The sequence below is a fragment of the Leptotrichia hongkongensis genome (assembly GCF_041538065.1).
Taxonomy (GTDB): Bacteria; Fusobacteriota; Fusobacteriia; order Fusobacteriales; family Leptotrichiaceae; genus Leptotrichia; species Leptotrichia hongkongensis.
Genome location: NZ_JBGORW010000001.1, coordinates 1 through 230,686 on the forward strand (window position 1 = coordinate 1; position 230,686 = coordinate 230,686).

212 protein-coding genes, 1 tRNA gene, 1 pseudogene, 1 CRISPR repeat array and 4 riboswitches (1 of these 219 cut by a window edge) are annotated in these 230,686 nt (G+C 29.7%); of the genes and pseudogenes, 174 read left to right on the forward strand and 40 right to left on the reverse strand.

What is annotated here, in order from left to right:
- Positions 1-249: 249 nt before the first annotated feature.
- The 8 genes from carA (at position 250) to ACEG17_RS00040 (ending at position 13,717) form a co-directional block, all read left to right on the forward strand.
- Complete coding sequence (gene carA, locus ACEG17_RS00005; RefSeq protein WP_372582062.1) at positions 250-1,332, forward strand: glutamine-hydrolyzing carbamoyl-phosphate synthase small subunit; 1,083 nt, start codon at positions 250-252, stop codon at positions 1,330-1,332.
- Positions 1,333-1,463: 131 nt separating this feature from the next.
- The gene (gene carB / locus ACEG17_RS00010) at positions 1,464-4,649 is read left to right on the forward strand and encodes a carbamoyl-phosphate synthase large subunit (protein ID WP_372582063.1); all 3,186 of its coding nucleotides are present in this window, start codon (positions 1,464-1,466) and stop codon (positions 4,647-4,649) included.
- Positions 4,650-4,789: 140 nt separating this feature from the next.
- Positions 4,790-5,779, forward strand: coding sequence for a YiiG family protein (locus tag ACEG17_RS00015; protein ID WP_372582064.1), 990 nt, complete (start codon positions 4,790-4,792; stop codon positions 5,777-5,779).
- Between the two features lie 794 nt (positions 5,780-6,573).
- Positions 6,574-7,194, forward strand: coding sequence for an EndoU domain-containing protein (locus ACEG17_RS00020; protein ID WP_372582065.1), 621 nt, complete (start codon positions 6,574-6,576; stop codon positions 7,192-7,194).
- A gap of 80 nt (positions 7,195-7,274) precedes the next feature.
- Positions 7,275-9,200, forward strand: coding sequence for a site-specific DNA-methyltransferase (locus ACEG17_RS00025; RefSeq protein WP_372582066.1), 1,926 nt, complete (start codon positions 7,275-7,277; stop codon positions 9,198-9,200).
- A gap of 9 nt (positions 9,201-9,209) precedes the next feature.
- Entirely contained in the window at positions 9,210-12,179 is a 2,970-nt protein-coding gene (locus ACEG17_RS00030; protein ID WP_372582067.1) for a restriction endonuclease, read from the forward strand.
- Between the two features lie 18 nt (positions 12,180-12,197).
- Entirely contained in the window at positions 12,198-12,635 is a 438-nt protein-coding gene (locus tag ACEG17_RS00035) for a hypothetical protein (RefSeq protein WP_372582068.1), read from the forward strand.
- Between the two features lie 176 nt (positions 12,636-12,811).
- The gene (locus tag ACEG17_RS00040) at positions 12,812-13,717 is read left to right on the forward strand and encodes a magnesium transporter CorA family protein (protein WP_299572271.1); all 906 of its coding nucleotides are present in this window, start codon (positions 12,812-12,814) and stop codon (positions 13,715-13,717) included.
- Positions 13,718-13,987: 270 nt separating this feature from the next.
- On the opposite strand, the gene fabV is transcribed toward ACEG17_RS00040, so the two are convergent.
- Positions 13,988-15,181 carry an enoyl-ACP reductase FabV gene (gene fabV, locus ACEG17_RS00045; RefSeq protein WP_299571319.1) on the reverse strand — a complete coding sequence of 398 codons (1,194 nt, stop codon included), beginning with the start codon at positions 15,179-15,181 and terminating at the stop codon, positions 13,988-13,990.
- A gap of 175 nt (positions 15,182-15,356) precedes the next feature.
- Positions 15,357-16,100, reverse strand: coding sequence for an SDR family oxidoreductase (locus ACEG17_RS00050; protein ID WP_372582069.1), 744 nt, complete (start codon positions 16,098-16,100; stop codon positions 15,357-15,359).
- A 331-nt stretch (positions 16,101-16,431) separates the two neighbouring features.
- Between ACEG17_RS00050 and ACEG17_RS00055 the strand changes: the two genes are divergently transcribed.
- The 6 genes from ACEG17_RS00055 (at position 16,432) to ACEG17_RS00080 (ending at position 21,562) form a co-directional block, all read left to right on the forward strand.
- Positions 16,432-17,139 (forward strand): GntR family transcriptional regulator, encoded by a 708-nt coding sequence (locus ACEG17_RS00055; RefSeq protein ID WP_372582070.1) that lies wholly within the window; start codon positions 16,432-16,434, stop codon positions 17,137-17,139.
- Positions 17,140-17,351: 212 nt separating this feature from the next.
- Entirely contained in the window at positions 17,352-18,596 is a 1,245-nt protein-coding gene (locus ACEG17_RS00060; RefSeq protein ID WP_372582071.1) for a pectate lyase family protein, read from the forward strand.
- Between the two features lie 149 nt (positions 18,597-18,745).
- Complete coding sequence (gene deoC, locus ACEG17_RS00065; RefSeq protein WP_372582295.1) at positions 18,746-19,411, forward strand: deoxyribose-phosphate aldolase; 666 nt, start codon at positions 18,746-18,748, stop codon at positions 19,409-19,411.
- Between the two features lie 228 nt (positions 19,412-19,639).
- Entirely contained in the window at positions 19,640-19,930 is a 291-nt protein-coding gene (locus ACEG17_RS00070; RefSeq protein ID WP_372582072.1) for an SH3 domain-containing protein, read from the forward strand.
- A gap of 104 nt (positions 19,931-20,034) precedes the next feature.
- Complete coding sequence (locus ACEG17_RS00075) at positions 20,035-20,784, forward strand: DKNYY domain-containing protein (RefSeq protein ID WP_372582073.1); 750 nt, start codon at positions 20,035-20,037, stop codon at positions 20,782-20,784.
- Between the two features lie 55 nt (positions 20,785-20,839).
- Positions 20,840-21,562 carry an endonuclease/exonuclease/phosphatase family protein gene (locus ACEG17_RS00080; protein ID WP_372582074.1) on the forward strand — a complete coding sequence of 241 codons (723 nt, stop codon included), beginning with the start codon at positions 20,840-20,842 and terminating at the stop codon, positions 21,560-21,562.
- A 311-nt stretch (positions 21,563-21,873) separates the two neighbouring features.
- On the opposite strand, the gene ACEG17_RS00085 is transcribed toward ACEG17_RS00080, so the two are convergent.
- Positions 21,874-22,674, reverse strand: a complete 801-nt coding sequence (locus ACEG17_RS00085) for an amidohydrolase family protein (protein WP_372582075.1) — start codon at positions 22,672-22,674, stop codon at positions 21,874-21,876.
- 132 nt (positions 22,675-22,806) lie between these two features.
- On the opposite strand from ACEG17_RS00085, the gene ACEG17_RS00090 reads away from it, so the two are divergent.
- The 9 genes from ACEG17_RS00090 to ACEG17_RS00130 all read left to right on the forward strand — a co-directional run bounded on the left by ACEG17_RS00090 (position 22,807) and on the right by ACEG17_RS00130 (position 28,634).
- Positions 22,807-23,151, forward strand: coding sequence for a winged helix-turn-helix transcriptional regulator (locus tag ACEG17_RS00090; RefSeq protein ID WP_372582076.1), 345 nt, complete (start codon positions 22,807-22,809; stop codon positions 23,149-23,151).
- A 25-nt stretch (positions 23,152-23,176) separates the two neighbouring features.
- Positions 23,177-23,314, forward strand: a complete 138-nt coding sequence (locus tag ACEG17_RS00095; protein WP_372582077.1) for a hypothetical protein — start codon at positions 23,177-23,179, stop codon at positions 23,312-23,314.
- A gap of 7 nt (positions 23,315-23,321) precedes the next feature.
- Positions 23,322-24,323 carry a Fic family protein gene (locus tag ACEG17_RS00100; RefSeq protein ID WP_372582078.1) on the forward strand — a complete coding sequence of 334 codons (1,002 nt, stop codon included), beginning with the start codon at positions 23,322-23,324 and terminating at the stop codon, positions 24,321-24,323.
- A gap of 85 nt (positions 24,324-24,408) precedes the next feature.
- The gene (locus ACEG17_RS00105; protein ID WP_372582079.1) at positions 24,409-25,095 is read left to right on the forward strand and encodes a hypothetical protein; all 687 of its coding nucleotides are present in this window, start codon (positions 24,409-24,411) and stop codon (positions 25,093-25,095) included.
- 62 nt (positions 25,096-25,157) lie between these two features.
- Positions 25,158-26,339, forward strand: a complete 1,182-nt coding sequence (locus ACEG17_RS00110; protein ID WP_299574719.1) for a phosphopentomutase — start codon at positions 25,158-25,160, stop codon at positions 26,337-26,339.
- A gap of 55 nt (positions 26,340-26,394) precedes the next feature.
- The gene (locus tag ACEG17_RS00115) at positions 26,395-26,898 is read left to right on the forward strand and encodes a hypothetical protein (protein ID WP_372582080.1); all 504 of its coding nucleotides are present in this window, start codon (positions 26,395-26,397) and stop codon (positions 26,896-26,898) included.
- Positions 26,886-27,287: a hypothetical protein gene (locus ACEG17_RS00120; RefSeq protein ID WP_372582081.1), complete on the forward strand. Its 402-nt coding sequence runs from the start codon at positions 26,886-26,888 to the stop codon at positions 27,285-27,287. The genes ACEG17_RS00115 and ACEG17_RS00120 overlap by 13 nt, the downstream gene beginning before the upstream one ends.
- 24 nt (positions 27,288-27,311) lie before the next feature.
- Positions 27,312-27,962, forward strand: a complete 651-nt coding sequence (locus tag ACEG17_RS00125) for an NUDIX hydrolase N-terminal domain-containing protein (protein ID WP_372582082.1) — start codon at positions 27,312-27,314, stop codon at positions 27,960-27,962.
- Between the two features lie 186 nt (positions 27,963-28,148).
- Positions 28,149-28,634 carry a GNAT family N-acetyltransferase gene (locus tag ACEG17_RS00130; RefSeq protein ID WP_372582083.1) on the forward strand — a complete coding sequence of 162 codons (486 nt, stop codon included), beginning with the start codon at positions 28,149-28,151 and terminating at the stop codon, positions 28,632-28,634.
- Between the two features lie 404 nt (positions 28,635-29,038).
- On the opposite strand, the gene hpf is transcribed toward ACEG17_RS00130, so the two are convergent.
- Positions 29,039-29,359 (reverse strand): ribosome hibernation-promoting factor, HPF/YfiA family, encoded by a 321-nt coding sequence (gene hpf / locus ACEG17_RS00135; RefSeq protein WP_147005245.1) that lies wholly within the window; start codon positions 29,357-29,359, stop codon positions 29,039-29,041.
- A gap of 158 nt (positions 29,360-29,517) precedes the next feature.
- Here hpf and ACEG17_RS00140 point away from each other — a divergent pair, with 158 nt between their 5' ends.
- The 13 genes from ACEG17_RS00140 to ACEG17_RS00200 all read left to right on the forward strand — a co-directional run bounded on the left by ACEG17_RS00140 (position 29,518) and on the right by ACEG17_RS00200 (position 42,819).
- Complete coding sequence (locus ACEG17_RS00140; RefSeq protein WP_372582084.1) at positions 29,518-30,210, forward strand: DNA-3-methyladenine glycosylase; 693 nt, start codon at positions 29,518-29,520, stop codon at positions 30,208-30,210.
- 697 nt (positions 30,211-30,907) lie between these two features.
- A complete protein-coding gene (locus tag ACEG17_RS00145) occupies positions 30,908-34,714 on the forward strand; it encodes a phosphoribosylformylglycinamidine synthase (protein ID WP_372582085.1) in 3,807 nt (1,268 codons plus the stop codon).
- 59 nt (positions 34,715-34,773) lie between these two features.
- A complete protein-coding gene (locus ACEG17_RS00150; RefSeq protein ID WP_372582086.1) occupies positions 34,774-35,847 on the forward strand; it encodes a YiiG family protein in 1,074 nt (357 codons plus the stop codon).
- Between the two features lie 23 nt (positions 35,848-35,870).
- Positions 35,871-36,350: a 5-(carboxyamino)imidazole ribonucleotide mutase gene (purE, locus tag ACEG17_RS00155; protein ID WP_372582087.1), complete on the forward strand. Its 480-nt coding sequence runs from the start codon at positions 35,871-35,873 to the stop codon at positions 36,348-36,350.
- 120 nt (positions 36,351-36,470) lie between these two features.
- Entirely contained in the window at positions 36,471-37,187 is a 717-nt protein-coding gene (gene purC, locus ACEG17_RS00160) for a phosphoribosylaminoimidazolesuccinocarboxamide synthase (protein WP_372582088.1), read from the forward strand.
- Positions 37,188-37,323: 136 nt separating this feature from the next.
- Positions 37,324-38,775: an amidophosphoribosyltransferase gene (gene purF / locus ACEG17_RS00165; RefSeq protein WP_372582089.1), complete on the forward strand. Its 1,452-nt coding sequence runs from the start codon at positions 37,324-37,326 to the stop codon at positions 38,773-38,775.
- A 9-nt stretch (positions 38,776-38,784) separates the two neighbouring features.
- Entirely contained in the window at positions 38,785-39,072 is a 288-nt protein-coding gene (locus tag ACEG17_RS00170; RefSeq protein WP_372582090.1) for a YciI family protein, read from the forward strand.
- 21 nt (positions 39,073-39,093) lie between these two features.
- Positions 39,094-40,092 carry a phosphoribosylformylglycinamidine cyclo-ligase gene (gene purM / locus ACEG17_RS00175; protein WP_372582091.1) on the forward strand — a complete coding sequence of 333 codons (999 nt, stop codon included), beginning with the start codon at positions 39,094-39,096 and terminating at the stop codon, positions 40,090-40,092.
- Positions 40,080-40,703, forward strand: a complete 624-nt coding sequence (gene purN / locus ACEG17_RS00180; protein ID WP_299573122.1) for a phosphoribosylglycinamide formyltransferase — start codon at positions 40,080-40,082, stop codon at positions 40,701-40,703. The genes purM and purN overlap by 13 nt, the downstream gene beginning before the upstream one ends.
- Positions 40,704-40,730: 27 nt before the next feature.
- Positions 40,731-40,883, forward strand: coding sequence for a hypothetical protein (locus ACEG17_RS00185; protein ID WP_372582092.1), 153 nt, complete (start codon positions 40,731-40,733; stop codon positions 40,881-40,883).
- A gap of 149 nt (positions 40,884-41,032) precedes the next feature.
- Positions 41,033-41,581, forward strand: a complete 549-nt coding sequence (locus ACEG17_RS00190) for a hypothetical protein (protein WP_372582093.1) — start codon at positions 41,033-41,035, stop codon at positions 41,579-41,581.
- Between the two features lie 65 nt (positions 41,582-41,646).
- A complete protein-coding gene (locus ACEG17_RS00195; protein WP_372582094.1) occupies positions 41,647-42,192 on the forward strand; it encodes a tetratricopeptide repeat protein in 546 nt (181 codons plus the stop codon).
- Positions 42,193-42,216: 24 nt separating this feature from the next.
- The gene (locus ACEG17_RS00200; RefSeq protein ID WP_372582095.1) at positions 42,217-42,819 is read left to right on the forward strand and encodes a hypothetical protein; all 603 of its coding nucleotides are present in this window, start codon (positions 42,217-42,219) and stop codon (positions 42,817-42,819) included.
- A gap of 84 nt (positions 42,820-42,903) precedes the next feature.
- Here the strand turns inward: ACEG17_RS00200 and malQ are convergent, their stop codons facing one another.
- A complete protein-coding gene (malQ, locus tag ACEG17_RS00205) occupies positions 42,904-44,400 on the reverse strand; it encodes a 4-alpha-glucanotransferase (protein ID WP_372582296.1) in 1,497 nt (498 codons plus the stop codon).
- A gap of 325 nt (positions 44,401-44,725) precedes the next feature.
- Between malQ and ACEG17_RS00210 the strand changes: the two genes are divergently transcribed.
- The 7 genes from ACEG17_RS00210 (at position 44,726) to ACEG17_RS00240 (ending at position 52,604) form a co-directional block, all read left to right on the forward strand.
- The gene (locus ACEG17_RS00210) at positions 44,726-46,378 is read left to right on the forward strand and encodes an Hsp70 family protein (protein ID WP_372582096.1); all 1,653 of its coding nucleotides are present in this window, start codon (positions 44,726-44,728) and stop codon (positions 46,376-46,378) included.
- A gap of 62 nt (positions 46,379-46,440) precedes the next feature.
- Positions 46,441-47,601, forward strand: a complete 1,161-nt coding sequence (locus ACEG17_RS00215) for a hypothetical protein (protein ID WP_372582097.1) — start codon at positions 46,441-46,443, stop codon at positions 47,599-47,601.
- Positions 47,505-48,161: a hypothetical protein gene (locus ACEG17_RS00220; protein ID WP_372582098.1), complete on the forward strand. Its 657-nt coding sequence runs from the start codon at positions 47,505-47,507 to the stop codon at positions 48,159-48,161. Before ACEG17_RS00215 ends, ACEG17_RS00220 begins: the two co-directional genes overlap by 97 nt.
- A 109-nt stretch (positions 48,162-48,270) precedes the next feature.
- Entirely contained in the window at positions 48,271-48,858 is a 588-nt protein-coding gene (locus tag ACEG17_RS00225; RefSeq protein WP_021743185.1) for a restriction endonuclease subunit S, read from the forward strand.
- Positions 48,848-49,978 carry an N-6 DNA methylase gene (locus ACEG17_RS00230; protein WP_372582099.1) on the forward strand — a complete coding sequence of 377 codons (1,131 nt, stop codon included), beginning with the start codon at positions 48,848-48,850 and terminating at the stop codon, positions 49,976-49,978. Before ACEG17_RS00225 ends, ACEG17_RS00230 begins: the two co-directional genes overlap by 11 nt.
- Before the next feature lie 36 nt (positions 49,979-50,014).
- On the forward strand, positions 50,015-50,806 hold the full coding sequence (locus ACEG17_RS00235; RefSeq protein WP_372582100.1) for an endonuclease/exonuclease/phosphatase family protein: 792 nt from the start codon (positions 50,015-50,017) through the stop codon (positions 50,804-50,806).
- Between the two features lie 220 nt (positions 50,807-51,026).
- Complete coding sequence (locus tag ACEG17_RS00240) at positions 51,027-52,604, forward strand: alpha-glucoside-specific PTS transporter subunit IIBC (protein WP_372582101.1); 1,578 nt, start codon at positions 51,027-51,029, stop codon at positions 52,602-52,604.
- A 274-nt stretch (positions 52,605-52,878) separates the two neighbouring features.
- On the opposite strand, the gene ACEG17_RS00245 is transcribed toward ACEG17_RS00240, so the two are convergent.
- Positions 52,879-53,586: a GntR family transcriptional regulator gene (locus ACEG17_RS00245; RefSeq protein ID WP_372582102.1), complete on the reverse strand. Its 708-nt coding sequence runs from the start codon at positions 53,584-53,586 to the stop codon at positions 52,879-52,881.
- A gap of 396 nt (positions 53,587-53,982) precedes the next feature.
- Here ACEG17_RS00245 and pagL point away from each other — a divergent pair, with 396 nt between their 5' ends.
- Positions 53,983-55,305, forward strand: coding sequence for a 6-phospho-alpha-glucosidase PagL (pagL, locus tag ACEG17_RS00250; protein WP_372582103.1), 1,323 nt, complete (start codon positions 53,983-53,985; stop codon positions 55,303-55,305).
- A 112-nt stretch (positions 55,306-55,417) separates the two neighbouring features.
- Positions 55,418-57,166 carry a glycoside hydrolase family 13 protein gene (locus ACEG17_RS00255; protein WP_372582104.1) on the forward strand — a complete coding sequence of 583 codons (1,749 nt, stop codon included), beginning with the start codon at positions 55,418-55,420 and terminating at the stop codon, positions 57,164-57,166.
- Between the two features lie 220 nt (positions 57,167-57,386).
- On the opposite strand, the gene ACEG17_RS00260 is transcribed toward ACEG17_RS00255, so the two are convergent.
- The gene (locus ACEG17_RS00260; protein ID WP_372582105.1) at positions 57,387-58,577 is read right to left on the reverse strand and encodes a replication initiation protein; all 1,191 of its coding nucleotides are present in this window, start codon (positions 58,575-58,577) and stop codon (positions 57,387-57,389) included.
- A 279-nt stretch (positions 58,578-58,856) separates the two neighbouring features.
- Between ACEG17_RS00260 and ACEG17_RS00265 the strand changes: the two genes are divergently transcribed.
- The 8 genes from ACEG17_RS00265 to ACEG17_RS00300 all read left to right on the forward strand — a co-directional run bounded on the left by ACEG17_RS00265 (position 58,857) and on the right by ACEG17_RS00300 (position 66,676).
- On the forward strand, positions 58,857-59,753 hold the full coding sequence (locus ACEG17_RS00265; protein ID WP_369712304.1) for a DUF7916 family protein: 897 nt from the start codon (positions 58,857-58,859) through the stop codon (positions 59,751-59,753).
- A gap of 44 nt (positions 59,754-59,797) precedes the next feature.
- Positions 59,798-60,133 (forward strand): PTS sugar transporter subunit IIB, encoded by a 336-nt coding sequence (locus tag ACEG17_RS00270; RefSeq protein WP_299574965.1) that lies wholly within the window; start codon positions 59,798-59,800, stop codon positions 60,131-60,133.
- Positions 60,126-61,475: a PTS sugar transporter subunit IIC gene (locus ACEG17_RS00275; protein WP_299574967.1), complete on the forward strand. Its 1,350-nt coding sequence runs from the start codon at positions 60,126-60,128 to the stop codon at positions 61,473-61,475. Before ACEG17_RS00270 ends, ACEG17_RS00275 begins: the two co-directional genes overlap by 8 nt.
- Positions 61,476-61,739: 264 nt before the next feature.
- A complete protein-coding gene (locus ACEG17_RS00280) occupies positions 61,740-62,261 on the forward strand; it encodes a GrdB-related putative oxidoreductase (protein WP_147005268.1) in 522 nt (173 codons plus the stop codon).
- Positions 62,262-62,393: 132 nt separating this feature from the next.
- Positions 62,394-63,383, forward strand: a complete 990-nt coding sequence (locus ACEG17_RS00285) for a hypothetical protein (RefSeq protein WP_372582106.1) — start codon at positions 62,394-62,396, stop codon at positions 63,381-63,383.
- A 5-nt stretch (positions 63,384-63,388) separates the two neighbouring features.
- On the forward strand, positions 63,389-64,468 hold the full coding sequence (locus tag ACEG17_RS00290; protein WP_372582107.1) for a M42 family metallopeptidase: 1,080 nt from the start codon (positions 63,389-63,391) through the stop codon (positions 64,466-64,468).
- A 27-nt stretch (positions 64,469-64,495) separates the two neighbouring features.
- Positions 64,496-65,461: a glycosylasparaginase gene (locus ACEG17_RS00295; RefSeq protein WP_372582108.1), complete on the forward strand. Its 966-nt coding sequence runs from the start codon at positions 64,496-64,498 to the stop codon at positions 65,459-65,461.
- A gap of 12 nt (positions 65,462-65,473) precedes the next feature.
- On the forward strand, positions 65,474-66,676 hold the full coding sequence (locus ACEG17_RS00300) for a Sapep family Mn(2+)-dependent dipeptidase (RefSeq protein WP_372582109.1): 1,203 nt from the start codon (positions 65,474-65,476) through the stop codon (positions 66,674-66,676).
- Positions 66,677-66,897: 221 nt separating this feature from the next.
- Here the strand turns inward: ACEG17_RS00300 and ACEG17_RS00305 are convergent, their stop codons facing one another.
- The 5 genes from ACEG17_RS00305 to ACEG17_RS00325 all read right to left on the reverse strand — a co-directional run bounded on the left by ACEG17_RS00305 (position 66,898) and on the right by ACEG17_RS00325 (position 70,524).
- Positions 66,898-68,145, reverse strand: a complete 1,248-nt coding sequence (locus tag ACEG17_RS00305) for a dicarboxylate/amino acid:cation symporter (RefSeq protein WP_372582110.1) — start codon at positions 68,143-68,145, stop codon at positions 66,898-66,900.
- A 393-nt stretch (positions 68,146-68,538) separates the two neighbouring features.
- Positions 68,539-68,805, reverse strand: coding sequence for a type II toxin-antitoxin system RelE family toxin (locus tag ACEG17_RS00310; RefSeq protein WP_372582111.1), 267 nt, complete (start codon positions 68,803-68,805; stop codon positions 68,539-68,541).
- Positions 68,795-69,031, reverse strand: coding sequence for a DUF6290 family protein (locus ACEG17_RS00315; RefSeq protein ID WP_372582112.1), 237 nt, complete (start codon positions 69,029-69,031; stop codon positions 68,795-68,797). The genes ACEG17_RS00310 and ACEG17_RS00315 overlap by 11 nt, the downstream gene beginning before the upstream one ends.
- 97 nt (positions 69,032-69,128) lie before the next feature.
- Positions 69,129-69,962 carry a VOC family protein gene (locus tag ACEG17_RS00320; protein ID WP_372582113.1) on the reverse strand — a complete coding sequence of 278 codons (834 nt, stop codon included), beginning with the start codon at positions 69,960-69,962 and terminating at the stop codon, positions 69,129-69,131.
- Between the two features lie 64 nt (positions 69,963-70,026).
- On the reverse strand, positions 70,027-70,524 hold the full coding sequence (locus ACEG17_RS00325; RefSeq protein ID WP_372582114.1) for a methylated-DNA--[protein]-cysteine S-methyltransferase: 498 nt from the start codon (positions 70,522-70,524) through the stop codon (positions 70,027-70,029).
- 299 nt (positions 70,525-70,823) lie between these two features.
- Between ACEG17_RS00325 and ACEG17_RS00330 the strand changes: the two genes are divergently transcribed.
- From ACEG17_RS00330 to purD, 16 genes are all read left to right on the forward strand, one after another.
- Positions 70,824-71,627 carry a hypothetical protein gene (locus ACEG17_RS00330; protein WP_372582115.1) on the forward strand — a complete coding sequence of 268 codons (804 nt, stop codon included), beginning with the start codon at positions 70,824-70,826 and terminating at the stop codon, positions 71,625-71,627.
- Positions 71,628-71,847: 220 nt separating this feature from the next.
- A complete protein-coding gene (locus ACEG17_RS00335) occupies positions 71,848-72,792 on the forward strand; it encodes an Abi family protein (protein ID WP_372582116.1) in 945 nt (314 codons plus the stop codon).
- A gap of 64 nt (positions 72,793-72,856) precedes the next feature.
- Positions 72,857-74,080 (forward strand): replication-associated recombination protein A, encoded by a 1,224-nt coding sequence (locus tag ACEG17_RS00340; RefSeq protein ID WP_372582117.1) that lies wholly within the window; start codon positions 72,857-72,859, stop codon positions 74,078-74,080.
- Between the two features lie 206 nt (positions 74,081-74,286).
- On the forward strand, positions 74,287-75,807 hold the full coding sequence (gene purH, locus ACEG17_RS00345; RefSeq protein WP_372582118.1) for a bifunctional phosphoribosylaminoimidazolecarboxamide formyltransferase/IMP cyclohydrolase: 1,521 nt from the start codon (positions 74,287-74,289) through the stop codon (positions 75,805-75,807).
- A 130-nt stretch (positions 75,808-75,937) separates the two neighbouring features.
- Positions 75,938-76,445: a CRISPR direct-repeat array (repeat unit 36 nt; unit sequence GATATAGACTACCCCAATATCGAAGGGGACTAAAAC).
- Between the two features lie 121 nt (positions 76,446-76,566).
- The gene (locus ACEG17_RS00350) at positions 76,567-76,752 is read left to right on the forward strand and encodes an excalibur calcium-binding domain-containing protein (RefSeq protein ID WP_315289083.1); all 186 of its coding nucleotides are present in this window, start codon (positions 76,567-76,569) and stop codon (positions 76,750-76,752) included.
- Positions 76,753-76,990: 238 nt separating this feature from the next.
- Positions 76,991-77,067: transfer RNA gene (locus ACEG17_RS00355), tRNA-Lys, on the forward strand.
- A gap of 301 nt (positions 77,068-77,368) precedes the next feature.
- The gene (locus tag ACEG17_RS00360; RefSeq protein WP_372582119.1) at positions 77,369-78,901 is read left to right on the forward strand and encodes a DKNYY domain-containing protein; all 1,533 of its coding nucleotides are present in this window, start codon (positions 77,369-77,371) and stop codon (positions 78,899-78,901) included.
- Positions 78,902-79,053: 152 nt separating this feature from the next.
- The gene (locus tag ACEG17_RS00365; RefSeq protein WP_372582120.1) at positions 79,054-80,427 is read left to right on the forward strand and encodes a cation:dicarboxylate symporter family transporter; all 1,374 of its coding nucleotides are present in this window, start codon (positions 79,054-79,056) and stop codon (positions 80,425-80,427) included.
- A 237-nt stretch (positions 80,428-80,664) separates the two neighbouring features.
- Complete coding sequence (locus ACEG17_RS00370; RefSeq protein WP_372582121.1) at positions 80,665-80,904, forward strand: type II toxin-antitoxin system Phd/YefM family antitoxin; 240 nt, start codon at positions 80,665-80,667, stop codon at positions 80,902-80,904.
- Positions 80,898-81,173: a Txe/YoeB family addiction module toxin gene (locus ACEG17_RS00375; protein ID WP_372582122.1), complete on the forward strand. Its 276-nt coding sequence runs from the start codon at positions 80,898-80,900 to the stop codon at positions 81,171-81,173. The genes ACEG17_RS00370 and ACEG17_RS00375 overlap by 7 nt, the downstream gene beginning before the upstream one ends.
- A gap of 111 nt (positions 81,174-81,284) precedes the next feature.
- Positions 81,285-82,439, forward strand: a complete 1,155-nt coding sequence (locus ACEG17_RS00380; protein ID WP_372582123.1) for a tetratricopeptide repeat protein — start codon at positions 81,285-81,287, stop codon at positions 82,437-82,439.
- 23 nt (positions 82,440-82,462) lie between these two features.
- Positions 82,463-83,572 (forward strand): tetratricopeptide repeat protein, encoded by a 1,110-nt coding sequence (locus ACEG17_RS00385; protein WP_372582124.1) that lies wholly within the window; start codon positions 82,463-82,465, stop codon positions 83,570-83,572.
- A gap of 8 nt (positions 83,573-83,580) precedes the next feature.
- A complete protein-coding gene (locus ACEG17_RS00390; RefSeq protein WP_372582125.1) occupies positions 83,581-84,699 on the forward strand; it encodes a tetratricopeptide repeat protein in 1,119 nt (372 codons plus the stop codon).
- 253 nt (positions 84,700-84,952) lie between these two features.
- On the forward strand, positions 84,953-86,209 hold the full coding sequence (locus tag ACEG17_RS00395) for a GntP family permease (RefSeq protein ID WP_372582126.1): 1,257 nt from the start codon (positions 84,953-84,955) through the stop codon (positions 86,207-86,209).
- A gap of 14 nt (positions 86,210-86,223) precedes the next feature.
- A complete protein-coding gene (locus ACEG17_RS00400) occupies positions 86,224-87,360 on the forward strand; it encodes a glycerate kinase (protein WP_372582127.1) in 1,137 nt (378 codons plus the stop codon).
- A 190-nt stretch (positions 87,361-87,550) separates the two neighbouring features.
- A complete protein-coding gene (purD, locus tag ACEG17_RS00405; RefSeq protein ID WP_372582128.1) occupies positions 87,551-88,816 on the forward strand; it encodes a phosphoribosylamine--glycine ligase in 1,266 nt (421 codons plus the stop codon).
- 61 nt (positions 88,817-88,877) lie between these two features.
- Here the strand turns inward: purD and ACEG17_RS00410 are convergent, their stop codons facing one another.
- Entirely contained in the window at positions 88,878-89,372 is a 495-nt protein-coding gene (locus ACEG17_RS00410; RefSeq protein ID WP_372582129.1) for a hypothetical protein, read from the reverse strand.
- 568 nt (positions 89,373-89,940) lie between these two features.
- On the opposite strand from ACEG17_RS00410, the gene ACEG17_RS00415 reads away from it, so the two are divergent.
- The 20 genes from ACEG17_RS00415 (at position 89,941) to ACEG17_RS00510 (ending at position 111,176) form a co-directional block, all read left to right on the forward strand.
- Positions 89,941-91,011 carry a hypothetical protein gene (locus ACEG17_RS00415; RefSeq protein WP_372582130.1) on the forward strand — a complete coding sequence of 357 codons (1,071 nt, stop codon included), beginning with the start codon at positions 89,941-89,943 and terminating at the stop codon, positions 91,009-91,011.
- A gap of 179 nt (positions 91,012-91,190) precedes the next feature.
- Positions 91,191-92,141: an endolytic transglycosylase MltG gene (gene mltG / locus ACEG17_RS00420; protein ID WP_372582131.1), complete on the forward strand. Its 951-nt coding sequence runs from the start codon at positions 91,191-91,193 to the stop codon at positions 92,139-92,141.
- A 30-nt stretch (positions 92,142-92,171) separates the two neighbouring features.
- Entirely contained in the window at positions 92,172-93,671 is a 1,500-nt protein-coding gene (gene tilS, locus ACEG17_RS00425) for a tRNA lysidine(34) synthetase TilS (protein ID WP_372582132.1), read from the forward strand.
- Positions 93,655-95,958: an ATP-dependent zinc metalloprotease FtsH gene (gene ftsH, locus ACEG17_RS00430; protein WP_372582133.1), complete on the forward strand. Its 2,304-nt coding sequence runs from the start codon at positions 93,655-93,657 to the stop codon at positions 95,956-95,958. The genes tilS and ftsH overlap by 17 nt, the downstream gene beginning before the upstream one ends.
- A 271-nt stretch (positions 95,959-96,229) precedes the next feature.
- Positions 96,230-96,358 (forward strand): hypothetical protein, encoded by a 129-nt coding sequence (locus tag ACEG17_RS00435; protein WP_372582134.1) that lies wholly within the window; start codon positions 96,230-96,232, stop codon positions 96,356-96,358.
- A 177-nt stretch (positions 96,359-96,535) separates the two neighbouring features.
- Entirely contained in the window at positions 96,536-96,952 is a 417-nt protein-coding gene (locus ACEG17_RS00440) for a lysozyme inhibitor LprI family protein (protein WP_372582135.1), read from the forward strand.
- A 609-nt stretch (positions 96,953-97,561) separates the two neighbouring features.
- On the forward strand, positions 97,562-98,212 hold the full coding sequence (locus tag ACEG17_RS00445; protein WP_372582136.1) for an ankyrin repeat domain-containing protein: 651 nt from the start codon (positions 97,562-97,564) through the stop codon (positions 98,210-98,212).
- A gap of 89 nt (positions 98,213-98,301) precedes the next feature.
- Positions 98,302-100,005: a phosphoenolpyruvate--protein phosphotransferase gene (ptsP, locus tag ACEG17_RS00450; RefSeq protein ID WP_147005303.1), complete on the forward strand. Its 1,704-nt coding sequence runs from the start codon at positions 98,302-98,304 to the stop codon at positions 100,003-100,005.
- 134 nt (positions 100,006-100,139) lie between these two features.
- Positions 100,140-100,700 carry a DJ-1 family glyoxalase III gene (locus ACEG17_RS00455; protein ID WP_147005304.1) on the forward strand — a complete coding sequence of 187 codons (561 nt, stop codon included), beginning with the start codon at positions 100,140-100,142 and terminating at the stop codon, positions 100,698-100,700.
- 235 nt (positions 100,701-100,935) lie between these two features.
- On the forward strand, positions 100,936-101,859 hold the full coding sequence (gene rsmH / locus ACEG17_RS00460) for a 16S rRNA (cytosine(1402)-N(4))-methyltransferase RsmH (RefSeq protein ID WP_147005305.1): 924 nt from the start codon (positions 100,936-100,938) through the stop codon (positions 101,857-101,859).
- 8 nt (positions 101,860-101,867) lie between these two features.
- Positions 101,868-102,287: a cell division protein FtsL gene (locus ACEG17_RS00465; RefSeq protein WP_147005306.1), complete on the forward strand. Its 420-nt coding sequence runs from the start codon at positions 101,868-101,870 to the stop codon at positions 102,285-102,287.
- A gap of 213 nt (positions 102,288-102,500) precedes the next feature.
- Positions 102,501-102,812, forward strand: coding sequence for a hypothetical protein (locus tag ACEG17_RS00470; RefSeq protein ID WP_372582137.1), 312 nt, complete (start codon positions 102,501-102,503; stop codon positions 102,810-102,812).
- Positions 102,812-104,785, forward strand: coding sequence for a V-type ATP synthase subunit I (locus ACEG17_RS00475; protein ID WP_372582138.1), 1,974 nt, complete (start codon positions 102,812-102,814; stop codon positions 104,783-104,785). Before ACEG17_RS00470 ends, ACEG17_RS00475 begins: the two co-directional genes overlap by 1 nt.
- Before the next feature lie 103 nt (positions 104,786-104,888).
- Positions 104,889-105,362 carry a V-type ATP synthase subunit K gene (locus tag ACEG17_RS00480; protein ID WP_021743251.1) on the forward strand — a complete coding sequence of 158 codons (474 nt, stop codon included), beginning with the start codon at positions 104,889-104,891 and terminating at the stop codon, positions 105,360-105,362.
- A 64-nt stretch (positions 105,363-105,426) separates the two neighbouring features.
- On the forward strand, positions 105,427-105,978 hold the full coding sequence (locus tag ACEG17_RS00485) for a V-type ATP synthase subunit E (protein WP_372582139.1): 552 nt from the start codon (positions 105,427-105,429) through the stop codon (positions 105,976-105,978).
- A gap of 94 nt (positions 105,979-106,072) precedes the next feature.
- Positions 106,073-107,071: a V-type ATP synthase subunit C gene (locus ACEG17_RS00490; protein WP_369712256.1), complete on the forward strand. Its 999-nt coding sequence runs from the start codon at positions 106,073-106,075 to the stop codon at positions 107,069-107,071.
- Complete coding sequence (locus ACEG17_RS00495; protein WP_147005310.1) at positions 107,064-107,372, forward strand: V-type ATP synthase subunit F; 309 nt, start codon at positions 107,064-107,066, stop codon at positions 107,370-107,372. The genes ACEG17_RS00490 and ACEG17_RS00495 overlap by 8 nt, the downstream gene beginning before the upstream one ends.
- A 17-nt stretch (positions 107,373-107,389) precedes the next feature.
- A complete protein-coding gene (locus ACEG17_RS00500; protein ID WP_372582140.1) occupies positions 107,390-109,162 on the forward strand; it encodes a V-type ATP synthase subunit A in 1,773 nt (590 codons plus the stop codon).
- Positions 109,155-110,534 carry a V-type ATP synthase subunit B gene (locus ACEG17_RS00505; RefSeq protein WP_021769345.1) on the forward strand — a complete coding sequence of 460 codons (1,380 nt, stop codon included), beginning with the start codon at positions 109,155-109,157 and terminating at the stop codon, positions 110,532-110,534. The genes ACEG17_RS00500 and ACEG17_RS00505 overlap by 8 nt, the downstream gene beginning before the upstream one ends.
- 3 nt (positions 110,535-110,537) lie before the next feature.
- Positions 110,538-111,176 carry a V-type ATP synthase subunit D gene (locus tag ACEG17_RS00510; protein WP_315287529.1) on the forward strand — a complete coding sequence of 213 codons (639 nt, stop codon included), beginning with the start codon at positions 110,538-110,540 and terminating at the stop codon, positions 111,174-111,176.
- A gap of 196 nt (positions 111,177-111,372) precedes the next feature.
- On the opposite strand, the gene thrC is transcribed toward ACEG17_RS00510, so the two are convergent.
- The gene (gene thrC, locus ACEG17_RS00515) at positions 111,373-112,866 is read right to left on the reverse strand and encodes a threonine synthase (RefSeq protein WP_372582141.1); all 1,494 of its coding nucleotides are present in this window, start codon (positions 112,864-112,866) and stop codon (positions 111,373-111,375) included.
- 181 nt (positions 112,867-113,047) lie between these two features.
- On the opposite strand from thrC, the gene ACEG17_RS00520 reads away from it, so the two are divergent.
- From ACEG17_RS00520 to ACEG17_RS00545, 6 genes are all read left to right on the forward strand, one after another.
- On the forward strand, positions 113,048-113,515 hold the full coding sequence (locus ACEG17_RS00520; protein WP_372582142.1) for a hypothetical protein: 468 nt from the start codon (positions 113,048-113,050) through the stop codon (positions 113,513-113,515).
- 240 nt (positions 113,516-113,755) lie between these two features.
- The gene (locus tag ACEG17_RS00525; RefSeq protein WP_299571982.1) at positions 113,756-114,406 is read left to right on the forward strand and encodes a DUF1003 domain-containing protein; all 651 of its coding nucleotides are present in this window, start codon (positions 113,756-113,758) and stop codon (positions 114,404-114,406) included.
- 38 nt (positions 114,407-114,444) lie between these two features.
- Positions 114,445-114,795 (forward strand): cupin domain-containing protein, encoded by a 351-nt coding sequence (locus ACEG17_RS00530; RefSeq protein ID WP_372582143.1) that lies wholly within the window; start codon positions 114,445-114,447, stop codon positions 114,793-114,795.
- Positions 114,796-114,826: 31 nt separating this feature from the next.
- Positions 114,827-115,666 (forward strand): hypothetical protein, encoded by an 840-nt coding sequence (locus tag ACEG17_RS00535; protein WP_372582144.1) that lies wholly within the window; start codon positions 114,827-114,829, stop codon positions 115,664-115,666.
- 424 nt (positions 115,667-116,090) lie between these two features.
- Positions 116,091-116,633, forward strand: coding sequence for a hypothetical protein (locus tag ACEG17_RS00540; RefSeq protein ID WP_372582145.1), 543 nt, complete (start codon positions 116,091-116,093; stop codon positions 116,631-116,633).
- Between the two features lie 34 nt (positions 116,634-116,667).
- Complete coding sequence (locus ACEG17_RS00545) at positions 116,668-117,630, forward strand: DUF4300 family protein (RefSeq protein ID WP_372582146.1); 963 nt, start codon at positions 116,668-116,670, stop codon at positions 117,628-117,630.
- A gap of 57 nt (positions 117,631-117,687) precedes the next feature.
- Here the strand turns inward: ACEG17_RS00545 and ACEG17_RS00550 are convergent, their stop codons facing one another.
- Entirely contained in the window at positions 117,688-119,388 is a 1,701-nt protein-coding gene (locus tag ACEG17_RS00550) for a DEAD/DEAH box helicase (RefSeq protein ID WP_372582147.1), read from the reverse strand.
- A gap of 368 nt (positions 119,389-119,756) precedes the next feature.
- Between ACEG17_RS00550 and ACEG17_RS00555 the strand changes: the two genes are divergently transcribed.
- Positions 119,757-120,020: a co-chaperone GroES gene (locus tag ACEG17_RS00555; protein ID WP_372582148.1), complete on the forward strand. Its 264-nt coding sequence runs from the start codon at positions 119,757-119,759 to the stop codon at positions 120,018-120,020.
- Positions 120,021-120,188: 168 nt separating this feature from the next.
- On the forward strand, positions 120,189-121,811 hold the full coding sequence (gene groL, locus ACEG17_RS00560; protein ID WP_372582149.1) for a chaperonin GroEL: 1,623 nt from the start codon (positions 120,189-120,191) through the stop codon (positions 121,809-121,811).
- A 61-nt stretch (positions 121,812-121,872) separates the two neighbouring features.
- Here the strand turns inward: groL and ACEG17_RS00565 are convergent, their stop codons facing one another.
- From ACEG17_RS00565 to ACEG17_RS00580, 4 genes are all read right to left on the reverse strand, one after another.
- Positions 121,873-123,165 (reverse strand): hydroxymethylglutaryl-CoA reductase, degradative, encoded by a 1,293-nt coding sequence (locus tag ACEG17_RS00565; RefSeq protein ID WP_372582150.1) that lies wholly within the window; start codon positions 123,163-123,165, stop codon positions 121,873-121,875.
- A 99-nt stretch (positions 123,166-123,264) separates the two neighbouring features.
- Positions 123,265-123,855, reverse strand: a complete 591-nt coding sequence (locus ACEG17_RS00570; protein WP_372582151.1) for a sugar O-acetyltransferase — start codon at positions 123,853-123,855, stop codon at positions 123,265-123,267.
- Between the two features lie 25 nt (positions 123,856-123,880).
- Positions 123,881-125,092 (reverse strand): hydroxymethylglutaryl-CoA synthase, encoded by a 1,212-nt coding sequence (locus tag ACEG17_RS00575; RefSeq protein ID WP_372582152.1) that lies wholly within the window; start codon positions 125,090-125,092, stop codon positions 123,881-123,883.
- 162 nt (positions 125,093-125,254) lie between these two features.
- A complete protein-coding gene (locus ACEG17_RS00580) occupies positions 125,255-126,076 on the reverse strand; it encodes a Cof-type HAD-IIB family hydrolase (protein WP_372582153.1) in 822 nt (273 codons plus the stop codon).
- 279 nt (positions 126,077-126,355) lie between these two features.
- Between ACEG17_RS00580 and deoD the strand changes: the two genes are divergently transcribed.
- The 4 genes from deoD to rnmV all read left to right on the forward strand — a co-directional run bounded on the left by deoD (position 126,356) and on the right by rnmV (position 129,430).
- Positions 126,356-127,066: a purine-nucleoside phosphorylase gene (gene deoD / locus ACEG17_RS00585; RefSeq protein WP_039900922.1), complete on the forward strand. Its 711-nt coding sequence runs from the start codon at positions 126,356-126,358 to the stop codon at positions 127,064-127,066.
- A 37-nt stretch (positions 127,067-127,103) separates the two neighbouring features.
- Positions 127,104-127,253 carry a hypothetical protein gene (locus ACEG17_RS00590; protein WP_006803764.1) on the forward strand — a complete coding sequence of 50 codons (150 nt, stop codon included), beginning with the start codon at positions 127,104-127,106 and terminating at the stop codon, positions 127,251-127,253.
- An 85-nt stretch (positions 127,254-127,338) separates the two neighbouring features.
- Entirely contained in the window at positions 127,339-128,823 is a 1,485-nt protein-coding gene (locus ACEG17_RS00595) for an aminoacyl-histidine dipeptidase (RefSeq protein ID WP_372582154.1), read from the forward strand.
- A gap of 25 nt (positions 128,824-128,848) precedes the next feature.
- A complete protein-coding gene (gene rnmV / locus ACEG17_RS00600) occupies positions 128,849-129,430 on the forward strand; it encodes a ribonuclease M5 (protein ID WP_299573364.1) in 582 nt (193 codons plus the stop codon).
- A gap of 414 nt (positions 129,431-129,844) precedes the next feature.
- Here the strand turns inward: rnmV and ACEG17_RS00605 are convergent, their stop codons facing one another.
- From ACEG17_RS00605 to ACEG17_RS00615, 3 genes are all read right to left on the reverse strand, one after another.
- Entirely contained in the window at positions 129,845-130,408 is a 564-nt protein-coding gene (locus ACEG17_RS00605) for a DNA-3-methyladenine glycosylase I (protein WP_299573361.1), read from the reverse strand.
- A 64-nt stretch (positions 130,409-130,472) separates the two neighbouring features.
- Positions 130,473-131,568, reverse strand: a protein-coding gene (gene prfB, locus ACEG17_RS00610) for a peptide chain release factor 2 (RefSeq protein WP_299573358.1) whose coding sequence is annotated in 2 segments (ribosomal slippage) — positions 130,473-131,495 and positions 131,497-131,568 — 1,095 coding nt in all. Because the reading frame shifts where the segments join, the coding sequence is not laid out codon by codon here.
- 316 nt (positions 131,569-131,884) lie between these two features.
- Positions 131,885-132,919, reverse strand: a complete 1,035-nt coding sequence (locus ACEG17_RS00615; protein WP_299573396.1) for a 2-hydroxyacid dehydrogenase — start codon at positions 132,917-132,919, stop codon at positions 131,885-131,887.
- A gap of 259 nt (positions 132,920-133,178) precedes the next feature.
- On the opposite strand from ACEG17_RS00615, the gene ACEG17_RS00620 reads away from it, so the two are divergent.
- The 6 genes from ACEG17_RS00620 to nspC all read left to right on the forward strand — a co-directional run bounded on the left by ACEG17_RS00620 (position 133,179) and on the right by nspC (position 141,339).
- Positions 133,179-134,828: a Na/Pi cotransporter family protein gene (locus tag ACEG17_RS00620; protein ID WP_372582155.1), complete on the forward strand. Its 1,650-nt coding sequence runs from the start codon at positions 133,179-133,181 to the stop codon at positions 134,826-134,828.
- A 535-nt stretch (positions 134,829-135,363) separates the two neighbouring features.
- The gene (locus ACEG17_RS00625; protein WP_372582156.1) at positions 135,364-136,641 is read left to right on the forward strand and encodes a TolC family protein; all 1,278 of its coding nucleotides are present in this window, start codon (positions 135,364-135,366) and stop codon (positions 136,639-136,641) included.
- Positions 136,642-136,691: 50 nt separating this feature from the next.
- Positions 136,692-138,047: an efflux RND transporter periplasmic adaptor subunit gene (locus ACEG17_RS00630; protein WP_372582157.1), complete on the forward strand. Its 1,356-nt coding sequence runs from the start codon at positions 136,692-136,694 to the stop codon at positions 138,045-138,047.
- A 27-nt stretch (positions 138,048-138,074) separates the two neighbouring features.
- The gene (locus ACEG17_RS00635) at positions 138,075-138,767 is read left to right on the forward strand and encodes an ABC transporter ATP-binding protein (protein WP_021743878.1); all 693 of its coding nucleotides are present in this window, start codon (positions 138,075-138,077) and stop codon (positions 138,765-138,767) included.
- Positions 138,768-138,772: 5 nt separating this feature from the next.
- Entirely contained in the window at positions 138,773-139,984 is a 1,212-nt protein-coding gene (locus ACEG17_RS00640) for an ABC transporter permease (RefSeq protein WP_026746091.1), read from the forward strand.
- 167 nt (positions 139,985-140,151) lie between these two features.
- The gene (gene nspC / locus ACEG17_RS00645) at positions 140,152-141,339 is read left to right on the forward strand and encodes a carboxynorspermidine decarboxylase (protein ID WP_372582158.1); all 1,188 of its coding nucleotides are present in this window, start codon (positions 140,152-140,154) and stop codon (positions 141,337-141,339) included.
- Between the two features lie 219 nt (positions 141,340-141,558).
- Here the strand turns inward: nspC and trpA are convergent, their stop codons facing one another.
- From trpA to ACEG17_RS00685, 8 genes are all read right to left on the reverse strand, one after another.
- A complete protein-coding gene (trpA, locus tag ACEG17_RS00650; RefSeq protein ID WP_372582159.1) occupies positions 141,559-142,332 on the reverse strand; it encodes a tryptophan synthase subunit alpha in 774 nt (257 codons plus the stop codon).
- Positions 142,325-143,572 carry a tryptophan synthase subunit beta gene (gene trpB / locus ACEG17_RS00655; RefSeq protein ID WP_372582160.1) on the reverse strand — a complete coding sequence of 416 codons (1,248 nt, stop codon included), beginning with the start codon at positions 143,570-143,572 and terminating at the stop codon, positions 142,325-142,327. The genes trpA and trpB overlap by 8 nt, the downstream gene beginning before the upstream one ends.
- Before the next feature lie 34 nt (positions 143,573-143,606).
- Positions 143,607-144,317: a phosphoribosylanthranilate isomerase gene (locus ACEG17_RS00660; protein ID WP_372582161.1), complete on the reverse strand. Its 711-nt coding sequence runs from the start codon at positions 144,315-144,317 to the stop codon at positions 143,607-143,609.
- Positions 144,318-144,434: 117 nt separating this feature from the next.
- Positions 144,435-145,160: an indole-3-glycerol phosphate synthase TrpC gene (locus ACEG17_RS00665; RefSeq protein ID WP_372582162.1), complete on the reverse strand. Its 726-nt coding sequence runs from the start codon at positions 145,158-145,160 to the stop codon at positions 144,435-144,437.
- 411 nt (positions 145,161-145,571) lie between these two features.
- Positions 145,572-146,783 carry an ATP-binding protein gene (locus ACEG17_RS00670; protein ID WP_372582163.1) on the reverse strand — a complete coding sequence of 404 codons (1,212 nt, stop codon included), beginning with the start codon at positions 146,781-146,783 and terminating at the stop codon, positions 145,572-145,574.
- A 123-nt stretch (positions 146,784-146,906) separates the two neighbouring features.
- Positions 146,907-148,553: an anthranilate phosphoribosyltransferase gene (trpD, locus tag ACEG17_RS00675; RefSeq protein ID WP_372582164.1), complete on the reverse strand. Its 1,647-nt coding sequence runs from the start codon at positions 148,551-148,553 to the stop codon at positions 146,907-146,909.
- Positions 148,554-149,888 carry an anthranilate synthase component I family protein gene (locus ACEG17_RS00680; protein ID WP_372582165.1) on the reverse strand — a complete coding sequence of 445 codons (1,335 nt, stop codon included), beginning with the start codon at positions 149,886-149,888 and terminating at the stop codon, positions 148,554-148,556.
- Positions 149,889-151,305: 1,417 nt separating this feature from the next.
- Positions 151,306-151,611, reverse strand: coding sequence for a PTS sugar transporter subunit IIB (locus ACEG17_RS00685; RefSeq protein WP_147005340.1), 306 nt, complete (start codon positions 151,609-151,611; stop codon positions 151,306-151,308).
- A 459-nt stretch (positions 151,612-152,070) separates the two neighbouring features.
- On the opposite strand from ACEG17_RS00685, the gene ACEG17_RS00690 reads away from it, so the two are divergent.
- Both ACEG17_RS00690 and ACEG17_RS00695 read left to right on the forward strand, forming a co-directional pair.
- A complete protein-coding gene (locus tag ACEG17_RS00690) occupies positions 152,071-152,397 on the forward strand; it encodes a PTS lactose/cellobiose transporter subunit IIA (protein ID WP_299571068.1) in 327 nt (108 codons plus the stop codon).
- A 388-nt stretch (positions 152,398-152,785) separates the two neighbouring features.
- Positions 152,786-153,826, forward strand: coding sequence for a Gfo/Idh/MocA family oxidoreductase (locus tag ACEG17_RS00695; RefSeq protein ID WP_372582166.1), 1,041 nt, complete (start codon positions 152,786-152,788; stop codon positions 153,824-153,826).
- Positions 153,827-154,090: 264 nt separating this feature from the next.
- Here ACEG17_RS00695 and ACEG17_RS00700 read toward each other — a convergent pair whose 3' ends face one another.
- The 4 genes from ACEG17_RS00700 to ACEG17_RS00715 all read right to left on the reverse strand — a co-directional run bounded on the left by ACEG17_RS00700 (position 154,091) and on the right by ACEG17_RS00715 (position 157,428).
- A complete protein-coding gene (locus ACEG17_RS00700; protein WP_147005342.1) occupies positions 154,091-154,714 on the reverse strand; it encodes a hypothetical protein in 624 nt (207 codons plus the stop codon).
- A 381-nt stretch (positions 154,715-155,095) separates the two neighbouring features.
- Positions 155,096-155,737, reverse strand: a complete 642-nt coding sequence (gene pcp, locus ACEG17_RS00705) for a pyroglutamyl-peptidase I (protein ID WP_372582167.1) — start codon at positions 155,735-155,737, stop codon at positions 155,096-155,098.
- A 69-nt stretch (positions 155,738-155,806) separates the two neighbouring features.
- Positions 155,807-156,748, reverse strand: coding sequence for a DUF979 domain-containing protein (locus tag ACEG17_RS00710; RefSeq protein ID WP_372582168.1), 942 nt, complete (start codon positions 156,746-156,748; stop codon positions 155,807-155,809).
- On the reverse strand, positions 156,748-157,428 hold the full coding sequence (locus tag ACEG17_RS00715) for a DUF969 domain-containing protein (RefSeq protein WP_372582169.1): 681 nt from the start codon (positions 157,426-157,428) through the stop codon (positions 156,748-156,750). The genes ACEG17_RS00710 and ACEG17_RS00715 overlap by 1 nt, the downstream gene beginning before the upstream one ends.
- A 243-nt stretch (positions 157,429-157,671) precedes the next feature.
- Between ACEG17_RS00715 and ACEG17_RS00720 the strand changes: the two genes are divergently transcribed.
- From ACEG17_RS00720 to ACEG17_RS00755, 8 genes are all read left to right on the forward strand, one after another.
- The gene (locus ACEG17_RS00720; RefSeq protein WP_372582170.1) at positions 157,672-158,490 is read left to right on the forward strand and encodes a type I restriction-modification system subunit M; all 819 of its coding nucleotides are present in this window, start codon (positions 157,672-157,674) and stop codon (positions 158,488-158,490) included.
- A gap of 64 nt (positions 158,491-158,554) precedes the next feature.
- On the forward strand, positions 158,555-158,824 hold the full coding sequence (locus tag ACEG17_RS00725) for a CD1845 family protein (protein WP_299574015.1): 270 nt from the start codon (positions 158,555-158,557) through the stop codon (positions 158,822-158,824).
- A 29-nt stretch (positions 158,825-158,853) separates the two neighbouring features.
- The gene (locus tag ACEG17_RS00730) at positions 158,854-159,315 is read left to right on the forward strand and encodes a flavodoxin (RefSeq protein WP_068157411.1); all 462 of its coding nucleotides are present in this window, start codon (positions 158,854-158,856) and stop codon (positions 159,313-159,315) included.
- A gap of 417 nt (positions 159,316-159,732) precedes the next feature.
- Entirely contained in the window at positions 159,733-160,182 is a 450-nt protein-coding gene (locus ACEG17_RS00735; protein ID WP_299574008.1) for a hypothetical protein, read from the forward strand.
- Complete coding sequence (locus tag ACEG17_RS00740) at positions 160,183-160,569, forward strand: tetratricopeptide repeat protein (RefSeq protein ID WP_372582171.1); 387 nt, start codon at positions 160,183-160,185, stop codon at positions 160,567-160,569.
- Positions 160,541-160,753: a hypothetical protein gene (locus tag ACEG17_RS00745; protein ID WP_372582172.1), complete on the forward strand. Its 213-nt coding sequence runs from the start codon at positions 160,541-160,543 to the stop codon at positions 160,751-160,753. The genes ACEG17_RS00740 and ACEG17_RS00745 overlap by 29 nt, the downstream gene beginning before the upstream one ends.
- Positions 160,754-160,842: 89 nt before the next feature.
- On the forward strand, positions 160,843-162,216 hold the full coding sequence (locus ACEG17_RS00750; protein WP_372582173.1) for an FAD-dependent oxidoreductase: 1,374 nt from the start codon (positions 160,843-160,845) through the stop codon (positions 162,214-162,216).
- Position 162,217: 1 nt separating this feature from the next.
- Positions 162,218-162,724 (forward strand): hypothetical protein, encoded by a 507-nt coding sequence (locus tag ACEG17_RS00755; protein ID WP_372582174.1) that lies wholly within the window; start codon positions 162,218-162,220, stop codon positions 162,722-162,724.
- A 399-nt stretch (positions 162,725-163,123) separates the two neighbouring features.
- On the opposite strand, the gene ACEG17_RS00760 is transcribed toward ACEG17_RS00755, so the two are convergent.
- Both ACEG17_RS00760 and ACEG17_RS00765 read right to left on the reverse strand, forming a co-directional pair.
- Positions 163,124-163,960 (reverse strand): hypothetical protein, encoded by an 837-nt coding sequence (locus ACEG17_RS00760; RefSeq protein ID WP_372582175.1) that lies wholly within the window; start codon positions 163,958-163,960, stop codon positions 163,124-163,126.
- Positions 163,961-163,984: 24 nt separating this feature from the next.
- Positions 163,985-164,797 carry a hypothetical protein gene (locus ACEG17_RS00765; protein ID WP_372582176.1) on the reverse strand — a complete coding sequence of 271 codons (813 nt, stop codon included), beginning with the start codon at positions 164,795-164,797 and terminating at the stop codon, positions 163,985-163,987.
- A 280-nt stretch (positions 164,798-165,077) separates the two neighbouring features.
- On the opposite strand from ACEG17_RS00765, the gene ACEG17_RS00770 reads away from it, so the two are divergent.
- The 4 genes from ACEG17_RS00770 (at position 165,078) to ACEG17_RS00785 (ending at position 167,909) form a co-directional block, all read left to right on the forward strand.
- A complete protein-coding gene (locus tag ACEG17_RS00770; protein WP_372582177.1) occupies positions 165,078-165,545 on the forward strand; it encodes a hypothetical protein in 468 nt (155 codons plus the stop codon).
- Between the two features lie 147 nt (positions 165,546-165,692).
- Positions 165,693-165,914 (forward strand): DUF896 domain-containing protein, encoded by a 222-nt coding sequence (locus tag ACEG17_RS00775; protein WP_015769634.1) that lies wholly within the window; start codon positions 165,693-165,695, stop codon positions 165,912-165,914.
- 104 nt (positions 165,915-166,018) lie between these two features.
- Positions 166,019-166,681, forward strand: a complete 663-nt coding sequence (locus ACEG17_RS00780) for an HAD family hydrolase (RefSeq protein ID WP_372582178.1) — start codon at positions 166,019-166,021, stop codon at positions 166,679-166,681.
- 154 nt (positions 166,682-166,835) lie between these two features.
- Positions 166,836-167,909: an asparaginase gene (locus ACEG17_RS00785; protein WP_372582297.1), complete on the forward strand. Its 1,074-nt coding sequence runs from the start codon at positions 166,836-166,838 to the stop codon at positions 167,907-167,909.
- A gap of 40 nt (positions 167,910-167,949) precedes the next feature.
- Here the strand turns inward: ACEG17_RS00785 and ACEG17_RS00790 are convergent, their stop codons facing one another.
- Complete coding sequence (locus ACEG17_RS00790; RefSeq protein ID WP_372582301.1) at positions 167,950-168,141, reverse strand: hypothetical protein; 192 nt, start codon at positions 168,139-168,141, stop codon at positions 167,950-167,952.
- 223 nt (positions 168,142-168,364) lie between these two features.
- Between ACEG17_RS00790 and ACEG17_RS00795 the strand changes: the two genes are divergently transcribed.
- The 4 genes from ACEG17_RS00795 to ACEG17_RS00810 all read left to right on the forward strand — a co-directional run bounded on the left by ACEG17_RS00795 (position 168,365) and on the right by ACEG17_RS00810 (position 171,709).
- Positions 168,365-169,387 carry a pseudouridine synthase family protein gene (locus ACEG17_RS00795; protein ID WP_372582179.1) on the forward strand — a complete coding sequence of 341 codons (1,023 nt, stop codon included), beginning with the start codon at positions 168,365-168,367 and terminating at the stop codon, positions 169,385-169,387.
- A 172-nt stretch (positions 169,388-169,559) separates the two neighbouring features.
- The gene (locus ACEG17_RS00800; RefSeq protein WP_372582180.1) at positions 169,560-169,976 is read left to right on the forward strand and encodes an HD domain-containing protein; all 417 of its coding nucleotides are present in this window, start codon (positions 169,560-169,562) and stop codon (positions 169,974-169,976) included.
- Positions 169,977-170,012: 36 nt separating this feature from the next.
- Positions 170,013-170,681: a Fic family protein gene (locus ACEG17_RS00805; RefSeq protein WP_372582181.1), complete on the forward strand. Its 669-nt coding sequence runs from the start codon at positions 170,013-170,015 to the stop codon at positions 170,679-170,681.
- A gap of 47 nt (positions 170,682-170,728) precedes the next feature.
- A complete protein-coding gene (locus ACEG17_RS00810) occupies positions 170,729-171,709 on the forward strand; it encodes an RluA family pseudouridine synthase (protein ID WP_372582182.1) in 981 nt (326 codons plus the stop codon).
- A 186-nt stretch (positions 171,710-171,895) separates the two neighbouring features.
- Here the strand turns inward: ACEG17_RS00810 and ACEG17_RS00815 are convergent, their stop codons facing one another.
- Positions 171,896-172,033 (reverse strand): hypothetical protein, encoded by a 138-nt coding sequence (locus ACEG17_RS00815; protein WP_372582183.1) that lies wholly within the window; start codon positions 172,031-172,033, stop codon positions 171,896-171,898.
- Positions 172,034-172,222: 189 nt separating this feature from the next.
- Here ACEG17_RS00815 and rnhB point away from each other — a divergent pair, with 189 nt between their 5' ends.
- From rnhB to ACEG17_RS00950, 27 genes are all read left to right on the forward strand, one after another.
- Positions 172,223-172,840, forward strand: coding sequence for a ribonuclease HII (gene rnhB / locus ACEG17_RS00820; protein WP_372582184.1), 618 nt, complete (start codon positions 172,223-172,225; stop codon positions 172,838-172,840).
- Between the two features lie 167 nt (positions 172,841-173,007).
- Complete coding sequence (locus tag ACEG17_RS00825) at positions 173,008-174,690, forward strand: AI-2E family transporter (RefSeq protein ID WP_372582185.1); 1,683 nt, start codon at positions 173,008-173,010, stop codon at positions 174,688-174,690.
- Positions 174,691-174,725: 35 nt separating this feature from the next.
- Positions 174,726-175,286, forward strand: coding sequence for a hypothetical protein (locus tag ACEG17_RS00830; RefSeq protein ID WP_372582186.1), 561 nt, complete (start codon positions 174,726-174,728; stop codon positions 175,284-175,286).
- Entirely contained in the window at positions 175,287-176,378 is a 1,092-nt protein-coding gene (locus ACEG17_RS00835) for an AAA family ATPase (RefSeq protein WP_372582187.1), read from the forward strand. It abuts the gene before it with no gap.
- Positions 176,379-176,597: 219 nt separating this feature from the next.
- Complete coding sequence (locus ACEG17_RS00840; protein WP_039901037.1) at positions 176,598-176,945, forward strand: YraN family protein; 348 nt, start codon at positions 176,598-176,600, stop codon at positions 176,943-176,945.
- Positions 176,946-176,954: 9 nt separating this feature from the next.
- Entirely contained in the window at positions 176,955-177,155 is a 201-nt protein-coding gene (locus ACEG17_RS00845) for a zinc ribbon domain-containing protein (protein WP_299572303.1), read from the forward strand.
- Positions 177,156-177,222: 67 nt separating this feature from the next.
- Positions 177,223-177,837, forward strand: coding sequence for a ComF family protein (locus ACEG17_RS00850; RefSeq protein WP_372582188.1), 615 nt, complete (start codon positions 177,223-177,225; stop codon positions 177,835-177,837).
- Positions 177,834-180,413, forward strand: a complete 2,580-nt coding sequence (locus tag ACEG17_RS00855; RefSeq protein ID WP_372582189.1) for an alpha-amylase family glycosyl hydrolase — start codon at positions 177,834-177,836, stop codon at positions 180,411-180,413. Before ACEG17_RS00850 ends, ACEG17_RS00855 begins: the two co-directional genes overlap by 4 nt.
- A 66-nt stretch (positions 180,414-180,479) precedes the next feature.
- Positions 180,480-181,559, forward strand: coding sequence for a thymidine kinase (locus ACEG17_RS00860; RefSeq protein WP_372582190.1), 1,080 nt, complete (start codon positions 180,480-180,482; stop codon positions 181,557-181,559).
- Positions 181,560-181,584: 25 nt separating this feature from the next.
- Positions 181,585-183,792, forward strand: coding sequence for an ATP-dependent helicase (locus tag ACEG17_RS00865; RefSeq protein WP_372582191.1), 2,208 nt, complete (start codon positions 181,585-181,587; stop codon positions 183,790-183,792).
- 167 nt (positions 183,793-183,959) lie between these two features.
- Complete coding sequence (locus ACEG17_RS00870; protein WP_372582192.1) at positions 183,960-185,390, forward strand: nicotinate phosphoribosyltransferase; 1,431 nt, start codon at positions 183,960-183,962, stop codon at positions 185,388-185,390.
- 101 nt (positions 185,391-185,491) lie between these two features.
- The gene (tpx, locus tag ACEG17_RS00875; protein ID WP_299575826.1) at positions 185,492-186,142 is read left to right on the forward strand and encodes a thiol peroxidase; all 651 of its coding nucleotides are present in this window, start codon (positions 185,492-185,494) and stop codon (positions 186,140-186,142) included.
- Between the two features lie 190 nt (positions 186,143-186,332).
- Positions 186,333-186,911: an IS630 transposase-related protein gene (locus ACEG17_RS00880; protein ID WP_372582193.1), complete on the forward strand. Its 579-nt coding sequence runs from the start codon at positions 186,333-186,335 to the stop codon at positions 186,909-186,911.
- A complete protein-coding gene (locus tag ACEG17_RS00885; protein ID WP_372582194.1) occupies positions 186,883-187,197 on the forward strand; it encodes a transposase in 315 nt (104 codons plus the stop codon). Before ACEG17_RS00880 ends, ACEG17_RS00885 begins: the two co-directional genes overlap by 29 nt.
- A gap of 81 nt (positions 187,198-187,278) precedes the next feature.
- The gene (locus ACEG17_RS00890) at positions 187,279-192,264 is read left to right on the forward strand and encodes an autotransporter domain-containing protein (protein WP_372582195.1); all 4,986 of its coding nucleotides are present in this window, start codon (positions 187,279-187,281) and stop codon (positions 192,262-192,264) included.
- A gap of 172 nt (positions 192,265-192,436) precedes the next feature.
- Positions 192,437-193,000 carry a hypothetical protein gene (locus ACEG17_RS00895; RefSeq protein WP_372582196.1) on the forward strand — a complete coding sequence of 188 codons (564 nt, stop codon included), beginning with the start codon at positions 192,437-192,439 and terminating at the stop codon, positions 192,998-193,000.
- Positions 193,001-193,029: 29 nt separating this feature from the next.
- Positions 193,030-193,662 (forward strand): EexN family lipoprotein, encoded by a 633-nt coding sequence (locus ACEG17_RS00900; RefSeq protein WP_372582197.1) that lies wholly within the window; start codon positions 193,030-193,032, stop codon positions 193,660-193,662.
- Between the two features lie 25 nt (positions 193,663-193,687).
- A riboswitch (TPP riboswitch) is annotated at positions 193,688-193,777 on the forward strand.
- 147 nt (positions 193,778-193,924) lie between these two features.
- A complete protein-coding gene (locus tag ACEG17_RS00905; RefSeq protein ID WP_372582198.1) occupies positions 193,925-194,236 on the forward strand; it encodes a thiamine-binding protein in 312 nt (103 codons plus the stop codon).
- Positions 194,208-194,963 carry an ABC transporter permease gene (locus tag ACEG17_RS00910; RefSeq protein WP_372582199.1) on the forward strand — a complete coding sequence of 252 codons (756 nt, stop codon included), beginning with the start codon at positions 194,208-194,210 and terminating at the stop codon, positions 194,961-194,963. Before ACEG17_RS00905 ends, ACEG17_RS00910 begins: the two co-directional genes overlap by 29 nt.
- Positions 194,964-195,009: 46 nt before the next feature.
- Complete coding sequence (locus ACEG17_RS00915; RefSeq protein ID WP_299572897.1) at positions 195,010-195,984, forward strand: ABC transporter substrate-binding protein; 975 nt, start codon at positions 195,010-195,012, stop codon at positions 195,982-195,984.
- 30 nt (positions 195,985-196,014) lie between these two features.
- Positions 196,015-196,773 carry an ABC transporter ATP-binding protein gene (locus tag ACEG17_RS00920; protein ID WP_299572900.1) on the forward strand — a complete coding sequence of 253 codons (759 nt, stop codon included), beginning with the start codon at positions 196,015-196,017 and terminating at the stop codon, positions 196,771-196,773.
- 71 nt (positions 196,774-196,844) lie between these two features.
- Positions 196,845-197,114 carry a GNAT family N-acetyltransferase gene (locus tag ACEG17_RS00925; RefSeq protein WP_021743146.1) on the forward strand — a complete coding sequence of 90 codons (270 nt, stop codon included), beginning with the start codon at positions 196,845-196,847 and terminating at the stop codon, positions 197,112-197,114.
- 115 nt (positions 197,115-197,229) lie between these two features.
- Positions 197,230-198,210 (forward strand): Gfo/Idh/MocA family protein, encoded by a 981-nt coding sequence (locus tag ACEG17_RS00930; RefSeq protein ID WP_372582200.1) that lies wholly within the window; start codon positions 197,230-197,232, stop codon positions 198,208-198,210.
- Between the two features lie 138 nt (positions 198,211-198,348).
- Positions 198,349-199,008: a hypothetical protein gene (locus tag ACEG17_RS00935; RefSeq protein ID WP_372582201.1), complete on the forward strand. Its 660-nt coding sequence runs from the start codon at positions 198,349-198,351 to the stop codon at positions 199,006-199,008.
- A gap of 3 nt (positions 199,009-199,011) precedes the next feature.
- Complete coding sequence (locus tag ACEG17_RS00940) at positions 199,012-199,545, forward strand: hypothetical protein (RefSeq protein WP_372582202.1); 534 nt, start codon at positions 199,012-199,014, stop codon at positions 199,543-199,545.
- 153 nt (positions 199,546-199,698) lie between these two features.
- Positions 199,699-200,448: a glycosyltransferase family 2 protein gene (locus tag ACEG17_RS00945; protein ID WP_372582203.1), complete on the forward strand. Its 750-nt coding sequence runs from the start codon at positions 199,699-199,701 to the stop codon at positions 200,446-200,448.
- Between the two features lie 133 nt (positions 200,449-200,581).
- Positions 200,582-200,684: riboswitch (glycine riboswitch) on the forward strand.
- A 3-nt stretch (positions 200,685-200,687) separates the two neighbouring features.
- Positions 200,688-200,770, forward strand: a riboswitch (glycine riboswitch).
- A gap of 192 nt (positions 200,771-200,962) precedes the next feature.
- Positions 200,963-202,306 carry an alanine/glycine:cation symporter family protein gene (locus ACEG17_RS00950; RefSeq protein ID WP_372582204.1) on the forward strand — a complete coding sequence of 448 codons (1,344 nt, stop codon included), beginning with the start codon at positions 200,963-200,965 and terminating at the stop codon, positions 202,304-202,306.
- 170 nt (positions 202,307-202,476) lie between these two features.
- Here the strand turns inward: ACEG17_RS00950 and ACEG17_RS00955 are convergent.
- A pseudogene (locus ACEG17_RS00955) lies at positions 202,477-203,271 on the reverse strand (class I SAM-dependent methyltransferase).
- Between the two features lie 265 nt (positions 203,272-203,536).
- Here ACEG17_RS00955 and ACEG17_RS00960 point away from each other — a divergent pair.
- The 13 genes from ACEG17_RS00960 (at position 203,537) to ACEG17_RS01020 (ending at position 219,726) form a co-directional block, all read left to right on the forward strand.
- Positions 203,537-204,664, forward strand: a complete 1,128-nt coding sequence (locus tag ACEG17_RS00960) for an acyltransferase (protein ID WP_372582205.1) — start codon at positions 203,537-203,539, stop codon at positions 204,662-204,664.
- On the forward strand, positions 204,645-206,300 hold the full coding sequence (locus ACEG17_RS00965; RefSeq protein ID WP_372582206.1) for an AAA family ATPase: 1,656 nt from the start codon (positions 204,645-204,647) through the stop codon (positions 206,298-206,300). Before ACEG17_RS00960 ends, ACEG17_RS00965 begins: the two co-directional genes overlap by 20 nt.
- A gap of 136 nt (positions 206,301-206,436) precedes the next feature.
- Positions 206,437-207,720 (forward strand): exopolysaccharide biosynthesis polyprenyl glycosylphosphotransferase, encoded by a 1,284-nt coding sequence (locus tag ACEG17_RS00970; protein ID WP_372582207.1) that lies wholly within the window; start codon positions 206,437-206,439, stop codon positions 207,718-207,720.
- Positions 207,721-207,742: 22 nt separating this feature from the next.
- Positions 207,743-208,060, forward strand: coding sequence for an AAA family ATPase (locus ACEG17_RS00975; protein WP_372582208.1), 318 nt, complete (start codon positions 207,743-207,745; stop codon positions 208,058-208,060).
- 162 nt (positions 208,061-208,222) lie between these two features.
- On the forward strand, positions 208,223-209,386 hold the full coding sequence (locus tag ACEG17_RS00980) for an AAA family ATPase (protein ID WP_372582298.1): 1,164 nt from the start codon (positions 208,223-208,225) through the stop codon (positions 209,384-209,386).
- A gap of 12 nt (positions 209,387-209,398) precedes the next feature.
- On the forward strand, positions 209,399-210,265 hold the full coding sequence (locus ACEG17_RS00985) for a DNA adenine methylase (protein WP_372582209.1): 867 nt from the start codon (positions 209,399-209,401) through the stop codon (positions 210,263-210,265).
- A gap of 22 nt (positions 210,266-210,287) precedes the next feature.
- The gene (gene smc, locus ACEG17_RS00990; protein WP_372582210.1) at positions 210,288-213,917 is read left to right on the forward strand and encodes a chromosome segregation protein SMC; all 3,630 of its coding nucleotides are present in this window, start codon (positions 210,288-210,290) and stop codon (positions 213,915-213,917) included.
- A 230-nt stretch (positions 213,918-214,147) separates the two neighbouring features.
- Positions 214,148-215,449, forward strand: coding sequence for an alpha/beta hydrolase (locus ACEG17_RS00995; RefSeq protein WP_372582211.1), 1,302 nt, complete (start codon positions 214,148-214,150; stop codon positions 215,447-215,449).
- Positions 215,450-215,452: 3 nt separating this feature from the next.
- Positions 215,453-216,433, forward strand: coding sequence for an MlaA family lipoprotein (locus ACEG17_RS01000; RefSeq protein ID WP_372582212.1), 981 nt, complete (start codon positions 215,453-215,455; stop codon positions 216,431-216,433).
- Between the two features lie 58 nt (positions 216,434-216,491).
- Positions 216,492-217,736 (forward strand): serine hydroxymethyltransferase, encoded by a 1,245-nt coding sequence (gene glyA, locus ACEG17_RS01005; RefSeq protein ID WP_372582213.1) that lies wholly within the window; start codon positions 216,492-216,494, stop codon positions 217,734-217,736.
- 27 nt (positions 217,737-217,763) lie between these two features.
- Positions 217,764-218,459, forward strand: a complete 696-nt coding sequence (rph, locus tag ACEG17_RS01010) for a ribonuclease PH (RefSeq protein WP_147005390.1) — start codon at positions 217,764-217,766, stop codon at positions 218,457-218,459.
- 36 nt (positions 218,460-218,495) lie between these two features.
- Positions 218,496-219,095 carry a tetratricopeptide repeat protein gene (locus tag ACEG17_RS01015; protein WP_299575667.1) on the forward strand — a complete coding sequence of 200 codons (600 nt, stop codon included), beginning with the start codon at positions 218,496-218,498 and terminating at the stop codon, positions 219,093-219,095.
- A 112-nt stretch (positions 219,096-219,207) separates the two neighbouring features.
- Positions 219,208-219,726 carry a PTS sugar transporter subunit IIA gene (locus ACEG17_RS01020; protein ID WP_147005394.1) on the forward strand — a complete coding sequence of 173 codons (519 nt, stop codon included), beginning with the start codon at positions 219,208-219,210 and terminating at the stop codon, positions 219,724-219,726.
- Positions 219,727-219,904: 178 nt separating this feature from the next.
- Here ACEG17_RS01020 and ACEG17_RS01025 read toward each other — a convergent pair whose 3' ends face one another.
- Positions 219,905-221,254 carry an MATE family efflux transporter gene (locus ACEG17_RS01025; RefSeq protein WP_372582214.1) on the reverse strand — a complete coding sequence of 450 codons (1,350 nt, stop codon included), beginning with the start codon at positions 221,252-221,254 and terminating at the stop codon, positions 219,905-219,907.
- A gap of 145 nt (positions 221,255-221,399) precedes the next feature.
- A riboswitch (Lysine riboswitch) is annotated at positions 221,400-221,575 on the forward strand.
- Between the two features lie 168 nt (positions 221,576-221,743).
- On the opposite strand from ACEG17_RS01025, the gene lysA reads away from it, so the two are divergent.
- The 9 genes from lysA to ACEG17_RS01070 form a co-directional block, all read left to right on the forward strand.
- A complete protein-coding gene (lysA, locus tag ACEG17_RS01030) occupies positions 221,744-223,054 on the forward strand; it encodes a diaminopimelate decarboxylase (RefSeq protein WP_372582215.1) in 1,311 nt (436 codons plus the stop codon).
- Between the two features lie 25 nt (positions 223,055-223,079).
- Complete coding sequence (locus ACEG17_RS01035) at positions 223,080-224,297, forward strand: aspartate kinase (RefSeq protein ID WP_372582216.1); 1,218 nt, start codon at positions 223,080-223,082, stop codon at positions 224,295-224,297.
- Between the two features lie 77 nt (positions 224,298-224,374).
- Positions 224,375-225,226, forward strand: coding sequence for a diaminopimelate epimerase (dapF, locus tag ACEG17_RS01040; protein WP_372582217.1), 852 nt, complete (start codon positions 224,375-224,377; stop codon positions 225,224-225,226).
- A gap of 46 nt (positions 225,227-225,272) precedes the next feature.
- Positions 225,273-226,157, forward strand: coding sequence for a 4-hydroxy-tetrahydrodipicolinate synthase (gene dapA, locus ACEG17_RS01045; protein WP_372582218.1), 885 nt, complete (start codon positions 225,273-225,275; stop codon positions 226,155-226,157).
- 655 nt (positions 226,158-226,812) lie between these two features.
- On the forward strand, positions 226,813-228,165 hold the full coding sequence (locus ACEG17_RS01050) for a M18 family aminopeptidase (protein WP_372582219.1): 1,353 nt from the start codon (positions 226,813-226,815) through the stop codon (positions 228,163-228,165).
- A 112-nt stretch (positions 228,166-228,277) separates the two neighbouring features.
- A complete protein-coding gene (locus ACEG17_RS01055; RefSeq protein WP_299570878.1) occupies positions 228,278-228,817 on the forward strand; it encodes a chromate transporter in 540 nt (179 codons plus the stop codon).
- Complete coding sequence (locus tag ACEG17_RS01060; RefSeq protein ID WP_299570881.1) at positions 228,814-229,365, forward strand: chromate transporter; 552 nt, start codon at positions 228,814-228,816, stop codon at positions 229,363-229,365. Before ACEG17_RS01055 ends, ACEG17_RS01060 begins: the two co-directional genes overlap by 4 nt.
- 161 nt (positions 229,366-229,526) lie before the next feature.
- The gene (locus ACEG17_RS01065) at positions 229,527-230,258 is read left to right on the forward strand and encodes a tetratricopeptide repeat protein (protein ID WP_372582220.1); all 732 of its coding nucleotides are present in this window, start codon (positions 229,527-229,529) and stop codon (positions 230,256-230,258) included.
- Positions 230,259-230,651: 393 nt separating this feature from the next.
- Positions 230,652-230,686 carry the 5' portion of a tetratricopeptide repeat protein gene (locus tag ACEG17_RS01070; RefSeq protein WP_372582221.1) on the forward strand. Its footprint extends 580 nt past the window's final position, so only the first 35 of its 615 coding nucleotides appear in the window; its start codon is at positions 230,652-230,654; its stop codon lies off the right edge, out of view.

Sequence of the window (230,686 nt, forward strand, 5' to 3'; positions counted from 1 at the left end):
GCTTTTAGAAGAGATTTAGTAAAAAATATAAATTTTCAAAAAATTAAAAAATAATTATTTACCGTTATTGATAAAACTAAAAAAATATAGTATAATTATGAGATTAGAGATGTTAGTAAATACATTCAGACTTTTATTAAACACATATCTAGAATAATAGTTTACTATATCGCAAATCAGACACGTTAATGACAATTGAACAAATTTTAAAACAAATAGTATCATTTAAAATTTAGGGAGGTAGTATTTATGTACGCATTGGATAAACAGCTTGTTTTGGAAGATGGTAGTGTGTATAAGGGGTATGGATTTGGAGCAGATGTGGAAATGGCTGGGGAAGTTGTTTTTAATACTGCGATGACTGGGTACCAGGAAACTATTTCAGATCCATCGTATAATGGGCAGATTATTACATTTACTTATCCGTTAATTGGAAATTATGGGATAAATAGGGATGATTATGAAACTATTAATCCAAGTATCAAGGGAATTGTAACTCGTGAAATATGTAGAAAACCTTCTAATTTTAGAAATGAATTTACATTGGATGAAGTTTTGAAGGATTTGAATATTCCAGGAATTTCTGGAATTGATACACGTAGTCTGACAAAGAAAATAAGAGAGCATGGAACGATTAAGGGAATTATCGTTAGTGCAGACAAAGATCCGCAAGAAATTGCAAAAAATTTAAAAATCAATTCGTTGCCAACCAATCAAATCGAACAGGTATCGACAAAAAAAGCATTTCTTTCATCTGGAAGAGGGATGAGAGTTGTTCTTCTTGACTTAGGAATGAAATCAGGAATTATGAGGGAACTTAACTCAAGAGACTGTGATATTGTCGTAATGCCACATAATGCAACTTCTAAAGAAATTTTAAGACAAAAACCAGACGGAATAATGTTAAGCAATGGACCGGGAGATCCGATAGATGTTCCAGAAACAATTGCTACAATTAGGGAATTAATAGACAAAGTGCCAATTTTTGGAATTTGTATGGGACATCAGCTAATTTCACTTGCCTGTGGAGCAAAGACATATAAATTGCTATTCGGACATCGTGGAGCAAATCAGCCAGTGTTAAACCTACAAACTGGAAAAGTTGATATTACAGCACAAAATCATGGATATGCTGTGGATATTGACTCGTTGAAGGATACAGACCTGGAACTGACACATATCGCAGTAAATGACAGAACCTGCGAAGGTGTAAGACATAAAAAATATCCAGTATTTTCGGTACAGTATCATCCAGAGGCTTCTCCAGGACCACATGACCCAAATTATTTATTTGATATGTTTATTGAAAATATGAGAAAGAATCGGAAATAATAATTTTAGAACTATTGATTGAAAACAAATTTTTTAGTTTATTTTAGGTAAAGTTGTTACATAAAATTAAAGATTATAAAATATTGAAATAAAAGTGTTGATAAAAATTAATAGCAAGGAGATGTAGGGAAATGCCTAAACGAAAAGATATAGAAACGATTTTAGTGATTGGGTCTGGACCAATTATTATTGGACAGGCTGCTGAATTTGATTATGCAGGGACACAGGCGTGTTTATCATTGCGTGAAGAAGGATACAAGGTTATCCTTGTAAATTCCAATCCTGCAACTATTATGACAGATAAGGAAATTGCGGATAAAGTATATATTGAACCATTAACTGTTGAATTTGTGTCAAAAATTATAAGAAAAGAACGTCCAGATGCCTTGCTTCCTACTCTTGGAGGACAGGTTGGGCTAAATCTGGCTGTGGAACTGCACGAAGCAGGAGTGCTTGAAGAATGTGGAGTAGAGCTGCTAGGGACTAAGCTTGACTCTATTAAGCAGGCGGAAGATAGGGAACTGTTCAGAGATTTGATGAACGAACTGGGAGAGCCTGTACCTGAATCGGATATTATTCATAATTTGGGAGAGGCACGTAGATTTGTGGAAAAAATTGGATACCCTGTGATTGTCCGTCCTGCCTTTACAATGGGAGGAACTGGTGGAGGAATCTGCCACAATGATGAAGAACTGGAAGACATTGTTACAAATGGACTTAGATATTCGCCAGTAACTCAATGTTTATTAGAAAAATCAATTTCAGGATACAAGGAAATCGAGTATGAAGTAATGCGTGACAGCAATGATACAGCGATTGTTGTCTGCAATATGGAAAATATTGATCCAGTTGGGATTCACACGGGAGATTCGATTGTAGTTGCACCGTCACAAACATTGACAGACAGGGAATACCACATGTTGAGAGATGTTTCGTTGAAAATAATAAGAGCATTGAAAATAGAAGGTGGATGTAACGTTCAGCTGGCATTAGATCCGTATTCGTTCAATTATTATATTATTGAGGTAAATCCGAGGGTGTCACGTTCATCGGCACTCGCTTCAAAAGCGACAGGTTATCCAATTGCAAAAATTGCCGCAAAAATTGCAGTTGGATTGACACTTGATGAAATTATAAATCCTGTTACTAAAAATTCGTATGCGTGCTTTGAGCCGTCACTTGACTATGTTGTAAGTAAAATACCGAGATTTCCGTTTGACAAGTTTGAAAAGGCGGATAGGCATTTAGGTACACAAATGAAGGCAACAGGGGAAGTAATGGCAATTGGAAGAACTTATGAGGAAAGTTTGTTAAAGGCTATTCGTTCGCTTGAGTACGGAGTACATCACTTGGGGCTTCCAAATGGAGATGAATTCAGCTTGGAATACATTTTGAGAAGAATCCAGAAAGCTGGAGATGAAAGATTGTTTTTTATTGGGGAAGCATTAAGACTAGGAGTTACTCCGCAGGAAATACATGATATGACAAAAATTGACATGTTTTTCCTTGATAAAATGAAAAATATTATTGATATTGAAGTCGAATTGAAGGCAAATGTAAATAATCCAGATGCACTGCTGTTTGCCAAAAGATACGGATTTTCAGATAAAGTTATTGCACACCGTTGGAATACGACAGAAGATGAAGTTTATAAACTTCGTGAAAAATGCAATATTAAGCCTGTGTTTAAGATGGTTGATACCTGTGCGGCTGAATTTAAGTCAGAAACACCTTATTTTTATTCAACTTATGAGCAGGAAAATGAAAGTGTTGTGGGGGATAAGAAAAAAATTATTGTTCTTGGATCGGGACCTATTAGAATTGGGCAAGGTGTTGAATTTGACTATGCGACAGTTCACGCTGTGAAGGCGATAAAAGAGTCTGGCTATGAGGCAATTATTGTAAATAACAATCCTGAAACTGTTTCAACGGACTTTTCAATTTCGGATAAACTTTATTTTGAGCCACTTACAGAAGAGGATGTTATGGCGATAATCGAGCTTGAACAGCCAGAAGGCGTTGTTGTTCAGTTTGGCGGACAGACGGCAATTAACTTGGCTGAAAAATTGGCAAGACATGGTGTTAAAATATTGGGAACAGCGCTTGAAGAAATTGATAATGCGGAAAACCGTGATAAATTCGAGGCATTGCTGCATAAATTGAACATTCCTCAGCCACTTGGAAAAACTGCGTTTGATACGGAAACTGCTGTAAAAAATGCGGCTGAAATCGGATACCCTGTTCTAGTGCGTCCATCTTACGTATTAGGTGGAAGAGCAATGGAAATAGTATATCGTGAAGAGGAATTGCGTCAATATATGGAAAATGCTGTAAAAGTATCTCCTGATCATCCTGTGCTTACTGATAGATATTTAGTTGGAAAGGAAATCGAAGTGGATGCAATTTGCGACGGGGAAACGGTTGTGATTCCTGGAATTATGGAGCATATCGAAAGAGCGGGAGTCCATTCTGGAGATTCTATTGCAGTTTACCCTCCACAAAGCCTTACAGATTCACAAAAGCGTACATTAATTGACTATACAACAAGACTTGCAAAAGGATTAAACATTATAGGGCTTTTGAATATTCAGTATGTAATTAGCGATGGAGAAGTTTATGTATTGGAAGTAAATCCTAGAAGTTCAAGGACAGTTCCATTTTTAAGCAAGATTACAGGCGTTCCTATGGCAAATCTTGCTATGAAGGGAATTCTTGGAGAAACGTTGAAAAGTAAAGGATATCAAACTGGATTAATTGAAGAAAGTAAACATGTGTATACAAAAGTTCCTGTGTTCAGTTTCCAGAAATTAAAAGATGTGGATACAACATTAGGGCCTGAAATGAAGTCTACAGGAGAAGTTATGGGAAGTGATGAAAACCTTGAAAAATCACTTTACAAAGGGCTAATTTCATCTGGAATTAAAGTCAAGGATCAAGGAAGCGTATTGTTTACAATTAGTGGAACTGCAAAAGAGGAAGCTTATGGATTGGCTAAGAGATTTTCTGACTTGGGCTATCATATAATGGCTACAAAAGGCACAGCTAGATATTTTGAGGAAAAAGGGCTTCGTGTTGAAACTGTTGGAAAAATTGAAGAAGAAGGAAAATATGAACATGATGTATTAGGACTGATTTACAAAGGACTTGTTGATATGGTAATAAATACAGCGGCTAAAAAGAAAACTGCAACAAATGACGGATTTAAAATTAGACGTGCTGCAAGTGAACAGGAAATCGCCTGTCTTACTTCACTTGATACAACAGATGCTTTACTGAAAGTTCTGGAATCTATTTCGTTTAATGTAAGTTCGATATAATTAATTTTGATTTTATTAAATAAAATAGAAAATAAATTTTAAAAATTACCAATTTCGTTAGTTTTATTTTAAATAATAGGATTAGGGAAATTGGTAAAATTTTTAAGTAAAATAAAAAAATAAAAGATAATGGAGTAAAAATGAACTATAAAAAAATAATATTAATAGGATTTTTCTCAATTTTTTTACTTTCTTGTGATGATACATTTAAGGAAATTAGAAGAAAATTTAGTATAAAAAAAGTGAAAAATGAAGAAATGGAGAAGTACAACGGCTATATTGAAATCCATAATAATTTGACAAATATTGAGAATGAAATTTCAAAATATATTGATGTGGCTGGAGAAGGCAAAGAAATAAATGTTCAGGAAATAGGGACACTGGAAAGCATTCCTGTTATTAAAATTGACAATACTGTTATCCAAAAACTTGGAAAAAATATAAATTCAAAATTTAAGATGGAAAAGCTGGATAATTCTTCCAAAAGATTATTGCCAATTTTAAAAGAATTAAAAGCAGTAACAGATTCTATGGCAAATTACTATGGAAAAAAAGAATATTTGGCAGATAACTTTTCCAAAGGGCAGCAATTACATACAAATTTTTTAAAAATTTACAAAAGATATAAAGAGAGTTCAAATGTTTTTAAAGCGGAAGTGGAAAACAAAACGAAAGAAAGAGTTCAGAAAATATTAGAAACATATAAGAATGAAGGCAGCCTGATAAAATACAATTTGGCAATTCTTATAAATAGTTGTGAAGATTTTGTGGATAAAATGGATAATCAGAAACTTAGTATGACAACATTTATAAAAGGTGATTTGGGAAAATTAAAAAAAGCGCAGCAAAATATTTTAACAGCTTCAACTAACTTTCAAAAGACAATTACAAATGAAAAACAATTGAAAAAGGAAAATTATACAAAAGAAAAATTGGAAATATTTAATAATCAACTTGCAGAATTTGAAAAATCAGTTACAACATTTATTAAAGAAGTTGAAAAAAGTAAGTCATTGAGTAAGGAAGATATTGAGAAGAAAGTTTATACAGAGGATATGGCTGGAACTCCGAACGATGTAATTAAAAAGTATAACAATTTAGTGAATGCCTACAATAGTCTGATGAATTAAAAATAGGAAAAAATCAAAATTTATATAAATAATTATAAATTTTATTATATACTCAAACCTATTTAAAATTAAACTACTAAAAATTATATAGATTTAGGGATTGAGTAAAATAGTCGCAGCTTTTTGAGTTTAGTTTTAAAGCAGTTTTACTATAGTTTTATAAAAAGCCTTAAAATAAGAATTTTATAAAGAAGAAATTATTTTCAAAAAATAAAAATCTATTTAAGGCATTTTTATTTTAAATATATAGATTAATGTTAATTTCTTTTTTTATAGGAATAATTCTTTTTATATTGTATTTATTGTTAATCAAAATTCCAAGCATATCATAGATTCTTTCCTAAGTAAAAGAATAAGCCACATCAAAATAAATTCCCTTATCCCTAAAATATTTTCCAACCACTTTATCCTCTCTAATTCTCTCATCAATCAATGGGAAATTACAGTTTCCTTGAATTTTTCAAATAAAAAAATCTATTCATAATGGATTAAATACAAAGTCTTTTTTTTAATCATATTAGTCTTTTTTATTCTCATACATATTCTACTATTTTAACTGTTATTTACTTTTAATTATACTGTATTTTTCATACGTATTGGAATTTGAAAGAACTTAATAATATTGATTTTAAGGTATAAGTTTGATATAATATGCTCAAATCCATTTAAAATTAAGATAATAAAAGTTAGATAAATTTAAGTTTAAGTAAAATAGTCATAACCTTTGAGTCTGATTTTAAAGAAAGATTATTATAAATATACAAAAAATATATAAAAAGGAGAAAATTTAGAAAATGAATAAAAATAAAATTGCAAAAATATTGCTGTTATTTGTTATTATATTGTTTGGACTAGGAAAACTGTATTTAAGCAGAAATAACAGTATAAATGCAAAGGAAAATTCTTCAAAGGAATTTGTTGCACAAAATAAGAGAAATAGCAAAAAGAATATTATTAAACAGAAAAATATAGAAAATAAAAATGAAAAACGGACTCAAAATACTTCAAACCAAGGAGATAGAAAATATCAAATTGATTATGACCATGTGATTGGTGGGGATGAAAATTCACAAGGGAAAGTTACCGGTGGACATTCACTTTTGCATGGAGATGTGAGAATTGTAAAAAAAATTGGAAATCGAGCTAAAAACGGAGTGTATCGAGCAAGCATTGAAGTGAAGAAAAAAGACGGAACTTGGCAGGCAAAAACTTCTAATGGTGGAGTAAATACAATGTTTCCAGAAAACTGGGATGAAGCGAGAATTATTGACGAAATAAATTCAGCATGGGAAAATAGAAAAGATCTTAGGGGCAGAGATAATAATATGTGGCAGGGAATAAGCAAAAGCGGAGTTCTGATCCGTGGTTACAAAAGCCCTAGAATAACGGCTTATCCAGTTTATGAAAATCGTTAGAAATCAACTTTATTTATAAAAGAATATACATTTTTTATATATAGTTGAAAATGATTAAGCAAAAAGAAGGAGAAAATAAAATGGAGAAATTTAATGGAACAAGTATGGATTTAGTTCAAGAGAATATTAAAAAATTGAAAGAAATTTTTCCGGAAGCATTTGTGGAAGGAGAAGTAGATTTTGATGTATTGAGACAAATTTTCGGGGGGGGGGGGGGGGTAGATACTTCTAAAGAAAGATATTCTCTAAACTGGAATGGAAAATCAGAAGCAAGACAGAGAGCGCAGGAAGTAAGTACAGGAACATTAAGACCTGCAAAAAAAGAATCGAAGAATTGGGATAATACAGAAAATATTTATATAGAAGGAGATAATTTAGAAGTACTAAAATTGTTACAAAAATCATATTACGGGAAAATAAAAATGATATATATAGATCCTCCATATAATACTGGGAATGATATTTTATATAAAAATAATTTTACATCTCCTTTAGAGTACTATAAAAGATTTATTGGAGAAATATCAGATGATAATTTTGTTTTAACTACAAATTCTGATACTTCTGGAAGATATCATTCAGATTGGCTTTCAATGATGTTTCCTGTATTAAAGTTAGGAAGAAATTTATTATCAAATGATGGAATAATAGTAATCGCTATTGATGATTATGAACAATCAAGATTAAGAATGATGTGTGATGAAATTTTTGGAGAGTATAATTTTATTGGAACAATAGTAACTAGATGCAATCCTCAAGGGCGGGGGAAAAAGAATATAGATCCAGTTCACGAATATCATTTAATTTATTCTAAAAATGTGAAAAATATGAAAGAATTAAGAATAAAAAATAATAAAGAAGGAAACTTTAAAAAGTTAATAAGAACCGGAACAAATTCAAGAAAAGAAGAAAGACCTAAAAGATTTTATCCCATATTAGTGAAAAATAAAAAAGTAGAGATGATAACAATTGAAGAATATCAAAAGATATATTCAAAAGAAACAGGATTTAACGAAGAATATATAAAAAAATTGAGAGAGAAGTATGAAAAAGAAGGTAATTTAGTTATTTTTCCGATAGCTAAAAATGGCGAAAAAAAAGTATGGCAAAGAGAATTTGATAGAGTATTAAAAGAGTATCATACATATATTTATAAAGATAATCAAATAAAGTATCCTTCAGATAAAAAAAGAACACCTACTTCATTATGGGATGAAAATCTCTATAGTAATGTTTCTTATGGAACCAATATATTAAAAAACTTATTTAATCAAGAGGAAACTTTTGATTATCCTAAAAGTATTTATACAGTAAAAGATTTTATTTCTATGGTTAATGATGGTTATATTTTAGATTTTTTTAGTGGTTCATCAACAACAGCACACGCTGTAATGCAACTAAACGCTGAAGAAGAACAAAATAAAAAATTTATATTAATTCAATTACCACAGAAAATTTCTAAAGACAAAAATGCATATTCTTTGGGATATAAAAATATTTGTGAAATAGGAAAAGAAAGAATAAGAAGAGCAGGAGATAAAATAAAAGAAGATGAAACATTGCCACTTGAAAATAGAGAAAAACTGGATATAGGATTTAAAGTATTTAAACTGGATTCATCAAATATAAAAGAATGGGATACAGATACAAATGATTTACAACAATCTCTGCTAGATTCAGTGGAAAATATAAAATCAGATAGAAATTCGTTAGATGTTCTATACGAAATTTTATTAAAATATGGATTAGATTTAAATATTCCAATAAAGGAAACTGAAAATTTCTACTCAATAGGAGGAGGAACTCTTTTAGTAAGTTTAAATAATGAAATTAATTTAGATGTGATAAATTCAATATGTGAAGAATATAAAAAAATATTAGAAATAGACAAGGAATTTAAAACGACAGTAATATTGAAAGATAACTCTTTTAAAAGTGATGTAGATAAGACAAATGCATTAAAGAGATTAGAACAAGTTGGAATAAGTGAAATTAGAAGTATATAGGGAGAAACTATGAAGATTAGATTTGAAGAAAATTTAGAATATCAGTTAAAAGCGATAAATTCTGTAACTGGCGTATTTTCAGGATATGAAACAGGTAGAACAGTATTTACAGTTGAGAAAGCAATGAATCCTCAATTAAAGTTTAAGAGAGAAAATTATTTAGGGATAGGAAATAAAATTTTATTATCTTCTGAAAAAATTTCAGAAAATTTAAATAATATTCAAATTAGAAATGGTTTGGAAAAAACAACAGTATTAAAAAAGGAAGATTACAATTTTTCTGTTGAAATGGAAACAGGTACAGGGAAAACTTATGTATATTTAAGGACGATAATGGAGTTAAATAAAAAATATGGATTTACAAAATTTATTATAGTTGTACCTTCAATAGCGATAAAAGAAGGAGTGTATAAAACACTTCAAATTACAGAAGAACATTTTAAGAGTATGTATGAAAATACACTTTATGATTATTTTATTTATGATTCTAAAAAAATAAATATGATAAGAAATTTTGCTATGAATAATAATATAGAGATTATGATAATCAATATAGATTCTTTTAATAAAGATACAAATGTCATTAATCAAGAAAGAGATCAAACTAGTGGATATAGTCCGATTGAATATATACAGAAATGTAATCCAATAGTAATAGTTGATGAACCTCAAAATATGGAAACTGATATAGCAAAAAATGCTATAAAAGAGCTAAATCCTTTGTGTACGTTAAGATACTCAGCAACTCATAAAGAAAAATATAATCCTGTGTTTAAACTAGATTCAATAGATGCTTACGAAAAACAGCTAGTAAAACAAATAGAAGTTGCTACTGTCGGTGTCACTAAAAATTCAAATACAGAATATATAAAAGTTATTAGTATAAAAACTGGTAAATCTGGTATTACAGCGAAAATAGAACTTGATGTAAAAAGTAAATCAGGAGTAACTAGAAAAGAAATTAGTATAAAGCATGGAGATGTTTTAAGCGAGAAGGCAAGAAGAGACATCTATGACGGCTACATAGTAAATGAAATTACATATAATGAATCTAATCCTGCCAGTTCTTTTATAGACTTTGGAAAAGTAAGATTAACTTTAGGACAGGTAAATGGAGGACAAAAACCAGATTTTATAAAAAGATTACAAATAAGAAAAACAATACAGGAACATTTTGATAAGCAGTTAAATTTAAAAAGTAAAGGAATAAAAGTTTTATCACTTTTCTTTATAGATAAAGTTTCAAATTATAGAATATATGATTCAGAGACAGGGGAAGCTAAAAAAGGCAAATATGCTTTAATGTTTGAAGAAGAATATAATAAACTTATACAATTGGAAAAATATTCATCAATGGGGAAAGCGTCCAAAGTGCATGATGGATATTTTTCACAAGATAAGAAAAAGTCTAAAAATGGGCAAGAGTATTTTGAAATTAAAGATACAAAAGGTAATACAAATGCTGATAATGATACATTTAAGAAGATAATGAAAGATAAGGAAAAACTTTTAAGTTTTGATGAGCCTTTAGCATTTATATTTTCACATTCTGCATTGAAAGAAGGTTGGGATAATCCTAATGTATTCCAGATTTGTACTTTGAATGAAACAGTTTCTGAAATGAAGAAAAGACAGGAAATAGGTAGAGGACTTAGAATAGCTGTAAACCAAGATGGAGAAAGAGTCAGAGGTTTCAATGTAAATACACTGACAGTAATGGCAAATGAATCTTATGAACAGTTTGTAGAATCATTACAGAAAGAAATGGAAAAAGAAGAAAATATAAAATTTAGAATTGTAGAAGATTTTATTTTTGCAAATATTGTAATTAGTGATGAAAATGGAAAAGAAAAGTTTCTTGGTCATGAAAAATCAAAAGAAATATATCAAGATTTAATCAAAAGAAATTATATTGATGAAAGTGGAAATTCAAAAGAAAAACTAAAAAAAGATTTGGAAAAAGGGATTTTAGAAATATCTGAAGAATTTGAAAATATAAAAGAATCAATTATAAAAAAACTTGAACCTATTTCTAGAAAGTTAGTTATTAAAAATGCAGATGATAAAAAGAAAATAGAAATAAATAAAGAAGTATTTTTAAGTGATGAATTTAAAAAATTATGGGATAAAATAAAATATAAAACTACATATCAGGTTAATTTTAATGAAGAAGAACTGATAAAGGAATGTATAAAAGGTCTGGATAATGAAATTTATATACCTTCTGAAAAGTTATTGTTTAATAAAAAAACATTATCAATTACAAAAGGTGGAATAGAATCGGAAAGTGAAGACGAAATAAGTGAAGATATAAGCGCTTTTAATAGATTTAAGCTTCCAGATATAATTACTTATTTACAGAATGAAACTAATCTTACAAGAAGAAGTATAGTAAAGATTTTGACAGGATCTAGAACCTTAGAGAGTTTTAGGAAAAATCCACAGTATTATTTAGAACAAGTCAGTGAGATAATTAAAAATACTATGAAAAATTTTATACTTGATGGTATAAAATATGAAAAAATAGGAAATACAGAATATTATTCACAGGAGCTGTTTGAAGATAGTGAAATATATGGGTATTTAAAAAGTGAAATTTCAAAAGGAAATATGATTGAAACTAAAAAAAACCCTTACGATAGTATTGTTGTGGATTCAGAAATAGAGAGCAAATTTGCTGAAAATTTAGAAAAATATGGAAATGTTATTGTTTATGCAAAACTTCCATCATGGTTTAAAATATCGACTCCACTGGGAAATTATAATCCTGACTGGGCTATACTTGCTAAACCTGATATAAATAAAGAAGAAGAAAAACTTTATTTTGTAATAGAAACTAAAGGTTCAAAGAATAAAAATGACAGAAGAGACAGCGAAAATGGTAAAATTAGATGTGGAGAAAAACATTTTGAAGCAATTTCTAAAGAAATAAACTATGATGTTTGTAAAACAGGAGAAGATTTTAAAAACTTAATATAGATAGGAAAGGTAGTGTGAATGATTATAAAATTTGGTTATTATGATGATGAAGATTTTGGATTGACTGCATTTCCAGAAATAAAATTTTCTGAAAAAGAAATAACAAAAAATAATAAAAAAAATGGATATTTAGAAAAAAAGAAAGCAGTGTATACAAAATATCTGATAACTGGAATAATGGAAGATTTTCCAGATATGGAAATAATTGATATTTTTTTGCCACAGCTAGAAAAAGTTGAAACTGGAAAAGTGCAGGAAACTCTTTGGGATGGACAGGCTTTTCAGCATAAAATTAGTAAGGAAAAAGTTGAATTTGAGCATACAATTTTTGGAATTTGTGAGGAATATCCGCTGTGGGAATGTAAGTTTGAAGAATATAGAAAAGTTTTTGAAGGCTGGAAAAAGTTTTCAGAAATGGAAGTTGATTTAAAAAGTGAAGTTGTAGTGGAGATTTAAGAAATAAAAAATAAAAATATGAAAAAATATTTATTAATCAAAATATTTGAAAAATAATTTAGCTAAATGATTATGAATTAGCTATTAAATAGCACTATTATAAAAATTTATTTCTATTTAAAAATGGGATTTAGTATAATATAAATAGAGTGAAATAGAAGCTTAGAAAGGTAATTATGATAAAAAGAATAGATACGAAAAGTGGGAAAATAATTTCTTATGTATATAATTTGAAGGATGAAGATTATAAAATTTTATCAGAACGATTGGAAATCGATGAAGAGAAGATAAAGAATGTTATTGACGAGGAAATTTTTACTCCAAGAATTTCAAAATCAGACTGGGAGATTTATAAACTGTATTATCCAGCTGTTAAAAAATCTACAAAAGATAAAGAATTTACATCATATGAGATTAATCCAATTGTAATTTTTTTTAAAGAAGATAAAATTGTTATTCTAGATGACGATTATTACAACGATTTTTATCAATTTGTTGAAGAGTATGCCAAATTAAGAGATGAAGTTCTTGAAGAAAATCGTTTTTTCCTAAATATGCTTCATAAAATTTCTCAAAGCCTTTATAAATATGTGAGAATTTTGATTGGAGAACATGACAAGATAGAAACTGTTTTGAGGGAACAGCAAAGTAACGAAAAATTAATTTCTCTTGCGGAAGTAGAACAAGGATTTTATGTTTATAATATTGCATTGAGAAATTTGGATTATGTTGTTGAGAATTTGAAAGAAGATGAGCAATTTGAACAATATGAAGAATATATGACAAGAATTTTACAGGAGATAAATTTTACACTAGACTTATCATCTTCATACTGTGAAATTTGTAAAACTACAAGAGAAACATATTCATCGTATATTGGAAATAATATGAATATCACAATGAAATTTTTAGCTGCAGTAACAATATTGGTTACAGTTCCAAATATGATTTTTGGATTTTATGGAATGAACGTGAAGTTGCCGCTTCAAGATATGGGATTTTGGGCATTAGTAATAATTTTTATAATAATGATGTTGCTAATGCTAGTTTTGTGGAGATATATGAAAAAGAAAGTTTTATAGTAAAACTCCTTTAAAACTAAACTCAAAAGTTATGACTATTTTACTCAAACCCTAAATTTATATAATTTTAAGTAGGTTTGAGTATATAATGTAAAAATAGAAATTATAGTAGTTTATTTTTGTTAAAATAAAAAAATCAAAATAAAGATGTATAAACATAATTATAATTTTAAAGTAAATTTATGATGTATAATAAAAGACTATCTAAAAGAATATTTTTTCTAAAAGATAGTCTAATTTTTTTGTTATTTATCTTGTAAATTTTTAAAATTAAGGTTTTAATTTAGCTAATTCATCTAAATCAACATCAGCGTCATAATCCACATTGTCAAAATCAAATCCATTTAATTGCATGAATTCCTCTCTTGCTCCAGCGTAATCGCTTATTTCCTTAAAGTTATCTGGAGTAACTTTGTCCCAAAGAGCTTCTACTTCAGCTTGAACGTCTTCACGCATTTCCCAGTTATCTGGACGTAATCTTCTTTCTTCGTCAATAACAGGATTGTTTCCATAAACCATTTGAGTCAAGAGTCTGTGTTTTTGTTCAATTGTACCTTCGTGGATACCTTTTTCCTTCATTACTTTGTAAAGCAATGCTGCGTATAATGGGAAAATAGGGATAACTGCACTTGCTTTTGTCATTAAGGCTTTACTTAATGAAACGTATGCTTCTCCATTGTATTTTTCTTTTAAAAAGTCATTTAAAACATCAGAAGTATGTTCCAAATCTCTTTTTGCAGCTCCAATTGTACCTTCTTTATAGATTCCGTAAGTTACTTTTGGGCCTAAATATGAGTAAGCTACTGTTTTGAAGCCTTCAGAAAGAACGCCACCTTTATCAAGCGCTTCAATCCATAATTTCCAGTCTTCTCCACCCATAACTTTTACAGTGCTTTTGATTTCATCTGGAGTTGCAACACCCATTGTTGTTTCTTCCATAACTTCTTTTTCAAAGTTGATAGTTGGACCTGTAATGTCCTTTGTTGTAGATTTTAATGCTGAACGATAAGTTACGCCGTCAATTGGATCAGTTCTAACTGCACTTGCTAAGCTATAAATTAACAAGTCGATTTTTCCACCAAATTCTTCTTTAATGAATTTTATTACATCATCTTTCATTTCCATTGAAAAAGCATCACCAATAAAGTTTTTAGAAACTAAACCTTCTTTTTTAGCAGCTTCGTTAAAAGCAATTGTATTCCACCAACCAGCAGAACCTGCTCTTTTTCCTTCTACCCCTTTTTCAAATGCTACTCCGATAGTTTCTGCTCCAGCACCGAAGGCAAGCGAGATTCTTGTTGCAAGCCCGTATCCAGATGAAGAACCGATAATTAGAACTTTTTTTGGACCTTCATATTTATCTTGTGATTTTACATAGTCAATTTGCCTTTTTACAAATTCTTTTGCTCCAATTGGATGGTTTGTAAGTGCTAAACCACCTTTTAATCTAGGTTTTATAACCATTTTTTCTTTTCCTCCTAAAAAATTATTTATTATAATTATTTTTCAATTTTAAAAAAATCATACATTTAAAATGATAACATATTTTATGATACATTTTCAAGAAATATTTTTATTTAAATAAAAATAAATAATTTTGATAATCAAAATAATTCTTTAGATAGAAAAGTTAATAAAATTACAACTGTGCTGTAGGATAAAGAGTGATTTCATTCATACTTACTTCTTCTGGTAAATCAATAGCAAATTTCACAGCTTCGGCAACTATCATTGGATCCGCTCCAATTGTGTCATAAAGAAATTCAATTCTTTCCTTAATCGCTTTGTTTGTAATACGTGTTGCAAGTTCAGTTCTGAATGCTCCTAGATATAGAGTTGTTGTACGGACATTCATTTTTTCGTTGGCGCTTTCTTTTCTCAGTACTTCCATTAGTGCTTTTACACCGTGTTTTGTAGCACAGTAAACTCCTGCTCCAAGATATGTGTTTAATCCAGCGACAGAAGATGTGCTGATAACGTGTCCAGATTTTTGCTTAATAAAATGTGGAAGTACAGCTTCAATACCGTTTAATACACCTTTTAAGTTCACATCTATCATTTCGTCCCATTCGCTATTTTTTAGTTCTGACAACGGTGCGTTTGGCATTAATCCAGCATTATTGAAAATAACGTCTATTTTTCCATATTCAGAAATTGCAAAATCAACCAATGCTTTTACTTCCTCTCTTTTTGATACATCTGTAACTTTGTAAGCGGCTTCCCCTCCTTTTTCCTTTATTTCAGCAACAGCTTCCTGTAATTTGTCTTCATTTCTTGCAGCAAGTATAACTTTTGCTCCGCTTTCTCCTAATAATTTCGCAGTAGCTCTTCCAATTCCTGAAGAAGCTCCTGTAACAATAACGACTTTGTTTTTAACAGCCATTTAAATCATCTCCTTTAAATAATTAATTTTTATACAATCAAATTATATCATATCTTTTTAAAAAGTCAATAGGTCTATATATATCTATTGTAAAAAATAAATGATATGTTATAGTTGTTATTTTTAATATTTTAAAGTATAATTATAATAAATTAACTTTAAAAGTTGTAGTTATTTCATTCAAATTATAAAAAAGAAATACGATGTTAAAGGGATTATAGTATTCCAGTTTAGAACGAGAGTAGAAGGTTGGATATAGACAATTTCGTGTTTTTACATATTCTTGCTTCAAACTTTAAAAGAATTGACTATAATTTTGGAAAGGTAAAAAATGAGTAAATATAAAGAAGTATATGACAATATAAAAAAACAAATTAAAGATGGAAAATTAAAGCCAAAAGATTATTTACAAAAGGAAGCAGATTTTGCCAAAGAATATTCCTGCTCTGTGCTTACTGTGAGAAAAGCACTTGCTTTGCTGGAATCGGAAGGATATATTCAAAAAATAAAAGGTAAAAGGTCAATTGTGGTTGAAAAAGGGGATTTGAAAAATATTTCGCTTACTTCAATACAGACATTTCAGGAATTGAATAAGATAAAAAATATAGATGTCAAGGCAAATTTAGTTAGTCTATATATAGTACAAGGTGTCGAGGAACTGATGGAAAAATTTAATGTTTCTAAAACTGCTGATTTTTACAAGGTTGTCCGTACATATTCCTTGAATGGCGAAGTTGTTCAGTACGCCACTTCTTATTTTGATAGAAAAATAGTCACTTATCTAAATGATGAAATAGCCAGCAAGTCTATTTATGAATATCTGGAAAATGAACTAAATTTAAAAATATCGTATTCAAGACGGGAAATAAAGTTCAGAAGTGCAACAGATGAGGAAAGACGTCATATAAATCTTGAAAATATTGACAGAGTTGTAGTCATTGAAACTTACGCCTATTTATCCAACGGAAATCTTTTCCAATATGAAACAATAACTTATCATCCTGATAAATTTACTTTTACTGCAATTGCTAAAAGATAGTTGCTAAAAATTGAAATATGAAAAAAGTATTGACTTTTTTTGTGTACTATATATTATATATGTACATATATGGAAGATTGATTTTATGACAAATACGAATGACACTAATTAAAAAAAATTTATTTTCTTATTTAGAATCAGCAATTGATTATAATGATTTAATGTAAATACAAAGAGAGGATATTTTAGTAAAATACAAAGGAGATGAAAGTATGAAAAAAATAATTTTAGTAATTAGTTTAATGATTTCTTCAGTATTGTGTTCGGCTGAAAAAACTGATTTTATACGAGAAGTATTAGCTAAAAATGATGGATTTGCTTCAGAAGGTAAAGGAACTACGGGTGGAGCTCAAGCTGTTCAGAAAAATATATTTAAAGTTACAAATAAGAAAGAGTTTGTTGCAGCAATTGGAAATAGGAAAAATTCGGAGCCTAAGATTTTGATGATATATGGGACGATAGATTTTGATACAGATGATAATGGTAAGACTTTAAAGAGGGATGATTATATGGCTAAAGGGTATGATTTTGAAAAATATTTGGAAACTCATGCTTCTCAAAGTTCAGCATCTAAAAGTTTGAAAGAAGATCAGGAAGCAAAAAGAGGACAATCTCAAAAAAATCAAAGTAAAAATATAACAGTTCATGTTCCTGCTAATACAAGTATAATTGGAATTGAAAATGCAAAATTAAAAGGTGTAGATTTAATAATAGATTCTGATAATGTAATTGTAAGAAATATAATGTTCGAATCTCCTTATGATTATTTTCCATCATGGGATCCGAAAGATGGAAAAGAAGGGAACTGGAATTCTCAGTATGACAGTATTTCAATAAAGGGTGGTACTCATATTTGGATAGATCATTGTCATTTTCAAGATGGACCTGAAACTGTTGAAAAATATTTTGGTCGTAAATATGAGCATAGAGATGGTTTAGTTGATATAACAAATCAATCAGATTACATAACTTTATCATATAATATTTTTGAAAATCATAATAAAGCAATTTTGATAGGTAGTAGTGATTCAAAAGTAGCGGATGAAGGGAAATTGAATGTGACTTTACACCATAATTATTTTCATAATTTAGTTCAGAGAGTACCAAGAGTAAGATTTGGAAAGGTTCATGTGTATAATAATTATTATCAATCAGACAACAAAAATAGCGAGTATAGTTATTCTTATTCTTTAGGAGTTGGAAAAAATTCAAAAATATATGCTGAAAACAATGTTGCAGATATAGAAGGCAGAGATTATAAAGATTTTGTAAAAGTCTTTGGTGGAAAAGAACTTACAACTGTTAATAATATATTTAATGGACAGAAGATTGATAAATTTGATGAAAGTTTAACAAAAGTAGATTGGACTCCTACGTTATATCAAAAAATAGATGCTACAAATGAAGTAAAAGATAAAGTTTTAAATAATGCAGGAGTATTTAAAAATAAAATGTAATTTGTTTTAATTAAAATACCAAAAAACTGAAAGGCTTGGAGGTATTTTTTTGTTTATTTAAAATAAAGTTGCTAAAAGGAGAAAAACTCGGTATACTTATAGTAGAATAAAAATAATAAACAACAAATTAAGGAAAGGGAATGATAATAATGGAAATAAACAAATTTATTGATCATACAATTTTGAAAGCAGCAGCTACAAAGGAAGATGTAAAAAAATTATGCGATGAAGCGAAAGAATATGGATTTTATTCAGTTTGTGTAAATGGGGCGAATGTTGAATATGCTTTTAGTCAAGTTAAGGACAGCGATGTGAAAGTTGCAGCAGTAGTTGGGTTTCCTTTGGGAGCGATGGCGACTGATGTGAAGGTGTTTGAAGCGAAAAAAGCGATTGAAGACGGTGCTTCGGAAATTGATATGGTTATTAATGTTGGAGCATTGAAGGATAAGGACTATGGTTTAGTGGAAAATGAAATTAGAAAAATAAAAGAGATAATTGGAAGCAATGTTTTGAAAGTTATAATCGAAACTTGCTATTTGACTGATGATGAAAAAGTGAAAGCATGTGAATTATCAGTTAATGCAAAGGCAGATTTTGTAAAAACTTCGACAGGATTTGGAACAGGAGGAGCTACATTTGAAGATGTAGAGCTTATGAAAAAAACTGTTGGAGATAAAGCGGAAGTAAAGGCAAGTGGTGGAGTGAAAGACCTTAAAACTGCAAAAAAATATATTGAATTAGGAGCAACAAGACTAGGAACAAGTTCAGGAATCGCTATTGTAACAGGACTGGAAAGTGAAAAGGCTGGCTATTAAATTTTAGTCAGTAAATAGGAATAAATAATAGACTTCTTGAGAAACTATATATTTTTAGAATTTAATAAAAGAAGGATTATAAAGCGAGGAGATAATAATTCTTGTTAAAATAAAAAAAGTAACTCCATACACTGAATGTCATTTTACGACAGTTTATGCTTAAGTTACTGAAATAAAAAAAATTGATGGTACAAAATCAAAAATTACAAAACTTGAAGTGAAAAAAATTTGGATGACTTAGATGATTTTGATGAACTGTATTTAGATGAAGTAGGTGACTTGAAAAAATATGAAATAAGTTCAAAGGACGGATATGCCAATATATGTGAAAAGCCGACTACAGATTCAAAAATTGTTTTGAAATTAAACAATGAAACAGTTATAAAATATGTTACAAAATATGGAGACTGGTATTATGTTTACTTTGCTGATTATCCTTCTGACCTTGAGAAAGAGTGGAAAGTTAAAGAATATAGAGGATTTATCCATAAGAGCCAGTTGAAAAAGCATGTTGATTAGAGTGTTTTTGTAAAAAAATTTGAAAATATTTGTTAAAGATAAAAAATATTAAGTTGGGAAACAAGTTTATTAAATAAATTTTGGATTTGAAGAGAGGATAACTTGTGAAAAAAATTTTAAAAAAAATAGTATTATTATTAATTTTGGCAAATGTGGGATTTGGAGATGTTGCACAAATTATAGGAGATTATTATTCGATAGATAAAGGAAAGGTTTATTACAAAAATAAAATTTTGGAAGGAGCAAATCCGAAAACTGCTGAGTTGATAGGATTTTATCTTTTAAAAGATGATAAGAATGTTTATTACATGGGTGAAAAAATAAAAGATGTAAAAATTAAAAATTTTGAAAAATTAGGGCAGAATTATTGGAAAAATGATAATAAAATTTATTATCGGGATAAAAAAATAGAAAATGCTGATATTATGAGCTTTAAAGTTTTAAATGAAGATTTTGCGAAAGATAAAAATAATGTGTATATAGGAAATAGCAGCATAGGACTTTGGAAACTTGATAAAATAGAAAATCCTGAAACATTCGAATTTTTATCAGATACTATAAATACTGATTCATTTTATGGAAAAGACAAATATAATGTTTATTATGTAAATAGGATATTTTTAAGTAGTTTTGGTACATATACTTGGATAGGATTTAAAGTAGAAGGAATTAATAAAGATAAAGTAGAAGTTCTGAATAAATGGTTTATAAAAGATGATAAAAATATTTATTTTAAGGGAAAAATTTTAGAAGATGCTGATTACAATACATTTGAAGTGCTTTCAAATGGAGATGGAAAAGATAAAAATCAAAGTTATGAATATTTGACTAAAGATGAGCTGGAATGGTTTTAATCAATAGGGAACTAATTGATTATACAGATAAAATAAAAAGGATAGGAAATAAAAAATGGAATTTAGAATAATGACTTACAATATTTATGGAGCAAGGCTTGCGGATGGGAAAAAATTGGCAAAAAGCATAAAAAAATATAAGCCTGATTTTGTTGCATTGCAGGAAGTTGATAAAAATACGAAAAGAAGTAATTTTCGTGATGTAACGCAGGATTTTGCACTTGAACTTGGGTATAATTATTATTATTTTCAAAAGGCGATGGATTTTGACAAAGGGGAGTTTGGAATTGCGTTTGTTTCCAAATATGATGTGAAAAATATATATGTTCACGAGCTGCCGTCTGCTGGAAATGAAAAAAGACAGGTTTTGGCGGCACAAATTAGTTCAAAGTATAAAAAACATATTTTGGTTATAAATACTCATCTAGATTATGAACCTACAGTAAAAAGTACCCAAATTGATGATTTGATGACAGTTATAGATTATTTTAAGGGAGATATAAAATTTTTATGCGGTGATTTTAACCTTTTGCCAACAACAGAGCATTATCGTAAAATTACTGAAAACTGGAATGACACTTATTTTGAAGGCAAGGATTTAGAAAATAAATCAAATCTTGAAAACAGAAATCTTGAAACCCAGAGAATTGACTATATAATGGCAAAAAAAGATGCGAATTACAGAACTAAGCAAAGTTTTTTTATAAATGATGATTCGCAGGAATGGACAAAATTGTCGGATCATTTGCCGTATATGGCGGTGTTGGAAGTAGAATAAATCTATTGGAAATGATTTTGAGATTTTTTGAATTAGGGTATGTCTTAAAACTCTCAAAATGATGAATTTTTAATAAATTTTTCTAAATTCAAAAATAATAAATACTGATTTTATTGTACTTTGTGTGATTTCTAAAATCAAAAAATATTAAAAATAACATAGATTTTGAGTTTTCAGACACAACTTATATCCTTATACGCCTATTTAAATTTTAAAAAAGCTTTTTATTTTAAATCAGGAGTAAATTTTTAGTCAATGTAGAAAAATTTTGAAGATAAATAGGGGTATGGTAAGAATACCCCTGTTAAAATTTATTTTAATCCCAATAATTTTATGATATTCTCTCCAAGTATTTTATCTGATATTTTTTTAGATGGACTTAAATATTTTATTGCCTGTTTATTTAAAAATGAATCACCGTAAGGAGCGTCAGAACTAAATAGACATTTGTCAGGAACTTCTGTTATTATCATTTTTAATGCGAGTGTAGAAAAAGCAGCGGATAAATCAATGTAGGCATTTGGTGTATTTTTTACAAAATCTGTTACTTCCATCCAGTTATAGCCTCCCATATGTCCAAAAATTACTGGTGTTTTGAAATATTTTCTTGTGAGATTTTCAAGAATTTTTATACCGTTTAGAGTGACTGGATTAAAAGTGTGAACCCATATGGGAAAGTTTTCATATTGTTTTAGTGCTTTAAAAATTGTTTCCAATTTGCTTACTTGTTCATCATTTCCAGGTGTAAATTCGCCAACGCCTTTTAATCCATTGTCAATAATATATTGTTTTATCCAGATTTGAGTTTCTTCAAGGGATAATCCAAGTGGAACGGTTCCAAAGCCATAAAATTTATCAGGGTAATTATTTATCACTTTCATTAAATCAGAAATATCCTTTTTAAATCTTTTTTTATTATTTTCAAGAGAATTTTCTCCTCCTAAAATTTTAAATAAAATTGACATCTCAGTTTTAAATTCAGTCAATGTTTTAGCTTTTTCAGGATGTGGAGTCGTTGTAAAAAGTATTGCCTTGTCTACTCCTGCTTTATTCATTTGTTCAATTTGTAATTCTGTTGGCAATATTAAATGTTGGTGACTATCTATTATCATATCTTCTCACCCTTTCATCTTTCTATTATTTTTGATATAATAAAGTATAACATACCTCTTGTAATCAATACAAGTACGCACATTTTTGATATAAAGTATCTTTTTTGATACTTTATTAAAGGAAGGAAAAATATGTCAAAAACAGAAGCAGTTTCAAACGCTTGTCCAATGGAGTTAGGAATAAACATACTCAGTGGGAAATGGAAATTAAGGATTTTATGGAATTTGTATATTAAAAAAGTGGTCAGATTTAATGAATTGCAAAGAAACCTGGGAAATATTACTACAAAAACTTTGACAGAGCAATTGAGAGAACTTGAAGATAAAAAAATAATAAAAAGAACTATTTATCCTGAAATTCCTCCAAAAGTTGAATATTCTCTGACTGAAATAGGCAGTTCTATTGAGCCTGTATTAAAAACTTTATGCGATTGGGGAAATGAATATTTGGAATTGATTGATAATAATATAGAATGACAAAGTATCGTTGTAATTTTTGTTGATGGAAGAAAAATATAATCTTGAAATATCAGCAAGAATATCAATGAATGATTATAAAAAAGAAGAATGGTTGTTAAATTTACTATTGTATATAATAGAAGAAATTAGAAATATTGTGAAAAAAAATGATAAGGAATAGTTTTAAAATGGGAAAAGAATATAGTTATAGTCCACCATTTGAGATTACAAATGAGATAATTGAGCTTGTAGCTCAGATTACTGAATTAACAGGAATGATTATAGTTTCAGAAAAACTATCTTCAAATCCAGTTTTGAGAAGAGAAAATAGAATAAAAACAATTTATTCATCACTTGCGATAGAGCAAAATACACTGACATTTGAGCAAGTGACAGATGTGATTAATGGGAAAAGAATTTTAGCTCCACCAAAGGATATAAAAGAAGTTAAGAATGCTTATGAAATATATGAAAAATTAGATCTATTAAATCCATATTCGATTAAAGATTTACTCAAGGCTCATAAAATAATGACAGCTGAATTAATAAATGAAAGTGGTACATTTCGTACAAAAGGAGCAGGAGTTTATCAGGGAAGTCAGCTGATTCATGCAGGGACACCACCTCAATATATTCCTGAATTAATCGACCAGCTTTTTTCGTGGTTGAAAAAAAGTAAAGTTCATCCACTAATAAAGGCTTGCATATTTCATTATGAATTTGAATTTATTCACCCATTTCAAGATGGAAATGGAAGGTTAGGACGTCTTTGGAATACATTAATCCTATCAAAGTGGAAGGAGTTTTTTGCTTGGCTTCCGATTGAAACTTTGATTCAGAAAAAACAGCAGAAGTATTATGAAGCTATAAATTTATCGAATAATATTCGAGAATCTACACCATTTATTACATTTATTCTCGAAATCATAAAAGAAACTCTGGAAGAATTGCAAAAAAATGACTTAAAAATGACTGATATTTTGACTGATAAAATGACTGATAAAGAGTTACAAAGGCTGAAAATACTGGAAGAGTATTTTGAGAAAAATAATTATATTGAGAATAATGAGGCTCAAAAAATTTTAAACATCTCAGATTCAACAGTTAGAAGATTTTTGAATAAACTTGTGAAAAATGGTATTTTGGAGGCATTTGGAGAGAAGAAAGGGAGAAAGTATAGGAAGAAATAAAATTTAAATTTTTAAATATTTAAGAATTATAAAAAATTATGATAATTCAAGAATAAATTAATTAATATAAACAGGATGAGATAAAATGGATATAAGTATAATTACTTGGGATGAAAATTATTATGATAGTTGCTATGAGGATTATCTTCAAATTATGAAAAATAATGAAATTGTTTATTATGGATATTGGTATGAATTAATTTCTTATAATGAAGAAGCACGATATAAGTTTGTGTTTGAATTTAATTATGGGGATATAAAAAATAAATGTGATACAGGTATAGTAAAATTTGAGAATAATTTTTTGATGGTTCCGTATCGAGAAAAAGTTTATCAACACAATTACAAATATTTACCTTTAAAATTTACTAAACAGCAGTTATTAAGGTTGATGTCTAAAGAAGAAATAAGTTTAATAAACAAAATTTCTTGTTCAGATATTTTGTTACAGTGGTTAGGATTGAGTAATTTTAAAGGATATTTTGATACATTTGAAGAATATAAAAAACAATTATTTTATGATATATATTTTGTTGATATAGATAAATTAGATGATAATATTGAAAATTTTTTTAAAGAAATATCGAAACTAAGAAATAGAGAAATAGTAAAAATTTTAAAAAATGATTTTGAAATTGTTATGGTTTATTTGAATACGGGGAAAATTTGGGAAGCATTTTTGAAAAAGGATGATAAAATATATTTAAATACAGAACTAGATGTAAGCATAGATGTAACAGATATTGCAGAGAAATATTATAAAAAATCTTAAAATCAATTGTTTTTAAAATAGATAAAAGATATAATTAAATAAAAAAGAAAGGAAGATAAAAAATGAAAAAAATAGAAAGAATTACATTAATTGTACTAGACAGTGTTGGAGCAGGAGAATTGCCTGATGCAAATTTATTTGATGATTGCGGGTCAAATACCTTAGGAAATATGGCAAAAGCGTATGGTGGAATGAGCTTGCCTAATATGGGGAAATTGGGGCTTGGAAATATTACTGAGATTGAAGGGACTCCAGCTGTGGAGAAAGCTGAAGGGGCTTATGGAAGAGCGATTGAAGTATCGCATGGAAAAGATTCAACAACTGGACATTGGGAAATTGCTGGTGTACCGCTAGAACGTCCATTTCCAAATTATAAAGATGGATTTTCAGATGAGGTTATAAAGGAATTTGAAGAAAAAACTGGAAGAAAAGTTATGCTAAATAAGCCAATTTCAGGAACTGTCGCAATTGATCAATATGGGGAAGAGCAAATTAGAACAGGTAACTGGATAGTTTACGGTTCAGCAGATCCTGTATTCCAGATTGCTGCAAATGAAGAAATTATACCATTGGAAGAACTTTACAAGGCGTGTGAAATTGCACTTGAAATTTGTAATGAGAAATCACCTGTGGCAAGGGTAATTGCAAGACCTTATGTTGGTAAAAAAGTAGGAGAATTTAAGAGAACTGCGAATAGACACGACTTTTCAATTGATCCTCCAAAAGAAAGCATGCTTGAAAGATTGGAAAAAGCTGGACTTGATGTAGTGGGAATTGGAAAAACGAGCGACTTGTTCAATGGAAAAGGAATTACAGATAATAGAAAAGCTAATCAGGATAATCTAGACGGAATTAAGAAAACGATAGCTGCATTGAAGGAAGATACAAAAGGATTGATTTTTACTAACTTAGTTGATTTTGATGCTGTTTACGGACACAGAAGAAATGTTGAAGGATATGTAAAGGCTCTAATTGAATTTGATAACTGGCTGCCTGAAATCGAGAAAAACTTGAAAGATGATGAAATCTTGATTATCACAGCTGATCACGGAAACGATCCTACATACAAAGGGACAGATCATACGAGAGAATATATACCTATAATGATTTATGGTAAAAATGTTAAAAAGAATGTAAATATTGGAACTAGAAAAACTTTTGCGGATATTGCGGCAACTGTTGAGGAAATTTTATTGGGAACTGAAAAAGAAGGAAGCTTTGCAAAAGAAATTTTGGAAGACTAAAAAATAGATAAATATGGGTTAATTGAGGTTGAAAATTAGATGAAGTGAGAGAGTTATGCTGAAAACACCTTTTGGAAATATACGAATGTTTTTGGATAAAAAAGAAGTTGAGTTTAATTTTTCTAAAATTCGAAATTCTAAATCTTTTTTGAAAACTGAAACATATTTATTGAAGTATGAATTTAAAAAGGAAAAAGTAGATAAAATAAACAAACATTTTTTAAAATGTATTTTAGAAACAGATTTTGAATATGAAAGTTATGTTGAGAGTGGCGAGAGATTGGAAGCGATTTCTTTTGAAATTAATAACGAGAAATTGACGATAGGGACAACTTCTGGATTATCTATGGCAGAATCTGATGGGAATAATAATGATTTTGATATTGAGTATTTGGAAAATGGAATTGAAATTGTAATTTTTGAAAAAACAAGGAATCAAATTTTTAGTTTTGGAGTTTCTTTTCTAGAAAATGTAAATGTAGAAAATGAAGTTCAAACATGGCTTGCAGTTGATTATGCGATAAATTTAAAAGAAAGGGTAAATAAATGCCAAAATTAATAATAAACAACCTGAATATAAAAGAAAAAAATGCTGATAAAAACGGTACAACTGGTTACAGAGTAAGAATAGATGGTGGGAATCCGATAGAATTTAGGAAAAAATATTTGGAAATCCAAGTTTCAAAAGGAGAACATGAAGTTACAATATTTAGGACTGGACTTAAAAAGGTTGTGAAGAAAATTAAGGTGATGGGAAAAGAAGCAAAGGTTTCTGTAAGGATTGATGTTAGTTTACCAATAATGATGGTGATACTGCAATTAATAATAAATAATTTTGTTTTTCCGAAACTTTCACTTTTGAGAACAATTTTTAGTGTTATCTTTTTAATTTTATTTTTGTATTTGATGTTTATGAGGGAAGTAATAAAGGTGGATGTTGAGGAGTAGAGTTTTGATAGAGGGTGATGATTGGTGAAAGATGGAAAAAAATCAGAGAAAAAAGTGGAAGAGGAAAAATGGTTAAATTGGGCAATTGAATTGCAAAGTCTGGCTCAAGCGGGACTTGCGTATGGAAAGGATAAGTTTGATATTGAGCGATTTGAGAGAATTAGAGAGATTTCAGCAGAGATGGTAGCTCATAAGACTGATATTTCGATAGAAAAAGTAAAAAATCTGTTTTGCAATGAAGTTGGATATCAGACGCCTAAAATTGATACTAGAGCTGCAATTTTTGAAAATAATAAGATTTTACTAATTCAGGAGAGTAATGGAAAATGGGCATTGCCAGGCGGATGGGCAGATGTTCATCTTTCAGTTAAGGAAAATGTGCTAAAGGAAGTTAAGGAGGAAGCTGGAATTGAAGCAAGTGCAGAAATGATAGTAGCCTTACTGGATGTAACAAAAAATCAAGGAAAAGCAATTCCTTATGGCATAACAAAAATTTTTGTGTTGTGTGAATATGTTAGTGGAAAATTTGAGAAAAATATAGAAACAATTGATAGTCAATATTTTGGAATTGATGAATTGCCAGAGCTTGCAACTAATAAAACTACCGCTGAGCAGATACAGATGTGTTTTAAAGCTAATGAAAATAGAGATAAATGGAAAGTGATTTTTGATTAGAGATAATTGTGGATGTTAAAAATTAAACGAGAAATTGTATAAAAAATTATTTTGTGAATTGAAAAAAATTTTATAAACATAAATATTATATATTTTTTTAAAGTAGAAAATACTATTTTTGTTAGCTTTTTAAAAATAATAAATATATACAAAATTCATATTTAAATAAAAAAGAAAGGATAAAAGATGAAAATTAGAAAAGCTACAATTAATGATTTGAAAGAATTGGCGAGAATTGAGCAGGAATGTTTTCCTGTAGCAGAAGCGGCAACTGAAGAAATTTTTTGTAAGAGACTGGAAGTTTATCCAGATTTTTTTTGGATTTTGGAAAATGAGGCTGGGGAAATTGTTTCATTTGTAAATGGCATGGCTATAGATAATGAGATTCTTACGGATGAGATATTTGAAAATCCTGATTTACATAATAAAAATGGCGATTGGCAAATGATTTTTGGAGTGAATACGCTTCCAGAGTTTAGAAGGAAAGGTTATGCTGAAAGAGTTTTGAGAAGAGTTGTGGAAGATACGAAAAAAGATGGTAGGAAAGGCATTGTTTTGACTTGTAAAGATAAACTTGTTTCATTTTATGAAAAAATTGGATTCGTGAATGAAGGATTGTCGGACTCAACGCATGGAAATGCGATTTGGTATAATATGAGAATAATTTTTTAAAAAATTAATATCGCTAAAAATAGTTAATATTAGAATAGGTTACCAAAATTAAAACACAGAAGAATGAAAGTATACTTCTAATATATTGGAAACATTCACTATTTTTATAAATATTATCAAAAAGTTACAGGTTTTCCACAAGTAGAAAATATATTCTTTTTTATAACATAGATTATATAGTAAAACTTATTTAAAACTAAACTCAAAAGCTATGACTATTTTACTCAAACCATAAATTTATATAATTTTAGCAGTTTAATTTAAAATAGGTTTGAGTGTATGATGTATTATGATAAATTCAAAAATATATAAAAAAGACTAATCTAAAACTTCTAAAGTTCTAAAATAGTCTTTTTTTATATATCACACTTTTTTACTTTTAAAATATTTTTTAAAAATTATAATTAATGCGAACCTTTTTTATTATAATCTTTTTGTTTTTCTTTATATTTTCTGACTTGTCTTTCTAGTCTGTCAGCTAAGTCATCAATTGCTGCATACAGATCTTTGTTTTCAGCTTCTATTTTTATCTTTGTACCGCTTGCATAAACTAATCCGTCAGCTTTATGAATTGGCCCTTCAGATTTTGTGTCTTCGACTGTCAGAACAACATCGACTTCTGTGATAGCTTCCGAATACTTAGAAATTCTGCTTATTTTTTCTTCAGTATAAGTTTTAATTGCATCTGTAATTTTAAGTTGTTTTCCGCTAATAATGATTTTCATAAATCATCACATCCTTTCATCTATGTCAATAATATTGTACCTTGAAAAAATTAAATGTCAATAGATAAAATAAAATAATTAAAATTATTTGTTGAAATCTTAAAAAGAATGTTATAAAATTTTATTAATCTAAAAGTTAAAAAATATAAGGTGAAAAAATGAAAAAAAATAATATACATAATATGAAAGAATTTTTTGAACAGGATACAGTTTCGCTTGCAAAAAATTTACTTGGAAAATTAATACTCGTAAAAAAAAATAATGAATTATTAGGAGGATATATTGTAGAAACGGAAGCTTATTTGGGAGTAGTAGATAGGGCTTGTCACGGATTTGAAGGAAAATTGACTCCAAAGGTTGAGGCCTTGTTTGGGAAAGCGGGAACAGTTTATATTTATACTATGCATACACATAAAATGCTTAATATTGTAAGTTGTGAAGAAGGAAATCCACAGGCAGTATTAATTAGAGGAATTGAGCCTGTGATAAATGTTGAAAGAATGATTGAAAATAGAGGAAAAGAGGGAATTTTAATTAGCAATGGACCTGGAAAATTGACAAAGGCGATGGGAATCGGAGATGTGTTCAACAAAAGTAAGATTTGTGAAATCACGAAAAAATTTCAGAAAGTATCAAAAAAATCAATTTATGATATTGAAAATATGGAAGAAAATATACTTTATATTGATTTTGAGAACAGTAAAATACCTAAAAATATCGAGAGTTCAGCAAGAATAGGTATTCCAAATAAAGGAATCTGGACAGAAAAGGAATTACGATATTTTGTTACAGGGAATAAATATGTTTCAGGAATGAAAAAATCTGAGTTTAAAGATGAGTGCTGGAAATAATTTTTTAGGTATTGAAAAAATAGTAAAATTTTGTTATACTTTTATTAAGTGGAAGATTTTATGAAAAATATCAAAATTTTAAGTGAAGTATTTATTATTGTTTGTAAAGTTAAATTTGTTGTGGAGGAAAGATGAAAAAAAATTTTTTTGTCAGAAGAGCAATCAAGATATTTTTTACAGGACAAATTGTAAAATTGTCTGCTTTGTTATGTATAAAATGTAAAAAAATTAAATATATAAATTTGTGTCAGAAATCTAGGTGAATTTTGTTTACTTAGATTTTTTTATTTTTTATATTATTTTGATTAATAACAGTTATTTTAATTTATTATTTATAACAATCTTTTTTTATGCAGAGGTATCATACGCCATACCTCTGCACTCCCGCTTTACGCAAAACTTTCTTATAAAAGAAAAAGAAAACTCGCTTTTGAGAATAAATTATTTTAATACCCAAAAATAGATTTTTTTAAAAATGTTTTGTAAAAGCTCAAACAGTTCTTTTTCTTTTAACGAAATTTTGCTTGGTATTTATTTTACTCAAATAAACTATTATGATTAAATATTAAAAAATATTTAGAAAAGTTTAATCTTGAAGGGCAATGGTAACTGTTTAGCTTTATTTAATAAAAAACAATAAAGGTCTTAAATTAGTTAATATAAATAAAAAAATATAGCAGAAAGAAGGAGAGAAAAAATGAATTATAGAATCTTTGTGGAAAAAAAAGAAGATTTTAGAGTGGAAGCACAGAATTTGTTTAGTGACTTGAAGGAGAACATCGGGATAGATGGACTTGTTGATGTAAGAGTCTTGAATATTTATGATGTATTTAACTTGGGTGAAAATGATTTGGAAAAATTGGAAAAAACTGTATTTTCGGAAATAAACGTTGACAATGTTTTTAGGTCATTTGACGAAGTGTTTAAGGAAAAAGATTCAGAAAATGTGTATTTTTCAGTGGAGTTTTTGCCGGGCCAATATGATCAGAGAGCGGATTCTGCAATTCAATGTATAAATTTATTGATTGACAAAGATAATAATATTAACGTAAAAAGCGGAAAATTGATAATTTTATACGGAAAAATTTCTCCTGATGAACTTGCGAGAATAAAAAAATATTATATAAATGAGGTTGAGGCAAGAGAAAAAGATTTAAATGTTCTAAGTGAAAATGTCGAAACTGAAAATACGGATGATGTTATTGTTTATGAAGGATTTACTGAAAAAACAAAAGAGGAAATCGAAAGTCTTAAAAATGAATTGGAACTGGCGATGACTGTGAATGACTTGCTATTTATTCAGGAATATTTTAAAAACGAGGAAAAAAGAAATCCTACGGAAACTGAAATTCGTGTTCTTGATACTTACTGGAGCGATCATTGCCGACACACAACTTTTGAAACAATTATTGATGATATAAAAGTTGAAAATGAAACTTATAAAAATATTATTGAAAAGGCTATTAATGAGTATTTGGAAAGCAGGGAGTACGTTCATGCTGACAGAATTTCTAAAAAGCCTATGACTCTTATGGATCTTGCTACAATTTTTGGAAAAGATCAGAGAAAAAATGGGAACTTGCCAGATTTGGAAGTTTCGGATGAGATAAATGCGTGTTCGATTTATATTGATGTGCCAATTGAAAGAATTGATGAAAATGGGAAAAAGAATACAGTTACTGAAAAATGGATTTTGCAGTTTAAGAATGAAACTCATAACCATCCAACAGAAATTGAGCCGTTTGGAGGGGCTTCTACTTGTATTGGTGGAGCAATCCGTGATCCATTATCTGGAAGAACTTATGTTTATCAGGCTGTGAGAATTAGCGGTTCTGCTGATCCGACTGAAAAAATTGAGGATACAATGGCTGGGAAATTGCCACAAAAGGTTATTACGCAAGTAGCTTCACACGGATTTTCTTCTTACGGAAATCAGATTGGACTTGCGACAACTCACGTGAATGAAATTTACGATGAAGGATATAAGGCTAAAAGGATGGAACTGGGGCTAGTTGTGGGAGCGGCACCTGCTGAAAATATTATTCGTGAAAAGCCTGAAAATGGGGATATTGTAATTTTACTTGGAGGAAGAACTGGAAGAGACGGAATTGGAGGAGCAACTGGATCGTCTAAGGAGCATACAACAGAATCTTCAGAAAAATCAAGCGCTGAAGTGCAAAAAGGAAATGCAATTGTTGAAAGAAAAATTCAAAGACTTTTCAGAAACAGAAATGTTACAAAATTAATTAAGAAATGTAATGACTTTGGAGCTGGAGGAGTTTCAGTTGCAATCGGGGAACTGGCTGACGGGCTTGAAATTGACTTGAATAAGGTAAGAGTGAAATATATTGGGCTAAATGGTACGGAACTTGCTATTTCAGAATCGCAGGAGAGAATGGCAGTTGTTATTGAAAAACAAAACTTGGATAAATTTATAGAATTTGCAAATGAGGAAAATCTGGAAGCGTATCAAGTGGCTGAAATTAACGATTCAAATAGGCTTGTTATGAAATACAATGGAAAAGCGATTGTAGATATTTCAAGAGATTTCCTAAATACAAACGGAGCTGCTTCAAATATCAATATCACAATTGAAAATACACCAAGATTGAATTTAAACAGGGAAATTGAAGGAAATGACTTTAGAAACAAATTTGTAAATAACTTGAAAGATTTGAATGTAGCTTCACAAAGAGGATTAGTTGAAACTTTTGACGCAACAATCGGGGCAACTACTGTATTAATGCCATTTGGTGGGAAATATCAGTTGACGCCTGCGGAAGTTTCGGTACAGAAAGTGTCTGTAATTAATGCGGAAACAGATGTCTCTTCAATGGTTGGGTATGGATATAATCCTTATGTTGCAAAACAAAGTACATTCCATGGCGGTGCTTACGCTGTAATTGAGTCAATGGCAAAAGTTGTCGCTGGTGGAGGAAACTACAAAAACATCAGATTTACATTCCAGGAATATTTTGAAAGACTGGGGCAGGATTCTAAAAAATGGGGTAAACCATTATCAGCATTATTAGGAGCATTGCACATTCAAAAAGCCTTTGGATTGCCGTCAATTGGTGGAAAGGACTCAATGAGCGGAACATTTAACGAAATTTCTGTACCGCCAACATTGGTATCGTTTGCAGTAAGCGTTACAGATGCCGAAAATGTGATTTCTAGCGAATTTAAAAAGGCTGGAAACAATGTGTACTTAATTACAACGCCAAATGATGAAAATGACTTGCCAAAACTTGATGAATTAAAGGCAAACTTTGATTTTATAACTGAAAATATAAGAAATAAAAAAATTGTATCTGCTATGGCTGTGAAAAATGGTGGAATTGCAGAAAGCATTGCAAAAATGGCATTTGGAAATGAACTGGGTGTGGATGTTTTGGCACAAATTGATGAAAATGACTGGTTTAAAGTAAATTACGGAGCATTTATTGTGGAAACTGCTGAAAATATTGAGTATAAAAATGCGATGTTGCTTGGAAAAGTTACTGATGAAGCCAAAATTGCTGTAAATGGAATAACTTTTGAATTGGATGAGTTAATCGGAAATTGGGAAAACAAACTTGAAAAAATCTTCCCAACAAAAAAAGAAGTGGCAAAAGAGCATGAAATTGCACATTGTGAAGGCTTAAAATATGAAAAACTTGCTAAAATTGAGCATGAAAATATAATTAGTAATATCTCAAACACTTATGCAAAACCTAGAGTGTTTATACCAGTATTTCCAGGAACAAATTCAGAATATGATCTAGAAAGAGCATTTAACCGTGAAGGAGGAATTTCTAAAATAGGAGTGTTTAACAACTTGTCTCATAGAAATATTTTAAATTCAATTGATAATTTTGTTAAAGAAATTAATAATTCACAGATTTTAATGCTGCCAGGAGGATTTAGTGCAGGAGATGAGCCAGATGGTTCTGCTAAATTTATGGTTGCTGTCCTAAAAAATAAAAAAGTAAAAGAAGCTGTGGAAAATTTACTAAAGAGAGATGGACTAATCTTAGGAATTTGTAACGGTTTCCAAGCACTTATAAAATCAGGATTACTTCCTTACGGGGAAATTCGTGAATTGAACGAAACTTCACCAACTTTAACCTTTAACGCAATTGATAAACATATGTCAAAAATCGTGCAGACAAAAATTATAACAAATAACTCTCCGTGGCTTTCTGATATGGAAGAGGGAGATATTCACTCTGTTCCGATTTCTCACGGCGAAGGAAGAATAATTATTACAGAGGAAGAATACAAAAAATTATTCAAAAATAATCAAATTGCAACAAAATATGTAGGTTTAGATGGAAATTCAACTATGGATTCTCAATTTAACCCAAACGGTTCATATTATGCAATTGAAGGAATGCTTGCTCATAATGGTAGAATTTTTGGGAAAATGGGACATTCTGAAAGAAAAGGAAAGAATGTTTATAAAAATATTTACGGAAATAAAGAGCAGAATATTTTTAGAAATGGAATAAAATTTTTTAAATAAATAATATCTTTTTTCTTATAAATAATAAATTTTTAATCGAGAGGAATTTTTATAAAATTATGAATAAAAAACGATTATTCTTAGTGATTATAACTTTTCTATTCATTATAAACTGTCATTCAAATCAGGAAGATGGAATAACGATAGAAAAAATATTACATTTTCCAGAAAAAACTGAAAATAAGAAGACAAACTATTATGATAAAGAATACTTAAAGGAACAAGATATAAGAAACAAGAAAGGTGAGTATAGCCTGATTTTATCAGGTTATGCTTATTCACCAGATAAAGATGCCTATTATAATGTTTACAGGTCGAGCTTCCTAGATGAAAAAGGTAATTTTATAAAAGGAACACCTAAGAATATTGAGGATTTTCTTGTATATGAAAAAGTAATGGATGTTGGATTAGAAACTTTTTATAAAGAGATTGATAATCTTGAAAAAGTAGAAAAAAAAGAGCCTAAATTAGCAGAACTTGATAAGTATGTACAGGATTGGATAAATGTTCTAAGAGAAGAAAGGACAAAAATAAAAGAAATTAGAAGTTATTATGAAACTGGAGAATATAAAAAAGATGATTATTCAAAAGGCAAAGTTTTGAATGATGAATATTTAAAAATTTTATATAAAAGAAAACAAATATTTAGAACATTTAATAAGAAAGTGAAAGAAGAAGACTACGAAGAAGAAAAAACAATAATATCAAATTCCATATCTGATGATAATTTATACATGAATTTAAGAAAATTAAATTTATTAATGGGAATTTTTGATGACAGATTATATGACTGGAATGAGATTTCTATTGGAAAAAATGAGAAATTTAATGTTGATATAAAGAATCAGAAGAGATATAGGGCAGAATTAGAGTTAATTTTAGCAGAAGTAGAAAAACAATTGAAAAAAACAAAAGAATTAACAACGGATTCTAAAATACATTCAATGCATTTAAAAAAAGATATGTATATAAAAATACTTGAGCAAGGGGATAAGGGTGTGGAATTATCTAAAAAAATATTGGATAAAATAGATAATAAAAATTATGATAATTTGAATGCACTTGCAGTTGACAATGTTGTAAACACGCTTGAAATGTATATAAATATACGGCAAAATCTAATAGTAAAATAATAAACTTAGAAGGAGGAATTATAATGAAAGTAGCAATATTTTTTGGAAGTCAGTCGGATACTGAAAAAATGAGAGGTGCAGCAAATTGTCTGAAGGAATTTGGGATTGGGTACGAGGCTTATGTACTGTCAGCTCACAGGGTTCCTGAAAAATTGGAGGAAGTTCTTGCAGATGTGGAAAAGAAAGGGGCTGAAGTGATTATCGCTGGAGCTGGGCTTGCGGCACATTTACCAGGAGTTATTGCTTCAAAGACAATTCTTCCAGTTGTAGGCGTACCTTTAAATGGAGCGATTGGAGGGCTTGATGCACTTTATTCAATTGTACAGATGCCAAAGTCTATTCCTGTGGCAACAGTTGGAATTGATAATTCATATAATGCAGGAATGCTGGCTGTGCAGATTTTAGCGGTGAAATATCCTGAAATTAAGGAAAAACTGATTAATTTCAGAAAAGAAATGAAGGCTAAGTTTATTGCGGATAATGAGAAAAAAATTGAATTATAAATTTGGTTAAATTAATGAATGTTGAGTTAGTTGAATAAAAATTAGTATTTAAAAAATTTATAAAGATTAGAGAAAAAATAGAAAATATATTAAAAAGTGGAAATTAGGAGGAAATAAAAAATGGAAAAAAGAGAACAAATTTATGAAGGAAAAGCAAAATCAATTTTTTCAACAGATAAAGCAGATGAAATAATTATGTATTTTAAGGATGATGCAACAGCTTTTAATGGGGTAAAAAAAGACCAGTTGGAAGATAAGGGGATTTTGAATAATAAAATTTCTACGTTGATTTATGAATATTTGATAAAAAATGGTGTGAAAACTCACTGGATTGAAACTTTGAATGAAAGGGAGCAACTTTGTAAAAAAGTGGAAATTGTGCCTTTGGAAGTGATTATTAGAAATAGGGCGACTGGAAGTTTTGTGAAAAGATATGGAGCGGAAGAAGGAAAAATTTTTAAAAGACCTACATTTGAACTGTCGTATAAAAATGATGATTTAGGAGATCCGCTATTGAACGATGATCATGCTTTGGCTTTGGAATTGGTAACTGAAGATGAATTGGCTGAGATTAAAAAGCAAACTTTTTTGATAAATGACTTGCTTTCAAAATTATTTGATAAAATGAACTTGATTTTAGTGGATTATAAAATTGAGTTTGGAAGAGATAAGGATGGGAATATTTTGCTGGCTGATGAAATAAGTCCAGATTCAATGAGATTATGGGATAAGGATACACTTAAAAAATTGGATAAGGATAGATTTAGACAGGATTTAGGAGATGTAATGGGAGCATATCGTGAAGTTTTACGTCGTTTGGAAGAAGTGCTGAAATAAATTTTTTAGGAATTTAAGTACATATTAGTAAGAGAGTCTCGAATACTTGTTGTCGGATAAATAGGAGATATAATAAAAATATCAATAGAATTATAAATTTAGAATAGTTTATAATAAAAATGGAGGAAAATTACAAATGATTAAGAGTTTGAATGAGGAATGTGGAGTATTTGGAGTTTATGGACATCCTGATGCGGCAAGACTTACTTATTACGGGCTTCATAGCCTTCAGCATAGAGGGCAGGAAGCGGCAGGAATTGTGGTAAGTGATGGAAAACGTGTAAATGGACATCGTGGGCCTGGATTAGTGTCAGAAGTATTTAATGATGACAGAATATTTAATCGTCTGGAAGGGAATAGTGCCATAGGGCATGTGCGGTATGCAACTTCTGGGAGTAGCAGTGAACGTAATATTCAGCCATTTTTATTCCAATTTTTTGATGGAAGCATTGCTTTGGCACACAATGGAAACTTGATTAATGCAAGGACGTTAAAAAGAGAGCTAGAAGAACACGGTGCAATTTTTCATTCTTCGTCTGATACTGAAGTATTGGTTCACTTGATAAGAAGAAGCAAGGAAAAAGATTTTCTGAGCCAGTTAAAAGATGCATTGCGTCAAGTAAAAGGTGGCTTTTCTTTCGTAATTCAAACTCAGACAGAATTGTATGGGGCAGTAGATCCATTTGAATTTCGTCCTTTAATTCTAGGAAGAACAAAAAATGGAGCTTATATTTTGGCAAGTGAAACATGTGCATTGGAAATTGTGGGAGCAGAATTTATTAGAAATATAAGATCTGGAGAAGTTGCTATCATTGATGAAAGTGGATATAGAATAGAAAAATATACTGAAAACACTTCAACTGCCATTGCGGCAATGGAATATGTGTATTTTGCACGTCCTGATTCAGATATTTCTGGAGTAAACGTTCATAAGTCACGTAAAAGATGTGGAAGAAGATTGGCACAGGAAGCCCCAGTCGAACATGCAGATATTATAATTGGAGTTCCTAATTCATCATTGTCAGCAGCAAGTGGATATGCAGAGGAAATCGGAAAACCTTATGAAATGGGATTAATTAAAAATCAATATGTAGCACGTACTTTTATTCAGCCAACTCAGGAATTACGTGAGCAAGGTGTCAGAATGAAATTGTCAGCTGTAAAAAGCGTTGTAAAAGATAAAGTTGTAGTTATGATAGATGACTCAATAGTCCGTGGGACAACTTCAAGCCGTATAGTTCAGCTGTTAAAAGAAGCGGGAGCAAAGGAAGTACATGTCCGTATTGCATCTCCAGAATTTAAATTTCCTATTTTTTATGGAATAGATGTTTCAAAATCGTCTGAATTGATTTCGGCAAATAAAACTGTTGAGGAAGTAAGAGAATATATAGGAGCAGATTCGCTTGCATTTCTTAGCATAGATGGGCTGATTGAGTCAATAGGGCTTGATTTTGACGCACCTTATACAGGGCTTTGCATGGAATGTTTTAATGGAGATTATCCAGCTGGATTGGGTGATTACGAAAAAGAATTTTATGCTTCATTGACACCAATTCAGAAAGAGGCTTTAGAGAAATTAAAGAAGTGAGGTGAAAAAATGTATATTGTAAGTTTGAATTATATAAAAGAAGTAAGTGAAGTTGAAAAATATTTAGAAGAACATGTAAAATTTTTGGAAAAATATTATGAAATGGGAAAATTCATTTGTTCAGGAAGAAAAAATCCTAGAACAGGCGGTGTAATTTTATTAAATGCAGAAAGTTTAGCAGAAGTAGAAAGTATAATTTTAGAAGATCCATTTAATGTAAATGAAATTGCAGAATATGAAATTACGGAATTTTTTCCTACGAAATATAATAAAAATTTTAAAATATTTGTAGAATAAAAGATATAATAGGAGGAAAAAATGTCAATTTCTTATAAAGATTCGGGAGTAGATAAAGAAGAAGGGTACAAAAGTGTAGAAAAAATAAAAAATGGTGCTAAAAGTACATATAATGCCAATGTTATGAATGATTTGGGAAGTTTCGGAGCTTTATACAAACTTGGAGATTATAAAAAGCCTGTGCTGGTTTCTGGAACTGACGGAGTTGGGACGAAATTAAAAGTTGCATTTGAAACAGGAATTTACAATACAGTTGGAATAGACTGCGTAGCAATGTGTATAAACGATATTTTATGTCACGGAGCGAAACCCTTATTTTTCCTAGACTACTTAGCTTGCGGAAAATTAGATTCAAATGTGTCGGCTGAAATTGTAAGCGGAGTTGTGGAAGGATGCCTGCAGTCAGAAGCTGCCTTAATTGGTGGAGAAACGGCTGAAATGCCAGGATTTTATACTCCAGGTGAATACGATATTGCAGGATTTGCAGTAGGGGCGGTAGAAGAGGATCAAATTGTGAATGGTTCAGATGTTAAGGAAAATGATGTTTTAATTGCAATTCCATCGAGTGGAGCCCACAGTAACGGTTTTTCATTAATCAGAAAATTATTTACTGACTTTACTGAAGTTTATAATGGAAAAACAATTGGAGAGCATTTATTGACTCCAACAAAGATTTATGTAAAACCAGTTCAGGCTGTAATGAAGGAAGTAAAAATCAACGGAATGGCTCACATTACTGGTGGAGGGCTTATCGAAAACGTACCAAGAACAATACCTGACGGACTTTGTGCAAATATACAAAAATCAAAAATTCAAATTCACGAGTTATTTAAGCACGATGCATTTTCAAGAGTAAGCGAAGAGGAAATGTGGGGAACATTTAATATGGGTATAGGATTTGTATTGATTGTGGATGCAAAAGATAAGGAAAAAGTGATTGAAATTTTAGGACAAAATGGTGAAAATGCTTATGAAATTGGACATATTGGAAAAGGTGATGAAAAAATATGTCTAAAATAATTGAAAATTCAAAAGATAATTCAGAAAATAAAAAAACTCGAATAGCAGTGTTTATATCAGGCTCAGGCTCAAATTTACAGTCAATAATCGACAATATCGAAAATGGAAACTTAAACTGTGAAATTTCCTACGTGATTGCCGACAGGGAATGCTTTGGACTGGAAAGAGCTGAAAAACATGGGATAAAAAGTATAATGCTCGATAAAAAATTATTTGGAAAAAATTTATCAGATGAAATAAACGCTATTTTGGAAAATGATACAGAAAGAACAGATTACATCGTACTTGCAGGTTATCTGTCAATTTTATCAGAAAATTTCATAAACAAATGGAATCGTAAAATTATAAATATTCATCCGTCACTTCTCCCAAAATACGGTGGAAAAGGAATGTATGGAATAAAAGTCCACGAAGCTGTAATCGCAAACAAGGAAAAAGAAAGTGGCTGCACAATTCATTTTGTAGACAATGGAATAGACACAGGAGAAATTATAACAAATGTGAAAGTACCTGTTTATGAGAATGACACGCCTGAAATTTTGCAAAAGAGAGTGCTGGAAAAAGAGCATATTCTGCTGATTGAAGGGATTAAAAAGTTATTAGGACAATAATTTTAAAAGCAAAGGAATGAGTTAAATATGGATACAGATTATACTATTTTAGTGATATTAACATATATCATGATAATTATTGGAGGGGTAGCTGGAATAGGATTAATATTAGCTTTTTTTAGAAAATTAGGAAAAATTGAAAGCAAAGATAAATTAGAAGAAGAAAAATTAGATGATTGATTTTAGAAAGATTTGGAGGTAAACTATAATATGGAAGAAATATTAGTAATTGTTGCGATGATTGCAGGAGGAATAACTGGATTCTTGATGGTGAAGTTTATTCAGAAAAAATTAAAAGATAAAAAAGAAAAATAATTAAAGGAGGAGAAATGAAAAAAATAATATTATTGTTATTCTTAATACTAGGAATTTTATCTTTTTCAAAAGAAAAAAAAGTTTATATGCCGAAAGTGGTTATAACTATAATGGATGATAATTTCAAAAATCCTATTGCAAGAACTGTAGAGCAAAGCGGGGTGTTAACAAAAGCTCTATCATTAGGAGACATGGTTACTTTTAGATATAAAAGTGATGAGAAGAAATTTGCAGAAAAGTTGATAGAAGAAATTTGGAGAATGAACAAATCTCTTCCAAATAAATTAACTTTTTTGATAGAACAAAACGAAGAAAATACTATGGTTCAGATTTTACAACTGTTGAAAAAATATAGATATAGAGGTAATGTTGAAGTAATTGAATTATCATATCAAAAGAATGCTAAAATTTTGGAACAGACAAGTAAAAATGGCTGGGAATATAATCAATATTCTGATTTAAAAGATGTGGCAGGAGAAGTGGAAATTGGAGGCGTAAAATACAATAAAAATGAATATGTCGCAACACTTTTTATGCAAAAATATGACAATGTGAAAAGATAAATTTTTTTGATTAAAGATAAATATTGAAAAATATAAATTTATACAAAAACTGAGAGGAGATGAAAATGAAACATAAATTTTTAGTATTGATGATACTAATTTTTAGTTTTTCAATAATTTATGCAGCAAATGGCGATGAAGAATTTTTGAAGGCGAATGAATATTACAAGAAAAATGATTATTCTAATGCTGAAAAAATGTTTTTGGAATCGATAAAAAAAGGAAATATAAGAGCAAATTATAATTTAGCAACTTTATATTTAAACAAAAAAGAATATAAAAAAGCTGAAAAATATTATCTTGATGTGTTAGAAAAAGGAGATAGAAAAGATACTGAATTAATATCGGCAACAATATTTAATTTAGGGCAATTGGACCTTGAAATTGGAGAATACGATAAAGCGGAATATATGTTCAAATTCTTAGCGGATAAATTTCCAAAAGATACAATATATAGTTCTAAATTAGGAGCATTTTATTTTGTTCAAGGAAAGTATTCGGAAGCTGAAAAATATTTAAAACAAGCACTAAATTATATAAAAGATGATAAAAATTTAGAAAATAAAGTAAAAAAACTTTTGGAAGAAATTGATAAGAAAGTAAAAAAATAGGATTTAGGTGTTTAATGGAGGAATATGAAAAAAACAATAATTTTATCAGTATTGATTTTTAATTCATTATCATATTCAGCATATACAGGATTTGGATACATTACTGAACCAAAATTTACAAATCCAGATAAATGGAGCGATTTTAAGACAATGCATAAAGTTACAGATGATATTAGTCTTTTGATGAGTTATGAAGAATTTAAAAAAGTAGTTCCGCAAAAGGAATATTATCGTGATAATGATGGGGTAGACGATACTGTATTTTATTATGAAAAAGTAAAAGATCCTTTTGGAAATTATGCAAGAGGGAGTTTTTATTTTGCAAAAAATATACTTATGTCTTCAATTTTTGAATATGATACAACTGTAAAAGAACATAAAAAAATGGATGCTGAAATTAGAAAACTTTATTCTAAGAGAAAAGGATATACAAAACTTCAAAATGCATATGCTTCAGCAACATTTTTGTATAATTCAGGAACTTTGATGTATATAAAATTTGTTCCAGATAATAATAATTATAGTAGTAATACCGGAAAAACATTGATTCATATTCAAGTATCAAGTGCATTAAATATTGCAAAATATTTACAGGAGATACAAATACTGAATAGAATTGGAGATTAAAAAATAGAGAGTTTTTTGAATAATATTTTCAAATTTCTCTCTATTTTTATTTATCCTGATTTTTCAAATTCAAAAATTTTATAATTATCTTGAATAAACTTTTGTAAATTTAGCAATTTTTTCAGCTAATTCATCAGTTAATACACCATCTTTTAATCTCCATTGCCAGTTTCCGCTAGCAACTCCAGGAGTATTGATTCTAGCTTCACTTCCTAATCCTAAGAAATCTTGAATTGGAGCGATTGCCATGTTTGCAACAGAACTCCATGCACCTCTTATTGCATCCCAATGGATATTATCGTCAGTTTGTGAGTTTAAATAATCTCTTGCAAATTGTTTATCTTTTTCTTTTGCTTTTGTAAACCATCCGATTAATGTATCATTATCATGAGTTCCAGTATAAACTACACAGTTCTTTGTATAAGTATGAGGCAAGTAGTCATTTTCTTCTTCTGAATCAAATGCAAAACCTAAGATTTTCATTCCAGGAAATCCAGTTGCTTCTCTCAAATCAATAACACCTTGTGTCATTAATCCCAAGTCTTCGGCAATAATTGGTAATTCTCCCAATTCTTCCTTTATTTTATTAAATAAGTCAATTCCAGGTCCTTTTACCCATTGACCATTTATTGCAGTATCATCTCCATAAGGAACTGCCCAGTATGCTTCAAATCCTCTGAAGTGGTCAATTCTTATGATGTCGCAAGTGGAAAGGTTAGCTCTAACTCTGTCTACCCACCATTTGTAGTTTAACTCTTTTAATTTATCCCAGTCGTATAGAGGATTTCCCCAAAGCTGTCCTGTAGCACTGAAATAATCAGGCGGAACACCAGCTACTTTAACGGGTTTTAGTTCAGGATCGAAAAGGAAAATTTCTGGATTTGCCCATGCGTCAGAACTGTCTACCGCAACGAAGATTGGTATGTCTCCAATTATTTTAATTCCATTATCATTAGCATATTTTTTTACATTGTTCCATTGGTCGAAGAACAGGCATTGAATAAAGTTGTTGTATTCAACTTCATCAGCTAATTCTTCTTTGTATTTATTAATAGCGGCTTCTTCTCTAACTTTAATATCGTGCGGCCATTCAGTCCAAGGAAGTCCATTAAAGTGGTTTTTTAAAGATATAAACAAGCTGTAATCATTTAACCAATCGCTATTTTCAGCTTTAAAAGTTTCTAATTTTCTTTTTAAATCATCATTTCCATTAGCTTTAAAATTTTCAAATGCTTTTCTTAGTAAAGGATATTTTTGATTATAAATAGCACCATAATCAACATATTCCTTATTGTCACCAAAATTAATATCTTTCAAATCTTCCTCTGATAATAAATTTTGCTCAATTAATAAGTCAAAATCAATCAGATATGGATTTCCAGCGAATGTCGAAAAACATTGATAAGGTGAATCACCGTATCCAGTTGGACCTAATGGGAAAATTTGCCATAATTTTTGATTTGCTTTTTTTAAGAAATCCACAAATTTATATGCTTCCTTTCCTAAACTTCCAATTCCATATTTTCCAGGAAGTGAAGTAGGATGTAACAAAATACCAGAACTTCTCTCAAACATTTCTATATCCTCCTTAAAATTTATTAATAAAATTAATTTTCATTTCTCATACTAAATATACTATATTTTATGCCAAAAGTCAACATATACGTAAATGTAAAATTATCAAGGAATTAAAATTGATTTCAACTGATTATATTTAAAAGATTACAGATATATCTTATAAAAAAATTAATGAAATTTGATAGTGAATGTGATATAATACAGACAGTTATTGATAAAAATCATAATAATATATTAAAATACATTTAAAATTTATAAAAAACATAAAATTTATATAATTCTAAGACCTATAAAAAGAAGAAGAGAAGAATTGAAGGGAGAATTGAAAATGTCAAAATACGTTTTTGGAATTGATCTGGGAACAACTTATTCCTGTATAGCCCGTGTAGATGATACAGCAAGGGCTGAAGTAATTAAAAATAATGATGGAGATAATATAACGCCGTCTGTAGTTGAATTTGACGGAGATAACGTGATTGTTGGAGCAGATGCAAAATCTGAGGCAGTTTTAAATCCAGAAAATACAGTAATGCTTGTAAAAACGCTTATGGGAAAGACAGATTTTGCAATTAATTATAACGGGGAAGACAAGACTCCTGAAGAAATATCAGCATTTATTTTAAGAAAATTGACACAAGATGCTTCGGAACAGCTTGGAGTGGAAGTTAAAGATGTTGTGATAACTTGTCCAGCCTACTTTGGAACAGCAGAACGTACAGCGACTAAAAATGCAGGAAAAATCGCAGGATTTAACGTACTGGAAATCATAAGCGAGCCGACAGCGGCGGCACTATACTATGGATGTGCAAAGGAGCAGGATGAAAAGACAATTCTAGTTTATGATTTAGGAGGCGGAACTTTTGATGTTACGATTATGCGTATCAGTTCTGATAAGATTCAGGTTATCTGTTCAGACGGAGATCACGATTTAGGTGGAAAAAACTGGGATGAAGTATTGATAGAATACCTTGCTGACCAATTTGTCAAGAAAATAGGCTATGATATTGAGTTTGATGAATATGCAAAACAGGATTTGCGATTGAAGGCAGAAAAAATAAAAAAACAGCTAACTTCACGAAGTCAGGCTGGAGATTTACTGGAAGTTATGGGGAACAGAGAAAAAGTCTCTATAACTAGAGATGAATTTGAAGAAATAACTTCTACATTGCTAAATGAAACTTTGAAAAAAACGAAAGAAGTAATTGATGTAGCTAAAAGAAAAGGATATGAAAAAATAGATGAAATACTTCTTGTAGGTGGCTCTACAAGAATGCCACAGATAAAAAGGGCATTGACAGAAAACTTTGGAGGAATAGAAATAAAAATTCTTGAGCCAGATGAAGCTGTTGCAAAGGGAGCGGCAATTCATGCTGTAAATGTTTATGTAAATAATCAGAAGAGCCTTGCAGGACAGGACTTTGAATCTGACACGGAAGTAAAGGTAATGGTTAATGGAGATGAAAAGGAATTAAAAGCAAAGGACTATAAGGAAGATTTGACATTCTCTCCTGAAATGATGGGAATAGGTGGAAACACAAGAGAAATTGTCATTGCGACAACAAAGAGCTTTGCAGTAAAAGTTGAAAATAAAGATGGAGTTAAGAGCTGTTTTAATATGATTGTAAAAAATGAGCCTATGCCAAGCGGAATTTTAGAAGTTTCGGGTAATTTTACAACGCTTAATGATAATCAAGAGACAGTAGATATAGAAATTTATGAAAATGACTATATGGATAAATATTTTGATGTAGATGAGGACTTAAAAATAGGTAATACAATATTGGAACTGCCTGAAAACCTTCCAGCAGGTTCTCTAGTAGAAATAACTCTTAAACTTAATAAAGAAGGAATTTTGGAAATAAGAGGAAGAGATAAGTCTGGAAACAAGGAAGTAAATGTAAAATTAGAAACAAAAAGCGTAATATCTAAAGAAAAATTAGAAAAATTGACAAATAAATCACAAGGAATTGCAGTACTTTAAAAATATAAGAATAATTTTAGTTGAGAAAAAAATTTGATGTAAAGGAGGAAAAGTAGTCAAAAATGGCAGAAGATAGTCGAATAATAAACAATTGGTATATAATACTTGGGCTTGAATATTATCCAGTTCCTGAAAAAGACGAAAAGAAAATAGAAGCAAGAATAGAAGAAAAAAAGAGATACTGGCTGTCAAAGGAAAGTGACCCTTTTGACGGGAAAAAATACAGAAAATACAGTAATCTTGCAAAAAATGGGATTATAAGGCAAGAAATGCTGAATGAAGCCAGAAGAGAAGAACTGATAAAAGATGCCCAGAAAAAACTATTCGATCCGATAGATAATTTTCTGAAATACATAAAAAATACAGAGATTAAAGAAGAAATTGTAAAAGAAATTGCCAAAAGAACACAACGACAGGAAAATCTGGTAATAGAGAGAATAAAAATTAGCGGTCGAAAAATTTTACCTAGTGAATATAACCAAAAATTGTACAAAAATTTTTATGAAAATATTAATAAAAATCAAGATGAATTTTTTGAATTTTTGGTATTTGAAAAATATCTCGAAATTTTAGGTAAAACGAATTTGTATGAATTTTTAGCTTCTGAAGGGCTGGATATAAAGACGTTGACTCAAAAACAAATTGATGAAAAAAGGAAAAATCTGATAAAGTTTGATAACGAAACTTCTGCCAAGAAAAAATTATACAGTGCATGTGAAATAATATTAAAAAGTGAAGACAAATTAAATAAATATGATGAGTATTTAAAATATCTCCAGTACTTAAAAGTATTAAAAATACTTGATAGGGCGGAACAAATTTACAATTTGACAGATGATAAAATTCCAACTGAAGAATTTATTAATGAAATACAGAAAATTGTGGAAAACAAGGAAGAAGCAAAAAGTATTTTTATAGGATTTTGCAAGGAGAAAAAGATACTGTATACTGTCTATAAAAAATCAAGTGGAATGAAAGAATATAAGCAAAATGATAACTTAAGACAGAAAACAGAAAAAGAAGATAGGTATGCTGAAAAATCAGAAAATCTATGTATAGAAGCATTGAGAGCGATAAAGGAGTCCAGATTTGAAGAAGCTCAAAAATACTTAAATGATGCAAAGTTATGCCTGAAAACGATTCAATCGAAGTTCTTGAGGAAAAGTTGCATGAAACAAGGCAGGTATGGATTGAAAACAAGAAAACAGAAAAAGAATCATTGAAAAAGCGAAAAGTAGTGCATCCAATTAAGAAAAAAAAATCAAATGGACAAAGTCGGAATATAATTATTTTTATAATTATTGCAATAATGTTTTGTGCAATAATTTATTTGATTATGTTAAATCCGGAAACATCTCAAAGTACGGCAGTAGATGATGGAAATATAGTTCTGGATGGAAAAGCGGAGAAAACAATCTCGCTTGACAAAAATACGAGTTTTTATGTTACTGATAATAATTTATACTACAACACTAAAAAAGATGAATACTTGGAAAAGGCAGGTATAAAGGGAAGCAGTAGTTCAGGAGATTATGACTTTTTAGTTATTGAAAAGTTTCCTAAAAAAAGATATAACATTCTCTTGAAAAAAGGTGTTAAGGACAGGATATTCAAATTTAGATGCGATGCTAAAATAAAAGCAGCAGGAACTACTTTATTTGTTGAAAATCCTGAAGACATAATGATTTACAAGGATAAAAAACAGATGGAAGAAGATAAGCAGCTTAAAAGTAATGGAGGATGCTTTACAAAATTTAGAAGTGATATTGAAAGTAAAAATTAGTGAATAAAATAAGATTTAAATTAAAATGTTTTATATATATAAAAGGTTATTATATGGTATTCCACATTTTTTTATGGTATAATATTTACAAGGAAAGGGAAGTGAAAATATGAAATTAGGAGATAATGTAGATATAATAGCACCATTAAATGTAAAAACAGCCGATTCGGAAACAGGTTATCTTTTGTTAAATCCGACGCTTGTAAATAATGGTAAGATAGAAAGCTTCGAAAATGCGGAAGTTCCTGAAAGATATAAAAATGGAAAAAATAAAATAAATGAAAAATACTTTGTAAAAAAGAACGATGTGCTGTTTCAGGCAAAAGGGAGTAAAATAGAAGTTGTATATGTTGATAAGGAATATGAAAATGTACTTCCTGCAACACTTTACTTCATCTTGCGGGCAAATGACAAAATAAATCCTAAATATTTGCAATGGCTTTTAAAGACAGAACTGCTGCTGCTTTATTTTGAAAAGAAATATAAAACTATGAGTGCTGTCAGAGCTGTAAATAAGACTGATATTGTTGAGCTTGATATAGACTTGCCTGATAGAAAAGAACAGGACAGAATGGTTGAAATAATAACAAGTTTTGAAAAAGAGGAAGAAAATACAAGAGAATATCTGAAAATAAAGAAAAAATATATCGAAGAAAAAATTCTAGCGAAAAATAAGGTGATAATAAATGAAGAATAAATTCTTTGAACTTGTAACAGATGAGTTGGAAAACAATAAAAATCAGAAAAAATTACAGATTTTAAAAATGTCTCTGCTTTTATATATTATTTGCGTAAGCAAGGTTGTTTACGAAGAATTGGAAGATTTAAGAGACGATAATTATTTATTTCTGGAATACTTAAATAATTTGGGATTTGAATATGACTTGAATGGCACGTATTTGGAAAATATGAAAAACTTATCAAGTAGAATAACTGTATTTAATGAGATATATGACTTTATAGAAGAACATCCAGATAAACAGGTATTTATTGAAAGCTTGTCAGAAATGGAAATGGAATTAAAACTGAACATTTTAAGAGGAAAATATGCAAAAATCACACAAAACTATATCGATAACGTAATTAATTTGCCAATTACACGTGATGAAAGCGTTAATCAATTATCGCTGGATATTTTAGAAATAAATAATAGTGAAATATTATACAGTGTTGATTTTTTTGAAGAAAATAATTTTTATCGTGAAAAAATGAAAGATATTGAAAAAAATACAATTACTGAAATTTTATATTCATTAAAAAATTCAGCTTCTAATAGGGATTCAGCAGTAATTTTGACAAAAAATTTAGATACTAGTAAATTCTTATACAGTTTTTTAAAGGAAAGTAAAAAGGGAATGATAGAAAAAGATGCTTTTTACTTATTAAAAAATGAAGAAATGGAAGATTTTGTAAAATCTGATAAAATAGAATATGTAGTTGCAATTCCTTTTAACAACACGTTAAAAAATCAAGTGATAATATTCAACGAAGAAAAAGAAAGCAAAAATAACATATTATTTGTTCAATCGCAGCACTTTTTTGAAAAAGGAAGCGAAAAAATAAAGCCTGAAAATTATAAGGAATTAGTTGAAATAATCAAGAAAAAACAGGAAATAAATGGTATTTCAAAGTTAGTTTCCAATGAAACAATATTAAGAAGAAAATGTAATCTGGATATTTTGGGATATGTTTTTAAAACTAAGGAAAAAGTCAATTTAGAAGAATTAAAGCAAAATAGGGACAAAATTTTTGAATTAATGACAATAAACAGAAAAAAATGTGATGACTTAGTAAATAGTTATTTGGAAGAGGAATAAATTTAATAATAAAAATAGAAAGAAAGGTTATAATTTATGAAATTATTAACAATAAATGTACACGCATGGTTGGAAGAAAATCAAATGGAAAAAATTGATATCTTAGCAAAAGATATAGCTGAAAAGCAATATGATGTAATAGCAATGCAGGAAGTAAATCAGCTTATGAACAATCCTGTAATTTTTGATGATATAAGACAGGAAAACTATGGATGGGTTCTTCTGGAAAAATTACAGGAATATACAGACACTGACTATTATTACCACTGGAGTAACTCACATATTGGATTTAGTAAATATAACGAAGGTGTGGCAATAATAACAAGGCATAAAATTAAAGAGGAAGATGAGTTTTACTGTACTTTTGCACAGTCAGTAAGAACAATATCGGCAAGAAGGATAGTTAGTATCACTATTAATTATAATGGACAGGATGTTGAATTTTACAGCTGTCATATGAATTTACCAAATTGTGAAACTGAAGATATGGGAGAAAATTTAAGAAATATTTTGAACAGATCTAAAACTGATAATTTAAAAATATTAATGGGTGATTTTAATACAGATGCCAATGGGAATCCTGAAGATTATCAAAATATTTTGAATCAAGGCTTATTTGATACGTATACACTTGCTGAGAAAAAAGACAGTGGTGTGACAGTAGATAAAGGAATACACGGATGGGCTCAAGATAAATCGAAAAAGAGAATAGACTATATATTTTCTACTAAGGAAATCAAAGTAAAAGAAAGCAAAGTTATCTTTAATGGAAAAAATAAAGGTGTGGTATCAGATCATTTTGGTGTAGAAGTGGAAATAGAAATTTAAATTTAAATGAAAAAATAATAATTTTAAAATGAATTTATAATTCTAAATATATGCATAAACCCAGTAATAATCGTTGTTTTTTTATACAGCGATTATTTTTTTGGAAAAAAATTTAAAAAAAGATATACGTAAATGTATTGACAATTTAAAAAAGTGTGGTATATTTAAAATAAGGAAAAAATAAATCAAATATATAAAAATTTTTAGGAGGTATTCAACTATGATGAAAAAAATTCAACGATTCGGTGGAGCGATGATGGCACCAGTTCTATTGTTTGCATTCACTGGGATAGTCGTAGGATTGTCTTCTGTATTTACTAATACACAAGTTATGGGAAGTATTGCTGAAGAAGGGACAATGTGGCATAGCTTCTGGTATGTAGTACAAGAAGGTGGTTGGACAGTATTTAGACAAATGCCTATATTATTTGCTATAGGACTGCCAATCAGTTTAGCAACAAAGACAAATGCAAGAGCATGTATGGAAACATTTGCGTTATACACAACATTTAATTATTTTGTAGCGGCAATATTGAAAGTATTTTATAAAATAGATGCAGCTGAACAAATAGCTAATAAAGTAACAGGATATTCTGCAATAGGTGGAGTTCCAACATTAGATACAAATTTATTTGGTGGTATTTTAATAGCGGCGTTAGTAGTATATTTGCATAATAAATATTTTGATAAGAAATTACCTGATTTCTTAGGAGTATTCCAAGGATCAGTATTCGTATACATGGTAGGGTTTGTAGTTTTAATCCCTTGTGCATTCTTAACAGTTCTAATTTGGCCTAAAGTTCAATTGGGAATTGGTGCAATGCAAGGATTTATGAAAGCTTCAGGAATATTTGGAGTATGGATTTACACATTCTTAGAAAGAATATTAATTCCAACTGGATTACATCACTTTGTTTATACACCGTTTATATTTGGACCAGCTGCAGTTCCTGGAGGAATTCAAGTTTACTGGGTTGAACATATAAAAGAATTTGCTCAAAGTACTCAATCATTAAAATCTTTATTCCCACAAGGAGGATTTGCTTTACACGGAAACTCAAAAATATTTGGTGCAATAGGAATAGCTCTTGCTATGTATGCTACTGCTAAACCTGAGAAAAAGAAAACTGTAGCAGCATTATTGATACCAATAGTATTTACAGCAGTAGTTTCAGGTATAACAGAACCATTAGAATTTACATTCTTATTTATAGCTCCTGTATTATTTGCAGTTCATGCTTTCTTGGCAGCAACAATGGCAGCAACAATGTATGCTTTTGGAGTAGTTGGAAATATGGGTGGAGGACTTCTTGACTTCTTATTCCTAAACTGGGTTCCAATGTTTAAAAATCATGCTGGAACAGTATTTACTCAAATAATAATAGGATTAATTTTCACAGTAATATACTTCTTTGTATTTAAGTTCTTAATTCAAAAAATGAATTTAAAAACTCCGGGTAGAGAAGATGAAGATGAAGAAATGAAACTTTATACTAAAGCTGATTATAAAGCTAAACACGGTGAAGGTGGAGCAGCTTCTGGTTCTTCAGACGATCAATATATGGATCAAGCATTAATAATTCTTGAAGCATTAGGTGGAAAAGAAAATATTGAAGAACTTAATAACTGTGCAACTAGACTTAGAGTAAGTGTAAAAGATGAAGCAAAATTAGCAAAAGATGCAGCATTTAAAGCTGGTGGCGCTCATGGAGTAGTTAGAAAAGGTACAGCAATTCAAGTAATCATTGGATTAACAGTGCCGCAAGTAAGAGAAAGAATCGAAAACTTAATTAAATAAACATAAAAATAAGAAAGAATTTTCAAAAGTTATTTAGACCTTATGAAAGTTCTTTCTTTTTTCACATTCATAGAGAAAGAATTGAAATTAATAGAATTACAAATGATGATATGAAAAAAAATGCTAAATTTAATAAAATATGAGAGAAATTATAAACTTGGTGTGTAAAATTTTTATGTAATATGATAGAGTTATCTCAAAAAATTGAAATAAGAGTTTCATATTTTTAAATTTTAAGACAACCCTTTTTCCTATATTTATTTTTAAAAACAAGTTATCGTTTGGCAATAGCACTAAAAGTAAATTTTTCAGGATGATGAATTATTGTTTCATATTGAAACAGTGTTCCATTTGAGAGATATGCATGAGTTTCAATAACTACAACCATATTTATATCCTTTAGTTTAAGGTATTTTTGCTCCTCAGGAGTAATTTTTCTAAAACTAATATCTCTACGTGAATAAGCTATTTTTAACTTAAGTTCGTTTTCTAGATACTCATATATTGATTTTTTTGCTATTTCTTCGTTTAGAAAAGGTACAATTCTTCTGTCAAAAAAACTAGTAGAATAATTTAAAGTTTCGCCCTCTAACGAATTAGTACGTACAACTTTGTAAAAATCAGCGCTTTCAGATACTTGAAATTCCTCCATCAACTTTTCTACTCCTTGGACAATATATAAACTAATTAAGTTAGTTTCAAGATTGATATTTTGAAGTTTGCTAATTTCTTGTACAGTCTGAATCGAAGTTATAGAGATGTTTTCTAGATTTCTTTTCTCTAGTACAATTGACTTTTTCCCTTTTATTTTTTGTATAAGACCTTCTCTTTCTAGCATAGAAAGTGCTTTTCTTACCGTAAGTTTGGAAAAATTATAGTCTATTGCTAAATCATCTTCCTTTTTTAAAAAATCTCCTGATTTCAGAGTTCCATTTTTAATTTGTTCTTTAATATCGTGATATACTTTTTCATATTTTTTCATTCATTTATACAAACCTTTCCTAGAATATTTTATATATACTTAAATCTTTTGAAATCTAAACTGATAAAAATTGAATAAAGTTAAGATTTAAGTAAAATAATTGTAATTTTTGAAATTATAGCTAACATAATTTGGAGAAAACACATGAATTAGATAAAGATATAACTTAAGTTTTTGCTCCTTTTTAAATTAGATTTACTATAAATATCAATATTACTACTGTAATTATACACTAAATGAGAGTAAATATCAACAAAAATAAAAAAGATTTATATAATTCTTTAAAAACATTCAAAAAGATTTATATAAAAGTGTTGACTTTTTTAAAAAAGTATGTTATTATAATGATGTAAATAAGAAATAAAAATAGAAATATAGAAATGGAGATGATTATTTATGAAGAAATTTTCAATTGCAGTAGCTGGTGGAGGGAGTACATTTACTCCAGGAATTGTGTTGATGTTACTTGAAAATTTAGATAAATTTCCGATTAGACAAATAAAATTTTATGATAACGATGCAGAAAGACAAGAAATTATAGCAAAAGCTTGTGACATTATTATAAAGGAAAAAGCGCCTGATATTAACTTTGTTTATACAACAGATCCTGAAACAGCGTTTACTGATGTAGACTTTGTTATGGCACATATAAGAGTTGGAAAATATGCAATGCGTGAAAAAGATGAAAAAATACCTTTAAGACATGGAGTATTAGGACAAGAAACTTGCGGACCTGGAGGAATTTCTTATGGAATGCGTTCAATTGGTGGAGTTATCGAGTTAGTTGATTATATGGAAAAATATTCACCAAATGCATGGATGTTAAACTATTCAAACCCTGCAGCAATCGTAGCAGAAGCAACTAGAAGATTACGTCCAAACTCTAAAATATTAAATATTTGTGACATGCCAATTGGAATCGAAATAAGAATGGCTGAAATGCTTGGGCTTAAATCAAGAAAAGATATGGTAATTAGATACTTTGGATTAAATCACTTTGGATGGTGGACAGACATTAGAGATAAAGAAGGAAATGACTTAATGCCTGCATTAAGAGAAAAAGTGGCAAAAATTGGATACAATGTAGAAATTGAAGGAGAAAATACAGAAGCAAGCTGGAATGATACATTCACAAAAGCAAGAGATGTATTTGCAATTGACCCTACAACAATGCCAAATACTTACTTAAAATATTACTTCTTCCCTGATTATGTAGTAGAACACTCAGACCCTAATCACACAAGAGCAAATGAAGTAATGGAAGGAAGAGAAAAATTTGTATTTGGAGAATGTAGAGCAATCGCTGAAAAAGGAACAGCAAAAGATAGCAAACTACACGTTGACGATCATGCCTCATATATAGTTGACTTGGCAAGAGCAATCGCTTATGATACAAAAGAAAGAATGTTATTAATAGTAGAAAATGATGGAGCAATCTCAAACTTTGATCCAACTGCAATGGTTGAAGTACCTTGTATAGTAGGTTCAAATGGACCAGAAAAAATTGTTCAAGGTAAAATACCTCAATTCCAAAAAGGATTAATGGAACAACAAGTATCAGTTGAAAAATTGGTAGTAGAAGCATGGATTGAAGGTTCATATCAAAAATTATGGCAAGCAATCACATTGTCAAGAACAGTACCAAGTGCATCTGTTGCAAAAGCAATATTGGATGACTTAATTGAAGCAAATAAAGACTTCTGGCCAGTGTTGAAATAATTAACAAATATACTTAATTTATAGGATTATCTCAAAAGGTTAAAAAATACACTTAACTTGTGAGATAATCTTTTTATTGATAATATAAAAAAATTCTGAAAAAGGAGAAAATATGGATACAAAAAAATTAGATAAAAAATGGTGGAAAAAAGAAGTTGGATATCAAATATATCCAAGAAGTTTTTATGATAGTAACAATGATGGAATTGGAGATTTGAATGGAATTATTGAAAAATTGGATTATCTAAAAGAACTGGGGATAACTCTTATCTGGATTTGTCCTGTGTATAAGTCACCAATGGATGACAATGGATACGATATTTCTGATTATTATGATATAAATCCTGAATTTGGAACAAAGGAAGATTTGGAAAGATTAATTGTAGAGGCGGAAAAAAGAGGAATAAAGATAATTCTGGACTTGGTAATTAATCATACTTCAGATGAGCATGAGTGGTTTTTGGAAGCATTAAGAAATCCTGAAAGTAAGTATAGAAATTATTATATTTTTAAAAGAGGAAAAAATGGAATGCCACCAACAAACTGGAGAAGCCATTTTGGAGGTTCTGCTTGGGAAAAAGTTGAAGGGGAAACTGATGAAAATGGGAATGAAATGTATTATTTACATTTATTTTCAAAGAAACAGCCTGATTTAAATTGGGAAAACCCTGAAGTTAGGGAAGAGCTTTATAAAATGGTAAATTACTGGCTGGAAAAAGGAATTGCAGGTTTCAGGGTAGATGCTATAAATTCAATAAAAAAAGATAAGGATTATTTAGATTTGCCTGTTGACGGAGCGGATGGTTTTGCATTTAGCATAAAATATACGTTAAATCAGCCAGGAATTGAGGAATTTTTAGGAGAACTGGCAAAAAAAACATTTAAGAAGTACAACTGCATGACTGTAGCTGAAACACCTTTGCTGGAATACGAAAGATACAATGATTTTATTGGTGAAGATGGATTTTTTTCAATGATTTTTGATTTCAGCTATTCTGATTTAGATATGGCGAAAGAAGGTTTTTACTATTCAGTGCAGGATGTGAAAATTAATGAATTGAGAAAAAAATTTTTTGAAAGTCAGCTGACACAGCAGAAATATGGATGGGGAGCACCATTTTTAGAAAATCACGATTTGCCAAGAAGTTTGAATAAATTTTTAGGGAAGAAAGCAAATGAAATAAATGCAAAATTACTTGCGACATTGTTTTTCTTTTTACGTGGGACACCGTTTATTTATCAGGGACAGGAAATAGGAATGGACAATTTTGAGAGAACTGATATAGCACAGTTTGATGATATTGCCAGCAAAGATCAGTATCAACGTGCATTGGGAGAAGGTTTTTCTCCTAAAGAAGCGCTATATTTTGTAAACAAAAGAAGCCGTGACAATTCAAGAACACCTTTCCAATGGAATAGCAGTAAAAATGCTGGATTTTCAAAAAATGAAGATGTAAAAGCATGGATAGAATTAACTGGAAGTCAAGATAAAGTAAATGCAGAATCTCAAATAAATAATGAAAATTCAATTTTTGCCCATTATAAAAAAATGATTGATTTACGACAAAATGGAAAATATTCAGATTGTCTGATTTTTGGGGAATTTATTCCAGTAGAATTAGAAAATGATGAAATAATCGCATATATAAGAAAATATAAAAATCAGCAAGTTCTTTGCATTAATAATTTTTCTGATAAAAAACAGAGAGTGGATCTAAGCGAAATTGCTAAAAATATTGATGAAACAGAAATCAAGCTAGGAGATATTCTGATTAATAATTATGCGAATATTGAAAATGATGGAAAAGCGCTAATTTTGGAAGGATACCAAAGTTTGTTAGTGGAAATTCACATGTTATAAAGATTTTACGGAAATATCGATAGATAATTTGTATAGTAAAACTAGTTTAAAACAGAACTCAAAAATTATGACTATTTTACTCAAATCCTAAATTGTATAATTTCTATCATTTCAATTTTAAATGGGTTCGAGTATAATTTGAAAAATGTATAAAATAAAAAACTGTCTTTTATTCTTAAAAAAGCAATATTGGACAGTTTTTTTATATGGTTTAATGAGATTAAATTTCCTTTTCTAGTCTCATTTTTTCGATAATATTGCTTGGAAGATATATTTCAATAATGGACTTTTTGCTAGAATAATATTTTACAAAAATTCTAATATATTTATTTGAAAATTCAAAAGAGTCATTATCGTTGAAATAGCTGATAGAATCAATATTTTTTAATTTAAAGTCATACATAAGTTCTTCAATTTTTGGATAATGTCTTTTAATTTTGTTAAGTTTTCTTGTAAGTGTGTAAAATAGGACTATTGGTGATTTAACAGTTTTTGATACATTTACAAAAAGTTTTAGATTGTTTGAGGCTAGATTAAGCATAAGAGCCTTTTTCAAATTTTTTTCAAAATCTTTAGAATTTTTGGCATAATTTATATTGTCGTAGACGTATTTATATCCTCTTTTTGATACATAAAGTACAAATAAACGGTAAATTTCTTCAGGATTGGAAATTTTTTCTTTAATAAGTTCCAGCATTTTATAAATTTTATTATCAAAAGGTTTGTAGGATTGTTTTGATTTATTTATAGAAAAACTTATTGAGGTAATTTTATTTGTTGCTTTTTTGTGTTCTTTTATTTTTTCATATTCAATTGAAAAATCTGTAAAAGTATTTATGTCCAGTATAGCTTTTTTTAAAATATACTTTTCAAAATCAAAAAATCTTTCATATTTATCATTTGAGTTTAGGTAAGTTTTTACTAACGAAACTGGTAGAGTGATTTCGTTCTTATCTTTAAAGTTTTTAATAATATTGTTATAAAAACTGAATGAGAAAGAATCATTCATAAAAATAAATTTTTCAATTTCAAGAAGGGAAAAAAAGTTTTTTTTGAGAGAAAAGCAGTTTTTAAATTCTTCAGTAAAAAATATGTGACAATAATCAGAATATAAAACAAAAGATGAAATGATTCCAAAGGAGCCTGAAAATTGCATATCTGTAGAAAAAAATATATGTTTTTCTATTAAAGCATTAAAAAATGGGGTAAAATCATTAATTGAAGGAAAATCGAGTATGGAAAGCAGTTCTTCAAATCTAATTTCAGCTTTTTCTAAAAATGATGAATCTGATGCAATTCTAAAGAATAATAATTTAAAAAAATTTTTTTCATTTTTTGTTATTTTTTTTGAAAATTTAAGATTAATAGTATTTTTTAAATTTGTAAATTTTTCTGAAAAATAAATATCCATTCTATTCTCCTAACTGACGAAAGAAAATTTATAAGTTTCGTTTAATTTTTATATTAAAATTTTTTTATTATAAAGTATTTATAATTAGACGAAAAAGCTAAATAATTATTCGTCTTTCTTTAATTATATCTTAAATTAAAGAAAAAATCAACTAATAAATAATATAAAAAATATTAAATTAATAATTAAAAATTTTTTTGACAAAATGAAAAATGTGGGGTATAACGATAGTGAAAAGCAGAAGAATTTAAAGATAGAGTTAAAATTGGAGGAAATAAGATGGGAAAAAGATTATTAAGTTGTTTTACTAGTGATTTTAGTAAAATGTCAGGACAAGATTTAAAGAATGCAATTAAAGCAAGTGAAGGAAGAACAGTGCTTTCAGAAAATGTTACAGGAAGAAGAAGCGTTACAGGAGATGTTACAAATAGCGAATTAGCAAGAGCATTTGGAGCAGATCTTATATTACTGAATGGATTGGATGTGTATAATCCTGTTATAGCAGCTTTGCCTGAAAGTGATGAACCAATAAAGCTTTTGAAAAAGCTTACAGGTAGACCAGTAGGTCTGAATCTTGAGCCTGTAGACTTGAATGCGGATATGATGGAGGAAATAGAGATTATTCCTGAAGGAAGAATGTGTTCTGAAGCAACATTAAAAAAAATAGAGGAAATGGGATTTGACTTTGTATGTCTTACAGGAAATCCTGGTACAGGAGTTACAAACAATCGAATTTCAGAAGGAATAAAACAGGCCAAAAAATATTTTAGTGGAATGGTAATAGCAGGGAAAATGCATTCAGCAGGAGTTGATGAACCTGTCGCAAATTTAGATGTTGTAAAAGAATTTATTGAAAGCGGTGCAGATGTTATTATGCTTCCAGCTGTTGGAACAGTACCTGGCTTTACTCAAGATGAAATGATAAAGGCTGTAAGATTTATTAAGGAAAATGGAGCATTATCAATGTCTGCGATAGGAACAAGTCAAGAAAGCTCCACAAGAGAAACAATAAGACAAATAGCAATAATGAATAAAATAGCTGGAGTGGATATTCAACATATTGGAGATGCTGGATATTCAGGAGTTGCAAATTATGAAAATATAATGGAACTGTCAATCGCCATAAGAGGTGTAAGACACACAATTAGAATGATTGCTGCTTCAAATGATAGATAAAAATAAAAAATATTATAAATTATACATAATTGGAGGAGGATTTTATGAAAAGAATATATTTGTTTTGTGCTGCGGGAATGTCTACAAGTTTAGTTGCAAAAAAAATGCAGGAAGTTGCAGATAAACATAATTTACCTGTTGAAGTAAAAGCTTTTCCTGATGGTAAAATAGATGCTATTGTTGAAGAATTGCATCCAGATATAATATTGCTTGGGCCTCAAGTAAAATTTAAATTTGAAGAAACAGCTTCAAAATATGAGCCAAAGGGAATTCCTGTAGCAGTAATTGATTTGGAAGATTATGGAAAAATCGATGGAGAACGTATTTTAAAAAGAGCAATAAAAATACTAAAAGAAAAGGCGGTAAAGGAAGATGTTTGATAAATTAGAGAAAATTTTAGGACCTTTGGCTACTAAATTAAGCAGTAATAAAGTTTTAACAGCAATCCGTGATGGATTTTTAGTAGGTACACCGTTAATTATAGTGGCTTCAATATTTTTAGTTATTGGGAATTTTCCAATTCCTGGATATACAGAATTTATTGCAAAATTTTTGGGAAAGGGATGGGATGGACACCTTGATGCAGTTATTAATTCTACATTTGGTATAATAGCTCTTCTTGGAGTTATTGGTATTGGTTATTATTATGGTAAAGAAAAAGGAATAGAAGGTATTGCGGGAGCTGCAGTTTCATTAGTTGCATTTCTGATTATAAGTCCTCAGACACATCCGCTTTTTGTAGACAAGGAAGGTAAAGCTTTTAGCGGATTTGCATCAGGAAATTTAGGAACAAAAGGATTATTTTTAGCAATGATTACAGCATTGGTTTCTGTAACAATATTTACGGCAATTAAAAATAAAGGATGGACAATAAAATTGCCGGATGGTGTGCCACCTGCGGTAATGAATTCATTTGCAGCATTGATTCCAAGTATGTTTGTTATGTTTACATTCTTTATAATAAGACTTGGGTTCTTGTTTTTTACAAAAGAAGGATATGCTCATGATTTTATTTATAAAGTATTACAGGCACCTTTGATGGGATTTGGTCAAAGCCTTATATTTGAACCTATTTATCAATTTTTGTCAACATTATTCTGGTTCTTTGGTATAAACGGTCCAGCAGTTACGAATACTATTTTCAATCCTATACATTTAGCATTGACTGCTGAAAACCTGGCTGCATATAATGCACATCAACCTTTGCCTAATATATTCGCAGGACCATTTGGAGACTTCTTCTGTAACTTTGGTGGTGGAGGAAGTACACTATCTCTTGTATTACTTATGATATTTAAAGGTAAATCAGAACGTATGAAAAAATTAGGTAAATTGTCTATAGTTCCAGGAATCTTTGGTATAAATGAAATGGTTATATTTGGACTTCCAGTTGTATTAAATCCAATTATCGCGGTACCATTTTTATTGGTTCCACTTGTTAATACGATTTTGTCCACAGCTGCCACTTTGTTAAATATTATACCTCGTACAACTGGAGTTTTACTACCTTGGACAACACCAATGTTCTTTTCAGGATGGTTGGCTACAGGAAGTATAATTGCGGGACTTTTCCAAATAATACTGGTTATAATTGGATGCCTTATTTATTATCCATTCTTTAAAGTGCTTGATACACAGTACTTGAAAGAAGAAACTCAACCAGTAGAACAAAATGAGAAAGATGATTTAGAAGATATTTCTCTTGATGATATCTCGTTCTAATGTATAAATTTATATTGAATAAGGCTGTTTCAAAATTAATTATAAAACTTGATTTTGGGGCAGTTTTATTTGTTATTAAAGACTATTCAAGATATACTCAAACCTATTTTAATTTAAACTGCTAAAATTATATAAATTTATTGTTTGAGTAAAATAGTCATAGCTTTTGAGTTTGGTTTTAAATAAGTTTTACTATAAAAAAGTATTATTGTTAATAAATACAGAAAAATGAAAGCAGAATTTTGACAGAAAAGAGGAAAGATAATGAAAATAGTTTTGTTTTTTGATCAGATTCAATCTGGAACAGGTGGAAAAGAAGGAGCTAATGTAGAACTTGCGCTGGAAAAAGGTGGAATGGGTTCGTACATGATGTTTTCTGAATATATAAAAAATATAGGTGGAACAGTGCTTGCAACAACATATTGCAGCGATAGTTATTTTAAGGAAAATCAGGAGCTTGTCCTTGAAAAAATGACAGGTCTTCTGAATAAGGTAAAAGCGGATATTCTTTTGTGTGGACCATGTTTTAACTATTACAACTATGCAGAAATGTCTTCTATTCTAGCAGAACATGTAAAAAAGGAAACAAATTGTAAACCTGTAGTTGTATGTTCAGAAGAAAATAAAGAAATAATAGATAAATATAAAAATGACTTAGTAATGATAAAAATGCCAAAAAAAGGTGGAGTAGGATTACGTGAATCACTTCAGAATATGGCAAAAGTAATTAAGAAGGTTTACGATGGGGATAATTTATCAGAAGTGAGCGATTATATATATAAATAGATAGGAAAAAATTATCGCAAAATTAAATAAAATATATAAAAAGCAGAAATTTTTACATTATTTTTGAATATCTTTGGGATAGTTTTATCTATTAATTTATCTGTATTGTCAAATAAAAGAAATGGAGTAAATATGAGACTAAAAGAATTATGTCAGTTAAATGGAGTTTCAGGGGATGAGAAGGAAGTATATGATTTTTTATATAATGAATATAAAAAAAGAAACCTTTCAATAATAAAGGACAGACTTGGCTCTATTTTTGGTCTTAAAAAAGGAAACAACTCGTCATATAAAATAATGATAAGTTCCAACATGGATGAAAGTGGAGGAATGATTTCAGACATTAGAGAAGACGGACTGATGGAATTTTTAACAATAGGACTTTATGAAAAAAGTCTGTTTGAACAGAGAATAGTAAAAGTGCTTAATAGAAGACATGAAGAATATACAGGGTTTATAGTAAAAAATGAAAATGAACTTTTACTTGATACAGGATATGGAAGTAAAGCGGAAGTTTTAAAGGCAGGAATTCAGATTGGAGATATTTTTTTACTTGATATTCCAACTTTATGCCTTCCAGAAGGAGAGATACTTTCTAAAAATCTTTCTAACAGGGCAGGGCTTGAGGTTGGTCTTACAGTTCTGGATAAACTGGAAGAAGGTAGCGAAAATCTTTCATTTGATGTAGCAGTAGGCGGGATATCCCATTCAGTAACAGGTCAGCGTGGTGCAATAACGGCAACGACTGCTGTAAAACCTGATATAGCTATTGTTATTGATGCAGCATATGTAAAAGAATCTAAAGAAAATGCCATATATATTCGCAGTTTTGATAAGTCAATGCTTCCAAATCAAATGTTAAAACAGGAATTTTATGAAGCTGCAAAGAAAAAAGGATATATTCCTGAAGGGCATGTTCAGCTGGAAGCAACAGACGGTTCTTTTATCCATAAGTCATTGGAGGGAACTCCAACAGTTGTGCTTGTACTGCCTTTAAAACATAAACAGGCTCTTCTAAATTCGTTAAAAGTAAAACACATAAATAATCTTAGTGATGTAATCATAGAGTTTATTAAGGGGCTGACTGCTGAAAAAATAGAAAAATTCGGATTTAAAGGGTGAGAAAAATGAATTTTGATATAAGATGGGAAGTTTTGAAGGAGCTGACAGAAACTTATGCAATTTCAGGATTTGAAGAGGATATTGTAGATATGTTGAAAAAGCATATAAATCTTCCATATTCTCAGGATGGTCTTGGATCCTGCCTTTTTAGAAAGGAAGGAAATGGTATTTCCATAATGATAGCCACTCATATGGATGAAGTAGGGTTTGTTGTAAAGGAAATAGATGAGCAGGGGTACATGTATTTTCAGAATGTAGGAAACATGTGGTCGCATGTTCTGCTCAATCAGAAAGTGGCAGTTATAAATGAAAAAAAGAATATATATTATGGTGTTATTGGTGGACCTGCAGTTCATTCAATAAAGGAAAAGGAAAGAGAAAAGGTATTACCGATTGATAAACTGTATATTGATATGGGAGTCAGCAGTAAAAAACGGATTGAAGAACTTGGAATAAAAGTAGGAGATATGATATGTCCGTATGGAGAAATGATAGAGCTGAATGAGGAAGGATACCTTGCAGGGAAATCCTTTGACAATCGTGTAAGTGTAGCGACAGGAATATGGCTTATGAATATGCTGAAAAAAGAAAATACAGGCAATAAGGTTACTCTTGCGGCAACGGTACAGGAGGAAGTAGGACTTAGGGGTGCAAGAACAACAGCACATAAAGTTTTTCCTGACCTGGCAATAGCTGTAGATACTACTTTGGCAGGAGATACCCCCTTGAATAAAAATAATATAAAGCTTGGAAAAGGAGTAGCTATTAATGTTATTGATTCAATGACCATAATGAACAGAGGACTGCTTATTTATATTGAAAATCTATGCAGAAAGAATGACATTCCTTATCAGCTGAGCTGTTTTACAGATGGTGGGACTGATGCAGGAAATATTCATAAGTCAGGAACTGGAATACCAGCCACAACTTTATCTATACCTATGAGATACATGCATACTCATCTTGGAGTCGTACATAAGGATGATATTATTGCAACATTGAAACTGCTGAAACTGATAGTAGAAGATCTGACTCCTGAAAAGTACGACAGAATACTGAAGGAAAATTATAATTACAGTGAATAAGATGAAAAAACTTGAGGAGGTAAGAAGATGTGGGGAATAATCGCAACATGGTGCATGGCACATGATGGTGTCAAAGAAGCTGCAAAAATACTGAAAAATGATGGAAAAGCGGGAGAAGCGATAGAAACTGCAATAAAAAATGTTGAAGATTTTCCTTTTTATAAATCTGTAGGTTACGGTGGACTTCCAAATGAAGAAATGGAAGTGGAACTGGATGCGGCATACATGGATGGAAGCAACTTTGATTTTGGAGCAGTATGTGCCATTAAGGATTTTGCCAATCCTATATCTGTTGCCAGAGATTTGAGTCATTTAAATGAAAATAGCATGTTAGTAAGTGAAGGGGCAGAAAAATATGCGCATAAAAAAGGTTTTGAAAGAAAAAATATGCTTACAGAAAGGGCAAAAATACATTACAGAAACAGATTGAAGGATATGGCACATATAAAAGAAATAGAAATAAAGCCCTATTCAGGACATGATACGGTTGGTATGGTGTGCCTTGATAAAGAAGAAAATATAGTTGCAGGAACTTCTACAAGCGGACTTTTCATGAAAAAGAAAGGAAGAGTGGGAGATTCGCCTGTAATCGGTTCAGGACTCTATGCTGACAGTGAGATTGGAGGAGCAAGTGCAACAGGGCTTGGAGAAGATATAATGAAGGGGATAATTTCATACGAGATAGTAAAACTTATGGAAAGTGGTCTTTCTCCCCAGAAAGCATGTGAAAAGGCTGTCTTCACTTTTGAGAAGAAATTGATAAGAAAAAGAGGAAAAGCAGGAGATATTTCTGTAATTGCCATGAATAACAAAGGGGAATGGGGAGTGGCTACAAATATTGAAAATTTTTCCTTTGTTGCAGGAAATGAAAAGACTCCTGTAAAAGTATACAGGACAAAAAGAAAAGGCAATGAAATGATACACGAAGAAGCGACTGAAGAGTGGCTACAGGAGTATATCAATGAAAGAACGAAACCTCTTATAGAAAAATAAGGTAGGTAGAAAATGGATAAAAATACGGATGATAATAAAAAATATGATAAAAAAAGGAATATTTCCGATGAGGAAATAATATTGAAAATAAAAGAAGAAGTGAAAAAAATACAGCCTGAATTAATAGAGAAAATACGTGAATTAGTTTCAATTTACAGTATTCAGACGGAACCTGAAGAAAATGCCCCATTTGGAAAAGGGCCTGCTGAGGCACTGGATAAAGCTTTGGAAATATCAGAAAAACTGGGATTTAATACAGTGAATATAGATAATAAAATAGGTTATGCAGAATATGTATCAGAAGAAATAAGGGATTATGAGGAATATATAGGGATTTTTGGGCATGTAGATGTTGTTCCTCTTGGTGAAGGGTGGAAGTATCCTCCATTAGGCGGAAAAATAGAAAATAATCGCATATATGGAAGAGGTGTTCTAGATAATAAAGGTCCCATTCTGTCAAATCTTTTTGCACTTCATATTCTGAAAAAATTAGGAATAAAATTTGATGTTCCTGTAAGAATAGTTTTCGGAGCAAATGAAGAAACAGGATTTGCATGTGTAAAACATTATCTGACAAAGAAAAAAGCTCCTATTTTTGGCTGGACTCCTGACTGTAAATGGCCAGTTGTGTACGGCGAAAGGGGAAGGCTTAAGGTAAGAATATATTCTGAAATGAAAGATTTAGAGAAATTATATGAATTTGTAAATGGATATATATTATCAGCACCTAATAATGGTGTAAAATTAAAAATAAACTTTAAGGATGATGATTTCGGAGAAATGATATTAAGAGGGTACAGATTTGGAATTGCTGAAAACAGACATTTTTTTGAATTTGTAATGAGCTATCCTGCAATATGTAAAAAAGATCAGCTTATGGATTTAATCAGAAGTAATTTGACGGAAGGAACAGAGCTGGAAGAAATTTCCAACTGGAATCCAGTTCTATATGATAAAAGTTCTGAATATGTGCAGACTTTACAGAAAGTATATAATTATGTCACAGGCTTTAATGCAGAACCTGTCACAACGACAGGAGGAACTTATGCAAAGATAATTCCTAATATTATTGCATATGGCCCAAGTTTTCCAGGTCAGAAGGATATAGCACATTTACCTGATGAGTGGCTTGATTTATCAGATTTAGAGAAAATAACAGAGATTTATGCACTTTCATTATATGAAATAAGTAAATTGAAAAATAGAAAAGAATAACTTGAAATAAAAAACTGTCTAATAGTCCTGTTTTAAGATTAAAAGACAGTTTTTGAATAATTTGTTTAAAAATAATAATTTTATATAAATTTAAAACAGAACTCAAAAATTATGACTATTTTACTCAAACCCTAAATTATATAATTTCTATCAGTTCAATTTTAAATGGGTTCGAGTATAATGTGATTTTTCAGTCTAATTTTAGCGAAATTTTACTAAAATTAGTTATAGAATTTTTGGGGATCTGTAATTTCATTTTCACTTCTAGCTACAACCATTGTGCAGACAGCATCTCCTGTTATATTTACTGCTGTTCTGAACATATCTATTATTCTGTCAACACCGATTACAACGCCAATTCCTTCAAGTGGCAATCCTGCTTGTTTTAATACAAGTGAAAGCATTAGCATACCTGCACCTGGAACACCTGCTGTACCAACAGAAGCCAGTACTGCTGTTAAAATAATTCCCAAATATTGTGTTGGACCTAAATGAATATTATAAAGATTTGCAATAAATACGGCAGCAACACCTTGCATAATTGCAGTACCGTCCATATTTACAGTTGCTCCTAAAGGAATTGTGAATGAACTTATTTCCTCAGATATACCAAATTTTTCTGTTAAAGTTTCAATATTTACTGGAATCGTTGCATTGCTGCTGGATGTAGAAAATGCAACTGATATTACATTAAAGAATTTTTTGAAGAATCTTAATGGACTTACTTTTGCCATAGTTGTTAGCATTATTTGATAAACACCTGTATGAATAACAAATGCAAATAATGTTGCAGCCACAAATCCAAGCAATTTTACAAGCACATCCACACCTGTTGAAGCAACAACTTTTGAAATTAGTGCGAATACTCCTATTGGAGCGACTTCCATTATAAGTTCCACCATTTTTAACACAAGTTCATTTGCTTCTTCAAGTAAAGCTTTTAAATTTTTTACTTTATCTCCTAAAGCTGAAATTGCAACTCCTAACAGCAGAAAAAATACTATAATTGCAAGCATTTTTTCCTCTGACATTGCATTAATAATGTTTTTTGGAATCATATCAAGAAGAATATCAATAAGTTTACCTTGCTCCGCAATTTTAAATTCACCTTTAGGAAGTTCTCCATGAACCATTCCCATTCCAATTCCAGAAACTTTTGCTACAAATAATCCAATTACTACAGCAATAGCAGTAGTTGCAAAATAGAAACCCAAAACCTTTGTACCAATTCTTTTAAGTTTTTTTATATCTCCAATAGAAGCTGCTCCCATTGCAAGAGAAATAGAAACTAACGGTACAATCATAACTTTCATAAGATTGATAAACATTCCTCCAAAAAAAGCAAGGACTGAATCAATAACAACATCTTTTACGAAGGGATTTTTTGCAAAAGGACTTAATATTAGCCCAAATACAATCCCAAGTGCTAGCCCAACCATTATCCTAGTTGTTAATCCCATTTTTTTCATAGATTTTTTTACAGTATAAAATACTGCCTCCTTTCTCAAATTTGTAAAATATACTATATTTTAACTTTTTATTGAAAAATTTACAACCCATAAAAAAAATTTTTTTTATCCTAACAAATAAATGAAAGATTTTAAAAGAATTTTTTGTTTATTGGATAATACAATTAAATAATACTAAACTCCATTTAAATAACGGATTTATTATAAACTTCTCTAATAAAGGATATAAACCCAATATTTTAAAATAATTTAAGATATAATTTTTATTTTTTAAACAGGGTTTAGTATAAAATTAAATAAAATAATATTAAAATAAAACTGCCCTTTATTCCTAAAAATAAGAATATCAGACAGTTTTAATTCTCAATTAACCCAATAAATTTAGAAATAATTCTAAATATAAATTTTATCCCTTTTATCTATTTCAACAATTAAAATGACTAATTCATCCTTCTCAATTTTTGCAATAATTCTATAGTTTTCAACTCTATATCTCCAAAATCCTTTCAGATTATATCTTAATGCTTTATCAAATTTTTTTGGATTATCTGTATTATTAAGATTTTGTTTAATGTATCGCATAATTTTTAGTTTCATAGAATCATCTAGTTTATTTAATTGTTTTTCAGCTTTTTGTCTAATGATAACTTTATATTTCATTTTCCAATCTCATTTTTTTTACTAAATCTTCAAATGAAATTGCTTTTTCCTTGTTTAACTTATACTCTTCATAAGCTTCAACAGCCGATTTGTAGTCCTCTTCATCTTCGATTTTTTCAAGAATTAAATCTAACATTACTTGGTTTAAATTGATATTGTTTTCCTTAACATAGTTGTTTATTTTATCTTCTATGTCAGGATGAGCATTTATAGAAACGGTTATCATAAAGTTCACACCCTTTCTTGTTATTTTTGTTAATAAAATTTTAACATAAAAAATAATAAAAATCAACGAAAATATTATTTCTTATATTTTGTTCTATTTATTTGTTTTCCTTGGATACAAATAATTTTATTCTATTTGGAGTATCAATAGTTACTGTATTTTCTTTTATATTTGGAAAATTTTTTTCAAATTTTTCTTTAACTAATGATAGATGTATTTCTTCAACACCTGTAGAATTATCATTTTTAGGAATCTTTCTTTTTCCGTTCCATTGATTCATACCAAATTGATGATGATACTTACCTGTTGATAAAAAATATGCTTTTGGTAATTTCGATACTATTTCAAGTCCTAATGCCTTTATATAAAAGTCTTTATCATTTTCAAGATCAAATGTTTCAAGATGAACATGTCCAATTTTTGTATTCTCAGGAATTTCAAAATCAGGAAGATTGTCTGAAATTCTCAATAAATCTTCTAAATCAATAGTTTCTGTTCCCATTACAACATGTCCATTTTCCCATTTCCAAGTATTAGAATCTCTGTCTGCATAAACTTCAATACCGTTTCCTTCAGGATCTGTCAAATAAACCGCTTCGCTTACGTTGTGGTCTCCCACTCCGTCTAATTTAATTAGCTCTTTCGCACAGTTTCTTAAAAAATTTCCTAAATCTTTTCTTTCAGGCAGTAAATAAGCAATATGAAATACATTTGTCTCGTTATCGTTTTTCAATACTTCATTTCCAAAAGAAATCATTTTTATAAGAGGAGCTGTCTTAGTTCCCAATGTAATTTCTCTTTTTCCGTTTTCTTTTTTATCTTTTAAAACTTTCATTTTTAGCAATTTTAAATAATAATCTCTCATTTTTTCGATATTTTTTACTCTTAAAGTTATAAAATTAAAATTTAATCCATAATTTTTATTATTCATTAATATTCCTTCTTTCAAAATGTCAAAACTCAAACATATTATAATTAATTTATTGATAATCTAACTATTTTATTTCAATGCCTTCCAGTTCCAATAAAAACTCCTTTATATGGAGTCCTCCACCATATCCGACTAACTTTCCATCCGCACCAATTACACGATGGCAAGGAATAAAAATTGAGATTTTATTTCGATTATTTGCCATTCCGACTGCACGGACTGCTTTTTCGTTATTAATTGCAACTGCGATGTCCTTGTAGGAACGGGTTTCGCCGTAAGGGATTGTTTCAAGAGCGTTCCAGACGGAAATTTGAAAAGGTGTCCCTTCTTTTAGAAGTGGCAAGTCAAATTGTTTTCGTTTTTTGGAAAAATATTCAAATAACTGATTTTTTGCCTTTTTTATTAACTCAGTTTCTTTAATTTGAAAATTATCATCATTTTTAAATTTTTCAATTTCATAATTCCAGATTACATCAGTAATATGAGAATCATTTTCTGTTGTGGCAAGTCCAATTTTTCCAATCGGAGTATTGGTTTCATAAAAATAGATATTTTTTCTCATTGTTATTAGCCTTTCTTTAATTATAGTAAAACTAGTTTAAAATAGAATTCAAAAATTATGCCTATTTTACTCAAACACTAAATTATATAATTTCTATCAGTTCAATTTTAAATAGGTTCGAGTATATAATCAAACTTCATTAAAGTTTTCTAGAATTTTAAATTTTAATTATTTTGACATGTAGTCTAAATTATACTACATTAATCGATATTTTAAAACAAAATAATTTTATTATGGCTAAATTATGCGATTTAAGGTATAATATAGTAAATTATTAAAAACAGAATAGGGGAGATTTTATGGAAAGTTTTGAAGATGCTGAAAAAAGAGATCTTGTAGGAACTATATCAGGAATCGTTAAAATAGTTGGAATAATGATTTTTACGTGGAGTGTTCTAATTTTTCAAAGAGGTATTTTTAGCAGTTATTATTTCAATAGTGTTGCAAAAACAGGAGATTTGAAAGCTGGAGAAATGGTAACACTTGTTCAGACGTTATTTAGCCTTGTTGTACTGATTATAGTAAGTATTATTTTTATAAAAATGATGAAGACTAGATTTGGTAAGGAAAATTTGAATAAAATAAAATTCTGGACTTTTGTTATAATAGTGATAACTATTGTTTTATTTGCACTTGGAGTGACTTTTTCGATGATAAATTCGATAGTTAAAAATATTGGGAGTATTTCTTTGAGTGATAAAATTACTATATTTTTTAAAACAGGAATTTTAGAAGGAATAAAAGGGATGCAGTTAATTGGGTTTTTGTTGACAATGTGTTTATTTTCAGTTAAAGCTTATGAAAATGATAAGGGAAAAAATATATTTGCAATAACCTTTGCTGGCATAAGTTCAATAATTCTAATGGTAATTTTTTATTTTGTTGGGCTATTTTTAGATTTATATTTGCTTCAAACAAGTCAAGGCTGGAAAATGGAAACGCTCTCTGGATTTATAAGAGAAATAATGCAAAATGCAAATATGCAGGAAGTAGTGTTTAATTATTATTTTTATTTAACATCGTCTGTTGTTGTAATATTTACAATAATATTAATTTTAAATGTTTTTTCAGATAATAAAAAGAAACTTTATGGAGAAGAATAGTTTTAAAACTATTGAAAATATTGATGTTTAATGATTAAAGTTTTGAAAAATGATATTTGTGTTTGTAATTTACTTTATTTAAAAAAAAATTAAAATACTTGTTGACGAATCAATGTTTTAGTGATATACTTAATTTAAGATAAATTGATCGTTTGGATCATCGGTCTTGTCGTATTTAAATAAGTTATGACAAGACTTTTTTGTTTTAAGGAGAAGGGGAATGAAAGAGGAAAATTATTTATTAGAACAACAAATAGAAATTTTAAAAGAAAAAGGATTGATAATAAAAGATACGGCTTTAGGGAAGCAAATTTTACAACATTTTAATTTTTTTGATATTATTAAAGTGTATAAAAATTTATTTATAGTAAATAATGTTTTTGTCAAAAATACAACTATAGAAAAGGTATTTTTGTTTTATCATTATGATAGAGGGATTCAAAATATATTATTTAAATATAGTGTGTATATAGAAAGAATATTTAAAAATAGACTGGCAGAGATTCTATCACAAGAAATTGGAATAACTAAACAAGAATATTTAAAAATAGAAAATTATACGGTAAGAAATAATAATAATTTAATTTTAAATAATACGTTAAAGGAAATAAGAGATGTAGAAGGTATTTCAGAACATCCAAGTATTTTATTAAAAAAAATAACTTTTAGCACAACAATAAATTTGTATAATTTTTTAAATGAAAAATTAAAGGAAAAAATGATATATTTTAATTATAAGGATAATGAAAAGCAACAAGCGAAAAATTTGTTTAGAAATAGCCTTTATATAATTAGAAGGTATCGAAATGAAATAGCACACTCAATGGATTTTATAAATTATAGAGCTGAAAGATATATAATTTTTAGATATTTAAAAAAAATATTGAATGAATACGGATATATAAAATTAATGAACAAGAACGATTATTCCAAGAGACAAAGAGGTCCTAACGATATTTTTTCGATGATGTTGTCAGTAATACTGTTGTTAGGAAATGAATTTTTGAGAATAGAAATGCTAAAGGAATTAGAAATGTTTATAAATAAAGAAAATAAAGAAAAATTTAAAAGTTATGCTGAAATTACAAATCTTCCTGATAATTTTTTAGATAGATTGCAAGAAACATTAAAAGAAAAAAAGAATAATTACTTATTTAGAAGTTAATTTTTATTTGTATTTTTAATATTTGGAAAATTAAACAAGATTATAAAAAAGGAAATATAAAAAAATGAATTTATTTGACGAAGTATATGAAGATAAGAAGCCGCTGGCATTTAGATACCGTCCAAAAAGTCTTGATGATTTTTATGGGCAGAAGAGATTGGTTGGGGAAAATGGGATTTTGAGAAAGATTATTGAACGAGGAAACTTTATGAATGCGATTTTCTGGGGAGCACCGGGAACGGGGAAAACTACACTTGCAGAAATAATCGCTGATAAAATGAATTACCATTACGAATATTTGAATGCTATAAAAGCCTCTGTAACAGATATAAAGAATATTTCTGATAAGGCACATAGCAGCTTTCACACAAATGGACAGCAGACATTACTATTTTTAGATGAAATTCATAGATTTAACAAGCTGCAGCAGGATTCACTACTTGAAGATTTGGAAAATGGAAATATTATTTTAATTGGAGCTACTACTGAAAATCCTTATTACAGCTTGAATAACGCGTTATTATCACGGTGTATGGCATTTGAATTTAAGAAATTGAGTGAGGATGATTTGCTTAAAATATTGAGAAATATTAATGAAAAGGAGAATTTTGGGATTTCAGATGATATTTTGGGATATATTTCGGAAATAATTGAAGGGGATGCAAGGCAGGTTATAAACATTTTGGAACTAATTACAAATGTTGGAGTGGAGTTTACGCTGGAAGAAGTGAAGGAAATTTTGAATACAAAAAAATCATATCATAAGACAGAAGACAAGTACAATACAATTTCAGCAATGATAAAAAGCATTCGTGGAAGCGATCCTGATGCGGCTGTCTACTGGATGGCGAAAATGCTATCTGGCGGAGAAGATATTTTATATATCGCAAGAAGACTTGTAATTTTGGCTTCTGAAGACATTGGGCTTGCAAATCCGCAGGCTTTACCAGTTGCTGTGGCAGGACTTAATGCGATAAAGGAAATTGGAATGCCTGAAGCTAGAATCATCTTATCCGAAGTAGCAATCTATCTTGCAATTTCTCCCAAGAGCAATTCAGCCTACAATGCTATAAATTCAGCACTAAGCCACATTGAAAATGAAAAAATTCAGGAAGTACCAGTTCATCTCACAAAAGTTGGAGCAAAAGACTACAAATATCCACACAATTATGAAAATCATTATGTAGACCAAATTTATATGAATGAAAAAATCAAGTTTTACGAGCATGGGGAAAATAAATTTGAAAAGGCGGCAGATGAGTGGTTGAGGAAGATTAAGAAAAAGTAGGGCTTATCATGAATTTATAGCTAAATAATAGATAATTTTGTGCTAAATTTTAAAAGTAAACACATATTAAAATAAAAAGGTGTTAAAAGACTGTCTTGTATTTAAGACAGTTTTTTATTTAAAAGTTAATAATTACACAACCTTGATAAATACAAGGGTTTGTGATAAAATAAATTTAACAAAATATATTGGAGGAATGATGCCGAATGAAAAAAAGAGCTTTGATTAGTGTCTTTGATAAGACTGGAATATTGGAATTTGCACAGTTTTTAAATCAAAAAGGTGTGGAAATTATTTCGACTGGAGGGACTTACAAGTTTTTGAAGGAAAATGGGCTTTCTGTGATAGATGTTTCAGAAGTTACTAATTTTAAAGAAATGCTGGATGGTAGGGTAAAAACATTGCATCCGAATATTCATGGTGGAATTTTGGCAATTAGGAACAATAAGGAACATATGGATACGATTGCAAAAGAAGGAATAGAGACAATTGATTATGTTGTTGTTAATCTTTATCCATTTTTCAGGGAAGTTCAGACAGATAAGACTTTTGATGAAAAAATCGAATTTATTGATATAGGTGGTCCTACAATGCTTCGTTCGGCTGCAAAATCATTCAAGGATGTTACAGTTATCTGCGAAACAGAAGACTATGAAAAAGTTATGGAAGAAATCAAAAATAATGGGGAAGTTTCATTTGAAACAAAAAAAAGATTGGCTGGGAAGGTGTTTAACTTGACATCAGCTTATGATGCGGCTATCTCTAATTTCTTGCTGGAAGAGGAATATCCAAAATATTTGAATGTTTCGTATGAAAAGAAATTTGACTTGAGGTATGGCGAAAACCCTCACCAATCGTCTGCATACTACGTTTCAACTACTGAAAATGGAAGTATGAAGGATTTTGTCCAGTTAAATGGAAAAGAATTGTCATTTAATAATATCAGGGATATGGATATTGCTTGGAAAGTGGCAAATGAATTTGATGAAATTGCCTGCTGTGCTGTAAAACACTCGACTCCTTGCGGAGTAGCAGTTGCAGATGATGTTTTCACAGCTTACAAAAAAGCCCATGATTGTGATCCAGTATCAATTTTTGGCGGAATTGTTGCGATTAATAGAGAAATCGATGCAAAAACTGCACAGGAACTGAATAAAATTTTCCTTGAAATCGTAATTGCCCCAGCATTTACTGATGAAGCTCTTGAAATATTAAAATCCAAGAAAAATTTGAGAGTAATAAAATGCGAAGTTGCAAAACCGCAGGATAAAGTGGAATACGTAAAAGTTGATGGCGGAATATTAGTTCAGCAGACAAATCAGAAGATGATTGACAATATGGAAGTTGTAACGAAAAAACAGCCAACAGAGGAAGAATTAAAAGATATGGAACTTGGAATGAAAGTCGTAAAACACGTAAAATCAAATGCAATTGTGGTAGTAAAAGACGGAGCGGCAACAGGAGTTGGAACAGGACAGACAAACAGAATCTGGGCAACCCAGCACGCACTTGAACATGCCAAAGGAGATTTAGAATCGCTAGAAGGAGCAGTTCTGGCATCAGACGCATTTTTCCCGTTCAGAGACTGTGTAGACGAAGCTGCAAAATATGGTATCAAAGCATTAGTACAACCAGGTGGCTCAATTAGAGACAAAGAGTCAATCGAAGCTGCCGATGAACACGGAATGACAATGGTATTTACTGGCATCAGACACTTCAAACATTAAAATTAAACAAATATTTGTCTTTATAGATAAACTGTGTTAAAATGCATAAAAAGGGGTAATCTATATCAAAATTTAAGAATAGAGGGACAATATAAAATTTAAAAAACTACATTATTCCATTATATGATGGGATATAGACTACCCCAATATCGAAGGGGACTAAAACCAGAAAAAATATTTCAACTTATGTGAAAATTGGATATAGACTACCCCAATATCGAAGGGGACTAAAACTTGTTGAAGAAATAAAACCAAAAGTTTTTATTGATATAGACTACCCCAATATCGAAGGGGACTAAAACAATAGTATTATAAATTAAAACAAAAAAAATAGATATAGACTACCCCAATATCGAAGGGGACTAAAACTATACAAAGGATTCTGCGAATGTCCTTATGGATATAGACTACCCAAATATCGAAGGGGACTAAAACAATATGACATACTAAATATGGATAAATTCTTAGATATAGACTACCCCAATATCGAAGGGGACTAAAACTATTTGCCTAATCTCTTTATCCATTTCTTTTTGATATAGACTACCCCAATATCGAAGGGGACTAAAACATCTTTTTTAAACTTATCTGCACTCGCTTTTGATATAGACTACCCAAATATCGAAGGGGACTAAAACTCGTTATCTGTCTGACTACAATAGCATTGTAATATAGACTACTCCAATATCGAAAACTGAGAAAAATAGATTTTATAGGGTTAATTTTGGTTTAAAAATATAAAAAATGGAGGAAACCAAAATGAAAAAAATTTTTGTGATATTGACATTGGTATTTGTGAGTGCAAATACATTTTCAGAAACATTGAATTTTAAGAATTGTAAGGAAGCACGTGCAAAAGGATACAAAAATATAAAAAAAGGCGAGCCAGGATATGCAAAACATTTAGACAGGGATAAAGATGGTATAGCTTGTGAAAGTAAATAAATTAAATGTAGAGTTGTTTCTTGATAGAGATAACTCTTTTTTTGAAATTAACAGATGGTAGGAGTGAAATAGATAAACTATGAAAGACAAAAAATTGAAAGGAATATTTTTTTTAATATATTTTTGTAACAAATGTTTGACATCTATACATAAATATAAAAAAGAAATTAAATATTAAATTGACAAATTGAAAAAATTATGTTATTATACTTGAGGATTGTTAAATTAGTTATATAATGGGACTGTAGCTCAACTGGTCAGAGCAACCGACTCTTAATCGGTAGGTTGTGGGTTCGATCCCCACCAGTCCCACCATCATCTTCTATAAAATAAAATATTAATGTGTGATAAGAGTTTTAGGCTCTTATTTTTTTTGCTATAAATTTAGTATTAATTATCATATTTTCTAAAATTTTTTTTAAGTGATTTTATGAAAAATTCTTTAGATTTTTTGTAATACACTATACAATCTATATTATTTTAAAATTTTAAAAGACTTTAAAATAAAAAATATGGTATAATTTATTGAATAAAATATATTTGAATATAAGATTGAATAAATATAGAAAATGTTTAGTAGTGAAAAATAAAAAATTAAAGAGGAGCAATGTTTTTTATGAGAAAGAATATTTTTAAGATATTAGTAATGTTAATTTTATTAGGAAATATTGGGTTTGGAGAATATATTAAAAAGAATGGAAGAGTTTATTATAGGCAAGATGAGTTTTACTCTGATTTAGAAGAAGTGAAAAAAAGTTTTAGAGAAATAGAAAAGGAAGAAAATTTTTATAGAATACTAGATATTCAGTATTTTCCAGCAGATATGGATACTTTTCAAGATATAAACGGAGAATACGGAAAGGACAAGGATAGGATTTTTTTTGAGAAAAATGAAATACATGAAGCCGATTTAGCAAGTTTTGTGGTTGTCAAAGGAAATATATCGAAGGATAAAAATTTTGTTTACAATATGGGAGATAGAATTTATCTGAAAGATGAAAATGAGATTGATATTGAAAACGAAAATATGAGAAAAAGAATAGATCCTGCTACTTTAAAAGTATTTAATTCACCTGACAAAAATAGTGTTCGCTATATTGGAGATAAAAATGGAATTTATTATGTATTGAATGATGCTCAAAAAATAAAAGGAGCTGACTTTAAAACGTTTGAAGAACTAGGATATTCTTATGCAAAGGATAAAAATAACATCTATTTTGAAAACAGGAAAATTAAGGGAGCGGATATTTCAAGTTTTGAAGTTCTGGAAACTGGGTATGCAAAAGATAAAAATAGTTTCTATTCAGAAGGGAAAAAAGTAAAGGGTATAAGTAAAAACTTATTTAAAGCACCTAGCGAAAATTCAGTTCAAAAAGATAAAACGATTATAGGACTTTTGGAAGTTGATGACAATAATGTTTATAATATTGATGAGCCTTTAAATATAAGTCCGAAAAATTTTTCCTTAATTGGTGAGAGAAATGATTATGTAAAAAATGATAAAGGAGTATATTTTATAGATATTTACAACGTATCTAAGCCGACTGTAGTAGAAAAATTACCAGTAAATCCGAATAAGTTTAGAGTTATAAAGAAAAATTACCTAAAAGATGACAAAATTGTTTATTATAATAATAATCATGGCAATCTAAAAGTCGAAGGAGCAGATGCGGCAAGTTTTCAGGAATTGACAGAAAATTATGGAAAAGATAAAAATTATATTTATTTTGGCGAACAGAAAATTGAAAATTCAGATTCAAGTAGTGTAAAAGCAATAACTGATGTTATTTTAAAAGATAAAAAGAATGTTTATTACATTGGACAAAAATTAGAGGGAATTAATGATGCAGGGACTTTTGAAGCAATTAGCGATGTAAAAGGACTAAATGGATTTTATGCAAAAGACAAGTATAATATTTATTTTATTTCGGCTTTTGATTTTTCTGAAAAAGTGAGAAAATTGGAAGGATTGGATGTTAATAAAATAAAAGTTTTGAATGAGTATTATGTAAAAGATAGCAAAGAAGTTTATTGTCTTGGAGAAAGAATTGATTATGCGGATGCTGGAAGTTTTAAGGTAAATAATGAGTATAGTTCACAAGGAGAAGATAAAAATAGAAAATATGAGTATTGCAGAATTGTGAAATAAACTTCAATTTTTTTAAAATTAAACTTTTAATTTATAAAATTTGTTATAAAAATGATTTAATTACAAAAATATCTTGACATGAAAATAAATTAATGATAATATTTGTATATGAAAATTTTAAGAATAAATTTTAAATAAAATTAGGAGGAAAAATGACAGCGATAGTGTTTTCAAGTATATGGATAGTAATTCTGATTTTACTGTTCTTTTTATTGATTCATATAAATGTGAATTTAAAGAAAAAATTTAAGTTTTCTACAAGGATGATAATTTCTACAGTACTGGGATTTGTTGCGGGAATTGTATTTCAATCAACTTTGGGATTAGTGGGAGCGGCTGAGCATGAGGTTGTTATAAAGAATGTAACAAATGCAGCTTCGTTGGTAGGGAGAGGATTTACGAGTCTTTTAAAAATGATAGTTATTCCGTTAGTTGGGCTATCTGTTTATAATTCAATAATTAATTCTAAAAATAATGAGAATTTGAGAAAACTGACCATAAAATCAGTAGTTTATTATACAGCGACTGTGGCTATTTCGGCGATTATTGGAATTGTAGTTGCAATGACATTTAAGCTGGGAGTTGGAATGAAATTGCCTGAAGGAATGGAAGCATGGACTGGAAAAGGGGAGTATAAAGGTCTTGTTGATGTTGTAGTTTCGTTTATACCATCAAATATTTTTAAGGCTATGACAGAAACAAGTGTTATTGGAGTAGTGATATTTACAGCGTTTCTAGGATTTGCAACAAACCGAGTTGGATTAAAAAATCCTGAGAAAATAAAACCTTTGAAGGACGTAACAGAAGCATTGTTTTCAGTAATGACAAGCGTTACAATTACAATAATAAAAATAATTCCGTATGGAGTTGCGGCATTGATGTTTGATTTGACGGCTTCTTATGGGCTTGAAGTATTTAAAAACCTTGTTACATATCTGATTGTAATGTTTATTTCATTAGGACTGGTTGTAATAATGCAATCTTTAAATCTTGCAATACACGGTGTAAATCCACTAAGATATTACAAGAAAGTAACAGCACCGTTAGTTCTATCATTTACAACAACTTCAAGCATGGGAACTTTACCTGTAACAATTGAAACATTGGAAAAAGAAATAGGAGTAAGTTCACCAACAGCAAACTTTACGGCGACACTAGGGACAACAATAGGAATGAATGGTTGTGCAGGAGTATTTCCAGCAGTAATAGCAATAATGATTGCCAATATGAACGGCATTGCAATTACTCCAGTATTTCTAATAAGCCTTATAACAGTAATCGCATTAGGGTCGTTCGGTATGGCAGGAGTACCAGGAACAGCCTACATTGCAGCGACAGTCGTACTAGGTGGAATGGGATTGCCTTTTGCTCCAGTAGCTTTAGTACTGCCAATCGACTCAATAATAGATATGGGACGTACAGCAATAAATGTAAACGGTGCAATGGTAGTTTCAACTGTTGTAGACAAAGAAATGGGAACTTTTAATGAAGGAGTTTTTAAAGGGGAAAGAGTAAGCGAAGCATAATAAATTTTTTTAAATTTTAAAGCAGTAAATTTATAATTGCTTCTAAAATTTTTACCTTGTCTATGTTATTAATGAATCTGTAATTAGATAAGTAATTTAATAGATTAACAAGGATTGATTCCTGCGTGAAACAGGAGTTGATCCTTTTAATTTTTCTAAAAATAAAAATTATAAAAAATTACTTGACTTTTATGATTATGTACTGTATCATGTACATAAATAAAAGGAGTGATTTTTATGACAAATACAAATGCAACTAATTTGAGAAAAAATTTATTTTCTTATTTAGAATCAGCAATTGACTATAATGATGTTATCAATGTGAACACTAAAAAAGGAAATGCTATTATCATTAGCGAAGCTGAATACAACGGTTTATTAGAAACTCTATACTTGTTATCAGACCCATCGATGAAAGAAAAAATTGAAGCCGCAAAAAATGCTTCTGATGAAGATTACGAGGTTTTTGAATGGTAGAAGAATACAAAATTTATATTTTGAAAAAAGCTAATAAGGATAAAGAGAAAATAAAGCAATTTCCAGCATTAAAAAATAATGTGGAAAAATTAATAAATCTTATAAAGAAAAATCCCTTTCAAACACCACCGTCCTATGAGGTTTTAACTAAAGATTTGAAAGGTTATTATTCAAGAAGAATTAATAAACAGCACAGGCTAGTATATGAAGTTATAGAAGAAGAAAAAAGAATAAATATCATTAGCATGTGGACACATTATGAAATTTAAAAATAGAATAAATAAATTGTGAAAGAAGACAGGTTACAAGTAAAATTGTAGCCTTTTTTGTTTTGGTAAAAGATGTTATAATAATTTTAGAAAAATAATAGGGAGAATAAATTGGATATTGAAGTTAAATTGAATGAGAAAATGAAAAAATATATTTATAAAATATGGGAAAAAATGGGAAATGAAGATAGAACAGAATATGATGTTGCACTTGAAAATTATAGGAAATACTTGTTAAAGGAAACTGCAAAAAATCCTGAGGATGTTTCAGTCGTTTGTCAATTGGCGGGAGTTTGTTATTTGAGTAGGAAATGCGACGATATAGAAATTTTAGAAACATTTTTGAAAAGGAATTTTGATATTTTAACAGAAGATGAAAAGTTTAGAATATATGTTAATTTAGCTTATTTGTGTGAAGATATGGGATGTATGGAAGAAAAGGCTATTGATTATCTTGAAAAAGCAATAAAAATTAATTCAAATAATGCAGACATTTATTACAGACTTTCAGCTATTTGTTTTTATGCTAAAATGTATCAAAAATCTCTTGAAAATATAGAGATTGCCTGCAAAATGAGTAATGAAACAAAATATAGTTATGGATATGCACTGATTTTGATTAAAAGTAAAGAATATAAAAAAGCTGAAAAAATTTTAGACGATTTGTTAATGGAGGATTCAGACAATATTAAATATCATTTTTACAGGGTTCTTTGTGAAATTTATTTAGGAAATAAAGATACTGGAAATATAGAAAAACTTTTGGAAAAAATAAAAGAGTTTGAAATGCTGGAGAAAACAGATTATAAAAAATATTTGAATTGGTTGACATATGAAGGTTTTAACACCATTGATAATAGTAATATAAAAGATTTATATTATTTATGTGGTAATTATGAAAAATATTGTAAATATGCAGAGAATGTTAATTTTAATTTAGAAGTAAATTATATGGCACCGTATCTTTATTCTTTGAAACAATTGAATAAATTTGAGAAAATAGACAAAATATTGAAAGAAGCTGAAAAAGAGATTTTTCAAAACGTTGAAGAAATAAAGACTGATGAAGAATATCGGAAAGATACAATGGAAGAAGAGCTTTTGGAAATGATAGAAGATGAAAAACAGAGATTGGAGAATATTAATTTAGTGTCGAAAAAAATATTGAATACGGATTTTAAGCCTAAGATGGAAATATTTATGTTTTTTGAAAATGAATGTTGGTTAGTGGATTGTCCACAACATTTGATAATTGATGAGGATTGAAGAAATACGAAAGGAATAAAATTATGAAACAAACACAAAAAGAATGGGCAAGATATATTCAGGATGAAATCCAAAAAAATGATAGTTACGATAATTATAAACATGCATTTATTGAATATAAGGATTATTTAGAGAAATGTCTTTTAGAAAATCCCAAAAATGTGGAAATTATTTGTCAATTAGCAGCAGTTTATAATGAATTAAATTATCAATGGGATGATATTTATAAATTATTGAATGAATTTATTAAAAAATATGAAAATGAATTAACTGATGAGGAAAAATCACGGATTTATACTAATTTAGGTTTTTATTATGATGATCAGAGAGATGGCAGTAAGAGAGCAATTAGAACTTTGAGAAAGGCTGTGGCGTTTAATCCAAATAATTCTAAGGCTTATTATGGGCTTGGGGCAGATTATTATGGTGCTGGGAAATACGATAAGTCGGAAGAAATGTATAAAAGAGCTTGTGAGCTGGAAAATAATCCGATTTATAAGTTTGAATATCCGAATTTGCTGATGGTTAATGGAAAAAACGAAGAGGCGAAAATAATTTTGGAAGAATTAATAAAAAAAGATTTTGAATTTGAAAAAGAAGATTTTGTTAAGATAAAGTATATTTATATTGCGAATAAGGTTCAGTTGAAGGAATTTGTAAATATTGAGGCTCAAATTGATGAATTAATGTTAGAAAATATTGATAATGATTATTTTTTTGGTAGTGATTTAGAGAGTCTGTATTATTTATCTGAGAATTATAAAAAATTTGTAGAAATTTATTTAAAAATAGACGCTCAAGAGGATTGCCAAGTACCATATGAAGAACTACCAATTTATTTTTATTCATTAAAGCGATTAGATAAATTTGATAAATTAGAAAAATCTTTTGAGAAAGCATTGAAATTTAAAAATGAAGAAATAGAAGATGTTAAAAATAGTGAATTTAAAAGAGAATGGACAAAATCTGAGAAAAAAGAAGAAATTAGGGAGATAAAAAGACAAATAAAGAATTTGAAGGTAGAATATGAAAAAATATTGAAAACAGATTATAAACCAGAAGTTAAAATTTATCCCAAATTTTTATATGACTGTTTTTTGATAGATTGTCCACGACATCAGAAGTTAGATTAGGAGGAAAATTGGAAAAACAAAAAAACTTAGAAAGAAAAACGGTAAAAGAATGGATAAAATATATTCAAGAAAAAATTAGAAATAATAGTGATTACGATTCTGTTTATGAAGAGTATAAAATGTTTTTGGAAAATAAATTGAAAGAAAATCCCAAAAATGTGGAAGTTGTTTGTCAATTGGCAGCAGTTTACAATGAATTAACTTATCAATGGAAGGATATTTATAAATTATTGAATGAATTTATTAAAAAATATGAAAATGAATTGACTGATGAGGAAAAATCACGGATTTATACTAATTTAGGGTATTATTATGATGATCAGAGAGATGGTAGTAAGAGAGCAATTAGAACTTTGAGAAAGGCTGTGGCGTTTAATCCAAATAATTCTAAGGCTTATTATGGGCTTGGGGCAGATTATTATGGTGCTGGGAAATACGATAAGTCGGAAGAAATGTATAAAAGAGCTTGTGAGCTGGAAAATAATCCGATTTATAAGTTTGAATATGCGAATTTGTTGATGGTTAATGGAAAAAACGAAGAGGCGAAAATAATTTTGGAAGAATTAGTAAAAAAAGATTTTGAGTTTGGAAAAGAGGATTTTGCTAAGATAAGATATAGTTATATTGCAAATAAAATTCAATTAAGGAAATTTGAAAATATTGAGAATGAAATTAATGAATTAATGTTGGAAAATGTTGGAAATGAAGATTTTTGGGATTACATTTTTGCAGAATTGTACTATTTGGCTGGAAAATATGAGAAAAGTGAAGAGACTTATGCAAAAGTGAAAAATAGCAATTATGAAGTTGCAACTTGGTGGATTGCACCTTATTTTTATTCAATAAAGCAATTGAATCAAAAAGAGAAATTACAAAGAGAATTTGAAGAAATATTAGAAATTAAAAGTGAAGAAATAGAAGATGTAAAAAATAGTGAATTTAAAAGAGAATGGACAAAATCTGAGAAAAAAGAAGAAATTAGGAAGATAAAAAGACAAATAAAGAATTTGAAGGCAGAATATGAAAAAATATTGAAAACAGATTATAAACCAGAAGTAAAAATTTATCCAAAATTTTTATATAACTGCTTTTTGATAGATTGTCCACGACATCAGAAGTTGAAATAAGAAAAGATTTAATAAATATAAATTAAAATTTTTATAAAAATATGATATTTAGAAATTGACTTTTTGTATTTTTAAGTTATACTATAGTAAAATTAGTTTAAAGTTAAATTTAAAATTTATAAATAATTTGGGGAAATAAAGATTTATTTTGTAAATATTTAGGATTTTAGTATGATTGTTTAATAATAAATTAAGTTTGGAGGAGGTGTAATATTATCTAATTGTATAAAAATATATTTTAGGAGGTAACAAAATGATTACAGCGACAGGAGCCATGATAGGATTGGCAGTAGCGATTGTACTTATAGTAAAGAAATTTAATCCAGCGTATTCTTTGATAATAGGTTCTCTTTTAGGAGGATTGCTAGGCGGAGCAGGATTGACAGATACTGTAAGTTTTATGATTAAAGGTGCTCAAGGAATGATGCCTGCTATTTTGAGGATTGTTACAGCAGGAGTTCTTGCAGGGGTGCTTATAGAAACAGGAGCAGCTAACAAGATAGCAGAGACAATAGTTGACAAAATGGGGGAGAATAAAGCGATATTTGCATTAGTCATATCAACATTTATTTTAACAGCCGTAGGTGTATTTATAGATATTGCAGTAATTACTGTATCACCAATAGCTTTAGCTTTAGCCAAAAGAGTAAACATATCAAAAACTTCAATATTAATCGCAATGATTGGTGGAGGGAAATGTGGAAATATAATTTCTCCAAATCCAAATGCAATAGCGGCATCAGAATCATTTAATATTCCCTTAACTTCTGTCATGTTCGCAGGAATTATTCCATCGATAGTTGGGATAGTAATTACAGTAATTATTGCAAGTTCATTAACACGAAAAGGTGTTAAAATAGTTGATTCTGATATAGAAGTTGGAACTGAAATAAAAGAAAAGCCTTCTTTTGCAGCATCAATAATAGGACCACTTTTTGCAATCTTGCTGCTTGCTTTACGTCCAATTGCAAATATAGTTGTAGATCCGTTAGTTGCATTGCCAGTAGGTGGTTTAATAGGATGTATTGCTATGGGAAAAATTAAGAATATAAATGAATACTGTAAGTCAGGATTAAGCAAAATGATAATGGTAGCAATAATATTGATAGGTACAGGAACTTTAGCAGGAATAATTTCAAATTCAAATATCAAGGATATAATTACAGCATTATTAAGTTCAACAGGTGCACCTGCATTCTTATTAGCACCACTTTCAGGAATATTGATGTCTGCTGCCACAGCCTCTACAACATCAGGTACTGCTGTAGCAAGTAAGGTATTTGGTCCATCAATGATTTCGCTGGGTGTTAAGCCATTAAATGCGGCTGCAATGATTCACAGTGGAGCGACAGTTTTGGATCATTTGCCACATGGAAGTTTTTTCCATGCTACTGGTGGAGCAGTTAATATGGAAATAAAGGATAGACTTTTATTAATACCATTTGAAAGTTTGATAGGATTTGTATTGACTGTGGTTTCAACAATATTGTTTGGAATTTTTGGACTATAGATTGGGAGGTAAAAATGAAAGTAGTAATAGCACCAGATTCATTTAAGGAAAGCATGTCAGCAAAAGAAGTATGCGATTGTGCAGAAAGGGGAATTTTATCAATATTTCCAGAATGGGAAATAGTAAAAGTTCCTATGGCTGATGGTGGAGAAGGTACACTAGAATCTCTAATAGATGCAACAAATGGTAAAATCTACAATGAAGAAACCTTAAATCCGATTGGAGAAAAAATTATTTCAAGATATGGAATATTAGGAGATAAGAATATTGCTATAATTGAGATGGCTTCAACGAGCGGTATAGAACTGATACCAAAAGAAAAAAGAAATCCGTATATAACAACAACCTACGGTACAGGACAATTAATGTTAAAGGCCTTAGATCACGATGTGGAAAGAATTATTCTAGGAATAGGTGGAAGTGCTACAACAGATGGCGGATCTGGAATGCTTCAGGCCTTAGGTGCTAAATTGATGGATGAAAATGGAAGAGAAATTGGATTTGGTGGATTTGAACTAGGAAAATTAGCAAAAATAGATTTTTCAAATTTAGACGAAAGATTAAGAAAGGTAGAAATCTTGGTTGCGTGTGATGTTTCAAATCCGTTAACTGGTAAAAATGGATCAGCATACGTATTTGGTCCTCAAAAAGGTGCAACTCCTCAAATGGTGGAAGTTTTGGATAACAATCTGCTACATTATTCAAAAATTGTCAAAAGAGACTTGAATATGGAAATAAACAATGTTCCTGGTGCAGGAGCGGCTGGAGGTCTTGGTGCAGGATTGTTGACTCTAGGAGGAATATTAAAAAAAGGTGTAGAAATAGTTATTGATACTGTTGATCTTGAGGAAAAACTGAAAGATGCAGATTTGGTAATAACTGGAGAAGGTGGAATGGATAAACAGACAATTTATGGAAAAACACCTTTTGGAGTTGCAGAACTTGCTAAAAAATACAACATTCCAGTAATTGGAATAGCTGGAAACCTAGGAAATGGCTATGAAATTTTGTATGATAATGGCTTTGATGCTATATTTTCAATTATGCCTGGAGTCAGAACTCTTGAAACTGCATTAATTTCAGGAAGTGTAAATGTTGAAAACACAGTAAGAAATATTTTTGGATCATTAAAATCAATAAAAATAAAATAATATAGAAATTACCTAAACCTCTTAATATAACTCATAAAGTTAAATAACATTTAGGTTTAGGTAAAAATGATTTTCATAAAGAATTTTCAACTTTCTGCATTTAATATTACCAAAAAATGTGCTAAAATATATTCAAAAGATGCGAGAAAAAAGGTTAGTCAAAAATTTAGAAATGCTGAAGGAGGAAATGATGAAAATATTGATTGTAGGTGCTGGCGGAAGAGAGCATGCAATTGCTTGGAAACTTTCTCAAAATGAAAAGGTGGAGAAGATTTTTATAGCTCCAGGAAATGCCTGTGTAGAAATGCTGCCAAATGCTGAAAGTGTTAATTTAGGATCAATCGATGAGTATATTTCATTTTCAAAAGACAATAATGTGGAATTGACAGTCGTGGGAAGTGAAGAATTGCTTGTTCAAGGGATTGTGGATGAATTTCATAAAAATGGACTGAAAATATTTGGGCCTGATAAAAAGGCTGCGATTCTTGAAGGAAGTAAGGCTTATTCTAAGGATTTTATGAAAAAATATGGGATAAAGACAGCAGTTTATGAAATTTTTGATAATTCTGAAAAGGCGAAGGAATTTTTGAATAACTGGAAAGATTTTCCTGTGGTTATAAAGGCTAGCGGACTTGCAGCTGGAAAAGGAGTTATTATTGCTCAAAATCTAAATGAAGCTATTAAGGCTGTGGAAGATATAATGGTTGATGAGAAATTTGGAAATGCTGGAAATCAGGTTGTAATTGAAGAATTTCTCGACGGAGTAGAAGCTTCAATTTTATCATTTACAGACAGTAAAGTGATTGTACCGCTGTTGTCAGCAAAGGATCATAAAAAGATTGGAGAAGATGAAACTGGATTAAATACAGGAGGAATGGGAGTTATTAGTCCGAATCCTTTTGTTACAGACGAAATTTTTGAAAAATTTAAGTCAGATATAATGGAGCCGACTTTGAAGGGAATGCAGTCTGAAGGAATGGATTTTGAAGGAGTAATTTTCTTTGGACTTATGATTACTAAAAAAGGTGTTTACCTGCTTGAATACAATATGAGAATGGGAGATCCGGAAACACAGGCGGTATTACCGCTTCTGGAAAATGACTTGCTTGAGTTAATAGAAAAATCTTTTGAAAAAAAATTATCGGAAGTTAAAGTTGATTGGAAACCATTACATTCATGCTGCGTAGTAGCCGCTGCTGGAGGTTACCCAGAAAGTTATAAAAAAGGCGATGAAATTACAGGAGTTCTTGATTTTAATGAAACTGACGATAACAAAGTGTTTATTTGTGGAGCAAAAGTTGAAAGTGGAAAATTGTTGACTAATGGCGGAAGAGTATTAAATGTTGTAGCTCTTGGGAATACACTGGAAGAAGCACAAAAAAAAGCGTATGAACTTTTGAAAACTATAAATTTTGAAGGAATGTATTTTAGAAAAGATATTGGTGGAAGATTTTAGTAAAAAAATAAATGGTAATAAAAAAGACTGTTTTGAGTTTTGAACAGTCTTTTTTTCCTATTTATCTTCTTGGACTCCAAGTTTTGATTACTTTTGCTAATTGTTTCTGATATTCACGTTCCCCTTCCTGAGCAATGTAATAGATATTTCCGTTAGCTTCAATGTAGTACATTATTAATACACTTCCATCATCATATTCTATTGCCACTTGTTCTCCCTCATAACCATTTATGTTAACGCTGCCTTCAAAAATGTTATCTTCAGGAGTTCCTAGATTAATATATTTTTGAATGATTACTTCAGCTGCTCTTTTTGCAGTACCTCTTCCGTTAGTTGCAACAATATCTAAAGTTATAATATTTGTGTTATCTATTGATACTTGTTTGGCTGTAGGTGAAGCATCGGGATCTCCGAATTCATACCAGTTTGTAGGAACAGTTATATATCCAACTCTAGGACTTCCAAATCTTATGCTTGAACCTGAATTTCCTTTTGCAAATGTAAATACTGACATCACAACAAATAATGACAGTATAATTTTTCTTAAACTTTTCATTTTAAAACCTTCTTTCTCTTTTCATTTTTAATTAAAACAAATATTAGTTATGTTTTCTCCATTCTAAGCATTCTCCAGTAGAAACTCTTGAGACAGCACAATAACGTTTTGATTCTTCAATAGTATGACCACATAGTTTTCAATCTGCCTTTTCACTTCCTGCAAGTGCCATTAAGCTTGTACAGCTGCTAAATGATGACATTGCTAGAATAATTGTTAAAAGCTTAAACCCCTTTTTCATAATAATCATTTTCTTCCTATCTTTTATCAACGGTAATTGTTTTTCTGTAATAAAATTATATGACATTTTTTTAAAAAAATCAATATATAATTTATAAAATTACAATATTTTTTTACGGTATTCAAAAAACTGTCTTACTAAATATAGATAAAATAGTTATTTGTAAGAAAAGTATGATTAATTACAAAGAAATATTTAATTTGCAAATTAAGGAATGTATGATATAATTATTAAAAGTTATAATATTCTTGAAATAATTCTAAAATCAGAATGAAAAATATTTAAGTTTTAAGATTTTGACTATTATAATTTTAGAAATGAAAAAAGGTGAATGCTTTGGATAAAAAAAAATATAATCAATATGAAAAAATGAGACTTTATATTGCCACTTGTTTTTGGATATTCTCATTGTTAACTTTTGCTAACGAGAATAAAAGTTCTGTGAGTAAAAATAAACTTGAAGATGAGGCTGTAAAAGTTGATATTATCATTAACAAAAACAATATTAATGATTTTGAAGATGAAAATAGCGATATAGAAGAGAATAATGAAGATGGGAATCTGATATATTTAGATCAGATAGAGGATGAAGAAGAAGTAAAACAGAAAAAAATGGAAAAAGTCAATAAATTTGAACGGATTATTAGAAAAATAGATGAAAAAGTTAATCCAATTATAAAATTTCAAATTTCAAAAAGTTATGGTGTATGGTATCTGATAAAAACTGATGATAATGCAGAAAAAGAATTAAAAAATGTAAGATATGATTTTTTACAGCAAGAAAATGGATACGCTATTATTAAAAGTTATTTTGATCCTAAAACTGACAAATGGAGTGAAGAAAGATACAGAGGATGGATTAATGAAAAAAAGGGGAACGTGTATTTGAATATTGAAAAAAAATATTTTAAAAATACAAAAAATGAAATTGTATTTTTTGATAAAAATTATAGATACATGGTTGTAAGATATAACAACGGTACTACAAAAGTATTTTCACGTTACCCAAATAACGAAAAAATTTCACTTGAGGATAAAGAATTAGGTGAATTTGAAAAAATTGTTGGAAATAATAACAATCTAAAAAATGTTTTTTATGACGTAAAAATAAAAAATATTAGGGAAATTGAAAATGAAAGAAAAAAAGCTGAATTGAAGAATAGAACAGATGAATTAGAAAAGCAATTAAGCGAAAATCCTGCGAGTGTATTTCAAATTGACACAATTGGTGCCAAAAAAGAGCTTGAAAGAAGAAAGAAAAAAGAAAATACACTTAAACTTGAAACAAAAAATGGTCCTAAAAACGTAGAAGTTATAGAAATAAATGATAAAGATTTAAAAAATGAAACTAACACAAAAAATAACAGTAATGACACAGAAACAAATAAGAGGCATTAATTATAATAAATAATTATCAAGCTTTACTGTATACTATTTGATAAACTTAAAATTTATACATTGTTTTAAAATCATACTTTAAAATTATTTCAGTAAAATATTTTACTTAAAATATAAGTTTTAAAAAATATAAAAAATTTCAATTTAATTATATAAAAAACAAATATTTAGGAGAAAAAATGAAAAATACACTAAAAATTGTCTATACAATATTATTTTTAATATTGTTTATGTGCTTAACACTTTTTTATAATTTCTTTTTTGCTAAAAGAGAATATAAAAATGTTAATATAAATATAAAAAAAGGAACAAATTTCGCACAGATATACAAAGATTTAAAGTTAAAATATGGAATTGTAGATAAAATATATTTAAAGTTAAATGGTGGAAATATAAAATTAAAAGTAGGAACTTATAAATTTAATGGAAAATTCTCAAAATATGAAATTATAAAAAAAATTAAGAGCAGTGAAACTAATGGAGTTAGATTGACAATACCTGAAGGATTTACTTCAAAGCAAGTGTTTGCAAGGATGGAAGCATTAGAACTTGGGAATAGAGAAGAAATAAACAAAGTCCTTAGTGAAATGGACTTTCCATATCCACATGAAAATAATAATTTTGAAGGTTATTTTTATCCTGAAACTTATATTTTTTCTGAAAATGTTACAACGAAACAGGTTATTCAAACTATTTTAGGTGAATTTTTGAAAAAATTTCCACCTGAAAAATATCCTGATAAACAAAAGTTTTATGATAATTTAAAAATGGCTTCAATAGTGGAAGCGGAAGTGCCTGATGCTGTAGATAAGCCAAAAGTTGCGGGAATATTTTTGAAAAGATTGGAAATTGGAATGAAATTGGAATCAGATGCAACTTTGAAATATGAACTGGGAAGACAAGCATCAAGAAATGAGTTAAAATCTCAAAATACACCATATAATTCATATAAAGTTAAAGGGTTGCCACCAACGCCAATTGGAAATCCACCAATAGAAACTTTTAAGGCAGTTTTAAATGCAGAAAAGACAGATAATTTATTTTTCTTCACATATAAAGGAAAAACATATTATTCAAAAACACATGAGGAACATTTAAAAAAACGTCGTGAAAGCGGACAGTTAAAATAAACCTGAAAATCAAGATTAGGAATAAAATTGATGGAAAAAGTAAAAAAAATTGAAAAAAAAATATTAAAAAAATTAGAGGAAGTTATAAAGGAAGGGCTGGTATCTGAAAAAGACAAGATTCTTATTGCCTTTTCTGGAGGACCTGATTCAGTTTTTCTTTATCACTTTCTTAATTTACTAAAAAATATAATTTCAATAGAGATTTCAATAGTTTATATTAATCATAACTTACGTCATGATGTTGAAAACGACTTGAAATTTATAAATGAATTTTCAAATTCCAATAATGTTAATTATTATATCGAAAGTGTTGATGTAAAAAAGTATGCAACAAAAAATAAAAAGTCAATAGAATTGGCAGCAAGGGAATTGAGATATGAGGCTATTGAGAATATTAGAAAAAAGATAGGATATAACAAGATTGCTACAGGTCATAATTTGGATGATAATGTAGAGACCTTTATTTTCCGTCTTTTAAGGGGTACATCGGTAACAGGGTTAAAAAGTATTCCAAAGACAAGAGAAAATATAATAAGACCAATTTTAGATTTTGAAAAAAGTGAAATTTTATCTTTTTTAAAAAATAAAAATTACAAATACATAATTGATTATACCAATAATAAAAATGACTATACAAGAAACTTTATCCGAAATAAAATTTTTCCTGATTTCGAAAATATTAACCCTACTTTTAGGCAAAAAATAGATTCTCTGATAAAAGAAATTAATGACAAAGAAAATTGTAAATTGACATTTTCTAATATTTATGAGGAAACTATAAATCATAAAGATGAATTAATTCAACTTCTGAAGCAAAATAATGTAGAAATCTCAAGAGAAAAAATTAATCAGATTTACAAAAGTCTTTTTTTGGAAAATGGGAAATTACAGAATGAAGGTTCAAAAGAATTTTATTTAGGTAAAAATAAAGTTTTGCAAAATATATATGGGGAATTAAAAATTATTAGTATTGTAGATGAGAAAGCAGAAAAAAGTGTAAAAAGTGATAAAAATAGTAAAATCTTTGATAAAATTAAAATTTTAAAGGGAAATCAAAGTATTGAATGGTATAATTACGAGATAATCTTATATGAAAACATTCAGGATTTTAAAACTTATTTTATAAACAAAAAAAATATAAACTATACTTTTTATAAATTTGATGATGAAAAAATAAAAGATGGAAAAATTATTGTCAGAAGTCGAAAAGATGGGGATAGAATTTTTCTGAAAAATTTGGGACATAAAAAAGTTAAGAAAATTCTTATTGATGAAAAGATTATGAAATGGGAGAGGGATTTCATTCCCATTGTAGAGATTGAAGATGCTCAAGTTTTGGAGAGTTTAGAAACTGAAATTAGTAAAATAGAAATTGATAATAATAAAAAAACAAAAGAAATATTAGCAATTTCAGATATAAAGTTTTCAAAATTTTTGGAAAAAATCTCAAATAAAGATATTGAAAATTTAGAAAATAGCAATAAAAGTAAACTATTAATAATAGGGAGGAAAAATGGCAGAAAGAGATAAAAACGATATTAGAAAACGACTGGAAGAATTACGAAAAGATAATAATAGAAAAAATAATAGACAGGATAATGGAGATAAACCACCATTTTCAGGATTTCTTTTTTTTGTTTTTGTAGTACTGCTGGTAGTTTTTACAGCGATATTCCATCGTGATATACAAACTGTTTTTCAAAATAAAAAGGAAATTTCTTATACAGAATTTGTAGGTAAGACACAAAAAGGTGATTTTACTGAAATCGATGAAAAGGATGATAAGTTAATTGCACAAGTAAAGGAAGATGGCAAGGAAGTACTTTATTTTACCAAAAAAATAACAGATAGAGTTGGAAATGAGCCAATAATTATTAATGCAATTGCACAGAAACGTGTTAGATTAAATTCATTGCAACCTTCTGGCGGGAACTTTTTCTTGCTGTTATTAGGTCAATTTTTACCAATGATTATAATGATTGGGCTTATGGTATATCTTGCTAGAAAGATGGTTGGCGGATCTCAAGGTGGAGGACCTGGAAATATCTTTGGGTTTGGAAAATCAAGAGTAAATAAGATTGATAAAAAACCAGATGTAAAATTTGATGATGTTGCAGGAGTTGACGGAGCAAAAGAAGAGCTGAAAGAAGTTGTTGACTTTCTTAAAAACCCTGAAAAATATACAAAAGCTGGAGCAAGAGTTCCAAAAGGAGTACTTTTGCTAGGTAGACCGGGAACAGGTAAAACATTACTTGCAAAAGCAGTGGCAGGAGAATCTGGAGCATCGTTCTTTAGTATTTCAGGTTCGGAATTTGTAGAAATGTTTGTTGGTGTTGGAGCATCACGTGTAAGGGATTTGTTTGAAAAAGCAAAGGAATCAAGTCCTTCAATCATATTTATAGATGAAATTGATGCCATTGGTAGAAGAAGAAGTGTTGGAAAAAATAGTGGAAGCAATGACGAACGTGAACAAACGCTAAATCAATTGCTAGTTGAAATGGACGGATTTGAAACAGATACAAAGGTTATCGTACTTGCGGCAACAAATAGAGAAGATGTATTAGATCCTGCATTATTGCGTGCTGGACGTTTTGACAGACGTGTTACTGTTGATGCCCCTGATTTGCAAGGACGTGTTGCAATATTGAAAGTTCATTCGAGAAATAAAAAACTTGATAGCGATGTAAGACTTGAAGATATTGCTAAAATTACACCAGGATTTGTTGGAGCTGATTTAGCAAACTTATTAAATGAAGCGGCAATTTTAGCAGCAAGAAGAGCAAGTGACACGATAAAAATGGCTGATTTAGATGAAGCTGTGGATAAAATTGGAATGGGACTTGGTCAAAAAGGTAAAATTATTAAACCAGAAGAGAAAAAACTATTAGCTTACCATGAAGCTGGTCATGCTATTATGACTGAATTGACACCAGGAGCTGACCCTGTTCATAAAGTAACAATAATTCCTAGAGGAGATGCTGGTGGATTTATGATGCCACTCCCTGAAGAAAAGTTAGTAACTACAAGCAGACAAATGCTAGCTGAGATAAAGGTGCTGTTTGGTGGACGTGCAGCTGAGGAAATTGGGCTTGATGATGTAAGTACAGGAGCTTATTCTGATATAAAACGTGCTACAAAGGTAGCAAGAGCTTATGTTGAAAGTGTTGGTATGAGTAAGAAATTAGGACCAATTAACTTTGAAAACTCAGATGACGAATATTCATTTGCTCCAAATAAAAGTGATGAAACAGTAAGGGAAATTGATCTTGAAATAAGAAAAATTTTAACAGAAGAGTATTTAAATACTTTGAACACTTTACAGGATAACTGGAGCAAACTAGAAGAAGTAGTAAAATTATTACTGAAAAAAGAAACAATTACTGGAGATGAAGTTAGAAGAATTATCAAAGGAGAGACTTCAGAACAAATTTTAAAAGCTTCTGAAAATATTGAAGAAGATAATAATTCGAATATCGATGAAGAAAAAAAAGCAAAAGAAGAAAATGCAGAAATAATATCAGAAAAAAAATTGATAGAAAAAGTTGAAGAGTTAGAAGAAAAAATTAAAACTCAAAACTCATCTGAAGGAACAATAGAGAGTGCTGAAAAAACAGATGAAGAAAAACATAATTCTTCTGAAAGTGAACTGGAAAAAGTTACAGAAACTAAAGATAAAAAGGATAATGATGATAATCCAAATGATTCTTCAGAAAATAATGATAATGATTCTGATTCAGGAAATGAAGATATAAATGAAAAATCTGAAAACAGTGAAAAGAAAAAAAGTAATTTTAAATTACCAAGTTTTATGGAATAAAGTATAAAAGTTAATTTGTATATTTAAATAGAAAGTTGACATTAATTTTAAATTTTTGTTATCTTTCTATTTTTTTAATCTAATAAACAGTTAATATATTACCATAAAAATAAACATAAATATAATTTAAAAAATATATTGACTTTTTTAAAAAGGTGTTGTATAATTATGTTGTGAAATAAAAGAGAAAATCAATTACCGTAAAAATTTGAGAGTTGGAAGGGATAATTGTGTAAAAAGTAAAATTAAAATCGGAATTATGATTTTTGTGATGATGTTTAGTGTTAACAGTTGTACATTAATTTATAATGCAGCAGCACTAGGACTGGCTGGAATAGCTGGAGCCGCTGCATGGGAAGGGGCGAAAAGTGGTAAAACCAAAACTTGTAGAGGAACATGATGCATATTTAGCTAATGATAGAGGAGGAAGGTAGTGTCTTGATTAGAAAGATTATCCGATTTATGATTAAAATAAAAATTATGTATTTTTATTTTTTTTTGATAAATTGTGTGATATAATATCAATGTAAAGAATAGAAATTGTAAGGTAAAAATTAAAAATAGGAGTTGATGAAAAATGAGAAAATTACTAATAACAGGATTATTACTTGTAGGAGCAATTGCGTTTGCTGGAAAATATGAAGATGGGTTAAAGGAACGTATGAAAGTTGCGGAAGAAAGACTTGAATCAAAGTTTGAAGGAACCACAGCAGATATGTTGAATGCCAGCTCTGAATTAACAGATGAATGGGAAAAAGAAATGAACAAAGTGTATGATTTAATTTTGAAAAAATTACCAGCAAAAGAACAGTCAAAATTTAAGGCTGAACAGGCAAAATGGTTAAATGACAGGAAAGTGGCTATAAAAAAAGCGTTGAATGATAAAGAGGATGGACCTAAAATGGCTGTGTTTGGAGCAGCTGGAACTGGACTTTCTATGACAGAAGAAAGAGCTTTAAAACTTGCAAAAAGATACGACAGTCTTTCTAAATAGTGTTTAGAATATTAGATTAAATAAAAAAGAGTTTTGATGTACTGTAAAAAAGTTGAATAAAATAAATTAATTAATAGTTATGGAATAAATACATAACAAAATAACTTTGAGGAGTTTTATGTTAAAGAGAGTTTGGTATATTTCATAACTATTTTTATTAATTCTTAGTAAAATTTGCTTAAACTCGAACTTAAAAAATAGGAGTATTTTATTAAAGCCTTTAATTTATATAATTTTTATTAGTTAAATTTTAAATAAGTTTGAGTATAATTTAAATATTTGTATTAATACCAAATTCTGCTAGAAAATATATGCAATTCAAAAGTTATTAAATATACACTATGCTGCTTAGATAGAAAATAGTATGAAAAATAAATTTGAAAAATTATTATAAATTTAGCAAAAAAGATAAAAGAACAAAAAAATGTGTAAAGCAGGAAAAAGTGTTTGCACTTTTTAAATGATATGGTATAATATTATTAGTGAGGTATAAAAGTGAAAAAGTTTTTTTTATTTAAAAAAAATAAAATGATTTTTATTATGATTTTGGTAACTTTCAGTCACATAATGTTTCCTTTAAATTTTAAATACAATACTGGAGAAAATCTTGTGACAAAAAAAAGGGAGGCAGATGAAAAAGAAAGACATCTAAAATCAGTTCTTGATGCTATACGTGGGCATAATAATAAATATGTACAGTTTTTTCTTGCAACAGAAAGAAATATTGCAAATCGTAAAAGAGTGGCAGATGAGATTGTAAATAGGCCTGTGGGAGTATATGGAGTTAATATAGATGAATCATTATTATTTGAAGGTGGAGGAAAACTGATTGATGTCAATGCAAAGAGTCAGGATGGGTATACTCCAATTATTGTCGCTATTGAAGCAAAGAATCAGGAAATTTTAAAACTTCTGATAGAAAATGGTGCGAATCTTTATGAAACACATCCAATTTTTAACAGAACAACTCTTGGAACAGCTGCATACTATGAAAATGAAGAGGCTGTGGAAACTTTGTTAAAAAAAGATTCAAGACTTATAAATATTGGAAGTACTATTGATGGATGGACTCCGCTTGAGGATGCGACATTGAAAGCAAATGCAAAAATTGTAAAAATGCTGTTGCAATACGGTGCAAATCCTACAATTACTGATAAACATGGAGGAACTCCGATGGATATGGCAACAAAATTTGGAAAAGGTGAAATTGTTAAGATATTGAGGGATTATATAAAGGCTAATCGAAGTAAATATTATTAGTTATGAAATATTTCAAATATAAAAAAATATATGAGAAGCCACTTTAAATTTGTTTGTAATAAAAAAAATTATATATAGAGGAGAAAAAAATGAAACGAATGACAGGAATTGGTGCTTCAGAAGGAGTATCTATAGGTAAAGTATTACTTTTTATCGCAGAGGAAATTGTTATCCCAGAAACTAAAGCTGAGAATTCAACAATTGAGGCTGAATTAGCGAAATTGAGAGATGGATTGAAACAATCTAAAATACAATTAATCGCAATTAGAGAAAAAGTAAAGGAAAAAATGGGAGAAGATAAAGCAGCAATTTTCGATGGTCATATTATGCTTCTTGAAGATGAAGATTTAATTATGGAAGTTGAGGATAAGATTAAAGGGGAAGGTCTTCCTGCTGCAAAAGCGCTGCATGATGGAATTAATGAATATTGTGATATGATTTCAAAATTGGATGATCCGTATTTAAGAGAAAGAGCTGCTGATTTACAAGATATTGGTAAAAGATGGCTTAAAAACTTGTTGGGAATGAAAATACATGACCTAAGTAATTTAGAGCCAGGAACAATAGTTGTAACAGAGGATTTGACACCATCTGACACAGCTCAATTAGATTTAGAAAACTGCATAGGATTTATTACAGAAATTGGAGGGAAAACAGCTCACTCTGCGATTATGGCAAGATCACTTGAATTACCAGCAGTAGTTGGAGTAAAAGGGATTCTTAGTGAAGTTAAAGATGGAGAAGTTGTTGTTATGGATGGAGAAACAGGTGAATTATACTTGAATCCAACAGAAGATTTAGTAAAGGACTATATCAAAAAACAAGAAGAATTGAGAAAAGAAAAAGAGGAATTGAAAAAATTAATTCATGAAGATGCAGTAACTCTTGATGGTAGAAAAGTTGATATTTGGGGGAATATTGGTAGCCCTAATGATGTTGACGCTGTAATTGAATCAGGAGCTACAGGAATTGGATTGTATAGAACAGAATTCTTATTTATGAACTCTGATCATTTCCCAACAGAAGAAGAACAATATCGTGCATATAGAGTAGTTGCTGAAAAAATGCAAGGAAAACCTGTAACAATAAGAACAATGGATATTGGTGGAGATAAAGAATTACCTTATTTAGACTTGCCAAAAGAATTAAATCCGTTTTTAGGATATAGAGCAATCAGAATTTCGTTAGAAAATAAAGATATGTTCAAAACTCAATTAAGAGCTATTTTGAGAGCTTCTCAATATGGACAAATTAAAATTATGTATCCAATGATAAGTTCAGTTAATGAAATCAGAAAAGCAAATGCTATTTTGGAAGAATGTAAAAGAGAACTTGATGAAATTGGAAAAATTTATGATAGAAATATAAAAGTAGGAATAATGGTTGAAACTCCTTCAACAGCAATTATTGCCTATAAATTTGCAAAAGAAGTTGACTTCTTCTCAATAGGAACTAATGACTTGACACAATATTTCCTAGCTGTAGATAGAGGAAATGAAATGGTTGCAAACTTATATAATTCATTCAATCCTGCAGTGTTAGAAGCTATTCAAAAAGTAATTGATGCTGCGCATGGAGCTAATATAAACGTTAGTATGTGTGGAGAGTTTGCCGGAGATAAAAGAGCGACTAAATTATTGCTAGGAATGGGACTTGATTCATTCAGTATGAGTGCATCATCAGGATTGACTATCAAAAAGATAATTAGAAACAGTAATTATGCAGATGCAAAAAAATTTAGAGATTTAATTTTACAGCAAGATACACCTGAAGAGGTTGTAGAAAAATTATAATAAATTGTAAAAAAGGCTAGTTAGTTTTATTAGCCTTTTTTCGCCTTAAAAATAGAATTATTATTTGTTTCTTTATTGATATTGAATATTAACAAATAACCGTTTTTCGAGTTTATAGTTTAGGAGTGAAAGATATGAAAAATAGAAAAGTGGCAGTATTTTTAGCAAACGGATTTGAGGAGATTGAAGCAGTTACACCAATTGATTTACTTCAAAGAGCTGAAATTACTGTAGATACAATTTCAATTACAAAAGAAAATCTTGTAGAAAGTGCAAGAAAAATGAGAATATTGGCAGATAAGATAATTGATGAAATTAATTTTTCTGAATATGATATGTTGATATTACCTGGCGGTCCTGGGGTAAAAAATTATTTTAACTCTCAAAAACTTTTAGATAATATACTAAAATTTTCAAAAGATGAAGAAAACAAAAAAATTGCGGCTATATGTGCAGCTCCGACTGTATTAGCAAGTCTTAAAATATTGGAGGGGAAAAAGGTGGTATGTTTTCCAGCTTGTGAAGAGGATTTGCTAAAGAGCAAGGCTATTTTGGTAAAAGAAAGAGTAATTACAGATGGAAATGTTGTAACGAGCAGAAGTGCTGGAACGGCAATGGACTTTTCACTTATGATTATTAGTGAACTTTTGGGTGAAGAAAATGCTGAAAAAGTTTCAAAGGAAATTGTGCTTTAAAAAGTTGTAAAACAAAAAATAAAAAATTTAAAAAGTTATATGGAAAAAATAAGAAAAGTGTGGTAAAATGTTTCAGTAATTATGAAATAAATAAAATAATTTGATAATTAATGAGATTGTAACTATTGATTCAATGAAATTATATTAATAATGAATGTTAAAATTTTAGAATTAATTTCAAGGAGTTTTGTATAAAATTGAACTTCATAATTAAAAATATTTAAAGGAGAATTTTATGGAATACCATAAACCTGTGTTGTTTGATGAAGTGATAGAAAATATAATAACAGATAATGATGCAGTTTATGTTGACTGCACGCTTGGTGGTGGTGGGCATACAGAAGGTATCCTAAAAAAATCTTCTGAAAATTCAAAAGTTATTGCAATTGATCAGGATATACAGGCGATTGAATTTGCTAAAAAAAGACTTGAACAGTATGGAAATAAACTCCAGATATTTCAAGATAATTTTAGAAATATCGACACGGCTGTTTACCTAGGAGGTTTTGAAAAAGTAGACAGGATATTGATGGATATAGGAGTTTCCTCAAATCAATTGGATAACGCTAAAAGAGGGTTTTCATACAGGTTTGAAGCAAAGTTGGATATGCGGATGGATAATAACTTGGAAATAAGTGCTTATGAAGTTGTTAACGATTTTTCTGAAAAGGAAATAGCTGATATTATTTATAAATATGGTGAAGAGCCAAAATCAAGAAAGATTGCTAAAAAAATCGTAGAATATAGAAAAAATAAGTCGATTGAAACTACAACAGAGCTTGCAGATATTGTTATAAAATCAATAGGAAAAAGCATGAAGCGACATCCTGCCAAAAGAACATTTCAGGCTATCAGGATTTTTGTAAATAAAGAACTTGAAGTTTTAAATGAAACATTGGATAAGGCAGTAAAACTGCTTAATAAAAATGGCAGGCTTTTAGTAATTACTTTTCATTCGCTGGAAGATAGAATTGTGAAGGAAAAATTTCGTGAATATGAAAATCCATGTACTTGTCCAAAAGACATACCAATATGTGTATGCAACAAAAAAAGTCTAGGAAAGATAATTACAAGAAAGCCAATTATTGCTAAAGAATCAGAGTTAGAAGAAAATAACAGAGCACATTCAGCAAAATTAAGAATTTTTGAAAGGAGTTAATAAAGATTATGAATGGTGTTTCAAAAAACAAAAAAATGCAAATGGAAATACTTGATGTTCCAAAAATTACAAATACAGCAAGATCTCATGAAGATGCAAGAAGAGAAAGAATAGTAGCTCCTAAAGGAATTAAAAGAAAGCTTTCTAGAACTGCAGGACTTGATAAAAAGGTTATAAAAACTGTTTTGTTTTATGTTACAATTGTAACTGCAGTAGCATTGTTAAGAGCTTTTGTTGGATATGATGTAGCTAATTTGGGTAGAAAAATACAAAAAAAAGAATTGCAGTTGAAAGAATTGAAAAAAGAAGTTGAGAGACTAGATAATAAGTATGTCAATAGCGATGATTTGAAAACGAAAGAACAAAAAGCAAAAGAAAAAGGATTTTCTATTCCAAATAATCCAACATATATAGATTTGAAAAATTAGTAGTAAAAAAATATAGCATAATTTAAGAGTGTTATATTTTTTTTTATACGAGAAAGAGTTGTAAAATATAGGAATAAAGGCTTGACAATAGCCAAAAAAATTGATAACATAATATATATAATGACTAATAAGTCAATTTGTTTTTGTGTTTTTATTTATAAAAAAATAAAACATTTGGTAATAGTAAAAATAATTTACGAAGGAGGTTATATCTTGGCAAAAGAAGTTTTAGAAAAAATAAAAAAGGCTGAAAGTGAATCAGATAGAATTATTGCTGATGCAAATGAAAAAGCAAAAGATATTTTGAAAAATATTGAGCAAAAGATAAAAGATGACAGCGATAAAATAATTTCTGAAGCCGGTATTGAAGCTGAAAATCTAAAAAATCAGTCAATAGAGGATGCTGAAAAAAAAGTAAACTCCCTCTTGAATAGTAAAGAGGAGGATGTAAACAGGATTCTTAATATTGATGAAAAGAGAATAGATGAAGTTGTTAATTTATTAGCGGAGAGGATTGTGAAATAATGGCAATAGTTAAAATGAGTAAATTTGAATTAGTTGTTTTCGCAGAACAAAGAGCTAAAATATTGAAGGCACTTCAAAAATTCAAGGAAGTAAATTTTGTTGATATTAAATTACATGATGAAAATGGAGAAATAGACAAGGATGCAGTTGAAGGTGTTACAAAATATGTGAACAACGAAGAATTAACACATATTGACGAAAGACTTTATCAGTTGAATAATGCAATTTCTCTTATTAAAAAGTACGATGAGAGAAAAACACGTTTAAGAGATATTATTCATGGAAATGATAATTATACTTTTGATACATTGTCTAAAAAGGCATTGGATTATGACTGGAAAAAAATTTCTTCAGAATTGAATTCGATTGGAGTGCAGTATTCACAGATAAAATCAGAAATTTCAAAAAAATACGCACACTATGATGAAATAGAGTTATGGGAACGGCTAGATGTAAATCCTAAAGAGTTAAAAAGTCTGAAAAAGGTAAATACATTTTTAGGAACAATACCAATAAAGCTCAAAGGTAACTTTATTGAAGGAATTTCTGAACTTGATAAGATTTATTATGAGGAACTAAGAATTTCTAAAGATGAAGTCTATTATCTTGTAATTTCAAGTAATGACGAAAACGAAAAGGAAAAATTATCTGAAATTTTTAGAAATAATAGTTTTAGTGTGGAAAATCTTGATATTGATGCAGTTCCACGTGAATATAAAGTTAAGTTGCAAAAAGAAATAGAAGAGCTGAAAAAACAAAAACGTAAATTAAAATCTCAAATTAAAACTTATAGTGAAGATTTGAACGATTTACAAGCGGTTTATGAATATTTACAAAATAAAAAATTGCGTATTGTGGAATCAGAAAAATTAGCACAAACTGAAAATACTGTTTTAATAAAAGGATGGATTCCAGAAGAAAAAATAGAGGAATTTGAAAAAGTTGTAAAAAGTGAAGCGGATGATAATTATTATCTAAAAGTTACAGAAGCAGATAAAAATGACGAGACAGTGCCGATTAAGTTAAAAAATGGAAAGGTTGCAACTGTATTTGAAAATTTGACAGGGATGTATGCTTATCCAAGATATAATGAAATCGATCCAACGCCTTTATTTACACCATTTTATATTTTATTCTTTGGGATGATGGGAGCAGATGTGGGTTACGGGCTTGTGTTATTGCTTGCAACAATATTTGTTTTAAAAGTAGTTAATTTAAGTTCTCAAATGAGAAAATCTGTTAAATTTTTCTTTTATTTAAGTTTTTCTGTTATTTTCTGGGGAATTTTGTATGGTTCGTATTTTGGTGCAGAAATAAATGGAGTATGGCGACTTGTAAATCCTGCAAAACAATATAATAGCTTATTAATTGGCTCAATTATATTTGGTGTAGTTCATATATTTATTGGGCTTGGAATAAAAGCATATTTATTGATTAGGGATGGAAAATCGCTGGATGCAGTTTATGATGTGCTATTCTGGTATATGGCACTTATGGGCGGAATGGTGTATTTAATATTCAAATTGATGAATTTATCGCCTATTGTAACAAGTATTTCGATGTGGATTATGATTGCTGGAATGGTCGGAATTGTACTTACTGGTGGACGTGAGGCTAAAGGAGTTGGTGCAAAATTAGGTGGAGGACTTTACAGCCTTTACGGAATTTCAAGTTATGTAGGTGATTTTGTATCGTATTCAAGACTTATGGCTTTAGGTCTTTCTGGTGGATTTATCGCATCGGCCATAAATATGATTGCTGGAATGATTAGTGGAAATTGGTTTGGAATGATATTTGTGCCAGTAATATTAATAGGTGGGCATCTATTTAATATGTTCTTATCTTTCTTAGGAGCTTATGTCCATACTTCAAGACTTATGTATGTTGAATATTTTGGTAAATTCTACGAAGGTGGAGGAAAACCATTTAAGGACTTTAGAACAGAAAGTAAATATATAAACATGGATGATTAATTTAATAATAAATTTATTTCAATTGAATAAATTTTGTTTGTGAAAAATAAAAAATTAAGTTAAATTGTTAAAATAAAAATATAAAAAATTAGGAGGAAATAAAATGAATGTTTCACAGTTTTTAGTACAAAATGGAGGAATCGTAATGGCGACATTAGGTGCGGCGTTAGCGACATTATTATCAGGAATTGGATCAGCAAAAGGTGTAGGAATAGTTGGAGAAGTGGCGACAGGACTTATGAGTGAAGAGCCTGAAAAATTTGGTAAATCGTTAGTATTACAATTGCTTCCAGGAACACAAGGATTATATGGATTCGTTATTGGACTTATGGTATTAGGAAAATTAAATGCAAGCATGACTTTCCAAAATGGACTTGGAATTTTAATGGCATGTCTTCCAGTTGCTCTTGCAGGATATGGTTCAGCGATTGCACAAGGAAGAGTTGCAGCATCTGGAATTAGCTTGCTAGCAAAAAATGAGGAACAAAATACAAAAGGGATTATTTATGCAGTAATGGTTGAAACTTATGCATTATTGGCATTTGTTGTATCAATTATGTTATTAGCAAAATTCTAATTTTATTTTATAAAATAAACAAACAGAGTGTAAATATGACATAAAAAACGGAAAAGGAGTAAATATGTCTAATTTAGATAATTTAACATCAAAAATAATAACTGATGCTAAATCGAAAGCAGATGGAATCATAAAAGATGCTGAGGAAAAAGCAAAGCAAAAATATGATTTGGAAATAAAAAAAGTTGATGTGAAAAAACAAACATTACTTGAAAATGCAAGAAGAGAGCGTGAACTGCTTTCAGATAGAATTAAGTCAAGTGCAAACTTAAAGTCTAGAAATGAAAAATTGAAGGCAAAACAGACAGTAATTAACAAAGTTATAGATAAACTAAAAGCAAAACTTGTTAATATGAATGAGAATGACTACATCAGTTATTTGAATCAGAATATTGATAAAAATTCTATAGCTGGAAAAGAGTTAATTGTAAAAAAAGAATTTGTAGATAAAGTCAAACAAGAGTTTTCAACTGCAAAAGTTAAGGAAAATGAGTTTGTAAGTTCAGGATTTATCATTGAAGAAAATGGAATTCAGGAAAATTATACTTTTGAAGTAAAATTGGATTTTATGAGAGATGAACTGGAAGTCGAAATTTCCAGACTTCTTTTTTCATAATTTAAATAAAATTTATAAAAATTTAAGTTTTATGACTGTTTTTATAAAATAAATTTTATAATTAACTGGAATTTGTAATTAAAGGGAGAAAAAAATGGATAGAATGGATTACGGACAAAGTGTCGTAACTATTAGAATACTGGAAAAAAGGCTTTTGACTAGAAATAGGCTGGAACGAATGATAGAAGCCCAGACTCCCGAAGAAGTGCTAAAATTACTGGGAGAAACAGAATATTCTCAAGATATGGCTGATATTCATGGAAGCCAGGATTATGAAATAATCTTAAAAAGAGAAACAGAACGTGTATTTTCAATTGTAAGAAATATGATAAAAAACACTGGAATTGTTGATGTTTTATCTCTTAAATATGATTATCATAATTTAAAAGTGTTGTTAAAAAGCAAAATAACAGGAAAAGATTTTTCAAGTTTGCTTATGCAGGCTGGAACGATTGATGCTAGTAAATTTAAGGTGAAATTTGAATCACAAAGCAACGACTTGCCACAAGAAATAATGGAAGCAATTGATGAAGTTCAGAAGGATTTTGAAGAAAATCATAATCCTCAGAGAATTGATATAATTGTAGATAAACATTATTTTAGAAATCTATCAAGGCTTGCAAAGGAAATCGACGTAAAAGTGATTACTGATTATGTAGAAGGATTGATAGACTTTCAAAATATGATAACTCTATTTAGGGTTCAGAAGCAAAAACGTGATGCAAGATTTCTGGAAACTGTTATTTTTGAAGGTGGGACAATTTCAAAAAATAAAATTGTTGCATCAATAAATGATAACACAGACACTATCTTGAATAAGTTTAAGAAAGAAAAACTGGGGACATATCTAGTAAAAGGATTAGAAGCATTTAGCGAAACAAAAAGATTGTCAGAACTTGAAAAAATTTCAGATAATTACCTGATGGAATTAAATAAAGAATCAAAATATGTTGTATTTGGACCAGAGCCATTATTCACATATCTAGTTGCAAAAGAGCGTGAAATCAATGCAGTTAGAATGATAATGGTAAGCAAAATAAACAACATAAGTTCAGATAAAATAAGGGAAAGGTTGCGTGAAACTTATGCATAAAATAGGTGTAGTTGGAGATAAGGATTCTATTTTATCGTTTAAGGCACTAGGAATTGATGTGTATCCTGTTGTTACAAAGGAAGAGGCAAGAAGCACGATTGATGAGATGGCAAGTAATGACTATGGTATTATCTTTGTGACTGAACAAATTGCCGCATTAATTGAAAATACCATTGAAAGATACAATCGTGAAGTGCTTCCAGCTGTTATTTTGATTCCGAATAATCAGGGAAGTTTGGGAATTGGGCTTAAAAAGATAGACGAGTATGTTGAAAAAGCGATAGGATCTAATATATTTTAGATGAAAGGAGAAATTCATTGAAAACAGGAAGAATAATAAAAGTTTCTGGACCTCTTGTTGTTGCAGAAGGTATGGAAAATGCCAATGTATATGATGTGGTAAGAGTTTCGGAGAAAAAATTGATAGGTGAAATTATTGAAATGAGAGGCGATCAGGCTTCTATTCAAGTATATGAAGAAACATCAGGAATTGGGCCAGGAGAAGAGGTTTTCACAACTGGAGAGCCTTTGAGTGTTGAATTGGGACCTGGACTTATTGAAGCGATGTTTGATGGAATTCAACGTCCGCTAAAGGAATATCAGGAAATAGCAGGAGACTTTTTGGAAAAAGGAATAGAAGTAAAACCTTTAAATAGAGAGAAAAAATGGGAATTTGAGCCTGTGCTATCTATTGGAGCAACAGTTGAAACTGGAGATGTATTAGGAACTGTTCAGGAAACTTCTGTTGTAAATCATAAAATTATGGTTCCAGCAGGAATAAAAGGAACTTTGAAAACTATTAAAAGTGGTAGTTACACAGTAGTTGACACAATTGCAGTAATTGAAACTGAAAAAGGTGAAGTAGAAGTTCAAATGATGCAAAAATGGCCAGTAAGACGTGGAAGAAAATATAAACAAAAATTAAACCCGGAAGCTCCATTAATTACAGGACAAAGAGTAATTGACACATTCTTCCCTGTAACTAAAGGTGGGACTGCATGTGTACCAGGACCTTTTGGATCTGGAAAAACAGTTGTACAGCACCAAATGGCTAAATGGGCAGATGCTGAAATTATAGTTTATGTAGGATGTGGAGAACGTGGAAATGAGATGACGGACGTTCTTATGGAATTTCCAGAAATTATAGATCCAAAAACTGGACAATCATTAATGAAAAGAACTGTACTTATAGCAAATACTTCAAATATGCCAGTTGCAGCCAGAGAAGCTAGTATTTATACTGGAATCACAATTGCAGAATATTTTAGGGATATGGGATATTCAGTGGCAATAATGGCGGATTCTACTTCGAGATGGGCAGAAGCTCTTAGGGAAATGTCTGGACGGCTTGAAGAGATGCCAGGGGATGAAGGATACCCAGCTTATCTAGGTTCAAGAGCTGCTGAATTTTATGAAAGAGCAGGAAAAGTAATTTGTCTTGGACAAGATGGAAGAGAAGGGGCATTGACAGTTATTGGAGCGGTTTCTCCTCCAGGTGGAGATATTTCAGAGCCAGTATCTCAGGCTACACTTCGTATTGTTAAAGTATTCTGGGGATTAGATGCCAATTTGGCGTATAGACGTCATTTCCCAGCAATTAACTGGCTAAATTCATATTCATTGTATCAAGGAAAAGTTGATAACTGGATGGATCAGAATGTAGGGCCTAAATTTTCTAAAAATAGAGCACGTGCAATTTCATTACTACAAGAAGAAAATAGCCTACAGGAAATTGTTAGGCTGGTTGGTAAGGACACTTTGTCAGAAAAAGATCAGCTTAAGCTTGAAATTGCAAAATCAATAAGAGAAGATTACTTGCAGCAAAATGCGTTTATGGAATCAGATACTTATACTTCGCTTGAAAAACAGGATAAAATGCTTGACTTAGTATTGAAGTTCTATGATGAAGGATTAAGAGGGCTTGAAAATGGAGCATATTTAAGTGAAATTATCGCAATGCCTGTAAGAGAAAGAATTGCAAGAGCAAAATATTTACCTGAAGCAGAATTAGGTAAAATTGATGAAATAGCAAAAGAACTGGAAAAAGAAATTGATGAACTTGTAAATAAAGGAGGTGTAGCAAATGCTTAAGGAATACAAAACTATCAAGGAAATAGTAGGACCACTTATGGTTGTTGAAGGTGTGGAAGGAATAAAATATGAGGAACTTGTTGAAATTGAAACACAAAATGGAGAACTTCGTCGTGGACGTGTACTTGAAGTAAATGGCGATAAGGCAGTAGTACAGCTATTTGAAAATTCAGCTGGAATTAATTTAAAGGATTCAAAAGTAAGATTTTTGGGTAGACCTTTGTCGCTTGGAGTATCAGAAGATATGATAGGGCGTGTATTTGATGGATTGGGTCGGCCAAAAGATAATGGACCAAAAATAATTCCTGAAAAGACATTGGATATAAATGGAACGGCTATAAATCCAGTTGCACGTGATTATCCGTCAGAATTTATTCAAACAGGAGTCTCTGCAATTGATGGATTAAATACGCTTGTTAGAGGGCAAAAATTACCAATTTTCTCTGGTTCAGGGCTTCCGCATGCAGAATTAGCACTTCAAATTGCAAGACAGGCAAAAGTTTTGGGAACAGATTCAAAATTTGCGGTAGTGTTTGGAGCGATTGGAATTACATTTGAAGAAGCTCAGACATTTACAGAAGATTTTGTAAAAACAGGAGCGATTGACAGGGCAGTATTGTTTATGAACTTAGCTAACGATCCTGCAATTGAACGTTTGTCTACACCAAAAATGGCACTTACTTGTGCAGAATACTTGGCATTTGAAAAAGGAATGCACGTACTTGTAATTTTGACTGACTTGACTAACTATTGTGAAGCGTTAAGGGAAGTTTCGGCGGCAAGAAAAGAAGTTCCTGGAAGAAGAGGATACCCTGGATACCTGTATACTGACTTATCCACAATTTATGAAAGAGCAGGAAGAATTAAAGGACGTGAAGGTTCAATTACGCAAATACCAATTTTGACAATGCCAGAAGATGATAAGACACATCCGATTCCAGATTTGACTGGATATATTACAGAGGGGCAAATAATCTTGTCAAGAGATTTATACAAACAGAACTTAATGCCTCCAATAAATGTTTTACCATCACTTTCAAGATTGAAGGATAAAGGGATTGGAAAAGGAAAAACTAGAGAAGATCATGCAGATACAATGAATCAGTTATTTGCAGCTTATGCAACTGGTAAGGAAGCAAAGGAACTTGCTGTAATCCTAGGGGAATCAGCATTATCTGAAACTGATAAGGCATTTGTTAAATTTACAACTGCATTTGAGGAACAATATGTAGCTCAAGGGTTTGATAATAACAGAACTATTGAAGACACTTTAAATTTAGGATGGGATTTACTAAAAATATTACCAAGAACAGAGTTGAAAAGAATTAGAGACGAATATTTGGAAAAATATTTACCTGCAGGAGATGAATAGACTATGGCAAGATTAAATGTAAATCCTACAAGAATGGAGCTGAGCCGTTTAAAGATACGTCTAAAAACTGCTAAAAGCGGACATAAACTGTTAAAGGACAAGCAAGACGAACTTATGCGTCAATTTATTATTTTAATAAAACAAAATAGAAAATTGCGTGAAGAAGTGGAAGGAAAATTACAAAATTCATTTAAGGATTTTTTACTTGCAAGAGGAGTAATGTCTGATGAAATGCTTGAAAATGCTATTGCATATTCGGAAGATAAACTTTTAGCAGATATAAAAACTAAAAATGTAATGAGCGTAATTGTTCCAACAATGACTTTTAATAGAGATATGGAAAATGCAGAAGTATCTTATCCTTATGGATATGCTCAAACATCTGCTGATTTAGATGATGCTGTTGATGGCTTGAATCGAGTAATGAAAGACTTGCTGGAATTGGCAGAAACCGAAAAGGCATGTCAGCTTATGGCAGATGAAGTAGAAAAAACAAGACGGCGTGTAAACGCATTGGAATACATGACAATTCCACAGCTTGAAGAAACAATTCGTTATATTCAGATGAAACTTGATGAAAATGAAAGATCAAGCATCACAAGGCTTATGAAAGTTAAGGATATGATGGCAGAAAAAGCATAAATAAATTAGAAGTTTTTTTGATAAAAATTAGAGTCGCTTAATTGCGACTCTTTTTATAGTAAAACTGCTTTAAAACTAAACTCAAAAGTTATAACTATTTTACTCAGAACCTAAATTTATATAATTTTTAGTAGTTTAATTTTAAGTAGGTTTGAGTATATATTGAATATTTTTTAAAAATCTGCTTTTGATTTCTTTATTTTAAATCTTTTATATATTTTTTCACAAAATCTTGAATATCAGTCTTATCAATTACATTCGAAAATCTTATTTCTGAATTTCTGACTTCTGTTAATTTTTCTGGAAATTTTACCCCGGTAGTTTCTGATATTTCATCTAAAATTGTATAAGGATCTTTTGTTTCATCAATTCCCAATGCTTTTGCAATTGGAGTTGGGAATTTGAATGGGTGTGCTGTTGACATTATTACTGTGTGAGTGTTTTTATCTAAATTACTATTATTTAATTTTTCATAAACAGAATAAGCGACTGCTGTGTGAGGATCCATTAAATAATGATAATTTTCATACACACTTTTAATTGCATTTACAGTTTCATCGTCATTTGCAAACTCTCCATAAAATTCATTTTGAATATTTTTCAATTCCTCTTCATTTACAGACAACTCTCCTCCTGAAAGCAAGTTTGTAATCAATTCATTTACTCTTTCAGAGTTTTCATTTAATGCGTAATATAGATATCTCTCAAAGTTTGATGAAAGAAGAATATCCATAGATGGAGAATTTGTTGCATAAAAATCTCTATTTTTATTGTATATTCCAGTTTGGAAGAAGTCAGCTAGAACTTTATTTTTGTTTGAAGCCGAAATAAATTTTTTGATTGGTATCCCAAGTTTTTTAGCGATAAATCCAGCCAAAATATTTCCAAAGTTCCCAGTTGGAACTACAACATTAAATTCCTCATTAGGTTTAATTGTTCCAGCCTTTACCAAATTTACATAAGTTGATACATAATATATGATTTGTGGGAATAATCTTCCGATGTTGATTGAGTTTGCACTGGAAAACATTACGTTATGGTCGTTTGCGTATTTTTTAAATTCTTCGCTAGAAAAAATGACTTTTATGGCACTTTGAGCATCGTCAAAATTTCCGTTTATTGCGACTATTTCTACATTGTTTCCAAGTTGTTTTCGCATTTGTTCTTCCTGCATTGGGCTAACTCCATTTTTAGGATAAAATACAACAATGTTAATTCCGTCAATATCTTTGAATCCTTCAAGTGCAGCTTTTCCAGTATCTCCAGAAGTTGCAGCTAAAATCAATATTTTTTTATCTTCTTTTTGTTTTTCTTTACTTAAAAGTAGTAAATACGGGAATAATGAAAGAGCTAAATCTTTAAATGCCAATGTTCTTCCATGAAACAGTTCTCCAAAACTCACTTTTTCATTTAGTTTATGTATAGGAACAATATTTTCATCATTGAAAGTAGAGCTATTATAAGCACTATTAACAGCTTTTTTTATTTCCTCATCTGAAAATTCGGTAAAAAATAGTTTTATAATTTTTTCTGAAAGTTCTTGATAAGATAAATTTTTCAGTTCATCATAAGTCAATTTCACTTCTGGCAATTTTTCAGGAATATAAAGTCCCCCACCATTTGCAAGCCCATGTAGTGTGGCAAAAGTAGAGCTTTGTAACTCACTGCCTCTTGTACTTTTATAATTCATAATTACACCTCTTTTTAATTATTTTGTTTATAAAGTATTATAACATAAAAAAATACCCCAATCAATTGAAATAGAGTATTTTTTCACTTTTATTTCTTATAGTATTGACTTTTTATATAAATATGGTATAATATTTACTGTAAAATATACAAAGTAAAAAAATATTTTAGAAGGAATTTTTATGAAAAAGATTTTATTAGGGTTATTTTTAGGATTAACAGCATTATCATTCTCGGCACCAAGTTTTGTAAACGTGAAGGACATAGAAAGAAAAAATTATAATATTATTGCTGATATTGATGAGGTGCTGTCGTATTATAAAATATTTGAAGACGGAGCAGTAGAAACAGTAACACACGTTTATGATCAAAATTCAAGTGCAAAAGATGTTAATGATATGTTTAAAAGTGAAATTATAAATGAGAATGTAGAATCTCAGGATTCTTTTGAAACTAAAAAACATTACATTAGCAAATATTATGATTCAAGTGAAGAAATGTATATTTATCTTATCACAGGAAAAAATTCTAAAGTAAAAAATGGTTATACTTCAATTATTTACGTGACAGAGTTGAATCTTAACAAGGAAAATTTGGAAAATAAGGCAAGTATATTCTTTAATGAAGCAGAAAGCTATTTGAAAAAATAATCATAAGAATATTCTAAATATTGGTAAACTTAGAATCTATACAATTTATAAAAATGGTTATGAATTTTAAAAATAAAAAGGAAGTTTTTAGAAATTTGATTTTACTTATGGATAATGGATTGACTTTTATAAAAAATGAGGGTCAATCCTTTTAAATTTAATAAAAATATATATACTTGTATTTTTTTTCTGAAAATGGTATTATACAGATGGAGAGTGTAGAAGGAGGGAAGTAAAAAATTGAAAAGTGATATTGAAGAACAAAAGAGTAAGACAAGAAGTGAAAATATAGCATCAAATATAGAATCAAACCAAAAAAAAATAAAAAATGGAAAAGAAGAAACATTAAAAGATATGTTAAAGGAAGTGGATGATGAGGTAAAAAGAGAAGAGATTATCCACATGCTGCTAGAACAGAAAGTTTCTAAAGTTATAAAAGAAGAAGAAGAGGAAAAAAGAAAATTTTCATATAAAGTTTCAAATTTTGCAGGAAGTAATAGATTTATTCTTTTTGTGATAATATTTGTTTTAGTGTGGATTGTAATAGATGTATTCTTTTTTTTAAAAGGTCAATTTAATCCATATTCGTTTGTAATAATGAATGCTATTTTATCTTTTATTATGTTAATTTTTTGTTCAATTATAATTTTTAATCAAAATAAAAAAAAGAAAATTGACGAGAAAAAGTCTGAAAATGATTATAAAGTTAATTTAAAAAATGAGATTATAATAGAAGATATGCATTATAAACTAGATGATTTAATTGAAAAGCAGGATGAGATTGTAAAACGTGTTCAAGAACTTGAAAAAAGACGAAAAGTTCCACCAATAAAAGAAAAAAAGGAATATAAATTTATTGATATTTCTGAAAAGGATAGAAATAAGCATTAATAACTTTATTTGCGTTTTTTTAGAAAGAAATGGGGAAAATGAATATTTTTGATTTAAAAGATTTGTCTGAAAAAGAGGAAGTTGTGAGGATTTTGACTGAGAATGAAAATGTTAAAATTGAAAAAATTATTTCAACTGGACAGACTACAGATTGGCAGGAATCAGATAAAAATGAATTTGTAATTTTAATTCAGGGTAAAGCTGAAATTGAGTATTTTGAAAACAATGATTATAAAAAAAATATAATGAAAAATCAAAGAAATACTAATAATAAAAAACTACAATTAGTAAGAGGAGATACTGTATTAATCAATAAGGGGGAACGGCACAGGGTAAGTTACACAAGTAAAGAACCTTGTTGTGTGTGGATTTGTATCTTTTTTGATTAAAAATTGAAATTAAAAGAAAAGAGGAATGGGTATGATGTTATTTGTAATATTTGCATTGGTTATTGTTATTGCGACAGGAATACCAGTTGTAAAAAAAATGATTGAAAATAAAAAATTAATGAAAGAATATATGGATGAGCAGGGACTTGGAAAACATGAAGCAATCGGGAAAATAAAGGATACAAAGACAACTAATGATAAAGTTATTGAAGGATTATTCTACTTGTCGCTTATAGCTTTGCTTGGTGGAGGATTTTATAGTTTTTATTTATATGAAAATGAAAATTCTGACAATATGCGAGTTCAGCAGCAATCTGAAAGAACAATGGCTCAAATTACAACAGATCAGAATCAGAATCAGCAAGACCAAAATCAGCAGAATCAAGGAACGCCAGTTATTCAGAATAATATAATCTCAAATCCAAATGATGCACAAGTTCAGGAAAACGTAAAAAGAGAACAAGCTAGAATTGATAAGATGTTTTCGGATAGCCAAAAAGATACAGAAGGCTTATTAGAAATGTTAAAAAAAAGTTTGGAAAAGCAAGATACAAATTCTGGAATTAAAAATGGAGAAAAAGCTTTAGAAAATGTTAAAAAGTCTAATAACTTATTTAAAAAAGCAAAATGTAATCCAACTGGAGATGCCACTTTTGATAAAGAATGTCCGAAACTGCTTGAAAAAGGGAAGGAATTGTATTCTTCAAAACAAATTGATGTTGAGAAAATGCTAGATATGTTAAAAAATATTGAAAAAGGTATAAATGATGTAAAAAATAGTGAAATTGGACAGCAGGCTGTTCAAGAAGGAAATAAACTATGGGATAGCCTTATGAAGAAAGTTGATGATTTTCAAAAGAAATCAAAATAAATTATAGATTTTTACTCTAAATTCAAGTGGATTGACTATAAATACAAAATAAAAAATGATACTGATTAAAGGAATTATTTCTACTTTATGGAGATAGTTCCTTTTGCTTTTTAGTTAATAATTTAATATTAGATTATTTTACTTGATAACAGCATTTATTATTTTGGATTATTTAAACTAATTTTAGTAATAAGAAAGTTTGTAATAAATTTATTATTTAAATAAAATTTGGTATTAGATAGAATATTTATAATTTTCGTTTTAATTTTTAAGAAGTTCTGCTAGAAAAAATTTCCTTAGAAAAACAATAGTAAGTTACAAGAATTTTTAAGGAAAAAAACAAAAAATTAACAAAAATACAGTGTATAATATTAAAGAGTATAAATATACAATTAGGGAAATTTGAATTAAAGGAGGACTCACTATGAAAAATATAGGAAATATAGTGCTTGGAGCTTTGATTAGCTTAGTTGGACTTGTGATTTTGACTGAAAGTAATGATAATCATATTGATATAAAAATTGCAGATAAGGAAAATTTGAGTTTAGATAATATAAAAAATGTAACAGCAGTAACAGAGAAAAAAGGTTCTGGAAAAAAGGTGAAGGCTGTAATTATTGAATTTGATAAAACAATAAAAAGTGAAAAATTATCAAAAAATGCAGTTACTGTTACTCAAAAGAGCATTTCCAAAAATAATATTGGAGATGAAGAAGATGAGCCAATAGTTAATACAACTGAAACTAAGATAAATAGAGAAGTTTCAAAAATATACACAAGTGACAAGATAGATGACAATGTAGAAGCAAAAAATGGGAAATATCTTTATTTAGAACTTGCTGAAGATAAAAATTCTAGCAAGGAATCTGCACAGGAAAATCTTGAAAGTCTAAAAATATCAATTTCACAAGATAAAGCAAATTATTTTACAAATAGTAAAAGTTTTAATGTAAACAGTAAATCATAGAATAATATAAAAAAACTAATAGAATGGTGATAAAATGAAAAATAAAAGATTGGTATTAATCTTAACATTAATGGCTATACTCACTGTAGGATGTTCTAATAAAAACGATGGTAAGATTAATAATTTGAAAAGTCAGAATATATCTAAAAACGAAAAAGTTACAGAAAATTTGACAAAAGAGTATTTAAAAAGTATAAATTATTCAAATTTAGCAGATAAAGACACACAGCAAAAAGTTAAGGAAAGTTTGGAAAATGCTGGAATTGATTCAAATAGTATAAATCTCTTTTTCAAAAGCGTGAATTATTATAATGAAGCAACACAAAATGAAGGGCTTATAAAATCAGGATTTGTTAATTCTAATAATATAAACCCGACTTATGATGAAGTTGCTATACAGAAAATTTGGGATAAAAAAAATAAAAACTTTCCAGGATTTAATTGCCGAATAACTGCATTTACTTTTATGAAAGATTATGTAAAGGTAGAAAAACCTGTTGTAAAAACTGGAGAAATGCTTTTTATGGATGTAGAATCATTGAAAAATATGCCATTTGAGTTATTTTCTAAAAATGAAAAAGACAAATTTGTGAATTTATTTTCAGAAATTCCTACGAAAGCTACTAAAGATGTGAAAGTTCACGTTGAAAATGTAAAAAATGTTTGGAAAGAGCGAGGAGTTACATTTGATAAAAATAGTAAAATATCAATGATTTCTGTGTTTTTCCATTTTAATGATGATCCGCAAGAAAATATTTTATTTATTGGACATGTTGGAATTTTGATTCCTGAAAAGGATGGAAAATTAATGTTTATTGAAAAATTAGCATTCCAGCAGCCTTACCAAGTATTGAAATTTAATAATAGGACAGAATTGAATGATTATCTTATGAATAAATATGACACTGCTTGGGGACAGCCAGTCGCTAGACCATTTATTATGGAAAATGATGAATTGTTAAAGGAATATAGAAATAATCCAAATAATAAAAGTTAGAAATAACAAGAAATAAAAAACTCAGAAAACAAATTTATCTTCTGAGTTTTTTTGATACTATTTTTTTGCTTTTTTAGTTTTTTTATCTTTTTTGCCATCTTTCTTTCCTTTTGATGACTTTTTATCGGAAGATTTTTTTCTTCCTTTTCTGTCTCTTCTTTTATCTGATTTTTTGCTAGACTTTTCTCCACCGTTTCTTCCCCCTGTAGCTTCTTCAACAAGTGGTTTGGCGTCTTTTTTGGAATTTAAAGCACGCATTATGTATTCTGCTTCTTGTAGTGGAACTGTAATAAAAGAATATTTATCCATAATTTTTACATCTTTTACTTTTCTTCCTGGTGTTTTTGCTTTTTTATTTAATAAGTCAAGCAATCTTCCTACATTGTAGCCATCTTTACTTCCAAGTGCAATAAACAGTCTTGTCTTATCATTAATTTTGACTTTTACATCTTCGATTTCATTATAATTATCAGGCAAGAATTCATCTTCATAAACATGTCTTAATACAGAAGCAAGAACTTGTTTTGGATCTCTTCCATCTATTAATTTTTCAGCTAGTTCTGAGTACGCATCAAAATCCTTTTCTTTAATGATTTCATCTACATAAGCAATTAATGCTTCTTTTTTTGCTTCTAAAATTTCTTCTACGTTTGGAATATTTTCTCTCTTAATTTCTGTTTTTGTGATACGTTTAATTTGAGCAAGCTTGCTAGCTTCTCTTGGAGTTACAAATGTTATTGCGATACCTTTTTGACCGGCACGACCTGTTCTACCTATTCTATGAACATAAGACTCGGCTTCTTGCGGGATAGAATAGTTAATAACGTGTGTCAGATTACTTACGTCAATTCCACGTGCAGCAACATCTGTTGCAACTAATATTGTTAATATTTTTTTCTTGAATAAATCAAGTGCTTTTTGTCTAAGCGCTTGAGTAATATCTCCGTGAATACATTCAGCATCGTAGTTTCTAGCTTTTAATTTATTTGTAACATCATCTACTTCAGATTTTGTACGGCAAAATACAATTCCATAAAAATCTTGTTCATAGTCAAGAACTCTGCATAAAGCTTCAAATTTATCTTCCTGTTTTACCTCATAGTAAATTTGTTCAGTCAAATTAGTAGTAAGTTCTTTTTTCTCAACTTTTAATAATTTGTGTTCTGGCATGAATCTTTTGGCAATTGCCATAATTGCTTTAGGGATTGTTGCTGAGAAGAATAACATTTTTTTCTCATCGTTAGTTTTTTCTAAAATTGCTTCAATATCTTCTAAAAATCCCATATTTAGCATTTCATCGGCTTCATCCAATACAAAATAATCTAAATTGTCAACTTTTAGTACTTTTTTTCTCATTAAGTCCATTACACGTCCAGGTGTTCCAACAACAATATCTATTCCAGATTTTAATTTTTTTATCTGATTTTCTATTGAAGCCCCACCATAAACAGCAAGCACTTTTAAATCCTTTGTTCCTTTTAATGAATAAATTTCATCGGCAACTTGATTGGCAAGTTCTCTTGTTGGAGCTAAAATTAAAGCTCTAACTGTTTTATCAGCTTCAATTGTTTCTAAAATAGGAATACCAAATGCGGCTGTTTTTCCTGTTCCTGTCTGAGCTTGTCCTATTAAGTGCGTTCTTTCCTTTAATAATTCAGGAATTACCAATTTTTGTATTTCACTTGGCTCCTCAAATCCTTTTTTACTTAAAGCGTTAAGCATCTCTGTACTTAATCCAAAATCTTCAAATCTTTGCATTACTTTTTTATTTACCTTCTTTCATTTTATATTTATACTCATTATTTTTAAAAAATTTTTTGTACATATTATTATACCACATTTTTTGCCTTTTTGTACTTATTTTTGAAATTTATTTTTTCCATTGGAAAAGCATTTTAAAAATAAACTTAAATCCTCAAATAATTTTCTCAAATTTTAGGTTTAATAAATTTTAAGAAATTCAGTATTTATGGTATTTAAGTGTTAATGTTGAAAAATAATTTTAAAAATTTTCAAAAAAGACTTGAAAAATTTTCAAAAATGTATTATTATATTGTTAGCACTTAAAGTTGAAGAGTGCTAAAAATAAAATTGAATTAAAGATTAAAATATTTTAGGAGGGAAAAATGATAATTAAACCATTGGGAGAAAGAGTTTTAATAAAACAGACAGAACAGGAAGAAGTTACAAAAAGTGGAATTGTATTGCCAGGGACAGCTTCAAAGGAAAAGCCGATAATTGGAGAAGTTTTAGCCGTTGGTTCAAAAATTGAGGAAATTAAAGTTGGAGATAAAGTAATTTTTGAAAAATATTCTGGAACAGAAGTTAAGGATGGGGAAGAAAGCTACTTAATTTTAGAAAAAGACAATGTTTTGGCAATTGTTGAATAATAAAAATTTAAAAAAATAAATTTGTATGGAAATTAAATGTATAAAAAATGAGACAGACATTGCAAAACAAGTAATTTTTATTCCTTGTTAAAATAAAAAATTATATTATTAAATTATGAAAGAATTTTGCAATAAAAAATTTACAAAATTTAGAAGGAGATGATAAAAATGGGAAAAATAATAAAATTTAATGAAGATGCGAGAAAAGCACTTGAAGTGGGAGTAGATACACTAGCTGACGCTGTAAAAATTACACTTGGACCAAAAGGAAGAAATGTAGTATTAGATAGAGGATTTGGAGCACCAATGATTACAAATGATGGTGTTACAATAGCAAAAGAAATCGAACTTAAAGATCCGATTGAAAATCTTGGAGCGCAAATTGTAAAAGAAGTGGCTACAAAGTCAAATGATGTGGCAGGAGACGGTACAACTACTGCAACTATACTGGCACAGGCTTTAATCAAAGAAGGGCTGAAAATGGTAGCTTCTGGAGCAAATCCCGTATTTATAAGACGTGGAATGGAGCTTGCTTCTAAAAAAGTTATTGAAGAACTTACAAAAAGAGCTAAAAAAGTGGAATCAAATGAAGAAATAGCACAAGTTGGGGCAATTTCGGCAGGAGATGTAGAAATAGGACAATTAATTGCTCAAGCTATGGAAAAAGTTGGCGAATCTGGAGTTATTACAGTTGAAGAAGCACGTTCTTTGGATACAACTCTGGAAGTTGTAGAAGGAATGCAGTTTGACAACGGATACTTGTCACCTTACATGGTTTCAGATTCTGAAAGAATGGTTGTGGAAATGGATAATCCATTTATTTTAATAACAGATAAAAAAATTGCAAATATGAAAGAATTATTGCCAATCTTGGAAAAAACAGTGGAATTAGGACGTCCAATGCTTATAATCGCTGAAGATGTGGAAGGAGAAGCACTTGCAACTCTTGTTGTAAATAAACTTCGTGGAACATTGAATATTGCCGCTGTAAAAGCTCCAGCGTTTGGGGACAGAAGAAAGGCTATGTTACAGGATATTGCAATATTAACAGGTGGAGAAGTTATTTCTGAAGAAAAAGGAATTAAACTTGAAACTGCTGATATTAATTTCTTGGGACAAGCTAAAAAAGTTAGAATTACTAAAGATAACACAGTTATCGTAGATGGGCTTGGAGAAAAAGATGCAATACAAGCAAGAATCGGACAAATAAAAAATTCAATTGCTGAAACAACTTCTGATTATGATAGAGAAAAATTACAGGAAAGACTTGCTAAATTATCAGGTGGAGTAGCTGTAATAAAAGTTGGAGCTGCAACTGAAACTGAAATGAAAGAAAGAAAATTGAGAATTGAAGATGCTTTAAATGCAACAAAAGCAGCTGTGGAAGAAGGAATTGTGCCTGGTGGAGGAACAATCTTGATTCAAATCGCAAAAGCAATTGAAGACTTTAAATTAGAAGGTGAAGAAGGGCTTGGAGTGGAAATTGTGAAAAGAGCATTATCTGCGCCACTTAGACAAATTGTTATCAATGCTGGAATTGATGCAGGTGTCGTAATTGAAAAAGTAAAAAATTCTGAAAATGGAATAGGATTTGACGCTGCAAAAGAAGAATATGTAGATATGGTAAAAGCCGGAATCATTGATCCTGCTAAAGTAACACGTTCTGCAATTCAAAATGCAGTATCAGTATCATCAGTATTATTAACAACTGAAGTTGCAGTTGGTAATGAAAAAGAAGAGTCACCAGCTGGTGGAATGCCAGGTGGAATGGGAATGCCAGGAATGATGTAATCTATGAAATCTAATAAAATAAGGGGTAGTCATTATAAACTACCTCTTTTTTTCTGCTATATTATTTTTTGATTTTCATTTCTTCTAAAATTGCCTTCACATTTTCCAAATTAATACTTTTCCCGCTTTCCAAAAGTTTTTCTACAACAATATCAATTTCTTTGCCTTTTGCACCAGCAAAAAGTGCTAATGAACGAGCCTGTAACTTCATGTGTCCATGCTGTATTCCAGTTGTAACAAGCGCTTTTACTGCGGCAAAGTTCTGAGCGAGTCCTACTGATGTAATAATGCTTGCCAGTGTCCTTGCGTCAGGATTTCCTAAAATATTAAATGCAGCTTTTACGCTTGGATTTAGTCCTATTGATCCACCTACACTTGCAATTGGCATTGGAAGCATAAGTTCCCCTTTTAATTTATTTGTGCTTTCATCAAAAGTCCAAGTTGCAAGTCCTTCATATTTGCCATTTTTCACGGCAAAGGCATTTCCGCCAGCTTCAATTGCACGCCAGTCGTTCCCAGTAGCGATTACTACAGCGTCAATTCCGTTGAAAATTCCTTTATTATGAGTTGTGGCACGGTAAATATCAAGTTTTGCAAATTTGCTTGCAAGTTCTATTTTTTTTGCAGTTTCAATAGATGTTTCCATTGAGCTGCTAAGAAGTTTTACATTTACTTCACATTCTGCTTTTACAAGAGATTCGGTTGCATAATTTGATAAAATTGCCATTAGGCTTTTTCCGTTTGTAATATTTTCAAGCGGTATTTTTATTGCCTCAAGCATTGTATTCAAAATATTTGCTCCCATAGCCTCCTTCACATTGGCAATCAGATAAACAATCAGAAATTCATCAATATTCTTCGCTTCAATGTTAATCGCGCCGCCGCCACGTGCTACAATCGAAGGATGGGCATCATTCGCAATTTTTAAAATCTCATTTTTATTTTCCAAAATCATCGAAATAGCATTTTCAAAGTCTAAAATATCATACAATGCAACTTGCCCAATCATTTTCCTGTCTAAAATTTTTGTTGTAAAACCGCCAGATTTTCCAATAATTTTAGCTGCGTAACTGCACCCTGCAACAACAGAGGGTTCTTCGGTAACCATTGGCACAGCATAATCTTTTTCATCAATAACAAAGTTTGGAGCAACGCTGAATGGCAAGGCAAATGTTCCAATTCCATTTTCAGCCATTTGATTTGCAGTTTCTAATGGCAAGTTCTCGTTTTTTTTCAGAAGTTGTTCAAATTCTTCAGTTAAAAAGCCATTATCTTTTAACATCTGTATTCGCTCAGTTCGTTCTTTTTTTTGAAAGCCAAGCCAATTTAATTTTTTTTGATTTTCCTTTTTCATATTTGAAATCAGTTCCTTTCGTTTGGGGGTTTATAATAAAACTCAAGCACTTAAAAAATTGTCAATTTCTAATGCTTGAGTGAAAATATAGTTTAAATTTTAAGGTTTATAGCCAGTTTTATCTTTTTCTGTTATTTTTCTGATAACTTTGCACGGCACTCCTGCGGCAATTACATTATCTGGAATATTTTTTGTAACAACGCTTCCAGAGCCAATAATAGTGTTGTTTCCAATTGTAACTCCTTGATTAATGTGGACTCCTGCACCAATCCAGACATTATTTCCGATTTTTACAGGCTTGGCATAACATCCTCCATTTATTCTTTCTTCTGCATCAATACTATGATTGGAAGTATAAATTCCTACTCTTGGACCAAAAAGAACGTTATTTCCAATTTCAATTCCGCCACCGTCAAGCATTACACAGTCAAAATTTGCATAAAAGTTATCTCCTATTGAAATATTAAATCCAAATTCACATCGGAATGTTGGTTCAAAATGTACATTTTTACCAATTGATTTTAAAAGATTTTTTAGTATTGCTTCTCTTTCTGATGACGGCTTTCCAAAACTTTCATTATATTTATTTGTCAAAAAAACAGTATTTTCTCTAGCTTTTATAAGCTCTGGAGTTAAATCATTGTAAACTTTTCCAGATAAAATAAACTGTCGTTGTTCTTCTAAATTCATATTAATTAGCTCCTTTAGGATAGATTTAGTTTATTTTTTTGTAAATTCTTTTATGATTTTCCACTTTTTCCAACGCAAACGCATTATCACTTTCTTGAATAAGTTTGCTATTTGAAAAATCACAATTTCCTTCATTATCTAAAATTATTTTTTCAAAAAATAAATTTTCATATTCATTTATTGATAATCGCTTTCTATTGTCAAAATCGTCTAATCTATCGTGCCTTAGATAATTTTTAAAGCCTTCTGCAAGGGTTAGATTAAAAAATTCACAAACAGCACCGCTTCCATAACTATACATTCCAATATTGTCACCAGCTTTCAAGCTATCACAGTTTTCAAGTAATGAAAGCAAACTTAGATAAAGAGAGCCTGTGTAGATATTTCCGACTCGTTTTCCATAAATTATTGAAGTATGAAATTTTTCCAAAAATTTATTTTTTGTTTCTTTTTCCACATTTTTTTCTAAAAGTAAATTAATTGCTTTTAATCCAAGTTTTGGAAATGGTAAATGAAAACAGAAAGCATCAAAATCGGATAAATCTTGATTATATCTTTTTTTGTATTCATCAAATGTCGTTGTAAGGCAGTCAAGATACTGCTTTGTTGAAAAATGTCCGTCTACTATTGGAAAATTTGAGTAGTTAGGACGCCAGAAGTCCATAATATCACGTGTTTGACATACACTTTCATCATTTATTACAGCAATTTTGGGGTCTTTTTTTATTAGCATTGCGATACTTCCTGCTCCCTGTGTAGATTCTCCAGGAGTGTCAATTCCGTACTTTGCAATATCTGAAGCAATTACGAGAACGGAGACATTTTCGTTTTTTTCAATATAGTTTTTGGCAAAACTTAAAGCAGCAGTTGCCCCGTAGCAGGCTTCCTTAATCTCAATACATCGTGCAAATGGCTGAATATTAAGCAGATGATGGATGAAAACAGCGGACGCCTTGCTTTGATCAATTCCAGATTCTGTTCCAACAATAACCATTTCAATATTTTTTTTATCTTCTTCATCTAAAATCCGTTCAGCCGCACTTGCTCCAAGTGATACAATATCTTCCGTTACAGGTGCAATGCTCATCTCGCTTTGCATAAGACCTTTCACAAACTTATTTTCATTTTCATTTCTTCCAAGTGCTAAATCTCGTATATCTAAAAAGTATTTTGGCATTGCAAATCCAATTTTATCTATTCCAATTTTGATTTTTTTTCCTATTTCTTTTATTTTCATAAAATTCGGACCTTTCTATTAAATATTTTTTGAAGGAATCGTAAATTATACTTAAAATAAGATGTGAAAATTAATAAACATAAAAGTTTTAAGTATATCTACACATATTGTACTATAAAAAAAATGAAATAGCAACGGCTACAATCAAAAAGAAATATTTAATTATTTATTTAGTGCATATTTTCTAATTGCTTTTGCTACTCCGTCATTTTCATTGCTGTCAGTTCTGTATTTTGCAGCTTTTGCAGCAAGTTCTGTGGCATTTTCCATTGCAACACTGTAATTGGCATATTCAAACATTTCAACATCGTTATTTCCATCTCCAATTGCCATAACTTCTTCCTGTTTTATTCCTAGCTTTTCTGCAAGTTTTTTTAAACCTGTTCCTTTATTGTTATTTTTGGGTAATACTTCATACACGTATGGCTGGCTTAACACTCCACTATACCTATCTTTTAATGTGTTTTCATATTTTTTTTGAAAATTTTCCATTTCTTTAGGATTTCCAAGAAACAATGCCTTGATTATTTTATATTTTCCACTTTTTGCTTCTTCAAGACTTATTTCTGTAATATCTGAAAAGACAAATTTTGCATCCATAATAAGTTCATCTGTAGGTTTTCTGCCTATATTAAAATAATGTGTATCGTCAACCAGCGTAAAATTTATATTGTATTCTTCAGAGAATTTATATAAATAATCAATATCGTCAGGCGTAATTTCTGCCCAGTCAATTAATTCCCAGTCTTTTGTCCTATGAATTGAACATCCGTTATTTAAGATAACGTAACCTTCTAAGTCAAGTTCATGAAGTCCAAGCTCTTTATAGAATGGCAAAATACCGTATAAAGGTCTTCCAGTGCAAAGTACAATTTTTATCCCTGCTTCTATTGCTTCATGAATTGCCTCCTTTTGTGTTTTATCAATGTGCTTTTTCTCATTAAGCAAAGTTCCGTCCATATCAATTGCAATTAGTTTTATCATAATTCTATCCTTTCTTTTGTTAAGTTTTCGTTATTAGTATATCTTAATTTAAAAGAATATTCAATATATTTAATACGAATCTAATTTTATATTGCAATAAAAAATTTTTAACAATACTATTTTGTTTGTTTTTTTCTAATAATGAAATATCTTAGTAAGAAAATATTAAAAAATTTAAGAAACTCCTTGAACAATTTAACAAATTGAAGTAAAATATAGTAAGTAAAAACTTTTTAGAAGAAATAAAAATAATTATAAAAAATTTAGGAGGTAATGAAAATGGGAACACCGCATATTGGAGCAAATAGAGGAGATATCGCAGAAACTATACTATTACCAGGAGATCCGCTTAGAGCAAAATATATTGCAGAAACATTTTTAGAAGACGTTGTTCAGTACAATAATGTTAGAGGAATGCTAGGATTTACTGGGACTTATAAAGGGAAAAAGATATCTGTACAAGGAACTGGAATGGGAGTGCCTTCAATTGGGATTTATTCACATGAACTGATAACTGAATTTGGAGTAAAGAACTTGATTAGAATCGGTACAGCTGGTTCTTATCAAGAAGATGTGAAAGTTAGAGATGTTGTTATTGCAATGTCAGCTTCAACTGATTCTGCTATTAACAAATTGAGATTTAATGGAGCAGATTATGCGCCTACAGCAAGTTCAGATTTAGTTTTCAAGGCTTATGAAATTGCTAAGGCAAAAGGATTGAATGTAAAGGCTGGAAATGTATTTACAAGTGACACTTTCTACGGAGATGATCCTAATGCTTGGAAAAAATGGGCTGAATTTGGAGTATTATGTGTGGAAATGGAAACAGCACAACTTTATACAACAGCGGCAAAATTAGGAGTAAATGCATTAACTTTACTTACAATAAGTGATTCATTCATTACTCACGAAGTTACAAGTGCTGAAGAAAGACAAACAACTTTTAATGAAATGATAGAAGTGGCCTTAGAAACAGCATTACAGCTTTAAAATAATTAAAGAAAATAACTAAAGGGAGAAAAAATTAGTGGAATTTTATAAAAGATTAGTTATAAAAATTTTGGAACGTAGTTCAGTTGGCTCTGAAAATAGAATTTTGAAAAAGTTAAAAAGCGGGTATGACTTGACACAGAGAGAAATGTCAGAGCTTGAAGAATTACTGGAAAATATTTTATAAATAAAGATATTTAATAAATCTTTATCTTTGAGACAAGGGGATTATCCCCTTGTTGTTAATTTAAACTAAAAGAAAGGAAAATAAAATGAAAATAGAAAATTTATATCCTGAAAAAGTTTTTCACTATTTTAGTGAAATTTCAAAAATACCAAGAGGTTCAAGAAAAGAAAAAAAGATTAGTGACTGGATTGTAGAATTTGCGAAAGAAAGAAATCTGGAAGTTATTCAGGACAAGGCATTAAATGTATTAATAAGAAAGCCTGCAACAGCTGGATACGAGGAATATTCACCACTTATCCTGCAAGGACATATGGATATGGTTTGGGAAAAAAATAAAAATACACAATTTGATTTTGAAACACAAGGAATTGAACTTGTTGTGGAAGATGGATACTTAAAGGCAAATGGAACAACACTTGGGGCAGATAATGGAATTGCTGTTGCTTATGCACTTGCGATACTTGACAGCAATGACTTGAAACATCCAGCACTTGAAATTATCATCACAACTGACGAAGAGGATGGAATGAGCGGAGTTAATAACCTTGACTTTGGAATTTTTTCTGGAAAGACTCTTATAAATTTGGATACTGAAGAATATGGACAAGTTTATGTGAGCAGTGCAGGTGGGGCGAGAATTCTTAATGAATTTAAATTTGACACAGAAAAACTAGAAGAAGATGATACTGTGATAAGCGTTGATGTGAAAGGGCTTCTAGGTGGGCATTCAGGTGCTGAAATTCATTTAGGGTTAGGAAATTCAAATAAAATTTTGGCAGAAGTTCTGAATCACTTAAACAAAAAATACACTCTTGCAATAATGGATATTGATGGTGGGGAAAAAACTAATGCAATACCGAGAGAGGCTGTGGCGTTGTTGGCTGTGAAACTTGAGAATGAAAAAGTCAGTGATTTTGAAAAATTAGCAAACCTTGCTTTTGAAAATATAATAAAGGATTTTAAAATTATTGATAAAAATCCAGTTATTGAAGTGAAGGAAGTTAAGAAAGAAGAACTAAAAAATGAAGGGAAATTATCAATTTCCAATACAAATGCCGTTATTTCATTTTTCCACGAATTTCCAAATGGAGTTATCTCAATGAGTAAAGATATCGAGGGACTTGTAGAAACTTCAATAAATCTTGGAGTTATAAAAACTGAAAATAAAGATGGAAAAATTACAATAAAAATTCAGGCATTGCCAAGAAGTTCAGTAAATAAATCGCTTGAAAAATTACTAAATGATGTGAAGGAACTTTCTGAAAAATATGGAGTGGCAATAAAAATAAATTCTCCATATCCATCTTGGGAATATCGAAAAGATTCAAAAATTCGTGAAATAGTTGTGAATTCATTTAAAAAAATAACAGGAAAAGATCCTGAAATTAAGGCAATTCACGCTGGACTTGAATGCGGAATTTTTGATAACAATATGGAAAATGTTGATATTGTTTCAATTGGACCTAATATTTACGGTGCACACACTCCTGAAGAAAGAATGGAAATAGAGTCAGTTGGTAAAACTTGGGAATTATTGCTAAAAGTTATGGAAGATTATAACATTAAATAAAAAATAAAAACAAAAGGAATATTAAATGAAAAAAGAGCCAAATAAACAAAAAGAAAAACTAAAAATAAATGAAATTATAGTTGTTGAAGGGCGAGATGACATAACAGCCATAAAACGAGTTGTAGATGCACATATTATCGCCTTAAACGGCTTCTCCGCATTATCTAAAAAAACGATAAATAAAATGATTGAATTGTCAAAAACTAATGATTTAATTTTATTTACAGATCCTGATTTTGCAGGAAAAAAAATTCGTGATACACTAAAAAGATATATTCCAAATATAAAGCATGCTTTTGTAAGTCAGAAAGATGCAACTAAAAATGATAATATAGGAGTTGAAAATGCTAATGACAAAGCAATTTTAGAGGCTTTGAAAAATGTTACTACAGCTAGTCAAAATATTGAAGATAGATTTAATATCAGTGACTTGATAGATAATGGATTTGTTTCTGGAAGTAATGCAAAGGAACGTAGAATAATGCTTGGAGATATTTTAAAAATTGGCTATTATAATGCAAAACAGCTTTTAAAGGCTCTTAATTCATTTAATATTTCAAAAGAACAGTTTGAGAGAGCTGTTGAAGAGATAAATAGTTTATCTTGATAATTAAAATTGTGGAAAAATTGCTATATAATATCTATGGCTATATTCCGACTTTTATTTATTCAACTTCAATTTTTTTCTTTCAGTCATCAAACATTCATAGTTGAACAAATAAAAACTCCGTTAGTTTATTAATCTTCAAAGGCATTTGTTATTATAAAATTTTCGAGATTTTAATTTTCCAGTAAAAGGCAACTTGTTTGAGCTTTTCTACTTTATTTGAATTCACAATAACTTTATGAAAATTAAAATAATTTTTGTTAAAAGCGAGTTTTGTCTTTTGCTGGAAAATTGAAATTCGATAAGCGGGGTTGTAAGGGCATGGCGTTTGATGCCCTTACGATAAAAAATTGTTAAAATGTCGCAATTAATATTGCAATTTATGTTATTAAAAAAGCAAAAACTATATTTTAATTATTTAGCTGATTTTTTATAAGGACAACTGATTAAGTGGTCATCAACTATTCCGATTGCCTGTAAGAAAGAATAAACGATTGTAGAGCCAACGAATTTAAAGCCACGTTTTTTCAAATCTTTGCTGATTTTATCAGATAATTCTGTAGTAGCAGGTGCTTCTGATATTTCTTTCCAGTTATTGATAATTTGCTTGTTATCTGTAAAATTCCAAATGTACTTGTCAAATGAGCCAAATTCCTTTTGTACTTCCATAAATGCAAGGGCATTTTTAACAGAAGCAGCTATTTTTAATTTGTTTCTCACAATTCCTTCATTTTGAGCCAGTTCAGCCAATTTATTTTCATCATATTTTGCAATTTTTTTATAATCAAAATTATCAAAAGCCTTTCTAAAATTTTCTCTTTTATTCAAAATAAGATTCCAGCTAAGTCCTGCCTGAAAACCTTCTAATATCAGCATTTCAAAAAGATAACTATCATCGTGGGAAGGGACTCCCCATTCTGTATCATGATAGATAATGTCATTTTCAGATTTTGCCCATGGACATCTAGTTTTTTTCATACTCTAATCCTTTCAATTTTTTTAGTTATTGTAAGTAAAATTATTTTAAATTTTAAACATATTATTATGATTTAGCATATTTTAAATATTCGTTTATAAATAAGTCAATGTCTCCATCCATAACTTTTTCCACATTTCCTTCTTCTGCCTTTGTTCTGTGATCTTTTACCATTTTATAAGGTTGGAAGACATACGAACGGATTTGACTTCCCCATTCGATTTTTGATTCTGTTCCCTTTAATTCCGCCATTTCCTTCTCACGCTTTTCCAGTTCCAGCTCGAATAATTTTGATTTTAATATTTTCATTGCAGTTTCACGGTTTTTTAGCTGTGAACGTTCATTTTGGCATGTAACTACTGTGTTTGTAGGAATATGAGTGATTCTAACGGCTGAGTCTGTTGTGTTTACGTGCTGTCCGCCTGCACCGCTTGCCCTGTAAGTATCAATTTTCAAGTCTTCTGTACGAATATCAATTTCAACATCATCTTCTATTTCTGGAGTAACATTAACTGCAGCAAACGAAGTATGCCTTCTAGCATTAGAGTCAAATGGAGAAATTCTGACAAGCCTGTGAACGCCTTTTTCCCCTTTTAAATATCCATAAGCATAATTCCCTTTTATATTTAATGTTACACTTTTTATCCCAGCTTCTTCTCCGGCTAGGCTATCAAGGATTTCAACTTTGAAATCATGCCGATTTGCCCATCTGTCGTACATTCTGTAAAGCATTTCAGCCCAGTCACAAGCTTCAGTTCCACCAGCCCCTGAATTTATTGTAAGAATCGCATTATTCATATCATATTCTTCATCTAAAAGTAATTTTGTCTTAAAATTATCAATTTCATTTGTCAAATCTTGTGCCTTCTGTTCAAGCTCATTTTCAAACGAATTGTCCCCCATCTCAATAAACTCAATAATAGTGGAAACATCTTCAAAAAGCCCATTTAATTTCTCGTATTCTTCAAGCAACTTTTTCTTTGCACTAATAGTCTTCAATATTTCTTGACTATTCTCACTGTTCCAGAAATCTGCTTCAAATGTCTTTTTTTCCAAGCTATCAATTTCATTTTTTAAATTTTCAATGTCAAAGATGCCTCCTAATTTCTTCAATGTTAATTTCATTTATTTCGTTTTGTTTTTTTATTTCAAATAAATCCATATTTTTAAACCTTTCTTTATACATTTAAATTTTTATCTTTAATTACAAATAAAATTTTTTTCAAGAAAAAAAGAAAACAATTGTTAATTAAATAAATTTTTAAAACTAAACTCAAAAGCTATGACTATTTTACTCAAACCATAAATTATATAATTTTAGCAGTTTAATTTAAAATAGGTTTGAGTATATAATACAAAAAATCTTTTGAATTGAGACTTTAAGTATTTTTAGGAAAATATTAAAAGAAGCTGCTTTTTAAAACAGCCTCTCATTAAGTTTTTAGAAAATAAAAATTTTTTTATATTTTAGGTTATAGTTATTTTCTCAAACCTTCAACAACTTTACCAGTTTCTTCGTTGTACCAAACTTCGTTTGTTAATGGTTCTTCTTTTACGTAAGATAAAATATTGTTAAATGTTGCTTCGGCAATATTATCTAATGCTTCTTTTGTTAAGAATGCCTGGTGAGAAGTCAAAACAACGTTGTTAAATGATAATAATCTAGCTAGTAAATCATCTTCCAGTACGCTTGCTGATTCATCTTCGAAGAAATAGCTGCTTTCATTTTCATAAACATCAAGTCCTGCTCCGCCGATTTTTTTGTCTTTTAATCCTTCAACGAGAGCCTCAGTATCAATTAATCCACCTCTGGCGGCATTGATGATGATAACCCCGTCTTTCATTTTAGCAATAGTTTCTTTGTTAATTATGTGTCTTGTTTCAGGGAATAATGGACAATGTAATGAAATTACATCAGAATTTGCAAATATTTCATCTAATGTTACATAAGTGAAGTTTTCTTCTTTTGCGGCTTGTTCATTAGGAAATTTATCATAACCAATAACTTTCATTCCTAGTCCATTTAAAATTTTTATAAAAATTCTTGCGATTCTACCAGTTCCTATAATTCCAGCAGTTTTTCCGTTCAAATCCATTCCAGTTAATCCTGCTAAACTAAAGTTACCTTCCCTTGTTCTATTATAGGCTTTGTGAGTTTTTCTGTTTACTGACATAAGAAGAGCTAGTGAATGTTCAGCTACAGCAAATGGTGAGTAGGCAGGTACTCTTAAAACAGTAATTCTGTTTTCACGGGCAGCCTTTAAGTCGATATTGTTATAACCAGCACATCTTGCGGCAATAACTCTTACACCATTTTTTGAAAGTATATTTAATACTTTTGCATTTAAGTCATCATTTACGAAAGTGCAGACAACATCTTGATATTTCGTAAGCATTACATTTTTTAAACTTAATTTTTCTTCAAAATATGTAATATCCGCCCCAAATTTTTCATTCCATTTGTCAAAAAATTCAATGTCATAAGGTTTCGCATCGAAAACTACGATTTTCATTTTTACATTCCTCCTAAAATTTATAATCTTTTTATCTTATTAAATTTATTATAGCAAAAAAAAATAGGCTAAGTCAAATGATTTTACAAGATTTTTATTATTTATTTGAAATTTTTGATTCTTTATTATTGTAACAAATGAAATGAAAAAAATTATATAAATCTATAAAAAACAATAGCAAATTTAGAAAAAATATGATATAAGTATATTTGAGAAAGAAATCTAAATAAATTAAAAACTAAAAGAGAGGATTGATTTGATGAACGGAGTAGCAGTTAGTGCAATCAACTATCAGCAGATGGCGTTTGGATTCCTGGGTGGACTGGGACTATTCCTATTTTGTATAAAATATATGGGGGATGGTCTTCAAATGGCAGCTGGAGATAGACTTAGATATATTTTGGATAAATATACCACATCACCATTTTTAGGGGTTCTAGTTGGAATTCTGGTAACAGCTTTGATACAATCAAGTTCAGGAACAACGGTTATTACGATAGGGCTGGTTGGAGCAGGGCTTCTGACTTTAAGGCAAGCTATTGGAATTGTTATGGGAGCCAATATTGGTACAACAATTACGACTTTCATAATTGGATTCAATATAACGCATTATGCATTGCCAATATTATTTTTAGGAGCAGCATGTCTGTTTTTTGTAAAACATAATTTCATAAATAATTTGGGTAGAATTTTATTTGGTTTTGGAGGAATATTTTTTGCATTGACGTTGATGTCGAGTGCAATGGAGCCACTTAAACATTTACCGGCATTTACAGAATTAACAATAAAATTAAGTAATAGTCCAGTTTTAGGAGTATTTATAGGAACAATGATTACAATGCTGGTTCAGGCTTCAAGTGCTACAATTAGTATTTTACAAAATGTGTATCAGGAAAATCTTATAACATTAAAAGCTGCATTGCCTGTACTTTTTGGAGACAATATAGGAACAACAATAACAGCGATAATTGCAGTAATAGGAGCAAATACCTCAGCAAAAAGACTTGCTTTGTCACATACAATGTTTAATGTTATAGGAACAATAATTTTTATGATTTTATTGTCGCCGTTTACAATGTTTGTACAAAAAATGGCGGAGATTCTGCATTTGAATCCAAAAGTGACAATAGCATTTGCACACGGATCATTTAATGTTATGACAACAATTTTATTATTTCCATTCATTAGAGTTTTGGAATACGTTGTTGTAAAATTGATTAGGGAAAAAGATGAAGATCAAGTTGAACATAAACCAAAATATTTAGATTCAGCATTGATTTACACACCTTCAATTGCATTAGGACAGGTAAAACAGGAAATGCTTTCAATGATTTCAATAGCATTAAAGAGCTTAGGAAGAGCAGTTGAATTTTTCCATGAAAGAAATGAAAAATTAGCGGAAAAAGTTGAGAAAAGAGAAGAAGCAATAAATAATATTGATCAAGAAATTACAAAATATTTAACTTCATTGTCACAAGAACATATAACTGAAAAAGATGGAGAGGAAATCAGCATGTATCTTGATATGTGCCGTGATGTAGAACGTATAGGAGATCATGCGATTGGAATTGTACGAGATGTACGGTATGAAATTAAGAAAAAATTAGTATTTACTGAAACAGCTCATGAAGAAGTGCAAAAATTATACTTAATTTCAAAACAAATCATTGAAACGGCTGAAGAAGCTCTTAAAAACAATGATTCAGAAAAAGCTTTTGCAGTAGTAGATTTACACAACAAACTTTACGCAAAGGAGAAGGAAGTAAGAAAAGCACATATAAGCCGTGTAAGCAAACAAGAATGTGACATAAAATCAGGGCTTTATTATATAGATGTTGTATCTCACTTTACAAGAATCGGAGATCATGCTAGAAACTTGGTTGAAAAAATGATTGAAAGTAGAGGATAAAAATATAAATTTTAAAAATGGGTATTAACTTAATATACCCATTTTTTGATATTGATAAGAATATGGTAATTTTATTTTGGCTATATCTGTCTTTAATCCATCATTTTTATGTTATTTTATTTTAATATCTAAGAGAATGCTATTTCTCATTTAAAAAGCAAAAATTATATTTTATACTCGAACCCATTTAAAATTGAACTGATAGAAATTATATAATTTAAGGTTTGAGTAAAATAGTCATAATTTTTGAGTTCTGTTTTAAACTAGTTTTACTATAATTATTTAGAAAAATAGGTTGCTATTCCTCTTGGAAAAAGTCTATAATAAATTCGCTATTTAAACGGAGTTTAGTATTAATTACAATTTTTTATTAACAAATGAAATTTTATAAATGTGTTAGATTTTAAGAATAAAAAGAATAAAATAATTTGAAAATGACATAATTTTGTCAAAAAAAAATGATATTCTATGAAATAAGTGTTATAATAAATTTTGATAAGAAATAAGCTGTTTATTCTATAAGAAAGGAGATTACATGGTTGGGATATTTTTGAATTTTAAAAATAGTAAGATACAGATTTTATCAGCATTACTTACGTTTAGTGCGATAAGTTTTGCAGTTAATGTGGATGATTTGATTTCTCAGTATGAAAAAAATTCATATACGACAAAAATTAATGAAAAAAATATGAGAAAGTTTGATATAAAAGAGAAATCTTTGAAAAATGGGGAATGGAATGAAGTCAGTGTAACTTCAGATAATAATTATACATTACACGGAGCAGCAAATGGACTAACTATGCAAAATAATGTAAAGTATGGAATGCTTTATTACAGAAATGAATATAATTTTAGAAGTAGTGAGCTTACAGAAAATAAAATTGGTATTTCTAAAACATTAAACGATTATTTTGGATATAGTGATGTAAATTATAATAAAAAAACTAATCAAATTTCACGAAATATACAGAAAATTAACGATGAAACTACTAAAAATTCTGAAATACGTGATTTGATTGATTTATATAAAAATTATAAGAATAAACAGAAGGAAATTGAACAGGAAGCGCTTACCTTAGAAGATACTAAAAAAGATTATGCTATTCAGGCTAAAAAATATGAGCTGGGGACAGCATCACAGTATGATTATGAACTAGCAAAAACAGAATATGAAAATTCTCAGCTGAAATATGAAAATCTTGGTCGGGAACTGCAAATTTTAGGAGAACGATTTACAGTTTACAATGTAACTTTACCTGAAAAAGAGAAGCTTGATGACCTGAAAAAAATTGAACTGAAAAAGGATGATTTTTATGCTCTTAGACTCTCAGAAGCTGAAACAATAGAATTGAATTCGCAGCTGAACAATGAACAGTTAAGAAAGGAAAATATTGACTATAAGTATCCTAAATTATCAGGAGATATTGGATATTCCTTAAAGGATCATTCTGTTGTTGTCGGATTATCTGTGTCAAAAACTTTTAAAAGATACAATGATACTGTTGAAGATTTGAAAAATGAAGCAGATAAATTGAGATTACAATATGAACAGAAAAAAAATGAACTGGTGTCAAATGCCGGACAGCAGATGATAACTTACACAACCTATCAGACAAATGAATTAACAGCACAAAATACAATGAATATTAAGAAAAAAGAATATGAAATTTATGCTAAGAAGTACGAGTTGGGAGTCGATACATATTCCAACTATGTGGAAAAACGGAATAACTACAAGAAAGCTGTAATAGATTATGAAACAGCCAAAAATGAACTTGCGGCATTTACTAAAAAAATAAAATATTATAAATAGAGATTATTAATATGAAAAATAAAAACGAAAATTAGGAAAGCGGTGATTTTGTGGAAATAAATACAGAATTTTCTGAAATAGCTAAAACTATTGAATCAAAGAGGAAAGAGTCAAAAAATAAAAATTATTTTTATAAATTTATGACAATATTTGCTGTAATATTATTTGCTACAGTTTCATGTGGAAAAAAAGAAGCTGAGTCTGAATATGAAGTGACAACTGTTGATAGGGGAGATATTTCGTTATCAGTTTCAAAGAATGGACAAGTTGTGTCAGATAATGCGGTTTCAGTATTTACAACTTCAAGTCAAAGAGTAAACAAAGTGTTCTTTAAAAAAGGAGATAATGTGAAAAAAGGTGATGTAGTGCTGACATTTTATCCAGTTGATAAAAATGAAACTTTGAGAAAAATACAAATGAAAACTTTGGAAATTCAAAAATATGAAAGAAATATAGCTGATGCTCAAGGTTCACTTAGAAGAAAAAAAGAGTCGAAAAGTTTAGAAATTCAACAAAAATCAAGAGATTTGCATAACGCAGAAGAGCTATATAAAGTTGGTGGGGAAACAAGGGTAAATGTAGATGATGCAAGAAAGGCTCTAAGAAATTCAAGACTAGATTTGGATACAGTTGACAGTGAGCAGAAGGCGAGTATTGAAGATGCAAGAACATCATTAAAAACAGCAAAATTAGAATTGGCAACATTACAAGAAGATCTGGCACTTATAAAAGATGAAATAACAAGTCCAGTTGATGGTGTTATTACAGAAATGACTGCAGATGAAAATTATCGTGTAAATACTGAAACGACTTTATTTAAAGTATCGGATTCAACAAACATGAGGGTAGAGGTAAATCTTTCAGACAATGAGGTAAAAAATATTCAAGTTGGGCAAAGAGTTGAGATTACTTCAGATTCATTGCCGGACGGAGAGAAAATAGAAGGCTCTGTTTTGCAAATTTCTGGAGTGGCTGAAAAGAGTTCGTCTCTTGATGAAAGTAACACTACTGTAAAAATTCAGATAAATGAAACTAAGGGATTGAAGCCTGGTGCTACGATAACAGCGACTATTTTTTACAAAGAAAGTAAAAATGTACCAAGACTTCCATATAGTTCAGTTATAAATGAAAATGGTAAATATTATGCTTTTGTTGTAGGAAAAGGTAATAAAGTTTCAAAAAGAGAAATTAAAGTTGGAATGAATGATGATACATTTTATGCTGTGGAATCTGGTATATCAGTGGGAGAAAGAGTAATCACTGTTGCGGATGAAAGATTGAAAGATGGACAAAAAATAAAAATTGCCGATCCGTCAAAACAGAAAGTAGCTCCTAATGGTGTAATGTTTAAGGAAGAAAAACAATCAAGAAAAGGTGGAGGACCTGGTGGACCACCACCAAGATAGAAAAATAAACTTTAGAGGTAAATTTTTATGATAAAAGTGAGCGATATAGTAAAAATATATAAAAATGGAAGTATGGAATTAAAAGTTTTAAAAGGGCTTAATCTTTCTGTAAGTGAAGGGGAATATGTGGCCTTTATGGGACCTTCTGGAAGTGGAAAATCTACTCTTATGAATATTTTAGGTTGTCTTGACAGCCTTACCTCTGGAACTTATATATTGGATAATCAAGATGTTTCAACTATAAAAGGAGATGCACTTGCTGAAGTAAGAAACAAAAAAATAGGGTTTGTATTCCAAACGTTTAACTTACTTCCAAAGATGACGGCAGTTGAAAATGTGGCTCTTCCAGCTTTATATGCAGGAGTAAAGAAAGCTGAAAGGCTAAAAAGGGCAACTGAAGCATTGGAAAGTGTGGGACTTGGTGAAAGAATTCATCATAAGCCGAATGAGATGTCAGGGGGACAAAGACAGAGAGTGGCAATAGCAAGAGCGATAATAAACAATCCTAAAATACTTCTTGCAGATGAGCCAACAGGAAATCTAGATTCAAAATCTGGAGAAGAGGTTTTGGAAATTTTTAAAAAATTGAACGATAACGGAACAACGATAGTAATGGTTACGCATGAGGAAGATGTGGCAGAGCATTGTAAAAGAATTATCAGATTAAAAGACGGTGTAATAGAAAAGGATGAAATTGTTCAGCATCGGAGAGGAGTGTAGTGTAAATGGATTTTATGGAATTGCTAAAATTATCAGTATCAAATTTATTTAGCTATAAGGTACGTTCCTTCTTGACAATGCTTGGAATAATAATAGGGATATCTTCGGTTATAATGATGTCTTCATTAGGAGCAGGAGTTAAGGAAAATATTACTGGAGATTTGAATAAGCTAGGAGTATCAAACTTTGAAATATCAATTGACACTTCTCCAGGACAGACTTATAAATCACAGGATTTGCTTACCCAAAAAGATATTAAGGAATTAAAGAGTATAGAAGGTGTCGAAGCAGTTACTCCTACTTCCAGCACTTTTGCAAGATTATCTTCAAATGATGGATCAGATAAGATGTTTACTGGAACTGGAGTAACAGAAGATTATTTTAAGATTTCAAATTACACAATAATAAAAGGACGAAAATTTTTGCCAAATGAATATAGAAAAGATGGGAAATACGTAATAATTGACAATACAACCTCAGATCAGTTATTTCCTGGCGAAAATCCTATAGGAAAGAAATTGACTTTAAATTTTAGAAAAAATAGTCAGATAGTGACAATCGTTGGAGTGTTTAAAAATCCGTATGCAAGTCTAGGAGGTGGAGATCAGATGCCTGCAATGGGGCTCCTGCCAAATAATTACTTAAATCATTTAGAAGGAAATGAGCAGAATAAATATACAGCTTTGCAGGTAAAAACTACTGATGCCAATGAAATGGCTAGAATAATGGAAATTGTAAAAGAAAAAATGAAGACAAGAGGAAGTGAGCCTAATGTTTATAATGTAAATTCAACAAGTCAAGGTTTGGATGAATTTAATAACATTCTAAACATGCTTTCACTTTTCATAAGTGGAGTTGCTGCAATTTCGTTATTTGTAGGTGGAATCGGAGTTATGAATATAATGCTTGTAAGTGTTACCGAGAGAATAAGGGAAGTTGGGCTAAGAAAGGCTATTGGAGCCAAAACAATACACATTCTTATACAATTTTTGATAGAAGCTGTCATTTTGACATTTTTTGGTGGTATAATTGGAGTTGTAATTGGATATTCATTAGCACTTTTAGTTGGCATGTTTATACAGACATCGCCAATATTAAGTCCAGTTATAGTGTTTGTGTGTATATTTGTTTCGACAATGATAGGATTAGTTTTTGGAGTTTATCCAGCGAAAAAAGCTGCTGCATTGGAGCCAATGGAAGCACTGCGAACAGATTAGAATTAACAATTTGATAAAATAAAAATTGATTATCTTAAAAAATTAAATTTAGGATAATCTTTTTTTTAGATTTTAAGAAAAGTGTGATATAATAAGGAATAAATTTTAGATATATTTGAATTATAATATTAATAAAAAGTATAGAGTATAAAAGGAGATGATAAAAAATGTCAAAAAACAAATATTTGGATATGGATATAACAAACTTGCCAACACCAGCCTTTATAGTTGATGAAAGGCTGCTAAAAAGAAATCTTGAAACATTAAAAAGTGTAATTGATAGAACAGGATGTAAAATATTGCTTGCACAAAAAGGATTTTCGATGTTCTATTTCTATCCGTTAATTAGTGAATACTTAAATGGAACTACTGCAAGCTCACTATTTGAAGCAAGACTTGGGTATGAGGAAATGGAGTTAAAAAATCCTGACAAAAAATTGGAAACACATATTTTTAATCCGTCCTACAGAGAAGACGAGTTTGATGAAATAATGGAAATAACAAATCATATTGTTTTTAACTCTTTTAATCAATGGAAAAAATTTAAGAGTAGAGTAAGGGAATTTGGAGAAAAAAATGGTAAGAAAATTAGCTGTGGACTTCGATTAAATCCAGAATTTTCAGAAGTTGAAACTGAGATTTATAATCCAGCGGGAAGATTTTCAAGATTTGGAGTAACATTTGAAAATTTTAAGGAAGATGAACTTGAAGGATTGGATGGATTTCATTTTCATGCACTTTGTGAACAAAATTCGGATGCCCTTGAAAATGTATTAAAAATTTTTGAAGAAAAATTTGGAAAGTATTTACATAATATGAAATGGCTTAATTTTGGTGGGGGACATCATATTACAAGAGAAGATTATGATATTGAAAAACTTGTAAAATGTATAAATTATATAAAAGAAAAATATGATGTGGAAGTGTATTTAGAACCAGGAGAAGCGGTTGCTCTGAATACGGGATTTTTAGTTTCAGAAGTTTTAGATATTACAAAAAATGAGATGGATATATTGTTAATGGATACTTCAGCTTCGTGTCATATGCCTGATGTAATCGAAATGCCATACCGTCCATTTATTTTTGGCTCAGGAATGCCAAATGAAAAGAAATACACTTATAGATTGGGAGGGCCTACTTGCCTTGCTGGAGATGTAATTGGAGATTATTCCTTTGATGAACCTGTAAAAGTAGGAGATAAACTTATTTTTACTGATATGGCACATTACAGTATGGTAAAGACGAATACTTTCAATGGGATAAATTTGCCTGTGATTGCAGTTTATACAGAAAAAGGTGGAGTTGAGGTTATTAGAAAGTTCGGATACGAGGACTTTAGAAATAGATTGTCATAATTGAAATAAAAAATATTCCTAGATATTTGATATTATTTAGGGGTATTTTTTTAATTTAGTCAATATTACAAAAAAGATAGTCATTTCTAACTATCTTTATTAATACTAAACCCCATTTAAATAATGAGTAATTCTACGAAAATAAAAATGAAAAAATATTTATTAATCAAAATATCTAAAAAATTATTCCTATTTTTAAACGGGATTTAGTATAAATATCTATTTAAACAGTTCATTAATTTTTTGAATCACATAATCCACATCATTTTTCTGTGTAAACTCAACAATACTTGTTCCAACAATCACCCCATCTGCATATTTTCTCATCGTATTCACATTGTCATTAGTTTTTATTCCAAAACCTAATGAAACTGGCAAGTCTGAAACTTCTCTTATTTCATTAATAAAAGACTCCAAACGTGGTAAATCAACTTGTTTTGAACCTGTTACCCCAAGAGATCCGATTGCATAAATAAAGCCGTTTCCTTGAGAAATAATTTTTTTCATTCTGGTTCCAGAAGTAACGCTTACAAGAGGGATAAGAGCGATATTGTTTTCCTTTAATTTTTCTGACATTTCAAAGGCTTCTTCGTAAGGTAAGTCTGGAATAATTATTCCTTTAATATTAGTTTCACAGCATTTTTTGATAAATTCGTCAATTCCATAAGCAAAGACTAAATTGTAATAAACTAGAAAAATTAGAGGTTTTGAAATATCATTTTTTACTTCTGTTAACAAGTCAAAGACTGTATCGGTAGTAACTCCAGCTTCTGAAGCAAGAAATGAAGCGTGTGAAATCAATTTTCCATCGGCTAGAGGGTCAGAATAGGGAATTCCGATTTCAAGCATATCAAGAGCTGTATTGTCCAAATTTTGTAAAAATTGTTTTGTAAAATCAACACTTGGATAGCCTGCGACAATATAACCAATGTTTACTTTTTCTTTTTCCCTAAAAATATCAATAATTTTCTTATCTAAATTTTTTTCACTCATTTTCTAAACCTCCATTTAACTCATAAATTCCATTTTTTCCGTCAGTTTGCTTATCTTTTAGTACAGAAAAAACAGTATGCATATCTTTATCTCCACGCCCAGACACATTTACAATGATAGTTTCTCTCTTGTCTTTAGAAAGTGCAGGACATAATTTTTCAAGATAGGCTAACGCATGGGAACTCTCAATTGCTGGAATAATACCTTCTTTTCTTGTAACAAGCATTAGTGCCTTCATTGCCTCATCATCAGTAATTGGTGCGTAAGTTGCTCTTTTTGTATCAAATAGATGTGAATGTTCGGGACCTACTCCTGGATAGTCAAGTCCAGCGGAAATTGAGTGAACTGGGCTTATTTGTCCGTATTTGTTTTGAAGAACATAAGTTTTCATTCCGTGGATAATTCCAGGTTTTCCAAGTGTCAATGTGGCAGCGTGCATATCTGTGTCAATTCCATATCCTCCAGCTTCGACTCCATAAAGTTTTGTTGAGCTGTCTTCCAAAAATGCACTAAAAATACCAATAGCATTACTTCCGCCACCAATACAGGCAATTACGTGATCAGCATGCTTTCCAAGTTCCTCCAGCTGTGCTTTTGCTTCGTAACCGATAATTGACTGAAAATCACGCACGATAGTCGGATATGGATGAGGTCCTACAACAGATCCGATTACATAAAACACAGTTTCTATCTCTGCAACCCAAGACTGAATAGCCGCAGTTGTCGCTTCCTTCAAAGTTTTAAGCCCATCTTCAATTGAAATAACTCTCGCTCCCAAAAGCTCCATTCTAAAAACATTTAATTTTTGCCGTTCAATGTCAATAGCTCCCATGTAAACGTCACACTCCAAACCTAATAGAGCGGCCGCAGTAGCAGTAGCAACTCCGTGCTGTCCAGCCCCAGTTTCAGCAATAACTTTTTTCTTTCCCATTTTTTTAGCAAGTAAAACTTGCCCAAGCGCATTATTAATTTTATGAGCACCAGTATGGTTCAAGTCTTCTCTTTTCAAGTAAATATCATGGTTATAATGTTCACTCAAATTTTTTGCATAATAGAGCGGAGTTTCACGGCCAACATAATTTTTTAGCAAATTATCAAATTCTTCAAAAAATTCCTTATCATTCTTTAGCTTTTCATATTCGGATTCCAGTTCCGATAGAGCAAACATAGCAGTTTCAGGTACAAATTGTCCGCCAAATTGCCCAAAATATGCCTTTTCATTAAAATGTTTATTTTCCATATTTTTTTCCTTTCATATCAATCTTTTTAAATTATTATTTCTTTTTTACCAAATTTACAACATTTTCAACTAATTCCTTACTTTTTCTATTGTTAACTTCAACTTTGCTGTTTATATCCAAAATGGCAGGCTTGTACTCAAGCGCTTTTTGAATATTCTCAATCGACAGCCCTCCAGCCAGTACAAATGAATACTTATCTAATTTTTTTAAAATACTCCAATCAAAGACAATTCCATTTCCCCCACGATTTTCTCCTTTTGCGTCAAATAGAGGGTATTCAATATATGGCTTGTAGTCAGCAATATTCGGAAGTTCATCAGTCACGCCAAAAACTTTCCAAAGCTTCGTTTTAGCAGGGAAGTTTTTTCGTTTTCTAAAACAATTTTTTTCGTACAATTTTTCTAATTTTTGAGTAAGTTCCATGCAATATTCCACTGACTCATCTCCATGCAGCTGAATGACATCGATATCTGTTTCTTCAACAATTTTTACAACATTCTCAATCATCGCATTTACAAATACCCCAACAGTCTTTTTCCCATGCCTATGTGCAATCCGTGTAATTTTAGCCGCAAGTTCATTATCCACTTGCCTTTGACTTTCTGCAAAAATACATCCAAAATAGTCAATATCCAAAGTTTTCAATTCATTAATTTCAGTAATGCTTTTAATTCCACAAACCTTTAATTTAGTAGTATTTTCTGTGAAATCATCAGTTGCCACATTATTTTCTTTTTTCTCCAATTTTTTTCCTTCCCATAAATTTAAAGTTATTTTTCTAAGACCAGTTTAACAACCTAAGTTTTTTATTTCCCCAAGGATTTTTGGCTCCTTGTTTCAGAATATTTATTTTATCAAATTCTAAAGAAGCCCTTTCATAAGTGCCTCTCCGATTAGCAGTCCATCCACGTTCAATTTTTCTGCATACTCCACATCCTCTTTTGACAAAAATCCACTTTCACTTACAATAGTCAAATTTTTTAAAACATCGCTTGGAATTTCATTTATCAGTTTTTCCGTAGTTCTAATATCAACTTCAAAAGTATTCAAATTTCGGTTATTTATCCCCAAAATCTCCAAATTCGGAATTTTCAAAGCCCTTCTTATTTCCTCTTCATCATGAGTTTCCACCAGAACATCCATTTCCAAATTCTGTGCCAGCTTATGAAGATCCAAAAGCGTCTTATCATCCAGCATTCTCACAATCAGTAAAATCGCTGAAGCCCCCAAAAATTTAGCATGAGCCACTTGAAATGGAGTATAAATAAAATCTTTCCTTAAAATTGGCATTTCTGGAAATTTTTCCCTTACAACTTTTATAAAATCATTCTCCCCTTTAAAATATTCCTTTTCCGTCAATATCGAAAAAGCTGAAACTCCTTTATCCACATAACTTTGTGCCTGTTTTAACAAATCAAAATCATCTTTCGCAATTTTTCCCTTCGATGGAGAAGCCCTCTTAATTTCCCCAATAATCTGAATTCCTTTTTGATTAAGTGCCTTTTTTAAAGATGGTTGCTTAAAAGACTTTAATTCGTCTACAAGCTGTATATCTCTTTTAATTTTTATTTTTTCTAAAATATCCATATTTTTCCTTTCAATAAAGTATAATTTTATCAATAAATTTAATAAAAATTCCCAACACGATTACATGTGTAAAAAAAATTATTATTTTTAATTTAATTTTATATTTTTTCCTTTTTTCTTTATCTTTAATTCTATTTATTTTTTCAAGCTTTTTAAAACTGAAGTATATAATTATTATTTTAAATAAAATCCAACTTATAGGAAGATTCCAAAATCTATTTTTAATCGTATTATTAAGGAGATCAGGCAAAATCCATAAAGGATCTACTGGAGCATAAAATAAAAAGATAATTATAGATATTATGTCAGGCGCTATAAAATACCTCAAACATTTTTCTTTATATAAAGTTTTTATCATATTCGCACCATTCTTTCCAAAAATTTTAATTTATAAATATTTTCAGTTTCTTTTTAGTCTTTCAATAAAAAATCAATAATATTCAAATGTTTTATCCCGTTTCTTGACATATCAAATCTATCCATAGAAATTACATATTTTGGATAATTATCATTAATTTTTTCAAATGGCAAAAATTCCCTTTTTATAGTATCTTCAGAAGCAAGTAAATATGCTACCTGAATATAAATTTTCTCATTATTTGTTTTTGTACAGACAAAATCTATTTCTAAATTATTCAATTTTCCGATTTTTATGTTATAGCCTTTTCGCAATAATTCCATATAGACAATATTTTCAAAAATTTGATTTATATCTCTTTCGTTTGTTTCTAAAATTGCTTCTCTTATTCCATGGTCTGCAATATAATATTTTTCACTCACATTTAGAACTTCTTTACCTTGTATTTCGTAACGAGGGACTTTGTGAATCAAAAATGCGTTTTCACAGGCTTTTATGTAATTTAGCACAGTATCTACTGCAACTTTTCTATTTTCGCTTTTAAAATATTTTGAAATTGAATTTGCAGAAAATGTATTCCCAATGTTCATTACGATGTAATTGATAATTCGCTCTAATAATTCAGTATTTCTTATATTGCTTCTTTGAGTAATATCTTTTAATATTATTGATGAATATATATCTTTTAAATATTGCATGCTTGATTCCACTTCATAATTCAAATTATGTAAAAATGGCATCCCACCTAGTTTAACATACTTTTCAAACATTTCTTCTTTTGAAATATTTTTATTTATATTTTGGTATATTGAGCAAAACTCTTTAAATGAAAAAGGGTAAATTTCAATTTCAACGTATCTTCCTGCAAGGTAAGTTGCAAGTTCTCCCGATAATAGTTTAGCATTGGAACCTGTTATATAAATATCGAATTGCTTATCTTCTGTTCTTAATGAATTTATACACTTTTCCCATTCTTTTACTTCCTGAATTTCATCCAAAAATAAATAGAATTTCTCTTGAATATTTTCTGCTTTTTCCAATATATATTCATTCAATGTATCCGCATAGCAAAGATGTCTATTTCTTAAATTTTCAAAATTGATATAAATAAATTGATTTTCGTCAACACCGTTTTTTTTCAATTCTTTCATAATCAATTTTAACATTACAGATTTACCGCTTCTCCTTATTCCTGTCAAAACTTTAATAATATCTTTATCTATAAAGGGTTTAATTTTTTCAAAATAAATTTTTCTTTCTATCATAAAATCACCTCTATAAATATTTTATCATACTTACAACTAATAAAAAAGATATTTTTTAAATTTTTATCAGTTATAATCTATAAAAAATATAAATTAGTAATTTTATCAATTATATCCAAAAAATTATTTTGTGATTTTCACATAATCTTTATAAAACTCATAAACCTTCCCACTTTCAATTGCTTCTAAAACCATATCCTTTGCTTTTGCAGGGTGATCTACCACATCCGCAGTATAAAGTGCAAACATTGCATTCAATACGACAATATCAAATTTTGCTGATTTTTCTGCGCCTTTTAAGATTTTTATCAAAATTTCAGCATTTTCCTCTGGAGTTCCGCCTTCAATTTCAGAATGAAAAGCCCGTTTAAAGCCAAAACTTTCAGGAGATACTGTATATTCGAAAATTTGTTCATCTTTTACTTCAATAATTTTAGTGTCATCACAAATTGTTATTTCATCAAGACCATCATTTCCTCGAACAGCTAATGCATGCTTTCTTCCCAGTAATTGTAATGTTTCAGCGTACAATCTGTGTACAGGCTCGTGGTAAAGTCCAACCAATTGGTATTTCAATTTTGTGTTTGGATGAAGCAGTGGACCTAAAATGTTAAATACAGTTCTTATTCCAAGACGGCTTCTAACTTCTCGAACTTCTCCAACTAATTTGTGAAAAAATGGGGCATGAAAGAAAGCAAGATTTTTTACGTGCAGTTTTTCAATTTGATTTGCAAGCGAGTTTTCAAGCGGTACTCCTAGTTTGTCAAGCACATCACTGCTTCCGCTTTTACTCGAGATTGCACGATTTCCATGTTTTGCGACATTTACTCGCATTGCTCCTAGAATAAATGAAACTGCTGTTGAAATATTTATCGTCTTGAATCCATCGCCACCAGTTCCGCAAACATCAATCATATCAGAATCATCTTCAAAAGTTGTGCTGTATTCCAGGATATTTTTTACAAATGCTGTAAGTGATTCAGGATAAAGGCTTTTTTCTGAAATAAGTACAAGCAAGGCTCCAAGTTGAACAATGTCATAATTCTTGCTGTCAATAATTTTACAGATTTCACGAAAATCAGTATCTGTCAATGCAATATTTTCCTGTAATTTTTTTAAATATTTATTCATATCTATAAAGTTTCCTTTCTCGTTAGTATTTTTAGAATTTTCATCATTTTGCAAAGTTTCTGAAACTTCAATATTCAAGAAGTTTCGTATCATATTTTTTCCATATTCAGTAAAAATTGATTCTGGATGGAACTGTATTCCAAAAATATTTTTACTTTTGTGTTCCACAGCCATTGCAACCCCATCCTCAGACTTTGCTGTAACTTCAAGTTCTTTTGGAATATCGTCAACATAAAGCGAATGATATCTCATAACTTTAAATTTTTTTGGCAAGTTTTTAAATAATACAGAATTCTCGGATAAAACTGTAATTTCTGAAGTTTTACCATGCAATGGATTTTCAAGCCTTTTTATTTCTCCACCAAAATTCATTCCAATTGCCTGATGTCCAAGACAAATTCCTAAAATTGGAATATTCCCCAGTTCATCAGTATTATTTAAAATTTCTAGGCAAATTCCGCTGTCCTTTGGATGTTTTGGACCAGGAGAAAAAATTATTTTACTAGGATTCATTTTTTTTATATCATCAATTGTAATTGCGTCATTTCTAACAGTAATAACTTCATCATCTGTCATTTCCTTCAAATACTGCTCAACATTAAATACAAAAGAATCATAATTGTCAATCATCAAAATCATTTATTTCACATCCTTTCCACTTTTATTTTCATTGTTTTTATTTTTTTCTTCATTACAAAATTTTTTAAAAATGTTTAGCACAGATGCTCTTTTATGGCAAATTTCATCATATTCCTTCTCTTTTACAGAATCAAACACAATTCCTGCTCCAGCTTGAATAAATACATTTCGAACTTCATCAACTTTATTCAAGTCATAATTTTTATTTTCAAAAAATGCAGTACGAATAATAATCGCAAGCTGAACATCTCCATTAAATCTCAAAAATCCAATTCCGCCAGCATAAACATTTCTTTTAAATGTCTCGAGTTCTGAAATGATTTGCATAGCACGAATTTTTGGCGATCCAGAAAGCGTTCCCGCTGGAAGAGCCTGAGCAATAACTTCAAATATCGACACATCTTTTCTTTTTTTCCCGTAAACATCAGTCACAATGTGCATTACATGTTCATAATTCTTAATATGCATAAGATTTTTTACAATAACTGAGCCACTTTCTGCAAATTTCCCAATATCATTTCTAGCCAAGTCAACAAGCATCCTATGTTCAGCACATTCTTTTTCATCATTTAATAAGTCGTTTGCTAAAAATGCATCTTCGTTGGCATCTTTTCCTCTAGGACGAGTTCCAGCGATAGGAGCAATATAAATATTATCCGATGAAATATCAACCAGTATTTCTGGACTAGAACCAACAATGTCCCCATATTTCGTAGGAAAATGGTACATATACGGACTCGGATTTGCCTTTGACAATTTTTCATAAAAATCAAGAGAATCCATATTTGACGTAAGTTTTAACTGTTCGCTTAGTACAACTTGAAAAATATCTCCAGACTTAATATATTCCTTTGCTTTTTCAATAATTCCATAATAATGTAATTGTTCCTCTTCAAAATCTGTTTTTATATCATAAAATAAATCAGAATCCTTAATTTTTTCAGAAATTTCATCATTTAAAAAACTAAAATATTTTTCTTCATCTCCATAAAATGAAAATTCTTTACTAGTCTTTGAATAATGTAAATATGCCTTTGCATTGGCAAAAACAAACTGTGGAAATTTAAACTGCTCTTTTTCAATTTTTCCAATTTTTTCAAAAAAATGTATCGACTCATAAGCAAATGTCCCAAAAAGTCCTGCAAAAGGGGAAAGTCTTTTCTGTTTTACAAAAGAATTGTATATTTTTTTTAACGACTCATAACTGTATTCATTAGAATCAAAATATTCACAGTCAATCCCAATAATAACTTGCCTTTCATCTTCAGCAAAATAGGAATTGCTAAATTTTTTTCTGATAATAGAGTAGTAATAAGTAGGTTTGTTTGTTAACATAAAATATCTCACTTTCTATATTATTGTATTTTTCTTTATTTATACTATTTTACAATCTATCCAACTATTAAATTATTCTTTAATTAAATTTTATCATCAAGTATTTATATAAGAATTCTTATTTAAAATTTGAAAAACTGCTTACTGTTAATAAATGTTTTTTCATAATTTCATGTTTTTTCTTTTTATATAAGCAAGGGAAATCAATCGCCATTTTCCTTTATTTCGCAATAAAAGTTATTTTAACATCTTTAAATAATGGTATATTAAAGAGAATGGCGAAAGTGCTATGCACTAACCCTGGCTCGTCTAAGCATTTTTTTGAAATATTCCCAAATTTTATTTGGGAAAGTAGTCTAAACATTTATATTTGGATAAACTTGAGTTACTACGAAAACGAAACTCGCTAACACTCACTTTTGCAAATAAATAATTAGAACAACTCTATAAAATATATCTGCTATAAAGGTTCTAGCGAAATAAACACATAAATGTGTTTAGTCGTTTTCATTCCAAAAAAAATCACGACATTCTATATTAAATTATAAAGATTATTATATTTAAGTTTTAGGTTTTTACATTTTGAAAATACTAAATAAGCAAAATTTCGTTAAAGGAAAAATAACTAAATACGAATGTATTTCTTTCGCCATAATTTTTATAAAACGAAAACTTATTTATGTAAAAATAACTCTTATTTGCGAAAGTGAGCGTAGTTTTACGAAGCGAGTTTTATTTTTTCTTTATAAGAAAGTTTTGCGTAAAGCGGGGTAGTTCGTAGAACGTTTCGCCATTATCTTTAAATAGTAACCAGTTATACATGTTAAAATAACTGTTATTGCGAAAAAGAGCATGGTGTTTGATGCCCTTACGTTACAAAAAACTTGAATAAAAAAATAAAAGAACTATTATTAACCATACTATTTATAAATAAAATTATAAAAGTCTTTAAGAGGGATACTTAAAAATTAGATTTAATTTTTTTAATTAAGATTATAAAATTAATTGTTATAGAATTTTATTTCTATTTTCTAAATGAGGTTTAGTGTTAGTTGAAATTTATAAAAAAAATTCTCTTAAATCATTTTACCGACTAAGAGAATTGTATAAAATAAAAGCATTGATTTTGTTTCACCAATGCTTTTCTCACAATATTTAATAATAGTAATTACAATAAATTTCAACATAGCTGGCAAAAAAATATTAAATTGTATTTAATTTTTTCCACCAAATCCAAGTTTGTTTAATCATTGTAATCACTCCTTAAAATTTTTATTTATTATTTTACTCTACAAATAATATACCACAAAAAATGTATTTTGTAAAATATATTTTATTAATTTAACCATAAATTTTATTAATGATTAAAATGATTTTTTCAGTATTTGAACTTCTAATAAAACACAATTAAATGGAACTATTTAAGCAAATTTAAGGCTTGATCCAGTACTTTTACCCCGTTCATCATTCCATAGTCAACCATATTAATCACATCTATATTAATATTATTTTCTTCAGCAATTTTTTTTGCTTCAGGTAAAGCATATTTAACCTGTGGTCCCAATAAGACAACATCTGCTTTTTTAAATTCTTCTTTTGCTTTATCAAGAGGCTCTGCCCAGATTTTAGTTTCAATTCCTCTTTTTTCAGCTTCAGCTTTCATTTTGTTTACTAATAGACTAGTAGACATTCCTGCTGCACAGCATAATAAGATTTTTTTCATTTTTAATCACCCTTTCTTCTCTTGCCAAAAAATTTACTTTTAAATATATTTTCATTATTTTGTTCTGAATAAGGTTAACTTTTACATTCATAGTATACCACCAATTTTTTAGAAGTCAAATTTTATAAAAAATTATGTTTTTTCATCTATAAATTGTTTTATACAAAATTCTATTTTAATATTGAATTTATTGTAAATTATTTTTAATAAAGGATATAAATCTAATATTTTTAAAAATTAAAATATAATTTTATATTTTTTAACTTCTTAATAAATATTATATATGAAAAAATGTAGATTTTTAAATCGTCTATTTTAAGAAAATATTGAAATTATGGGTTAATTAATAGAAAAATTAATAAAATATATAAAATTGACATAGTTAAAAACGTGTGTTATAACAATATTAAGAATAAATTTTAATATAATAAAATATAATTATTTTTAGGAGGATTTACTATGGCTGAAGAAGTATTGGATATTGAAATGATTGCGATGACATTGATTGGACATGCAGGGGAAACTAAAAGTTTGGCTTATCAGGCTATGAATGCGGCAAAAGCAGGGAAGTTTGATGAAGCGGAAGAATTTATGAAGCAGTCTAATGAGGAAATGCTAAAGGCACATGAATTACAGACAGATTTGATTGTAAGGGAAGCTGGAGGAGAAAAAATTGATGTTGGATTAATCATGGTACATTCACAAGATCACTTGATGACAGCAATTTTGTTTAAAGAATTAGCGAATGAATTTATCGAAGTGTATAAGAGGCTGGAACAAAAATAGTTTTGTATTGAATTTTAAAATATATTAAACAGGATAATTGCGTACAAAAATATCCTTTTATGTGTGAACGTGCTGTATTCTTAATATAGAAATTTAGACTAAATCTTGTTGAATAATGAAGTTATAAAAAACTTTTTTATCATAAGAAATTGTAAAAGATACTAAAGAATTATAAATTGTTTAAAAGGGGAATTTTTAGAATAAAAATCATTTTGTGATATTTTATTTGAATTTTTCTCTTTTAAATTATACAATATTTTAAAATAAATCTTAGTTTAAAGTGAGTGTAGAATTTAGGTTGTATACAGCTATTCCATTGATTTTTAGATATCCTTACTTTATCTTTAAGCAGATTGATTTATAAAATTGAATAGAAGGGATAATTATTATGATGAAAATAGGAATTATAGGAAATGGAAAAAGTGCAAACAGATACCATCTTCCATTTTTACTGCAAAGAAAAGATAAAATAAAAGTTAAGACTATTGTTGCAAATAATTTGGAAAATAATACTTGGGAGAGAATAGACGGGATTCATTATACTGATAAAATTGAAGAATTGTATAATGATCCTGAAATTGATTTGGTTGTTATCTGCCTAAGATCAGATTTACATTATAAATACGCTAAAGAGGTGCTGGAGCATGGTAAAAACTGCCTTGTGGAAAAGCCTTTTGTTGAAACATTGGAAGAAGCACAGGAGTTATTTAGGTTAGCTAAGGAAAAAGGGTTAATTGTTCAGCCGTATCACAATAGAAGATTTGACAGTGATTTCTTGACTACAATGAAAGTGATTGAAAGCGGGAAATTAGGAGAAATTTTAGAAATTGAGTCTAATTATGATTATTACAGGGCAGAAGTGCCTGAAAATGTGAAGGAATATGACGGGAAACAAGCGAATACATTTTTATATGGGCATGGGACGCATGTCTTGGATCAGATAATTTCACGATACGGCAATCCTGATAAAGTTCATTATGATGTAAGACAGCTTCTTGGGACAAATCGGATGAATGACTATTATGATATAGACTTGTTTTATGAAAGAGAAAATGGTAAAAGTTTAAAAGTAAGTTTAAAAGGTAGCTATTTTAGAATAAAACCTAGAGCATCATTTATTGTATATGGGACTAAAGGGTGCTTTATAAAAGAAACAGAGGATAGACAAGAAGAACATTTGAAGTTGTTTTATATGCCAGATAATTCAGATTTTGGAATAGATTTGCCAAAACATTATGGGACGTTAATTTATTATGATGAAAAAGGAAATTATCATGAGGAAAAAGTAATTTCTGAAAAAGGTGATTATGGTAGAGTCTATGATGATTTATATGAGGCAATAAAAAATGGGAAAGAAAAAACTATTAAAGATGAGGAAATAATTTGTCAAATAAAGATTTTGGAAGAGGGAAGTAAGGATTTGAAATAATGAAAAGATAAAAATTGTATAGTAAAACTGCTTTAAAACTAAACTCAAAAGGCTATGACTATTTTACTCAAACCCTAAATCAATATAATTTTTAGTAGTTTAATTTCAAATAGGTTTGAGTATATAATAAAAAACTGTAAAAAATTTCTATGTGTTTGAAAATGATTTATAAAAAAGTGACCTATTTTAGATGTATTTGATTTGAAATAGGTTTTTTTATTTATAAATAAAAATGACCCATAAATGAGTCATTTTGATATGTGTTTATTTCTTTTTGTCTTTGTAATAACTTTCTCTTATTTCTTTTAAGATTTTTTGTGCTTTGTCATTCTGTTCTTTGGTCTGTCTTATTGCTTCAACATTTCCTTTACTGTCAGATTTTATTATAATCTTATCAGTACTTTTTGAACTTTTCGACAATTTTGCGGCTTTATTACCGCTAAAGTAACTAGCTCTTGCTTCTTTTAAAGCTTTTTTAGCTCTTTTTATTTCTTCTGGTGTTAATTCACGTTTTTCTACAACGGTTGTTGTAGGAGTAAAAGTTGGAGTTGCGTTATTTATCTTAACTTTTTCCTTTCCATTTTTATTTTTTTGTGAAGATTGACCAGTAATTATTGGTTGTTTTTTTTCAGTTTTTTCGCTGACAATTTTTTGTTCTTTTTCAGCTTTTTCTAATTGAAGCTGCCTTTCTCTTTCGGCTTTTTCTTGAGCTAATCTTTGTTCTTTTTCAGCTTTTTCTCTGGCTTTTTCAGCCTCAATCTGTTCTTTTTGAGTTTTGTAATAATCATCCCTTACTTTTTTTAATATTGATTGTGTCCCAATAGCCAGCAGTGGAATACCTACTGCTAAAATGGAAGTTATAATTACCAATTTCTTTTTATTCTTCATAAATTACCTCCTAATTTTACTTTAGACAAAGTAAAATAAAAATATATTTGAATAATTTCAAGAAATTATTTATTGTATAATTACTTAAAAAAATCCAATCATACTTTACTTAATAAGTTTACCACAATTTTTTTGTTTTTTCAATTTATTTTTACTTATATTAATTTTAATATTTATATAACTATAGAGCAATTATTTCAAAAATGTCTTAGAAAAATTTGAATTATAAAAGGAAGTAATTGTATAGAAAGAAAGTCAGGATTTAAAAACAACAAGACTTAGAGAATAAGAAAAATAGACTTTGTAATAGAAAAAACCTGCTTCAAGATATTTTTAAATGAAAACAGGTTTTTGTCTGAAATTCAAATTAATTTATAGTTTTTAGCATACAGTTCCGCCAGTTTCTTTGATGTCTTCACTATTTTTTACAATAGCCTCAATTGCTGCAGTCAATCCTTTTACAATGGTATTTAGTTCCATTGAAGGTGTATTTTTTTTGTCGATAACTTGCTGTGGTAAAAATGGGATGTGGATGAATCCAGCTTTTTTACCTTTATACTTTTTGTTTACGAGATAAAGAGTACCATAAAGAACGTGGTTACATACAAAAGTTCCTGCGGTATATGAAACTGAAGCTGGAATTTCATTTTTTTGTACATTTTTTACCATGGCTTTTACAGGCAGATTTACAAAATAGGCATTATCTCCATCTGGAAAAATAGGTTCATCAATAGTTTGATTTCCTTCGTTGTCAGGAATCCGGAAGTCATCAAGATTTATTCCAACACGTTCGATGGAAATGTCAAATCTTCCGCCTGCCTGCCCAATTGACAGGATAACATCTGGATTATGTTCTTCAATAGCCTTTTCAATTTTTTCAATAGATTTTTTTTTCACTGTCGGGATTTCCAGTTTGATAATTTCGGCTCCTGCAATATTATCTGGTAATTTTTTTACTGATTCGATAGCAGGATTTATAGGCTCTCCTCCAAAGGGGTCAAAGCCTGTGACAAGTATTTTCATATATTTTTCGCATGATACCATAACGATTTATAATTTCATGCACTCCTTTCTATTAGTTTATTTTGATGTTTATTTTACTCCAAAAAGAAACAGCATAAGTACAATGTGTGATAAAAGCAGTAATAAAGCCATTGGAGCTTGAATTTTTATAATTCCATACTTGTCCTTTATTTCAAGGATTGAAGCAGGAACGATATTAAAGTTTGCCGCCATTGGAGTCATAAGGGTACCACAATAACCTGCAGTCATTCCCAAAGCACCTATAACAGCTGGATTTCCACCGTGCTTTATGATAAAAGGTATACCAATACCTGCAGTTATTACTGAAAATGCAGCAAAGGCATTTCCCATAATCATAGTAAATACAGCCATTCCAACGGCATAAATAATAATTCCTATAAAAATATTTCCTGTTGGTACAACTGAAGAAATACTGGTAGCAATTACTTTTCCAACACCAGCTTTTGTAAATACTGCACCTAATGCTGCAAGAAGCTGTGGAAGAATGGCAGTAGCACCAATTTGCATAAGAAGTCTTGAAGTATCTTCATTTGTTTCTTTAAATTTTGGTTTTATAATAATAGCAGCTGCTAACAGTGCAACAAGTGAACCTCCACCGATACCTAATGCAGGCGGTATTGCAGTTTTTCCGATTTTAAACTGAAGTATTAGAAAAGCAGCAATTCCAATTAATGCAGCAGGAATGAAAATTTTGTTTTTTAGTCTTTCACTTTGTGCAATTTTGAATTGAGATGAAATATTTTCAAATTTTCCTATATGGAGCTGTTTTGTTACAGTAATTATAGCAAGAACTACAAGTAGTCCACCAGTAACTTTGTATGGAATAACAGTCCCAAAAATAAATATTATTCCAAGAATAAACCAGAATAAAAATGTTCCTATTCTTGATTTTTCATTCTTCAGACCTCTAATCGCAGTAGCAATACTGACAAATCCACAAAGGATATAAACAATTTCTGTTAAAATTTTTAAAAGGGCTTTTACATCCATTATTTATTACCTCCTTTGTTTGCTGTTATTTTTTTATCATAAATATAAACTTGAATAAAGGTCAAGATTATTGTGATAATTCCCATTGGGATTGAGAATAATGCTAATTGTTTTAATGACACATTGTATCCATTTTCCTGTAATGTAGTCTGAATTAGAAGAAGTCCTGATGCACCGATAAATATGTTCTGAGCAAAGAAATTTCCGTAATTTTCAATTGCAGCACTCAAACTTTTCAGTTCTTCAGTTTCTTTTTCTGTAAGCTCCTGTTCTTTATGAGATTTTGCAGCAGCTTCAGCCATTGGGTAAATAAGTGGACGGATGAACTGCACATGCCCTCCAATTCTGATTGATAACGCACTTGCAATAGAACGTATAACCATATAGAGTCCTAAAATTCTACCAGCAGTCGCATTTTTCAATTTTTCAATTAAAGTTGCACTTCTCTCTCTTAGTCCATATCTTTCTAGAACAGCAATAACTGGCAAGCTGACTAGAAAAACAGACATAAGCCTATTATCCACAAAAGCCTTTCCAATAATTCCAAGTATTTCTAAAAAATCCATTTTCGCAGCAATTCCTGTAGCAATACCAGCAGTAAGCACCACAGCCAGCACATCAAGCTTCAATGTGAATCCTACTACAATAATAACAATACCAATAAGTAGCCATAAATTCATAAGCTTCCTCCCTAAAAAAGTTTTTATAGTATAATTTTACCTTTAAAGTGACAGAAATGCAATAGTTTAAAGGAAAAATTGTATATTTTTGATGGATTTTTTTATAATCAGGAATAAAATAAAAGAATTTAAAATATATTGGAAGAAGATAAATTTTTATTTATTAAAACTTGTGTTTTAAAAAATTTTATAATAAAATATATTGTAAATACAGAAATTTTAAAATTAGGAGAGAAATAAAAAATGGATAATAAAGGGTCAAATGAGATGATGCAAAGAGCAGAGCTGCATAGAAAAATATGGTCTATTGCTGATAATGTACGTGGAGCAGTAGATGGCTGGGACTTCAAGCAGTATATTTTAGGAATTTTATTCTACAGATTTATTTCTGAGAACATGGTGGAATTTTTTAATAAGGCAGAACATGAAGCTGGAGATTTAGAATTTAATTATGAAAATATTTCTGATGAAGAAGCAGAAGAAGATTTTAGACCTAATACAGTAGAAGATAAAGGTTTTTTTATTTTGCCAAGCCAATTATTTCAGAATGTTGTAAAAACAGCGAGAAATAATGAAAATTTAAATACTGATTTGGCTAATATTTTTAAATCTATTGAGGCAAGTGCTATTGGTTTTGAATCGGAAAATGATATTAAAGGATTGTTTGAAGATGTCGATACAACCAGTAACCGTCTAGGTGGAACTGTAGCAGAGAAAAATACAAGATTAACAGATATTTTAATAGGAGTTTCTGAGATTAATTTTGGAAGTTTTCAGCATAATGATATAGATGCTTTTGGAGATGCATACGAATATTTGATTTCAAATTATGCCAGTAATTCGGGAAAATCTGGAGGAGAATTTTTTACACCGCAGACAGTTTCTAAACTTTTGGCAAGACTTGTAATGGAAGGAAAAACAAGTATCAATAAGGTATATGACCCGACATGTGGGTCTCGTGTCATAATAATGACAGAGGCAAATAGTTCAGTAAAATCAAAGGTTTTGAAGCTTCTACCAAAGTTAAAAACTGAAGAAACTGATAGTTTATGTGTTGCTTAGAGCTATTATCCATTAAAATAATGGTTGTAAGCAGCACATAAGCCGAAGAGAAAAGAGGTAGTGTATGCGATGGATATTATTTCCGATTAGTCTTGTCTTATCAATTCTGACAGCTTTTCTGACATTCTTACTTGGTATTGGAACAGCATTACTTTATATCGTTATGGTGTTCTGCATATTTGGGGCGATAGCTTCTTTAATTCGAGGAGAAATTGGGATAGGTATATCGGGCTTGGTCATCGGTTTCCTATTTAGTCCCTATGGGCTTCCGATGATAGGAGCGACTGTGATAGCGTTTATTGAATTGATAAATGATAAGATTAAGGCGGTGTAGACAAATTTGAAGTTGTGGAGGTAATTATAATGAGTTTTTTGGTTGTATATTATTCATATTCAGGAATAACAAGAAGATTAGCGGAAGATATTGCGTTGATTACCGATGGAGATTTGAGAGAGCTGAAACCACAAAAGCCCTATTCATTCTCATATAATACTGCTGTAAAAGAAGCGAGAGAAGAAATTGAAAAAGGATACTGTCCACCTCTTATTCAAGGAGCGGAAACTATTGAAAATGCAGAGGTAATTTTTATTGGCTCTCCCAATTGGCTCAAAACTTTTGCCCCACCCGTGCTATCGTTTTTAAGAACGGTTGATTTAAGCGGAAAGACAATCATTCCGTTTTGCACGCATGGTGGAGGTGGTTTTGGGAGAATGATTGAAGATTATAAAAAGGAATGTAAAAATTCAATTATTAAAGATGGAATAGCGTTAAAAGGAGATTACAGTTTTGATGAACTAAAAACATGGTTAGATAGCAATTTATAAATTCTAATTTTTCGAGCTGAAAAAATTAAATACTGAAGATACAAGGCGATTAAGAAATAGAAATCTTAGTCGCTTTTTCTTATGCAAAAAAATTATACAGTTTTTATTTATTAATAGGAGAAGATGGGAGAATAAATTCGCTGGAAATTCTCAATATATTGAAAATGGCTAAATTTAAGCATAAAATATAAGTTCCTGAAAATATAATAGAAGGCGATATTTATTTTAAGAGGGAAGAATACAATGAAGCTGGTATAAAAGTTAAAGAATTAGATTTTTTGGAGATTGATATTTCCCAAAATATTATCGGATGTTATTTTACTGATAACAGGCTTAATATTTATTTTGGAGTAAAAATTTTCGAAAATATAGTAATCTTAATTAATAGGAATAATTATGCAGAAGGAATTTTGATTTATGGAAAATTTGAAATTGAAGATAGTAGATTTTACTGGAAAAAGTGAGAATGTGGTAAGCGAGCGGGATATGATTTTTTCTTTTAATAACGGAGAGATAAAAATATATTTGTCTTATGAAACAGGAGAACTGAAAAAAATAGAAACAGTTAGTGAAAATGAAAAAATTGAAAAAGAAATTGGAATGGAAGCAGTATTAAAATTTAAGGGGAATTCGGTTATTTTGGATTATGAATATGGATTGTATGAGTATGTGGAAATAGAAATTGAGGATAAGCTGGAAAAATATTGGGCTGATGGAAAAACAGTTTATTTAAAGGAAGGGAAGAAAATTTTTTTAGAAGTTGAAATTTGGGAAGGATATTTGCTATTTTTTGATGATGAATATAGGATGGCAGGATTTGGTATAAAAATCGGAAAGAATAAAAATTTTGAAAAGGCGGAATTATAAATGAATAAATATATTTTACTGATGTTGCTTTGTCTGTTAATAGGATGTAGAAATCAAGGAAATGATGTGTTAATAAAAGATATTGATGATGTTTCTTTTCATCAGGAAAATAAAAAAAATCCTGAAAAAGCTCAATTAATGGCAAGAATTGCCTATGAATTGAACAGAGAAAACTATAAAGAAGCGGAAAAGTATTTTTTAAAAGTGGCAAAATATGACAAAACTGCTTATGTTTCAATTGCAGATATGTATTATGAACATATTGATGAAAATGAAGGGAAAAAGAGGTATGAGATAGCTTTTGAAAAAGGAAATAAAAAGGCAGGTACAATTTTAGGTATGATTGCTGAGGATAATAATGATTATAAAAAGGCGGAAGAATGGTAAAAAGAAATCATCTGATAAAGTTTTAAAAAATTCGATTGAAATAGTTGTGATGATATTTTCTGAATTTCCAAACGATAATATGATAGAGTTTATAGAATATGAGAAGACTTTGGATATTTTAGTTATTAAGGGGATTGAAAAAATAATAAAATTTGTAAACACAAATACTCTTGTTTTTTTATAAAAAATGTGGTATTCTTAAGACAAGGAAATCTAATTTTATAATGAATACAATTATGTAACTAATTGTATAAAATGGAAAGGACAAAGAAAATGAAAAAATATGATGCAATAATAATTGGATTTGGAAAAGGTGGAAAAACTTTGGCAGGATTTTTGGCTGGGAAAGGTCAGAATGTGGCTTTGATTGAGAAATCGGACAAGATGTACGGAGGGACTTGTATAAATATTGGGTGTATTCCTACAAAAAAACTTGTTGACAGTACAAAAGTTCTTAAAAATAAAGGATTAAACGGTATTGAGGAAAAGGAGAGATTTTATACAGAAAGTATAAATAATAAAAATACATTAATTGGTGCATTACGTGGAAAAAATTATGAAATGCTGGCTACAAAGGAAAATATTGATATTTATGATGGATTTGGAAGTTTTGTTTCGAAAAATGTAGTTAATATTGAAAGTAATGGAGAAAATGTTCAGATTGAAGGAGAAAAAATATTTATAAATACAGGTTCGACTACAATAATTCCTGGTATAAAAGGACTTAAAGAAAGTAACCATGTGTATACAAGCACTTCAATTATGGAACTAAAGGAACTTCCTAAAAAATTGACTATTTTGGGAGCAGGATACATTGGGTTGGAATTTGCTTCTATGTATGCTGATTTTGGGTCAGAAGTCACAGTGATTGATTTGGCACAAAGACTTATGCCTAGAGAAGATGAAGAAATTGCTGATAGGGCAAAGGCTATATTTGAGGCAAAAGGAATCAAATTTTTACTGGAATCAAAAATTGAGGAAATTGTTGATAAAAATGGAAAAGGATATGTGCAAATTTCACAAGGAACAAGCAAGAGCGAAATTGAATCAGACGCAATTCTTGTGGCAATCGGAAGAAAACCTAATACAGAAGGGCTTAATTTAGAAGCGGCAGGAGTAAAAACTGACGAAAAAGGTGCGGTTGTAGTTGATGAAACATTGAAAACAACAGCTGATAACATTTGGGCAATGGGAGATGTGAAAGGCGGACTTCAATTTACATATATTTCTCTTGATGACTTTAGAATAATAAGAGATAACCTTTACAATGGAGGAAATAGAACAGTAAACGACAGAAATGTAATTCCATACAGCGTATTCATAAATCCACCTTTATCAAGAGTTGGAATGACTGAAAGCGAAGCAATTGCCAAAGGATATGAAGTAAAAACAGGAAGACTTGAAGCAATGGCAATTCCAAAAGCAAAAATAGAAGGTGTGACAGATGGACTGCTTAAAGCGGTTATAGATGCAAAAACAGATAAAATACTGGGATGTACTTTATTATGCAACACTTCCCACGAAATGATAAACATTGTTGCAGCGGCTATGAAAGCTGAACAAAAATATACATTCTTAAAAGATATGATATTTACTCATCCGACAATGAGCGAAGCTTTGAATGATTTATTTGGAAGTGTGAAATAAATTGAAAGAACTGATTGTACTTATATTTTTAAATTTATTGATGCTTTATAGCTTTAGATTATGTTTTTGTTTTATAAAAGTTTTTCAGAAAAAAGAAATTAAGAAGTTTTTATGGGGTGATTTAGTTTTTGGAATAGTGTATTTGTTTTTGTGCATAGAAGTTTTGGGTAAGGATTTTTTTTCACAAAACCAAGGATTACACGTTATAGTATGTATTTTAGTTGTTTTATTGTTTATGATAATGAAAAGAAAAAATAATAAGTTCTTGTCTTATGTTGCTTTTTCTTTAGTTTTTATTGATTTATTAGGATTGATTTATCATGGAAATATGCAATTTTATGGAATTATAATTTTACAAATGCCGATTTTTATAATTGCAAATTTTATAAAAGATGATAACAGGTTAAATAAATATACATATTCAACATTGATAATGGCTAATTTACTCAATATACCTGTAATTTCACTTAAAACTTTGATGTTGTTGGAAAATATGGGAAGGGTTTAAATAAAGGAAGTAAGAAAACAATAAATAATGCTATTTTTCATTTGAATAATAGGTTTGTTATGAATTTCTTCTGGTATAGGGTTACTAAATAATTAAAATATAATTTCAGTTTCTTAAATGAAATTTGATATAAAATAAAAAATTTCTTCAAATTAAAATCACGGTTATTAAGATTAACTGTGATTTTTTGTTATTAACTTTAGTCAGTTGATTATGTAAGATGTATGAAATATAAAATTGCTCGCTATATGAGTGTGAAAATGTTCCATTATAATAGAGTTATTCAATCTGCCATTAATGAAAGAAAGGTGTTTATATGACTATAAGAAAATGTGAAGATCTTTTATAAAAAAATAATCATTATTTTTTAACAACAATGATTATTTCAATTATTTGTTTTTAATTAAAATACCCCATAAAATCATTTTTTAATTCTAAAATTTTTTTAGTTAGTTCAGGATAGAAATTTGTTCCATAAATTTCATCTTCCATAAATTTATTATATTTTTCAATTGGAATTTTACCATTCTTATCCTTGTTTTCTACTATAAACTGTTTTAAGTTTTGATATAATTCATCAAAACTTTTACCTGTATATTCCGCACGCCAAACACTGTCATCAGCATTGTCATAATCTAATACATACATATGTGGAAAAGACAGTTCAGGAATTTTTATAATAATATATGTTGAAAAAATTTTTTTTGTGCTTTTATCTTTTTTGAATGTTATATCTTCTTCTAAAAATTTATCATCCAGTTTTATTTTTTTTATTGTATCATAAATTAATAACATTTTTTTTATTTTTGTTACAAGCTCTTTTCTAGAATCATTCAACACAATGTTTTTTTTACTTTCAAAAACAGGAATATTATTTTTAAAAGCAATATCTCTATATTCTGTCATATTAAAATTTGAAGTATTAATTTCAAATTTAACTAAAGTTGTCATATTTCTTTCAGAATAATTAAGATACTTTGGATCTAGAATGTATAAGTTTCCATTACAACGTTCATTATAATCAAGTACACAGTATCCATATCCATTATTTATTTTATAAATTTCCATTCCAGATTTTATTTTTTCACTAAGAAGGGGAAAATACTCATAATAAACTATCTTATCTACTTCAAATGAATTAGTAAAACTTGAACTTTGAAATATTATCATAAAACTAAGAAATAAACACCAACTTGATATTTTAAATTTTTTTCTCAAAATAATTTGACAATTCATAATAAGTCTCCTTTATCGTTTTCTTTATTCTAAAAAGAAATTATATCCCAGTTCATTATTTAGTTTTAAAATTTCCCTAGTTAGTTCTAGATAAAAATTTGTTTTATAAATTTCTTTTTTCATAAATTCATCATACTTTTTTTCTGGAATTTTACCATCTTTATTCTTATTTTTTGCTATAAACTGTTTTAAATATTGATATAATTCATCAAAATCTCTACCTTTATACTCTAAATTCCAAATTGATTTATTGATATTTTCGTAGTCAATAACATACATAGGTGGAAAATACGACAATTCAGGAGTTTTTATAATAATATAAGTCGAAAAATCTTTTTTTATGTGTATTGTTCCTGTCATTGAACTGGGTCCATCATCTGCTTCGATTATTTCTTCATCCGTAGTTATATTTTTAACCAAATCATGTATCATCAGCATTTTTCTTATTTTTTTTATACTTTCTTTTTGAGAATTTCCCAAAACAATATCTGATTCACTGTTAAAATCCAAATAATCATTATCAAAAGTAATATTTCCATATTTTTTTGCCGTAAAATTTGATAAATCAATATCCAGTTTAATTACACTTTGCATATTTTTTTCTGTGCCGTTAGCATACTTGGGATCTAAAACTTGTAGTAGACCGCTGCATTCTTTCACAAAATCTGTAGTTCCACAGTATCCTTTCACTTTATGTATCTCCATTCCAGATTTTAATTTTTCCGTAAAACCTCGATAGTTATAATTGTAATACACTACTTTATTTAATTGCTTCGGTTCAGAAAATATCATTACTTGTAATATTAAAAAATATAAAATAATTTTTACTAATCTCATTTTATCTCTTTTCTTTATTATATATAACAAATTTTTAGTTAATAACATTAATATTTTTTATTATTTTAACATAATTTATATATAAATGTAAATGTTGAAATTTTTATTAGGGAAATAAATTTTTGAAATATAAGTTTAGTAAACTGATAAGATTAAGTAATCTTGTTTTTTAGTAAAAAATATGATATTCTTGTGTATACCAAGGGATTAAGGCTCTTTGTCAGCGAGTGGGGGGAAATAAAAAATTAAACATTAAAAAATATTAAAATAAGGAGAGAAAATGGAAAATTTATCAATAATACCAATATTAATTGTATTTTATGATTTGTTTAAATTGATATACAGTATATTTTTACAGAAAAAAGTAAAAAAAATTTTACTTGTTGACTTGATTATGATAATGATATTTTTTATGACATTTACGATTTTTATATTGCCTAATTTGTTAGTTCATTTGGTACTTTGTTTTATAAGTAGTTTAGTATTTGTGTTTATGAATGATATTAATAGAAGAACTTATAGTTTTTTTATAATTATAATGACAATAATTGATACGATGTTTGCTTGGGGCAGTTTATATCTTTTAGGGATAGTGTCGTTCATTATATTTATTTTATTTCAAGTTGGAATTTATCTGAAAATAAAAGAACGTAATGAGGAATTAAATAATTATATGTACTTAGCATTAGCTATAAATGACGTTGCAATTATTTTGGGATCTATTGCAATGCTTAGCTTAGCGTCTTAACTTTTAAAGAAATATTTTGTGAAAAGTTTTAATCAATTCATTTTAAAAAATTATTTTTACTTTTTGTTAATTAGTGCTATAATTATTTATAGATTTTTTGCTGTACTTTTGGTTACAGTAATGTTTTTTAGAAAGGAAATTAGAAAAATGGAAGATATTATTAAAAAAGTAAATGAATTTTCAAAGTTGGCACGTGAGAGAGAATTGACCGAAGAAGAGAAGAAAGAGCGTGAAAAATATAGAAAAATGTATATTGAAAAATTTAAGGAAAGTGTGAGAGGGCATTTGGATAGCATTAAGGTTGTTAGAGTGGATGATGATGGGAATCCAATTGATGATGACGGGAATGTTATTGAGCCTGAAGCGTAAATAAAATAGTAATAATAGTATTTAGAGATAAAATCTTGAAAGTTGGATTGATAAGATTTTAGTAATTGTTTAAAGTGGATTAGAAAGGGAATGAGTGAAAATTTATGAAATACGATTTAGTTATATTTGATTTGGATGGGACGCTTATGGATACGTCAAAATCTATTACAAAGACTGTAAATTCAGCGATGGAAGAACTTGGGAAAAAGCAATATTCTGCTAATGAATGTGTAAAATTTGTCGGTGGTGGAGTTTCAGGGCTTGCACGGAATATTTTGGGAAAAGAGAAGTATGATGATGTAACAAATGAGGAAATGGAAAAAGTTATAAGAAAATATTATGATATTTACTTTGACTATGGTGTCGAGCCTTATGAAGGAATACCTGAATTGCTTGATTTTTTGGAACAGAATGGCGTGAAAAAAGGTATTGTAACAAACAAGGATCATGAAACAGCCTTATCTGCAGTTGATAAAAAGTTATCCAAATGGAAATTTGATGGAATATTTGGCTCAAATGAAAAGGAATATCCAAATAAGCCAAATCCGTACAATGTTGATAAAATGGCACAAAATTTAAATATTTCAAAAGAAAAAATATTATTTGTTGGAGATATGCTTGTGGATGTAAATACAGCTAAAAATGCTGGAATTGATATTGTTTACTGTAAATGGGGATTTGGCGAAGTAAAAGGCGAGGTTGGAATTGACGAAGATGTAAAGGTGTCCAGTGTTCAGGAAATTATTGAAAGAATAAAAGGTAAATAGAAAGTTTTTAGGGAAATCGTTTTAGTATTTTATATTAAAGCGATTTTTTTTATTTGTAAAGTGCTATACATTTACTAGAGAAAATGATAAAATAAAGTCAAGATAAAAAAGTTTGGATAACAAATGAAAAGCAGAAGAAGGAACGGTGGGATGTATGCAAGAGCAGAACAGTCAGAAGATTTTGGTAATAAATACAGGTGGGACAATCAGTATGGTTCATTCAGATAAAGATGACAATAAAAGTGCATTGAAACCCTCTTCATCTTGGGAGGAAGTTATATATAATTATCAATTTTTAAAGGATATGAATGTTGATTATGTTCAGACAAGCAAAATCATTGATTCTTCTGACATGAATTATGAAATTTGGCTGGAAATTGGTAAAATAATTGAAGAAAATTACGATAAATACAAAGGTTTTGTAATACTACATGGAACGGATACAATGTCTTATACTGCAAGTGTTCTTTCTTTTATGTTAAAAAATCTTGGGAAAACGGTGATTTTGACAGGAGCACAACGTCCAATTCAGGAAATTAGAAGTGATGGACTGCAAAATTTGCTAACTTCTATTGAAATAATTGAAAAACAGACACAAGGAAATATTGAAATTTGTAATTCAGAAAATGAAATACTACCTGTAATTCCAGAAGTGTGCCTGTTTTTCAGGGATCATCTTTTTAGGGGAAATCGTTCAAGAAAGCTTGATTCTACAAATTATTTTGGATTTTCTTCCCCAAATTATCTCCCATTGGGGCAGGCAGGCTCAAAAATAAAAATATATGAAAACAGGCTATTATCAAAGCCAGAGGGAAAATTTTATGTAGATTACAAAATTAATCCAAATGTACTGATGATGGATGTATTTCCTGGATTTAATCCTAAAATTTTAAAACGGATATTCCAAGATGATGATAGTATAAAAGGACTTGTGTTACGGACTTACGGAAGTGGGAACACCCCACAAAATAAGGAATTTTTGGAAACAATAAATTATATAATTGATATGGGAGTTATAATTTTGAATGTAACTCAATGCACAGTTGGAAGTGTGGAAATGGGACTTTATGAGTCAAATGCCATACTTACGGAACTAGGTGTTGTAAATGGATACGACATGACACCAGAAGCTGCAATTACAAAATTTATGTGCCTTTTAGGAAAATATGATGTGGAAAAAGTGAAGGAAAGATTGGTAATGAATATTGCGGGAGAGCTTACTAAATAGATTTGCTTTTTAATTATGCAGTTTTAAATTTATGTTAATACTAAACTCCGTTTAAAAATGAGAATAAATTTTTATAATAGGGTTGTTCAATAGCTAATTTATAATCATTCAACTTTTTCATTTTTATTTCTGTAGGATTGCTCATTGCCGCAAATCCTACAACCATGGCTAGTCTACGACATTTTTCTGCACTGACAAAAAACTCGCTATGCTCAAACAGTTTTGCCAGCACAGAAAAATGCTCCGACGGATTAGTTCATGCCGGATTCTGTTTAAAAAACGAAAATTATATTTTAAATTATTTGAAAATATTAGATTTATATCCTTTATTAGAAAAATCTATAACAAATTCGTTATTTAAATGGTGTTTAGTATAAAATAAATTTAGCAAGGAATTAAGAATTATTGTCATAAATGAAGATCAGACAATTTAATAAATTGATAAAGGATATAAAATGGAAAATATTAATACAGAAAAATTAAAGCTAGATAAATTAATAAGAGATTTTGAGAATACAAAATATTTTGGATATATGTTTTTTGTAGAATATGATGGAAAGAAATTTGAATCTTTTGATGAAAATCCTAATAAAAAGAGTGTTAAGTCAGAATTTAGGAAAGTTCTAGAAAAGAACAAAATCAAGATTTTTAAAGGTATTCAGCAGGCTGGAAGGACTGATGCGAATGTGAGTGCAAAAGAAAATATTCTTTATATAAATTCCAAAGAGATAATTGCTTTTTCAAAATTAAAATTTTTGGAAACAGAAGGGCTGAAAATCAATAAAATAGGGAGAACATTGCCATTTCTTGAATTTCCACAAATGATTGAAAAAAGATATTATATTTATGAATATCCAAAAAAACTTAGGAAAAACGATGAAGAGAGAATAAATCAGATTTGTAAGAAAGTATCTGGGGAAAAGGATTTTTACGAATTTACTTCAGAAAAGGGAAAAAAATTAAAAAATCATACAAGAGAAATTTTTGTGAAATATGAAAATGGTAAGCTGTATTTTGTGGGAGATGGATTTTTGCCGCAGCAGGTGCGGATTATGAGTAATTTTATTTTAAATAATACAAAGTTTGATATTGAAAAGTTAAATGATGGGAATTTTGAAAATAGGAAATTGGGGATAAAAGATAAACCGCTTGATGGGAAATATTTGACACTTATGAAAGTTGAATTTTCAGAAAAATTAGAGAAAATCAGTTTTTTTGATGTGAAAAATATTGAAGAATTGATAAATTTGAAAAAGAATAATAATGAAAATTTGGAAACAAGAAATTCTGAAATCAAAATAGATGATTTGAATGAACAATTAAAAAGCATTGATAAAGTTAGAAAAATTGAGAGAAATAGTTATTTTACGGTATTTTTCGTTGAAAAGAAAGATAAAGGGGAATTTATTGGGAAAAGAGGGAAAAATATTAGGAAGTTAAAGAAGATTTTTGGGGATATAGTTGTAAAAGAGATTTGAAAAAATTGAAAAATATTTTATAGATTATGTATAAATTTATTGTTTTTAAAAATTTTTAGATACTGTTTATAGAAAAATATTGAATGATGAAATTTGATAGCAGGATATTAACATATTTTGTTAGAAAGTGTAGAAAAATAAGAAAAATCAAGATTAGGAAAAGAGTGGAAAAATGTATATAATTAGAAAAGCAATGGAATATTTTAAACCGAAAATTAACAGGGCTTATATGAATGAGGCTTTGAAAAAATTGACAGAAAAAGAAAAGAAAATATTTTTGGAAATGTCTGATTACGATAAGTTTCATTCGCTTGAAGTTTATAAAAAAATAAAAAAAACGGAACTGAAAAACAATGAGAAATATTCAAAATTGGCACTTCTGCACGACTGTGGAAAAGAAAATGTGTCGATTATAACGAGAGTTTTGCATAAATTAGGATTTAAAACGCAGTTGCGAAATCACGCACAAAGAAGTTTTGAAAAGCTGGAAAAAGTAGATGAAGAAGTAGCGGTTTTGGCGAAAAATCATCATAATAGAGGTTATTCACAGGAAATGGATGTTTTTCAGAAATGTGATGATGAGAGTTAAGAAATTGATGAAAAATTTTTAGAAAAGAGTGATTTTATGAAAGACAAGTATAAAATGACATTGGAGGAGAATATTTTTGTTGCGAAAAGAAATATAGTGGATTCAATTTGGAAATCGGCAAATCTGGAAGGAATAGCTGTAACTTATCCTCAGACAGAAACGATTTTTCAGGGACTGGGAGTTCAGAATATGAAAGTTAAGGATATAAATGCTATTGTTAATTTAAAACATTCGTGGGAATTTATTTTGGAAAATATTGAATATCCTCTTGATTTAAACTATATTTGCAAAATTAATCAGCTAATTGGGGAGGCAAATGTAAATCCTTTTCCAGGACAATTGAGATTTTCTGATGTAAGTATGGGTGGAACAGATTGGAAACCTGAAATTCCAAATAAGGAAAAAGTGAATGATAATTTGAATAAAATTTTGAAATGTGAAAACTCTGCAACGGAAAAAGCAATAAATTTAATGCTATATCTAATGAGAAGTCAGCTTTTTTATGATGGAAATAAAAGGACAAGCATGATGACAGCAAATCACGTAATGATTCAAAATGGTTCGGGGATTATTTCTGTACCGATAAAACAGCAAGAGAAATTTCTGGAATTGCTTGTGAAATTTTATGAAACTAATGATATGAGTGAAATTAAGGAATTAATTTATAATCATTGTATTGATGGGATAAATTTTAAAAGAGAGTAGAATTTTTGGGAAATAAAAAATTATAAAAGAAAGAAAAATAAATAATTATGAATGAAAAATATAAAGTTGAAAATGAATTTGAAGATGAAATAGATGTTGAAAATAATGAAAATGAGGAAAATATTGTTGTTTTGAATGAGGAGGCTGGGAGCAGGATTGATAAATTTTTGTCGGAAAGGCTCGAGTTGACACGGACACGTATTCAACAGCTTATAAAAGATGAAAATATTTTGGTAAATGAAAAAAAAACAAAGCCTGCTTATAAAATTGAAGAAAATGATACAATAAAAGTTGTAATTCCAGAACTGGAAACTGTTGAAATTAAACCTGAAAACATTGATATTGAAATAATTTATGAAGATAATGATTTGGCAGTTATCAATAAAAAAGCTGGAATTGTCGTACATCCTGCAAATGGACATTATTCGGGAACGCTTGTAAATGCAATTTTGTATCACATCAAAGATTTATCAGGAATAAATGGAGAAATCCGTCCTGGCATTGTGCATAGGCTAGATAAGGACACAAGCGGACTTTTAATAATCGCCAAAAATGACAAATCACATCTAAAATTGTCACAAATGTTTCACGACAAAACTGTAAAAAAAACTTATCTTGCAATTTTAAAAGGAAAACTAAACCAGAAAAGCGGAAGAATTGTAACACAAATCGGGCGTGATAAAAATGACAGGAAAAAAATGACAGTAATAAATGACTTAAATTCGGGAAAAACTGCGATTACAAATTATGAAGTAATTTCTCAGACGGAAAAATTTACGCTTGTTAAAGTTCATATTGAAACTGGAAGAACTCATCAAATAAGAGTTCACATGAAATATTTAGGATACCCAATTCTAGGCGATAGTGTCTACGGCAGAACAGATACCGAAAAACGCCAAATGCTTCATGCCTACAAACTGGAATTTGAACATCCAATTACAGAAGAAGAAATCGAATTTATTGCAGAATTGCCAGAAGATTTTGAAAGGGCATTGAAAAAATGTGGGCTAGAATTTGAAATTTTTTGATAAATATTCATTCTAATTAAATGAATAATTATAGTTAAGTTAAAAATGTTGAATTATAAGTTATTAGTATTAGATAAATTAATTAGAAATATTATTAAGCAAAATTTTGTTAAGAGAAAAAACTAATATAAAATTAATTATCATACTAAACCTTTTTTAGAAATAGGAATAAATTTTTATAATCATTCATCTAATTACTATGTTTTTTTCTTTTTTATTTTCGTAGGATTGCTCATTGCCGCAAATCCTACAACCTATGGCTAGTCTACGACATTTTTCTGCACTGACAAAAAACTCGCTATGCTCAGACAGTTTTGCCAGCACAGAAAAATGCTCCGACGGATTAGGTTATGTTAGACTCTGTTTAAAAAATGAAAATTATATCTTAAATTTCTTGAAAATATTAGGTTTATATCTTTTATTGGAAAAGTTTATAATAAATTCATTATTTAAATTGGGAATGGTATCAAATTTTAAGTTTAGAAATATTATAAAAAGTAAAGGAATATGCTTATGGATAAAAAAAATGAATTAATGGAATTTGACGAAAAATATAATAAGATTGTTGTTGGGGTTGATGAAGCTGGGAGAGGGCCTTTGGCAGGGCCAGTCGTGGCTGGAGCTGTAATTGTGATTCAGGATTTTCCGGAATTGCAGGAGATTAACGATTCGAAGAAGTTGACTGAGAAAAAAAGAGAAAGATTGTTTGAAGCAATAGAAAAAAATTGCATTGTGGGAATCGGAATCGCTTTGGAAAAGGAAATTGATGAAATGAATATTTTGAATGCAACATTTCTTGCAATGCGTCGAGCGATAAATCAAGTGGCTGAAAAATCAGCATTTGATATAGTTCTGGTTGATGGTAACCATTTGATTCGAGAGTATGAAGGAGACCAGGAATGTATTGTGAAGGGAGACAGCAAGTCGTTAGTCATTGCGACAGCTTCAATTGTGGCAAAGGTTACAAGAGACAGAATGCTTTGTGAGATTGCAAAGGAATTTCCTGAGTATGAATTTGAGAAACATAAAGGATATGGGACTAAGAAACATAGGGAGATTTTGCTTGAAAAAGGGGCTTGTAAGTATCATAGAAAGACGTTTTTGAAGAAGATATTGGGAGTAAAAAATTAAGAATATATAAAATATTATAATCCCTTTATAAAAAACAGTATTTTAAAGAAATTGCAAAGATAATTATAACAAATACTTGATTTTATATAATAATATGATAAAATAATAAAGCATATAAATGAAAAAAATTATTTTTTATTGAATTATAATTAAAAAGGGAGAAAACAATGGACAGTAAAGAATTTGCGTTTGCACTAAATAGTGAAGAAAACTTTGAGAGTTCTTTTGATTTTGATGAATTAGAGGAAAAATTACAAAGTCAGTTAAAATTAGAACTATCAGAACTTGAAATTTTAAAAGAAAATCAGAAACAAATAGGAGATCCTGATAATTTGGGTAAAGTTGTAGAGGATGTGATTTGGGAACAGGTTAATAATCAAATTGCAATTGTAGCAGGAGAAGATTTCATAAAAGAAAATGGTGGGATGACTTTAGATTTAAGAAATGAAGCACATATTCAGACTACTGAAAATTTTGCAAAAGGAAAAATTGCAAAACATAATACAAAAATTAATTATCAAGAACGTTATGATAATTGGCAGTCAAATTTTAAAAAAGATGAAAATGGTAATATAATATACCATACAACTAGAAGTGGAAAAGAGGAAGCAACGTTAGTTGACGGTGCAAGAAAACCTTTTGATAAAGATAGACCAACTGGTTCTGCTGAAAATAAAACTGATATGGATCATATTTTACCTGCCGCAAAAATTATTCGTGATCCAGCTGCTAATGCACATTTGACCCAAGAAGAGCAAATTAGATTTGCGAATAGTGATGAAAATCTTTGTGAAATGAATTTAAGTCAAAATCGTTCAAAAGGTCAAAAAACAATTAGTGAGTGGCTTGATAATCCTAATGCCAAAGGTCAAAAGCCCAAAGATATATTCAACATTACAGATGAAGAAGAAAAAAGAATGCGCCAAAATGAAGAAAAAGCTGATAAAGAATATAAAAAAACAATAGATGAAGGAGAACAAAAATCTATTGAAACGGGAAAACAGTCTCAAAAAGAAGAGGCTTTTCGTATGGGAGGTAAAGCTCTGAGAGCAGTTGTTATGCAATTAATAGCTTCATTTGTAAAAGAAGTAATAGCAAAATTGATTAAATGGTTTAAAACAACAAAAGGAAAGTTTGAAATGCTTTTGGATAGCTTGAAAGAAGCGATACACTCTTTTGTAGGAAAATTGAAAACACATTTAATAAATGCTGGAAGCACATTATTTAATAATATAGCTACGGCTATTGTTGGACCTGTTTTTCGTACTTTAAAGCAAGTGTGGATGTTATTAAAACAAGGATGGAAATCTATAAAAGAAGCTATTGACTATATGAAAAATCCAGAAAATAAAAATCAACCATTAGGTCGATTAATTTTAGAAATTAGTAAAATAATGACAGTAGGATTAACTGCAGCAGGTGCTATATTATTGGGGGAAGCAATAGAAAAAGGATTATCTTCAATACCCATATTATTGGTTGAAATACCATTGCTTGGTAGTTTAGCAAATATAATAGGAATTTTTATGGGAGCAGTTGTATCTGGAATTATAGGAGCAATAGCAATTAATTTAATTCAGAAGATGATTAAAAATAAATATGAAACGCAAATAGTTGATGAAAAAATAGATAAAAGTAATGAAATATTAAGAATACAGCATAAAATAATAAATTTGAATGAAGATAGAGTTGTAGAAACGAAAGAAAGAATAGTTACGAATATAAAAGAAAGACATAAAAATGCTTCAGATTATATAAAAGATACATTTAATAAAGTATTTGGTGAAAAAAATTCTACTCAAGAGAAAATGGATGAGATTGATTCTCTCCTTGAAGAATTAATGAGATAATATAATGAAAATTTAAAGGAGATTACTTAAACAATATGGAAAATAAATATGAAACAATGAAAATTGATAAACATAATTTTGAAATTTCAAAAAACAGATTGAAAAAATTTTCAGAACAAACTAAAACAGATTTAGAGATAGACAAAGTTAGAACAGGAGGAGATCTTTTAGATGTTTGTTCGAAAGGAATTTTTGGTTTTTTTAATCATTCTGTTACTGGAAAAGAATTAAATGAATTGACAAGCCAAATACAAGAATATCTGATAGATATTAATAAAACTCAAATAAAAATTATAAAAGAATTTAAAGAAGTCTATAATACTTTTGAATCATTAGATAAAGATTATATTGATAAAATATGTGTTTCTATAAAAGGAATAGAAAAAACTAATGAAAAGATAGAAAGTATACTAAAGACACAAAAATTGACTATAGAAGAACTTATAAAATTCAAAAATAAAGTAGAGAATTATAAAATAGATGAAGACTCGGAAATAAAATTAGAAAAATTAAAGAAAACGGTTATTATATCGAATATTATTTATGGTATTATTATTCTGATATTATTCTTGTTATTCTTTATAGGAAGTAAATAGATGAGTAAATATAAAGAAAATTTTTTGAATTATGTTTCTAAACTAGATGCAGTTACTAATTCTAACGGTAAAATTACAAAATATGGAATGTCTATTGCTGGAGAAAATGATAAGCAAGCAACTATTTTATTGCTAAGAAAAATTTCTAAGATAATAGATTCAAAAGAATTTTCCAAAGAGATAAAAGAAATAGCAAATTTTTTGAAAAAAAGTTTAGTTGAATATTATGGTTATTTAGAAATAAAAAGAATTTGTAATTCAGACGAAGTAGTAGAAGATACTAGAAGCTTAACGGATTTATTAGAAGAATTGAATAATTTGATTGGACTGAAGAATGTTAAATCTAAAGTGAATGATTTGATAATTTATCAAAAAGTTCAAAAGATGAGACAAAAAGAAGGATTAAATGCTGTTAAAAGCACATTGCATTTATCTTTTACAGGAAATCCTGGCACTGGAAAAACAACTGTTGCTAGAATTATAGGTAGAATTTATAAGCAATTAGGTTTATTATCAAAAGGACACTTTATTGAAGTTTCAAGGACAGATTTAATAGCAGGATATCAAGGGCAAACGGCATTAAAGGTAAAAAATGTTATAGAAAAAGCTAAAGGTGGAGTGTTATTTATTGATGAAGCCTACAGTATAACTGAAAATGAACAAAGTGATTCCTATGGAAGAGAATGCATAACCGAATTAACTAAAGCATTAGAGGATTATAGAAATGATTTGGTAGTAATTGTTGCTGGGTATTCTGAGCCAATGAAAGACTTTTTTTCTTCAAATCCTGGACTAAAATCCCGTTTTAACACATTTATAGAATTTGAAGATTATAATACTAAAGAACTTTTGGAAATATTAATATCAATGTGTAAAAATAATGATTATGATTTGACTGAAAAAGCGAAAGTAAAATTAAATGATTTTTTTGAAACAGAATTAGAGAATAAAAAAGAAAATTTTTCAAATGGAAGAATGGTAAGAAATATTTATGATGATTTAGTAATGAATCATGCTAGAAGAGTAGTTAATATTCAGAATATTACGAAAGAAGAATTATTATTAATAACTGACTTAGATTTTAAACTTTAAAAATAAATATAAATTCAAAAATGTGTATTAAAAAATTAAGATACACATTTTATTTTGCAATAACATTAGGATTATTTAAGTTAAGAGAATTAAAAAACTAATTAAATTTTCTAGTCTTGAAAAATAAGTGAAAAATTGGTATCATATAATATAAAATTAAAAGAATAAATATAGATATTTATGATACAATGTAAAAAAGGGGATGGGACAAGAAATAGTATGAATAAAAGGGAAATAGGGTTTAAGTATGAGAATGTGGCGAAGGAATATTTGATTTTGCAAGGGCTTACGTTTGTTGAGAGTAATTTTTATACCAGGTTTGGGGAGATTGACTTGATTTTTTTTGAAAAGAAGAGTCAGACGCTGGTGTTTGTGGAAGTCAAATATCGGAAGAATGATTTTTTTGGATCGGCGATTGAGATGGTGACGGAGGAGAAGCAGAATAAGATTCTTGCGAGTTCACAAATTTATCTTTTAAAAAAGGAATGGGATAAAAATGTAAGGTATGATATTGTTGGAGTAAGTCGTGGCTCTAGCAGTATCGAGTGGTTAAAAAATGCGTTTTGAGGTGATTGTATGAGAAATGATGAGAAATGTTGCAAGTGTGGAGAAGAAATATTTGAAGTGAAAAAGGTGGCAATTCCTACAAAAAAAGTTGCTGGAACGCAGATTGCCATCGATACATTTTATTTAAAAATATGTAAAAATTGTGGATATACAGAAATGTACTCAACTAAAATAGTTCAAAAGGTTGAGGATCCAGTTGAGGGATATTAAATTTTTTAAGGAAATAATATTTAATTTTAAAGGAATTTTATTTAGAAATCAGGATATAATTTCAGGGGTGGAATTAGTTGAGTACGGTATTGTATCGAAGGATACGAAAAATATTCTGAAAAGTCTGAAAAAATTACGGAAATTAAATAATATTTATTATGTGTGGGACTACAATAAGGAGTTTAAGAGGTTAATTTATTCTTATAAATATAACCATAGAAAAATCATGGCAAAGTTGATTGCCGAATTAATAAATGAAGAATTTTATTATGTTTTGAAACGTGAAAAGATAGATATTGTCGTGAGTGTGCCTGTCAGCAGGAAAAGAAAGAACGAAAGAGGGTATAATCAGGTTGATGAGATTTTGAATTGTCTAAAAGTGAATTATGTTCGGCTTGAAAGGGTAAAAAATACTAAAAAGATGGCTGGAATTTTGGACGAAGAGGAAAGAAACAGGAATATTGAGGGAGCGTTTAGGATTTCTAAAAATATTGACTTGAGTAATAAAAAAATTTTGATACTTGATGACATTGTAACGACAGGAGCGACACTTAGGGAAATAAAAAATAGCATTTTAAGGCAATTTGATAATAAAGATAAAAAAAATGGAAATAATATAAAAATTACTGTTTTTTGTCTGGCTGCGGCTAGGGAGATTAAGGTAAATAGAGGAGAAATATGAGTTTTAAATTAAAAATGAAAGTTTTATTGTTTTTGGTAAGTTCAGTTGTTTCGTTTTCTGCACAAAATGAAAATTTTCAAATGAATATTAAAAATAATGATGTAAATAATCGTGAAGATTATTTGATTAGTGCAGTAAAAAGAAAAAATAAGAATAAACAGGAAAATATTGAAAACCTAGAGAATAGTGAAGCAGGACAGAATGAGGAAAATTCAACAGAATCATTGAAATATAGCCAAAGAAATGATGGAGTTATCGACTTGAATTCGTTAGTTCATAAGGAAGATTCTGAATTCAGGGTACTTAATGGAAATAATGTAAAGATTATGCTAAGAACGAAAAATAATGATGTTTATTCTGCGGAAGTTGTCTACAGTGGCGGGAAAAAAATGATGCGTGGAATTGGAAATTATGGTGGTAACGAGATTTTTATGGCTGAAATTCCAAGCAATGTGTCAAGTTATTATTTTGTATTGACTGATGACAAGACAAAGTATTATATGGGACGAAATATTACGAAAAATCCTGCAAATGTAGAAAAATTTGAATATTCACGTTCTACAAAGCTTACAACAATTCCAGAATGGGCTAGAGGTTCAGTTGGATATCAGATTTATATTGATTCGTTTAGAAATGGCGATGTGGATAACGATGCGATTTTTAACGAATTTGGAACAGATGACTTTTCAGAGCCTACTGGAGAAATTCGTTCAGGAACATCTAAGAAAGACTTAGTGCTGGCATATTGGGGCGGAAATGAAAAACCGCAGTTTTCGTTGAATGAATGGAACAGTAACTATGAGGAAAAAAATGAATGGGAAGAAAATACATTAAATGACGTGCAGAACTACACACGTTATTATGGTGGGGATTTACAGGGAATAATTGATAAGTTAGATTATATTAAAAATCTTGGTGTGGAATACATAATTTTATCATCACCATTTTATTCGCTTTCAAACCATAAATATGACACAATCTACTTTAATCACGTGGATCCGTATTTTGGCTACATTGAGCAGACTGGAACATCAAAAGGGCTTGATATAAAGGCAAAAGTCCATAATAACAATGGGGATAAGGAATTAAACTTGCTTATTTTCAATCCTGAAACGGATAAGAATTTACTTGATGAGGATTTACTGAATGTAAAAAGCTGGATTTGGACAGATTCTGATTTGCAATTGGCAAGCCTTGTAAAACAGGCTCACCAGAAAGGTTTGAAAGTAGTGCTGGAAGTGGCTCCTGATACAACGTCAAGCAGATTTTTTGCTAGAAATAATAAAGAATTTTCTAACTGGTATTTAAAAGATACTGTACTTGACTTAAAAAATCCGCAAGTTAGAAATTATATTGAAAATGCAATGAAAAAATGGATTTTAGGACCTGATGAGACTTTTAAAAAAGATGTATATGATGACGGAATTGACGGAATAAGATATGTTTATTACGACAACGAGAATAAAGAATATCTTGCACAAATTACAGAAAATTTGAAAAAATATAAACCTGACTTGCTAATTACAGGAGAGGTTTCAAACAGTATTACAAAAGATGTTGAAGATGGGATTTATGACAGTGGAGCAGATTATAATATTGTCAATAATATTATAAAATATACTGTAAATACTAATCCAAATTACCGAATCAACGGCGTAGAATTTGCAACAAAATTAAATGAGATTTATAACAGATATTCAAGCAATCGTTTTAATATGACACAAGTTTTTGTTGGATCACTTGATACAGATAGAATCTTTAGTGGAATGATAAATCCGAATAGAGTTTATGATAGAAATAATCAATCGGATCAAGGATATTTGAATATTCGTCCTGATTTATATGACGGAACAGCTGTAAGTAAACTTAAAAGAGTCGTTGCAATGCAAATGATGCTGCCTGCGACACCAGTTATATATTATGGTGATGAAAAGGGAATGTGGGGAGCAGATTCGCCACGAAATAGAAAGCCTATGTTATGGGAGGATTATGAACCTTATGACAATGAAACTGACAATATTATTAAATATAAAGACAGGCTTAGAAGTTTTCCTAGTGTTGTGGAAGTAAACGAAGTTCAAAAATGGATTTCGTATCCTGTAAATAGCAATGCAGATATAGAAAATCATTATAAAGCCTTATTAAAAGTTAGGAAAGAACATAAAAATTTATTTAAAAATGGTAAATTAAGAATTCTTGAAGTCTACAGCGATCCAAAAACGCAAGGTCGTATTGATTCAGAAATATCTGCTTATTTAGCAGATCAGAATAGACGGGCAAAATTGTACCAAGGACGTGATTTTACGCCAGCAAGACCAAATACAGACTTTATTTCCTATGAAATTTCAGACGGGAATGAATCAATAATAGTTGTAGTAAATAATGGACCGGATAAATATCCATTATCATTGCAAGTACCAAAATTATTTGGATTTTATCGAAATCAGCTGAACTTAAAAGAAAATTACGCAATTTCTGATAAAAAAATTCAAATTAACGTAAAACCTTATGAAGTCAAAGTTTTATACAGTAATGCAAAGAATATATTTGACTCATTTAGACAAAATAAAAATTAAAAATGAATGGGGGCAAGTCCCCCTTTTAAAACGTAAATTATAAAATGATAGAAAAAGGAAGATAAAATGATACAAAATTCTAAAATCGGAACACTAGAAGTTGTTACTGGAAGCATGTTTTCAGGAAAAAGCGAGGAACTTATAAGAAGGCTTAGAAGGGCTGAGTATGCGAAGCAGAAAATTGTAGCATTTAAACATGCTATCGATAACAGATATGGGGAAGAGGGAGTATTTTCGCATGGTAATGACAGTTTTAGAGCTTATCCCGTGAGTGATGTTTCTCAAATGGAAGAAATTATGGAAAAAAATGTTGATGCGGAAGTAATTGGCATTGATGAGGTTCAGTTTTTTGGGGAAAAAATAGTTGAGTTTTGTAAGAAATATGTGGAATATGGGAAAAGAGTGATTGTCGCAGGGCTTGATATGAGCTTTAGGGCGGAGCCTTACGAGCCAGTGCCAGAACTGATGAGTATCGCCGATCAGGTGGATAAACTTCACGCAATTTGCATGGTTTGTGGAAAGCCTGCTTATGCGAGTCAGCGTCTTATCAATGGGGAGCCTGCTTATTATGACGATCCGCTGGTTATGGTTGGTGCAAATGAAAATTATGAGGCAAGATGCCGAAGGCATCATATTGTAAGGCATAGAACTGATAAAAAAGGAAAAATATATTTTATAGTCGGAACGGAAATTAACGTTGGCAAGAAATTTGTTGAAAAAATGTATGAAGAGCAGCTGTTTGAAAATAAAAAAGTGGAAACAATAGTTATAAAAGGGCAAATGGAGGAAAATGAAAAAAGTAATTTAATAAATTTACGTGAAAAAATAAATTTGGCATTAGCTGAAAATGATTATATTTTTGTTAGAATTACTGGCGGGCTTTTGTTAAAGCTGGAAGGAAGCTACAGTATTCTCGATTTTATGTGTGAATTTAGAAAAAATTCAGAAGTTATTATTGTTTCAAAAAACAAAAAAGGCGTACTTAACCAGATTTTATTAACAGTGGATTTACTAAAAAAATCGGATTTGAACTTGAAGGAAATTGTTTATAAGAATGGGAGTAGTCACGCTGGGGAAGAAAAGGAAGAAAATGGAGTTATTGAGAAAATATCGAAAATAACGGAAGTTAAATATAGAGAATTGTAAAAAATAATGAGAAAAAGGGAGAAATATGAGCAGTATTTTAGATGAATTAAATGAAGAGCAGAGAAAAGCTGCAGAAAAGATAGAAGGGCCTGTATTGATACTGGCTGGAGCGGGAAGCGGTAAAACACGTACAGTTACTTATAGAATTGCACACATGGTAAAAGAAATAGGGATTTCACCGCTTAATATTCTGGCACTTACTTTTACGAATAAGGCAGCAAGAGAGATGAAGGAAAGGGCTGCGGCACTTATTGGACATGAGGCGAATAATCTTGTAGTTTCTACATTTCACTCGTTTTCGGTAAGATTACTTAAAACTTATTCTGAAAGAATTGGATATGGGCGAAATTTTAATATTTATGATGTGGACGATCAGAAATCAATTATTACAAAGATAAAAAAGGATATGGGAATTAAGGATAATGATGGTGTTCAGCCGGGAAAACTTGCAAATAGAATCAGTAAATTGAAGGAACAGGGGATAGGAATTAAGGAACTTGAACGTGAAATAGATATGAGAATTCCTGCGAACAGGCTTTTTGGCGAGATTTATCAGAAGTATGATGAAGTTTTGAAGGCAAATAATGCGATGGATTTTTCGGATTTGCTTTTGAATGCGAGAAAATTGCTGAATGATGCTTTTGTTCTGGAAAGAATACAGGAAAGATATCAGTATATTGTGGTGGATGAGTATCAGGATACCAATGATATTCAGTATGAAATGATTAATCTAATTGCAGCAAAATATCGAAACATTTGTGTTGTAGGAGATGAGGATCAAAGTATTTATGCATTTCGTGGGGCAAATATTAATAACATTCTGAATTTTGAGAGAGATTACAAGGAAGCATTTACAGTAAAATTGGAAAGAAATTACCGTTCTACAAAAAAAATACTGGATACAGCAAATGAGCTTATTAAAAATAATAAAAGTTCAAAAGGAAAAACACTTTGGACAGATGGTTCTGATGGAGAAAAAATCAAGATTTATAATGCAATGACTGTTTATGATGAAGCGGATTTCATTGTTACAGAGATGAAGAAAAAGAAAAGAGACGGTGCCGATTACAAGGATATGACGATTCTGTACAGGACAAATGCACAGTCAAGAGTTTTGGAGGAAAAACTACTATCTGCAAACATTCCTTACAAAATTTACGGCGGGATGCAGTTCTTTCAACGTAAGGAAATAAAGGATATTTTGGCATATTTAAGCCTTTTAAATAATAAAAATGATAATCATAATTTTTATCGTATAATTAACGTTCCAAAACGTTCTGTTGGAGAAAAGACGCTGGAAAAAATACGGGAAGTGGCAAATGAAAAAAATATCTCGATGCTTGAAGCACTTCACTATATTGATGAAATTCCTGTAAGAGCATCTACAAAACTGGCATTAAAGGAATTTTACAATTTAATGCAGGGCATTTACTCAAGCCTTGAAGAAATGTCAATTAAGGAAATATTTGATGAAATTCTTATAAGAACACGTTATATTGACTCAATTGAAGACAACAAGGAAGACAGAGTTAGAAATATTGAGGAATTGTTAAACAGTATTACTGAAATTGAAAAGCAAAATCCAAGCATGTCCTTGAATGAATATCTTGATATGATTTCGTTAAGTTCAGCGACTGATGAAATGGAAGATGATGAAAATTATGTAAAACTTATGACAATTCACAGCTCGAAAGGACTGGAATTTGATTATGTTTTTCTTGCGGGAATGGAAGACGGGCTGTTTCCATCAATTTCTTTTGACGCTCCTGAAGAAGAGCTGGAAGAAGAACGTAGACTTTGCTATGTGGCGATAACCCGTGCTAAAAAAGAACTGTTTATTTCTTATTCTTCATCAAGAAAAATTTGGGGAAAAGATGATAATTTACGTCGTCCATCAAGATTTATCTACGAAATGAAGCAAGACAATCTCGAATATGTGGGTGGAAAATACACAAGTCTAAAAGGGCAATCTTCAGCTCCAAGAAGTTTTACACCGAAAATAGAAAACTTTAATCCATTTTCTAAAGATAAACTAGGAACATTTGGTAAAAAATCAGGCTCTCAAACGACTTCAAATGTAAATTCTAAATATAAAGTTGGAGATGTTGTTAATCACAAGAAATTTGGACGTGGAAAAATAAAAAAAGTGGACACAAAAAGTATGGTTGTGGAATTTATGGTTGGAGAAAAGAAAATAGCGTTGGTGCTGGCAGATAAAATTTTGGAAAAATAAAAAAATCTTATTACAGTAAAAATCTTTTTGTTTAATTCAAAGAGGTTTTACTGTATTATTTGTATGTTTTCAAAGAAAAAAGAGTTATAATTGAATATACAAATAAAAAAATGTAGGGAAGGAGAGTATGATTTTTACGTAACTTGCAATTATCATACAAAATAAAAATGAAAAATTTAATACTATCGACAGATTCTTATAAAATTACTCATCCATTTCAATATCCAGCAAATATGACATATATGAACGATTATATCGAAAGTCGTGGTGGCTTATACGGATATGTAAAATTTTTTGGACTGCAATATTATTTAATGGAATATTTAACAAAAAAAATTACAAATGAAATGATAGATGAAGCTAAGGAAATTTGTGAACTGCATGGATTGCCATTTTTTGAAGAGGGATGGAGGTATATTGTAGAAAAACTGGACGGGAAATTGCCACTTAGAATTAGAACCGTTCCAGAAGGCAGTGTTGTAAAAAATCATAATGTGCTGGTTACAGTTGAATCAACTGACAAAAATGTGCCTTGGATTGTGGGCTGGGTGGAAACATTGCTGTTAAAAGTATGGTATCCAATTACAGTTGCGACATTTTCATACAAGGCAAAACAGATTATAAAATACTTTTTAGATGAAACAAGTGATAATGTGGAGTCAGAACTGAAGTTTAAATTGCATGATTTTGGTTATCGTGGTGTTTCCAGCGAGGAAAGTGCGGGAATTGGCGGAATGGCTCATCTTACAAATTTTTATGGAACAGATACCTTAAATGCACTTGTCTTTGCCCGTAAATATTATGATGAAAAAATAGCCGCTTACAGTGTGCCTGCTTCTGAACATAGCACAATGACTTCATGGACTCAAAAATATGAAAAAGAAGCATACGAAAATATGCTTGATAAATTTCCAAAAGGAATTGTTTCAATTGTTCTTGACAGCTATAATTTTTTTAATGCGGTAGAAAATATTATCGGAAAAGATTTACGTGAAAAAATATTGGCAAGAGATGGAATGGTTACAATACGTCTAGATAGTGGAGACGCAATTACAAATATTCTGTTTGCGCTTGAAAGTTTGGAAAAGAATTTTGGCTATACGATAAACTCCAAAGGATATAAAGTAATTAACAAAGTCCGTATTTTACAAGGTGATGGAATTAATGAAGATACAATCTGGGATATTTATAAATCTTTAAAGGATAACAAATATTCTGCCGAAAATGTTACTTTAGGCTGTGGAGGATCACTTTTGCAAGGAAATGAAAAATCTAGCATTAACAGGGATACTCATAAATTTGCCATGAAATGCAGCTGTATAAAAATCGGAAATGAAGTTAGAGATGTTTACAAAAATCCTGTTACAGATAAAGGAAAAGTCAGTAAAAAAGGAAGGCTTGACTTGATAAAAAATAAAAATGGAGAATTTGAAACAGTAAATATTTCAGATTTACCTGAAAATCAATATCATGAAGATTCCGTAATGGAATGTGTTTTTGAAAATGGAAAAATTTTAAAAACATATACTTTTGAAGAAGTAAGAAAAAATGAAAGTTTATTGTATAATCCGAGTTTAATTAGAGAAGTATCAAAATAGAAACGATAAAATTAGATAAAAATAGTTTAAATTAAAACTGTAAAAATCATACAATTTGAATTTTTACAAACAACAGATAAAATTACGAAAGAAGGAAACAAATGAAAAAAATATTATTATTAGGAGCAGCTGCAGTAGTTCTATCTGCCTGCGGAAATAAACCAAAAACAGAAAATGAAACAGGACAGGCAGGACAAAATGCCGAATATGCACAATATTTAGACACTTTGAAGGCTGATAATAATTTAAAAATCACAATGGGAAAAGTTCCAATAACAATAGTTGGAAAAGAATTAAAAATTGGCGATAAAATAAAGGAAGTGCCTCTAGTAGTGAATACAAAACTGGAAGAAAAAAATATTTTTGAAGATAAAAATATAAAAGTAGTTTATACAGCGCCATCGCTTGATACAAAAGTTTGTTCATTGCAGACAAAACAGTTAAATGAAGCAGCAAAAACTCATACAAATGTGAAATTTTACTCTGTAACAGTTGATACTCCATTTGCACAGGAAAGATTCTGTACTGCCAATGAAATTAATGGATTAAAAGCAGTTTCTGACTTTAAATATCATCAATTTGGTATTCAAAATGGATTTTTCATAAAGGAAAAAGGTCTTTTAACAAGGGCACTTATGATTCTTGATGAAAATAATACTGTAAAATATATTGAATATGTTTCTGAAGAAGGAAAAGAAGCTGATGTTGAAAAAGCATTGAAATTCTTGGAAAATAACCTGATGAAAAAGTAAGTTTCTGTATTTATCAATTTAATTATTAATTGTGACATTTTACAGATTGAAGGAGTTAAACTATTTCCTATTGTATAATATTTAAGAAATATATTCATAAAAAATGAGAAGTTATGGAACTTCATAAATCATCTACGAACTATAGTGAAACTTGTACAAAACCGACCTAAAAATACGGTATAATAATTTTATGGCATATGAAAAAGATTATAGGAAAAGAATTTTAAATTTTTATTACAAAAATGGAAAAACAAAAACATTATTTCAGTTCAACATAAGTTCCAGCACATTGTACGGATGGATAAAACTTAAGAATGAAACAGGAAATCTTTCATCAAGAATACGGAAAAGAAAATTTAAGGTGCTTGACCCCGAAAAACTTGATGAATATATGAAAAATCCAGAGAATGCAGATAAATACATCCATGAAATAGCAAAAGATTTTGGCTGTGAAAAGGAGACAGTGAGAGTGGCACTGAAAAAATTAGGATACACAAGAAAAAAACAGACAAAATACAAGGAGCAGGACGGGAAAAAAGTAAATAGATATTTAAAAAAATTATTAGAAGCAGTTTCAGGCAGAGAAATAATCTATATTGATGAAACAGGCTTTAACGAATATTACTACCGTGAATATGGCTGGAGTAAAAGGGAAATATGTATTGAAGGGAAGAAGAGGATTAAGATATTCAGGGATAAATCTGGTTGCCGGAAAAATAGGGAATGCACTGATAGGAAGTATGATATACAGGGAAACAATGGAAAGTGAATTTTTTGAAGAGTGGTTCAGGGAAATACTTCTAAGAGATATTGAAAAATTAGGGAAGAGAGTTCTAATAGTTATGGATAATGCCAGATTTCACAGAAAGAATATATTAGAAAAGATAATAAAGGGGACGGTGCATTGTCTATTGTTTCTTCCGCTGTATTCACCGAATTTAAATCCAATAGAAAAATTATGGGCTAATATGAAGAAGAAATTAAAAGACATAGCCCATAATTTTAATACACTGGAAGAAGCAGCTACTTTTGTTTTATTTAATAAATTAGTTTAGTTTTAAATAGGTTTTACTATAAAATATTTACTTTTTAAATTTAGTAAAAATTACATAGAATTTTAGGAGTGATTTAAATTTATGAAGAGAAACAAATTTAAATGGATAGGAATTTTTTCCAGTGTTTCAACTATTCTTTTAGCTGAAACAAATAGTATAAAAAAAAATACTTTGGTCAAAATAAATGAAAATATCAGCAAAGAAAATAGTTTGTACTTAAGTAACGAAAATTTAAAGGAATCTGATAATAAAAAAGATGATTTGCAAGAAGAATTGAATATAAATACAGTAGACGAAATTTATTCATTCATTAAAGATAATACTATTTTTAAAAATGGAAAAAATAACACAACTGTAACATCAGAACATAAAGAAAACAGCTATAATTTATCAGAAAATGATTTAAAACTTGATCAGATGATAAAAAACAGTAATAAAAATAATTCTTTAAAATATGAAACTGAGTACTTTTTTAATAATCAGCACAAATTATACAAAGAGAAAAATGATAAAGGTGATAAATATCAATATGAAGGTGTATATAAAAGAAGTAATGATATTTTTTTAAGAACAGTTTCTCCAAACAGCGATTCATATAATTCTTATACAAAGTCTTTGAAAAACGAAAATATGAAAAACTCGGCTCTGACAAATCCAAATAATAGAAATAATGACAATAATTATGGAATTGCAAATATAAAAATAGAGCAAGAGCCTATTGTATCGAATAAAGCATCTTCTACTTCTACGCTTATGCCAAATATTGATTTAAACGTTGTTGCAAAACCTGTAGAATTTGATAAGAGTAAAGCATCGATAACATTGCCTGTCATTATGGTGAATGATTTACAGGGGACAGGTACAGCGCTGGGAACAAAAGGGATAACCATGCCTGCTTTAACTTATACTCCAACAAATTTAACATCAAGACAAAAACTTATGAATGCGCTTAAATATTATGCTAATGCAGGAACACCTATTATGGGACAACAGCACGGAATTGATGTAAGTATTTCACCACAAAATTCTTCAGGTTATAGTTCAGATATTTATTCAGTTACGGGGAAATACCCTGCGGTAATTGGAATGCACTTTGGAGAACAGCCAACACACTGGACAAAAAGCATACAAAATAATAGTCAGCTGATGGCAGATTATATAAAAAAAGCAAATAGCTTAGGAGCAATTTTTACAGCTTCAAGTGAAATTCCGAATCCCACTAAATATGAAAATAACCACGATGGAAAAAGTGATGATAAAACAGGAAATCCAGATTTGGATCAGTTTTCTTCGACTGGGGCGTATGCAAATCAGTTTAACACATGGATACAGACAATCGTTGAAACTGCAAAACTCGCAGTAGCGCCTGACGGCACACCTATTCCCTGGGTATTAAGAGTATTCCATGAGCAAAATGGAGATTGGCCTTGGTGGGGAGAGCCAAATCAGTCCCATAATAAAATAAAAGCTGCATTCAGGCGTGTTCATGAAGCGCTTGTTGCGGCGGGTGTAAGAGATCAGATACTTCTTGCATATGCACCAAACGGTGATTTTGGAGGCGGAAGTGATTTAAATAGATATATGGCAGATTATCCCGGTGATGATGTAATAGATGTACTGGGATACGATGCGTATTGGCAGTCTGCAAGTCAAAGTGAAGCAAATTGGATTAATCTTGTTGCAGGAGATATGCGTATGATCGGAAATCAGGCAAAATCAACAGGGAAAGTGGCGGCTCTTACAGAATATGGTCGCTTGGGAAGCCACGCAATGTCAGCTACAAATAATACATGGTTTCAGACACCTGTTGCACAGGCTCTTCAAGGCACAGGTACATCTTATGCTATGACTTGGACTCAATGGCCTACAGAATATCAGCTTCCATGGGTAGGTCATGTTGCAGAAAATGATATGAAAACAGCGCCATGGCTTTTGGCACCAATTAATTTAAATGCAGGAAGTCCTATGAATACTTCAGTAACATCAGGAAATTTAAATATCAGACAGAATGTAAATTTGGACAATTCATCAGATTTGTTTTACAGTTCAAACTTTAATCTGTCAAATATTACGCTTGATGCGGGGAATACAATCTCAGGTTCAACTGTTGCAGGAAATAAAAATTATATTTTAGGGCAGACAAATTATGTGGGTTCATCAGGGAATAATGCTATCCAGGTAACAAATAAAGGTGTAATAAATTTCACTGGAAATAATACAACAGCCTTGCTATCTGACAATGGAACTGTAACGAATGATACAACAGGAACAATTAAATTGACAGGTACAGGAAATGTGGGGATGCTTGGTTCAGCAAATTCCGTAATAGAAAACAGGGGAAATATAGAAGTAGGATCTCAAAGTGTTGGAATTTATGGAGTGAATGTTCTTCCCGCAAACAATATATGGGGTAATAAAAATATAAGTATAAGTAATTCAGGAAATATAGTAGCCGCTGCAGGTGGTAGGGATATAGTTGGAATATTTGCTGCAAATAACGGGGCAGTTTCCACTATCAACAGCAGTGGTAACATTGATTTGTCAAGTGCGACAAACAGTGTTGGAATAGCAGTTTCAAATGGAACATTGCAAGTGACAGGAAATATTCTTACAGGAGATAACAGTGTTGGAATATATGCGGTTGGAGAAAACACATCTGTAGGGCAGAATTCTGCACTTAATACAGGAAATAACAGTGTAAATGTTCTTTTATCGGGTGATAATCAGGTGTTAAGCAGTCAGACCGACAAAGTCATTATTGGAAATAATTCATTTGGGTATGTTGCAACAGGTCAGAATAATAATATAGTAACAGGATATGCAGGAAATACAGGCTCTGTAACATTAAATACAAATTCTGTATTTCTATATTCATCAGATAAAACAGGAAATATTATAAATTATAATCATCTGAAATCAGCAGGGAATCAAAATTACGGATTGATAACAGCAGGAAAGTTGATTAATTATGGAAATATAGATTTTGGTTCAGGAACAGGAAATGTAGGTATTTACAGTTATTCTAAAAATGCCATAACAACTCCACAGGTAGCAGAGAATTTAGGAACAATAACAGTATCACGGTCAACGGTAGGAAATATTGGAATAGGAATGGCTGCAGGATATGAAGATGGACTTGGATATGTTAAAAATTCGGGAATAATAAAAGTAACAACTCCTGGAAGTGTAGGAATGTATGCTACAGGAAATGGCTCTATCGCGGAAAATGCAGGAACAATTGAATTAAGCGGAACATCAAGAAATATAGGAATGTATGTAGATAACGGAGCAACAGCTCTAAATACAGGAACGATTACAACAACAGGAACAGGAAATAATGGACAGATAGGAATAGCGGTATTCAACGGTACCTTAAATAACCAGGGAAGCATTAATATTGATGCTTCAAACGGCTATGGACTTTTGCTGTCGAACGCTGTCATAAAAAATTACGGCAGCATGAATATCACAACAGGAAGCGGAGCGTTGCCAATACTTGAGAAGAAAACAGCGACAGGACTTGAAAAAGCAATGGGAACAGATGGAATAGACAGAATAAAAATAAATACTGCCAATGGGACAATAACCTTAAATAATACACCGCAGGAAATACAACTTGTAAATACAGTTAATCCTAAGGCTTCATCAAACGTCTCAAATCCTGTTTCATCAGTGGGTATTTATGTGGACACTTCGGGAGTAGCGAAAACTAATCCTGTTAATAATTTAGGAGCTCTTGCCAATATGCAGTCGGCAGATTTGATAATAGGAACTGAAGCGGCACAGAGTACTGATAAAAAATATATTCAGTTAGGACAAAACATTACGTCTCCTTTCATCGGTATGATAAAAAATTCAGGAATAAAAGAATGGAATGTGTATTCAGGAAGTCTTACTTGGATGGCTGGGATGACAGCGAATACGAATGGAATAGGAAATATATATTTAGCAAAAGTTCCATATACAGTGTTTGCAGGGGATAAGGAAAATTCAAGACAGACGTATAATTTTTTAGATGGACTGGAACGGAGATATGGAGTGGAAAAAGAAGGCTCTGAAAAGGAATTATTTAATAAATTAAACAATATAGGAAATAATGAAGAGATATTATTTACTCAAGCAGTAGACGAAATGATGGGGCACCAGTATGCGAATGTTCAATCAAGGATAAAAACAACAGGAGATACAGTAACTAGGGAAGTAAACGGTTTGATAAAAGATGAAGCTGAACAGAATGACAGAATAAAAGTGTTTGGTTCAAAAGATGAATATAAGACAGATACAGCAGGAATAACTGATTATAAAAATAATACTTATGGGATAGCTTATGTCCATAAAAATGATTTAGATTCTGACGATACAGGAGGCTGGTATGCTGGAGCAGTGAACAATAACTTTCAGTTCAAGGATATAGGAAAGTCAAGAGAAAATCAGACGCTGTTCAAAGGTGGAGTGTTTAAGACGGTCACATTTGACAAGGATAAAAATTTGAAATGGACAGTATCAGGAGAAGGTTTTTTTGGAATAAACAGCATGAACAGAAGATTTCTTGTTGTAGACAATGTATTTAATGCAAAATCAAATTATTATTCATACGGATTGGGGATGAGGAACGAAATTGGAAAAGAAATAAGATTAAATGATAAAATGAGCATTCGACCGTATGGGGCATTGAATATGGAATATGGAAGATTTAACAGAATCAAGGAAAAAAATGGAGATATGCGATTAAAAGTAAAAGAAAATGATTATTTTTCAGCAAAGCCTGAAATAGGAACGGAATTTAAATATGTCCAGCCACTGACAGCAAATACAACATTAGTACTAGGAACAGGAATAGCATATGAAATAGAACTTGGAAGTATGGGTGCGAATAGAGCGAAAGTAGCCTATACCGATGCAGACTGGTACAATTTGAGAAGCGAAAAGGAAGGCAGAAAAGGAAATGTGAAGCTTGACTTAAACTTCGGAATACAAAATCAAGGATTGGGAGTGACTGCAAATTTGGGATATGATACGAAAGGTGACAACGTAAGAGGAGGACTTGGAATTAAAGCAAGTTTTTAAGGAATTGAAATTATTTACTACTTCATACAGAATATTCATAATATTTGGCTACTTTGAAAGATGTTGAAAAAGCATTGAAATTCTTGGAAAATAATCTGATAAAAAAGTAAAAATTTTGAAAATGTAAAAATATGAGGTATAATTAATAAAAATGAATCTTCTGGAGGTAAAAATGAAAAAAATTATTTTATTATTATTAGTTGTTTCAGCTGTTACATTTGCTGCTCCTGCAAATAAAAATAGAAATCAAAACTTAAATACGACTGTTCAAAATAGTAAAAAAGGGGAAACAGCAAAGGAAGCTTGGGAAAGAGTAAAACCTGAGATTAAAATACGGCTAAATAAAATTTCAAAAGATTTGGTTGCAGGAAATTATAAAGCAAGTTTTGATGAAATGCCAGAAAAATTTTTAACATACTTAGCTAAAAAGGGATCTATGTCTGTAAATGAACTTAAAAATATAACTATAAAAACGATGAGTAAACTAACAGATAATATGAAAATAATTGAAAATACCTATGATTTTGAAAATGTTAAAGTGGGGAAAACTGAAACAGGAAGAAATTATGTAATTATACCAACTAAAGTTACAATACTTTACGATGGGCAAAAAATAAGCGGTGAAGGAAAAACAATGGCATTTGAGGATGGAAATAAATGGTACATTATCAATTATGAAAAAGAGTATATGATTTTCTTAAAGGATGTGTATCCAGATTTAGCTAAAATAAAATAGAAATAATAAAAAATAGAATTGGAGGCTAAATGAAAAAAATAAGAATATACTTAATTGCAACTTCTATAGTAGTTTTTACATCCTGTGGAAATAAATATAGTGTTGAAAATTTGAAAAAAAACAATAATCTTTTAAAAGAAACAGTCCAAAAATGTAAAATAAAAAGAGATGAAAAAATCTGTAAAAATGTAGAAAAAGCACAGAGTGAACTGGCATTAGAAGCTTGGAATAAAGTAAAGCCTGAAATTGAAGCAAAGTTAGATAAAATATCAAAAGAGTTGTTAGCTGGAAATTTTACGACAAGTATGGAAAATACACCTGAAAGATTATGGGAATGGGAAGCAAAAAATGCTTCAACAACACCTCAAAAAGCAAAAGAAATAACATTACAACTATTGATGAATGCTTTAAAATATATAAAAATTGAAAAAGTTGAATATGATTTTGAAAATGTAAAAATAGGACAGACGAATACTGGAAGAAATTATGTAATTATACCGACAAAGAGTATAGTTTCTGGCCAAGGAAAAAAAGTAGAACTGAATCAAAAATCTTTGGTGTTTGAAGATAAAAATAAATGGTATATAGTAAATATTAACGAAAGAAATAAACACATCTTAAAAGAATTGTATTCTGATTTTAAAGACGTGAATATTGGTTAGTCAATTTTATAAATAGAACGAATAGTAAAAAATACTGGGGAGCAATTTTGCTGAGAATTAAACCCACATAACCTGTACAGATAATGCTGTCGGAGGGAGTATTTTATATAAAATAAGAAATAATTTTAAAGTTATTTTGCATACCTTTTCAAATTATTTTAGAAAATTTATAAAAATATAGAATCTCCTTGTGATAAGGGGATTTTTTTATACAAAGAAATTTTAAATAAAAAAACAGTTTTAAGGAAAGGGATGATAGATTATGAAAAAAAAAGAAATTAATGCGAGTATTGCAATTCAGGTATTGCCAAATGTTGTGGGAAATGAGGAAATTGTAAGAGTTGTTGATGAAGTTATTGAATTTATTAAAAGCAAAGGGTTAAAAATGAATGTTGCTCCATTTGAAACAACGGTAGAAGGGGATTTTGACGAGCTTATGGAAATTGTTAAGGAATGTCAAGTTGTGGCTGTGAAGGCAGGAGCTGATGGTGTAATGTCATATGTAAAAATAAATTATAAACCGAAGGGAGATATTTTAAAGATTGATGAAAAAATTTCAAAATATAACAGATAAAATTGCACCAGGTATTATTATTGCTGTATTATTGATGATTTGGCAAATTTTGTCAATGGTGAACATTATACCAAAATTTATGTTACCATCGCCGTTTGAAGTTGTAAAAGCGTTTGTTTTGGATTTTCCACTGCTTATGGAGCATACAAAAATTACTTTGCTTGAAGCATTTTTGGGGCTTGGTCTGGGAATAATTCTTGGATTTGCCGTGGCTGTTATTATGGACAGGTTTGAGTATGCATATAAAATGATTTATCCTGTTTTGATAATTAGTCAAACAATACCTACAGTTGCAATTGCACCGCTTTTGGTACTTTGGCTGGGATATGGAATATTGCCAAAGATTACGCTTATTGTTATGACTTCATTTTTTCCAATAACTATTGGGCTTCTGGATGGATTTAGCTCGGCTGACAAGGATATGCTGAATTTGTTAAAAACAATGGGAGCAACGCCATTTCAGAACTTTGTTCATGTCAAATTGCCAGGCTCATTAGGATATTTTTTCGCAGGGCTTAGAATTTCGGTTTCGTATTCTATAATTGGAGCAGTTGTAGCTGAATGGCTTGGTGGATTTAGCGGACTTGGAGTTTATATGACAAGAGTCAGAAAGTCGTATTCATTTGATAAGATGTTTGCAGTAATTTTTCTTATTTCTGCGATAAGCCTGCTACTTATGTATCTTGTAAAAAAAATACAGAAATGGTGCATGGTTTGGGAAAAGTAAATTTTTAAAGAAAAAAATTTCAAAAAAGTGAAGAGAGGTATAAAAAATGAAAAAAATTTCAAAAATTTTAATTTTATGTTTAATCTTGGTTTTGGCTGTTTCGTGTGGAAAATCTAAAAATAATCAGAAAATAAAAATTGTACTGGATTGGGTGCCAAATACTAATCATACGGGGCTTTATGTGGCAAAAGACTTGGGATATTTTAAGGAAGAAGGACTGGATGTGGAAATTGTGCAACCACCTGAAGGAAGTACAACGGCACTTATTGGAGCTGGAGGAGCAGAATTTGGAATAAGTTTTCAGGATACATTGGCAAAATCATTTGCAAAGGAGAATCCTGTACCAGTAACAGCTGTTGCGGCAATTCTTCAGCATAATACATCTGGAATTATTTCATTGAAGGAAAAAGGCATTGATTCGCCAAAAAAACTGGAAGGCAAAAAATATGCCACTTGGGAAGATAATATTGAGCAGGCTATTTTGAAAAAATTAGTAACAGATGATAAAGGCGATTTTTCTAAAGTAAAATTGATTCCTTATACTATAACGGATGTTGTAACTGGCTTAAAGACTGATGTTGATGCTGTTTGGGTTTATTATGCGTGGGATGGAATTGCTACAGAAAGGGCAGGACTTCAGACAAATTTTCTAAAAATTCGTGACTATGGAGAGGAACTTGACTATTATAGCCCTGTAATTATCGCAAATAATGACTTTCTGAAAAAAAATCCTGAAATTGCAAAAAAAGTTTTGAAGGCAATAAAAAAAGGGTATGAATACGCAATGAAAAATCCAGAGGAATCAGCAAAAATTTTGGTAAAAAATTCTCCAGAACTTGATATAAACCTTGTAACAGCCAGCCAAAAATGGATTTCTAAAGAATATCAGTCTGATGCAAAGGAATGGGGAATAATTGATGGGAACCGTTGGAACAGATTTTATGAATGGCTTTACAAAAATAAGGCTGTAGAACGTGAAATACCAAAGAATTTTGGGTATAGTAACGAGTATCTGAAATAGTAGAAAATTTATAAAAAGGAGAAATATTAAGTGAAGAAAGACAAAAAGCTTGAAATAAAAGATATTTCCATTTCTTTTGAAAATAAAAAAGTTTTGGAAAATGTTTCGATTGATTTGTATGAAAATGAGCTGGTTTGTATTTTAGGAGTGAGTGGTGCTGGGAAAACGACGTTATTTAACATTATTGCAGGACTTTTAAAGCCTGATTGTGGAAATGTCAAAATGAATGGAGAAGATATAACTGGAAAATCTGGAAAAATAAGCTATATGCTACAAAAAGATCTGCTTTTACCTCATAAAAAAATTATTGACAATGTGGCACTTCCACTTGTGATAAGGGGTGAAAATAAAAATAAGGCACGGGAAATTGCAAAGCCGTATTTTAAAGATTTTGGATTGGAAGGTACAGAAAATTTATATCCGAGTAAACTGTCAGGCGGAATGAAACAAAGGGCGGCATTGCTTAGAACATATTTATTTTCCAGCGAAGTCGCTCTTCTTGATGAGCCTTTCAGTGCATTGGATGCCATTACAAAGCATAAAATTCATAGCTGGTATCTGAACATAATGAACAAAATTAAGATGTCAACTTTATTTATCACTCATGATATTGATGAGGCGATACTGCTTTCTGACAGAATTTATATTTTGGCAGGAAGTCCAGGTAAAATTGCTGCACAAATAAATGTTGACTTGAAAAATAGTCAGGACAAGAGTTATAATAATGAAGAAGTTATAATGTCTGAAAAATTTATTCAATATAAGCGTGAAATATTGAAATATTTGTAAACTTTTTAAATTTGATTTTGAAATGATTTTACTATATAATAAAATAAAATATTGAAAGGAAGTTTGAAAAAATGGAAATAAGACATGTAGTAAATGAAGGATTTTTTATATTTGGAGAAAATGGAGATGAACTTGCAAAATTGACTTACAGAAAAGAAGGGGAAAAATTGTATTTTGAATCGACAGTCGTATCTTCTGAATTGCGAGGGCAAGGGATTGCAGGAAAATTATTTGATGCTGGTGTAAAATATGCAAGAGAAAATGGGTATAAAATTGTGCCAATTTGCAGTTATATTGTGAAAAAGTTTGAAAGTGGAGAATATGATGATTTAAAGGCATAATTTATTGAACTTTTTAGAAATTATGCAGATTTTGAATTGAAGAAAATATTTTAAATAAATTTACTTCAAAAATAAGTTTCAAGTAAAGTGTGTGTGTGGAAAGAAGGGAATTTACATGAAATTAGGAATTGTTGGTTCAGGGATGATTGTTCAGGAATTTTTGCCTAGTCTTGTTCAGTTGGAAGGACTGGAAATAGTGGGGATGCAAGGGACAAAAAAGAGTATTGGAAAAGTTGAGGAAATTTGTGTAAAATATGGTATTTTGAAATTTACTGATGATTTTAATAAACTTTGTGAATTTGGGATTGACACTGTTTATATTGCTGTTCCGAATTTTTTACATTTTGAATATTGTAAAAAAGCATTGGAAAAAGGTCTGAATGTTATTGTTGAAAAGCCGATGACAACTAATTATAGGCAAGCTAAAGAATTGTCAGATTTGGCAAAGGAAAAAAAATTGTTTTTATTTGAAGCAATAACGACACTTTATTTTGAAAACTATAAAAAAATAAAAGATTGGATTGGTAAAATTGGAGATGTGAAACTTGTTCAGAGCCAGTATAGTCAGTATTCCAGCAGATATGACGCTTTTAAGAGAGGAGAAATTCTGCCTGTATTTGATCCTGAAAAAGCTGGAGGAGCATTGATGGACTTGGGACTGTATAATTTACATTATGTTTTAGGACTTTTTGGAAAGCCTGAAAATGCGAAGTATTATGCTAATATTGAGCAAAATATTGATACAAGTGGAGTTCTTATGATAGAATACAAAAATTTCAATGCTATGTGTGTATGTGCAAAAGATAGTGAAGGGAAAAGAATAGGTGTGATTCAAGGAAGTGAAGGAAAAATCATAAGTGAAGAAGCACCATCACTTGTCGGAAAAGTCACATTGAAAATGTATGATGAAACAATAGAAAGTTTTGATGACGGATTTTCAAAAGATAGAGTTGTGCCTGAATTTAAAGCATTCATTAATGCAGTAAATGAAAATGACTTGGAATTTTGCTACAGACAGCTGGAAAAAAGCCTGCTGGTAAGTGAAGTGCAGACAAAGGCTAGACTTGAGGCGGGTATTAAGTTTCCTCAGGATTAATAAAAAGAGGGGGTCTTTAATGAGGAAATTCAAAAAATTACTGCTTCAAATCTAAAAAATAATGGAATAAATATAGATAGAAAAAAATATTTAGAAGAGATAATAGAATATGGATTGATAGAAAAAGAAAGGCAATAATTGATAAAAGTCAATTATAACGGTGAAAAAATGGAAAAATATAAAAAATTTTGGGAAGCTGTGGATATAGAATATACTGAAAAAGAAGGAAAGAGAAAAGAGAAAAGCAAATATTATACAAAAGAGTTGCTTGAGAAACATGGAGTAAGAAAATATGTTAATTTAGTATTAGACTATGAGTTTATAGCATTTAAGCCACTGCTCCATTGCAAAGATTTTGATCCAGAAACGAATGAAGAAGGGGAAGCTTTATTTTTTGACTTAGATTTTAGTGATGAAGTGTATGAAAATGGAAGAAAAAAATTAAGATGGTACTCTGAAAAAATTCATAAGAAGAAATATGGAAAAGATGCTAAAAAAATTGAAGTAAACTATGGAGAGTTAGATAATTATATACCAATAATAAGTGGGGAACCTTATGCCTATATGTATATATCAAAGGCATCAAATAGGATAGTGCAGTATTCTTCATATTCAGATTTAGAGGATGAAAGTAAAGGAGTTTATTGGAAATGGACAGAATTAGCAGAAAATTTTGATGAATTTATTGAAAAACTGTATGTAGATCCAAAAGACAATAAAGAAATGTCTAAGGAAGAAAAAGAGCAACTGACAAAATTTGTTGATGGATTGCTGGAACAATTGGATGGAGAAAGATAGGGGATGATAGAAATGGATAGACAAAAGCATTTGGAAGAAATACTTGAGATAGAAGATTGTGAAGTGAGAGAAGAGGAAAGCTACTATTATGACGATGAGTTTATAGAAAGTTTGGGAATTGAAAAAGAAGAATACAGAGATATGGTTAAAAAATATTCTGAAATTTATTTTAAGGAAACTGTATATATGCCCATTGATGTTGAAAATATAAATGATAAATTTATTTCGTATTTATATTTTGATGATGAAACAGTTGAAAGAGGAAAAAATCTGCTTACGGAATTTGATGAGATGGAATATGAAAAAAATCCTGATTTAAAAAGAACATATTTTTGGAGAAACAACTATGTGGCAATAGGTGCGGATGAAGATGAGTACATATTTATTTCTAAAGAAACAAAGGAGATTTTTATGTATTATTTTGCTGATGATATACATAAAATTTTTACTGAAGGAGGAAATAGCGAAAAATGGAAATGGATAAAATTAGGAAATAACTTTGATGAATTTTTTGATAAATTGTATTTAAAAAAATAATGGATATACTTTAAAAGTATGCTCGAACGTCTCTAATACCTAATTAATCGGAATAAATTTTTATTTTAATAGAATAGCTACCTTTTAATTGGTTATTAAAGCGGTTTGAGGATAAAATTCCTTAAAATTTTAAAAATAAAATAAGGAGAAAAAATGGATAAAGAAAAAGTTTCAATAATTGTGCCAATGTACAATGCAGAAAAGTTTATTGGAAAAACAATAGAATCAGTGCTTTCACAGACTTATGAAAATTGGGAAATGCTTATTATGAATGATGTTTCAACGGATAACAGTCTTGCAGTTGTAAATGAATATGCAAAAAAAGATAATAGAATAAAGGTTGTGAATACTGAAAAAAATATGGGCGTTGTAAAAGGGAGAAATTATTTGATTGATTTGGCAAATGGAAAGTATATTGCATTTTTAGACGCTGATGACTACTGGCACAGCCAAAAATTGGAAAAGCAGATACAATTTATGAAAGAAAAAAATGCAGGCATAAGCTGTACAGAGTACACTAGAGTTAAGGAAAATGGCGAAAAAATCAATGAAGTTGTAATTAAACCAGAAATCTCCTATACTGATATGCTGAAAAATAACTATCTAGGCTGTCTTACAGTTATGTATGATGTGGAAAAAGTCGGGAAGCGTTATTTTAAGGAACTGGAGAAAAATGAGGATTATGTTCTTTGGCTGGAGATTGTGAAAGATGTGAAAACAATTTTTGGACTCAAGGAAAATTTGGCTTATTATCGAGTGATGGATAATTCCCGTTCGAGCAATAAGGCTAAAACGGCAAAAGTTCGTTGGGAAATTTATCGAAAAGTTGAGAAATTACCGTTTTTGAAGTCAGTTTATTATTTTTTACATTATGCAGTCAGGGCTGTGCTAAAAAGTAAATAAAAAAATATTTTGGAAAAAGGAAATGTAAATAAAAAACTATGTATTAAAAGCTTTTTTGAAAGAGAAGTAAAATAAAATATTTTTTGACACACAGAAAAAAATATGCTAACATATAGAAAAGTGAATAATTTGGATGAAGGTATGAGGAGAGATTTTGTCTCATTTATAAATTTTGTAAATGTAGAATAAAACACCGAAGAAGTAACTCTTTCAGGTAAAAGGACTCATAGTGGACGAGCCTCTGGAGAGACTGTCTTAAATGACAGCACCGAAGGAGCAAAGGAATTTCTAATTCCCTAAACTCTCAGGTAAAAGAACAGAGAATAATGCATATAAAATTATGGATTTTATATTTCTTTTTTTATATAAAAGAAATTTTAAGAGGTTGTCTTGACTTTATTTAAGTAAAAGACAGCCTTTTTCTTTGATTTATAATAAGATTTGTATTAAAACGCTTTAAACTTTTCTATCCATTCTAAAATTCAGAAATAAAAAACGAAGGAGAAGGATTTAGATGTTAAAAATTATTGAAAATTTTAATGAATTTTTTTGGAATGTTATTTTAATTGTTTTGTTAGTTGGAACTGGTATATTTTACACATTACGGTTAAGATTTATTCAAATTAGGGAGTTTAAGAGCGGTTTGAAACAGTTGACGAGCGGATTTGACTTGAGCGGAGAAAAGGCGGATAATAACGGGATGTCGTCGTTTCAGGCTTTAGCAACGGCTATTGCAGCGCAAGTTGGAACAGGAAATCTCGCAGGAGCGGCAACAGCGATTGTATCAGGAGGACCAGGAGCAATATTCTGGATGTGGGTAAGTGCATTTTTCGGAATGGCAACTATCTATTCAGAAGCTGTATTAAGTCAGATTTTTAAACAGAAAAAAGATGGAGAAATGACAGGAGGCCCAGCCTACTACATTGAAACATTATTTAAAGGAGGAAAAGCAGCCAAATTTCTGGCAGGATTCTTTGCGGTTTCATGTATTTTAGCTTTAGGCTTTATGGGAAATGCGGTTCAGGCAAATTCGGTAGGAGATGCTTTTCATAATGCTTTTCATGTTCCGAAAGTTATAACAGGTATATTTTTGGCAATTTTATCTGGATTTATATTTTTTGGAGGAGTAAAAAGAATTGCTTCAGTTACTGAAAAAATAGTTCCTATTATGGCAGTTTTTTATGTTGCAATCTGTCTGTTCATTATTGTGTTAAATATTGGAAATGCAGGTTTGGCATTTAAAGCGATTTTTGTGAATGCTTTTTCGACAAAGGCAGTTTTAGGTGGATTTTTAGGAATGGGAATAAAAAAAGCGATAAGATTTGGAGTGGCAAGAGGGCTATTCTCGAATGAGGCTGGAATGGGGTCAACTCCGCATGCTCACGCAATTGCAAAGGTTAAAAATCCTGAAGATCAAGGGCATGTTGCAATTGTCACAGTTTTTATTGACACTTTTGTAATTTTGACATTATCAGCACTAGTAATTTTGATTGCAGATGGAAAAGCAGATGGAACTGGGATTTCATTGACACAACAGGCATTTCACGCAGTATTGGGGCATTTTGGAGTGATTTTTGTTGCAGTTGCATTATTCTTTTTTGCGTTTTCTACTATAATTGGATGGTATTTCTTTGGGGAAGCCAATGTGAAATATCTGTTTGGTAAAAAAGCTCTTAATATTTATAGAATTTTAGTAATGATTTGCATAATTGCCGGTTCACTTCAAAAAGTTGATTTAGTGTGGGAATTGGCTGATATGTTTAATGGACTTATGGTAATACCGAATTTGATAGCATTGATTGGATTGCATAAACTGGTAGTCGAGGTTACGAAAAAGGATCCGCTTTTAAAAGATTAGATAGTTAACAAAAATACTCAAACTGTAAAAATATATGAAATCTGCAGCTTGAGTATTTTTTATTTGAACTTAAGAATATTTAATTCCAAAAGACTTGACTTTAAGAAATTTTAAACATAATAAAGAAATCTTAGTAAACAAGGAGAATAAATATAAATTAGGCAAGAATTCTATTTTTCAAAAGTATAAATTCCAAGCCTGTTATTAACAATGTAAAAAATCGGAATAAGTAATTTTTTCCAGCCAGGAAGGTGCAGTTTCATTTCATCAGTAAAATTAATAAGTCCAGTTTGCTTTAATTTTGGATTTAATTTTACAACTTCACTTCCGTCCTTTACTCCCCATTTAAAAGTTGCTTTCATATTTTTTAGTACGTCGTGATGTTTTGTTGCTTTTGCTGTTCCTTTATAAAGCAAGTCAAATTGAGCTTCAAAAGAATTAAAACTGTCAGTCAGCATTTCCAAAAACTCTTTAATCTGTTTTTCTTCAAAATACATGAGAACACCTTCTGAAATAATAAGAAGCTTTTTACCATTTAACTTAATTTCCTTAATCCAGCTCGGATCAAATGCCGATTTTGGAATGTCAGTAACTCTTTCATTAGGCTCAAAGAATAATTTTCTTTCTTCAATCACTTCAGGCAAGTCAAGGTTATACCATCGTATTTTTCCGTTGTCAACTCTTAAAAATCATGTATCAAGACCACTTCCTATAGATACAATTACACAATCTGGATACTTTTCCATAAATTTTCTTACTTGATTATCCATTACTTTTGCACGTGACAGAATTCCATAGTATGAAGCCCACGCCTTTTCAAATTTTGAAAAATCATAATCTAACTGTGAAAAAATCTCGAAAGATTTTTTGTCATTTAAAATTGGATTTTTGCTTTTAGCATCTTTTGCACGTGCATATAAGGTAACAAGCATAGTTTCAGAAACATTGTCAAGTTCTATTCCCATAACACGTTCCTCCTTATCACAAAAAAATTTGATTATCAAACTATCTAATAGAATTATACCCGCATTTATTCAAAATGCAAGTTTTATTTAAAAAATAAAAATAGTTATTAATCTGTTAAAATCATATAAATTTGGTATTTGAGACCAATAATTATAATCGTAAGCCTATTTATATAAAGGAAAACTGATTGAAAAATAGCCTGAATTATGGTAAAATTTAGTTATATTTTTATTGAGGGAAATTGATAAATTTGGAGATTTATAAATGGTAAAAAATAAGGACAGATTTTTTAATTTTGATATTTTAAAATGTATTACAATTAGTATGGTTTTATTTATTCATATTGTTGCAAGCGAGCTATATAATTATGGTAAAATATCTGGAAATAGATGGATGATGGCAAATATTATAGATTCATTTAGCAGAATGTGTGTACCGATATTTGTTATGGTTAGTGGATTTTTTCTGTTGAGAAAAGACGAGAATGTGAAAATATTTTTTAAAAAAAGATTTGCAAAAATTTTGCCTAAGTTTTTTGTATATTCTGTTATTTTTTTTATATTTACAATAATTTTTAAAGATGTTAAGGATAATGAATTATTTTCAGTTTTTTTTAGAAAATCAACTTATAAGACCATAATTTCGATTTTTTTCCAGAAAGAAAGTTATAATAATTTTTTTTCAAACTTTTTTCAAGGGAAAATTTACTATCATTTGTGGTATATTTATATGATATTGTCGCTTTATTTGATAACTCCATTTTTACGAAAAGTTGTAGTAAAAATTGATAGAAGAAGTATTAATTATCTAGTTTTTATATGGATAATATTTATGATTTTAGTACCATTTCTAAATGTGATTTTTAAGAAAAATATAAAAATATATTCTCCAGCTGGGCAATATGTCGGTTATTTCTTAATTGGCTATTTACTTGCAGAAAAGCCTTTGAATATGAAAAAATGGCAAAAATACACAGTTTTTTTTATAGCAGTGTCATTAACTGTCTTTTTAACGTATATATTTACAAAATCAAGTGGAAAATTTTTTGACTATTTTTATGATTATCACTCAGTTAGTGTATTTATAGCCACAGTTTTTCTTTATGATTATATTGTAAATGTTTTTGATGGAGAAAAAGTTTTAGGCAAAGTAAAAGGAATTATAAAGCCTGTATCAGCAAAAACTTATGATATTTATTTAATTCATCCGATTTTTTTATTTTTTTGTGAAAGAATATTAAAATCTAGAATGAATTATTTTTTATATATAATTATTACGTTTTTAATAGTATTTTTGCTATCATTTTTTACAAGCGAAATATTAGATAGAATATATAATTTTTTAGCTGGAATGAATAAATGGAGGGAGAAATATGGCGGAAAAAAAGACTAGAAATAGAAAGCCTTTGCCAATAGGGGTGTCTGATTTTAAGGAAATTGTAGAAAATAATTATTATTATATTGATAAAACAAAGCTAATTAAAGATATTTTACACTACAGGGCAAAAGTAAACTTGTTTACACGTCCAAGAAGATTTGGAAAAACCCTTAATATGTCAATGATTAAATATTTTTTTGATATAGAAAATAAAGAAGAAAATCGAAAATTATTTGACGGATTAAATATTTCTGAAAGTGAACACATGCAGGAGCAGGGGCAATATCCTGTTATATATATAAGTTTTAGGAACATGGAAGAGGTTAGTTGGGAAAATTCTCATATTGCAATTAGACAATTAATAAGTAATATGTATGATGAATTTAAATTCATAAGAGAAGAAATGGATGAAAGAGAATTATTTTATTTTGATAATGTCTGGTTTAATAAAGATATAGTAGATTGGAAAGGCTCATTGAAGGCGTTGACAAAATATTTGTATGAATATTATGGGAAAAAAGCTGTTGTGCTAATAGATGAATATGATACGCCGATAATTCAGGCTTATCAGGAGGGATATTATAAACAGGCAATTTCTTTTTTTAAGAAGTTTTATGGAGATGCAATGAAGGATAATGAATATTTACAGTTTGGAATTATGACTGGAATATTGAGAATTGCAAAAGAAGGAATTTTTTCAGGGTTAAATAATTTGAAGGTAAACAATATCTTTAGTGAAAAATATTCAGAGTATTATGGACTTACTGAAAATGAAGTTGTTGAGGCTGTGAAATATTATGGGCTGGAATACGAGATGGAAGATGTCAGGGAGTGGTATGACGGTTATCAGTTTGGAGAAACTGAAATTTATAATCCGTGGTCGATTATTAACTTTTTGGATGAAAAAAAATTACGTCCCTATTGGATAGGCGTTTCAGGAAACAAGACAATATATGATTTATTAGGAAAAGCGGATAAAAAAGTAATAGAAGATTTGGAAAAACTTTTTGTGGGGAAAACAGTTTATAAGGCAATAAATGAGTATATGGAATATGTATTTAATGCAAGTGATATATGGGAATTATTTTTGTACAGCGGATATTTGACAACTGATGGCGAGAAAAAAGGGGAACTCTATCCGTTAAGGCTTCCGAATAAAGAAATACAGACTTTTTTTAGAAAAATTTTTATAGATAGATTTGTTGGAAATTATACACAGTTTTCAAATATTGTAGAGAATTTAAAAAATGGAAAAATAGAAGAGTTTGCAAAAGGGCTTCAAGATGAGATACTTTCCTCACTTAGTTATTTTGACACGGAAAAAGATGAAAAGTATTACAAAATATTTTTAATTGGAATATTTATAATACTTGCAAATGACTACATTAGACTATCAGAAAGAGAAAGTGGCTATGGAAGGGCAGATTTAGTTTTAGAGCCTAAAAATAAAATAAATCCAGCGTACATATTTGAATTTAAAGTTGTAAATAATGAAGACGAGCTGGAAAATTATGCAAAAACTGGATTTGAGCAGATAAAAGAAAAAGAGTACGATGTGGAATTAAGAAATAGAGGAATAGACAAAATTGTCTGTGTCGGGCTTGCGTTTTATAGAAAAAAACTTAAAATGAAATATGAAATAATGAAGTAAAATTATAATTAACTATTATTCAGCAAGAATAAGGCAATAGTGTTAAGTTGCTGAATGTATATTGTAAAAATGGGATTATTAAGTTATGAACATTTAATTTTAAAGAAGAAAAATAAAAAAGGAAGTGTAATTTAGAATGGCAGTAAGCGGGATGAAAAAAAATTATTCCTATTTGTTTGGGATATTGACAATTGTGACGTATTTTATAGGATTATTACTTGTAAATCGTGGACTTGGATTTACAAATGTGGCTGTAATTGTTTGTTCAATGATAATATATTATGTGGCAAATGTATATAATATGACTGGAATTTACAGATTGAGGGATATTATAATTATTGTTGGAATTAATTTTATACTTGTTGTAATTACAGCGTTTTTACGGATTTTTATTGTAAATGAAGCAATAATTCTGTTTGGACTGATTACAATGTTTCAGATTATATATCGTTATATTATAATTGTAGGACTTTCAGAACGAAAAAGAGTTGTTTTTGTTGGAGAAAATGGATATACAAATGATTTGTTGGAAAGTATAAAGAAAGACCGTCAATATAAATTATCGGACTTTTTAAAAGAAGAAAAAAATTTGAGTTCTTTGACAGAAAAACTGTTAACTTTATGTGAAAATAAAAAAGTTGATATAATTGTAGATTTTACAAACAATCTTTTATATGATACTAAACTTGTGGATAAGCTGTTACAATACAAACTTGGTGGAATGCAGTACTATAACTATTTAGAATTTTATGAAATGTATGAGAGTAAGTTGCCGGTTTCAAACTTGAGTCCAAAATGGTTTTTGGAAAATACAGGATTTGAAATTTACTACAACAGTTTTAACTTGAAAGCTAAACGTATTCTTGATATAATTTTTGCACTTTTAATCGGAGTTTGTGTAATTCCAATTATGATTGTTGCTGCAATAATAATAAAACTGGAATCGAAAGGGCCAATATTCTTTATACAGGAAAGAATTGGGGAAGGAAACAAGCCGTTTAAAATAGTAAAATTTCGTTCAATGACGACTGATGCGGAAAAAGATGGACCAAAATGGGCTACAAAAAATGACAATCGTGTTACAAAATTTGGTAAATTTATGCGTCTTACAAGAATTGACGAATTGCCACAATTGTGGAATGTGCTACGTGGAGAAATGAGTTTCGTTGGACCACGTCCAGAAAGAGAATTTTTTATAAAGCAGTTAGAAAAGGAAATTATGTACTACAATCTAAGACATACTGTAAAACCAGGGCTTACTGGATGGGCACAAGTTATGTATCCGTATGGAGCGAGCATTGAAGATGCCTACAGAAAATTGCAGTATGACTTATATTATATAAAAAATCATGATATTTTGTTTGATATGAAGATATTGTTAAAGACAGTTACGATTGTAATTTTTGGAAAAGGGAGATAATTATTTTAAATTGGAGGAAATTATGATACTAAAGGTGGTAATTGATAAATTTAGATTGGCAGAAGATTTAGAAATTGAAATAGGTAAAAATTTAACTGCTATATGTGGGCAGAATGGGACAATGAAGAGTACGTTACTTGGATGTATAGCGCAGCCTTTTGGTGTTGGGAGAGGAAGAAAAAAAGATGATAAAAAAGAAAAGTACTCTGATTGTATGATAGTGAATCAAAAATTTTATACAGATATAAACGATGTTTTTAAATTTAGTAAAGAATATGATTTACCAGGAAATCACGTTTATCATGTTTATTTCGATAAAGATAGTAATATTATGAAATAAGAAGAAAAAATTGTTTATGAGAACCCATTACAAGTTAAGTCAAGAAAAAGGCCTGTTGGTGAAAAAAAACATATAAGATTTGTTACTGGGAAAGAACGTTCAACTGGAAAAGGGAATATACCAATTCCTGTAGTTTATTTAGGGCTAAGCAGATTATATCCTATTGGAGAAGTTGATAATTTAAAAGAAAACAGTCTTGAATTATCTAATGATGAAATAAAATTTTTAAAAGAAAATTATTCTGAAATATTATTGAGTTTTGACAGCGAAGAATATAAAGATGAAATAAAATTGATTGATAAAAATAAAATATCAACGGGAGGAATTTCTACCAATTCTTATGATTGGCAAACTATTTCTGCGGGACAGGATAACATTGGTAAAATTATATTAACTGTGCTAGAATTTAAAAGGTTAAAAGAAAAATTTAAAGAAAATTATTTTGGAGGAATTTTACTTATTGATGAATTAGAAGCTACATTATATCCTGGGGCTCAGAAAAAATTAATAGAGTTTTTGAATAGATATTCTGCAAGATACGATATAAAAGTTATTTTTACTACTCATTCTTTAGAGATAATAGAAGAACTTTTAAATAGTAAAACTTACAATAATTCTAAAGTAAATTTTTTAGATAAAACAAGAGGAAGTTTAATAAATAAAACACATATAGATTATAATGAAATAAGAAATAATATATTGGTTAAAATAAACGAAGAAAATAATAATCGAAAAGAAATAAAAATAGATGTATTTTTTGAAGATGAAGAAGGAGAGTATCTTTTTAAAAGAATTGTTTTAAGGAATATAAAAAAATATTGTACATTATATCCTTTAAAAATAGGAATAACAAATATAGCATCTATATCTAATAAAATATCTCAATTAAAAAATGGAATTATTATTTATGATGCAGATTATAATAAAAAAAGTGTAAATTATAAAAACAATTTTAAAAAAGATGTTGAAAATCATAAAAATTCTTTATTTTTTCCGGGAGCAAAATCGTTAGAAAAAGAATGTTTGGAAATTTTATTAAATATGAAAATGAATGATAAATTTTGGGATGAATGTAAGTGTAATAGTAAGCAAAAATTTCAAGCACAAAGGTTAAAATACACTAGTACAAGTAAACCTGAACGAGAACAAGATAAACAGTGGTTCTTGAAAGAACGAAAAAATTTTGGGACAAATGGAAAAAAATTGATGGAAAAATTTAAAGTGAAATATAGAAAAGAAATAGAAGAATTTAATAAAGAATTAGAAAAAAAATTGATAAATCAATTAAAGAAAAATTATGGAATAATAAAAGAAAGACTAAAATAAGTAGGTGGTATTATGAGAAATTTATTTTCTCCACTACGTTATCCTGGCGGAAAATCAAAGGTTTTTAATATCATAGTTTCTCTTTTTGAAAAAAATGATATTAGAAATCCTGTATATATAGAGCCTTTTGCTGGAGGAGCAGGTTTAGCATTATTGCTGCTAAAAAAAGAAAAAGTAAAAAAACTGGTACTTAATGATATAGATAAAGGTATTTATTCTTTTTGGTATTGCGTTTTAAATCATACAGAAAAGTTTTGTAATATAATAGAAAATATTGAAATTTCTCTTCTTGAGCGAGAGAATCAAAAAAAAATATATACAAATAAAGAAAATTTAAATTTGTTGTTGGAAGAAAATATTTTAAAATTAGGTGTAGCTACTTTTTATTTAAATAGAGTGAATAGATCTGGGATTTTGAAAGCAGGTGTAATAGGTGGTAATTTGCAAAATGGAAATTATAAAATGGATTGTAGATTTAATAAAAATAAATTGATAAAGCAAATAAAAGAAATAGGTAGATTAAAAGATAAAATAGAGTTTTATAATTTGGATGTTTTAGAATTTCAGAAAAATATAATAAGCAAAATAAAAAGAGAAAAATTTATATTTTTTGATCCGCCATATTATAAAAAAGGACCTGAATTATATACAAATTTTTATAATCATAAAAATCATTTGGAACTTTATGAAACTATAAGAAAAATAACAAAAAATTGGATTGTTACTTATGATAATTGTGAAGAAATAAAAAAAATTTATAAAAAATTTGATTTTATAGAATTTGATATAAATTATTCTTTAGAAAATAAAATGAAAGCCAAAGAAATTATGATATTTAGCAAGAATATAAAAAATCATGATATTTTTATTATGAAATAAATTGGAAGAAAAGAGGAAACAAGTGTACTTAAAAGCATTGGAGCTGATAGGGTTTAAATCGTTTGCGAATAGAACTGTTGTGGAGTTTGACAATGGGATTACTTCGATTGTTGGGCCTAACGGGAGTGGAAAGAGTAATATTTTGGATGCTATTTTGTGGGTTTTGGGAGAGCAAAGTTATAAAAATATACGGGCAAAAGAGAGTTCGGATATTATTTTTTCTGGCGGGAAGAATAAGAAGCCAAAGTCTATGGCAGAAGTTAGTCTTATTATTGATAATGGAGATAGATATCTGGATGTAGATTTTTCAGAGGTTAAGATTACTCGAAGAATTTTTAAGACTGGAGAAAATGAGTATCTTATAAATAATAAGAAATCCAGGCTTAAAGATATTCATAATCTTTTTATGGATACTGGGATTGGAAAACAGGCTTATTCTATAATTGGACAAGGGCGTGTGGAGAGAATTATTGGATCTTCGCCAAAGGAATTAAAGGAAATTATTGAAGAGGCGGCGGGAGTAAAGAGGGCTAAAATTGAAAAGGAAGAGTCTGAGAAAAAGCTGCAGGACTTGAAAAATGAAATTGAAAAAATTGAATATGTAGAAAAAGATTTAAAAAAACGTGTTGATTATTTAAAAAATGAGCAGGAAAAAGCTAGACTTTTTAAAGCATACACAAAAAAAATTGATGTGCAGCGGTTTATGATTCTTGAATACAATGTCAATGAAAAAACTTCATTAAAATATGAATATGAGGAGAAAAGTCAGGAAATAAAGGAAGAACTGGAAAAAAATGAAAATAATTTTTCAGAAAAGCAAGCTGAACTTGAAAAAACGAATGAAATAAGAAAAGAATTGTACGAAAATCTGGAAAACCAGAAAAATGAAAACAGCGAAAACTTTAAGAATATGGAAATTCTGAAAGAAGAATATTCAAAACTTGTAAATCAGAATTCTAACTTAGAAACCGAGGCCAATGAAAAAAATAAAAGAAAAAGTATTTTGGAAAAAGATATTGCTGAAAAAGAAGAACTTTTGAATAATTCCAGAAATGAGCTTGATTTGATAACAAAGGAATTGGCTGTGAAAGAAGAAGAAAAGGATAGATGGGAGGCTAAAGTTGGAGAACTCAAGCATAAATGCGATAAAATTACAATTGAGTTAAAAGAACGAACGCAAAAGAATTCTAATTTTGAAGTGGATAAGATAAAAGTCGCTGGAGAAAATGAAGACCTTGAAAAAAGAGTTCAAGGGGCAAAAAATGAAAATAAAAGACAAATTGCCGAAAGAAATGATGTAGAAGCTGAGTTTAATAAAATAAATAAGGAAAAACAGACATTTGAAATTCAAAAGTCAGAAAAGGAAAAGGAAAAGCTTGAAAAAGAGCTGAAAATAAAAAAACTTAACGAAAAGATTGATGAGCTGAGAAAAGAATATGCTGAAATAAATAAGCAAAAAAATGAAATTAGCTACAAACTTGAAAGTTTTGAAGTTAAGCATAAGGCAATAGCTAGCGCAATTGAAAAAAATGAGACTTTTAACAGAAGTATAAAACATATTTTGAATGAAAAAATTGATGGTGTAATTGGAGCCTTTGTTAACTTAATTGATGTTCCATCGGGATTTGAGGAAGCAATACAGACTTTGTCTGGTGGAATGTTTCAGGATATTGTAGTAAGGGATAGTGAAATTGGAAAAAAATGTATTGAAATTCTGAAAGATAGAAAACTTGGAAGAGCTTCGTTTTTGCCAATTGAAAATATTCGAATTTCAAGGATGAACGAATTTTTGCCAAAAATTGAACAAGTTTCACAGCAAAAGAGTTTTCAAAATAAAATGTCTCAAGATGAAGTTCAAAATATTATTTTAAATACAAAGGGGAAAAATGGAATTATTGACTTTGCAAGAAATATTGTAAAAGTTGATAAGAAATTTTTGAATGAAGATGTAGAAAAGGTTATTCAGTTTGTATATGGAAATTCAGTTGTTGTGGAAAGTCTGGAAGTTGGGACAGAGCTTTTGAAAAAAGGATTTAACGACAGAATTGTTACACTTGAAGGAGATATTATCACTTCTCGTGGGAGAATGACTGGAGGACATTCATTTAAGGGTAAAGATGAAATTCTTGAGCGAAAAAAGGAATTGAAACATCTGGAAAGTGAAATTGAGAAAAATAAAAAGAATTTTAAAGAATTTGAAAAAAAATTATCGAAAATAGTTTTAGAAGCGGAAAAAATTGAAGCAGAAAGAACAGAAGCAGAAAAATTATTTGAAAAATTTAAAAATGAATATCAGGAATTTAATGAAAATTATGATGACTTTAGTATAAAATTTAATCGAAAACAGCGAGAAATCAATACTCTGAACTATGAAATTTCTGAAAATGAGAAATTTATTTTGGAAAAAGAAAACAAAATAAAGGAAAATAGAGAACTAATTCAGAATATTGAAAAATATATTGAAGAAAATAATCTGAAAATAAAAAATCTGAATGAGGAACTGAAAAAATTTGAAAATATTGATGAATTTATTCAGAAATTGAATGAGGCAGATAAAGATTATGAAATATTGAAGGTTCGAACTGATAATAATAAAAATCGTTTTATAGAAATTGAGTCTGATTACAAGAAACTTTTAAGTGAAAAGGCAGAACTGGCTGAATTTGAGAAGAAAAGACAGAAATTGGGAACTGAACTTTCTGAAAAACTTCTGCATAAGAAGTCTGAAATTGAAAAAAATGAAAAAATAAATGAAAATATATTGAATGAAATCAAGGAAGTTGAGAAAAAAATACAAGAAATTGAAGGAAAAGAAAGAAAATTAATTAGTGAAATTAAAGATATTGAAGTAAAAATACTGGAAAATAAAAATAATTATGAAAAAATTGTTGAAAAAATTACACGTAATGAAAGTGAACTTGAGTTCCAAATGGCTGAATTTAAAGAGCTTGAAAGCGAAGAAATTCTAGAAGATGAAGAATATTTTGAAATTGCTGATGAAGAGGAACTTACGGCAACAAGAAGAAAATTGTCATCAAATGAGAGAAGCCGTACAGATATTGGAGCAGTCAACCTTGCTTCAATAGATGAATTTGAATATGAAAATGGACGATATCAGGATATTGTAGTACAGAAGAAGGATTTGCTGGAAAGCCGTGAAACATTGTTTGGATTTATTCGTGAAATTGAAGAGGAAGTTACAAATAAATTTTTTATAGCTTACGAGCAGATAAACAAGAATTTTCAGTATATGTGTGAAACTATCTTAAATGGAGCAAAAGGAATAATCAAAATGACAGACCCTGAAAACTTGCTTACTACAGGGCTAGAACTGAGTGTAAAATATAAAAACAAGCCAGAGCAGACTCTTCTTCTTCTTTCTGGAGGGGAAAAATCAATGCTTGCAGTATCATTTATAATGGCAATCTTTATGTTCAAGCCAAGTCCATTTACTTTCTTTGATGAAATCGAAGCAGCCCTTGATGAAAAAAATACAAAGAAAATTGTTGAATTATTGCACCAGTTTATTGATAAATCGCAATTTATATTAATTACCCATAATAAGGAAACAATGAAAGGATCTCACAGACTTTATGGAGTTACGATGAATAAAGAAATTGGGGAAACTAAGATTGTTGCAGTTGATGTGTAATTTAATAAACTTTTTTACTGGAAATTTTTTAATATTTTTGATAAAATATAAGTAAAATTAATAATTTAAGATATATAGAAATTCTAGTTTAAAATAAGAGTGAAAGATTAGACTATATTTACAATAATCCATTACTTTTAAATATTTTTGCTCTAATTTTTAAATGAATTGACTATAAGTATTTAAAATAGAAAGGAGAAATGTGAAAAAGTTTTCACATAAATTGGAAAATGCTAAAAAAAATATTAGGTTTATTGATGATACTTACATGTTCGGTTGTTGGACTTGCTGAAACAGATGTATCACAAATTGCAAGCGATTATCCATATAAAGAAAGTGCGATAATGGCAACTGTTTTAGGAACTCCTTCAGAACAGCACTACAAGTTCAAAAATCCAAAAGGTCCAAAAGTAAAAAAATTTACAACAACAAAAAAAATTCCCGAAATATTGAGACAATGGAAAGACTATAACTATGGTGTATGGACGCAAAAAGGTAAAAAAGCACCGCTAATGATTATAATTTCAGGAACAGGATCACTTTATAACAGCGGAATGTCACTTTATTTGGCAAATGTTTTTTATGATAAAGGTTACAATGTAATTGCATTCAGTTCGCCAACGACAATGCCATATATTGTGAGTCAAAGTAAAAACGCATATGCAGGTTATATAAAAGACGAGACAACACAATTATACTCATTAATAAGTCAAGCTATTTCAAGAGAAAAAAGTGATGGAATGAAAATTGATAAAACATATATCGGTGGTTACAGCTTAGGTGGATTCCAGTCGCTTTTAATTCATGAAATGGATGAAAAAAATGGTGGAAGAATAGGGATTGAGAAATCATTACTATTAAATTCTCCAGTCAGTATTTTGACTGCAACGCAGAATTTGGACAATTTTTTAGTAAAAAATGGAATTTATGATGCGAGAAGTTTGGAAAAATATATGGATACTATATTTAGCAGACTTATGTATGATGATTCAATAAAAATGAAAGATTTTGAATTTTCGAATCTTAATAGTTCAATAGGAAAATTAGGGCTTGGAGAAAAAGATTTTGAAGTGCTTACAGGACTATTATTTAGATTTTATTCAGCTAATATGACTTTTGCTGGAGAAGTATTTAGTGGAAATAATGCAACGGGTAGGCTTTCAAATAAAAAATCATATAAACGTTTTGATTCTGTTTCAAAAGAGTTTAGAGAAGGATTGTCTGTTTCATTTGATGAATATGCAAAAGAAATTTTATATCCGTATTTGAAAAAAAATAGAAATCCTAATCTTAGTTTCAATGATTTTATAAATGAATTTGATTTGAAAAATAGCCAGGACTTTATAAATAAAAATAATAAAAATATAATATTTATAACATCAACTAATGACGTTTTATATTCAAGTCAAGATATAGACTATATAAAAAATACATTTTTAAATAAAGTTTTGTTACCATTTGGTGGACATACAGGAGCTCTTTGGCATAAGGATGTAGCAAATTTGATGGTAGATAAATTGGAGGAAAATTAGAATATGGCAGGAAAAAATAAATTAATAATGTTTGGAACAATGCTTGCTGTGGCAACGCTTGGAAAAGCTGAATTAATGGAAATAAAAAATGAGAATACAATTACATATATAGAGGAAAGAAATAAGGAAGCTGACGATGATTTATTTGTTGAATTTGTAAACGGTAAAACACAGGAAACATCTGATAAGAATATTAAATTAGTTCCACAAACAAATATAAAAATAAAGAAAAATAAGCCAGATACAAATAAATACATAGCTTTTGAAGAGGATGGATATGGTGTTTTGGCAAATAATTTGGAAGAGTTGAACGAAGATTACATTGTATCAAATCAAGTTTTTCAATTAACTGGCATAAATGACTCATTAGAACCATTTAATAGAAGAATGTATGCTTTTAATACTCAAATTGATAAAAAAATAGTTTATCCAGCATCACGGATTTATGCAGCAGTTGTACCAAAACCAATAAGAAAAGGAATTTCAAATTTTTATAATAACTTTAGTGAGATACCTACATTTGTAAATTCAGTACTGCAACTTAAACCAGGAAAAGCTGTAAATGCACTTGGAAGATTTGTTGTAAATTCGACAGTAGGAGTGTTAGGTGTAGCAGATGTCGCTAAAAATATGGGAATGAAAAGAGACCCTGAAACAATGGGAGACACTTTAGGACATTATGGAGTAAAAACAGGATCATTTTTAGTTTTACCCGTATTAGGACCAAGTGATTTAAGAGATGCTGTTGGAGCAGGAATAGACTCAATATCAGAAGGAGCAGTAAGACGTGTGGCAGAAGAAAAATTATTTTTTGATACAGGAGTATTTGATAAAAATATTTATGGATTCACAAAACCAGTTGTTACAGGACTAAATGCGAGTTCAATGATTGGCATGAGATATGGAGATTTAAATTCACCGTTTGAATATGATTTAGTAAAGGCAATTTATTACAATTACAGAAAAATACAAGTTATAAAATAAAGTATTTTTTCTAACAGAATAAGCATTTAATTTTAAATAAAATTAGGAGGAAATCAGAATGAGCTATATAAAAGATATAGATTTAGAAGTTTATAATGCAATTGTTGAAGAGGAAAAAAGGCAAGAGGAAGGAATTGAGCTGATTGCTTCAGAAAATTTTGTTTCAAAGGCAGTAATGGAAGCCGCTGGATCCGTATTTACAAATAAATATGCGGAAGGTTATCCTGGAAAGAGATATTACGGTGGATGTGCAAATGCTGATGTTGTGGAAAGTCTTGCTATTGAAAGATTGAAACAAATATTTGGGGCAAAATATGCAAATGTACAGCCACATTCGGGATCTCAAGCAAATATGGGAGTTTATGTTGGACTGCTTGAAGCTGGAGATAAAATTCTAGGAATGAGCCTTAGTGCTGGTGGACATTTGACACATGGCTATAAAATCAATTTTTCAGGAAAAAATTACATCGGATTGGAATATGGTCTAAATCCCGAAACAGAACTGATTGATTATGAAGCAGTCAGAGAAATTGCATTAAGAGAAAAGCCTAAAATGATAGTTGCAGGAGCAAGTGCTTATTCAAGAATAATTGATTTTAAGAAATTTAGAGAAATTGCTGATGAAATTGGTGCATATTTGATGGTAGATATGGCTCATATCGCTGGACTCGTAGCGGCTGGACTTCATCCAAATCCAATAGAATATGCAGATGTAGTAACTTCTACGACTCATAAGACTCTAAGAGGACCTCGTGGTGGAATAATTTTGACAAATAACGAAGAAATTGCAAAAAAAATTGATAAAACAATATTCCCTGGAATACAAGGAGGACCGCTAGTTCATATAATTGCGGCAAAAGCTGTTGCATTTAAAGAGGCACTTAGCCCAGAATACAAAAAATATCAGGAGCAAGTGGCAAAAAATGCTAAAATTCTGTCAGAAGAATTGGTAAAAGGCGGGCTTAGAATTGTAAGTGGTGGTACTGACAACCATTTAATGCTGGTTGATTTACGTCCAATGGGAGTTACAGGAAAATTAGCCGAAGCAAAATTAGAAGAGGCTGGAATAACTTGTAATAAAAATGCTATTCCAAACGATCCTGAAAAGCCATTTGTTACAAGTGGAATAAGACTAGGAACACCTGCAATTACAGCTCGTGGATTTAAGGAAGAAGAAACAAGACAGGTGGCACAGTTTATATTAACAGTATTAGGAAATATAAATGACAATGAAAAAATTGCCCAAGTAAAAGAGCAAGTTTTAAAATTAACAGAAAAATTTCCACTTTATAAAGGTAAATAATTTAAAGATAAAAAATTAGGAGAAAATGTGAGAAATAATAATAGAAAAAACGATGAAATGCGTGAAGTAAAAGTAACTAAAAATTATATTGTCCATCCAGAAGGTTCTGTCTTAATCGAATTTGGAAATACAAAGGTTATTTGTAATGCAACAATTGAAGAAAAAATTCCAAGATGGCTAAAAGGGACAGGATCAGGATGGATAACTGCCGAATATAGCATGCTTCCAAGAGCAACACATACACGTATCCAAAGAGAATCAATAAAAGGAAAACTATCTGGAAGAACAATGGAAATTCAGCGGTTAATCGGAAGAGCCTTGAGAGCAGCGATAGATTTGGAAAAGCTTGGAGAAAGAACGATAATGATAGATTGTGATGTAATTCAGGCAGATGGAGGAACAAGAACAGCTTCAATCACGGGAGCCTATCTTGCTTTAGAATTAGCAGTTGAAAGACTTATAGATGAAGGAAAATTAAAAGAGATTCCAATAAAATCAAAAGTCGCAGCAATAAGTGTCGGAAAAGTCCGAAATGAAATGCTTCTTGACTTAGAATATGAAGAAGACTCGAAAGCTGATGTGGATATGAACATTGTAATGAATGACAAAGGTGAGTTTATCGAACTGCAGGGGACAGGAGAAGAAGCAACTTTTACTCATGCAGAACTGCTGAAGTTTATTGAATTGTCTAAAAATGCCTTTGATAAGTTATTTAGTTTATAAATCAAAAAATTTTAAGAAAGGATGGTGAAAGAATATATGAAAAAAAATGGAATGGAAAAATTATTTGATGAATATATGAAAAGAATACAAGATGGTGATACAAAGGCTATGAATGAGATTGGTCTTATTTTTCAAAATAATTATGACAATGAAAATGCCAAAAAATGGTTTTTGAAAGCTATTGAGGCTGGAGATTATGAATGTGCAAATAATTTGGGATATCTTTATGCTAGCCAGCATGATTTTGAGAATGCTGAAAAATATTATTTAATTGCGATTAAAAATAAAGATTATGATGCTTTAAATAATTTAGCAATTTTGTATGAGCAGAATGGAAAAAATGAAGAAGCAGAAAAATATTACTTAATGGCTATTGAAAAGAACTGTGAAGGTGCAAAAGAAAATCTTTTGACATTTTATAATTCAACTAAACAGACTGCTAAAGAAAAAGATATATATTTACAGATGGCTTGGAAAGATGATATCAATGCGATGAATCGTCTAGGAATGATTTTTGGAAATGAAGGAAATTTTAAAGAATCTGAAAAATGGTTTTTAAAAGCTGCAGCGCTTGGAGACGAACATGCGAAGAATAATTTGAAAGTTTTAAAGGATAATTTTAAGAAATCAAATTAATTGATATAAAAATCGCATATTAAAATTAAGAAAAATTTGACTAATTTGATTATATATGGTAACATAAAAATAGGATAATTAAATATAAAATAAGTAAATTGGAGGAATTAAAATGGGATTATTTGATTTATTCAAAAAAGGTAACAAAGGTGAAGAAGTTAAGCAGGAATTTGATGGGAAAGTAATAGCTCCTATTTCAGGAAACTTATTGCCTTTATCAGAAGTACCTGATGAAGTTTTTGCTCAAAAAATGATAGGAGACGGAGTTGCAATTGAGCCAACTGCCTCTGGAGTAATGGTAGCACCAGCTTCTGGAAGAATAGAAAAAATATTTGATACTAATCATGCTTTTAGTATTGTAACACCTGCTGGAATCGAAATTTTTGTGCATCTTGGAATGGATACAGTTAAACTTGAAGGAAAAGGATTTGAAAGAATCGCAGAAGAAGGAGCAGTAGTAAAAGCAGGAGATCCAATAGTTAAATATGATTATGACTTCTTAAAAGAAAATGCAAAATCAATTATTACACCAGTAATAATTTCAAACACAGATGACTATAGTGCATTAAATCCAGTTGAATCTGGAACAGCAGTAGCTGGAGAAACACTTGTGTTAAATGTTGAAAAATAGTTTAATTAAATAATTTAATAAAAAATCTCTATCTAATGTAATTTTGTTACTTTTGTAGAGATTTTTTTAATAATATATTCAAACCTATTTTAATTTAAACTACTAAAATTATATAAATTTATGGTTTGAGTAAAATAGTCATAGATTTTGAGTTTGGTTTTAAATAAGTTTTACTATATTATTTTTCTTTTTTCCAGTCAATACTTTTCACTAGGATAAAGAATATTAGTCCTGCTAGTGTATTTGAAAATAAATTTCCCCAAAAAATTGAGTAAAGACCAAGATATTTTTGTGTTGTTAAAATAAAAATATATCGTAATAGCCAAATTCTTAAAATAGACATAGCTAAAGGAATTCTTGTTCTTCCAAGAGCGATAAAAACACCTTGTGAAATCATAAATACACTAAATCCAATTACAGAATATGTGTAAATATGCAAAGCTTTGTCAGCAATCTCAATAACTTTCGAGACGTTTGTAAAAATAAGTACAAGTGGTAAAGAAACAGGTAAAATTAAGATGATTGTAAAAATAGAAATTATAACGCCTGTTTTCCACCCGATTTTAAAAACATCTTTAGATTTTTTTCCATTTCCTGTTCCCATATTTATACTAATCATTGAAGAAACTGTAGTTCCAATTGAGGATGGCAAGATAAAGCAGATAGCATTAATATTCGAAGCAATTCCTTGTGCGTTCAGAGCAATTGCACCAAATTTTTCCATTTCCTTGTTTATAAGAAAAAATCCAAGATACAAAAAAGCATAGTTTAACATTGAAGGAAAGCCTATATTAAGCAATTTTTTTATGATAGGCAATTTTATTGAGTAATTTCTCAGACTTAGCTTAATATAATCCTTCTTTAAGAATAAGTCGTAAAACATCCAAATTGTAATGGTAATATAAGAAAAAAGCGAGGCCATTACAGCACCTGTGATTCCCATTTTTAAAGCATATAAAAAAATTGAGTTAAAAATTATTTTCAAAATTAGTAACAAAAAAATACGAATAAATGTAACTTCAGGCCGTCCAATTGCATTTTTTGAGGAATTATAAATAGCAGCTAGAAATACAAAAGGCATTACAAGTGAATAAAGAGAAATGTAAATATAAACATTGTCACGAATTTCAATAGTTGTGTATTTTGAAATTATAAAAGCCGAAAAAACGCAGACTGGAATAATTAAAATTCCAATGATAAAACTAAATACAAAAATTTGAAGCATTGTTTCTTTTACAGCAAGCATTCTTCCTTTACCGTAAAGTCTACCAAGCATAACAAGAGTAGCCACCCCTAATCCTTGAGACAAGGCAATCATAACATTAAGAATGGGCTGGCTGAATGTAACAGAACTTGCTACTTCAACGCTTGTAAGCCTATTTAGAAATAAGCTGTCTGAAAGTGGAATAAGAGCCTGAATAATTCCAACTAGCAATGTAGGGACGGATAGAAAGAGCAGTGTGTTTATAACTTTTCCATTTAATATCATTTCACGCCGTTCTTCATTAGATTGAGTTTTAAAAATCATTTGTTTTCCTCCTTTCAAAAAATATCGTATTTTTTTATTATAACATTTTTTTTGAAATTTTAAAACTAAAATTAAATAGAGAAATTTTACAATTTTTATCAAAAACACTTTACAAATGTGAAAAAATTAGTTATAATGGTAAATATTATGTGATAGAGGTGCAATTATTAAAAGTAAATTTACGGAGAAAAGTCGATTCTGTGAAATAAGTTGAAAGGAATAATTGCCGAAGCGTAGGGATTGACTATCTTTATTGCTGGGGCTATGGAGAATATCCATAGGACTGTCATTATCAAAGGATAATGGGGAGCTGTCAGATATAATTCATATAAATTTTTTAAGTTTTTTAGTTTTAAATAAAAATAATAAAAATTTTTAGATATATGTTTTATATGCTGATGCTTGTTATCGGCATTTTTTATTATCCAAAAAACAAAAATACTGAAAGGAGAAGGAAATTTTTTATTTTTAAAAAGTTTCTGTAGAAATATGAAATTATTTGGAACGTCGAAAGTTAATGAAATTGGTAATTTATCAATAGGAGGAGTGGATACAGTTGAACTCGTAAAAGAATTTAAAACACCACTTTATGTGATGGATCAGGAGCTTATTGAAACAACGATAGATAAAATGAAAGAGGCATTTAAGTCTACGAGATTTAATACAAGAATTGCTTATGCTGGAAAAGCGTTTTTATCAACAGGGATGATTAAACTGGTTGAATCAAAAGGGCTGGATTTGGATGTTGTTTCGGGCGGAGAACTTTATACTGCTCATAAAGCGGGATTTCCAATGAATAAAGTTCATCTGCATGGAAATAATAAATTGGTAAATGAAATAGAAATGGCTGTCGAATTTGGAATTGATACGATTGTTGTTGATAATGAAGATGAAATTGATAAAATTGAGAGAATTTGTCGTGAGAAAGGGAAAAAGCAGGCTGTGCTTGTGAGAATCGATCCAGGAATAGAGGCACATACGCATCATTATATAAAAACTTCGGGGCTTACTTCAAAATTTGGAATTTCATTGTTTCAGGATAATTTATTTGATATAATTAAAAGGTTGAATGATAGCGAATGGATAGAATTTAAAGGATTTCATACACATATTGGTTCGCAAATTTTCCAATCGGCGTTCTTCATATTTGCTCTAGATGAGATTTTTAAATATTTGGATAAATTGAAAAAGGAATTGGGAATAGTAGTTCACACAGTAAATATGGGTGGAGGATTTGGAGTTTACTATAAGGAAGGAGACGATCCAAAACCGATAGAGGAAGTTCTGAGTGAAATAATAACATATACTGAAGCAATGGAAATTAAATATCAGATTGGATTTAAGGAACTTTGCATTGAGCCAGGAAGAAGCATTGTCGGAAATGCTGGAACTACTTTGTACGAAGTTGGAGGAATTAAGGAAACAGTTGGCGGAAAAACGTATGTGTTTATAGATGGAGGAATGTCGGATAATATAAGAACGGCATTATACCAGGCAGAATACGAAGCTGGAGTTGTAAACAAATTAAATGATACAGATGTGAGAGAAATAACTTTGGCAGGGAAACTGTGTGAATCAGGGGATATTATCATTGAAAAAGGAAAATTACCAAAAGCAACAGAAATTGGAGATATTGTGGCAGTAACGACAACAGGGGCATATTGTTACACAATGTCAAGCAACTATAACAGAATGATGCGTCCAGCAGTTGTGTTTGTAAAGGATGGAAAAGCTAAAGTTGCGGTAAAAAGAGAAACACTGGATGATCTGGTTAGAAATGATGAAATTTTTGATTTATAAAAAATAAGAAAGAGGTGAATTTACTGTGATTATTGTGCATAAATATGGTGGAACTTCGGTTGCTACAACGGAAAAAATAATGAATATTGCAAAATATTTGGGAAGTGTGAAGGATTCTGGAAACGATGTGGTTGTCGTGGTTTCAGCAATGGGAAAAACTACAGATGCCTTAATAAAATTGGCTCACGAAATTACTGATAAACCTGACTTGAGAGAAATGGACAGGCTGATGTCAACTGGAGAGCAGCAGACAATTGCGTTACTTAGCATTGCTTTACAGACACTTGGATATGAAGCTATCTCGCTTACAGGGGCTCAGGCTGGAATAAAAACGAGCGGACATTATACAAAAAACAGAATTGAGGACATTAACGGAAAAGAGATAAAAGAACATCTATCAAAAGGGAAAATTGTAGTTGTAGCTGGATTTCAGGGAGTAAATGAAGCTGGAGATGTGACAACTTTGGGACGTGGAGGATCTGATACATCGGCTGTTGCTCTGGCGGCTGCACTTGGAGGAAAATGTGAAATTTACACAGATGTAGATGGAATTTACTCAATTGACCCAAGAGTTTATAAAGATGCAAAAAAATTGCCAGTTATTTCTTATGATGAAATGATGGAGCTGGCTTTTTTAGGAGCTGGAGTAATGGAGCCAAGAGCAGTTGAGCTTGGAAGCAAATATGGTGTAGAAATTTACGTTGGAAAATCGCTTGGAGAAAAAAATGGAACGATTATAACATCGGTAGAAAAAACAAAGGAGAATAAGGAAATGGAGCAAAAAGTAATAACTGGAGTATCAATCAATGAAAATATGGTAATGGTAAATGTGGAGGAAATCCCAACAAATGCACAAAACGTATATGAAATTTTTGAAAAAGCCGAAGCAAATGGAATAAACATTGACATAATAAGTCAAAATGATGTAACAAGCCATCACGGAAGTTTTGCCTTTACTTGTCCAAAAACAGACATTGCCGCACTTGAAAAAATTGGAGCAGAAATAGAAGCGGAATTTCCAAGAACATCGTTCATAATAAATCCTTATATTACAAAAGTTTCTGTAGTAGGAATAGGACTGATAAGCAACATTGGAGTTGCTGCCAAAATGTTTAGAATCCTTTCAGAAAACGACATAAGTTTCCATCAGGTTTCTACTTCTGAAATCAGTATTTCATTAGTTGTAGACGAAGTTATGGGAAAAAAAGTGGCTGAGTTATTTGCGAAGGAATTTGATTTGTAGAAAATTTTAAGATAAATAATGAACCAATTCAAAGATTATTAAATATAGAATATAAAAAAATGATGGAGGTTTTTGAGATGTTAAAATTTGAGAAATATCAAGGTGCGGGGAATGATTTTATTATTGTTGCTGAGAAGGATCTTATTGAAAAAGGAATACCTGAATATGGGGAATTTGCAAGTCAGGTTTGTGATAGACATTTTGGAGTAGGTGCGGACGGACTGATTATATTGAAATATGTAGCAAGTATGCCATTTATGTTTTTCTTTAATGGAGATGGAAGTCAGGCACCGATGTGTGGAAATGGAATAAGATGTTTTTCCCACTATCTTGTAAACAATCATCTAGTTGAAGGGAACGAATTTACTGTAAAAACGGTTCCCGGCGATTTGACAATACAAGTAAATTACGATGAGGAAAAGGATGATTTTACAGCAAGAGTGAATATGGGAAAACCTGTTTTTAATGTAAAAGAATTAATAAATATTGAAAAAGAGCAGTTTTTAAAAGAAAAAATCAATATTGATGAAAAAGAAATTGAAATTTCATATATTTTTATGGGAACTGACCATTCTGTAATATTTGTAAATGATTTTGCAGATTATAATATTGATGAGCTTGGTAAAAAAATTGAAAATTATACTGACTTATTTCCCAAAAAAGTCAATGTAAACTTTGTAAAGGTGTATGACAGGGAGCATATAGAAGTAATCACATGGGAACGTGGAGCAGGAAGAACATTGGCTTGTGGAACAGGGGCTACAGCTTCAGCTGTACTTGCCAAAACTTTTGATTTTGTAGATGATAAGGTAAATGTGAAAGTTCCAGGAGGGCAGCTTGTTATTGAGTATGAAGGTGGAGAAAATGATGTATTTATGACAGGGCCTAGTGAAAAAATAGCTGAAGGAATGTATAAATATCAAAGATAATTAAATTTTTAGTTTAGAAAGTTAAATTAAGGAAAGAAGGAATAAAATGAAATTTGAAGGTTCGTACGTTGCGTTAATTACGCCATTTAAAAATAATGGAACAGAATTGGATGAGGATAAATTAAGAGAATTGGTAAATTATCACATTGAAAATGGTACATCTGGAATCGTACCTTGTGGAACAACTGGAGAAGCTCCAACTTTGACATTCGCAGAACATGAAAAAGTAATAAAAATAGTTGTGGAGGAAGTGAAAGGAAGAATACAGGTAATCGCAGGGGCAGGATCAAATAATACAACAAGAGCGATAGAACTTACAAAATACGCAAAGGAACTGGGAGCAGATGCTGCATTAAGTACTTGCCCATACTACAACAAACCAAGTCAAAGAGGACTTTATGAACATTACAAAACAATTGCACAAGAAGCAAAATTCCCTATAATGCTTTACAACGTGCCTGGAAGAACAGGAACAAATATTGAAGCAGAAACAATCGCAAAACTGGCTGAAGTACCTGAAATTGTAGCTGTAAAGGAAGCAACAGGAAGTCTTGAACAAATGATAAGAATTCAGGATTTATGTGGAGATAAAATTGAAATTCTTTCAGGAGAAGACCACTTAATCTTGCCAATGCTGTCAATCGGTGCAAAAGGAGTTGTTTCAGTAGTTGCCAATATAATGCCTCAAGAAATGAGCGATTTAATCAGTTCATTTTTAAACAAGAATTTTGATAAGGCATTTGAACTGCACACAAAATTATACGATGTAAGTAGAAACATGTTTGTAGAAGGAAATCCTGTAACTGTAAAAGCTGCTATGAAAATACTTGGAAAACTTGACAATGACATAGTAAGATTGCCATTGGTAGCAGCTGAGGCGGATACTTATGGAAAATTGACAAAAGTGTTTAAAGAAAAAGGAATTTTTTAATTCTTTATTTGTTGGAAATTTTAAATTGTAAAAAGAGCTGGATTAAACTCCAGTTTTTTTTTGTAATAATTTTATTACTTACACTAAACACCGTTTAAAAATAGGAATAAATTTTTATAATTAGGATTGCTCAATAGCTAATCCATAATCATTCAATTAAATTGTTTATTATTATTTTTTAGATATCTTGATTAATAGATATTTTTTCATATTACTATGTTTTTTCTTTTTATTTTCGTAGGATTGCTCATTGCCGCAAATCCTACAACCTATGGCTAGTCTACGACATTTTTCTGCACTGTCAAAAAACTCGCTATGCTCAGTTTTGCCAGCACAGAAAAATGCTCCGACGGGTTATTTATACTAGAATCTGATTGAAAGATGAAAATTATATTTTAATTATTTGAAAATATTAGATTTATACCCTTTATTAGAAAAGTTTGTAATAATTTCGTTATTTATAAAGGGAGTTAGTATTAAATATTCAAATTAATAATTTTTTATAATTTTACAAAATATTTTAAGTAAAAAGAAAAAAATCTAAAAAAAATATAAAAAATTTTTTTGAATATTGAAAATTATGGGGTACAATATTTAATAGGGAAATTTTAAATAGTAAATAATCAAAACTAAAAGTTGAGAGGAATGGATAAAGATGATACACACAGCGAAAGAGTTAGAAGAGATACAGAAAAATTTTATTGAGATGGAAGTGAAAAGTTTTGCAAGGGAAGTTGTTGAATTTATTGATGAAAGTCCGAGCAGTTATCATGTTGTAAAGAATTGTTCAGATATTTTGGATGAAAATGGATTTGAGAGAATTATGCCTCGTGAAAAATGGGAGTTAAAAAAGGGCGGAAAGTATTTTTTCAAAAAATCCAGTTCTACAATAATTGCTTTTACAGTTGGTGAAAATTTTGATGCGAGAAAAGGTTTTAAGATTTTTGGTGCACATACTGATTCTCCTTGTTTTAGAATAAAGCCTAATCCTGAAATGGTGACAGAAAATATAGTGAGATTAAATACAGAAGTTTATGGAGGGCCTATTTTGAGTACGTGGTTCGATAGACCGCTCTCTATTGCTGGACGTGTTATTGTGAAAGGCGAAAATCCATTTTTTCCAAAAACTGTAAAAATTAAGATAGATGAACCGCTTTTGACAATACCAAATCTTGCGATTCATCAGAATAGAGAAGTAAATAATGGAGTAAAAATTGATAAACAGAATGATGTCTTGCCTGTAATTTCACTTATTAATCATAATTTTGAGAAGGAAGGCTATCTTGAAAGAATTATTTTAAAAAAGACAGGAATAAAAAAAGAAGATATAATTGATTTTGACTTGTATTTGTATGCAACGGAAAAAGGGTGTCTTTTAGGTGCAAATGAGGAATTTATATCTTCACCAAAAATTGACAATCTTGCTTCTGTTTATACAGGGCTGATTGGACTTGTGGAATCTGAAGAAAATAAGGACAGGATTAATATTTTTGTAGCTTTTGACAATGAAGAGATAGGAAGTGCTACAAAGCAGGGAGCTGATTCCAATTATCTTTTGAATACGCTAGAAAGAATTTCATTGTCGTTAGGACTTGATAGAAGCGAGTTTTTACAGATGCTGGAAAGTTCGTATATTTTATCAGCTGATGCTGCACATGCCGCACATCCTGCACATTTAGGCAAAACAGACCCTACAAATCGTGGAAGAATAAACGAGGGTGTTTCAATAAAAATTAGTGCAAAACAAAAATATACGTCTGATGGATATTCAATTGCTGTAATCAGACAACTTATTGAAGGAACTAATATAAGGATTCAGCCTTTTGTAAATGAATCAAATGAACTTGGAGGAAGTACAATTGGACCGCTTTCTTCAACACATCTGGATATAGATGGAGTAGATTTGGGAGTTCCAATGTTTGCGATGCATTCAGTACGTGAATTATGTGGGATTTTTGATGTGTTTTATTTGAAGGAATTAGCGAAAGAGTTTTTTTCAAAAGGATAGAAGATATTATTTTTAAAGAGATAGTCATGCATTGGCTATCTTTTTTGATGTTGTTTTTTTACAGTATCTATGATAGAATGAAGAATAAAATAAAAACTGGAAAGGTAATGTAATGAAAGTATATTTAGAATTATTCTGGATTTTTTTTAAGATAGGAGCATTTACTCTTGGTGGAGGATATGCTATGGTTCCACTTATTCAAGCTGAAATTGTTAATAAAAAGAAATGGATTGAAGAAGAGGAGTTTGTAAAGCTTCTGGCACTTGCTCAGTCTTCACCAGGTGCATTGGCAGTAAATATATCGGTTTTTGTAGGATATAAAATGAAAAAGATGCTTGGTGTAATAGTTACGGTTATAGCAGCAACATTACCATCTTTTATAATTATTCTCCTTATAGCGTCACTGTTTAGCAATATACAGGATAATATATATGTAATAAAGGCATTTAAGGCAATAAGACCAATGGTAGTTGCATTAATTGCAGCAAGTGTCTATACAATTGGAAAATCGGCTAAAATTAATACAAAAACGTTATGGATTGTAATTTTGGTTGCAGTAATGGTAGCATTTTTTAAATTCCCGCCTATTATTATGATTATTTTAGGTGCATTTTTAGGAAATCTTTGGATGATTTGGAGGAAAAATAAATGAATTTAGCGATATTATTGATATTATTTTTTGTATTTTTTAAAATAGGATTGTTCAGTTTTGGTGGTGGATATGCAATTTTACCGCTTATTCAGGCAGATGTTGTAGATTTACATAAATGGGTAAATGTACAGCAATTTACAGATATTGTAGCAATTTCACAAGTAACACCGGGACCAATTTCATTAAATGCTGCAACTTATGTTGGATATTTGATTGGAAATAAAGTGGGATTTTGGGATGCATTTGTAATGGGGACAGTTGCAACAATAGGACTGATTCTTCCATCAGTCATTGTAATGTCATTTTTTAGTAAATTTTATTTGAAGTTTCAGGATAATAAATATATGGATAATGCGTTTGCAGGCTTAAAAATTGTTGTTGTCGGATTAATTCTAGCGGCAGCTATAATGCTGATTGATAAAAATAATTTTATAGACTGGAAAAGTGTGGTGATATTCATTGTTTCTGTGACACTTGTGCTAAAATGGAAAGTAAATCCAATATTACTCACAGTAATTGCAGCAATTGCAGGAATAATAATTTACTAAATTGGCTGTTTTCTTAAAAGTCAAAAGTAATAATCTGAGAAATTTTAAAAACAAATTTTGTAATGAAAATATATGGGAATATTTTATAATTATTAAAACATAAAATTAATAAATATCGATTTTTAATAAAAGAAAAGGATATGAAAGAAAAGAGGGAAATTATGAAAAAAAAATATACTATTGCAGTATTAATACTGATTTTAGTATTTAGCTGTGGTAAAAAAGATAAAAAGACACAAAATTCTCAAAGCAAGCCGAAGATTGAAAATATACAGGATGATAAGCTTAAGGAATTAACGAAAAAAGCTGAAAAAGGAGATGTGTCGGCACAGACTGAACTTGGAGAAATGTATCTTCATGGAAATGGAGTAAAAGTAGATTACAAAAAATCTATGGAGTGGAGTAAAAAAGCTGCTGAAAAAGGAAGCTACCGTGCAATGACTAACATCGGAATTCTTTATTTTGACGGACTTGGTGTAGAAAAAGACTATAAAAAGGCTTTTGATTCATTTTCAAAGGCGACAGATGGTGGAGATACGAAAGGACCAAGATACTTAGGGATAATGTCTGAAAAAGGACTTGGCGTGAAAAAAAGCCTTGATGATGCCGCATTTTACTATGAAATTGGAGATAGCAGCGGAGACTTGACGTCACGATACAATCTCGGTAAAATTCATGAAAAAGTAGGAGATTATGCAAGATCAATAGAACTTTACAAAAAAACAGATGAAAGAATGGATAAAATTACAGCTCCAATGTACGAAGCACTTGGAGATTTATATGCAGCTGGAAAAGGTGTAGAAAAAAATACAAAAGAAGCTAAGGAATGGTATGAAAAAGCTGTAAAATCTGGAAGTCAGGAAGCTCAAGATAAAATAGCGAAATTAAAATAGTCTTTAAAATTTTCATTTAATTTTTTATTTTAACAAGTTATAAAAATTTTGTAAATAATATTATTTACTAAAATTGTTATTTATGATAAAATAAGTTAAGAAATTTAAATATATTTATATAACTATATAATTTTTATTTTAATTAAATATAAATTCTATAATTTTAGAAATTTAAATTTTATGTGAACTATAAATATAATATTTAGACTGAATGTAAAATTAAGAGAACTTTATTTCAGACTATACTTTTTTACTTAAACTTTATATAATTTTTAGAATTTTATAAAATAAAAATTAATGAAAATAGAAAGGAGATGCTACGTTAATTGTAGTCTTTTTTATTAAAAGGTAGAAAATATTTTAATAAAAAAAGAAATGTAGCAGTAGGAAATAATGTTAGAAACATTGATTTTTAGAGAAATAAGATA

What these genes read in the sequence shown, in the direction of transcription:
- ACEG17_RS00255 (WP_372582104.1), top strand. Translation starts at nt 55,418, where the DNA reads ATGGATACAAAAAAATTAGATAAAAAATGGTGGAAAAAAGAAGTTGGA.
- ACEG17_RS00240 (WP_372582101.1), top strand. Translation starts at nt 51,027, where the DNA reads ATGATGAAAAAAATTCAACGATTCGGTGGAGCGATGATGGCACCAGTT.
- ACEG17_RS00580 (WP_372582153.1), bottom strand. Translation starts at nt 126,076, where the DNA reads ATGATAAAACTAATTGCAATTGATATGGACGGAACTTTGCTTAATGAG.
- fabV (WP_299571319.1), bottom strand. Translation starts at nt 15,181, where the DNA reads ATGGTTATAAAACCTAGATTAAAAGGTGGTTTAGCACTTACAAACCAT.
- ACEG17_RS00490 (WP_369712256.1), top strand. Translation starts at nt 106,073, where the DNA reads ATGGATAGAATGGATTACGGACAAAGTGTCGTAACTATTAGAATACTG.
- ACEG17_RS00695 (WP_372582166.1), top strand. Translation starts at nt 152,786, where the DNA reads ATGATGAAAATAGGAATTATAGGAAATGGAAAAAGTGCAAACAGATAC.
- ACEG17_RS00335 (WP_372582116.1), top strand. Translation starts at nt 71,848, where the DNA reads ATGAAAGAGGAAAATTATTTATTAGAACAACAAATAGAAATTTTAAAA.
- ACEG17_RS00925 (WP_021743146.1), top strand. Translation starts at nt 196,845, where the DNA reads ATGGAAATAAGACATGTAGTAAATGAAGGATTTTTTATATTTGGAGAA.
- ACEG17_RS00700 (WP_147005342.1), bottom strand. Translation starts at nt 154,714, where the DNA reads ATGAAGAATAAAAAGAAATTGGTAATTATAACTTCCATTTTAGCAGTA.
- ACEG17_RS00285 (WP_372582106.1), top strand. Translation starts at nt 62,394, where the DNA reads ATGAGACTAAAAGAATTATGTCAGTTAAATGGAGTTTCAGGGGATGAG.
- ACEG17_RS00465 (WP_147005306.1), top strand. Translation starts at nt 101,868, where the DNA reads ATGAATGGTGTTTCAAAAAACAAAAAAATGCAAATGGAAATACTTGAT.
- ACEG17_RS00055 (WP_372582070.1), top strand. Translation starts at nt 16,432, where the DNA reads ATGAGTAAATATAAAGAAGTATATGACAATATAAAAAAACAAATTAAA.
- ACEG17_RS00130 (WP_372582083.1), top strand. Translation starts at nt 28,149, where the DNA reads ATGAAAATTAGAAAAGCTACAATTAATGATTTGAAAGAATTGGCGAGA.
- ACEG17_RS00710 (WP_372582168.1), bottom strand. Translation starts at nt 156,748, where the DNA reads ATGGATGTAAAAGCCCTTTTAAAAATTTTAACAGAAATTGTTTATATC.
- ptsP (WP_147005303.1), top strand. Translation starts at nt 98,302, where the DNA reads ATGAAACGAATGACAGGAATTGGTGCTTCAGAAGGAGTATCTATAGGT.
- ACEG17_RS00865 (WP_372582191.1), top strand. Translation starts at nt 181,585, where the DNA reads ATGAGCAGTATTTTAGATGAATTAAATGAAGAGCAGAGAAAAGCTGCA.
- purH (WP_372582118.1), top strand. Translation starts at nt 74,287, where the DNA reads ATGAAAAAAAGAGCTTTGATTAGTGTCTTTGATAAGACTGGAATATTG.
- ACEG17_RS01065 (WP_372582220.1), top strand. Translation starts at nt 229,527, where the DNA reads ATGAAAAAAAAATATACTATTGCAGTATTAATACTGATTTTAGTATTT.
- hpf (WP_147005245.1), bottom strand. Translation starts at nt 29,359, where the DNA reads ATGAAAATCATTATTAGCGGAAAACAACTTAAAATTACAGATGCAATT.
- ACEG17_RS00770 (WP_372582177.1), top strand. Translation starts at nt 165,078, where the DNA reads ATGGAAAATTTATCAATAATACCAATATTAATTGTATTTTATGATTTG.
- ACEG17_RS00145 (WP_372582085.1), top strand. Translation starts at nt 30,908, where the DNA reads ATGAATTATAGAATCTTTGTGGAAAAAAAAGAAGATTTTAGAGTGGAA.
- ACEG17_RS00605 (WP_299573361.1), bottom strand. Translation starts at nt 130,408, where the DNA reads ATGAAAAAAACTAGATGTCCATGGGCAAAATCTGAAAATGACATTATC.
- carA (WP_372582062.1), top strand. Translation starts at nt 250, where the DNA reads ATGTACGCATTGGATAAACAGCTTGTTTTGGAAGATGGTAGTGTGTAT.
- ACEG17_RS00040 (WP_299572271.1), top strand. Translation starts at nt 12,812, where the DNA reads ATGATAAAAAGAATAGATACGAAAAGTGGGAAAATAATTTCTTATGTA.
- ACEG17_RS00300 (WP_372582109.1), top strand. Translation starts at nt 65,474, where the DNA reads ATGGATAAAAATACGGATGATAATAAAAAATATGATAAAAAAAGGAAT.
- ACEG17_RS00310 (WP_372582111.1), bottom strand. Translation starts at nt 68,805, where the DNA reads ATGAAATATAAAGTTATCATTAGACAAAAAGCTGAAAAACAATTAAAT.
- ACEG17_RS00530 (WP_372582143.1), top strand. Translation starts at nt 114,445, where the DNA reads ATGAATATTTTTGATTTAAAAGATTTGTCTGAAAAAGAGGAAGTTGTG.
- ACEG17_RS00230 (WP_372582099.1), top strand. Translation starts at nt 48,848, where the DNA reads ATGAAGAATAAATTCTTTGAACTTGTAACAGATGAGTTGGAAAACAAT.
- ACEG17_RS00200 (WP_372582095.1), top strand. Translation starts at nt 42,217, where the DNA reads ATGAAAAAAACAATAATTTTATCAGTATTGATTTTTAATTCATTATCA.
- ACEG17_RS00895 (WP_372582196.1), top strand. Translation starts at nt 192,437, where the DNA reads ATGAAAAAAATTATTTTATTATTATTAGTTGTTTCAGCTGTTACATTT.
- ACEG17_RS00235 (WP_372582100.1), top strand. Translation starts at nt 50,015, where the DNA reads ATGAAATTATTAACAATAAATGTACACGCATGGTTGGAAGAAAATCAA.
- ACEG17_RS00085 (WP_372582075.1), bottom strand. Translation starts at nt 22,674, where the DNA reads ATGATAATAGATAGTCACCAACATTTAATATTGCCAACAGAATTACAA.
- tilS (WP_372582132.1), top strand. Translation starts at nt 92,172, where the DNA reads ATGGAAAAAGTAAAAAAAATTGAAAAAAAAATATTAAAAAAATTAGAG.
- ACEG17_RS00960 (WP_372582205.1), top strand. Translation starts at nt 203,537, where the DNA reads ATGGTAAAAAATAAGGACAGATTTTTTAATTTTGATATTTTAAAATGT.
- ACEG17_RS00245 (WP_372582102.1), bottom strand. Translation starts at nt 53,586, where the DNA reads ATGAAAAAATATGAAAAAGTATATCACGATATTAAAGAACAAATTAAA.
- ACEG17_RS00900 (WP_372582197.1), top strand. Translation starts at nt 193,030, where the DNA reads ATGAAAAAAATAAGAATATACTTAATTGCAACTTCTATAGTAGTTTTT.
- nspC (WP_372582158.1), top strand. Translation starts at nt 140,152, where the DNA reads ATGTCAAAAAACAAATATTTGGATATGGATATAACAAACTTGCCAACA.
- ACEG17_RS01055 (WP_299570878.1), top strand. Translation starts at nt 228,278, where the DNA reads ATGAAAGTATATTTAGAATTATTCTGGATTTTTTTTAAGATAGGAGCA.
- ACEG17_RS00680 (WP_372582165.1), bottom strand. Translation starts at nt 149,888, where the DNA reads ATGTTAACAAACAAACCTACTTATTACTACTCTATTATCAGAAAAAAA.
- ACEG17_RS00210 (WP_372582096.1), top strand. Translation starts at nt 44,726, where the DNA reads ATGTCAAAATACGTTTTTGGAATTGATCTGGGAACAACTTATTCCTGT.
- ACEG17_RS00730 (WP_068157411.1), top strand. Translation starts at nt 158,854, where the DNA reads ATGAGTTTTTTGGTTGTATATTATTCATATTCAGGAATAACAAGAAGA.
- ACEG17_RS00930 (WP_372582200.1), top strand. Translation starts at nt 197,230, where the DNA reads ATGAAATTAGGAATTGTTGGTTCAGGGATGATTGTTCAGGAATTTTTG.
- purD (WP_372582128.1), top strand. Translation starts at nt 87,551, where the DNA reads ATGAAAATATTGATTGTAGGTGCTGGCGGAAGAGAGCATGCAATTGCT.
- trpA (WP_372582159.1), bottom strand. Translation starts at nt 142,332, where the DNA reads ATGAGTGAAAAAAATTTAGATAAGAAAATTATTGATATTTTTAGGGAA.
- ACEG17_RS00975 (WP_372582208.1), top strand. Translation starts at nt 207,743, where the DNA reads ATGATACTAAAGGTGGTAATTGATAAATTTAGATTGGCAGAAGATTTA.
- ACEG17_RS00995 (WP_372582211.1), top strand. Translation starts at nt 214,148, where the DNA reads ATGCTAAAAAAAATATTAGGTTTATTGATGATACTTACATGTTCGGTT.
- ACEG17_RS00015 (WP_372582064.1), top strand. Translation starts at nt 4,790, where the DNA reads ATGAACTATAAAAAAATAATATTAATAGGATTTTTCTCAATTTTTTTA.
- ACEG17_RS01000 (WP_372582212.1), top strand. Translation starts at nt 215,453, where the DNA reads ATGGCAGGAAAAAATAAATTAATAATGTTTGGAACAATGCTTGCTGTG.
- ACEG17_RS00440 (WP_372582135.1), top strand. Translation starts at nt 96,536, where the DNA reads ATGAGAAAATTACTAATAACAGGATTATTACTTGTAGGAGCAATTGCG.
- deoD (WP_039900922.1), top strand. Translation starts at nt 126,356, where the DNA reads ATGGGAACACCGCATATTGGAGCAAATAGAGGAGATATCGCAGAAACT.
- ACEG17_RS00120 (WP_372582081.1), top strand. Translation starts at nt 26,886, where the DNA reads ATGCCAAAATTAATAATAAACAACCTGAATATAAAAGAAAAAAATGCT.
- ACEG17_RS00795 (WP_372582179.1), top strand. Translation starts at nt 168,365, where the DNA reads ATGGAAAATATTAATACAGAAAAATTAAAGCTAGATAAATTAATAAGA.
- ACEG17_RS00100 (WP_372582078.1), top strand. Translation starts at nt 23,322, where the DNA reads ATGGGAAAAGAATATAGTTATAGTCCACCATTTGAGATTACAAATGAG.
- carB (WP_372582063.1), top strand. Translation starts at nt 1,464, where the DNA reads ATGCCTAAACGAAAAGATATAGAAACGATTTTAGTGATTGGGTCTGGA.
- ACEG17_RS00915 (WP_299572897.1), top strand. Translation starts at nt 195,010, where the DNA reads ATGAAAAAAATTTCAAAAATTTTAATTTTATGTTTAATCTTGGTTTTG.
- groL (WP_372582149.1), top strand. Translation starts at nt 120,189, where the DNA reads ATGGGAAAAATAATAAAATTTAATGAAGATGCGAGAAAAGCACTTGAA.
- ACEG17_RS00385 (WP_372582124.1), top strand. Translation starts at nt 82,463, where the DNA reads ATGAAACAAACACAAAAAGAATGGGCAAGATATATTCAGGATGAAATC.
- ACEG17_RS00080 (WP_372582074.1), top strand. Translation starts at nt 20,840, where the DNA reads ATGGAATTTAGAATAATGACTTACAATATTTATGGAGCAAGGCTTGCG.
- ACEG17_RS00375 (WP_372582122.1), top strand. Translation starts at nt 80,898, where the DNA reads ATGGTAGAAGAATACAAAATTTATATTTTGAAAAAAGCTAATAAGGAT.
- ACEG17_RS00360 (WP_372582119.1), top strand. Translation starts at nt 77,369, where the DNA reads ATGAGAAAGAATATTTTTAAGATATTAGTAATGTTAATTTTATTAGGA.
- purF (WP_372582089.1), top strand. Translation starts at nt 37,324, where the DNA reads ATGATTAAGAGTTTGAATGAGGAATGTGGAGTATTTGGAGTTTATGGA.
- ACEG17_RS00225 (WP_021743185.1), top strand. Translation starts at nt 48,271, where the DNA reads ATGAAATTAGGAGATAATGTAGATATAATAGCACCATTAAATGTAAAA.
- ACEG17_RS00985 (WP_372582209.1), top strand. Translation starts at nt 209,399, where the DNA reads ATGAGAAATTTATTTTCTCCACTACGTTATCCTGGCGGAAAATCAAAG.
- ACEG17_RS01060 (WP_299570881.1), top strand. Translation starts at nt 228,814, where the DNA reads ATGAATTTAGCGATATTATTGATATTATTTTTTGTATTTTTTAAAATA.
- ACEG17_RS00880 (WP_372582193.1), top strand. Translation starts at nt 186,333, where the DNA reads ATGGCATATGAAAAAGATTATAGGAAAAGAATTTTAAATTTTTATTAC.
- ACEG17_RS01020 (WP_147005394.1), top strand. Translation starts at nt 219,208, where the DNA reads ATGGGATTATTTGATTTATTCAAAAAAGGTAACAAAGGTGAAGAAGTT.
- trpD (WP_372582164.1), bottom strand. Translation starts at nt 148,553, where the DNA reads ATGATTTTGATGATTGACAATTATGATTCTTTTGTATTTAATGTTGAG.
- lysA (WP_372582215.1), top strand. Translation starts at nt 221,744, where the DNA reads ATGAAATTATTTGGAACGTCGAAAGTTAATGAAATTGGTAATTTATCA.
- tpx (WP_299575826.1), top strand. Translation starts at nt 185,492, where the DNA reads ATGAAAAAAATATTATTATTAGGAGCAGCTGCAGTAGTTCTATCTGCC.
- ACEG17_RS00520 (WP_372582142.1), top strand. Translation starts at nt 113,048, where the DNA reads ATGAAAAAGATTTTATTAGGGTTATTTTTAGGATTAACAGCATTATCA.
- ACEG17_RS00030 (WP_372582067.1), top strand. Translation starts at nt 9,210, where the DNA reads ATGAAGATTAGATTTGAAGAAAATTTAGAATATCAGTTAAAAGCGATA.
- ACEG17_RS00395 (WP_372582126.1), top strand. Translation starts at nt 84,953, where the DNA reads ATGATTACAGCGACAGGAGCCATGATAGGATTGGCAGTAGCGATTGTA.
- ACEG17_RS00220 (WP_372582098.1), top strand. Translation starts at nt 47,505, where the DNA reads ATGCCTGAAAACGATTCAATCGAAGTTCTTGAGGAAAAGTTGCATGAA.
- ACEG17_RS00725 (WP_299574015.1), top strand. Translation starts at nt 158,555, where the DNA reads ATGCGATGGATATTATTTCCGATTAGTCTTGTCTTATCAATTCTGACA.
- ACEG17_RS00275 (WP_299574967.1), top strand. Translation starts at nt 60,126, where the DNA reads ATGTTTGATAAATTAGAGAAAATTTTAGGACCTTTGGCTACTAAATTA.
- ACEG17_RS00750 (WP_372582173.1), top strand. Translation starts at nt 160,843, where the DNA reads ATGAAAAAATATGATGCAATAATAATTGGATTTGGAAAAGGTGGAAAA.
- ACEG17_RS00570 (WP_372582151.1), bottom strand. Translation starts at nt 123,855, where the DNA reads ATGAATTTAGAAGAACAACGACAGTTTATTTTATCTGGAAAAGTTTAC.
- pcp (WP_372582167.1), bottom strand. Translation starts at nt 155,737, where the DNA reads ATGAAAATACTTGTCACAGGCTTTGACCCCTTTGGAGGAGAGCCTATA.
- ACEG17_RS00830 (WP_372582186.1), top strand. Translation starts at nt 174,726, where the DNA reads ATGGAAAATAAATATGAAACAATGAAAATTGATAAACATAATTTTGAA.
- ACEG17_RS00510 (WP_315287529.1), top strand. Translation starts at nt 110,538, where the DNA reads ATGGCAAGATTAAATGTAAATCCTACAAGAATGGAGCTGAGCCGTTTA.
- ACEG17_RS00575 (WP_372582152.1), bottom strand. Translation starts at nt 125,092, where the DNA reads ATGAAAATAAAAGAAATAGGAAAAAAAATCAAAATTGGAATAGATAAA.
- ACEG17_RS00845 (WP_299572303.1), top strand. Translation starts at nt 176,955, where the DNA reads ATGAGAAATGATGAGAAATGTTGCAAGTGTGGAGAAGAAATATTTGAA.
- ACEG17_RS00170 (WP_372582090.1), top strand. Translation starts at nt 38,785, where the DNA reads ATGTATATTGTAAGTTTGAATTATATAAAAGAAGTAAGTGAAGTTGAA.
- ACEG17_RS00885 (WP_372582194.1), top strand. Translation starts at nt 186,883, where the DNA reads ATGATATACAGGGAAACAATGGAAAGTGAATTTTTTGAAGAGTGGTTC.
- ACEG17_RS00635 (WP_021743878.1), top strand. Translation starts at nt 138,075, where the DNA reads ATGATAAAAGTGAGCGATATAGTAAAAATATATAAAAATGGAAGTATG.
- ACEG17_RS00020 (WP_372582065.1), top strand. Translation starts at nt 6,574, where the DNA reads ATGAATAAAAATAAAATTGCAAAAATATTGCTGTTATTTGTTATTATA.
- ACEG17_RS00410 (WP_372582129.1), bottom strand. Translation starts at nt 89,372, where the DNA reads ATGAAAAGTTTAAGAAAAATTATACTGTCATTATTTGTTGTGATGTCA.
- ACEG17_RS00150 (WP_372582086.1), top strand. Translation starts at nt 34,774, where the DNA reads ATGAATAAAAAACGATTATTCTTAGTGATTATAACTTTTCTATTCATT.
- ACEG17_RS00025 (WP_372582066.1), top strand. Translation starts at nt 7,275, where the DNA reads ATGGAGAAATTTAATGGAACAAGTATGGATTTAGTTCAAGAGAATATT.
- ACEG17_RS00625 (WP_372582156.1), top strand. Translation starts at nt 135,364, where the DNA reads ATGGTTGGGATATTTTTGAATTTTAAAAATAGTAAGATACAGATTTTA.
- ftsH (WP_372582133.1), top strand. Translation starts at nt 93,655, where the DNA reads ATGGCAGAAAGAGATAAAAACGATATTAGAAAACGACTGGAAGAATTA.
- ACEG17_RS00495 (WP_147005310.1), top strand. Translation starts at nt 107,064, where the DNA reads ATGCATAAAATAGGTGTAGTTGGAGATAAGGATTCTATTTTATCGTTT.
- ACEG17_RS00140 (WP_372582084.1), top strand. Translation starts at nt 29,518, where the DNA reads ATGAAAAAAAATAATATACATAATATGAAAGAATTTTTTGAACAGGAT.
- ACEG17_RS00190 (WP_372582093.1), top strand. Translation starts at nt 41,033, where the DNA reads ATGAAAAAAATAATATTATTGTTATTCTTAATACTAGGAATTTTATCT.
- ACEG17_RS00350 (WP_315289083.1), top strand. Translation starts at nt 76,567, where the DNA reads ATGAAAAAAATTTTTGTGATATTGACATTGGTATTTGTGAGTGCAAAT.
- pagL (WP_372582103.1), top strand. Translation starts at nt 53,983, where the DNA reads ATGAAGAAATTTTCAATTGCAGTAGCTGGTGGAGGGAGTACATTTACT.
- ACEG17_RS00320 (WP_372582113.1), bottom strand. Translation starts at nt 69,962, where the DNA reads ATGAATAATAAAAATTATGGATTAAATTTTAATTTTATAACTTTAAGA.
- ACEG17_RS00890 (WP_372582195.1), top strand. Translation starts at nt 187,279, where the DNA reads ATGAAGAGAAACAAATTTAAATGGATAGGAATTTTTTCCAGTGTTTCA.
- ACEG17_RS00665 (WP_372582162.1), bottom strand. Translation starts at nt 145,160, where the DNA reads ATGGATATTTTAGAAAAAATAAAAATTAAAAGAGATATACAGCTTGTA.
- glyA (WP_372582213.1), top strand. Translation starts at nt 216,492, where the DNA reads ATGAGCTATATAAAAGATATAGATTTAGAAGTTTATAATGCAATTGTT.
- ACEG17_RS00855 (WP_372582189.1), top strand. Translation starts at nt 177,834, where the DNA reads ATGAGTTTTAAATTAAAAATGAAAGTTTTATTGTTTTTGGTAAGTTCA.
- ACEG17_RS00940 (WP_372582202.1), top strand. Translation starts at nt 199,012, where the DNA reads ATGATAGAAATGGATAGACAAAAGCATTTGGAAGAAATACTTGAGATA.
- ACEG17_RS00965 (WP_372582206.1), top strand. Translation starts at nt 204,645, where the DNA reads ATGGCGGAAAAAAAGACTAGAAATAGAAAGCCTTTGCCAATAGGGGTG.
- ACEG17_RS00835 (WP_372582187.1), top strand. Translation starts at nt 175,287, where the DNA reads ATGAGTAAATATAAAGAAAATTTTTTGAATTATGTTTCTAAACTAGAT.
- ACEG17_RS00720 (WP_372582170.1), top strand. Translation starts at nt 157,672, where the DNA reads ATGGATAATAAAGGGTCAAATGAGATGATGCAAAGAGCAGAGCTGCAT.
- ACEG17_RS00595 (WP_372582154.1), top strand. Translation starts at nt 127,339, where the DNA reads ATGAAAATAGAAAATTTATATCCTGAAAAAGTTTTTCACTATTTTAGT.
- dapA (WP_372582218.1), top strand. Translation starts at nt 225,273, where the DNA reads ATGAAATTTGAAGGTTCGTACGTTGCGTTAATTACGCCATTTAAAAAT.
- ACEG17_RS00105 (WP_372582079.1), top strand. Translation starts at nt 24,409, where the DNA reads ATGGATATAAGTATAATTACTTGGGATGAAAATTATTATGATAGTTGC.
- ACEG17_RS00330 (WP_372582115.1), top strand. Translation starts at nt 70,824, where the DNA reads ATGGAAAGTTTTGAAGATGCTGAAAAAAGAGATCTTGTAGGAACTATA.
- ACEG17_RS00370 (WP_372582121.1), top strand. Translation starts at nt 80,665, where the DNA reads ATGACAAATACAAATGCAACTAATTTGAGAAAAAATTTATTTTCTTAT.
- ACEG17_RS00485 (WP_372582139.1), top strand. Translation starts at nt 105,427, where the DNA reads ATGTCTAATTTAGATAATTTAACATCAAAAATAATAACTGATGCTAAA.
- rsmH (WP_147005305.1), top strand. Translation starts at nt 100,936, where the DNA reads ATGGAATACCATAAACCTGTGTTGTTTGATGAAGTGATAGAAAATATA.
- ACEG17_RS00535 (WP_372582144.1), top strand. Translation starts at nt 114,827, where the DNA reads ATGATGTTATTTGTAATATTTGCATTGGTTATTGTTATTGCGACAGGA.
- ACEG17_RS00060 (WP_372582071.1), top strand. Translation starts at nt 17,352, where the DNA reads ATGAAAAAAATAATTTTAGTAATTAGTTTAATGATTTCTTCAGTATTG.
- ACEG17_RS00810 (WP_372582182.1), top strand. Translation starts at nt 170,729, where the DNA reads ATGAATGAAAAATATAAAGTTGAAAATGAATTTGAAGATGAAATAGAT.
- ACEG17_RS00295 (WP_372582108.1), top strand. Translation starts at nt 64,496, where the DNA reads ATGTGGGGAATAATCGCAACATGGTGCATGGCACATGATGGTGTCAAA.
- ACEG17_RS00455 (WP_147005304.1), top strand. Translation starts at nt 100,140, where the DNA reads ATGAAAAATAGAAAAGTGGCAGTATTTTTAGCAAACGGATTTGAGGAG.
- ACEG17_RS00945 (WP_372582203.1), top strand. Translation starts at nt 199,699, where the DNA reads ATGGATAAAGAAAAAGTTTCAATAATTGTGCCAATGTACAATGCAGAA.
- purE (WP_372582087.1), top strand. Translation starts at nt 35,871, where the DNA reads ATGAAAGTAGCAATATTTTTTGGAAGTCAGTCGGATACTGAAAAAATG.
- ACEG17_RS00400 (WP_372582127.1), top strand. Translation starts at nt 86,224, where the DNA reads ATGAAAGTAGTAATAGCACCAGATTCATTTAAGGAAAGCATGTCAGCA.
- ACEG17_RS00365 (WP_372582120.1), top strand. Translation starts at nt 79,054, where the DNA reads ATGACAGCGATAGTGTTTTCAAGTATATGGATAGTAATTCTGATTTTA.
- ACEG17_RS00265 (WP_369712304.1), top strand. Translation starts at nt 58,857, where the DNA reads ATGGGAAAAAGATTATTAAGTTGTTTTACTAGTGATTTTAGTAAAATG.
- ACEG17_RS00280 (WP_147005268.1), top strand. Translation starts at nt 61,740, where the DNA reads ATGAAAATAGTTTTGTTTTTTGATCAGATTCAATCTGGAACAGGTGGA.
- ACEG17_RS00760 (WP_372582175.1), bottom strand. Translation starts at nt 163,960, where the DNA reads ATGAATTGTCAAATTATTTTGAGAAAAAAATTTAAAATATCAAGTTGG.
- ACEG17_RS00910 (WP_372582199.1), top strand. Translation starts at nt 194,208, where the DNA reads ATGAAAAAATTTCAAAATATAACAGATAAAATTGCACCAGGTATTATT.
- ACEG17_RS00765 (WP_372582176.1), bottom strand. Translation starts at nt 164,797, where the DNA reads ATGAGATTAGTAAAAATTATTTTATATTTTTTAATATTACAAGTAATG.
- ACEG17_RS00540 (WP_372582145.1), top strand. Translation starts at nt 116,091, where the DNA reads ATGAAAAATATAGGAAATATAGTGCTTGGAGCTTTGATTAGCTTAGTT.
- ACEG17_RS00640 (WP_026746091.1), top strand. Translation starts at nt 138,773, where the DNA reads ATGGATTTTATGGAATTGCTAAAATTATCAGTATCAAATTTATTTAGC.
- ACEG17_RS00290 (WP_372582107.1), top strand. Translation starts at nt 63,389, where the DNA reads ATGAATTTTGATATAAGATGGGAAGTTTTGAAGGAGCTGACAGAAACT.
- ACEG17_RS00840 (WP_039901037.1), top strand. Translation starts at nt 176,598, where the DNA reads ATGAATAAAAGGGAAATAGGGTTTAAGTATGAGAATGTGGCGAAGGAA.
- ACEG17_RS00780 (WP_372582178.1), top strand. Translation starts at nt 166,019, where the DNA reads ATGAAATACGATTTAGTTATATTTGATTTGGATGGGACGCTTATGGAT.
- ACEG17_RS00035 (WP_372582068.1), top strand. Translation starts at nt 12,198, where the DNA reads ATGATTATAAAATTTGGTTATTATGATGATGAAGATTTTGGATTGACT.
- ACEG17_RS00315 (WP_372582112.1), bottom strand. Translation starts at nt 69,031, where the DNA reads ATGATAACCGTTTCTATAAATGCTCATCCTGACATAGAAGATAAAATA.
- ACEG17_RS00785 (WP_372582297.1), top strand. Translation starts at nt 166,836, where the DNA reads ATGCAAGAGCAGAACAGTCAGAAGATTTTGGTAATAAATACAGGTGGG.
- ACEG17_RS00260 (WP_372582105.1), bottom strand. Translation starts at nt 58,577, where the DNA reads ATGGATATTTATTTTTCAGAAAAATTTACAAATTTAAAAAATACTATT.
- ACEG17_RS00305 (WP_372582110.1), bottom strand. Translation starts at nt 68,145, where the DNA reads ATGAAAAAAATGGGATTAACAACTAGGATAATGGTTGGGCTAGCACTT.
- ACEG17_RS00340 (WP_372582117.1), top strand. Translation starts at nt 72,857, where the DNA reads ATGAATTTATTTGACGAAGTATATGAAGATAAGAAGCCGCTGGCATTT.
- ACEG17_RS01015 (WP_299575667.1), top strand. Translation starts at nt 218,496, where the DNA reads ATGAAAAAAAATGGAATGGAAAAATTATTTGATGAATATATGAAAAGA.
- rnhB (WP_372582184.1), top strand. Translation starts at nt 172,223, where the DNA reads ATGGATAAAAAAAATGAATTAATGGAATTTGACGAAAAATATAATAAG.
- ACEG17_RS00215 (WP_372582097.1), top strand. Translation starts at nt 46,441, where the DNA reads ATGGCAGAAGATAGTCGAATAATAAACAATTGGTATATAATACTTGGG.
- thrC (WP_372582141.1), bottom strand. Translation starts at nt 112,866, where the DNA reads ATGAATTATAAAAGTACAAGAGGCAGTGAGTTACAAAGCTCTACTTTT.
- ACEG17_RS00740 (WP_372582171.1), top strand. Translation starts at nt 160,183, where the DNA reads ATGAATAAATATATTTTACTGATGTTGCTTTGTCTGTTAATAGGATGT.
- mltG (WP_372582131.1), top strand. Translation starts at nt 91,191, where the DNA reads ATGAAAAATACACTAAAAATTGTCTATACAATATTATTTTTAATATTG.
- trpB (WP_372582160.1), bottom strand. Translation starts at nt 143,572, where the DNA reads ATGGAAAATAAACATTTTAATGAAAAGGCATATTTTGGGCAATTTGGC.
- ACEG17_RS00805 (WP_372582181.1), top strand. Translation starts at nt 170,013, where the DNA reads ATGAAAGACAAGTATAAAATGACATTGGAGGAGAATATTTTTGTTGCG.
- ACEG17_RS00050 (WP_372582069.1), bottom strand. Translation starts at nt 16,100, where the DNA reads ATGGCTGTTAAAAACAAAGTCGTTATTGTTACAGGAGCTTCTTCAGGA.
- ACEG17_RS00905 (WP_372582198.1), top strand. Translation starts at nt 193,925, where the DNA reads ATGAAAAAAAAAGAAATTAATGCGAGTATTGCAATTCAGGTATTGCCA.
- purN (WP_299573122.1), top strand. Translation starts at nt 40,080, where the DNA reads ATGTCTAAAATAATTGAAAATTCAAAAGATAATTCAGAAAATAAAAAA.
- ACEG17_RS00195 (WP_372582094.1), top strand. Translation starts at nt 41,647, where the DNA reads ATGAAACATAAATTTTTAGTATTGATGATACTAATTTTTAGTTTTTCA.
- ACEG17_RS00555 (WP_372582148.1), top strand. Translation starts at nt 119,757, where the DNA reads ATGATAATTAAACCATTGGGAGAAAGAGTTTTAATAAAACAGACAGAA.
- ACEG17_RS00480 (WP_021743251.1), top strand. Translation starts at nt 104,889, where the DNA reads ATGAATGTTTCACAGTTTTTAGTACAAAATGGAGGAATCGTAATGGCG.
- rnmV (WP_299573364.1), top strand. Translation starts at nt 128,849, where the DNA reads ATGAAAAAAGAGCCAAATAAACAAAAAGAAAAACTAAAAATAAATGAA.
- ACEG17_RS00690 (WP_299571068.1), top strand. Translation starts at nt 152,071, where the DNA reads ATGGCTGAAGAAGTATTGGATATTGAAATGATTGCGATGACATTGATT.
- ACEG17_RS00800 (WP_372582180.1), top strand. Translation starts at nt 169,560, where the DNA reads ATGTATATAATTAGAAAAGCAATGGAATATTTTAAACCGAAAATTAAC.
- ACEG17_RS01025 (WP_372582214.1), bottom strand. Translation starts at nt 221,254, where the DNA reads ATGATTTTTAAAACTCAATCTAATGAAGAACGGCGTGAAATGATATTA.
- ACEG17_RS00110 (WP_299574719.1), top strand. Translation starts at nt 25,158, where the DNA reads ATGAAAAAAATAGAAAGAATTACATTAATTGTACTAGACAGTGTTGGA.
- ACEG17_RS00870 (WP_372582192.1), top strand. Translation starts at nt 183,960, where the DNA reads ATGAAAAATTTAATACTATCGACAGATTCTTATAAAATTACTCATCCA.
- deoC (WP_372582295.1), top strand. Translation starts at nt 18,746, where the DNA reads ATGGAAATAAACAAATTTATTGATCATACAATTTTGAAAGCAGCAGCT.
- ACEG17_RS00545 (WP_372582146.1), top strand. Translation starts at nt 116,668, where the DNA reads ATGAAAAATAAAAGATTGGTATTAATCTTAACATTAATGGCTATACTC.
- ACEG17_RS00860 (WP_372582190.1), top strand. Translation starts at nt 180,480, where the DNA reads ATGATACAAAATTCTAAAATCGGAACACTAGAAGTTGTTACTGGAAGC.
- ACEG17_RS00435 (WP_372582134.1), top strand. Translation starts at nt 96,230, where the DNA reads ATGATGTTTAGTGTTAACAGTTGTACATTAATTTATAATGCAGCAGCA.
- ACEG17_RS00685 (WP_147005340.1), bottom strand. Translation starts at nt 151,611, where the DNA reads ATGAAAAAAATCTTATTATGCTGTGCAGCAGGAATGTCTACTAGTCTA.
- dapF (WP_372582217.1), top strand. Translation starts at nt 224,375, where the DNA reads ATGTTAAAATTTGAGAAATATCAAGGTGCGGGGAATGATTTTATTATT.
- ACEG17_RS00735 (WP_299574008.1), top strand. Translation starts at nt 159,733, where the DNA reads ATGGAAAATTTGAAATTGAAGATAGTAGATTTTACTGGAAAAAGTGAG.
- ACEG17_RS00090 (WP_372582076.1), top strand. Translation starts at nt 22,807, where the DNA reads ATGTCAAAAACAGAAGCAGTTTCAAACGCTTGTCCAATGGAGTTAGGA.
- ACEG17_RS00670 (WP_372582163.1), bottom strand. Translation starts at nt 146,783, where the DNA reads ATGATAGAAAGAAAAATTTATTTTGAAAAAATTAAACCCTTTATAGAT.
- ACEG17_RS00550 (WP_372582147.1), bottom strand. Translation starts at nt 119,388, where the DNA reads ATGCAAAGATTTGAAGATTTTGGATTAAGTACAGAGATGCTTAACGCT.
- ACEG17_RS00325 (WP_372582114.1), bottom strand. Translation starts at nt 70,524, where the DNA reads ATGAGAAAAAATATCTATTTTTATGAAACCAATACTCCGATTGGAAAA.
- ACEG17_RS01050 (WP_372582219.1), top strand. Translation starts at nt 226,813, where the DNA reads ATGATACACACAGCGAAAGAGTTAGAAGAGATACAGAAAAATTTTATT.
- ACEG17_RS00620 (WP_372582155.1), top strand. Translation starts at nt 133,179, where the DNA reads ATGAACGGAGTAGCAGTTAGTGCAATCAACTATCAGCAGATGGCGTTT.
- ACEG17_RS00950 (WP_372582204.1), top strand. Translation starts at nt 200,963, where the DNA reads ATGTTAAAAATTATTGAAAATTTTAATGAATTTTTTTGGAATGTTATT.
- ACEG17_RS00775 (WP_015769634.1), top strand. Translation starts at nt 165,693, where the DNA reads ATGGAAGATATTATTAAAAAAGTAAATGAATTTTCAAAGTTGGCACGT.
- purC (WP_372582088.1), top strand. Translation starts at nt 36,471, where the DNA reads ATGGAAAAAAGAGAACAAATTTATGAAGGAAAAGCAAAATCAATTTTT.
- ACEG17_RS00505 (WP_021769345.1), top strand. Translation starts at nt 109,155, where the DNA reads ATGCTTAAGGAATACAAAACTATCAAGGAAATAGTAGGACCACTTATG.
- ACEG17_RS00115 (WP_372582080.1), top strand. Translation starts at nt 26,395, where the DNA reads ATGCTGAAAACACCTTTTGGAAATATACGAATGTTTTTGGATAAAAAA.
- purM (WP_372582091.1), top strand. Translation starts at nt 39,094, where the DNA reads ATGTCAATTTCTTATAAAGATTCGGGAGTAGATAAAGAAGAAGGGTAC.
- ACEG17_RS00615 (WP_299573396.1), bottom strand. Translation starts at nt 132,919, where the DNA reads ATGAAAATCGTAGTTTTCGATGCGAAACCTTATGACATTGAATTTTTT.
- ACEG17_RS00475 (WP_372582138.1), top strand. Translation starts at nt 102,812, where the DNA reads ATGGCAATAGTTAAAATGAGTAAATTTGAATTAGTTGTTTTCGCAGAA.
- ACEG17_RS00825 (WP_372582185.1), top strand. Translation starts at nt 173,008, where the DNA reads ATGGACAGTAAAGAATTTGCGTTTGCACTAAATAGTGAAGAAAACTTT.
- ACEG17_RS00270 (WP_299574965.1), top strand. Translation starts at nt 59,798, where the DNA reads ATGAAAAGAATATATTTGTTTTGTGCTGCGGGAATGTCTACAAGTTTA.
- ACEG17_RS00970 (WP_372582207.1), top strand. Translation starts at nt 206,437, where the DNA reads ATGGCAGTAAGCGGGATGAAAAAAAATTATTCCTATTTGTTTGGGATA.
- ACEG17_RS00565 (WP_372582150.1), bottom strand. Translation starts at nt 123,165, where the DNA reads ATGAAAAAGGAAAATCAAAAAAAATTAAATTGGCTTGGCTTTCAAAAA.
- ACEG17_RS00745 (WP_372582172.1), top strand. Translation starts at nt 160,541, where the DNA reads ATGATTATAAAAAGGCGGAAGAATGGTAAAAAGAAATCATCTGATAAA.
- ACEG17_RS00095 (WP_372582077.1), top strand. Translation starts at nt 23,177, where the DNA reads ATGGAAGAAAAATATAATCTTGAAATATCAGCAAGAATATCAATGAAT.
- ACEG17_RS00715 (WP_372582169.1), bottom strand. Translation starts at nt 157,428, where the DNA reads ATGAATTTATGGCTACTTATTGGTATTGTTATTATTGTAGTAGGATTC.
- ACEG17_RS00185 (WP_372582092.1), top strand. Translation starts at nt 40,731, where the DNA reads ATGGATACAGATTATACTATTTTAGTGATATTAACATATATCATGATA.